This window comes from Serratia sp. BIGb0234 (assembly GCF_024809915.1).
GTDB lineage: Bacteria > Pseudomonadota > Gammaproteobacteria > Enterobacterales > Enterobacteriaceae > Serratia > Serratia liquefaciens.
Genome location: NZ_JANUEI010000002.1, coordinates 679,267 through 909,309, shown reverse-complemented (window position 1 = coordinate 909,309; position 230,043 = coordinate 679,267). Strand labels below are relative to the sequence as shown.

The 230,043-nt window shown below is 55.3% G+C and carries 205 protein-coding genes, 10 tRNA genes and 2 other RNA genes (1 of these 217 only partly in view); 136 read left to right on the top strand and 81 right to left on the bottom strand.

All coding sequences use genetic code 11. From position 1 onward, the window contains the following. A protein-coding gene (gene fepD / locus M2407_RS11285; RefSeq protein WP_129983444.1) for a Fe(3+)-siderophore ABC transporter permease crosses the window boundary here: on the bottom strand, positions 1 to 870 show its 5' portion. It extends 204 nt beyond the left edge of the window; the window shows 870 of its 1,074 coding nt (coding positions 1-870); its start codon is at positions 868 to 870; the stop codon falls past the left edge of the window. Positions 871 to 1,004: 134 nt separating this feature from the next. Between fepD and entS the strand changes: the two genes are divergently transcribed. After that, a complete protein-coding gene (gene entS / locus M2407_RS11280) occupies positions 1,005 to 2,273 on the top strand; it encodes an enterobactin transporter EntS (RefSeq protein WP_020827967.1) in 1,269 nt (422 codons plus the stop codon). Here the strand turns inward: entS and fepB are convergent. Then, positions 2,260 to 3,219, bottom strand: a complete 960-nt coding sequence (gene fepB / locus M2407_RS11275; RefSeq protein WP_142814732.1) for a Fe2+-enterobactin ABC transporter substrate-binding protein — start codon at positions 3,217 to 3,219, stop codon at positions 2,260 to 2,262. The genes entS and fepB overlap by 14 nt on opposite strands. A 198-nt stretch (positions 3,220 to 3,417) precedes the next feature. On the opposite strand from fepB, the gene M2407_RS11270 reads away from it, so the two are divergent. Genes M2407_RS11270 through dhbA form a run of 4 tightly spaced genes read left to right on the top strand, consistent with a single transcriptional unit; the run spans position 3,418 to position 7,879 of the window. Next, positions 3,418 to 4,626 carry an isochorismate synthase gene (locus M2407_RS11270; protein ID WP_116690030.1) on the top strand — a complete coding sequence of 403 codons (1,209 nt, stop codon included), beginning with the start codon at positions 3,418 to 3,420 and terminating at the stop codon, positions 4,624 to 4,626. An 8-nt stretch (positions 4,627 to 4,634) separates the two neighbouring features. Further along, a complete protein-coding gene (locus M2407_RS11265) occupies positions 4,635 to 6,263 on the top strand; it encodes a (2,3-dihydroxybenzoyl)adenylate synthase (protein ID WP_129940941.1) in 1,629 nt (542 codons plus the stop codon). A 3-nt stretch (positions 6,264 to 6,266) separates the two neighbouring features. Next, a complete protein-coding gene (locus M2407_RS11260) occupies positions 6,267 to 7,121 on the top strand; it encodes an isochorismatase (RefSeq protein ID WP_020827963.1) in 855 nt (284 codons plus the stop codon). Continuing rightward, complete coding sequence (gene dhbA / locus M2407_RS11255; RefSeq protein ID WP_128864637.1) at positions 7,121 to 7,879, top strand: 2,3-dihydro-2,3-dihydroxybenzoate dehydrogenase; 759 nt, start codon at positions 7,121 to 7,123, stop codon at positions 7,877 to 7,879. The genes M2407_RS11260 and dhbA overlap by 1 nt, the downstream gene beginning before the upstream one ends. A 169-nt stretch (positions 7,880 to 8,048) precedes the next feature. Here the strand turns inward: dhbA and M2407_RS11250 are convergent. From M2407_RS11250 to M2407_RS11225, 6 genes are all read right to left on the bottom strand, one after another. Further along, positions 8,049 to 8,174: non-coding RNA, RtT sRNA (locus M2407_RS11250), on the bottom strand. A gap of 74 nt (positions 8,175 to 8,248) precedes the next feature. Beyond that, positions 8,249 to 8,374, bottom strand: a non-coding RNA gene (locus M2407_RS11245) — RtT sRNA. Positions 8,375 to 8,447: 73 nt separating this feature from the next. Beyond that, positions 8,448 to 8,523, bottom strand: a tRNA-Lys gene (locus M2407_RS11240). A 7-nt stretch (positions 8,524 to 8,530) separates the two neighbouring features. Next, positions 8,531 to 8,606 (bottom strand) — tRNA-Val (locus M2407_RS11235). 39 nt (positions 8,607 to 8,645) lie between these two features. Then, positions 8,646 to 8,721: transfer RNA gene (locus tag M2407_RS11230), tRNA-Val, on the bottom strand. Between the two features lie 40 nt (positions 8,722 to 8,761). Further along, a tRNA-Val gene (locus M2407_RS11225) sits at positions 8,762 to 8,837 on the bottom strand. Positions 8,838 to 9,129: 292 nt separating this feature from the next. Between M2407_RS11225 and gltX the strand changes: the two genes are divergently transcribed. Beyond that, entirely contained in the window at positions 9,130 to 10,545 is a 1,416-nt protein-coding gene (gltX, locus tag M2407_RS11220; protein ID WP_020827961.1) for a glutamate--tRNA ligase, read from the top strand. Between the two features lie 66 nt (positions 10,546 to 10,611). Here gltX and M2407_RS11215 read toward each other — a convergent pair whose 3' ends face one another. Then, positions 10,612 to 11,397, bottom strand: a complete 786-nt coding sequence (locus tag M2407_RS11215; protein ID WP_020827960.1) for a formate/nitrite transporter family protein — start codon at positions 11,395 to 11,397, stop codon at positions 10,612 to 10,614. 307 nt (positions 11,398 to 11,704) lie between these two features. Between M2407_RS11215 and M2407_RS11210 the strand changes: the two genes are divergently transcribed. After that, a tRNA-Ala gene (locus M2407_RS11210) sits at positions 11,705 to 11,780 on the top strand. A gap of 60 nt (positions 11,781 to 11,840) precedes the next feature. After that, positions 11,841 to 11,916, top strand: a tRNA-Ala gene (locus M2407_RS11205). A 155-nt stretch (positions 11,917 to 12,071) separates the two neighbouring features. Here M2407_RS11205 and M2407_RS11200 read toward each other — a convergent pair. Continuing rightward, positions 12,072 to 13,259, bottom strand: a complete 1,188-nt coding sequence (locus M2407_RS11200) for a NupC/NupG family nucleoside CNT transporter (protein ID WP_020827959.1) — start codon at positions 13,257 to 13,259, stop codon at positions 12,072 to 12,074. 378 nt (positions 13,260 to 13,637) lie between these two features. Here M2407_RS11200 and M2407_RS11195 point away from each other — a divergent pair, with 378 nt between their 5' ends. Next, complete coding sequence (locus tag M2407_RS11195) at positions 13,638 to 14,870, top strand: Nramp family divalent metal transporter (protein ID WP_020827958.1); 1,233 nt, start codon at positions 13,638 to 13,640, stop codon at positions 14,868 to 14,870. 134 nt (positions 14,871 to 15,004) lie between these two features. On the opposite strand, the gene M2407_RS11190 is transcribed toward M2407_RS11195, so the two are convergent. Continuing rightward, positions 15,005 to 15,406 carry a DUF2502 domain-containing protein gene (locus M2407_RS11190; protein ID WP_020827957.1) on the bottom strand — a complete coding sequence of 134 codons (402 nt, stop codon included), beginning with the start codon at positions 15,404 to 15,406 and terminating at the stop codon, positions 15,005 to 15,007. A gap of 230 nt (positions 15,407 to 15,636) precedes the next feature. After that, entirely contained in the window at positions 15,637 to 16,626 is a 990-nt protein-coding gene (gene mgrA / locus M2407_RS11185) for an L-glyceraldehyde 3-phosphate reductase (RefSeq protein ID WP_046373005.1), read from the bottom strand. Between the two features lie 245 nt (positions 16,627 to 16,871). Here mgrA and M2407_RS11180 point away from each other — a divergent pair, with 245 nt between their 5' ends. Beyond that, positions 16,872 to 18,533, top strand: a complete 1,662-nt coding sequence (locus tag M2407_RS11180; protein WP_259218077.1) for an alpha-keto acid decarboxylase family protein — start codon at positions 16,872 to 16,874, stop codon at positions 18,531 to 18,533. 5 nt (positions 18,534 to 18,538) lie between these two features. On the opposite strand, the gene M2407_RS11175 is transcribed toward M2407_RS11180, so the two are convergent. Continuing rightward, complete coding sequence (locus M2407_RS11175) at positions 18,539 to 19,399, bottom strand: LysR family transcriptional regulator (RefSeq protein ID WP_142814736.1); 861 nt, start codon at positions 19,397 to 19,399, stop codon at positions 18,539 to 18,541. A gap of 157 nt (positions 19,400 to 19,556) precedes the next feature. Between M2407_RS11175 and M2407_RS11170 the strand changes: the two genes are divergently transcribed. Continuing rightward, positions 19,557 to 20,009, top strand: coding sequence for a multidrug/biocide efflux PACE transporter (locus M2407_RS11170; protein ID WP_020827953.1), 453 nt, complete (start codon positions 19,557 to 19,559; stop codon positions 20,007 to 20,009). A gap of 67 nt (positions 20,010 to 20,076) precedes the next feature. Continuing rightward, the gene (locus M2407_RS11165; protein ID WP_115058375.1) at positions 20,077 to 20,769 is read left to right on the top strand and encodes an aspartate/glutamate racemase family protein; all 693 of its coding nucleotides are present in this window, start codon (positions 20,077 to 20,079) and stop codon (positions 20,767 to 20,769) included. On the opposite strand, the gene M2407_RS11160 is transcribed toward M2407_RS11165, so the two are convergent. Beyond that, positions 20,766 to 22,019, bottom strand: coding sequence for an ion channel protein (locus tag M2407_RS11160; protein WP_142814737.1), 1,254 nt, complete (start codon positions 22,017 to 22,019; stop codon positions 20,766 to 20,768). The two genes, M2407_RS11165 and M2407_RS11160, sit on opposite strands and share 4 nt — an antisense overlap. A gap of 342 nt (positions 22,020 to 22,361) precedes the next feature. Between M2407_RS11160 and glk the strand changes: the two genes are divergently transcribed. Next, the gene (glk, locus tag M2407_RS11155) at positions 22,362 to 23,327 is read left to right on the top strand and encodes a glucokinase (protein ID WP_259218364.1); all 966 of its coding nucleotides are present in this window, start codon (positions 22,362 to 22,364) and stop codon (positions 23,325 to 23,327) included. 67 nt (positions 23,328 to 23,394) lie between these two features. Here the strand turns inward: glk and M2407_RS11150 are convergent, their stop codons facing one another. Further along, a complete protein-coding gene (locus M2407_RS11150) occupies positions 23,395 to 24,621 on the bottom strand; it encodes an OFA family MFS transporter (protein WP_020827949.1) in 1,227 nt (408 codons plus the stop codon). 397 nt (positions 24,622 to 25,018) lie between these two features. On the opposite strand from M2407_RS11150, the gene M2407_RS11145 reads away from it, so the two are divergent. Next, entirely contained in the window at positions 25,019 to 25,351 is a 333-nt protein-coding gene (locus M2407_RS11145; RefSeq protein WP_122079940.1) for a DUF2502 domain-containing protein, read from the top strand. A gap of 10 nt (positions 25,352 to 25,361) precedes the next feature. Here M2407_RS11145 and M2407_RS11140 read toward each other — a convergent pair whose 3' ends face one another. From M2407_RS11140 to M2407_RS11130, 3 genes are all read right to left on the bottom strand, one after another. After that, positions 25,362 to 26,096 carry a LytTR family DNA-binding domain-containing protein gene (locus tag M2407_RS11140; protein ID WP_020827947.1) on the bottom strand — a complete coding sequence of 245 codons (735 nt, stop codon included), beginning with the start codon at positions 26,094 to 26,096 and terminating at the stop codon, positions 25,362 to 25,364. Then, positions 26,093 to 27,784: a sensor histidine kinase gene (locus M2407_RS11135; protein ID WP_041415550.1), complete on the bottom strand. Its 1,692-nt coding sequence runs from the start codon at positions 27,782 to 27,784 to the stop codon at positions 26,093 to 26,095. The genes M2407_RS11140 and M2407_RS11135 overlap by 4 nt, the downstream gene beginning before the upstream one ends. 108 nt (positions 27,785 to 27,892) lie before the next feature. Next, on the bottom strand, positions 27,893 to 29,137 hold the full coding sequence (locus tag M2407_RS11130; RefSeq protein WP_046373009.1) for a DUF1479 domain-containing protein: 1,245 nt from the start codon (positions 29,135 to 29,137) through the stop codon (positions 27,893 to 27,895). Positions 29,138 to 29,306: 169 nt separating this feature from the next. On the opposite strand from M2407_RS11130, the gene M2407_RS11125 reads away from it, so the two are divergent. From M2407_RS11125 to M2407_RS11115, 3 genes are all read left to right on the top strand, one after another. Further along, a complete protein-coding gene (locus M2407_RS11125) occupies positions 29,307 to 29,846 on the top strand; it encodes a GNAT family N-acetyltransferase (RefSeq protein ID WP_201896166.1) in 540 nt (179 codons plus the stop codon). 121 nt (positions 29,847 to 29,967) lie between these two features. After that, positions 29,968 to 31,206, top strand: coding sequence for an alanine transaminase (gene alaC, locus M2407_RS11120; protein WP_258090612.1), 1,239 nt, complete (start codon positions 29,968 to 29,970; stop codon positions 31,204 to 31,206). A 110-nt stretch (positions 31,207 to 31,316) separates the two neighbouring features. Continuing rightward, positions 31,317 to 31,841 carry a cytochrome b gene (locus tag M2407_RS11115; RefSeq protein WP_020827942.1) on the top strand — a complete coding sequence of 175 codons (525 nt, stop codon included), beginning with the start codon at positions 31,317 to 31,319 and terminating at the stop codon, positions 31,839 to 31,841. Between the two features lie 67 nt (positions 31,842 to 31,908). Here M2407_RS11115 and ypdK read toward each other — a convergent pair whose 3' ends face one another. The 3 genes from ypdK to M2407_RS11100 all read right to left on the bottom strand — a co-directional run bounded on the left by ypdK (position 31,909) and on the right by M2407_RS11100 (position 33,497). Further along, entirely contained in the window at positions 31,909 to 31,983 is a 75-nt protein-coding gene (gene ypdK / locus M2407_RS11110) for a membrane protein YpdK (RefSeq protein WP_104410986.1), read from the bottom strand. Between the two features lie 558 nt (positions 31,984 to 32,541). Continuing rightward, positions 32,542 to 32,982 (bottom strand): hypothetical protein, encoded by a 441-nt coding sequence (locus M2407_RS11105; protein WP_259218062.1) that lies wholly within the window; start codon positions 32,980 to 32,982, stop codon positions 32,542 to 32,544. 74 nt (positions 32,983 to 33,056) lie between these two features. Then, the gene (locus tag M2407_RS11100) at positions 33,057 to 33,497 is read right to left on the bottom strand and encodes a hypothetical protein (protein WP_259218060.1); all 441 of its coding nucleotides are present in this window, start codon (positions 33,495 to 33,497) and stop codon (positions 33,057 to 33,059) included. Between the two features lie 293 nt (positions 33,498 to 33,790). On the opposite strand from M2407_RS11100, the gene mltB reads away from it, so the two are divergent. Further along, positions 33,791 to 34,876, top strand: coding sequence for a lytic murein transglycosylase B (mltB, locus tag M2407_RS11095; RefSeq protein WP_259218057.1), 1,086 nt, complete (start codon positions 33,791 to 33,793; stop codon positions 34,874 to 34,876). A 203-nt stretch (positions 34,877 to 35,079) separates the two neighbouring features. Here mltB and M2407_RS11090 read toward each other — a convergent pair whose 3' ends face one another. Then, positions 35,080 to 36,231 (bottom strand): porin, encoded by a 1,152-nt coding sequence (locus M2407_RS11090; protein ID WP_020827937.1) that lies wholly within the window; start codon positions 36,229 to 36,231, stop codon positions 35,080 to 35,082. Between the two features lie 419 nt (positions 36,232 to 36,650). Between M2407_RS11090 and M2407_RS11085 the strand changes: the two genes are divergently transcribed. From M2407_RS11085 to M2407_RS11075, 3 genes are all read left to right on the top strand, one after another. Further along, the gene (locus tag M2407_RS11085) at positions 36,651 to 36,941 is read left to right on the top strand and encodes a hypothetical protein (protein WP_217331678.1); all 291 of its coding nucleotides are present in this window, start codon (positions 36,651 to 36,653) and stop codon (positions 36,939 to 36,941) included. A 94-nt stretch (positions 36,942 to 37,035) separates the two neighbouring features. Beyond that, positions 37,036 to 37,959 (top strand): DMT family transporter, encoded by a 924-nt coding sequence (locus M2407_RS11080; protein WP_259218053.1) that lies wholly within the window; start codon positions 37,036 to 37,038, stop codon positions 37,957 to 37,959. Positions 37,960 to 37,962: 3 nt separating this feature from the next. Further along, a complete protein-coding gene (locus M2407_RS11075) occupies positions 37,963 to 38,262 on the top strand; it encodes a hypothetical protein (protein WP_048762969.1) in 300 nt (99 codons plus the stop codon). A gap of 28 nt (positions 38,263 to 38,290) precedes the next feature. Here M2407_RS11075 and dsdC read toward each other — a convergent pair whose 3' ends face one another. The 4 genes from dsdC to M2407_RS11055 all read right to left on the bottom strand — a co-directional run bounded on the left by dsdC (position 38,291) and on the right by M2407_RS11055 (position 41,342). Then, positions 38,291 to 39,220, bottom strand: coding sequence for a DNA-binding transcriptional regulator DsdC (dsdC, locus tag M2407_RS11070; protein ID WP_020827933.1), 930 nt, complete (start codon positions 39,218 to 39,220; stop codon positions 38,291 to 38,293). 247 nt (positions 39,221 to 39,467) lie between these two features. Then, complete coding sequence (locus M2407_RS11065) at positions 39,468 to 40,007, bottom strand: DUF2058 domain-containing protein (RefSeq protein ID WP_020827932.1); 540 nt, start codon at positions 40,005 to 40,007, stop codon at positions 39,468 to 39,470. Between the two features lie 201 nt (positions 40,008 to 40,208). Beyond that, positions 40,209 to 40,283, bottom strand: a tRNA-Arg gene (locus M2407_RS11060). A gap of 129 nt (positions 40,284 to 40,412) precedes the next feature. Then, entirely contained in the window at positions 40,413 to 41,342 is a 930-nt protein-coding gene (locus M2407_RS11055; protein ID WP_259218047.1) for a formate/nitrite transporter family protein, read from the bottom strand. Between the two features lie 251 nt (positions 41,343 to 41,593). On the opposite strand from M2407_RS11055, the gene ccmA reads away from it, so the two are divergent. From ccmA to mlaA, 10 genes are all read left to right on the top strand, one after another. Then, positions 41,594 to 42,226: a cytochrome c biogenesis heme-transporting ATPase CcmA gene (gene ccmA / locus M2407_RS11050; protein WP_020827926.1), complete on the top strand. Its 633-nt coding sequence runs from the start codon at positions 41,594 to 41,596 to the stop codon at positions 42,224 to 42,226. Next, positions 42,226 to 42,885, top strand: coding sequence for a heme exporter protein CcmB (gene ccmB, locus M2407_RS11045; RefSeq protein WP_044552718.1), 660 nt, complete (start codon positions 42,226 to 42,228; stop codon positions 42,883 to 42,885). Before ccmA ends, ccmB begins: the two co-directional genes overlap by 1 nt. 118 nt (positions 42,886 to 43,003) lie before the next feature. Further along, the gene (locus M2407_RS11040) at positions 43,004 to 43,741 is read left to right on the top strand and encodes a heme ABC transporter permease (protein WP_259218042.1); all 738 of its coding nucleotides are present in this window, start codon (positions 43,004 to 43,006) and stop codon (positions 43,739 to 43,741) included. Then, positions 43,738 to 43,974: a heme exporter protein CcmD gene (gene ccmD, locus M2407_RS11035; RefSeq protein WP_020827923.1), complete on the top strand. Its 237-nt coding sequence runs from the start codon at positions 43,738 to 43,740 to the stop codon at positions 43,972 to 43,974. The genes M2407_RS11040 and ccmD overlap by 4 nt, the downstream gene beginning before the upstream one ends. Beyond that, a complete protein-coding gene (gene ccmE / locus M2407_RS11030; RefSeq protein WP_012146100.1) occupies positions 43,971 to 44,465 on the top strand; it encodes a cytochrome c maturation protein CcmE in 495 nt (164 codons plus the stop codon). Before ccmD ends, ccmE begins: the two co-directional genes overlap by 4 nt. Continuing rightward, positions 44,462 to 46,432, top strand: coding sequence for a heme lyase CcmF/NrfE family subunit (locus M2407_RS11025; protein ID WP_020827922.1), 1,971 nt, complete (start codon positions 44,462 to 44,464; stop codon positions 46,430 to 46,432). Before ccmE ends, M2407_RS11025 begins: the two co-directional genes overlap by 4 nt. Further along, positions 46,429 to 46,980, top strand: a complete 552-nt coding sequence (locus M2407_RS11020) for a DsbE family thiol:disulfide interchange protein (protein WP_020827921.1) — start codon at positions 46,429 to 46,431, stop codon at positions 46,978 to 46,980. The genes M2407_RS11025 and M2407_RS11020 overlap by 4 nt, the downstream gene beginning before the upstream one ends. Further along, entirely contained in the window at positions 46,977 to 47,450 is a 474-nt protein-coding gene (locus tag M2407_RS11015) for a cytochrome c-type biogenesis protein (RefSeq protein WP_020827920.1), read from the top strand. The genes M2407_RS11020 and M2407_RS11015 overlap by 4 nt, the downstream gene beginning before the upstream one ends. Beyond that, on the top strand, positions 47,450 to 48,661 hold the full coding sequence (ccmI, locus tag M2407_RS11010; protein ID WP_048762972.1) for a c-type cytochrome biogenesis protein CcmI: 1,212 nt from the start codon (positions 47,450 to 47,452) through the stop codon (positions 48,659 to 48,661). Before M2407_RS11015 ends, ccmI begins: the two co-directional genes overlap by 1 nt. A gap of 35 nt (positions 48,662 to 48,696) precedes the next feature. After that, positions 48,697 to 49,455, top strand: coding sequence for a phospholipid-binding lipoprotein MlaA (gene mlaA / locus M2407_RS11005; RefSeq protein WP_020827918.1), 759 nt, complete (start codon positions 48,697 to 48,699; stop codon positions 49,453 to 49,455). 116 nt (positions 49,456 to 49,571) lie between these two features. Here the strand turns inward: mlaA and fadL are convergent, their stop codons facing one another. Continuing rightward, complete coding sequence (fadL, locus tag M2407_RS11000) at positions 49,572 to 50,894, bottom strand: long-chain fatty acid transporter FadL (RefSeq protein ID WP_048762973.1); 1,323 nt, start codon at positions 50,892 to 50,894, stop codon at positions 49,572 to 49,574. Positions 50,895 to 51,299: 405 nt separating this feature from the next. On the opposite strand from fadL, the gene M2407_RS10995 reads away from it, so the two are divergent. The 4 genes from M2407_RS10995 to sixA all read left to right on the top strand — a co-directional run bounded on the left by M2407_RS10995 (position 51,300) and on the right by sixA (position 56,153). Further along, positions 51,300 to 51,596 carry a YfcZ/YiiS family protein gene (locus tag M2407_RS10995; RefSeq protein ID WP_020827916.1) on the top strand — a complete coding sequence of 99 codons (297 nt, stop codon included), beginning with the start codon at positions 51,300 to 51,302 and terminating at the stop codon, positions 51,594 to 51,596. A gap of 193 nt (positions 51,597 to 51,789) precedes the next feature. After that, entirely contained in the window at positions 51,790 to 53,100 is a 1,311-nt protein-coding gene (fadI, locus tag M2407_RS10990; RefSeq protein WP_044552712.1) for an acetyl-CoA C-acyltransferase FadI, read from the top strand. Beyond that, on the top strand, positions 53,100 to 55,265 hold the full coding sequence (gene fadJ / locus M2407_RS10985; protein ID WP_048762974.1) for a fatty acid oxidation complex subunit alpha FadJ: 2,166 nt from the start codon (positions 53,100 to 53,102) through the stop codon (positions 55,263 to 55,265). Before fadI ends, fadJ begins: the two co-directional genes overlap by 1 nt. A 405-nt stretch (positions 55,266 to 55,670) precedes the next feature. Beyond that, entirely contained in the window at positions 55,671 to 56,153 is a 483-nt protein-coding gene (gene sixA, locus M2407_RS10980; RefSeq protein WP_041414795.1) for a phosphohistidine phosphatase SixA, read from the top strand. Between the two features lie 66 nt (positions 56,154 to 56,219). Here sixA and smrB read toward each other — a convergent pair whose 3' ends face one another. Continuing rightward, the gene (smrB, locus tag M2407_RS10975) at positions 56,220 to 56,750 is read right to left on the bottom strand and encodes an endonuclease SmrB (RefSeq protein WP_041415545.1); all 531 of its coding nucleotides are present in this window, start codon (positions 56,748 to 56,750) and stop codon (positions 56,220 to 56,222) included. A 170-nt stretch (positions 56,751 to 56,920) separates the two neighbouring features. Between smrB and prmB the strand changes: the two genes are divergently transcribed. The 6 genes from prmB (at position 56,921) to M2407_RS10945 (ending at position 61,954) form a co-directional block, all read left to right on the top strand. After that, entirely contained in the window at positions 56,921 to 57,853 is a 933-nt protein-coding gene (prmB, locus tag M2407_RS10970; protein ID WP_041415542.1) for a 50S ribosomal protein L3 N(5)-glutamine methyltransferase, read from the top strand. A gap of 62 nt (positions 57,854 to 57,915) precedes the next feature. Beyond that, positions 57,916 to 59,001 (top strand): chorismate synthase, encoded by a 1,086-nt coding sequence (aroC, locus tag M2407_RS10965; protein ID WP_020827910.1) that lies wholly within the window; start codon positions 57,916 to 57,918, stop codon positions 58,999 to 59,001. 5 nt (positions 59,002 to 59,006) lie between these two features. Beyond that, on the top strand, positions 59,007 to 59,834 hold the full coding sequence (mepA, locus tag M2407_RS10960; RefSeq protein WP_044552709.1) for a penicillin-insensitive murein endopeptidase: 828 nt from the start codon (positions 59,007 to 59,009) through the stop codon (positions 59,832 to 59,834). Positions 59,835 to 59,962: 128 nt separating this feature from the next. After that, a complete protein-coding gene (locus M2407_RS10955; RefSeq protein WP_046373022.1) occupies positions 59,963 to 60,763 on the top strand; it encodes a sulfite exporter TauE/SafE family protein in 801 nt (266 codons plus the stop codon). Positions 60,764 to 60,829: 66 nt separating this feature from the next. Further along, positions 60,830 to 61,387 (top strand): elongation factor P hydroxylase, encoded by a 558-nt coding sequence (locus tag M2407_RS10950; RefSeq protein ID WP_122079929.1) that lies wholly within the window; start codon positions 60,830 to 60,832, stop codon positions 61,385 to 61,387. A 285-nt stretch (positions 61,388 to 61,672) separates the two neighbouring features. After that, positions 61,673 to 61,954, top strand: coding sequence for a YfcL family protein (locus M2407_RS10945; RefSeq protein ID WP_128864629.1), 282 nt, complete (start codon positions 61,673 to 61,675; stop codon positions 61,952 to 61,954). A gap of 46 nt (positions 61,955 to 62,000) precedes the next feature. Here M2407_RS10945 and mnmC read toward each other — a convergent pair whose 3' ends face one another. Further along, positions 62,001 to 64,025, bottom strand: a complete 2,025-nt coding sequence (gene mnmC / locus M2407_RS10940; protein ID WP_259218028.1) for a bifunctional tRNA (5-methylaminomethyl-2-thiouridine)(34)-methyltransferase MnmD/FAD-dependent 5-carboxymethylaminomethyl-2-thiouridine(34) oxidoreductase MnmC — start codon at positions 64,023 to 64,025, stop codon at positions 62,001 to 62,003. A gap of 170 nt (positions 64,026 to 64,195) precedes the next feature. Here mnmC and fabB point away from each other — a divergent pair, with 170 nt between their 5' ends. The 7 genes from fabB to M2407_RS10905 all read left to right on the top strand — a co-directional run bounded on the left by fabB (position 64,196) and on the right by M2407_RS10905 (position 72,694). After that, positions 64,196 to 65,410, top strand: coding sequence for a beta-ketoacyl-ACP synthase I (gene fabB / locus M2407_RS10935; protein WP_020827904.1), 1,215 nt, complete (start codon positions 64,196 to 64,198; stop codon positions 65,408 to 65,410). Between the two features lie 210 nt (positions 65,411 to 65,620). After that, positions 65,621 to 65,842: a membrane protein gene (locus M2407_RS10930; protein WP_020827903.1), complete on the top strand. Its 222-nt coding sequence runs from the start codon at positions 65,621 to 65,623 to the stop codon at positions 65,840 to 65,842. A 203-nt stretch (positions 65,843 to 66,045) separates the two neighbouring features. Continuing rightward, positions 66,046 to 66,468, top strand: a complete 423-nt coding sequence (locus M2407_RS10925) for a hypothetical protein (RefSeq protein ID WP_201896169.1) — start codon at positions 66,046 to 66,048, stop codon at positions 66,466 to 66,468. Positions 66,469 to 66,536: 68 nt separating this feature from the next. Then, the gene (locus M2407_RS10920; RefSeq protein ID WP_020827901.1) at positions 66,537 to 66,860 is read left to right on the top strand and encodes a copper-binding protein; all 324 of its coding nucleotides are present in this window, start codon (positions 66,537 to 66,539) and stop codon (positions 66,858 to 66,860) included. A 10-nt stretch (positions 66,861 to 66,870) separates the two neighbouring features. Further along, the gene (locus M2407_RS10915) at positions 66,871 to 68,130 is read left to right on the top strand and encodes a TolC family protein (protein WP_259218022.1); all 1,260 of its coding nucleotides are present in this window, start codon (positions 66,871 to 66,873) and stop codon (positions 68,128 to 68,130) included. Beyond that, positions 68,127 to 69,578 carry an efflux RND transporter periplasmic adaptor subunit gene (locus M2407_RS10910; protein WP_259218020.1) on the top strand — a complete coding sequence of 484 codons (1,452 nt, stop codon included), beginning with the start codon at positions 68,127 to 68,129 and terminating at the stop codon, positions 69,576 to 69,578. Before M2407_RS10915 ends, M2407_RS10910 begins: the two co-directional genes overlap by 4 nt. Continuing rightward, complete coding sequence (locus tag M2407_RS10905; RefSeq protein ID WP_259218019.1) at positions 69,575 to 72,694, top strand: efflux RND transporter permease subunit; 3,120 nt, start codon at positions 69,575 to 69,577, stop codon at positions 72,692 to 72,694. The genes M2407_RS10910 and M2407_RS10905 overlap by 4 nt, the downstream gene beginning before the upstream one ends. A 46-nt stretch (positions 72,695 to 72,740) precedes the next feature. Here the strand turns inward: M2407_RS10905 and apbE are convergent, their stop codons facing one another. Continuing rightward, positions 72,741 to 73,772, bottom strand: a complete 1,032-nt coding sequence (gene apbE / locus M2407_RS10900; protein ID WP_201896173.1) for an FAD:protein FMN transferase ApbE — start codon at positions 73,770 to 73,772, stop codon at positions 72,741 to 72,743. Positions 73,773 to 73,929: 157 nt separating this feature from the next. Between apbE and M2407_RS10895 the strand changes: the two genes are divergently transcribed. Continuing rightward, positions 73,930 to 75,042 (top strand): SLC13 family permease, encoded by a 1,113-nt coding sequence (locus tag M2407_RS10895; protein ID WP_046373030.1) that lies wholly within the window; start codon positions 73,930 to 73,932, stop codon positions 75,040 to 75,042. 43 nt (positions 75,043 to 75,085) lie between these two features. On the opposite strand, the gene pepT is transcribed toward M2407_RS10895, so the two are convergent. Continuing rightward, entirely contained in the window at positions 75,086 to 76,318 is a 1,233-nt protein-coding gene (pepT, locus tag M2407_RS10890) for a peptidase T (RefSeq protein WP_122079923.1), read from the bottom strand. 214 nt (positions 76,319 to 76,532) lie between these two features. Here pepT and M2407_RS10885 point away from each other — a divergent pair, with 214 nt between their 5' ends. Then, entirely contained in the window at positions 76,533 to 77,429 is an 897-nt protein-coding gene (locus M2407_RS10885) for an endonuclease/exonuclease/phosphatase family protein (protein WP_020827894.1), read from the top strand. A gap of 32 nt (positions 77,430 to 77,461) precedes the next feature. Here M2407_RS10885 and M2407_RS10880 read toward each other — a convergent pair whose 3' ends face one another. Then, the gene (locus M2407_RS10880) at positions 77,462 to 78,895 is read right to left on the bottom strand and encodes a PLP-dependent aminotransferase family protein (protein ID WP_409049649.1); all 1,434 of its coding nucleotides are present in this window, start codon (positions 78,893 to 78,895) and stop codon (positions 77,462 to 77,464) included. A 93-nt stretch (positions 78,896 to 78,988) separates the two neighbouring features. Here M2407_RS10880 and M2407_RS10875 point away from each other — a divergent pair, with 93 nt between their 5' ends. Beyond that, positions 78,989 to 79,444: a rhodanese-like domain-containing protein gene (locus M2407_RS10875; RefSeq protein WP_128864622.1), complete on the top strand. Its 456-nt coding sequence runs from the start codon at positions 78,989 to 78,991 to the stop codon at positions 79,442 to 79,444. Positions 79,445 to 79,539: 95 nt separating this feature from the next. Here M2407_RS10875 and flk read toward each other — a convergent pair whose 3' ends face one another. After that, positions 79,540 to 80,568 carry a flagella biosynthesis regulator Flk gene (flk, locus tag M2407_RS10870; protein ID WP_046373034.1) on the bottom strand — a complete coding sequence of 343 codons (1,029 nt, stop codon included), beginning with the start codon at positions 80,566 to 80,568 and terminating at the stop codon, positions 79,540 to 79,542. Positions 80,569 to 80,873: 305 nt separating this feature from the next. On the opposite strand from flk, the gene M2407_RS10865 reads away from it, so the two are divergent. From M2407_RS10865 to M2407_RS10850, 4 genes are read left to right on the top strand one after another with little or no spacing between them, the layout of a single operon-like run. Then, complete coding sequence (locus M2407_RS10865) at positions 80,874 to 81,239, top strand: copper resistance protein (protein ID WP_259218012.1); 366 nt, start codon at positions 80,874 to 80,876, stop codon at positions 81,237 to 81,239. A gap of 49 nt (positions 81,240 to 81,288) precedes the next feature. Beyond that, positions 81,289 to 83,325 (top strand): protein-disulfide reductase DsbD, encoded by a 2,037-nt coding sequence (locus tag M2407_RS10860; protein ID WP_259218011.1) that lies wholly within the window; start codon positions 81,289 to 81,291, stop codon positions 83,323 to 83,325. Next, the gene (locus tag M2407_RS10855; RefSeq protein ID WP_259218008.1) at positions 83,322 to 84,038 is read left to right on the top strand and encodes a DsbA family protein; all 717 of its coding nucleotides are present in this window, start codon (positions 83,322 to 83,324) and stop codon (positions 84,036 to 84,038) included. Before M2407_RS10860 ends, M2407_RS10855 begins: the two co-directional genes overlap by 4 nt. After that, complete coding sequence (locus M2407_RS10850) at positions 84,031 to 84,531, top strand: protein disulfide oxidoreductase (RefSeq protein WP_128864619.1); 501 nt, start codon at positions 84,031 to 84,033, stop codon at positions 84,529 to 84,531. Before M2407_RS10855 ends, M2407_RS10850 begins: the two co-directional genes overlap by 8 nt. A gap of 8 nt (positions 84,532 to 84,539) precedes the next feature. Here the strand turns inward: M2407_RS10850 and M2407_RS10845 are convergent, their stop codons facing one another. Then, on the bottom strand, positions 84,540 to 85,997 hold the full coding sequence (locus tag M2407_RS10845) for a PLP-dependent aminotransferase family protein (protein ID WP_259218006.1): 1,458 nt from the start codon (positions 85,995 to 85,997) through the stop codon (positions 84,540 to 84,542). A gap of 169 nt (positions 85,998 to 86,166) precedes the next feature. Between M2407_RS10845 and M2407_RS10840 the strand changes: the two genes are divergently transcribed. Together M2407_RS10840 and M2407_RS10835 are read left to right on the top strand one after the other, a co-directional pair. Continuing rightward, on the top strand, positions 86,167 to 87,162 hold the full coding sequence (locus tag M2407_RS10840; RefSeq protein ID WP_122079919.1) for a DMT family transporter: 996 nt from the start codon (positions 86,167 to 86,169) through the stop codon (positions 87,160 to 87,162). A 155-nt stretch (positions 87,163 to 87,317) separates the two neighbouring features. Next, on the top strand, positions 87,318 to 87,947 hold the full coding sequence (locus M2407_RS10835; RefSeq protein ID WP_128864618.1) for a CatB-related O-acetyltransferase: 630 nt from the start codon (positions 87,318 to 87,320) through the stop codon (positions 87,945 to 87,947). Positions 87,948 to 87,982: 35 nt separating this feature from the next. Here the strand turns inward: M2407_RS10835 and M2407_RS10830 are convergent, their stop codons facing one another. From M2407_RS10830 to M2407_RS10820, 3 genes are read right to left on the bottom strand one after another with little or no spacing between them, the layout of a single operon-like run. Then, positions 87,983 to 89,500 carry a tripartite tricarboxylate transporter permease gene (locus M2407_RS10830; protein ID WP_020827884.1) on the bottom strand — a complete coding sequence of 506 codons (1,518 nt, stop codon included), beginning with the start codon at positions 89,498 to 89,500 and terminating at the stop codon, positions 87,983 to 87,985. Between the two features lie 11 nt (positions 89,501 to 89,511). Further along, positions 89,512 to 89,943: a tripartite tricarboxylate transporter TctB family protein gene (locus M2407_RS10825; RefSeq protein WP_020827883.1), complete on the bottom strand. Its 432-nt coding sequence runs from the start codon at positions 89,941 to 89,943 to the stop codon at positions 89,512 to 89,514. Between the two features lie 13 nt (positions 89,944 to 89,956). After that, the gene (locus M2407_RS10820; protein ID WP_020827882.1) at positions 89,957 to 90,937 is read right to left on the bottom strand and encodes a tripartite tricarboxylate transporter substrate binding protein; all 981 of its coding nucleotides are present in this window, start codon (positions 90,935 to 90,937) and stop codon (positions 89,957 to 89,959) included. A 299-nt stretch (positions 90,938 to 91,236) separates the two neighbouring features. Between M2407_RS10820 and M2407_RS10815 the strand changes: the two genes are divergently transcribed. The 3 genes from M2407_RS10815 to M2407_RS10805 all read left to right on the top strand — a co-directional run bounded on the left by M2407_RS10815 (position 91,237) and on the right by M2407_RS10805 (position 93,863). Next, positions 91,237 to 91,563, top strand: a complete 327-nt coding sequence (locus tag M2407_RS10815) for a hypothetical protein (protein WP_182824393.1) — start codon at positions 91,237 to 91,239, stop codon at positions 91,561 to 91,563. A gap of 220 nt (positions 91,564 to 91,783) precedes the next feature. Beyond that, entirely contained in the window at positions 91,784 to 92,458 is a 675-nt protein-coding gene (gene tctD, locus M2407_RS10810; protein ID WP_122079915.1) for a transcriptional regulator TctD, read from the top strand. After that, on the top strand, positions 92,445 to 93,863 hold the full coding sequence (locus M2407_RS10805; protein WP_122079914.1) for a sensor histidine kinase: 1,419 nt from the start codon (positions 92,445 to 92,447) through the stop codon (positions 93,861 to 93,863). The genes tctD and M2407_RS10805 overlap by 14 nt, the downstream gene beginning before the upstream one ends. Here the strand turns inward: M2407_RS10805 and M2407_RS10800 are convergent. Next, positions 93,860 to 94,762 carry a DMT family transporter gene (locus tag M2407_RS10800; RefSeq protein WP_046373044.1) on the bottom strand — a complete coding sequence of 301 codons (903 nt, stop codon included), beginning with the start codon at positions 94,760 to 94,762 and terminating at the stop codon, positions 93,860 to 93,862. The genes M2407_RS10805 and M2407_RS10800 overlap by 4 nt on opposite strands. A gap of 117 nt (positions 94,763 to 94,879) precedes the next feature. On the opposite strand from M2407_RS10800, the gene M2407_RS10795 reads away from it, so the two are divergent. From M2407_RS10795 to hisP, 15 genes are all read left to right on the top strand, one after another. After that, the gene (locus tag M2407_RS10795) at positions 94,880 to 95,653 is read left to right on the top strand and encodes a helix-turn-helix transcriptional regulator (RefSeq protein ID WP_048763002.1); all 774 of its coding nucleotides are present in this window, start codon (positions 94,880 to 94,882) and stop codon (positions 95,651 to 95,653) included. 177 nt (positions 95,654 to 95,830) lie between these two features. After that, entirely contained in the window at positions 95,831 to 96,952 is a 1,122-nt protein-coding gene (gene pdxB / locus M2407_RS10790; RefSeq protein ID WP_046373046.1) for a 4-phosphoerythronate dehydrogenase PdxB, read from the top strand. Between the two features lie 89 nt (positions 96,953 to 97,041). After that, entirely contained in the window at positions 97,042 to 98,052 is a 1,011-nt protein-coding gene (locus tag M2407_RS10785) for an aspartate-semialdehyde dehydrogenase (protein ID WP_122079911.1), read from the top strand. Continuing rightward, complete coding sequence (gene truA / locus M2407_RS10780; protein WP_020827874.1) at positions 98,052 to 98,873, top strand: tRNA pseudouridine(38-40) synthase TruA; 822 nt, start codon at positions 98,052 to 98,054, stop codon at positions 98,871 to 98,873. The genes M2407_RS10785 and truA overlap by 1 nt, the downstream gene beginning before the upstream one ends. Positions 98,874 to 98,948: 75 nt before the next feature. Continuing rightward, the gene (locus M2407_RS10775) at positions 98,949 to 99,611 is read left to right on the top strand and encodes a DedA family protein (RefSeq protein ID WP_020827873.1); all 663 of its coding nucleotides are present in this window, start codon (positions 98,949 to 98,951) and stop codon (positions 99,609 to 99,611) included. A 233-nt stretch (positions 99,612 to 99,844) separates the two neighbouring features. Next, on the top strand, positions 99,845 to 100,753 hold the full coding sequence (accD, locus tag M2407_RS10770; protein WP_020827872.1) for an acetyl-CoA carboxylase, carboxyltransferase subunit beta: 909 nt from the start codon (positions 99,845 to 99,847) through the stop codon (positions 100,751 to 100,753). Positions 100,754 to 100,960: 207 nt separating this feature from the next. Continuing rightward, positions 100,961 to 102,226, top strand: coding sequence for a bifunctional tetrahydrofolate synthase/dihydrofolate synthase (folC, locus tag M2407_RS10765; RefSeq protein WP_201896176.1), 1,266 nt, complete (start codon positions 100,961 to 100,963; stop codon positions 102,224 to 102,226). Next, positions 102,227 to 102,997 (top strand): cell division protein DedD, encoded by a 771-nt coding sequence (dedD, locus tag M2407_RS10760; RefSeq protein ID WP_128864616.1) that lies wholly within the window; start codon positions 102,227 to 102,229, stop codon positions 102,995 to 102,997. A gap of 231 nt (positions 102,998 to 103,228) precedes the next feature. Continuing rightward, a complete protein-coding gene (gene cvpA, locus M2407_RS10755) occupies positions 103,229 to 103,729 on the top strand; it encodes a colicin V production protein (RefSeq protein WP_020827869.1) in 501 nt (166 codons plus the stop codon). Positions 103,730 to 103,750: 21 nt separating this feature from the next. After that, complete coding sequence (gene purF, locus M2407_RS10750) at positions 103,751 to 105,268, top strand: amidophosphoribosyltransferase (RefSeq protein WP_020827868.1); 1,518 nt, start codon at positions 103,751 to 103,753, stop codon at positions 105,266 to 105,268. Positions 105,269 to 105,399: 131 nt separating this feature from the next. Then, on the top strand, positions 105,400 to 105,972 hold the full coding sequence (locus M2407_RS10745) for a UbiX family flavin prenyltransferase (RefSeq protein ID WP_020827867.1): 573 nt from the start codon (positions 105,400 to 105,402) through the stop codon (positions 105,970 to 105,972). 302 nt (positions 105,973 to 106,274) lie between these two features. Beyond that, complete coding sequence (gene hisJ / locus M2407_RS10740) at positions 106,275 to 107,057, top strand: histidine ABC transporter substrate-binding protein HisJ (RefSeq protein ID WP_020827866.1); 783 nt, start codon at positions 106,275 to 106,277, stop codon at positions 107,055 to 107,057. An 85-nt stretch (positions 107,058 to 107,142) separates the two neighbouring features. Continuing rightward, positions 107,143 to 107,829, top strand: coding sequence for a histidine ABC transporter permease HisQ (locus tag M2407_RS10735; RefSeq protein ID WP_020827865.1), 687 nt, complete (start codon positions 107,143 to 107,145; stop codon positions 107,827 to 107,829). Further along, positions 107,826 to 108,530 carry an ABC transporter permease gene (locus M2407_RS10730; RefSeq protein ID WP_020827864.1) on the top strand — a complete coding sequence of 235 codons (705 nt, stop codon included), beginning with the start codon at positions 107,826 to 107,828 and terminating at the stop codon, positions 108,528 to 108,530. The genes M2407_RS10735 and M2407_RS10730 overlap by 4 nt, the downstream gene beginning before the upstream one ends. An 18-nt stretch (positions 108,531 to 108,548) precedes the next feature. Continuing rightward, positions 108,549 to 109,322 carry a histidine ABC transporter ATP-binding protein HisP gene (gene hisP, locus M2407_RS10725; RefSeq protein WP_020827863.1) on the top strand — a complete coding sequence of 258 codons (774 nt, stop codon included), beginning with the start codon at positions 108,549 to 108,551 and terminating at the stop codon, positions 109,320 to 109,322. A 41-nt stretch (positions 109,323 to 109,363) separates the two neighbouring features. On the opposite strand, the gene M2407_RS10720 is transcribed toward hisP, so the two are convergent. The 3 genes from M2407_RS10720 to yfcG form a co-directional block, all read right to left on the bottom strand. Further along, entirely contained in the window at positions 109,364 to 110,278 is a 915-nt protein-coding gene (locus tag M2407_RS10720) for a TIGR01777 family oxidoreductase (RefSeq protein ID WP_122079909.1), read from the bottom strand. A gap of 28 nt (positions 110,279 to 110,306) precedes the next feature. Next, positions 110,307 to 110,678, bottom strand: coding sequence for a dihydroneopterin triphosphate 2'-epimerase (folX, locus tag M2407_RS10715; RefSeq protein WP_012146035.1), 372 nt, complete (start codon positions 110,676 to 110,678; stop codon positions 110,307 to 110,309). A gap of 104 nt (positions 110,679 to 110,782) precedes the next feature. Then, positions 110,783 to 111,412, bottom strand: a complete 630-nt coding sequence (yfcG, locus tag M2407_RS10710; RefSeq protein ID WP_020827861.1) for a GSH-dependent disulfide bond oxidoreductase — start codon at positions 111,410 to 111,412, stop codon at positions 110,783 to 110,785. A gap of 223 nt (positions 111,413 to 111,635) precedes the next feature. Here yfcG and M2407_RS10705 point away from each other — a divergent pair, with 223 nt between their 5' ends. The 9 genes from M2407_RS10705 to M2407_RS10665 all read left to right on the top strand — a co-directional run bounded on the left by M2407_RS10705 (position 111,636) and on the right by M2407_RS10665 (position 117,598). Next, complete coding sequence (locus tag M2407_RS10705; RefSeq protein WP_259217991.1) at positions 111,636 to 113,174, top strand: recombinase family protein; 1,539 nt, start codon at positions 111,636 to 111,638, stop codon at positions 113,172 to 113,174. Between the two features lie 273 nt (positions 113,175 to 113,447). Beyond that, positions 113,448 to 113,729, top strand: a complete 282-nt coding sequence (locus tag M2407_RS10700) for a hypothetical protein (RefSeq protein ID WP_259217988.1) — start codon at positions 113,448 to 113,450, stop codon at positions 113,727 to 113,729. 89 nt (positions 113,730 to 113,818) lie between these two features. Next, the gene (locus tag M2407_RS10695; RefSeq protein WP_259217987.1) at positions 113,819 to 113,980 is read left to right on the top strand and encodes a hypothetical protein; all 162 of its coding nucleotides are present in this window, start codon (positions 113,819 to 113,821) and stop codon (positions 113,978 to 113,980) included. 55 nt (positions 113,981 to 114,035) lie between these two features. Then, the gene (locus M2407_RS10690) at positions 114,036 to 114,641 is read left to right on the top strand and encodes a hypothetical protein (protein ID WP_259217985.1); all 606 of its coding nucleotides are present in this window, start codon (positions 114,036 to 114,038) and stop codon (positions 114,639 to 114,641) included. Positions 114,642 to 114,719: 78 nt separating this feature from the next. After that, positions 114,720 to 115,193: a hypothetical protein gene (locus M2407_RS10685; protein ID WP_259217982.1), complete on the top strand. Its 474-nt coding sequence runs from the start codon at positions 114,720 to 114,722 to the stop codon at positions 115,191 to 115,193. 630 nt (positions 115,194 to 115,823) lie between these two features. After that, positions 115,824 to 116,222, top strand: coding sequence for a hypothetical protein (locus M2407_RS10680; protein ID WP_259217980.1), 399 nt, complete (start codon positions 115,824 to 115,826; stop codon positions 116,220 to 116,222). A gap of 70 nt (positions 116,223 to 116,292) precedes the next feature. Further along, positions 116,293 to 117,009, top strand: coding sequence for a hypothetical protein (locus tag M2407_RS10675; protein ID WP_259217978.1), 717 nt, complete (start codon positions 116,293 to 116,295; stop codon positions 117,007 to 117,009). Between the two features lie 25 nt (positions 117,010 to 117,034). After that, positions 117,035 to 117,346 (top strand): hypothetical protein, encoded by a 312-nt coding sequence (locus tag M2407_RS10670; RefSeq protein WP_259217975.1) that lies wholly within the window; start codon positions 117,035 to 117,037, stop codon positions 117,344 to 117,346. Positions 117,347 to 117,358: 12 nt separating this feature from the next. Beyond that, positions 117,359 to 117,598 (top strand): hypothetical protein, encoded by a 240-nt coding sequence (locus M2407_RS10665; protein ID WP_259217974.1) that lies wholly within the window; start codon positions 117,359 to 117,361, stop codon positions 117,596 to 117,598. A gap of 394 nt (positions 117,599 to 117,992) precedes the next feature. Here the strand turns inward: M2407_RS10665 and M2407_RS10660 are convergent. The 3 genes from M2407_RS10660 to M2407_RS10655 all read right to left on the bottom strand — a co-directional run bounded on the left by M2407_RS10660 (position 117,993) and on the right by M2407_RS10655 (position 119,995). Continuing rightward, a protein-coding gene (locus tag M2407_RS10660; protein WP_259217972.1) for an IS3 family transposase occupies positions 117,993 to 119,113 on the bottom strand; the annotation gives its coding sequence in 2 pieces (ribosomal slippage) (positions 117,993 to 118,864 and positions 118,864 to 119,113; 1,122 coding nt in all). A gap of 49 nt (positions 119,114 to 119,162) precedes the next feature. Next, a complete protein-coding gene (locus M2407_RS26300; RefSeq protein ID WP_409049648.1) occupies positions 119,163 to 119,414 on the bottom strand; it encodes a P-loop NTPase fold protein in 252 nt (83 codons plus the stop codon). Next, a complete protein-coding gene (locus tag M2407_RS10655) occupies positions 119,405 to 119,995 on the bottom strand; it encodes a KAP family NTPase (protein ID WP_259217971.1) in 591 nt (196 codons plus the stop codon). Before M2407_RS10655 ends, M2407_RS26300 begins: the two co-directional genes overlap by 10 nt. 659 nt (positions 119,996 to 120,654) lie before the next feature. Between M2407_RS10655 and M2407_RS10650 the strand changes: the two genes are divergently transcribed. From M2407_RS10650 to yfcD, 3 genes are all read left to right on the top strand, one after another. Then, positions 120,655 to 120,888, top strand: a complete 234-nt coding sequence (locus M2407_RS10650) for a DUF2188 domain-containing protein (RefSeq protein ID WP_259217970.1) — start codon at positions 120,655 to 120,657, stop codon at positions 120,886 to 120,888. Between the two features lie 338 nt (positions 120,889 to 121,226). Then, a complete protein-coding gene (gene yfcE / locus M2407_RS10645; RefSeq protein ID WP_020827860.1) occupies positions 121,227 to 121,778 on the top strand; it encodes a phosphodiesterase in 552 nt (183 codons plus the stop codon). Positions 121,779 to 121,868: 90 nt separating this feature from the next. Then, the gene (gene yfcD / locus M2407_RS10640; protein ID WP_020827859.1) at positions 121,869 to 122,426 is read left to right on the top strand and encodes an NUDIX hydrolase YfcD; all 558 of its coding nucleotides are present in this window, start codon (positions 121,869 to 121,871) and stop codon (positions 122,424 to 122,426) included. A gap of 66 nt (positions 122,427 to 122,492) precedes the next feature. Here the strand turns inward: yfcD and pta are convergent, their stop codons facing one another. Together pta and ackA are read right to left on the bottom strand one after the other, a co-directional pair. Continuing rightward, positions 122,493 to 124,655 carry a phosphate acetyltransferase gene (gene pta / locus M2407_RS10635; RefSeq protein WP_041415539.1) on the bottom strand — a complete coding sequence of 721 codons (2,163 nt, stop codon included), beginning with the start codon at positions 124,653 to 124,655 and terminating at the stop codon, positions 122,493 to 122,495. 74 nt (positions 124,656 to 124,729) lie between these two features. After that, positions 124,730 to 125,932 carry an acetate kinase gene (ackA, locus tag M2407_RS10630; RefSeq protein ID WP_020827857.1) on the bottom strand — a complete coding sequence of 401 codons (1,203 nt, stop codon included), beginning with the start codon at positions 125,930 to 125,932 and terminating at the stop codon, positions 124,730 to 124,732. 354 nt (positions 125,933 to 126,286) lie between these two features. Here ackA and yfbV point away from each other — a divergent pair, with 354 nt between their 5' ends. From yfbV to M2407_RS10610, 4 genes are all read left to right on the top strand, one after another. Continuing rightward, positions 126,287 to 126,742, top strand: a complete 456-nt coding sequence (yfbV, locus tag M2407_RS10625; protein ID WP_020827856.1) for a terminus macrodomain insulation protein YfbV — start codon at positions 126,287 to 126,289, stop codon at positions 126,740 to 126,742. A gap of 146 nt (positions 126,743 to 126,888) precedes the next feature. Continuing rightward, positions 126,889 to 127,383: a YfbU family protein gene (locus tag M2407_RS10620; RefSeq protein WP_020827855.1), complete on the top strand. Its 495-nt coding sequence runs from the start codon at positions 126,889 to 126,891 to the stop codon at positions 127,381 to 127,383. A gap of 16 nt (positions 127,384 to 127,399) precedes the next feature. Next, on the top strand, positions 127,400 to 128,056 hold the full coding sequence (locus tag M2407_RS10615) for a sugar phosphatase (RefSeq protein ID WP_046373051.1): 657 nt from the start codon (positions 127,400 to 127,402) through the stop codon (positions 128,054 to 128,056). 97 nt (positions 128,057 to 128,153) lie between these two features. Continuing rightward, the gene (locus tag M2407_RS10610; RefSeq protein ID WP_232807826.1) at positions 128,154 to 129,986 is read left to right on the top strand and encodes an SLC13 family permease; all 1,833 of its coding nucleotides are present in this window, start codon (positions 128,154 to 128,156) and stop codon (positions 129,984 to 129,986) included. Positions 129,987 to 130,012: 26 nt separating this feature from the next. Here M2407_RS10610 and yfbR read toward each other — a convergent pair whose 3' ends face one another. Continuing rightward, the gene (yfbR, locus tag M2407_RS10605) at positions 130,013 to 130,612 is read right to left on the bottom strand and encodes a 5'-deoxynucleotidase (protein WP_020827852.1); all 600 of its coding nucleotides are present in this window, start codon (positions 130,610 to 130,612) and stop codon (positions 130,013 to 130,015) included. 117 nt (positions 130,613 to 130,729) lie between these two features. Next, on the bottom strand, positions 130,730 to 131,944 hold the full coding sequence (locus M2407_RS10600; protein WP_020827851.1) for a pyridoxal phosphate-dependent aminotransferase: 1,215 nt from the start codon (positions 131,942 to 131,944) through the stop codon (positions 130,730 to 130,732). Between the two features lie 858 nt (positions 131,945 to 132,802). Here M2407_RS10600 and lrhA point away from each other — a divergent pair. The 14 genes from lrhA (at position 132,803) to nuoN (ending at position 149,540) form a co-directional block, all read left to right on the top strand. Further along, on the top strand, positions 132,803 to 133,738 hold the full coding sequence (gene lrhA / locus M2407_RS10595; protein WP_044552638.1) for a transcriptional regulator LrhA: 936 nt from the start codon (positions 132,803 to 132,805) through the stop codon (positions 133,736 to 133,738). Between the two features lie 710 nt (positions 133,739 to 134,448). Then, complete coding sequence (locus M2407_RS10590; protein ID WP_020827849.1) at positions 134,449 to 134,886, top strand: NADH-quinone oxidoreductase subunit A; 438 nt, start codon at positions 134,449 to 134,451, stop codon at positions 134,884 to 134,886. Between the two features lie 23 nt (positions 134,887 to 134,909). Next, on the top strand, positions 134,910 to 135,584 hold the full coding sequence (locus tag M2407_RS10585) for an NADH-quinone oxidoreductase subunit B family protein (protein WP_012146021.1): 675 nt from the start codon (positions 134,910 to 134,912) through the stop codon (positions 135,582 to 135,584). A gap of 96 nt (positions 135,585 to 135,680) precedes the next feature. Further along, on the top strand, positions 135,681 to 137,477 hold the full coding sequence (nuoC, locus tag M2407_RS10580) for an NADH-quinone oxidoreductase subunit C/D (protein ID WP_020827848.1): 1,797 nt from the start codon (positions 135,681 to 135,683) through the stop codon (positions 137,475 to 137,477). Positions 137,478 to 137,479: 2 nt separating this feature from the next. After that, positions 137,480 to 138,031 carry an NADH-quinone oxidoreductase subunit NuoE gene (gene nuoE, locus M2407_RS10575; protein WP_104410952.1) on the top strand — a complete coding sequence of 184 codons (552 nt, stop codon included), beginning with the start codon at positions 137,480 to 137,482 and terminating at the stop codon, positions 138,029 to 138,031. Then, on the top strand, positions 138,028 to 139,380 hold the full coding sequence (nuoF, locus tag M2407_RS10570; protein ID WP_020827846.1) for an NADH-quinone oxidoreductase subunit NuoF: 1,353 nt from the start codon (positions 138,028 to 138,030) through the stop codon (positions 139,378 to 139,380). The genes nuoE and nuoF overlap by 4 nt, the downstream gene beginning before the upstream one ends. 79 nt (positions 139,381 to 139,459) lie before the next feature. Continuing rightward, on the top strand, positions 139,460 to 142,198 hold the full coding sequence (gene nuoG, locus M2407_RS10565; RefSeq protein ID WP_041415534.1) for an NADH-quinone oxidoreductase subunit NuoG: 2,739 nt from the start codon (positions 139,460 to 139,462) through the stop codon (positions 142,196 to 142,198). Next, entirely contained in the window at positions 142,195 to 143,172 is a 978-nt protein-coding gene (nuoH, locus tag M2407_RS10560) for an NADH-quinone oxidoreductase subunit NuoH (RefSeq protein WP_020827844.1), read from the top strand. Before nuoG ends, nuoH begins: the two co-directional genes overlap by 4 nt. A gap of 14 nt (positions 143,173 to 143,186) precedes the next feature. Next, positions 143,187 to 143,729, top strand: coding sequence for an NADH-quinone oxidoreductase subunit NuoI (gene nuoI, locus M2407_RS10555; protein WP_004947256.1), 543 nt, complete (start codon positions 143,187 to 143,189; stop codon positions 143,727 to 143,729). Between the two features lie 13 nt (positions 143,730 to 143,742). After that, positions 143,743 to 144,303 carry an NADH-quinone oxidoreductase subunit J gene (gene nuoJ / locus M2407_RS10550; protein ID WP_020827843.1) on the top strand — a complete coding sequence of 187 codons (561 nt, stop codon included), beginning with the start codon at positions 143,743 to 143,745 and terminating at the stop codon, positions 144,301 to 144,303. Beyond that, on the top strand, positions 144,300 to 144,602 hold the full coding sequence (gene nuoK / locus M2407_RS10545) for an NADH-quinone oxidoreductase subunit NuoK (RefSeq protein WP_012146014.1): 303 nt from the start codon (positions 144,300 to 144,302) through the stop codon (positions 144,600 to 144,602). The genes nuoJ and nuoK overlap by 4 nt, the downstream gene beginning before the upstream one ends. Further along, entirely contained in the window at positions 144,599 to 146,446 is a 1,848-nt protein-coding gene (nuoL, locus tag M2407_RS10540; RefSeq protein WP_020827842.1) for an NADH-quinone oxidoreductase subunit L, read from the top strand. The genes nuoK and nuoL overlap by 4 nt, the downstream gene beginning before the upstream one ends. Before the next feature lie 100 nt (positions 146,447 to 146,546). After that, positions 146,547 to 148,076 carry an NADH-quinone oxidoreductase subunit M gene (gene nuoM, locus M2407_RS10535; RefSeq protein WP_020827841.1) on the top strand — a complete coding sequence of 510 codons (1,530 nt, stop codon included), beginning with the start codon at positions 146,547 to 146,549 and terminating at the stop codon, positions 148,074 to 148,076. A 6-nt stretch (positions 148,077 to 148,082) separates the two neighbouring features. Continuing rightward, a complete protein-coding gene (gene nuoN / locus M2407_RS10530; RefSeq protein WP_044552632.1) occupies positions 148,083 to 149,540 on the top strand; it encodes an NADH-quinone oxidoreductase subunit NuoN in 1,458 nt (485 codons plus the stop codon). Between the two features lie 74 nt (positions 149,541 to 149,614). Here the strand turns inward: nuoN and M2407_RS10525 are convergent, their stop codons facing one another. Beyond that, the gene (locus tag M2407_RS10525; protein WP_128864613.1) at positions 149,615 to 150,490 is read right to left on the bottom strand and encodes a LysR family transcriptional regulator; all 876 of its coding nucleotides are present in this window, start codon (positions 150,488 to 150,490) and stop codon (positions 149,615 to 149,617) included. Between the two features lie 338 nt (positions 150,491 to 150,828). Between M2407_RS10525 and M2407_RS10520 the strand changes: the two genes are divergently transcribed. The 5 genes from M2407_RS10520 to M2407_RS10500 all read left to right on the top strand — a co-directional run bounded on the left by M2407_RS10520 (position 150,829) and on the right by M2407_RS10500 (position 156,327). Then, positions 150,829 to 152,658, top strand: coding sequence for a thiamine pyrophosphate-binding protein (locus tag M2407_RS10520; protein WP_116690067.1), 1,830 nt, complete (start codon positions 150,829 to 150,831; stop codon positions 152,656 to 152,658). A 90-nt stretch (positions 152,659 to 152,748) separates the two neighbouring features. Beyond that, complete coding sequence (locus tag M2407_RS10515; protein ID WP_046373055.1) at positions 152,749 to 153,174, top strand: cupin domain-containing protein; 426 nt, start codon at positions 152,749 to 152,751, stop codon at positions 153,172 to 153,174. 112 nt (positions 153,175 to 153,286) lie between these two features. Then, positions 153,287 to 154,150, top strand: a complete 864-nt coding sequence (locus tag M2407_RS10510; protein WP_048763016.1) for a DMT family transporter — start codon at positions 153,287 to 153,289, stop codon at positions 154,148 to 154,150. A 170-nt stretch (positions 154,151 to 154,320) separates the two neighbouring features. Next, positions 154,321 to 155,565, top strand: a complete 1,245-nt coding sequence (locus M2407_RS10505) for an MFS transporter (RefSeq protein WP_115058416.1) — start codon at positions 154,321 to 154,323, stop codon at positions 155,563 to 155,565. A gap of 267 nt (positions 155,566 to 155,832) precedes the next feature. Then, on the top strand, positions 155,833 to 156,327 hold the full coding sequence (locus M2407_RS10500) for a DUF1097 domain-containing protein (protein WP_020827831.1): 495 nt from the start codon (positions 155,833 to 155,835) through the stop codon (positions 156,325 to 156,327). 1 nt (position 156,328) lies between these two features. Here M2407_RS10500 and M2407_RS10495 read toward each other — a convergent pair whose 3' ends face one another. Further along, positions 156,329 to 157,312 (bottom strand): LacI family DNA-binding transcriptional regulator, encoded by a 984-nt coding sequence (locus M2407_RS10495; RefSeq protein WP_020827830.1) that lies wholly within the window; start codon positions 157,310 to 157,312, stop codon positions 156,329 to 156,331. Positions 157,313 to 157,581: 269 nt separating this feature from the next. Here M2407_RS10495 and idnO point away from each other — a divergent pair, with 269 nt between their 5' ends. The 3 genes from idnO (at position 157,582) to elaB (ending at position 159,800) form a co-directional block, all read left to right on the top strand. Further along, a complete protein-coding gene (gene idnO, locus M2407_RS10490; RefSeq protein ID WP_020827829.1) occupies positions 157,582 to 158,346 on the top strand; it encodes a gluconate 5-dehydrogenase in 765 nt (254 codons plus the stop codon). A gap of 24 nt (positions 158,347 to 158,370) precedes the next feature. After that, complete coding sequence (gene idnD, locus M2407_RS10485) at positions 158,371 to 159,402, top strand: L-idonate 5-dehydrogenase (protein ID WP_217331698.1); 1,032 nt, start codon at positions 158,371 to 158,373, stop codon at positions 159,400 to 159,402. Positions 159,403 to 159,488: 86 nt separating this feature from the next. Further along, entirely contained in the window at positions 159,489 to 159,800 is a 312-nt protein-coding gene (gene elaB / locus M2407_RS10480) for a stress response protein ElaB (protein ID WP_020827827.1), read from the top strand. A gap of 168 nt (positions 159,801 to 159,968) precedes the next feature. Here the strand turns inward: elaB and M2407_RS10475 are convergent, their stop codons facing one another. After that, positions 159,969 to 168,611, bottom strand: coding sequence for a GH36-type glycosyl hydrolase domain-containing protein (locus tag M2407_RS10475; protein WP_259217948.1), 8,643 nt, complete (start codon positions 168,609 to 168,611; stop codon positions 159,969 to 159,971). Positions 168,612 to 168,898: 287 nt separating this feature from the next. Here M2407_RS10475 and menF point away from each other — a divergent pair, with 287 nt between their 5' ends. From menF to menE, 6 genes are all read left to right on the top strand, one after another. Continuing rightward, on the top strand, positions 168,899 to 170,191 hold the full coding sequence (gene menF / locus M2407_RS10470) for an isochorismate synthase MenF (RefSeq protein WP_128864609.1): 1,293 nt from the start codon (positions 168,899 to 168,901) through the stop codon (positions 170,189 to 170,191). A 251-nt stretch (positions 170,192 to 170,442) separates the two neighbouring features. Beyond that, the gene (menD, locus tag M2407_RS10465) at positions 170,443 to 172,116 is read left to right on the top strand and encodes a 2-succinyl-5-enolpyruvyl-6-hydroxy-3-cyclohexene-1-carboxylic-acid synthase (RefSeq protein ID WP_115058422.1); all 1,674 of its coding nucleotides are present in this window, start codon (positions 170,443 to 170,445) and stop codon (positions 172,114 to 172,116) included. Continuing rightward, complete coding sequence (gene menH / locus M2407_RS10460; RefSeq protein ID WP_259217945.1) at positions 172,116 to 172,883, top strand: 2-succinyl-6-hydroxy-2,4-cyclohexadiene-1-carboxylate synthase; 768 nt, start codon at positions 172,116 to 172,118, stop codon at positions 172,881 to 172,883. The genes menD and menH overlap by 1 nt, the downstream gene beginning before the upstream one ends. An 11-nt stretch (positions 172,884 to 172,894) precedes the next feature. Further along, the gene (gene menB, locus M2407_RS10455) at positions 172,895 to 173,752 is read left to right on the top strand and encodes a 1,4-dihydroxy-2-naphthoyl-CoA synthase (protein WP_020827822.1); all 858 of its coding nucleotides are present in this window, start codon (positions 172,895 to 172,897) and stop codon (positions 173,750 to 173,752) included. 11 nt (positions 173,753 to 173,763) lie between these two features. After that, positions 173,764 to 174,735: an o-succinylbenzoate synthase gene (gene menC, locus M2407_RS10450; RefSeq protein ID WP_130016516.1), complete on the top strand. Its 972-nt coding sequence runs from the start codon at positions 173,764 to 173,766 to the stop codon at positions 174,733 to 174,735. Then, positions 174,723 to 176,108, top strand: coding sequence for an o-succinylbenzoate--CoA ligase (menE, locus tag M2407_RS10445; protein WP_259217943.1), 1,386 nt, complete (start codon positions 174,723 to 174,725; stop codon positions 176,106 to 176,108). The genes menC and menE overlap by 13 nt, the downstream gene beginning before the upstream one ends. Positions 176,109 to 176,288: 180 nt before the next feature. Here the strand turns inward: menE and katA are convergent, their stop codons facing one another. Beyond that, positions 176,289 to 177,725, bottom strand: coding sequence for a catalase KatA (gene katA, locus M2407_RS10440; RefSeq protein WP_048759292.1), 1,437 nt, complete (start codon positions 177,723 to 177,725; stop codon positions 176,289 to 176,291). Positions 177,726 to 178,058: 333 nt separating this feature from the next. On the opposite strand from katA, the gene M2407_RS10435 reads away from it, so the two are divergent. Continuing rightward, on the top strand, positions 178,059 to 178,601 hold the full coding sequence (locus M2407_RS10435; RefSeq protein WP_020827818.1) for a YfaZ family outer membrane protein: 543 nt from the start codon (positions 178,059 to 178,061) through the stop codon (positions 178,599 to 178,601). Between the two features lie 50 nt (positions 178,602 to 178,651). Here M2407_RS10435 and tyrP read toward each other — a convergent pair whose 3' ends face one another. Next, positions 178,652 to 179,860: a tyrosine transporter TyrP gene (tyrP, locus tag M2407_RS10430; protein WP_041414776.1), complete on the bottom strand. Its 1,209-nt coding sequence runs from the start codon at positions 179,858 to 179,860 to the stop codon at positions 178,652 to 178,654. Between the two features lie 244 nt (positions 179,861 to 180,104). Here tyrP and M2407_RS10425 point away from each other — a divergent pair, with 244 nt between their 5' ends. Beyond that, positions 180,105 to 181,301: a nicotinamide mononucleotide deamidase-related protein YfaY gene (locus tag M2407_RS10425; RefSeq protein ID WP_046373064.1), complete on the top strand. Its 1,197-nt coding sequence runs from the start codon at positions 180,105 to 180,107 to the stop codon at positions 181,299 to 181,301. Positions 181,302 to 181,595: 294 nt separating this feature from the next. On the opposite strand, the gene yfaE is transcribed toward M2407_RS10425, so the two are convergent. From yfaE to M2407_RS10380, 9 genes are all read right to left on the bottom strand, one after another. Continuing rightward, positions 181,596 to 181,856, bottom strand: a complete 261-nt coding sequence (yfaE, locus tag M2407_RS10420) for a class I ribonucleotide reductase maintenance protein YfaE (RefSeq protein ID WP_048759285.1) — start codon at positions 181,854 to 181,856, stop codon at positions 181,596 to 181,598. A 3-nt stretch (positions 181,857 to 181,859) separates the two neighbouring features. After that, positions 181,860 to 182,990, bottom strand: coding sequence for a class Ia ribonucleoside-diphosphate reductase subunit beta (gene nrdB / locus M2407_RS10415; RefSeq protein ID WP_020827814.1), 1,131 nt, complete (start codon positions 182,988 to 182,990; stop codon positions 181,860 to 181,862). Between the two features lie 68 nt (positions 182,991 to 183,058). Next, positions 183,059 to 185,347 (bottom strand): class 1a ribonucleoside-diphosphate reductase subunit alpha, encoded by a 2,289-nt coding sequence (nrdA, locus tag M2407_RS10410; protein ID WP_020827813.1) that lies wholly within the window; start codon positions 185,345 to 185,347, stop codon positions 183,059 to 183,061. A gap of 608 nt (positions 185,348 to 185,955) precedes the next feature. Further along, on the bottom strand, positions 185,956 to 187,185 hold the full coding sequence (locus M2407_RS10405; RefSeq protein ID WP_259217938.1) for a UxaA family hydrolase: 1,230 nt from the start codon (positions 187,183 to 187,185) through the stop codon (positions 185,956 to 185,958). Then, the gene (locus M2407_RS10400) at positions 187,178 to 187,504 is read right to left on the bottom strand and encodes a UxaA family hydrolase (RefSeq protein WP_020827811.1); all 327 of its coding nucleotides are present in this window, start codon (positions 187,502 to 187,504) and stop codon (positions 187,178 to 187,180) included. The genes M2407_RS10405 and M2407_RS10400 overlap by 8 nt, the downstream gene beginning before the upstream one ends. A gap of 73 nt (positions 187,505 to 187,577) precedes the next feature. After that, entirely contained in the window at positions 187,578 to 188,339 is a 762-nt protein-coding gene (locus M2407_RS10395) for an SDR family NAD(P)-dependent oxidoreductase (RefSeq protein WP_048759279.1), read from the bottom strand. Positions 188,340 to 188,364: 25 nt separating this feature from the next. After that, positions 188,365 to 189,378 (bottom strand): zinc-binding alcohol dehydrogenase family protein, encoded by a 1,014-nt coding sequence (locus tag M2407_RS10390; RefSeq protein ID WP_259217933.1) that lies wholly within the window; start codon positions 189,376 to 189,378, stop codon positions 188,365 to 188,367. A gap of 2 nt (positions 189,379 to 189,380) precedes the next feature. Further along, a complete protein-coding gene (locus M2407_RS10385) occupies positions 189,381 to 190,685 on the bottom strand; it encodes an MFS transporter (protein WP_104410954.1) in 1,305 nt (434 codons plus the stop codon). A 70-nt stretch (positions 190,686 to 190,755) separates the two neighbouring features. Continuing rightward, a complete protein-coding gene (locus M2407_RS10380; protein WP_046373070.1) occupies positions 190,756 to 191,442 on the bottom strand; it encodes an RraA family protein in 687 nt (228 codons plus the stop codon). 397 nt (positions 191,443 to 191,839) lie between these two features. Between M2407_RS10380 and M2407_RS10375 the strand changes: the two genes are divergently transcribed. Then, a complete protein-coding gene (locus tag M2407_RS10375) occupies positions 191,840 to 192,568 on the top strand; it encodes a FadR/GntR family transcriptional regulator (RefSeq protein WP_259217927.1) in 729 nt (242 codons plus the stop codon). 60 nt (positions 192,569 to 192,628) lie between these two features. Here M2407_RS10375 and ubiG read toward each other — a convergent pair whose 3' ends face one another. Then, positions 192,629 to 193,354: a bifunctional 2-polyprenyl-6-hydroxyphenol methylase/3-demethylubiquinol 3-O-methyltransferase UbiG gene (ubiG, locus tag M2407_RS10370; protein WP_115058429.1), complete on the bottom strand. Its 726-nt coding sequence runs from the start codon at positions 193,352 to 193,354 to the stop codon at positions 192,629 to 192,631. A gap of 212 nt (positions 193,355 to 193,566) precedes the next feature. Between ubiG and gyrA the strand changes: the two genes are divergently transcribed. Beyond that, entirely contained in the window at positions 193,567 to 196,218 is a 2,652-nt protein-coding gene (gene gyrA, locus M2407_RS10365; RefSeq protein ID WP_122079889.1) for a DNA topoisomerase (ATP-hydrolyzing) subunit A, read from the top strand. Between the two features lie 164 nt (positions 196,219 to 196,382). Next, complete coding sequence (gene rcsC, locus M2407_RS10360; RefSeq protein ID WP_217331658.1) at positions 196,383 to 199,253, top strand: two-component system sensor histidine kinase RcsC; 2,871 nt, start codon at positions 196,383 to 196,385, stop codon at positions 199,251 to 199,253. 50 nt (positions 199,254 to 199,303) lie between these two features. Here the strand turns inward: rcsC and rcsB are convergent, their stop codons facing one another. From rcsB to M2407_RS10340, 4 genes are read right to left on the bottom strand one after another with little or no spacing between them, the layout of a single operon-like run. Further along, positions 199,304 to 199,954, bottom strand: a complete 651-nt coding sequence (gene rcsB / locus M2407_RS10355) for a response regulator transcription factor RcsB (RefSeq protein WP_004947156.1) — start codon at positions 199,952 to 199,954, stop codon at positions 199,304 to 199,306. Further along, positions 199,947 to 202,649: a phosphotransferase RcsD gene (gene rcsD, locus M2407_RS10350; RefSeq protein WP_259217923.1), complete on the bottom strand. Its 2,703-nt coding sequence runs from the start codon at positions 202,647 to 202,649 to the stop codon at positions 199,947 to 199,949. Before rcsD ends, rcsB begins: the two co-directional genes overlap by 8 nt. Positions 202,650 to 202,670: 21 nt before the next feature. After that, positions 202,671 to 203,825 carry an MFS transporter gene (locus M2407_RS10345; protein ID WP_122079886.1) on the bottom strand — a complete coding sequence of 385 codons (1,155 nt, stop codon included), beginning with the start codon at positions 203,823 to 203,825 and terminating at the stop codon, positions 202,671 to 202,673. 54 nt (positions 203,826 to 203,879) lie between these two features. Further along, positions 203,880 to 204,284, bottom strand: a complete 405-nt coding sequence (locus M2407_RS10340; protein WP_259217921.1) for a DUF4186 domain-containing protein — start codon at positions 204,282 to 204,284, stop codon at positions 203,880 to 203,882. A 721-nt stretch (positions 204,285 to 205,005) separates the two neighbouring features. On the opposite strand from M2407_RS10340, the gene ompC reads away from it, so the two are divergent. Together ompC and M2407_RS10330 are read left to right on the top strand one after the other, a co-directional pair. Next, complete coding sequence (gene ompC / locus M2407_RS10335; RefSeq protein ID WP_122079884.1) at positions 205,006 to 206,136, top strand: porin OmpC; 1,131 nt, start codon at positions 205,006 to 205,008, stop codon at positions 206,134 to 206,136. A 153-nt stretch (positions 206,137 to 206,289) separates the two neighbouring features. Then, positions 206,290 to 206,706: a VOC family protein gene (locus M2407_RS10330; protein ID WP_128864598.1), complete on the top strand. Its 417-nt coding sequence runs from the start codon at positions 206,290 to 206,292 to the stop codon at positions 206,704 to 206,706. Here the strand turns inward: M2407_RS10330 and M2407_RS10325 are convergent. Then, positions 206,700 to 207,278, bottom strand: a complete 579-nt coding sequence (locus tag M2407_RS10325; protein ID WP_259217919.1) for a TetR/AcrR family transcriptional regulator — start codon at positions 207,276 to 207,278, stop codon at positions 206,700 to 206,702. The genes M2407_RS10330 and M2407_RS10325 overlap by 7 nt on opposite strands. A gap of 112 nt (positions 207,279 to 207,390) precedes the next feature. Here M2407_RS10325 and M2407_RS10320 point away from each other — a divergent pair, with 112 nt between their 5' ends. Then, positions 207,391 to 207,858 carry a nuclear transport factor 2 family protein gene (locus M2407_RS10320; RefSeq protein WP_020827796.1) on the top strand — a complete coding sequence of 156 codons (468 nt, stop codon included), beginning with the start codon at positions 207,391 to 207,393 and terminating at the stop codon, positions 207,856 to 207,858. A 6-nt stretch (positions 207,859 to 207,864) separates the two neighbouring features. On the opposite strand, the gene M2407_RS10315 is transcribed toward M2407_RS10320, so the two are convergent. After that, positions 207,865 to 208,767, bottom strand: a complete 903-nt coding sequence (locus M2407_RS10315) for a LysR family transcriptional regulator (protein ID WP_201896194.1) — start codon at positions 208,765 to 208,767, stop codon at positions 207,865 to 207,867. A gap of 79 nt (positions 208,768 to 208,846) precedes the next feature. Here M2407_RS10315 and blaSPR point away from each other — a divergent pair, with 79 nt between their 5' ends. After that, the gene (gene blaSPR / locus M2407_RS10310; protein ID WP_259217917.1) at positions 208,847 to 209,743 is read left to right on the top strand and encodes an SPR family subclass B3 metallo-beta-lactamase; all 897 of its coding nucleotides are present in this window, start codon (positions 208,847 to 208,849) and stop codon (positions 209,741 to 209,743) included. Between the two features lie 60 nt (positions 209,744 to 209,803). Here blaSPR and M2407_RS10305 read toward each other — a convergent pair whose 3' ends face one another. Then, on the bottom strand, positions 209,804 to 210,244 hold the full coding sequence (locus M2407_RS10305) for a DUF2946 domain-containing protein (RefSeq protein WP_259217916.1): 441 nt from the start codon (positions 210,242 to 210,244) through the stop codon (positions 209,804 to 209,806). A 168-nt stretch (positions 210,245 to 210,412) separates the two neighbouring features. Between M2407_RS10305 and M2407_RS10300 the strand changes: the two genes are divergently transcribed. From M2407_RS10300 to M2407_RS10285, 4 genes are all read left to right on the top strand, one after another. Continuing rightward, entirely contained in the window at positions 210,413 to 211,819 is a 1,407-nt protein-coding gene (locus M2407_RS10300) for a PepSY domain-containing protein (RefSeq protein ID WP_128864594.1), read from the top strand. Between the two features lie 67 nt (positions 211,820 to 211,886). Further along, positions 211,887 to 212,216, top strand: a complete 330-nt coding sequence (gene osmE, locus M2407_RS10295; RefSeq protein ID WP_041414766.1) for an osmotically-inducible lipoprotein OsmE — start codon at positions 211,887 to 211,889, stop codon at positions 212,214 to 212,216. A 156-nt stretch (positions 212,217 to 212,372) separates the two neighbouring features. Then, positions 212,373 to 212,460, top strand: a tRNA-Ser gene (locus tag M2407_RS10290). 6 nt (positions 212,461 to 212,466) lie between these two features. Next, positions 212,467 to 212,542, top strand: a tRNA-Thr gene (locus M2407_RS10285). 245 nt (positions 212,543 to 212,787) lie between these two features. On the opposite strand, the gene M2407_RS10280 is transcribed toward M2407_RS10285, so the two are convergent. The 3 genes from M2407_RS10280 to M2407_RS10270 all read right to left on the bottom strand — a co-directional run bounded on the left by M2407_RS10280 (position 212,788) and on the right by M2407_RS10270 (position 214,961). Further along, a tRNA-Pro gene (locus M2407_RS10280) sits at positions 212,788 to 212,864 on the bottom strand. 78 nt (positions 212,865 to 212,942) lie between these two features. After that, positions 212,943 to 214,724: an LPS biosynthesis-modulating metalloenzyme YejM gene (gene yejM, locus M2407_RS10275; protein WP_128864592.1), complete on the bottom strand. Its 1,782-nt coding sequence runs from the start codon at positions 214,722 to 214,724 to the stop codon at positions 212,943 to 212,945. A 9-nt stretch (positions 214,725 to 214,733) separates the two neighbouring features. After that, complete coding sequence (locus M2407_RS10270; protein WP_020827787.1) at positions 214,734 to 214,961, bottom strand: YejL family protein; 228 nt, start codon at positions 214,959 to 214,961, stop codon at positions 214,734 to 214,736. Between the two features lie 304 nt (positions 214,962 to 215,265). On the opposite strand from M2407_RS10270, the gene yejK reads away from it, so the two are divergent. Beyond that, positions 215,266 to 216,276, top strand: coding sequence for a nucleoid-associated protein YejK (yejK, locus tag M2407_RS10265; protein WP_044552555.1), 1,011 nt, complete (start codon positions 215,266 to 215,268; stop codon positions 216,274 to 216,276). A gap of 84 nt (positions 216,277 to 216,360) precedes the next feature. On the opposite strand, the gene rplY is transcribed toward yejK, so the two are convergent. Together rplY and M2407_RS10255 are read right to left on the bottom strand one after the other, a co-directional pair. Then, a complete protein-coding gene (gene rplY, locus M2407_RS10260) occupies positions 216,361 to 216,645 on the bottom strand; it encodes a 50S ribosomal protein L25 (RefSeq protein WP_020827785.1) in 285 nt (94 codons plus the stop codon). 162 nt (positions 216,646 to 216,807) lie between these two features. Further along, positions 216,808 to 218,565, bottom strand: a complete 1,758-nt coding sequence (locus M2407_RS10255) for a DEAD/DEAH box helicase (RefSeq protein WP_048759244.1) — start codon at positions 218,563 to 218,565, stop codon at positions 216,808 to 216,810. 309 nt (positions 218,566 to 218,874) lie between these two features. Here M2407_RS10255 and rsuA point away from each other — a divergent pair, with 309 nt between their 5' ends. The 3 genes from rsuA to M2407_RS10240 all read left to right on the top strand — a co-directional run bounded on the left by rsuA (position 218,875) and on the right by M2407_RS10240 (position 221,783). Continuing rightward, a complete protein-coding gene (rsuA, locus tag M2407_RS10250; RefSeq protein WP_128864591.1) occupies positions 218,875 to 219,588 on the top strand; it encodes a 16S rRNA pseudouridine(516) synthase RsuA in 714 nt (237 codons plus the stop codon). A 39-nt stretch (positions 219,589 to 219,627) separates the two neighbouring features. Continuing rightward, on the top strand, positions 219,628 to 220,836 hold the full coding sequence (locus M2407_RS10245) for a Bcr/CflA family multidrug efflux MFS transporter (RefSeq protein ID WP_115060986.1): 1,209 nt from the start codon (positions 219,628 to 219,630) through the stop codon (positions 220,834 to 220,836). A gap of 602 nt (positions 220,837 to 221,438) precedes the next feature. Next, the gene (locus tag M2407_RS10240; protein ID WP_048759243.1) at positions 221,439 to 221,783 is read left to right on the top strand and encodes a YejG family protein; all 345 of its coding nucleotides are present in this window, start codon (positions 221,439 to 221,441) and stop codon (positions 221,781 to 221,783) included. Between the two features lie 9 nt (positions 221,784 to 221,792). On the opposite strand, the gene yejF is transcribed toward M2407_RS10240, so the two are convergent. The 6 genes from yejF to mepS all read right to left on the bottom strand — a co-directional run bounded on the left by yejF (position 221,793) and on the right by mepS (position 229,919). Beyond that, positions 221,793 to 223,385, bottom strand: coding sequence for a microcin C ABC transporter ATP-binding protein YejF (gene yejF, locus M2407_RS10235; protein WP_259217904.1), 1,593 nt, complete (start codon positions 223,383 to 223,385; stop codon positions 221,793 to 221,795). Between the two features lies 1 nt (position 223,386). Beyond that, complete coding sequence (locus M2407_RS10230; protein ID WP_020827779.1) at positions 223,387 to 224,412, bottom strand: ABC transporter permease; 1,026 nt, start codon at positions 224,410 to 224,412, stop codon at positions 223,387 to 223,389. Then, positions 224,409 to 225,503 carry a microcin C ABC transporter permease YejB gene (locus tag M2407_RS10225; RefSeq protein WP_129983407.1) on the bottom strand — a complete coding sequence of 365 codons (1,095 nt, stop codon included), beginning with the start codon at positions 225,501 to 225,503 and terminating at the stop codon, positions 224,409 to 224,411. Before M2407_RS10225 ends, M2407_RS10230 begins: the two co-directional genes overlap by 4 nt. 10 nt (positions 225,504 to 225,513) lie before the next feature. After that, complete coding sequence (locus M2407_RS10220; RefSeq protein WP_048759236.1) at positions 225,514 to 227,322, bottom strand: extracellular solute-binding protein; 1,809 nt, start codon at positions 227,320 to 227,322, stop codon at positions 225,514 to 225,516. Between the two features lie 89 nt (positions 227,323 to 227,411). Further along, positions 227,412 to 228,998, bottom strand: coding sequence for a cyclic di-GMP phosphodiesterase (locus M2407_RS10215; protein WP_046373088.1), 1,587 nt, complete (start codon positions 228,996 to 228,998; stop codon positions 227,412 to 227,414). Between the two features lie 345 nt (positions 228,999 to 229,343). Further along, positions 229,344 to 229,919, bottom strand: coding sequence for a bifunctional murein DD-endopeptidase/murein LD-carboxypeptidase (mepS, locus tag M2407_RS10210; protein WP_041414762.1), 576 nt, complete (start codon positions 229,917 to 229,919; stop codon positions 229,344 to 229,346). Between the last annotated feature and the right edge of the window lie 124 nt (positions 229,920 to 230,043).

Here is a 230,043-nt window from a genome sequence, read left to right as displayed (position 1 = left end):
AATGTGCGGCATCATCAGCCCGACAAAGGCTATCGGACCAACGGCGGCGGTGGCGCCACCGCACAGCAATGTGATCGCCAGCAACCCCAGCAACTGGGTGCGGACGATGCCGGTGCCCAGCGCGGTGGCTAACTCATTGCCCATACTCAGGCTGTTCAGCGATTTGCTCATCCACAGCGTGATTGCTGTGCCCAGCAGGATCGGCAGGGCAACGGTGCGCACCACCTGCATATTTTGAATATCCAGCGAACCGGCCTGCCAAAAACGCAGCTGATCGAACACCAGCGGGTTCAACAGGGAAATGCCGGAGGTCATGCCTTCCAGCACCGCCGCCAGCGCGACGCCGGCCAGCGTCAGGCGAACCGGGTTCAGGCTGCTGCCACCCAATGCGCCGATCAGCGCCACCAGCAGGGCGGCAAACATCGCGCCGGCAAAGGCGAACCACAGATATTCGCCGACGTGAGCGGCACCAAAGAAAGTGATGCCCAATACCACGGCAAACCCCGCGCCGGCGTTAACGCCGAGAATGCCGGGGTCGGCCAGCGGATTGCGGGTGAGGGTTTGCATCAGCACGCCGGACAGGCCCAGGGCGATACCCGCCAGCACGCCGATCAGCGTGCGCGGCAGCCTGGCGTTGGTAATGATGGTGCAGTCGGCGCCGCTACATTGGCCGTTGAGCGCCTGGATAACCGTGTCGAAGGGGATAGATTTGGCACCGAGCGACAGGCTGAGCAGCATGACGACCAACAGGGCGCAAACGGCAATCAGCAAGCCAAGCAGCTTGCGACGAAATGAGCGGGGAGAGCCACCCGCAAGACGGTCCCTGGACAGCGGAATGGACGGTGTGCAATTGCGTGTAATCCGTAACATAACAATCCATTATTTGATTGAATATGAATGATATTTATTATCATTATTGATTGTTTTCATCTATGGTACCATGAGTCCCTTCGCTATTGCAGCACAGACGCTGCCCCTTTTCTTTAGTTGTGGTGAGAAAGCTAATGAGTAAGCCCTCTATTTTGCTTGATTTTGGCCTGCTTAAGACCAATAGCGCCTTTCGCGCTGTGTTCTGCGCGCGTTTTATTTCCATTCTGGCGCTCGGGCTGATGGCCATTGCCATCCCGGTGCAGATCCAGGCCCTGACCGGGTCGACGCTGCTGGTCGGGTTGTCCGTGACGCTGGCCGGCAGCGGCATGTTTGCCGGTTTGCTGATGGGGGGCGTACTGGCTGACCGCTACGAGCGCCGCCGTCTGATCCTCTTTGCCCGTTCCACCTGTGGTATTGGGTTTATCGGTCTTTGTTTAAATGCCGCTTTACCTGCGCCGTCATTAACGCTGATTTATCTGCTGGCGGTTTGGGACGGGTTCTTCGGGGCGGTAGGCGTGACGGCGTTGCTGGCGGCGACGCCTGCGCTGGTTGGGCGTGAAAATATCGTTCAGGCCGGTGCCATCAGCATGCTGACGGTGCGTTTTGGCTCCATTCTTTCCCCGGCGATCGGCGGGTTGGTGATTGCCAACGCCGGCGTGACCTGGAACTACGCTTTGGCGGCCTTCGGCACCTTGCTGACGTTGATCCCTTTATTGCAGCTGCCACAGCTGTTGCCACCCCCTCAGCCGCGTGAGCATCCGCTGCGCGCACTGGCCGGGGGATTTGGCTTCCTGTTTCGTAACCGGGTGATTGGCATGGTGGCGCTGATCGGCGCGTTGCTGACCATGGCCAGCGCGGTGCGAGTGCTGTACCCGGCGATGTCCGGCATGTGGCAGGTCAGTGCGGCGCAGCTGGGCTTTATGTATTCCGCCGTGCCGCTGGGCGCGGCAATTGGCGCCTTTACCAGTGGCCGGGTGGCGCACGTGGCGCGGCCGGGCTGGATGATGCTGATGACGGCGATTGGCGCGTTTGTCGCTATCGGCCTGTTCGGCCTGATGCCCTGGTACGGTCTGGCACTGTTCTTCCTGGTGGTGTTTGGCTACCTGAGCGCATTGAACTCATTACTGCAGTACGGGCTGATTCAGAACCTGACGCCGGATGCTTTCCTGGGGCGCATTAATGGCCTGTGGACGGCGCAAAACGTGGTGGGGGACGCATTGGGTGCCCTGCTGCTGGGGGCGATGGGGGCGTTTATGTTGCCGGCCATGACTTCAACCAGCTTCGGTTTTGGCGTGGCGGTACTGGGTGTGGTACTGGCGTTCGCGATGAAAGGTCTGCGTCAGGTGAGCCTTGGCGGGCAGGAAAGCGATCTCCAGCCCGCCGCGGGATCTACTGAGAAATAAACTGTTTTTCCAACAGCGTCAGCAGGTTGCTGGCGCTGTAGTAATCCAGTCGGAAGGTGTCATTGCCCAGCGCATAAACCCGCTTATGCTGCACCGCCGGCAGGTGAGCGAGGAAAGGATTGTCCATCAGCCGCTGCGCATCGCTTTCGTTGTTGGCAAACAGCATCAGCGTCTGGCCGTTCAGCCCTTCCGCCAGGTTTTCCCCGGCGAGCTGAATGATGTCCTTTCGCATACCCATGCTGCGGCTGTTGTTCAGCTTGTCAGACGGAATCGCCAGGGTGAAACCCAGCTGCTTGAGCATTTGCCCCTGGGAAGATTCGGCGGTCCACAGGTTGGCTGACTTGCCGTCGGCGCTGAAGACCAGAGCGGAGGTCGGTTGTTCCGGCAGCGTCATACGTTGTTTGAGTGACTTTTCCCGGCTATCGAAATCATCAACGATTTTTTGCGCCTTAGCTTCGTGCCCGGTGGCCTGGCCCAGCTCTATCGCCAGCGCCTGCCAGCTTTTGTCGTCGTAATTGACCACCAGCACCGGGGCAATGGCGGACAGCTGATCGTACAGGCGCACGGCGGAGTCGGCACCGGTAGCGGAGATGATGATCAGGTCGGGCGCTTCACCGGCAATGGCTTCTGCGTTGGGTTCGCCAATGTACAGGCGCTTTACGCCGCGCTGCGTTGCGATAGCGCTCCATTGGTGGAAGAAACCTTGTGAGTCCGCGAGACGGCTGCCGGGCGTGGTGGCGCCGCTGGCGATCACTGGCGCATCAATCGCCAGCAGGGTGCCGGTGACGGTTACGCTGGTGGAAACGATGCGGGTAGGGGGCTGCTGCAGGGTGACTACGCCGTGTGAAGTTTCGATTTTACGCGGCCAACCGGCCTCTGTGGCATGGGCTGCACCCATGGCTAACATGCCAAACAGTGCGAAGCCGAAGAACAGGTTCTTCTTCATAAAGCATTCCTTAGAATTTAAATAGTAATACTTATCATTTATATAATTAAAACTGCTGGTTTTATAGCACGATAATGAATAGAAGAACTGTTTACATTTATTGACATAGCATATTCACGAGGGTAATTTAACGCGATTCAATACAAATGATAATCATTATTATACAGGTTATTGTTCATGATACGAAAGGGAGAACCGATGAGCGTGACAGTAAAGGGTACCGGGCAGAAGAAGCCGCACAGCAAGGAGAGCGAGTCGTCCGTAGCAGGCGTGTCGCCGACCTCCGGCTTTTTCTTTACCTCTCCTTTCCGTAGCCTGAGCACCCAGGGCTGCTTCGCCAAAATCACGCTGCCGGCCCAGGGCGGGGATCAGCTTAACGGCGAGTTCCAGCAGGCGGTACGGCATGCTTTTGCCGAAGCCAAACTGGCGGGGGTGAAAAACCCGGTCCTGTGCGGCGCGATCCCGTTCGATACTCATCAACCCTCTGCGCTTTTTATTCCCCAGCACACCCAGTGGTTTGAGCGCGATGCCTTTTTGGCTGGCGTAACCTCACCACAGGAAGCCCTGCCGGAAATTATCAGCCAAAATGAAGTGCCGGCACAACAGCCTTTCATGCAGATGGTGGCAGATGCGGTGGAAGCAACCCGTGGTGACCAACTGGATAAAGTGGTGCTGTCACGCCTGCTGGAGATTGAAACACGCGAACCGGTAGACAGTCAGGCATTGATGGCGCGTATCATCGCGCAAAACCCGCATGGCTTCCATTTCCATGTGCCGTTGGAACAAGGAGCATTGCTTGGCGCCAGCCCTGAACTGCTGCTGCGTAAATCCGGCGCACAATTTTATTCCAACCCGCTGGCAGGCTCCGCCCGTCGTGACGCCGACCCGCAGCGGGATCGTGAAGTCAGCCAACAGCTGTTGGTTTCCGAGAAAGATCTCTACGAGCACCAGTTTGTTACCGAAGGTATGCGGCAGGTGCTGGCCGATCGCTGCAGTTATTTGAATATCCCCACCTCGCCTGAATTATTGAGCACCACCACGCTGTGGCACTTGTCTACACCAATCGACGGTGAGGCCGCCAGCCGGGCGGAAAACGCGTTGTCGTTGGCCTGCCTGCTGCATCCGACACCGGCGCTGTGCGGTACGCCAACGGCGCTGGCGCATCAGGTGATCAAGCAACTGGAGCCTTTTGATCGCGGCCTGTTTGGCGGCATCGTCGGCTGGTGTGATGCCGAAGGCAACGGGGAGTGGGTAGTGACCATCCGCTGTGGCACGGTGCAGGGCAACCAGGTACGACTCTTTGCCGGAGCCGGCATTGTGCAAGACTCTTCGCCGGAATCTGAATGGCACGAAACCGGCACCAAACTCAGTACCATTTCGCGGGCGTTTGGCCTGAACCAAGGATAGACATTTCCATGAGCATTGCTTTTACTCCCTGGCCTGAGGCATTAGCCCGTCGCTATCGCGAACGGGGATATTGGACCGACCGGCCATTGACCGACATCATCACCCGCCAGGCTAAAAATGACGCCATCGCGCTGATCGACCCGCAACGCAGCCTGAGCTATCGCCAGCTTAATCAACTCTCCGATCGGCTGGCTGCGGCCTTGCTGCGTCGGGGCATACACAGCGGTGATACCGCGCTGGTGCAGTTGGGTAACGTGGTCGAGTTCTACGTGACTTTCTTTGCGCTGTTGAAAATTGGCGTGGTGCCGGTGAATGCGCTGTTTAGCCACCAACGCAATGAGCTGAACGCCTATGCGGCACAGATCAAACCGGCGTTGCTGATTGCCGATCGTCAGCATGGCCTGTTCGGTAACGACGAATTCCTGACGACGTTTCGCGCTGAACATCCTTCATTGCGCCTGGTCGCTTTGCGCAGTGAGGAACAGGGTGAGCAGTCGCTGGCGAGCTGGCTGGAAGAGGATTGCGGCGATTTCGTGGCTGCGCCAACCGCGGCCGATCAGGTAGCGTTCTTCCAACTTTCCGGTGGCAGTACCGGCACGCCGAAGCTGATCCCACGTACCCACAACGACTACTACTACAGCATTCGCCGCAGCGTGGAGATTTGTCATTTTGATGACGAAACCCGTTATCTGTGCGCACTGCCGGTAGCACACAACTATCCGATGAGCTCGCCTGGCGTATTGGGCGTGTTTTACGGTGGTGGGCTGGTGGTGTTCGCCAGCGATCCGGATGCCGGGCAATGCTTCCGTTTGATCGACCAGCATCAGATCAACGTGACTGCGCTGGTGCCGCCGGCGGTAACGCTGTGGCTGCAGGCCATTGAGGAATGGGGCGGTTGCCAGCAGTTGGCCAGCCTGAAGCTGCTGCAGGTGGGCGGTGCCAAGCTGGGGGAAACCCTGGCCGCGCGCATTCCGGCCGAAATCGGCTGTCAGCTGCAGCAGGTGTTCGGCATGGCGGAAGGCCTGGTGAACTACACCCGGCTGGATGATGACGACCAACATATTTTGACTACTCAGGGCTGCCCGATGTCGCCGGATGACGAACTTTGGGTGGCCGATGACGACGGTAATCCGCTGCCTGTCGGCGAGACCGGGCGTCTGATGACCCGTGGCCCCTATACCTTCCGCGGTTATTACCAAAGCCCGGAACATAATGCCGCCGCCTTCGATAAAGACGGTTTCTACTGCTCCGGCGACTTGATTAGCCTGACTGAAGACGGCTACGTGAAGGTTGAAGGGCGTCAGAAAGACCAAATCAACCGCGGTGGTGAGAAGATTGCCGCCGAGGAGATCGAAAACCTGCTGCTGCGTCACCCGGAAGTGATCAATGCGGCGTTGGTTTCGATGCCGGACGAGTTGATGGGCGAAAAAAGCTGCGCCTACATTATCGCCACCAGCCCATTGAAACCGGTCGTTTTGCGTCGCCATTTACGCGCCGAGGGCGTGGCCGAATTCAAATTACCCGACCGCTTTATACAGGTTGAGACGCTGCCGCTCACCCCGGTTGGCAAAGTGGATAAAAAACTGTTGCGCCAACGCCTGGAGGCGCAACAACTGACTCAGGTCCAGGGAGAATAAGTCATGGCCATTCCAAAACTTAATGATTACGCGTTGCCGACTCAGGCTGAACTGCCGACCAACAAAGTGAGCTGGACGGTGGAACCGCAGCGCGCTGCACTGTTGATCCACGACATGCAGCAGTATTTTCTGAATTTCTGGGGTGAAGACAGCCCGTTGATCAAACAGGTAGTGGAGAACATCGCCAACCTGCGCCGCTACTGCAAATCTCAGGGCATCCCGGTGTTTTACACCGCGCAGCCTAATCAGCAGAGCGATGAAGATCGGGCGTTGCTCAATGATATGTGGGGGCCTGGATTGAACAAGCACCCGGAGCAACAGGCGGTGGTCGCCGCGCTGGCGCCGGAAGAAGACGACACTGTGCTGGTGAAATGGCGTTACAGCGCCTTCCACCGTTCACCGCTGCAGGAAATTCTGCAGGAGTCAGGCCGCGATCAGCTGATCATCTGTGGTGTTTACGCCCATATCGGCTGCATGACCACGGCGATCGATGCCTTTATGCGTAACATTCAGCCGTTTATGGTTGCTGATGGTCTGGCCGACTTCTCCCGCGAAGAGCACCTGATGGCGCTGCGTTACACGGCCGGCCGCTGTGGCCGCGTGGTTACCACCGCCGAGCTGCTGCCAGGGATCACCAGCAAAGCGGCGTTGCGTCAGCAAATCATGCCTTTCCTCGACGAAGACAGCGAAGACATGGGTGACGACGAGAACCTGATCGACTACGGTCTGGATTCAGTGCGGATCATGGAGTTGGCGGCACGCTGGCGTAAGATCCGCGGCGATATCGATTTTATCGCCCTGGCCAAGAACCCGACCATTGATGGTTGGTGGGCGCTGTTGTCAGAGGGGAAAGCCTGATGAGTCAACAGGGCGATTTTGCCGGCAAACGAGTCTGGGTTACCGGCGCGGGCGCCGGGATTGGCCTGGAGACCGCATTGGCGTTTGTGCGGGCCGGTGCCGAGGTAATTGGTTTCGATAAGCATTTTGGCGAACCGGAATACGCGTTTCGCACCGAAGTGCTGGATATCGCCGACAGCGATGCGGTAGATGCCCTGTGCGGGCGTTTGCTGGTGGAGCAGGGTGAGTTGGACGTGTTGGTCAACGGCGCCGGTATTCTGCGCATGGGGCTGGCGGACGAAACCAGCACCGCAGACTGGCAGGCCTGCCTGGCGGTTAATGCCGGTGGTGCATTCAATATGTTCCGCCATGCCCTGCCGGTATTCCGTCGCCAGAGACGCGGCGCTATTGTCAGCGTGGCATCCAATGCGGCGCATGTGCCGCGTGTTGGCATGGCGGCCTATTGCGCTTCCAAAGCGGCGTTGCGTAGCCTGTGCCAAACCGTGGGGTTGGAAATGGCGCCTTATGGCGTACGTTGCAATCTGGTTTCGCCCGGCTCGACCAATACCCCGATGCAGCGCGGCATGTGGCAGGACGAAACGGGGGAACAGAACACCATCAACGGTTTCCCGGAACAGTTCAAGCTGGGTATTCCGCTGGGTAAAATTGCCCAGCCGCAGGAAATCGCCGATGCCATTTTGTTCCTGGCTTCCGACCGCGCCAGCCATATCACCATGCAGGATATCGTGATTGACGGCGGGGCGACGCTGGCGGCCTGATAATCCGCTCGACAACGCCAGGATAGCCCAAGGGCGCTGCTTGCAGCGCCTTTTCTATTGGCGGCGCAGGGGCATTATTATTTTCAGGGGCAGGGCGGACGTGGTGAGGCTTATAGAGGTTATCAGGGCGCAGATGCGAAAAAAGCGCCTAAAGGCGCTTTTTCTGTATTGGTGGGTCGTGCAGGATTGACTCGGCCTTGGGCCTCGCCCTGCGGGCAACGCTGTGCGTTGTCGTCTCGCTTCGCTCGGCTTGAACCTGAACGCAGGTTCTCATCCAGCACGACACGGCGGAGTATGTGATCAAGGAGTTTGCGGGAATTAAGGTGGTACAGATGCGAAAAAAGCGCCAAAGGGCGCTTTTTTCTGTATTGGTGGGTCGTGCAGGATTGACTCGGCCTCTGGCCTCGCCCTGCGGGCAACGCTGTGCGTTGTCGTCTCGCTTCGCTCGGCTCGAACCTGCACGCAGGTTCTCATCCAGCACGACACGGCGGAGTATGTGATCAAGGAGTTTGCGGGAATAAGGTGGCGCAGATGCGAAAAAAGCGCCTAAAGGCGCTTTTTTCTGTATTGGTGGGTCGTGCAGGATTCGAACCTGCGACCAATTGATTAAAAGTCAACTGCTCTACCAACTGAGCTAACGACCCGCAGAAGTGGTGGGTGATGACGGGCTCGAACCGCCGACCCCCTCCGTGTAAAGGAGATGCTCTACCAACTGAGCTAATCACCCACTTCAGGACTTCCAGGTACTGCTAAACAAGAGAATGAGTGGTGGGTGATGACGGGCTCGAACCGCCGACCCCCTCCGTGTAAAGGAGATGCTCTACCAACTGAGCTAATCACCCTCATTCTTCTCATTTCTTACTGCTTTACTGCTCAACAAGATGGTGGGCGATGACGGGCTCGAACCGCCGACCCCCTCCGTGTAAAGGAGATGCTCTACCAACTGAGCTAATCGCCCCGTCTTGTTGGAGTCGCATTATAGGGATAGTTGAAAGTGAGTCAACGGTTTTTAAAATGATTTCAATCGTTCGCCGCAAATTTAAACAGGATGCGATATTTATCGCCAGCAATGCTGATTCTTTGCACATTGTTATGCGAAAAGCGCCGCAGAGATGATGAAAGCTGATGCAGCAATATCGTGTCAGCGTTGAGGAATTAGCGCGTGGTGATACAATGTCGGCCACTTTTTTAAATTCCGAGCAATCGTCGGCAACCGCTGACATGCGTTGCGTAATAAGGCAGTGAACCCAATGAAAATCAAAACCCGTTTTGCACCGAGCCCAACCGGCTATCTTCACGTCGGTGGCGCCCGTACTGCGCTTTACTCCTGGCTATTCACTCGCCATGCGGGCGGTGAGTTCGTTCTGCGTATCGAAGATACCGATTTGGAACGCTCAACCCAGGATGCTATCGACGCAATTATGGATGGCATGAACTGGTTAAACCTGGATTGGGACGAAGGCCCGTACTTCCAGACCAAGCGTTTTGACCGTTATAACGCGGTGATTGACGACATGCTGGTGCAGGGAACTGCTTATAAATGCTATTGCTCGAAGGAACGTCTGGAAGCGCTGCGTGAAAAGCAGATGGAAAACGGTGAAAAACCGCGTTACGACGGCCACTGCCGCGACAGCCAATGCAGCCACACCGACGACGAGCCGCACGTGGTGCGTTTCCGTAACCCACAGGAAGGCTCGGTAATCTTCGATGACAAGATCCGTGGTCCGATCGAATTCAGCAACCAGGAACTGGACGATCTGATCATTCGTCGTACCGACGGTGCGCCGACCTATAACTTCTGCGTGGTGATCGACGACTGGGATATGGAGATCACCCACGTGATCCGCGGTGAAGACCACATCAACAACACCCCGCGCCAGATCAACATCCTGAAAGCGCTGGGCGCACCGGTACCGGAATACGCCCACGTTTCGATGATCCTCGGTGACGACGGTAAAAAGCTGTCTAAACGTCACGGTGCCGTGGGCGTGATGCAGTATCGCGATGACGGTTATCTGCCGCAGGCGTTGCTGAACTATTTGGTGCGTCTGGGTTGGTCACATGGCGATCAGGAAATCTTCTCTATTGATGAGATGAAAGAGTTCTTCACGCTGGAAGCGATCAACAAATCCGCCAGCGCCTTCAATACCGAAAAGCTGCAGTGGCTGAACCATCATTACATTAACCATATGCCGGCCGAAGAAGTTGCCGTGTATCTGGCGTGGCACGTGGAGCAACTGGGCATTGAAACCCGCAACGGTCCAGAGCTGAAAGATATCGTTAAGCTGCTGGGCGAGCGCTGCAAAACGTTGAAGGAAATGGCTGAGTCTTGCCGTTACTTCTACGAAGACTTCAGCGAGTTCGACGCTGACGCTGCGAAAAAACACCTGCGCCCGGTTGCTCGCCAGCCGCTGGAAGCGGTACGCGCCAAATTGGCGGCCATCACCGCCTGGACGCCGGAAAACGTGCATGATGCCATTCAGGGCACGGCTGATGAGCTGGGCGTCGGTATGGGCAAGGTAGGTATGCCGCTGCGCGTAGCGGTCACCGGTGCCGGTCAGTCACCAGGCATGGATGTGACCGTGCATGCCATCGGGCAGGCACGTTCTTTACAGCGTATCGATCTGGCATTGGCTTATATCGCTGGGCGTGAAGCTCAGGCCTGATAGTTTCTGAGCCCATAATGAAAAAGCCCCGTGGAGCAATCCCGGGGCTTTTTTTGTCGCTGTCTATCAGGCCTGTTCAGCGGCCGGCACGGTGGGGCGGTAGGCGAGGAAGTACATCAGGCCGACGAAACCGGCGCCGCCCAGTGCGTTACCGAGAAACACGGCCGTGAAGTTGGGCAGGTATTGGCTCCAACTTAAACCACCGGCAAAAATGGCCGCCGGGATAATAAACATGTTCGCCACCACGTGCTGGAAGCCGATGGCGACAAACGCCATCACCGGGAACCACATGCCAATCACTTTGCCCGGCACATCCTTGCTGGCAAAGGCCAGCCACACCGCCAGGCACACCAACCAATTGCAGCCTACGCCGGATATAAAAGCGTGCAGGAAGTCGGCATCTACCTTGGCTTGTGCAATGGACAGGGTTTTGTGCAGGAAGGCGCCTTCGGTCAAGCCAAGCAGGTGGCCAAAGAAATAGGCGACGGCCAGGCTACCGGCGAAGTTGGCCAGGGTGACCCAGAACCAGTTGCGCACGACAGCAAGCAGCGAAATTTGGCGAGCAAACCAGGCTATCGGCAAGGTCATCATATTACCGGTCAGCAGCTCGCCGCCGGCCAGAATCGTCAGGATAAGCCCTATCGGGAAGACAGCAGCGCCCAGCAATGCGCCGAAGGAGCCCCATTCGGCCGGCAGGGTGCCGATCACGTGGATATCCAACAGGAAGCCGGTCGCGATAAAGGCACCGGCGAGAAAGCCCAGAATGAGCAGGTTGGCGAGCGACGCCCGGCTTTTGTTTACGCCGGCCTGAATGGCTAACGCAGCGATTTCTTTTGGTGAATGCAACGACATAACTGACTCGGTTTATTGTTGTGGGATTTAAGACGCGGGGAAGTCTATGCCTGTGGGCGAGATGACTCAAGGGTATTTCGCTAACATTCCGTTAATTAAAAATCAACACAATAGGTAAGGTTTTTTGTTTTTTGTGAAGTCAGGCGACGATGGCTGATTTTTGTCCGTCATGGCGATTTTTTAGCGTGAAACGCGCTGATTTGGCGGCTTTTTCAGCGCTTGAGCGACTAATTCAATTTAGCCGTTGACAGTTTTTCAGGGGTTTCATATTATGCGCCCCGTTCACAGGATTTCGTGATTGTGGATTGGGGCTATAGCTCAGCTGGGAGAGCGCTTGCATGGCATGCAAGAGGTCGACGGTTCGATCCCGTCTAGCTCCACCAACCTTTATCTCAGAAGGGTTGGGGAATACCGTAACGCCGGTTAAAGCGTACCACTTTTGTGGGGCTATAGCTCAGCTGGGAGAGCGCTTGCATGGCATGCAAGAGGTCGACGGTTCGATCCCGTCTAGCTCCACCACCATTTAAAAAGCCGACCTTAGGGTCGGCTTTTTGCTTTCTGTCTTTTCCCATACTGAATCGCCGTAACGCCTCCTGTTTTGCCTGCAGTTACAGAAGAATTACAGGCAATAAAAAAGGCCGCCGAAGCGACCTTTGCATGACTGTCTTTTAAGCTTAGCCCAGAACCAGGCCTGCGATCGACGCAGACAGGATGCTGACCAGCGTAGAACCGTAAACCAGCTTCAGACCAAAGCGGGAAACCACGTTGCCCTGGTGCTCGTTCAGCCCTTTAATCGCACCGGCTACGATGCCGATGGAAGAGAAGTTGGCGAAGGAAACCAGGAACACCGACAGGATACCCAGGCTGCGCGGAGAGAGTTCAGCAGAAACCTTCTGCAGCTCCATCATCGCCACGAATTCGTTGGAAACCAGCTTGGTCGCCATGATGCTGCCAACCTGCAACGCTTCGTGCTTAGGAATACCCATAATCCAGGCAAATGGATAGAAGAAGTAGCCCAGGATTTCCTGGAAGCTCAGGCCGAAGATGGCGCTGAACAGGCCGTTGAGCGCGGCGATCAGGGCAATAAAGCCGATCAGCATCGCAGCAACGATAATCGCGACTTTGAAACCTGCCAGGATATATTCGCCCAGCATTTCGAAGAAGCTCTGGCCTTCGTGCAGGTTGCCCAGATGCAGCTCTTCTTCTTTACTGGTGTCATAAGGGTTGACCAATGACAGCACGATAAAGGTGCTGAACATGTTCAGTACCAGCGCCGCCACCACAAACTTGGCGTCCAGCATGGTCATGTAAGCGCCGACGATGGACATGGAAACCGTGGACATCGCGGTTGCCGCCATGGTGTACATGCGCTTTTCTGACATCTTGCCCAGAATATCTTTATAGGCGATGAAGTTTTCAGACTGGCCCAGGATCAGCGAGCTGACGGCGTTGAAGGACTCCAGCTTGCCCATACCGTTTACTTTTGACAGCACGGTACCAATAATGCGGATGATAAACGGCAGTACTTTAATGTATTGCAGAATACCGATCAGCGCAGAGATAAAGACGATTGGGCACAGTACCTTCAGGAAGAAGAAGGCCAGACCTTTGTCGCCCATACCGCCGAATACAAAATCAGTCCCTTGCCCAGCAAACCCGAGCAGCTTGTCAAACAGCGCGGCAAATCCTTTTACAAAGCCTAAACCCGCTTCCGAATGCAGGAAAAAATAGGCCAGCAGTACTTCAATAACCAACAGTTGAATAACATAGCGAATGCGGATGCTTTTACGATCGCGACACACTAAAAGTGCCAGGATCGCGACGACCACTAACGCCAACGCAAAGTGCGCAATATGGGACATGTTTGCTCCAAACTTGAGGCAGGCTGAATTTCGGATGTCATTTTATGTAACGCCACGTTTAAAAACGAGAGCTCTATTGCAAATATGGAAAATCATAGGGGGAAACATCTTAAACTTGTACGGTAAAGCATAAAAAATCAAGAGGTTAATCAATCCATATGAAATTCATATTCTTGCGCTAAATGGATCATCCAAAGGATTTTTCCCAGGATAGAACTTCGTTCAGTGCGGTAAATGTTCACTTACCCGCCAAACCCTTCGTTAAACCCGTGGTTATTTTCTATTGCAGAGATAAGCATTACCGCTCTAAATGCACTTGATAATTATTATCATTTACATAAGATAACCACAGGCTTAATAGAAGTAAGGGTTCAGAACATGCTGAACAGTGATGTGGTTGAAACCACCAGTCGCCCTGCCAGGAAGATCAAACTTTCCTTGATGGGCCCCGCATTCATAGCGGCTATCGGCTATATCGATCCCGGTAATTTTGCTACCAACATCCAGGCAGGCGCTTCCTTTGGCTACACCCTGTTGTGGGTGGTGGTGTGGGCCAACGTCATGGCGATGTTGATCCAGCTGTTGTCCGCAAAACTCGGTATTGCCACCGGTAAAAATCTGGCAGAGCACATTCGCGATCGTTTCCCGCGTCCGGCGGTTTGGGCCTATTGGGTTCAGGCGGAAATCATTGCCATGGCCACAGATTTGGCCGAGTTTATTGGTGCAGCGATTGGCTTCAAACTGCTGCTGGGCGTTACGCTGTTGGAAGGGGCGATCCTGACCGGTATCGCCACGTTCCTTATCCTGATGCTGCAAAAACGCGGGCAGAAACCGCTGGAAATGGTGATCGGCGGTTTGCTGCTGTTTGTTGCCGCAGCTTATATGGTGGAATTGGTATTTTCACAACCGCAGTTGGAGCCTTTGTTGAAAGGCATGGCGATACCGGACCTGCCGAACGGCGACGCGGTATTTTTGGCTGCCGGGGTGCTCGGCGCCACCATCATGCCGCACGTGATTTATCTGCATTCGTCATTAACCCAGACCGGCGGTGAGCATTCAAAAGCCGATCGCTACGCGGCCACCAAGTTTGACGTCGCCATTGCCATGACCATAGCCGGTTTTGTTAACCTGGCGATGATGGCTACCGCCGCTGCGGCCTTCCATTTTAACGGCCACAGCGGCATTGCCGATCTCGATCAGGCTTATCTGACGCTGCAACCGCTATTGGGTCAGGCGGCAGCGACCATCTTCGGACTGAGTCTGGTCGCTGCCGGATTATCTTCCACCGTGGTGGGGACGCTGGCAGGGCAGGTTGTGATGCAGGGATTTGTACACTTTTATATTCCGCTGTGGGTGCGCCGGGTGGTCACCATGCTGCCGTCGTTTATCGTCATTATGATGGGCATGGACGCTACGCGTATTCTGGTACTGAGCCAGGTGCTGCTGAGTTTCGGTATTGCGCTGGCGCTGGTGCCGCTGTTGTCGTTCACCGGCAACCGCGAGCTGATGGGGGAGATGGTCAACAGCCGCAGCATACAGGCGATAGGGAAAGTGATCGTGCTGGTGGTGGTTGGGCTGAACGGCTACCTGCTGGTCAGCAGCCTTCTCTGAGCGGACACCAAATGAAAGGCCGACATTGAGTCTAATGCGGTTCACTAAAGCTCAATATCAGCGGAAACCCGGGCGCCCCGGGTTTCTCGCTCTGTTAAATGAGGGGTATTAGGCGGGCTGACGGCCTTTGGCCGTCAATCATCGTGGTCATGGTGGCGATGATCGCGATCGTCGTGACGTCGGCCTTTCCCGTGATGCTTCTCATGGTGCTTATAATAGTGCTTATCGTATTTACGATAGCGCCCCTCATGATAGTAATAATTCTTGCGCCAGTAATTGTTGTCTCGCCAGCGATAACCATCCCAGTTGTAGCCCCGACGATTGCGTTCACCCAGGTACCGACCCTGATGGCCCTGCCACCAGTCGCGGTCGCGCCAGTCATAACCGTCCCAGTAACGGCCGCGATTGTCTTGCTCACCGATACGTAATGAGACGCCCGGCATCAGATCGATACTCAGCCCTTCCGCCTGCGCTGGCTGGATGGCAGGCAGCGTTGACACCACCAACAGAGCGGCCAATAACAGAGGTTTAAACATGAATGCTCCTTTCCGCCGTAGCGGCTTGGCCGGTTTTACAATTAATGAAGCGCGTTCATCAGTTTATAAAACAGCCTTATAGTTTTACCTGCAATATCGGCATATTAGCCTTTGTGGATAGGGTTGAATCTTAGCGGCATTCTTAAAAACGGGGCAGGGAGAGTGATTTAAGATTTGTCTGGCGCGGCAGGCGTTATCGCCGGCGATAAACCGGCGATAATTGTAAGCGATTACATTAATATTTGCTCGATCTGCTTAATTTCATCATCGCTAAAGGTGCGGTTAGCCAACATGCCTACGGCGTCTTCAATTTGGCTGGTCTTGCTGGCGCCAATCAGTGCCGAAGTGACGCGATCGCCACGCAATACCCAGGCCAGCGCCATTTGCGATAGCTTCTGTCCGCGCTGCTGCGCCAGTGCATTAAGTCGACGAATTTTTCCCAGTTTATCCTCGGTGAGCTGATCGGGTTGCAGGAACTGGCTGCCGCTGGCAGCGCGTGAATCCTGGGGAATGCCCTGCAGATAACGATCGGTCAACAGGCCGCCGGCCAGCGGTGAGAAGGCGATAGAACCCACACCGTGTTCTTCCAGCGTATCCAACAATTCTGGCTCCACCCAACGTTCGAACATGGAGTATTTCGGCTGATGGATCACGCAGGGCGTGCCGAGCTGCTGCAGAATGCTGAACGCCTGGCGCGCACGATCGGCAGGGTAGTTGGACAACCCGACGTAAAGCGCCTTGCCCTGTCGTACCAGCAAATCCAGGGCGGCCATGGTTTCTTCCAGCGGCGTGTCCGGATCCGGTCGATGGTGATAGAAGATGTCCACGTATTCCAGCCCCATGCGCTGCAGGCTTTGATTCAGGCTGGCGACCAGGTACTTTTTCGATCCCCAATCCCCATAAGGCCCGGGCCACATGGTGTAACCGGCCTTTGACGAGATGATCAGTTCATCGCGCCAGGACTTCAAATCCGCCTTGAGAATGCGACCGAAGTTTTCCTCGGCGGAGCCGGGCGGCGGGCCATAATTGTTGGCCAGATCGAAATGGGTAATGCCGAGATCAAACGCGCAGTGGATCAGCTTGCGAGCATTGTCATACAGCGTGACGTCACCAAAGTTATGCCATAAGCCAAGTGAAATGGCCGGGAGCTTTAGCCCGCTGCGACCGCAGCGACGGTATTCCATACTTTGATAACGTGAAGAATCAGCCTGGTAGAGCATACGAACCCTTTTCAGCGGAGGTGAAATGAATTTTAGTGTATGCGCTTTCACCACATTTGTCAGAGGCTGCGATCACGCTAAACAGCCTGTATATCAACATGGCTTATCAGAGCGGCCCAATGCCAGCCAATGGGGCAGGGATGTAACGCAGGGTTTCCAGTTACCTTTCAGACATAAAGTTCGAAATTTATACAACATCTTCGATACTTAATACTGAAAATCCTAACCCTTGGCAGGTGATGATCATGAATAAGAACTATACGGTGGCTGATTACCTACTCGATCGTTTAGCTCAGATCGGCATCCGGCACTTCTTTGGCGTGCCTGGTGACTATAACCTGCAGTTTCTTGATCACGTGATCGATCACCCGCATATCACCTGGGTAGGGTGCGCCAATGAACTTAATGCCGCCTATGCTGCTGACGGTTACGCGCGTTGTAAACCAGCCGCCGCCTTGTTGACGACTTTTGGCGTAGGTGAACTGAGCGCAGTCAACGGTATTGCCGGCAGCTATGCCGAATACCTGCCGGTGATCCACGTGGTGGGCGCCCCGGCTCTGCGTGCGCAACGGGCTGGTGAATTGTTGCATCACTCCCTGGGCGACGGGGATTTTGGTCACTTCGCCCGCATGGCGAAAGAGGTGACCGTGGCTCAGGCCAGCCTCACCGCCGATAACGCCGAAGGGGAAATAGATCGCCTGCTGACTACCGCGCTGTTCGAGCGTCGTCCGGTCTATCTGCTGCTGCCGAGCGACGTGGCTGAAGCGCCGCTGGTGTCAAAGCCTGCCCCGTTAATGCTACGACAGGCCAATCTTTCACCGGCATCACTGCAGGCCTTTATCGCCGCCGCACGGGAGTTGCTGTTACCGGCCCGGCGGGTTTCTCTGCTGGCCGATTTCCTGGCCGAACGCTTCGGTGCTGAAAAGGTGCTGGAGCAGTGGATGAATGAGGTGGATATGCCACATTCAACCTTGCTGCTTGGCAAGAGCGTATTGGACGAAACTCATGCCTGTTTCACCGGGACCTACGTCGGTGCGGCTAGCGAGCCACAGGTAAAACAGCTGATTGAGAACGCCGACGTGATCATTAATGTTGGCGTACGTTTTACCGATACCATTACCGCCGGATTCAGTCAGCACCTTCCTGCCGAGAAATGTATTGATCTTCAGCCCTTTGAAGCGCGTGTGGGGCAGCAGGTATTCAGTCAAATCCCGATGCGTGACGCGGTTATCGCGTTACACCAGTTAACGTTGTCGCTGGCCAACCAATGGCAACGGTCTGAGATTAAACGTTCAGCGTTGCCGGATCCGAACGGCAGTGGTCTGGATCAGCACGGTTTCTGGCAACAGATACAGGGCTTTTTGCGGCCGGGCGATATCCTGCTCGCCGAGCAGGGGTCTGCCTGTTTTGGCGCGGCATCGCTAAGCTTGCCACAAGGCTGCCGCTTCATCGTCCAATCGCTGTGGGGATCTATCGGTTACACGCTGCCGTCGGCGTTCGGTGCACAGACGGCGGAGCCGGAGCGGCGAGTGGTGCTGCTGATTGGCGACGGTTCAGCACAGCTGACGGTGCAGGAATTGGGATCGATGTTGCGCGATGGGCTGAAGCCGGTGATCTTCCTGCTGAATAATGACGGATACACCATTGAACGGGCAATCCACGGCCCGAACCAGCGTTATAACGACATCGCTCATTGGAACTGGACCCAACTGCCGCAGGCGTTAGGTGCTGAACGTCAAGTGAAAGCGTTACGCGTTACCGAACCGGAACAGCTGCGCCAGGCGCTGAGCGAAGTGGCCGACAGCCCACAGCTGGCCTTTGTCGAAGTGGTGCTGCCGAAGATGGACATTCCCGAACTGCTGCAAACGATCTCAAGTGCCCTACAGTCACGTAACGCGGCGGCCTGAACCTGTTAGCTTTCCAAAAGCCGCTCCAGCATCCAGTACCCCGCCGGTCCCGGTGGGGTCAGCTTAGACCAAACCGCATCCACCGATATCAGCTTGGGCCAGCCGCGCGGACGCAGTTCGGTGAGCCTGTTGTGACCGTATTGCTGCACCAGCCAGCGGGGCAGTACCGCCCAGCCAAACCCTTGTTCCGCCATTTCCAGCAACAGCAGATAGCTGGGGGCTGACCATACCAGCCCGCCAGAGCGGGCGGTTTCGGCACCGGTATAGGTGTTCAGGATAAGTTGCCGCGTGCTGGACAGTTGTTCAGGCGTGGGCGAGGCAGTTTGCGCCATCGGGTGCGAATGTGCGACGAACAGCCCCATTTCGGTTTGCTCCGGCAGCCGGGCAAAGGCGATGTCTGGCGGATACTGTTTTTGCACCTCAACCATGCCCAGGTGCGCGCGACCGATTTGCAGCAGGTCAATCACGTCACCTTCTTCAGCGATCATCCACTCCAGTTCGATATCCTGATAACGCAGCTCGAACTGCTGCATCAGCCGGTCATGGTGTTTCGGCTGATAGGTATCGGAAAACACTACGCTTAAGCGCGGCTCTATATTGTCCGCCAGCCGAATGCTCAGGGCATCCAACCGTTCGCTGGCCGCAAGAATTTCCTGTACATGGCCCAGCACTTTCCGCCCAGCGGCTGTCAGTACCGGCTGGCGTGCCTGGCGATCGAACAGGATCAAACCCAGATCGGCCTCAAGATTGGCGATGGCGGTACTGATGGTCGACTGGCTTTTACGCAGCTTACGGGCCGCGGCGGAAAAAGAGCCCAGGGCGGCGGCTTCAACGAAGGCCAGCAAAGCTTCGGGGGAGTAACGCATGATGTATCTACTTTATAGATGGAACTTATCTTTAATCTACTCAAAAACTCGATGATAATCACCTGGTTTTCATAGGAGGCGAATAAATTCGCTCCTGGTAACACGGGCGCGGCTTGCAGCGCCCCTACAAATTTATAAGGTAAAAAACAGGTGATGTATGCAACTGCAAAACAAGTCTTTCATTGAACGTATCGTCCACGCCGTCGGTTTTGAGGCTATCGCAGTGATGATTTGCGCCCCGCTGGGCGCCTGGCTGCTCAACCGTTCGATGGTGCAGATCGGTGCGTTGGCGGTGATGTTATCCACCGTCGCCATGGTTTGGAACATGGTTTATAACACGGTATTTGACCGCCTGTGGCCGGTGAGCCGTGTGGCACGTAACCTTAAAGTGCGGGTGTTTCACGCGCTGGGCTTTGAGGCCGGTTTTGTGCTGATCGGCGTGCCGATTGCCGCCTGGATGCTGAGCATTTCTTTCGTTCAGGCCTTTATGCTGGAGATCGGTTTCTTCCTGTTCTTCCTGCCGTACACCATGCTCTATAACTGGGTGTACGACACGCTGCGTCAGCGCTGGTTCGAGGCGCGCCAGCCGGTGAATTCCGGCGCGAAATAAGCCGTCGTATCCGCCGTGATTCTGAGGTAATGTCGAAGAATTACGGCGATGAAAACGAGGAGCAATGATGAAAGTGCTGGGACTGCTGGGCGGTATGAGCTGGGAATCGACCATTCCTTATTACCGCACGATCAATGAACAGGTTAAGCAACGGCTGGGCGGTCTGCATTCCGCTAAAATCGTGCTCTACAGCGTCGACTTTCACGAGGTGGAACGCCTGCAGCATCAGGGCGACTGGGACGGCGCCGGGCGCTTGTTGGCTGACGCGGCGACCTCGTTACGCGCCGCCGGTGCGCAGGCCATCGTCATTTGCACCAACACCATGCACAAGGTGGCGGATGCGGTCGAGCAGGCCAGCGGTTTACCGCTGATCCACATCGCCGACGCCACCGCGCTGCAGGTGCGCCAACAGGATATTCGTCGCGTTGGGCTGCTCGGTACGCGCTTTACCATGGAGCAGGAGTTCTACCGTGGGCGACTGCAGGAAAAGCACGGTATCGAGGTGGTCACTCCCGTAGCCGCCGATCGTGACATTGTGCACCGCATTATTTATGAGGAACTGTGCCTGGGTAAAATCCGCGATGCGTCGCGCGACGAGTATCGCCGCATTATCGGTGATCTGGAGCAGCAGGGGGCTCAGGGCATTATTTTCGGCTGTACCGAAATAGGCCTGCTGGTCAGCGCGCAAGATGCGTCAGTGCCGGTATTCGACACCACCGACATCCATGCGCGCGCCGCAGCGGAATTCGCGCTGGCTTAATCTTCGCGCGGGGGAAGCTGTTTGCCCTTGCCCACCAGCATCAGCGGTTTGCCCGCCAGCACCAGCCAGGCGGGCAGCATCACGATGCACAGCACCGGCAGCAGATGCAGCTCCGGCACCACCGCAACGGCCATAAACAGGCTGAGCCAGCCGTCACGCGTGACCACCAGTACCAACCCCATAATGGCGCAGGAAACGGTAATGGCTGCCGGCACGGCCGGCACGTGCTGATGCAGCATCAGCCCCAAGGCTACGCCGACAAACACCGCTGGGAAGATGCGCCCGCCGCGAAAACCACTGGCAGCGGCAATCACCAGCGCCGCCAGTTTAGTCAGCGTAATCAGCATCAGTTCCGTGACGGAGAAATTCTCACCGATGGCTAACTGCTTCATTTCGTCCAGCCCTTTGAACAGCGTGATTTCACCGCCGATCAGCGCCAGCAGGCCGAGCACAAAGCCGCCTAACCCCAGCATCAGCACCGGATTCTTAATCGAATGAAATAGGCGATGAATGTGCGGAAAACTCCACACGGCTACCATACCCAGCGCGATGGCGATCAGGGCGACTACCGAGCCGCTGAAAATATCTGCCAGCCGGGTCGCGGCATAGGCATCAATTTGCAGTGAGAAATTCGGGGTGAAAAATAGCTGGGTGGTGACCGCTCCCGCCGCTGCCGCCATCAGCGGGGCAAATAGCCTGTCCCACAAGGGAACGTCATTATTGCCCGCCAGGGTTTGCGAAAAGATCAGCGCCGCGGCGACCGGGGTGCCAAACAGCGCGCCGATGGTGCCGGCCGCCGCGAGAATAATCCAGTCCATACGCGGCACTTTCGGCAGCAAACGCGAACCTGCCGCCACCACCAGCGCAATATTGATGGCGGTGATCGGATTTTCCGGTCCCAAACTGACGCCGCCCGCCAGGCCAATAATCAACGCCAGCCCCAGCCCAGGCACCGCAGAAAGCGGCAACGGCATACCGATCAAAGACTCGGTCGCCGGATCCGGCCCTGCATGGCCGGGGAGAAAACGGATAATCAGCCCGACGGCGACGCCGGTGAGCGTTAACATGCCCACCAGCCACCAGGGGGAGTGAGTGTCGATATTCAACGCTGCGGGAACATTGACCCAGAGCAGCCGTTGCAGGGCCTCGGCGAACTTCATCACCAGAATGAGCACCAAACTTGAGGCAGAACCGATAATGAGAGCAGGCAGAGCGAAGGCCAACATGGCATTGGCGCGCGGGTGCAACATGCGGGGATCCCTTGTCAATGGCCCTCTGGCTGGCAGGGCGAACGGGTGATTGGGTTATAGCGCTAGCTTGCCAGACAATCGACACGCTGGCACGCAAAGAAATTTCCGGCTGGGCCAGGTCCACAGCGGAGTAATAGTGCCTACGAGTTATGACGGTTAACAGCCACTGCGCGACGTTTTTTGCCGCAATTTGTTTCAAATCGCCTTGAAGCCGCCAGGCTGAAACGTTTTTTGTGATCTGGATCGCTAATGGACGGCAGCGCGGAGGATGGTGATTGTTGTTTTTGCGGCGGGATTTTACAGTGTGGGCAGCTTTCTATTATTCATTTTGCGGAGAAGATACTGATGACCTATGCCCTCGTAGGTGATGTAGGCGGCACCAATGCCCGCCTGGCGTTGTGCACTGTGGCGACGGGTGAAATTACCCAGGCGAAAACCTATTCCGGCCTGGAGTTTGACAGTCTGGAGGCGGTGATCCGCCAATATTTGCAAGAGCATGATATTCAGGTGCAGGACGCCTGTATCGCGATTGCCTGCCCGGTCACCGAAGACTGGGTTGCCATGACCAATCACACCTGGGCGTTTTCGATTAAAGAGATGAAGGCCAACCTGGGGCTGAGCCATCTGGAAGTGATCAACGACTTCACCGCCGTGTCGATGGCGATCCCGATGCTGTCAGAAGACGACGTGTTGCAGTTCGGCGGCGGTAACGCGCAAAAAGACAAACCTATTGCGGTATACGGTGCCGGGACTGGCCTGGGGGTGGCGCATCTGGTGCACGTCAACCGCTGCTGGGTGAGCCTGCCGGGCGAGGGCGGTCACGTGGACTTTGCGCCGAACAGCGAAGAAGAGGACATCATTCTGGAGGTACTGCGCGCCGAAGTGGGTCATGTCTCCGCCGAACGCGTCCTGTCCGGTCCCGGCCTGGTCAATCTTTACCGCGCTATCGTCAAGTCGGATAACCGGCTGCCGGAAAAGCTGGAGCCGAAGGACATTACCGAGCGCGCATTGGCCGACAGCTGCATCGATTGCCGCCGTGCCCTGTCGCTGTTTTGCGTAATTTTGGGCCGTTTCGGCGGCAATCTGGCGTTGAACCTGGGGACCTTTGGCGGCGTTTACATCGCCGGGGGCATTGTGCCGCGCTTTATGGAATTCTTTAAAGCTTCCGGTTTCCGTGCGGCGTTCGAGGATAAAGGACGTTTCAAAGATTATGTACGTGAGATCCCGGTATTCATGATTACCCATGGCCAACCGGGCTTGCTGGGTGCCGGTGCCCACCTGCGCCAGACGCTGGGGATGCATCTGTAACCTGACGCAGCGATAAAAAAAAGGGGCGCAACCCAGTGGGTTGCGCCCCTTTTTGCCGTCTAAGCTATCAGGCTTTAGCCAGATGCGCCGGCTCGAATGTTTCTTCTTCCTGCGCTACCGCTTTCGGTGCCTTGATGAACAAGGTGATAATCAGGGAAGCGATGGACAGCACGCCAATCACCATAAAGGTCGCGTGGAAGCCGCCGAAGTATTTGGCGACAAATGACCCCGCCAGCGCGCCCAAACCGAAGCCTTGATAGATGATGCCGTAGTTTTTGCTGTGGTTTTTCAGGCCGAAGAAGTCACCGACAATCGCTGGGAACACGGTGATGTTGCCCCCGAAGCAGAAGGCGACTGCGCCGACGCAGATAAAGAACAGTGTGTGATTCAGGGTGAGGAAGCTCAGCGCCACAATCGCCAGCACGGTAACCAGCATGGTGAAGCTGATGACGCGCATACGGCCCACTTTGTCAGACAGCGTGCCCAGAATGATGCGGCCTGCGGTGTTAAAGATAGCGACGGCGGACACGGTGTTGGCGGCGGTCGCCAGGTCCATTCCGGCCAGTTGCACGCCCATGTCTTTGACGATACCGATCAGGTAGAGGCCACTCATGCAGGCAGCGAAGAAAATCATGAACAGCAGGTAGGCTTCTTTGGTCGCCAGCATCTGGCGTACGCTGAAGTCGTTACCCAGGTTACCCGCGCTCTGCTGTGCGGATTTGCTTGCCAGTACGGGTTCTTTCAGCAGCAGGGAGCCCAGAACAATCAGCGCCATAACAATGGCACCCCAGTAGAAGAAGGCACTGGAGACGCCCACGTCGGCAATCAGCGCGGCGTTGACGTATTTGAACAACAGGCTGCCGCTACCAAAAGCCCCCACAGAGATACCCGAGATCAAGCCTTTGTTGGCCGGGAACCATTTGATCAGGTTGGACAGGGTAGAGATATAGGCGATACCTACCGCGAAACCGACTACCACGCCGGCCAGCAGGTAAATCATGTCCAGCGAGCTGACGTAGGCGCTGGCAATCAGTCCAAGACCTACCAGGATACCGGAGAACAGCGTCAGGTTACGGATGCCGAAGCGTTCCTGCAGTTTGCCGGCAAACAGGGTGGCGAAGGCCAGGAAGAAGCTGGTGATGGAGAAGGTGGTGGCGACGTCACCGAGGCCCCAGTGGAACTTGTCGACCAGCGGCTGGTTGAACAGGCTCCAGGTATAGATAGTGCCGAGACCCATCTGGCAGATGATGGTGCCCAGAACGATTAAGCTGCGATTTACCGGTTTAGTGTTCATGGCCGGTCTCCTTCCTGTGTGTGTATTGCCGGGCGGTCAGCCGTTGGCGAGAATTTGCGGTAGCGTCTGTAGCCCCGCGGTATGGGCATATTATATGGCTGGTAGTACCACTCGGCGGCGGATCGGGAATGAGTTGCACAAGGGAAGGAATGAAATGCATCTGGCAGCGCATGAGTTGCCGTTTTAGGGGGTAAAAGGGGATGAAATGCAGCTGATGCCACGTGATCTACATCAAGAATATCAGCGATTTATTGTAAATCATCGGTGCAAGATTGTGGGTAAATTGTGAAGGATGTGTGCGAAAGGCGTAAATGGGCACTGTTCCTATAGAGCGGCGGCGGGCACAGGCCTATGTTAGCGGTGAACGGACGGGTTCCGCTTTGCAGGAGTCGTTAAGATGAAAAAAACAGTGTTGTTACTGGCCGCACTGCTGTCGCTGCCGTTAGTGAGCCATGCGGACGTGTCCATCGGTGTGAATGTGCCGGGGCTTTCGTTGCATATCGGCGATCGCGATAATCGCGGTCACTATTGGGACGGCGGTCGCTGGCGCGATCCACGCTGGTGGGCTGAACATCGTGGCTATGAACGTCCGCGTGGCTATTACTATGGCCCACCACCGCGGGTGATCTATTACGGTCCGCCACGGCGCGAATGGCGCGAACGCCCGCATTACCGCATGCCGCCTCCGCCACCGCCAGGTTATTACTACGGGCCGGGGCCACGCTGGTAGCCGCTGGCGATTACAGGCGCATCAGCTTGCGAAACTCTTTGACCTTGCTGCGGCTGACCGGCACTTCAAAATCGAGGTCGCTCAGCCGCAGAATATAGGTGTTATTGAACCAAGGGACGATCTCGCGAATTTTTGACAGGTTGACGCAGTAGGAACGGTGGCAGCGGAAGAAATGCTCCTCGGGCAGGCGGCCGTAAAATTCGGTGATGTTCATCGGCATCACAAACTCTTCGCGCCGGGTGTAAACCCGCGTCACTTTCTCATCGGCGGCGGCATAGTAAATGTCGTTGATGTCGGTAACGATAATCCGCTCGTCTTTGATCAGGTTAATGCTGTGGCTGCTGCGGTTCGGTGCGCTGGCCTGTTCCGGCAGGTTGGCCGGGCGGTTATGCAGCGCCTCCAGCTTTTGCAGCATGGTGACGATGCGTGCCTCGTGATAGGGCTTGAGGATGTAGTCAAACGCTTCGATTTCGAACGCTTCCACCGCATGTTCTTTATAGGCGGTGATAAACACTATTGAGGGCCGGTGCGCAAATTTGCTGATGTTTTGCGCCAGCAGTACGCCGTCCAATGACGGAATATTGATGTCGAGGAAAATGGCGTCGACCTGGTGGTTTTGCAGGTATTTCAGCACGTCCAGCCCGTCATCGAAGGTGGCTTCGATGACGATATTGCTGTGTTTCTTGATCAGATAACTGAGCTCCTCCTGAGCGAGAAACTCGTCTTCGACAATGATGGCTTTCATGATGGCTCTCCGGCTGGCAGCGCGCTGTTATCCACCGGCAGTTTGCCGCCGTTTTTGCTGATGTAAAAGGCAATCTCGGTGCCGGGTTCCAGACGACGAATTCGCAACCCTTCGCCGTACAGCAGGGAGACGCGATGATGCACGTTCAGCAGGCCGATATTGTGCCCTGGCATCTCATTGCGGGCGACGCGTTCGATGACCTGCGGGTCGATACCGTGACCGGTATCTTTGACCGAAATCCTGACCCGATCGCCCTGATCTTTCACCGCAATCACCACTACCCCTTTGCCCTTGCACGGTTGAATGCCGTGCACAATGGCGTTCTCGACCAGCGGCTGGATCAGCAGGCTGGGAATACGCACCGAGATGTCGTCATCGATATCATAGATCACCGTCAGCTTGGCGCCGAAACGCGCCTGTTCGATGGCGATGTAATCCTGAATTTGATGCAGTTCCTTGCGGATGTCGATCAACTCGTCGTTCAGCTCCAAATTATAACGCAGGTAGCGCGACAGGTTGATAATCAGCTGACGAGCGGTGTCCGGATTGATGCGGATCGAGGACGAAATGGCGTTCAGGGCGTTGAACAGGAAATGGGGATTAATCTTGCTCTGCAGGGCGCGCATCTCCGCCTTGTCCGCCATTTGACGCAGATGCTCAATACGCGAGACCTCCATTTGGGTGGAGATGATCTGCGACAGACCGACCGCCATCACCTTCAGCGTATTGGTGATCTGGTGGGCGTGGCAGTAGTAAATTTTCAGCGCGCCGGTCACTTCTCCCTTTTCCCACAGTGGGATCACCAACTGCGAGTGGATCTGCGGCGTGGCCGGGTTTTCCAGGTTATTTTTGATGATGATCTTGCCGTGCCGGATGCTTTCGCGGGTGACGCGACTCAACCCTTCACGCCCAATGGGGTATGCCTCTTCGCCCACGCCGACGTAGGCCAGCACCTGGTGGGTATCCGTGATGGCCACCGCATCGGCCTGAATGTCATGACGAATGATGTCGCAAATGGTGGCCAGCGTTTCGCTGTTGATATTACGGAAATAGGGCAGCGTTTTGCGGGCAATATCCAGCGCCAGCTTGGCTTGCCGCGCGGCAATCACTTCTTTTTCGTCTTCCACGCTCTGCACCAGCAGCACGATCAGGCCGATGCACACCGTGCCGAGGATCATCGGCAGGGCGATTTTGGAGACAATATCCAGCCCCAGCTCGGTCGGCTTGGCCCACAGCACAATCAACAGCATGGTCAGACATTCGCACAGCATGCCGCCGACGATCCCGGCGCGCCAACGCTGCTCTTTCTTCACCTTCAGGTTGATATAGCCGGCGCTGATACCGGCAATGATGCTGGTGATCAGACAGGGAACCGAGGTGATACCGTCGATATCAATCAGGTAGCGGTGCACCCCGGCGATAATCCCCGTGACTATCCCTACCCAGGGGCCGAACAGGATGCCGCCGGCCATGATGGCGATCACCCGCACGTTGACCAGCGAGCCTTCCACGTTGACGCCTGAATAGGTGCTGAACAGCGCAAACAGCGAGAAAATGGCGGTGACCATGCCCAGTTCAAGCGGCGTATGGTCCTCTTTTTGCAGCAACTGGCGGAACAACCGGGTGCGGGTGAGGAAAAACAGGCAGATCAGCATCAGCGCTGCGCGATCGAATACCGCTAACAGCATTTCAAAAAAAGGGTGCACGACGGGCTCTCGCTGCGGCGGAAAGATAGGGCGGAGTATATCACAGCGGATTGGCCCCGTGGCGGCCGGCGGCGCACCACGGGGACGCGGTTATTTGATGCCTAACTGTTCTTTGCCGAGTGGGGTCAGCAGGTCGACCGTGGCGCGCCCGTCGAAATCCACCTCGAAATCATCGGGGGCGAAGTCCGGCGGTGTTTTGCCGCTCATAAAACTGGGCAGTTGGCGTTGCAGGTAAGCGTCGTTCTTCTCGCAGCCCGGTGCGGCGGCGATGTACATCACGTTGCTGTCGAACTCGCCGTTATGCTCGTTTTCCACCGCATGGATCACGTCGCAGTGCCAGAACACCGTGTCGCCCGGTTCCAAATCGGGAATAGGGGAAATCCCACTTAATAAAAGGGGATGCCATTTTTCGGAGATCGACAGCGCCCGGCCTGGTGCGGCATCGCACAGATCGTCATCCGCGACGTCATCCTGCAGCGCACGCAGCAACACGTAGGCCATGGCGTTGGCAATCGGCACCAGGTTCAGCGTGCCGGCGTGGGTGCGCTGCGGCGTTAATGCTGTCCAGCCCTGGAAGGTGCGGAACATCGAACACACCGCCGGTGACGCGATTTCACGAACTTCGGTGCGACCATCGGCGGCAAAGGGATCGTAAGCCTGCCAGTTGCCTGAGAACACGTGACGATAGACGTAACGGAAATTCTCATCCAGCCAGCGTTCGATGGTGCCGCTGTCGACGTGCGGCGACAGGCCGAGCGAAGAGGAGTTTGGCGGACGGCGGCGGGTGCGATCGGCATAGGTGGTAACGCGCGTCGGGTCAAAGTGCTGTTTGCCGTTACTCTCGGTTTCCCACAGGCTGTTGAGGAACACCTGCACAGCGTGCATGCGCGCGTCCTGACGCGCTTCCACCTGCGGTTTTGACCAGTAAATACCGTAGATTTGCGGTTTGCTGGCGGCCAGTTTACCGAAGTAGTTATCTTCGGCAGCGCCTTTCAGGCGTTCAACGAAGTTGTTGCGCTCAAGGTAGTTGCCAACTTCCCGGTTCCAGGCTTCGGCTTTATCGCGAGGAAACACGCCGCGGATGGCGCAGGCCCCACGCTGTTTGATCAAGGCTTTTTGCTGCTCGCTGACGCGTTGCTGCAGAATATCTTCGGCATCAATTTGCGGCACCGGGTTCTGACCGGCGGCCAGTTCCTGGCGAATTTGTTCAACCTGCTGGCGGATGTTGTCTTCCAGCGCCAGAAAGGTTTCGCGATAATTTGGCAAAGCCTGTCGCAATTGCCTTTTAACGGCGGTAATGGCGCTGGGAATATCGTCAATCAGTAAGGAAGCCATGGTGTTCTCCTCGCGCTGCCGCTGGGCAACGACGGACGGTTGTAGGGGACCGGGTAAGGCGTTATGGTTTTGTTGTTTTGACGTTAATGATTATCTGAATTTAATAGAGGAAAATAAAGGGATATCTTTCATTCGTAACTTCCTCATTTTCGTTTTTCGGAGATTTTAGATGAAACTGGTCACTGAACGTTTGACCCTGCAGTCGATAACGGCCAACGATTGGCCGCTGTTTCTGCGCTTGTATCAGGATCCCGAGGTGATTCGTTATATCGCCGATCCGCTCAGTGAAGCAGAAATTCGCACGCGCTTTGAAGCCAGACTCCCTGTCTGGGACAAATATGGGGAGCAGTGGTTGTGCCTGGTAATGCGAGAAAAGACCAGTGGAGAAGTGGTAGGGATGACCGGTTTTCGTCCGCAGTGGTTACCTTACCAACAGGCGGAAGTGGGCTATGGCAGTTTGCCGTCCGGGCAGGGCAAGGGCTACGGCAAGGAGTCGTTGCGGGCGGTGCTGGATTTCGGTTTTAACGCCTGCGATTTTCATAAGCTGACGGCCACCGTGACCGAAGGTAATATCGCCTCGCGCCGACTGCTGGAGTCATGCGGTTTCTTGCTGGAGGGGACGTTGCGCGATAACTACCGGCTGGCGGGGCAATGGCGCGATGACTGGCAGTTCGGGCTGTTGGCGAGCGAGTTCAGGGCCGGTAAATAAAAATATTGCGCGAGGTATCGACAAGCCTGCCGGGGCTGAGATATGTTCAATATCCGGTCAATCGACAGATTGGCCAGCGTCGCTCGGATGGTCCGGGCGCTAACGTCACTTTGAGGTCCCTATGGCTGATAATAGTCCGCAACGCCGTTTCACGCGTATTGAACGTCTCCCCCCTTACGTATTCAACATCACCGCCGAACTCAAGATGGCTGCACGCCGTCGCGGCGAGGATATTATCGATTTCAGCATGGGCAACCCCGACGGGCCGACGCCGCCGCACATTGTGGAAAAACTCTGCACCGTTGCGCAGCGTGACGACACCCACGGCTATTCTACCTCGCGCGGTATCCCGCGTTTGCGCCGTGCGATTTCACGCTGGTATGCCGACCGCTACCAGGTGGAGATCGATCCCGAAACTGAAGCCATTGTCACCATTGGTTCGAAAGAAGGCCTGGCGCACCTGATGCTGGCGACGCTCGATCATGGCGATACCGTGCTGGTGCCCAACCCGAGTTACCCGATCCATATTTACGGTGCGGTGATCGCCGGCGCGCAGGTGCGTTCTGTGCCGCTGGTGGACGGCGTGGATTTCTTTGGTGAGCTGGAGCGCGCCATTCGTGAAACCATTCCGCGTCCGAAAATGATGATCCTCGGCTTCCCGTCGAACCCTACCGCCCAGTGCGTTGAGCTGGACTTCTTCGAACGCGTGGTGGCGCTGGCCAAGCAATACGACGTGCTGGTGATCCACGATCTGGCTTACGCCGACATCGTTTATGACGGCTGGAAAGCGCCGTCGATCATGCAGGTGCCGGGTGCCAAAGATATCGCGGTAGAATTTTTCACCCTGTCGAAAAGCTACAACATGGCGGGTTGGCGCATCGGCTTTATGGTCGGCAACCCGGAGCTGGTCAACGCACTGTCACGCATCAAGAGCTATCACGACTACGGGACGTTCACCCCGCTGCAGGTCGCCGCGATTGCTGCGCTGGAAGGCGACCAACAATGCGTGCTGGATATTGCAGAACAGTATCGCCAGCGCCGTAACGTGCTGGTCAAAGGGCTGCATGAGGCGGGATGGATGGTGGAAAATCCGAAAGCTTCGATGTACGTTTGGGCCAAAATCCCCGAGCCTTATGCGCATCTCGGTTCGCTGGAGTTTGCCAAACGCCTGTTGGCGGAGGCCAAGGTTTGCGTATCGCCAGGCATTGGCTTTGGCGATTACGGCGACACCCACGTGCGTTTTGCATTGATTGAAAATCAGGATCGTATTCGCCAGGCGGTTCGCGGTATCAAAGCGATGTTCCGTGCTGACGGGTTGATAAAGCCGGTCAAGAGCAGCACCCCGGCTGCGACCAAGTAATGCCTTCAGGCCGGTGCATTCGCGCCGGCTTTTTTCTTCCCGCTAAGGTTTTCTTCATTATTTACCCACTATGATCCAATAAGATTTTCTTTATTTATTTGGAAGCCTGTATGGGTAATCGTTACGCAAAATCGCAAATTGTATTGCACTGGCTGACGCTGCTGATGGTGATCCTCACCTATGCGGCGATGCTGCTGAAGAACTCGGTACCGGATGATCTGGCGTCGCTGGTAAAAAATCTGCATTTTAACTTTGGCCTGGCGGTCTTTTTGCTGATGTTCATCCGGCTGGGATTACGTCGGCGTTATGCTACGCCGGCAACCACACCGCCGCTGGAAGAGTGGCAGGAATGGGGCGCCAAAATCTTTCATGCGTTGCTCTATCTGCTGTTTCTAACGTTGCCGGTGTTGGGCGTACTGACGCTGGCTTACGGGGGAAAGGAGTGGGTTTTGCTGGGCTGGCAGGTCCCGCAGTTTGTTACGCCAGATCCGTGGTTGCGCCGGATAATCAAAAGTACGCATGAGACCCTGGCCAATACCGGTTACTTTATTATTGGCGCGCATGCGTTGGCGGCGCTGTACCATCACTATCTGCGTAAGGACGATACCTTGCGCCGCATGATGCCGGGGAAATAGCCGGGGAGCAGAAACAACAAAGGGGCGCTGGTGCGCCCCTTTATCTAAATTCCCGGTCATGCCTTGGTTATGCAACCATCAGCATAAAGGTGCCAATCCATGTCACCAACATGAATGAAACGCCCATAACAAAATATTTCACTGAACAACTCCCGTTTGGAGTCCCTCGCAAGCCAATGATCCCGATTGTTGTGCTGAGTGTTTTGTGGGTAGTCCAGGGCTAATAGGCGGATCCTTCAAAAGGAAGAACAACGTCCTCGGCCACGGATTACCCGGTCGTCGCGCTTCATAGTCCTTGAGGTAAAACATGAACCACGACAGGATCGGCGCTAATGTACTCCCATTGCCAGCCCGATTACAATACTGTGTTTTTGATCACATTTTTTGGCGATTTCTTAACCAGCGCTGACTGTTTTTAAACGATTTTTATTTACCTTTTTTATCAGGCAAAAGAGGATTAGCCCGCTGACGCGGGCCTTATAATTATGCTTGCTGTGATGTTATGAAAAGGGATCAGGCGACGGCGTTGGCGCCGGTCAGCAGGATGACCCAGAAGACAAGGCACGACAGCAGAATAACGGTCCAGATATTGCGGCGACTCCACTCCATTTTTAGCCTTCACTTTTTGCTTTTGGTGATTCGGTAACGAACACATCGGCGAAAAGTGAAGAATATTTAGCCCCCGACAAAAATATTTTTCTTAACCCCGACAAACTTCTGCTACCGAGGTCTGGACTTCATAGCCCAACAGGTAAAGCGCCTGTTCCAGCGCTTCCACCTTTGAGGCATAGGCCACATCCAGCAGGCGATCCATCTGGCCGGCGTTAAAGCCCATTTTGCGCGCCAGATCGGCTTTGGAGGTGGCACCGGCCAGCATAATATTATGCAGTTCGAGTTTTAGCTTCACCAACACCGGCAGGTGGATAGCCAATTCATCCGGCAGAGCAGGGGAAGGGGCAGGCACCGTACGGCCTTCTTCCATTTCCATGGCGATAGCAAGCAGCAGGCTTTCCTGCGCTTCCAGCTCGATATCTTCACGTTTATAGCAGGCGGCCTGCTGTTCAGGAAAATCGCGAAAGTGAATCTGCCAGGCGTCGCTTTCGTTATCGAAGGCGTAATGGGCGGGGTAGTGGCAAGACATGGCATTTCCTGTTTGGGCCGGGAGAGATGTGGCATTGTGACCGCTTGCCCCGCAGATAGCCAGCGGCGACGCGCCTAACCGGCCTTACGTGCCAGGAACCCTGAGGGCAGCAGCAGTGCGCACAGCAGTCCTAACAGGCTTATCAGGATCAGCCAGCGTTCGACAGGGCCGGGATGGTAGTTATTCACCACGCTAAGTCCATACAGTATCAGGGCAAGCGGCCAACCGAGCGTGCCGATGTCGTTGAACCGAAAGGCGGTTCGGGCGACAAACCACAGGGTTAACCCTATCCAGCCCAGCGACCACAGCATTATGCACAGCAGGTAGACGAACACCGCAAAAAACTCGCCGATGTCGCTGTGTGCGTAGACACGAAACCGATTTTCATCCAGATAGGCCGACAGATAGGACAACAAGATCAGGCCAGCGGCGAAAATAAGCATGGAGAAAAGGTAGGTGCGGCGAGTAATACATTTTTTAAAGGTGTTTTTAGCGATCTGTCCGAGAGAATCCAAAATTACACTCCGTTGTATCAGTCATTGCCGACGGGAAGAGCCGCTAAAAAAGCAGCGTAGGGAGGCTTTGCGTCGAGTCAAAATGAGAGTTTATCTCATTTAATCAAGGTTTAGGTTTTTGTCTGTATCGCGGACCTACCCTAAGTGGTGCTTTGTTTCTGTGCTTTGCATCACATTTCGAAAATACTTCGACTTGTTGCTCTGTGATGAGCGACATAATCCAGTTTGTTCGCACCCGACAATGGATTAACATAACCCACACTTATCACTGGCCTGGCTTATATGGATATCCGATGCGTCATTTAGTTGTTCTTCTCCCTCTGCTTACCTTACTCACTGCCTGTAGCAGCGGGCCGAAGTCGACCCCGGCCGTGCCTCAGGACAACGCCGTAAAAGGAGGATTCCTGTTGACGCCGGCGCATTCCGGTCAGCCGTTGGGCGGCGATTTTGCCAATAACCCGAACACCGCCCGCTTTATCGATAAAATGGTGCGGGAGCACGGTTTCGATCGCCAGCAACTGCATGACGTATTGGCGCAGGCCCGTCGGCTGGATTCCGTGCTGCGGCTGATGGATCGCCAAGCGCCGACGCCAAGCACCCAGGGACCGACCGGACCAAACGGCTCCTGGTTGCGTTATCGTAATAAATTCATCACTCCGGACAACGTGCAAAACGGCGTGCAGTTCTGGAATCAGTACCAGGACACGTTGCAGCGTGCCTATCAGGTTTACGGCGTGCCGCCGGAGATCATTGTCGGCATTATCGGCGTTGAAACCCGTTGGGGCCGCGTGATGGGTAAAACCCGCATTATCGATGCGCTGGCGACGCTGGCCTTCGACTATCCGCGCCGCGCCGACTACTTTGCCGGCGAGCTGGAAACCTTCTTGCTGATGTCGCGCACCGAAGGGGATGACCCGCTGGAGCTGCGAGGTTCATTCGCCGGGGCAATGGGTTACGGTCAGTTTATGCCGTCTTCATTCAAGAGCTATGCGGTTGACTTCAACGGTGACGGCCACATCAACCTGTGGGATCCGGTGGATGCCATCGGCAGCGTTGCCAACTACTTTAAAGCACACGGTTGGGCCAAGGGTGAACCCGTGGCAGTACAGGCAAATGGCCAGGCGCCAGGATTGGAAAATGGGTTTAAAACCCGCTATTCCGTCGCCAGTCTGGCGGAGGCCGGGTTGAGCCCACAGGGATCGCTGGGCGACAATCAGGAAGCCAGCCTGCTGCGTCTGGATGTTGGCACCGGTTATCAGTATTGGTACGGCCTGCCAAACTTCTACACCATCACTCGCTATAACCACAGCACCCATTATGCGATGGCGGTTTGGCAGTTGGGTGAAGCGGTGGGCCGGTCGGCACGCGGCGGATTCTGATGCCGGATCAGCAATGAAAAAGGCCGCATAAGCGGCCTTAGTTAGATGACAAACACCCGAAAAGCGTGGTTTTCGGGTGTTTGGGGAAACCCTGAAGACCGAATCCTTTGTTTCTATGAGCGCACAAAACATAACGTTTAAGTGCAGAGGATTTTGTCAGCAGTCAGAGGCCGCATAAGCGGCCTTTTTTACATCGGTGATAATCAGAAATCGTAGCGCAAACGCACCAGAGTCATGTCGCCGAGGTTATCGGTGCTGGACGTCAGTACGTGTTCCACGTCCACACGGAAACCGTAATCAAACTGTACCGTCACGCCAAGACCGTTATCGATACGCTGATAGTTGCGGCCGGTTACGTACTCAAGACGGTCACCCATAAAGTACGGCATCACGGATTTCACCGCATATTGGCCTACTGGCACAGTATACCCCGCCAGATATTCAATCCCCCAGGCATCGCCAGCGAAGTAGTCGTTAACGTTGGCTTTTTTGGTGGTCAGGAAGTTGTTGTACCAACCGCCGCCAAAGGTCAAAGTCCAGTTGTCCGGCTTCCAGCTGATCGCCGTACCGACAATATTCTGATCGTAATTTTTCGAGCCGCTGGTGGAAGGATTGCGCATCTCGGCGCGGGTATAGTTCCACGCGGTACCCCAGGTCAGATCCGGTGTCAGATGGTAGTCCACGCCCAGTGAGCCGCCGCCCTGGCGTTTATAGCGCAGACCGTTGCCCGGCAGGTATTCGCCATCGCTGAACAGGTAAGAGGCATAAACATCCGCATCGCCGAAGCTGTTTTTGTACTTCAGCATCTTGCGTGAACGGTAGGAACCGTCGTAGTCGCCGTTGATGCCGTTGCCTGGCGCCTGAGCCAACATGTCATAGTCCCAGATATCGGTTTTGGCACCGACCACGTCATAGTAAATGCTGTTTTGCTGGCCGAAGGTCAGCTGCCCCCAGGTTTTGCTTTTCAGGCCGGTGTAGAGCATACGGCGGCTGGTGTCATTGGCGCCGTCGGCGTAGTGGTTATCCCAGTTGAACAGCGCAGGAATATTGACACCCAGCTCGTAATAGCTGATCCAGCTAATATCGTCGAACAGGTAGTAATCGGCGGCAAAACGGAAGCGGGTGCCGCCGTCGAAACCGTTACGTTTGTAAGAGCCCTTATCGCCATCGCCGGTCATATTGTTGAACTGCGGGCGGATGCTGCCGCCAACGGTAAAGTTAAGACGGCTCAACGGATCGCCGGCCTGCGGGTCTTGCTTCAACAATGTGATCTCAGCCTGGGCAGCGAAAGAAGCACTGCCAACGACCAGTCCCAGAGCAATAGCCTGAGTTAATGTGCGCAATTTGTATGTCATTTTTTATCCCTGTGTATAGATTGCCAACCTCTCCGAAACCCTCTGGCATCAGTGAGTTGCCCAGGCTGTTTTCTGAGCGTTTTCATTGTTTTTTGGCGTGAGTAAAGCGGAACGCATATGTAACACAATGTGCGTCACAATGAGTTACTTTTCTTGCTAATTATTTGGTTTGTTTTTAACCGGCTCGATGCTGGGGAGAGGCAAGGTGAGCGAAACATGCTCAATTGAAGGGCGTGGGGGAGGTCAATCTTCGGATGAATTCATCTAACACAAAGCTCTATATTTATCACTTGTCAGAGAATGGCATATACCGTGTAATTTCATCGTAACGAAATATATTTAAATGGATTTTACGCCTTGTTATTTAACACGGGTTATTTACAAGTCAGATGAAATTGATAAGGGTTGTGGAGGTTATTATGAAAGGATGTTTCATACTGTTAATCGGGATTTTTTCAATGCCGTTAATGGCGGCTGAGTCGCATGTTTGTCAGTCAAAATCTTATGATTATGCCAGTGTCGGGGAGATGCGGCTGAGTGATGATACCTTGTTTAACTGTCGCGACATTGGGCGCATGACTATTCCGGATCTCGCTAAACGAGGTTGGAAGGTCATTCATGTGGCACAACAAACTGAATATACCGGGGATACTGACAGCGACAGTGAAGTGATTAAAATGTACCAGGAAATATTGGTCTTTAAAGAATAATTTTTTCGGCTTCCCTCGATTTTATTGTATATCACCTGATTATTCGTGGTGAGGGAGGCGTGCATTTATAACTCAGCGGTTTGCGGGAGGCTGGATGAGTGCCAGAAATAATATAGACGGCAAAGCCGGCGCCGCCATGGTGATGATATGTGCCATATGGGGGCTGCAGCAGGTTGCGATCAAGGCAGCCGAGCCGGATATTTCCGCCGTGCTGCAAATTGCCATCCGATCAGGGATTGCCGCTTTGGCGGTCTATCTCTTGGCGCGTTTTAAAGGCGAGAAGTTTTTATTCGATCCCCGCACGCTGTTAGCCGGTTTCGGCGTTGGGCTGTCGTTCGCGCTGGAGTTCTTTTTCGTTTCTGAAGGTTTGCGCTATACCAGCGCCTCGCACATGGCGGTCTTTCTGTACACGGCCCCTCTTTTTTCTGCCATCGGACTGCATTTTTTCATCAGGCACGAGCGTTTGTCGGCTGTACAGTGGGCCGGTATTGCCATCGCTTTCGGCGGTGTGGTGCTTGCGATTTCCGCTATGGGCGAGAGCTCTGGGGGCGTGAATCAGCTGCGTGGCGATATTTATGGCTTGTTAGCGGGATTATCCTGGGGCGGCTCTACTATCCTTATTCGAACAACCGGTTTGGCGAATTGCTCGTCAAAACAGACGCTGCTGTTCCAACTGACGGGCGCCTGCATTGTGCTATCCCTGTTGGCAATGACGATGCAGAACGTACATTTCACGCTGAGTTCCGTGGCCTGGAGCAGTTTGGTATTTCAAACGGTTATCGTCTCATTTATCAGTTATTTAATTTGGTTCTCCCTGCTGCGTCATTACCAGGCTTCTTCGCTGGGTATCCTGACGTTTATGACGCCTATTTTTGGCATTCTGGCCGGTGTGGTGATCTTGGGAGAACCGCTGCAGATCGAGTTCGTCTTGGGTTCAGTGCTGATCGTTTTTGGGCTTATTGTCGTGAGCTGCTCATATTTGTTTTATTTTACCAGAAGGATTGCACCAAAAATATAAACTATGGACGTTGATATTCATACCTATCAGATAAACTGTGAAAGCCAATTCATTATTACCGTACAAGTGTCAAAATATGCCTGGGGTTATCCTTTGATCACCTTAAGCGATAATGGTGATTTCTTTGTAGTGAAAAATACGAAACGGGGGAAATTATCAAACCAAACTCCGGTTGAAATAATAAACTTTGCTAATAACTATGCTGTGGTGTGGGATAACAACCGCAAGCATATTTATTATTCAAAGGCCGGACGATTGTACAGCTGTGCGCTTGAGTTTTCGTATACTCCGAAAAAATGGTGATCATTTCGATCTTTTCACCTTTGGCCCCTCAGACCAGAGGGGTTATTTTCATCATCCATTCTTTGAATGCGATAATCTTAGGCCACTGACGCCCAGAGAGCGTCGACATAAAATAGCTGTGTTCGCAGGGCAAGATCATGTCGGTAAACGGGATAATCAGTTCGCCGCTTTTGATCCAGTCCTGCACCAGATTGAGTCGCCCCATCGCCACGCCAAGATGCTGAGTTGCCGCCAACACCGCCAGGTCCGAACGGTCGAACTCCATGCTTTTGGCGTCGGTATCCAGGCCCAAATCAAAATGCTGTGACCAGATCTGCCACTCGTCTTCACCGGAGTTGTATCTGTCATGCAATAGAGTGCAGTCTGCCAGGTTCCCAGGCGCATTATAAAGGTTATGCGTTTTGGCGTATTTCTCCGTGCAGATTGGGACCATGGACTCCCGCATAAAGATTTCGTCCAGCTGTTTATCCGATGGTGGACGGCCAAAATACATGGCTAAATCCACGCCCCGATTGGCCAAATTGATATTTTCCTGCCCGGTGAGAATGTTTAAATGAATGGTCGGATGCAGAGCAATAAAATCGCCGATGCGGGGTATCAGCAAACACTGGACCAGAGAGGGGTGAGAATAAATGGTCAGGCTGCCCGTCAGCTCGCGGTTTTTGATATCCAGGATTTCCTGTGTCAGGGCATCGAAGGAATGATTTAACGCCCATTGCATTCTCTCGCCATCCGGTGTTAGCGTAATTCTGCGGTGGAATCGTTGAAATAAAAGAAACCCCAGCTCTTTTTCCAGCAGGTTAATTCTGTGGCTTACGGCGCTGGGAGTAATAGACAGTTCTTCTGCCGCCAGTGAAAAAGATAAATGACGGGCGACGCATTCAAAAGTATGCAGACGAGAAAATTGATAGCTGGTCAGCGGGTTTGCTCGTCGTGAATATTTTTTGTTGGGAAACATGCTATTACTCCATCCGGATCATTTGCCAATATTAACATTTTAACGGAGGGAACTAAAATACGATTTTAAGTTTTTTAATGCTGTAGGTGTGACCGTTTAATTTGTCATTTTTAAGCGTGATGAAAATATTTTTTAGCCTGAGGATACTAATCACTGATTTGCAGTAAGTGATCTTTTCGTGGTGCGGCAGGAATACGGATTTTTGATGTTAGGGCAAGAGGGAGAGTCCGTTGCCCTAAAGTTCTGATTACCACATCAAATCATCAGGGACGACAAAATCGGCGTAAGGATCTTCTTCGTCTTTGGCTTCCTGGCTGAGTTCAGCGCTCAGTACAATATAGCTTGCGTCGCGCTGTGCAATTTTATTGGCCACGACCGCAGGGATAATGGCATATTCACCCTCAGGGTTATTATCACTAACCAGCCGTGCAATGGCGAGACGCCCGTTAATTAACTGAGATTGAGTCAGTTTATCTACGCGTACATTTTTAATTAAATTGTTGTCTGTGAAGTTATAACTAATGTCACCATTTGAAATGACGATCCTGTTCATTTCAATCAGCTGCTTTACCTGAGCTTTATATTCTTTAGATAAAGCGGCCTGCTTTTGCTGTTCACTCAGCTGTTTATCGCGCTCTATTTGCGCCTTTTTGTTGATTTCAACGGCTTCTCTTGCCTCGCGAGCCTGAACGCGTGATTTTTTCGTGGTTCTTTGTACTTTCTCCAGCTTTTTACTGCTTACTAATCCCGCTTTGAGCATCTGCTCTTGTAATGTCAGCTTTGTCATGTTCGTTTCTAAAATCGATCAAATAGTATCTGAGATTATACCTTTAATATTCGACGTTGTGCCAGATTGTGGGCGAGAGGATGCATCATTCTGATAAAACGGGGTTCATTGACCAAATTTGAAGTTCGATAAATCACTCAGGATTGGAGGGGGCGTACGTTGTGGGTTAGTGGGTGCGGTAGAGGCGAGTATATAAATTTATGGTGTCCCCGACTGGAATCGAACCAGTAACTAGCCCTTAGGAGGGGCTTGTTATATCCGTTTAACTACGGGGACGCTGCGGGCCGGCAACCTAGGCTGCCGGGGCAGTATACCTTTTTTTACCCGCAGAATAAGCGCTTAGCGGTGCGTTTGCTCATTCCCTCGCCAATATGCGGTGATTTTCACGCGCTGCGCTGATCGCGATCACGGTTTTCTCGCCTTGCCGCTTTGTTTTTCCGCCGCCAGCCGCTCTGCCTTGTTTTTGTCGCTCATGTCGTTGCGGATCTGCGCATGGCTGATCAACGCAAAGATAAAGGTGCCACCAATAATGTTGCCGGCCAGCGTTGGAATAGCGAACGGGTAGATAAAATCATGCCAGGGAATGACGCCACTAAACACCAGATAAAGGATCTCTACCGATCCCACCACGATGTGGGTCAGATCGCAGATCGCCACCAGGTAGGTCATCAGTACAATCACCCAAATCTTGGCGGCCCCGGCGGAAGGGAACATCCACACCATGGTGGCGATGATCCAGCCCGCCAGAATGCCGTTGGCGAACATTTCAGACGGCGAGTTTTTCATCACTTCTTCCGACAGGCTAACGAAGGCGCTGCGGGTGTTCTCGTCGAAAATCGGCATGTGGATGAACGCCAGCGACGCCAGTCCGGTCCCCACCAGGTTCCCCAGCAGCACCACGCCCCACAGGCGAAACAGGAGCAGGAGGTTTCTCGGCGTCGGTTTTTGCATGATCGGCAGTACCGCGGTGACGGTATTTTCGGTAAACAGCTGTTGGCGGGCCATGATCACGATGATAAAGCCAAAGGTGTAGCCGATATTTTCGATAAAGAAGCGGCTGGGATCGTCCGGCAGGCGGGCGTGGAAGATGCCTTTCGCCATCAGTGAGGCTCCCATCGACAGCCCGGCGGCCACCGCTGACCACAGCAGTGCCAGCCAGTCGCGCTCCAGCTCTTTTTCGCCTTCCATGCGGATCAGCTCATGCACCGCCGCTGCGCGCGAGGGCAGGTTCTCTTCCTTTACCTCAATTTCGCTCTTGCCCTGTTCATGCTCTTTGCTTTCTACCTGCAGGCTATTTTCCTGCTCTGCATCCGGGCGCTGCTGCTGATTGGTCATTATCCGTTATCTCCATCAAAGACTGTCAGGGTCATGATTAAGCGTAGTTGGCTCAGGGACGCTGTGAAAGCGATGTGGCAAATTGCAGAAAAAAGTAACAAGAGTTTAACGTTGCCGGGTTTTTCTACGCATTTTTGATCTGGGGCGCAATATTACCCCTATTGGAGTAGTTGAGTGACCGGCTGCGGGCTACGAGCCACAGATGGCTTATGCTATGATCGCTATCCCAAAGAAAAATATGAGTTCTCCCGATGCTGGAAGCTAAAAATCTGAGTTGCGTCCGTGATGAACGCACCCTGTTTAGCGCGTTAAGCTTTACGGTAAAACCGGGCGACATTATTCAGGTAGAAGGGCCGAACGGCGCGGGAAAAACCAGCCTGCTGCGCATTCTGGCGGGCCTGGCGCGACCGGAAAGCGGAGAAGTCTGCTGGCACGGGCAAAATACGTTGCGTCATCGCGAACGTTATTATCAGGATTTGTTATTCCTCGGCCATCAGCCGGGGATTAAAACCATGTTGACGCCCTTTGAGAACCTGCAGTTTTACCAGGCGGTGCGCGGTGCGCCCGATCGTCAGGCCATTTGGCAAGCGCTGGAGCAGGTCGGTCTGGTGGGTTATGAGGATTTACCGGTGGCGCAGCTTTCCGCCGGTCAACAGCGGCGTGTGGCGTTGGCGCGGTTGTGGCTCAGCAGTAGTCCGCTGTGGATCCTGGATGAGCCGCTGACGGCGATAGACAAGCAGGGTGTGGCTGAATTAATAAGCCTTTTTGAGCAACATGCTCAGCAGGGCGGCATGGTATTGTTGACCACGCATCAGGATTTGGCCGGCGCAACGCAGGCGGTAGGGAAAATAAGCCTGACGGAAAACCGCGTGGAGACTCTTTAATGTTTTTGACTGTATTGCGCCGTGAGCTGAAGATTGCCTTTCGCAAAGGGTCGGAAATCGTTAATCCGTTGTGGTTCTTCCTGATCGTTATCACGCTGTTTCCGTTAGGGATTGGGCCAGAACCGCAACTGCTGGCGCGTATATCGCCGGGGATTATCTGGGTGGCGGCGCTGCTGGCGGCCCTGCTGTCGCTGGAGCGTTTGTTTCGCGATGATTTCCTCGACGGCTCGCTGGAACAACTGTTGTTATTGCCAACGCCGCTGCCGATGACGGTGTTAGGCAAAGTGTGTGCTCACTGGGTAGTAACAGGCTTACCCCTGTTGATCCTGTCGCCGCTGGTGGCGCTGCTGCTGTCGTTGGACACTCACACCTGGCTGGCGGTGGCGTTTACGCTGTTGCTGGGTACGCCGACGCTGAGCCTGATTGGCGCTATCGGCGTGGCGCTGACCGTCGGGTTGCGCAAGGGGGGCGTGCTGCTGAGCCTGCTGGTGCTGCCGCTGTATATCCCGGTGCTGATATTTTCTACCGCCGCTATCGACGCCGCCTCTATGGGCATGCCGATAGACGGTTACCTGGCGATACTGGGCGCGATGCTGGCGGGAAGCATAACGCTGGCGCCTTTCGCCACCGCAGCGGCGCTGCGAGTGAGCGTACACTAGCTAACTTATTGAAACGCGGGTTAACGCCATCAAGAGCGTGTTCCACCGCACAAGCAATTTTCGTCGCCCCGGTAAACGGGGCGGCCACCGTATAAATTTACCGTGAGCAATGACGACAATGTGGAAATGGTTACATCAGTTTGCCCAGCCTGAACGGCTGTATCACGTCTGTGGCCGCTTTATCCCCTGGCTGGGACTGGCCGGAGCGGCTTGCCTGTTGCTGGGCTGGGTCTGGGGATTCGGTTTCGCACCCAAGGATTACCAGCAGGGCGATAGCTTCCGCATCATGTATATCCATGTGCCGGCGGCGATGTGGTCGATGGGGATCTATGGCTCAATGGCGGTAGCGGCGTTTATCGGCTTGGTGTGGCAGATGAAAATGTCCGATAACGTGGTGGCGGCGATGGCACCGGTCGGCGCGGTGTTTACCTTTATTGCGCTGGTCACCGGCTCCGCCTGGGGCAAGCCGATGTGGGGCACCTGGTGGGTGTGGGACGCCCGCCTGACGTCTGAACTGGTGTTGCTGTTTCTTTATATTGGCATTATTGCGCTGTACAACGCCTTTGAGGACCGCCGCCTGGCGGGCCGCGCCGCCGGCATTCTGGTGCTGGTCGGGGTGGTGAACATCCCGATCATTCACTTCTCGGTCGAATGGTGGAACACGCTGCATCAGGGTTCCACCAATATGCAACAGAGCATCGCGCCAAGCATGCGCACCCCGCTGCGTTGGGCAATACTCGGTTACCTGCTGTTTTTCATCACTCTCACCTTGCTGCGCTTGCGCAATCTGATTTTGTCTCAGGAACGCCAGCGCCCTTGGGTGGCAGGGCTGGTTAACAAGGAGCGTCAACCATGAATGCAGCCTTTACTTCCTGGCAGGCGTTTTTCGCCATGGGCGGCTATGCCTTCTACGTTTGGTTGGCGGTAGCCGTAACCCTGCTCTCGTTGCTGGGGCTGGTGGCCCACACTTTCTGGCAGCGCCGGCAATTGCTGGATGAGATTGGACGCCGTCAGGCACGCGAAAGACGTATTCGTCATTCGCAGCAGTCGAAACAAAAAACCGCTAACCCGCGGGAGAAATCATTGTGAATCCTCGTCGTAAAAGTCGCCTGTATTTGGCGATCGTAGTGCTGATCGGCGTTGCGCTGACCGCGACCCTGATGCTGTATGCGCTGCGTTCCAACATCGATCTGTTTTATACCCCAAGCGAAATTCTGCAGGGCAAGGGCGAAAATCATGAGAAGCCGGAGGTGGGCCAACGCCTGCGCATCGGTGGCATGGTGATGCCGGGTTCGGTAAAGCGCGATCAGAAAACGCTGCAGGTCAGTTTCAAAGTTTATGATGCACGCGGTGCAATCGACGTCACTTACACCGGCATTCTGCCGGATCTGTTCCGTGAGGGGCAGGGCGTGGTGGCACAGGGCGTGCTGGGCGAAGGCAACGTGGTGAATGCGCGTGAAGTGCTGGCGAAACACGATGAAAAATACACGCCGCCGGAAGTGGCCGACGCGATGAAAGAAAACCATAAGGGACCGGCTTCGGCCTACGCCACCCCGCAGAACGAGGGCGCTAAATCATGATGCCGGAAACGGGAAGTTTTCTGTTATGCCTAGCGCTGGCGATTTCGCTGCTGCTGAGTATTTACCCGCAGTGGGGCGCGGCGCGTCAGGACCGTCGCATGATGGCGGTGGCGCGCCCACTGACCTACGGCATGTTTGCCGCTATCGCCCTGGCGTTCATCTGTCTGGTGCACGCCTTTGTCGTTAATGACTTTACCGTGGCCTATGTGGCCGCCAACTCCAACACCCAACTGCCGGTGTATTACCGCATTGCCGCCACCTGGGGCGCCCACGAGGGATCGCTGCTGCTGTGGGTGCTGTTGCTGAGCTGCTGGTCGCTGGCGGTGGCGCTGTGCAGCCGTTCGATGCCGCAAGATGCCGTGGCGCGCGTATTGTCAGTGATGGGCATGATCACGGCAGGTTTCCTGCTGTTTATCATCATGACCTCCAACCCCTTTACCCGTACGCTGCCGAACTTCCCGATCGACGGTAGCGACCTTAACCCGCTGCTGCAGGATATCGGCCTGATTTTCCATCCGCCGCTGCTGTACATGGGGTATGTCGGTTTCTCGGTGGCCTTTGCTTTCGCCATCGCTTCACTGATGGCCGGTCGCCTGGATACGGCCTGGGCACGCTGGTCGCGGCCGTGGACCACGGCCGCCTGGGTGTTCCTCACCATGGGCATCGTGCTGGGCTCCGCCTGGGCCTATTATGAACTGGGCTGGGGCGGCTGGTGGTTCTGGGATCCGGTCGAGAACGCTTCATTTATGCCGTGGCTGGCCGGTACCGCGCTGATGCACTCGTTGGCGGTGACCGAAAAACGCGGCACTTTCAAAGCCTGGACGGTATTGCTGGCGATTACCGCCTTCTCATTGTGTCTGCTAGGCACTTTCCTGGTGCGCTCCGGGGTGCTGGTTTCGGTGCACTCCTTTGCTTCCGACCCGGCACGCGGCATGTTTATCCTCGCTTATCTGGTGATCGTGATAGGCGGTTCTCTGCTGCTGTATGCGGTCAAGGGCGGGCAAGTGCGCAGCCGGGTGCAGCACGAAACCTTCTCGCGTGAAACCTTCTTGCTGGGCAATAACGTACTGCTGATCGCCGCCATGCTGGTGGTGCTGTTGGGGACGCTGCTGCCGCTGGTGCATAAGCAGTTGGGCCTGGGCAGCATTTCTATCGGCGAACCGTTCTTCAACACCATGTTCACCTGGCTGATGGCGCCGATGGCGTTGCTGATGGGGATTGGCCCGTTGGTGCGCTGGCGCCGCGACGAGCCGACCAAGCTGTGGCGCCGCCTGAGCGTGGCGCTGGTGATTACGCTGGTGCTGTCGATCCTGCTGCCGTGGCTGTTGCAAGACAGCATCGCCGGCATGACGGTGGTGGGGCTGATCATGGCCGTTTGGGTGATAATCCTGACGCTGATGGAACTGCACGAACGTGCAACGCATCGCCACGGTTTCTGGCGTGGGCTGAGCCATCTTTCCCGCAGCCACTGGGGGATGGTGCTGGGTCACCTTGGCGTGGCGGTAACGGTAATCGGCATTGCCTTCAGCCAAAACTACAGTGTGGAACGTGATGTCCGCATGAAAGCCGGCGACAGCGTGGATATCCATAACTATCACTTTGTGTTCCGTGACGTGCACGATATTCGTGGGCCGAACTACAGCGGCGGCGTCGGCATTATCGATGTCACGCGCAACGGCAAGCCGGAAGCGACGTTGCACGCGGAAAAACGCTATTACAGCGTGGCGCGCAGCATGATGACCGAAGCGGCGATTGACGGCGGCTTCAGCCGCGACCTGTACGCCGCGCTGGGCGAAGAACTGGACGACGGCTCTTGGGCAGTGCGGTTGTACTACAAACCTTTCGTACGCTGGATCTGGTTCGGCGGGGTGTTTATGGCGCTGGGCGGTATCCTGTGCATACTCGATCCGCGCTATCGGATGAGCAAAAAACTCAAGCGTGAAGGCAAGCTGGAGGAGCAGGCATGAACCGTAAGCTGCTGTTTATCCCATTAATCCTGTTCCTGCTGCTGGTGGCGGCGTTTATGGTGCAGCTGACGCGCAACGCCGGTGGCGAAGACCCGACCATGCTGGAATCGGCGTTGATCGGCAAGCCGGTGCCGGCTTTCAAACTGGAATCCCTCGACCAGCCTGGCAAAACTTATGACCAGGCGGTGCTGCGCAATGGCAAACCCATGCTGCTGAACGTCTGGGCGACCTGGTGCCCAACGTGCCGCGCCGAACATCAATACCTCAATACGCTGGCCGCGCGCGGTATCCGCGTGGTGGGGCTGAACTATAAAGACGATCGCGGCAAAGCGGTGACCTGGCTGAACTCGCTGGGCAACCCGTACGCGCTCAGCCTGTACGACGGCGACGGCATGCTGGGGCTGGATTTGGGCGTGTACGGCGCACCGGAAACCTTCCTGATCGACGGGCAGGGCATTATCCGCTACCGCCACGCCGGAGACATGAACGAGCGCGTTTGGCAGCAGGAAGTGCTGCCGCTGTACAAAAAATATGGGGGTGAGGCATGAGGCTGCTGACCCTGATATTTGCCGCGTTACTGAGTTGGAGCGCCGCGGCGGCTATCGACACTTATCGGTTCAATTCGGTCGAGCAGGAACAGCAATACCGGGAGCTGACCGAACAGCTGCGCTGCCCGAAATGCCAGAACAACAGCATCGCCGACTCTAACGCCATCATAGCGGCCGATATGCGTACCAAGGTGTACGAGTTGATGATGCAGGGGCAGAACAAGCAGCAGATTATCGACTATATGGTGGCGCGCTACGGTAATTTCGTCACCTACGAACCGCCGGTGACCCCGGCGACGCTGATCCTGTGGGTAGGCCCGTTGCTGTTTGTGTTGATCGGCGGTGCGGTAGTGATACTGCGCACTCGCCACCGTCGTACCGGTGCCGTTAACGCTAACGATGAATTCTCCGAGCAGGAGCAACAGCGTCTGGCGGCGCTGCTGAAAGAGACTGACAGGAAGAAACCCTAATGGCTTTTTGGCTGATTATTATTGTCCTGCTGGTGGGCGCTGCGGCGTTGCTGGTGGTACCGGCGATGCGCCACAGCGGTAAAAGCACCGCTGCGAGCCGCGATACGCTGAACAAGGCGTTTTATCAGGATCGTCTGCATGAGCTGGAGCAGGACGAACAGCAGGGCGTGGTTGCTGAGCGCCCTGAACTGGTGAAAGAGCTGCAGCAAAACCTGCTCAATGACATCCCCGGCCAGCAGGATACGCAGGAGAAACCCATTAACCGCTGGGCATTGGTGCCTGGGGTTGCCTTGCTGGTGGTGGTCACCCTTGGCTTTTATCTGAAAACCGGTGGGTTGGCGCAGGTATTGGACTGGCAACAGGTCGAGGCGCAAATGCCGGATCTGCGCGCGCGCGTCGCTAATGAGCGCGCCCAACCGTTGAGCATGGAAGAGATTGCTCGCCTCGGGCTGGGGCTGCGTACCGCGTTGCAGCAGGACGATCGCAATATCAACGACTGGATGATGCTGGGTCGCGTGGGGATGGCGCTGAATAACGCCACCACCGCCACTCAGGCATTTGCTCATGCTTATCAACTTGATCCGAATAGTCTGGAAGTCCGCCTCGGCTACGCGGAAGTCTTGACGCGCTCTAACGATCCGGAGGATAACAAGCAGGCCACTCAGATGCTGCGCAAGATGATCGCCGAAGATCACACCAATATGCGCGTGCTGAGCCTGCTGGCGTTCAACGCCTTCGAACAGGGGGATTTCAAGCAGGCGATTGGCGCCTGGCAGGTTATGCTGAAGCTGTTGCCAGCCAATGATCAACGCGCCGAAGTGATAAAGCGCAGCATTGAACAAGCAAAAACACAGGCGGGCGAAGAAACTGTTAAACTTGGCATTAACGTGACGTTATCGCCACAGGCGACGAACGCTTTGCCACAGCAGGGGACGCTGGTAATTTCAGTGACCGATGGCACCAATCCAGTGCCGGTTGCGGTAAAACAACTGCCCTTAAGCCGTTTCCCGCTGTCATTTTCTCTGGATGACAGCAACGCCATGATGCCTGAACGCCTGCTTTCGGCTCAGCATCAGGTCAAGGTGCGGGTGCGAATTTCTCAGGATGGTCTGGCCACGCCACAGGCGGGTGATTGGTTCGGCGAGAGTGCGCTGCAGAATTTCAGCGGTAAAGAGCAGATTGACGTTCAGATAAACAAACAGGTCCCTTAAATAAAAAGACCGAATGTGTTTTTATGGAGAAAAATATGAACTTTCGCCTGACTGGGCTGGCTTTCACAACGGTGTTATTGGTGGGCTGTGCCAGCGCGCCACAAGATGAACCACAAGGGCGATCCGATCCTCTGGAAGGATTTAACCGGACGATGTTCAACTTCAACTATAACGTCCTGGATCCGTATGTACTTCGCCCGGTGGCCGTGGCCTGGCGCAACTACCTGCCCATGCCGGCGCGTAATGGGATAAGCAACTTTACGTCTAACCTGGAAGAACCGGCCAGCATGGTCAACTCCTTCCTGAAAGGCGACCCCTATAAGGGGATGATCCACTTTAACCGTTTCTTCCTCAACACCCTTCTGGGGATGGGCGGTCTGATCGACGTGGCCGGGATGGCTAACCCGAAACTGGCTCGCGAAGAGCCTAACCGTTTCGGCAGCACCCTGGGGCATTATGGCGTCGGCTACGGTCCTTACGTGATGCTGCCGGGCTACGGCAGCTTCACCCTGCGTGAAGAGGGCGGTGACTGGGCGGATACGGTCTATCCGGTGCTGAGCTACCTGACCTTCTGGATGTCGGCGGGCAAATGGGTGGTTGAAGGGATTGAAACCCGTGCCGAGCTGTTGGATTCCGACGGCCTGCTGCGCAACTCTTCCGATCCGTACCTGATGGTGCGCGAAGCCTACTTCCAGCGTAACGACTTCCTGGCGAACGGCGGCTCGCTGAAACCTGAGATCAACCCGAACGCTCAGGCGATCCAGGGCGATCTGGACGAGATCGACTCGCAGTAATCTCGCTTGGCGAAGAGAAAGAACCCGCTTTGATGGCGGGTTTTTTTATGCTTTGAGATCGGCGGGCAAAAAAAAGCGCCCTAAGAAGGGCGCTCCTGACTTCGTCATCGAAAAGATTAGAAGCGGTAGTTGAAGTTGGCGCCGTACAGCCAGGCCTTGCCCACGGATTCGAAGGTATATGGACCTTCTTTGATGGTGACTTTCTGGCCGTGCATGTAGGAAACACCGACGTCAACAGAGGCGTCTTTGTTGAATGCGTAGCTGGTACCTGCGCTCAACCAGAAGCGGTCCTGATCCGGGATAGAGATAGAACGGTTCTGGGCCGGCACCGGGCTGTCATCGAAGGCGATACCGGTACGGAAGGTCCAGTTATCGTCGTAGAAGTAGGTAGTACCCAGTGCGATGCGGTAAGCGTCTTTAAAGCCTTCGTGCTTCTCAAACAGGGTTTGACCGTTGTTGCCGGTAGCTTTCAGCTCCTGGAACTGGCTCCAACTGGTGTAAGCCAGGCTGTAGTGGATAGCCCACTGCGGTGCAACCTTGTTGTAACCCGAGATTTCCCACATTTCCGGCAGGTTCAGATCCAAAGAGCCTGGGATGGTGGTGCCGTCGGTGCCCATTGGCAGGCCGAGAGCGCCAAGGCGCGAGTTATAGGCGGATGGCAGGCTGCTCTTGTAGTCGCCGTCAAACTTGATTTTGACTTCGGAACGGTAGGTGAAACCGTAACGGTTGTTTTCATCCACTTCGTACAGAATGCCGGCGTTCCAGCCAAAGCCCCATTTGTCACCCTTCAGGTGAGAAATTTGAGTATCCGCCGGGATCTGTGAGACCGGGCCGGCCAATTGAGGTGGCAACTGGCCAGAACCTGCGATCAACTTTGGCAATTCACCGGCATAACGCTCGAGCTTGGCTTTGGCGTAAACCGCGTCAAAGCCCAGACCGAAGCTGAATTGTTGGTTCAGACGGTAAGCACCGCTCAGGTTCAGGTTAAGTGTGGTCAGGTCAGTTTTACCGCCGTAAGCCCCTGCGGTGTAACCGTCGTTGAATTCTGTCGCCAGGCCGTAGTTGCTGGTGACCGAGCCGCCTACGGCAAACTGATCGTTAATCGGTTGAACATAATGCAGGTTTGGCACCCAGGCGGTAGGGGCGATGTTCTTGGAATCGAGGCTGGCACCGGAAGGTGACTTGCCGGAGATATCTACATCCGGATCGATAAACACCGCACCGAAGGAAAGTTCCGGGCGGGTGTACATCATCAGCAGGGCCGGGTTGCGGCTGGCGGAAGCTGCAGTATCCGCCATGGCGCCCTCGCCAGAATACGAACGTCCTAAACCAGCTGATGAAAACTCATTCAGCTGGAATCCTGCGGCAGACACGTTTGAAGAAATAATTGCCACTGCAGCTGCGAGAGCTGATTTAGTAAATAGGTTTTTCTGGCTCATGACCAAAACCTCATTATGTGTTTATTATTTAAACTATGTTACTCAAAGTAACAAGGAGCGCGGGATTGTAGGGTCCGTTATCATTCAGACAAATCAGACCAGTGGCTGAATTATAGGTCCGACCTGTGAAAATGTTGCAACAATGTTTTTGAGATATTTCCAAATTGATATCAAAAAGGAGATCTGCATAACAAAAAACCAGCAATGCATAACAATATTCCTACCATTCCTTAGCAGACGTCGATTTTCATTTGTGATTTCCATCACTTAAAACACCTATAAAAAGTAAGTGCTAGTGATCGGTTTCATCGCAGAGTAAAATAAACGCAGAATCTTGTGTCTTTGCGCCAGTAGCTAAATGGCAATTTGGACTCGCGTAACGGCGGTCCCTGAGGAGAATGAATCATGTCCAATCCAATTAATAAATGTAGTGCCCAGGAAACTGCCGCCTGTTGCTGTGTTGATGTCGGTACCGTGATGGACAATACCGATTGCACCGCCTCCTACAGCCAGGTGTTTGCCAATCAGCAGGATGCAGAAAAAATGTTGGCCACGCTGACCGAAAAAGCCCGCGGTGTGGAATCCGACCCTTGCGACATCAGCAGTAGCATTAAACCGGTTGACGGTGGCGTGGAACTGGTGGCTGATTTCACCTTCGCCTGCCAGGCAGAAACCCTGATTTTCCAGCTCGGCCTGCGTTAATCACGGCTTTCAAACGGTGCGGGGTCATCCCGCACCGCTCGCTTCCTCCTCAATCCCCCTCTAGAAAGTTGCTCCTGCTCTCAGTTTTCACTTCTGCCGGTTTGCCAAATGTAAACATTTGGTTAACAATGACCCCATCAGGTCAGACCTCTTCTTGACCGTTGCGCTGGCGTTATTCTCTTCAGGAGCGTTTATGAGTAAGGCACTGCCGTTGGTGACCCGTCACGGTGACCGTATTGCGATTGTAAATGGACTGCGGACCCCCTTTGCCAAACAGGCGACCGCTTATCACGGCATTCCAGCGGTGGATCTGGGGAAAACGGCGGTAAGTGAACTGTTAGCCCGCAGCGGTATCGATCCGGCGCTGATTGAACAACTGGTGTTCGGCCAGGTGGTGCAAATGCCTGAGGCGCCGAATATTGCGCGTGAAATCGTGCTCGGTACCGGCATGAGCGTGCATACCGATGCTTATAGCGTGTCGCGTGCCTGCGCTACCAGCTTCCAGGCGATTGCCAACGTGGCGGAAAGCATCATGGCAGGCAGCATCAGTATCGGCATCGCCGGTGGCGCTGACTCTTCTTCCGTTCTGCCTATCGGCGTCAGTAAAGCGCTGGCGCGCACGCTGGTGGACGTCAACAAAGCCCGTACCCTGTCGCAGCGTCTCAAGCTGTTTAGCCGACTGAAGTTCCGTGACCTGATGCCGGTGCCGCCGGCAGTGGCGGAATATTCCACCGGGCTGCGCATGGGCGATACCGCAGAGCAAATGGCGAAAAGCCACGGCATCACCCGGGAAGAGCAGGATGCGCTGGCGCACCGCTCTCACCAACTGGCTGCCAAAGCCTGGGAGCAGGGGCTGCTGCGCGACGAGGTGATGACGGCCTATGTGCCGCCATACCGTACGCAAATCACCGAAGACAACAACGTTCGCAAAGATTCCAGCCTGGCGTCCTACGCAAAGCTGAAACCGGCATTCGATCGCAAGCACGGCAGCGTTACCGCAGCCAACAGTACGCCGTTGACCGACGGCGCGGCAGCGGTGCTGATGATGAGTGAGTCGCGAGCGAAAGAGTTGGGGTTGCAACCGCTGGGTTATCTGCGCAGCTTTGCCTTCTCCGCCATCGATGTGTGGGAAGATATGCTGCTCGGGCCGTCTTACGCTACGCCGCTGGCGCTGGATCGCGCCGGCATCGGCCTGGCCGACCTGACCCTCATTGACATGCATGAAGCTTTTGCTGCCCAGACCCTGGCGAACCTGAAAATGTTTGCCAGCGACGAATTTGCTCAGAAAAAGCTGGGCCGCAGCCGGGCGATTGGCGAAGTGGACATGGAAAAATTCAACGTATTGGGTGGCTCAATTGCTTATGGTCACCCATTTGCCGCTACCGGCGCGCGCATGATCACCCAAACGTTGCACGAGCTGAAGCGTCGTGGCGGCGGACTGGGGCTGACGACCGCCTGCGCAGCCGGAGGGTTAGGGGCCGCAATGATCGTAGAGGTGGAATAATGAGCTTTGAAAACGCATTGCATGAACAGCGGGCCAAACCCTCGGCCTTTCAACTGACCCTTCGTCCGGACAACATTGGTGTGATCACCATCGATGTTCCGGGGGAGAAGGTAAACACCCTGAAGGCCGAGTTTGTCGAGCAGGTCAACGACGTACTGATCCGCGCGCAGCAGCATCCGGCGCTGGAAGGGCTGGTGATTATCTCCGGCAAGCCGGATTCGTTTATTGCCGGGGCGGATATCAGCATGATTGCCGCCTGTACCACTGCCAAAGAGGCCGAAGCGCTGGCGAAAAAAGGCCAAAGTACGCTGGCACAGATTGCCGCATTCCAGGTCCCTGTGGTGGCGGCTATTCACGGCGCCTGCTTAGGCGGTGGGCTGGAGCTGGCGCTGGCGTGCCACAGCCGCGTTTGTTCTCTGGATGACAAAACCGCACTCGGCCTGCCGGAAGTGCAGCTTGGTTTGCTGCCGGGCTCCGGCGGCACCCAGCGTTTGCCGCGGTTGATTGGTGCCAGCAAGGCGTTGGACATGATCCTGACCGGCAAACACATTCGGGCGCGTCAGGCGTTGCGTATGGGGTTAGTGGACGATGCCGTGCCCCAGTCAATTTTATTGCAGGCTGCCGTCGAACGGGTCAAGCAAGGCTGGCAGAGCCGGCGCGAATTGCCGTGGCAGGAGCGTTTGCTCAACGGCCCGCTAGGTAAAAGCCTGCTGTTCAGCATTGTGCGCAAGAAAACGCTGGAGAAAACGCACGGCAATTATCCTGCCGCAGAACGCATTATTCAGGTGGTGCGTACCGGTCTGGATCACGGCAGCGCCAGCGGTTATGAAGCCGAGGCGCGGGCGTTTGGCGAATTGGCCATGACCCCGCAGTCCGCCGCGTTGCGCAGCCTGTTCTTTGCCTCTACCTCCTTGAAGAAAGAACGCGGTGGCAATGCACAACCTCATGAACTGCACCGTATCGGCATTCTGGGTGGCGGCCTGATGGGCGGCGGTATCGCCTGTGTGACCGCCACGCGGGGTGGTTTGCCGGTGCGGATTAAAGACGTTAACGAAACGGGCATTAACCACGCGTTAAAATACAGTTGGGACGTGCTCGGCAAGCGGGTACGCAGTAAACGCATGCGCCCGGCGGAACGGCAAAAACAGATGATGCTGATCTCCGGTTCGACCGATTACACCGGTTTTGAACGGGTGGACGTGGTGATTGAGGCGGTGTTCGAAGACCTGGCGCTGAAGCAGCAGATGGTGGCCGAGATAGAACAGCACGCGGCGCCACACACCATCTTTGCCTCCAATACCTCATCGCTGCCGATTGGCCAGATTGCCGCCAAGGCGCAGCGCCCTGAGCAGGTGATCGGCCTGCATTATTTCAGCCCGGTGGATAAAATGCCGTTGGTTGAGGTGATCCCACACGCCACCACCAGCGAAGAAACCATAGCCACCACCGTGGCGCTGGCGCACAAGCAGGGCAAAACGGCGATTGTAGTGGCCGACCGCGCCGGTTTCTACGTTAACCGTATTCTGGCTCCTTATATAAATGAAGCGACTCGTTGCCTGCTGGAAGGCGAACCGATTGAAGCGCTGGACAAGGCGCTGGTGGATTTCGGTTTCCCGGTTGGGCCGATAACTCTGCTGGATGAAGTGGGCATCGACGTCGGTACCAAGATTATCCCGGTGCTGGTAGAGCAGTTAGGGCCGCGCTTTGCCGCTCCAGCCGCCTTCGAGGCGGTGTTGAAAGACGGACGCAAAGGGCGCAAAAACGGCCGTGGTTTTTATCTCTACCCCAGTGAAGGCCAGCAGCGTCAGCGGAGCAAGCGCGCTGATACCTCGGTCTATCTTTTGCTGGGCATCACGCCGAAGTCGCATTTACAACCGGCCGTCATCGCGCAGCGTTGCGTAATGATGATGCTCAATGAAGCCGCACGTTGTCTGGATGAAGGCGTGATCCGCAGCGCGCGCGACGGCGATATCGGCGCGGTGTTCGGCATTGGTTTTCCTCCATTCCTCGGCGGGCCTTTCCGCTATATGGATCAGTTGGGGGCCGATAAGGTGGTTAAAACGCTGGAGTACCTGCAGCGGCAGCACGGTGAATATTTTGCGCCTTGCGAACGCCTGCAGCGCATGGCTCAGCAGGGTGAACGCTTCTATCCGCAGGGGACCTGAGCGGCGCGGCGACGTGATTTGTACTAGAGTAGGATCAAGGTTGCATGTGATCACTATCACTCCTTGCAATACCGGTATTCCCTGACCCTATACAGGGAGATAGGGACGAGGTAACGTAGCCTGATGGCGGTGAAAGGCTGGCCGCCATCAATAAAATTCATGATGAGAAGGTTGAAATTTAACCTGTTGAATTGGTTGTTATGTGAGCGCTGAATTCCCGTTAAGGCGCCATTGATGTAAAAAACAGCATTTTCTTTACGTGAACTTTCAGGCAAAATGCCCGGCCGCCATAAAGAGACGGCGCGTTATCGTTTCAAAGCGTTTGCTTTGGGGTTGTAAAACTCGGCGATACAGCACGCTCGGCGTTTCTGTATAGCGTTATTTTGTCAACAACAGCGGTGCAATATGCAAGTTTTGATTATGCGTCACGGAGAGGCGGCACTTGATGCGGCCAGCGATTCGGTAAGACCTCTTACTGTTTGTGGCCGTGATGAGTCACGTCAGATGGCGGCCTGGTTAAATACCAAGTCTGTGGATATTGAACGCGTGCTGGTCAGCCCGTACCTGCGGGCAGAGCAGACGCTGGCTACGGTTCGCGAAGCCTTGACCCTGCCGGCAAGCGAAGAAGTGCTGCCTGAGCTGACGCCGGGCGGAGATGCCAGCCTGGTCGGCAGCTACCTGCAGGCGCTGGCGCAGCAGGGGGTTCACGCGGTGCTGATCGTCTCCCACTTACCGCTGGTGGGTTACCTGGTGGCGGAACTCTGTCCGGGCGAATGCCCGCCGATGTTCGCGACCTCGGCAATTGCCAATGTCGATTTGGCCGCCGACGGCAGCTACGGTAAATTTGAGTGGCAGGTGAGTCCATCGCAGGTGATGGCTAAAGTATAAGGCACCCCAGGGCGGGGCCAAAACGAAAGGGCGATGTCAAACATCGCCCTTTGTCATTTCTGCCGTTCACTCAGCCAGTTCGACCAGCAGTAAAATCGCCGCGCTGCCGCCCCATTCTTTGGGCGCCTGGTGAAACACCAGCACGTCAGGGTGCTGCGCCAACCATAGCGGCGTCTGCTGTTTGAGGATGTGCTTGCCGTGGCCGTGCATTACGCAGGCGCAGTGCACGTGTTCGCGCTTGCAGGCGGCGATCAGCGCCCCCAGCTCTTGCTTGGCCTGCATCTGGGTCAGGCCATGAAGATCGAGAAACAGCTCCGGTGAATAATCGCCGCGACGCAGCTTTTTCAGTTCAAAGGCACTGTAACCGGGGCGCACATAGCGCGTCGGGCCTTCCTCTTCCAACTGTGGCTGGTATTCATCCGAGAAATAATAACTGGCGTCTACCTGTTCCTGAAGCAGGCGCTGTGGAGCAATTTTCTTGGTGACAGGCTTGGGTTTACGGTGGACGATGGTGTCCTGACGCAGCTTTTTTGCGTCTACTACCGACTCTCTGAAGAGCTGCAATTCATCTTTGCTCAGAGGGTGCTTGTTCTTCATTTGGAATTCACCGGAAATCATTTATCGCGATAGTTTACCTTGTCGCGGGTCTCTGTCGACGCAAAATTCACGCCAGAATGAAAAGCGCAAGGGGTTAGCGTGATTTGTCGCGGGCTTCATGGCAAACTATGCGGCTAAATCATGAATCACAGTGCCTGCCGGAGGGCAAATTGGACAAAATTTTCGTCGAGGAAGCAGTGAACGAACTGCACACCATTCAAGATATGCTGCGCTGGACGGTCAGCCGTTTTAACGCCGCTGATATCTACTATGGTCACGGAACCGATAATCCGTGGGACGAAGCGGTGCAATTGGTGCTGCCAAGCCTGTTCCTGCCACTGGACATTCCAGAGGACATGCACACCGCCCGTTTGACCTCCAGCGAGCGCCACCGCATCGTTGAGCGCGTGATCCGCCGCGTCAACGAACGTGTCCCGGTAGCCTATCTGACCAATAAAGCCTGGTTCTGCGATCTGGAATTCTACGTTGATGAGCGTGTGTTGGTTCCGCGTTCCCCGATTGGCGAACTGATCAACGATCGCTTCAGCGCCCTGATCCCGCACCCGCCGCGCCATATTCTCGACATGTGTACCGGCAGCGGCTGTATCGCCATTGCCTGCAGCTACGCTTTCCCGGAAGCGGAAGTTGACGCGGTCGATATCTCCAGCGACGTGCTGGCGGTGACCGAGCGCAATATTCAGGCGCTCGGCGTTGAACAACAGGTGATCCCGATCCGTTCCGATCTGTTCCGCGATGTTCCCGCGATCCAGTACGATCTGATCGTCACCAATCCGCCGTACGTGGATGCGGAAGACATGTCCGACCTGCCGCAGGAATTCCGCTTTGAGCCAGAGTTGGGCCTGGCGGCCGGCAGCGATGGCCTGAAGCTGGTGCGCCGTATTTTGGCCTGCGCACCGGACTACCTGAGCGACGACGGCGTGCTGATTTGTGAAGTGGGTAACAGCATGGTACATCTGATGGAACAGTATCCGGATATTCCGTTCACCTGGCTGGAGTTTGAAAACGGCGGTGACGGCGTGTTCATGCTGACCAAGCAGCAACTGGTGGATTGCAAAGAGCACTTCAGCCTCTACCGCAGCTAAGCATTCTTCGGGCCTGCTTTGGCGGGCCCCACAAAGATAATAATTAAGGGTAAGGAGCCGCGATGGCAGGAAACAGTATTGGGCAGATTTTCCGCGTCACCACATTTGGTGAATCTCACGGTGTGGCGCTGGGATGTATCGTAGACGGTGTACCGCCGGGTATCCCGCTTACCGAAGCCGATCTGCAGCACGACCTGGACCGTCGCCGTCCAGGCACCTCTCGCTATACCACTCAACGTCGCGAACCGGATCAGGTACGTATTCTTTCCGGCGTGTTTGAAGGTGTGACCACCGGCACCAGCATTGGGCTGATGATAGAAAACACTGACCAGCGTTCACAAGATTACGGCGCTATCAAAGACGTGTTCCGTCCGGGGCATGCGGATTACACCTACGAACAAAAATACGGCGTGCGCGATTATCGCGGCGGTGGTCGTTCTTCGGCTCGTGAAACCGCCATGCGCGTTGCGGCAGGGGCTATTGCCAAGAAATACCTGCTGCAGAAATATGGCGTACAGGTGCGCGGCTATCTGGCGCAGATCGGCGACGTGGTCTGCGAGCTGAAAGATTGGGAGCAGGTTGAACAGAACCCATTCTTCTGCCCGGATCCCGATAAGCTGGAAGCCCTGGATGAACTGATGCGTGCGCTGAAGAAAGAGGGCGACTCCATTGGCGCCAAGGTCAGCGTGATTGCCGAAAACGTGCCGGTTGGCCTCGGTGAGCCGGTGTTTGACCGCCTCGACGCGGATCTGGCCCATGCGTTGATGAGCATCAATGCGGTGAAAGGCGTGGAAATCGGCGACGGTTTCGCGGTGGTCAACAAGCGTGGCAGCGAAAACCGTGATGAGATCACTCCGGAAGGCTTCCAGAGCAACCATGCAGGCGGCATTCTCGGTGGCATCAGCAGCGGTCAGCCGGTCATTGCTCACCTGGCGCTGAAACCTACTTCCAGCATTATGGTGCCGGGCAGAACCATTAACCGTCAGGGCGAAGCGGTGGAGATGGTCACCCGTGGCCGTCACGATCCTTGCGTAGGCATTCGTGCGGTGCCGATTGCCGAAGCGATGATGGCGATTGTGCTGATGGATCACCTGCTGCGCCAGCGTGCGCAAAACGGTGATGTGGTCTCTAACGTTCCACGCTGGTAACTCCCATGAAAAACTGGATGTTGGGCATCCTTGCCCTGATGGCTTCGGGCTCCGCCCTGGCGCTGACGCCGTGGCAGAAGATCGACCACCCGGTGGCCGGCGCGCCGCAGGCAGTGGGCGGTTTTGCCAACGGTTGCATTATCGGCGCTCAGCCGTTACCGCTGAACTCACCTGATTATCAGGTGATGCGGCCCGATCAACGCCGTTACTTCGGCCACCCGGATCTGCTGGCATTTATCCAGCGTCTGAGCAGCAAAGCCAGCCAAAGAAATCTGGGCACGGTGCTGATCGGCGATATGGCGATGCCGGCCGGTGGGCGCTTTAGCAGCGGCCATGCCAGCCATCAGTCCGGGCTTGATGTCGACATCTGGTTACAGTTGCCGCGCCAGCGTTGGAGTGCGCAGCAGTTGCTGAAGCCGCAGCCGATCGATCTGGTTTCCAGCGACGGCAAGCAGGTGGTTGCTCGCCAGTGGCAGCCGCAGATTGAATCGCTGATCAAAGCGGCGGCACAGGATCAGGAAGTGACGCGCATCTTCGTTAACCCGGCGATCAAGCAGCGTCTGTGTCTGGATGCCGGTGCCGATCGCGACTGGCTGCACAAGGTGCGCCCGTGGTTTGGTCATCGTGCCCACATGCACGTGCGTCTGCGCTGCCCGGCAGGCAGCCTGGAATGTAAAGAACAGGATACGCCGCCGCCGGGCGACGGTTGCGGTGCCGAGCTGGCAAGCTGGTTCGTGCCGCATCAGCCGAGCGCCAAACCGGGTAAACCGGTGCCGCCGCCGTTACCGCCGACCTGTCAGGCTTTGCTGGATAACCATTTCGCTGCGGAATAATATACCCAAAGTAATTGGAGTTGCATCAAGGCGGTAAGGGAAGGAATCCCGATGAGCTTACACGAGTAAGTGATTCGGGTGAGTGAGTGCAATCAACACAGATGCAGCTTCAAGTAAGAGGGGTATAAATGGACTGGTTCGTCGTAGGCCCCGAGATGCTCGGGGTTTTGTTTGTGGTGGCGTTACTCGCAGGCTTTATCGACTCTATCGCCGGCGGCGGCGGGCTGTTAACCGTACCGGCACTGCTGGCGGTGGGGGTTCCCCCGGCGCAGGCGCTGGCGACCAACAAGCTGCAGTCGGTGGGCGGTTCCCTCTCCGCCAGTCTGTATTTTATCCGCCGACGAGCAGTCGATCTCAACGATCAGAAGCTGACCATTTTGCTGGCCCTGATCGGTTCCGTTGCCGGGGCTGTGCTGGTGCAGCACATGCGCGCCGATCTGCTGCGGCAAATGCTGCCGTTATTGGTGATCGGCATCGGCCTGTACTTCCTGCTGACGCCGCGGTTGGGGGAAAACGATCGGCAGCGCCGTTTGAGCGCCTTGCCGTTCGGGCTGGTGGCCGGTGGCTGCGTCGGTTTTTACGATGGCTTCTTTGGGCCCGGTGCCGGTTCCTTCTATGCGCTGGCCTACGTAACGCTGTGCGGTTTTAACCTGGCCAAATCCACCGCGCACGCCAAGGTGCTGAACTTCACTTCCAACTTTGGCAGCCTGGTGTTGTTTATCATTGGCGGCAAAGTGCTGTGGGGTATTGGCCTGGTGATGCTGGTTGGGCAGGTGCTCGGTGCGCGCCTCGGGGCTCACATGGTGATGACCCGCGGGCAAAAGCTGATCCGACCGATGATCGTCATCGTTTCTCTGGTGATGAGCTGCAAGCTCTTGTACGACAACCACGGCGCTGAAATTCAGCAGTGGCTGGCCCTGCATTTTTAGCATGCTAAAAGAGCGGTAAAATGAAATAATTACCTCTTTGTTTTTGTGGTTATTGGATTTTTATTTATGTCAGACACACAGGCTACCCATCAATATGAGCAACTGATTGAAATTTTTAATCAGTGCTTCAGCGATGAATACAACACGCGACTGGTCAAAGGCGACGATGAACCGATCTATTTGCCGGCCGACGATCAACTGCCGTATAGCCGGATCGTTTTTGCCCATGGCTATTACGCCAGCGGCATGCATGAAATCTCGCACTGGTGCATCGCCGGCGAACAGCGCCGCAAGTTGGTAGATTTCGGTTACTGGTACTGCCCGGACGGGCGAGACGCACAGACGCAAAGTGAATTTGAAGCGGTGGAAATTAAACCGCAATCTTTGGAATGGATGTTCTGCGTCGCCGCCGGTTTCCCGTTCAACGTCAGTTGCGACAACCTCAACGGTGACTGCGAGCCGGACCGCATTGCCTTCCAGCGCAAGGTGCGCGAACGGGTGCTGCTGTTGTTGGAGCAGGGAATACCCACAAGACCTGCGCGCTTTATTCAGGCGTTACAATCGTTTTACAATACGCCACCGCTGGCGGCGGAGCATTTTCCCTATCCGGAAGATCTCAACTGACTATACCCTAAATACTTGGAGTTGCATCGCGGCGGCAAGCCTGCGAGTCCCTGGGAGCATAGTCCACTATGTGACCGGGGCGAGTCGGCGCAGCCAACAAAGAAGCAGCTTCAAGTATGACGGGTATATATGTTTAACTGAAAATAGATACCCAATAGCTTTCAAGCTGTAGCTAGGCGGCAAGCAAACGAATCCCCAGGAGCTTACTCAGGTAAGTGACTGGGGGGCGTGAGCGCAGCCAACAACGCTGGAGTTTGAAAGATGAAGGGTATGAGAGGAAATTTGATGATCGCAGAATTTGAAGCGCGCATTTTGGCGCTGATTGATGACATGGTAGAGCACGCCAGCGATGATGAACTGTTTGCCGGTGGCTACCTGCGCGGTCATCTGACGTTGGCGGTTGCCGAGGTCGAAGAGCTGGGTGAACACTCCGCTGAAGCGCTGAAGGCGCAGGTGGAAGGCAGCCTGCATAAAGCCATTGCCGCCGGTGAACTGTCACCACCGGATCAGGCACTGGTGTATGGCATGTGGGAAACGCTGTACAAGACGGCATTGCCTACCGGCTGATAGTGCTTCTGCAGGGCGCTGTCGCCGGCGCCCTGCGTGATTTTTCTTACGCTACCGCACGTCCCTTCAGTAATTTCCTTACCCACATTCGATTCGGGTTCAACGCCGCTAACAGGTCTGCGTCGCCCGGCAAAGGTTCGCCAAACAGCTGCGCCGCCAAAATCTCTGCCGCCAGCGGGGCCGAGCACAACCCACGAGAGCCTAACCCGCCAATCATGAACAGATTGGGGTAGCTCGGCGCATTGGCGATAGCTTCACCGCGTTGGTGTTGACGTTGCAGATCCTGGTACTGCGTTAGCGTGGCCTGGTAGTCGGGCACTGCACCTACCATTGGCAGGTGATCGCGAGTGGCGCTGCGTACGCCGCAGCGCGCCTGGCGGTCGCTGACGTCCACCTCCAGCGGCCAGGTTTGATCCGGCAGGCAACGCAGCAGGCGAGCCCGATTTTCCTGCTGCTCTTCTTCGCGGTATTCGGTGGCGGTCTCGCCGCGCTGGTAACTGGCGCCGATACAGTGCTGCTGATTATTGGCATTCACCGGCGTCAGGTAGCCGTCGTAACACAGCACCTGCTTCAATGCACTCAGCTGCGGCGTGGTAGGAATATGGGATACCTGACCGCGCACCGCATAAACCGGCAGCGCTTCACTTTGCGTCAGTTCGGACAACCGATGGCCGTTGGCCAGAATCACCGTCGCATGCTGCCGAATTTCACCCTGGCTAAAGCTGAGTTGCCAACCTGCTTCTTGGACGGTCAGAGCGCTGAGCGTAGCGTCATAATGGCAGCGCATCCCTTGACGTTGCGCCAGCGCAATCGCACTGCGCGTCAGCTCGGCCGGACACAGCCAGCCACCCTGCGGGTAGTTAATGCCGCCAAAACCGCTGTCGACGCCGCACAAGGCGCTGAGCGTAGCGCGGTCGGCCGGCATGGCGAGCGCCTGCGGCCATTCAACCGCCAGCATCTTGGCAATTTTCCCGGCGCTCTTCTCGTCAAAGGCCAGTTGGCTCACACCGCACCACTGATGGTCGAATACCACGCCCTGTCGCACCAGTGCATCGTACTGACGACGGGCAAACGGAAACGCGGCGCTGAAGAAATTTTCCAGCGCATCGGCTCGGCCGTTCAGCAAAGGGTAGAGTGCGCCCTGACGGTTGCCTGATGCCCCTTCGCCCGGCTGCGGATCTGCGCAGTACAGCGTGACTTTTGCGCCGCGTCGCAACAGGGCGAGGGCGGTTAGCGCGCTGGCGACGCCGCCGCCAATGATGGCGATATCATCGGTATTCTCCGCCACCGGGCGTATCAGCCAGGGAGCAGGGTGAGCGACGGCCGGCGCATCGGCAGGCAACTCGCCGGTCAGCATCTCTCGCTTCTGGCCGAAGCCTTTGGTTTTGATGACATCAAACCCTGCCTGCTGTAAGCCGCGACGCACGAAGCCTGCGGCGGTAAAGGTGGCAAGGCTGCCGCCCGGCCGGGCAAAGCGCGCCATGGCGGTGAACAGCTGCTCCGTCCACATATCAGGGTTCTTTGCCGGGGCGAAGCCATCGAGGAACCAGGCGTCGATTTGACGGTTCATGCTGGCGTCGAAGTGAGGCAGCAACGCGTTCACGTCGCCAAACCACAGATCGAGCGTGATGCGCCCTTCGGCCAGCAGCAGCCGGTGGCAGCCCGGCAGTGGCAACGGCCATTGAGCGCGTAATTCATCGGCATATGGCGCCAGTTCCGGCCAGCGGGCATGCGCCGCCGCCAAATCGGCCTGCAGCAGCGGGAATTTTTCAAAGCTGATAAAGTGCAGGCGCTGAAGCGGGGCGTCCGGCATCGCCGTGCGGAAACCGGCAAAGGCCTGCCACAGCGTCAAAAAGTTAAGCCCGGTGCCGAAGCCGGTTTCCGCCACGATAAACAGCGGGCGAGGGTGGTCGGTAAAACGTTGCGGCAGTCGGTTGCCCATGAGAAACACATAGCGGGTTTCTTCCAGCCCATCCTGATTGGAAAAGTAGACGTCATCAAACTGTTTCGAAACAGGTGTACCCTGTTCATTCCAGGATAACGCTGCGGTTTGGATCGGGGCGTGGCTCACGGTTAGTTGCTCGTAACTCAAGGGGTGACGGGATTCTAACGGCGCTGGCGCTATGGCGCAAACTGGATAAGAATAAAGCTGAAAAACGCTGATCGGACTTGTTCGGCGTACATCTGTACGCTAAAGTGCGATGCAAAATCCCGAATGTAAAATTGTGGAAGAGGTATTGAATGAAACGTGCAGTGATTACTGGCCTGGGAATCGTCTCCAGCATTGGTAACAACCAGCAGGAGGTCCTGGCGAGCCTGCAGGAAGGTCGTTCTGGGATCACTTTCTCCCAGGAGCTGAAAGATTCCGGCATGCGTAGTCACGTATGGGGCGATGTTAAACTGGACACTACGGGTCTGATTGACCGTAAAGTGATGCGCTTTATGAGCGACGCGTCCGTTTATGCCTATCTTTCCATGGAAGAAGCCATCAAGGACTCAGGTCTGGCTGCCGATCAGGTTTCCAACGATCGCACCGGTCTGGTTGTTGGCTCAGGTGGTGGTTCTCCGCGCAACCAGGTTGCCGGATCCGATGGCATGCGTGCCAAAGGCCTGCGCGGCGTTGGCCCGTACATGGTGACCAAGGCTATGGCTTCAGGCGTTTCCGCTTGCCTGGCAACCCCGTTCAAAATTCGTGGCGTTAACTATTCCATCAGCTCTGCCTGCGCAACTTCTGCACACTGCATTGGTCACGCGGTTGAACTGATCCAACTGGGCAAACAGGACGTGGTCTTTGCCGGCGGCGGCGAAGAGCTGTGCTGGGAAATGGCCTGTGAGTTCGATGCGATGGGCGCACTGTCCACCAGCTACAACGACACCCCTGAAAAAGCTTCTCGTACTTACGACTCTGCCCGTGACGGTTTCGTCATCGCCGGCGGCGGCGGTATGGTGGTGGTTGAAGAGCTGGAACACGCTCTGGCGCGTGGTGCGCACATCTATGCTGAAATCATCGGCTACGGTGCGACCTCCGACGGTGCCGACATGGTGGCTCCATCAGGTGAAGGCGCGGTGCGCTGCATGAAGATGGCTCTGCAGGGCGTTGATACCCCAATCGACTACATGAACGTTCACGGCACCTCCACGCCGGTGGGCGACGTGAAAGAGCTGGGTGCCATTCGCGAAGTGTTTGGTGACAACACCCCGGCAATCTCTTCCACCAAGGCGATGACCGGTCACTCACTGGGTGCCGCGGGCGTGCAGGAAGCGATCTACAGCCTGCTGATGGTTGAGCACGGCTTTATCGCGCCGAGCATCAACATCGATAACCTGGATGAGAAAGCCGCTGGCATGAACATCGTGACTGAGCCAACTCAACGCGAGTTGACCACCGTGATGTCCAACAGCTTCGGTTTCGGCGGCACCAACGCCACGCTGGTGATGCGCAAGCTGCAGAAGTAATTCCGGCCTCAAGGTTCTGGATCAAGCCCGCATTTTTGCGGGCTTTTTAATGCCTGCAATCCCTGCCGACGGGCCGCTAGGAGTTATCCCAAATTACATCTCCTGACGGATCATTAACGCTTTGTTCAGCCTTTTGCGCATACAATGGCTCAATAGCGCGAATATCACTCGGCGTAGCGTTTCAGAGTGATCGAACATTGAGGCAAGAGTATGAAAAAGTTAATTGCGGTTGGATTGCTGTCGGTCATTCTGGCTGGGTGCGCGACCGATTCCCCTTGTGTCCCGGTCTATGACGACCAGGGCCGTCTGGTGCACACCAATACCTGCATGAAAGGCACCACGCAGGACAACTGGGAAACCGCTGGCGCCATCGCCGGTGGGGCGGCGGCAGTTGCCGGTCTGACGCTGGGTATTATCGCGTTGACCAAATAACCTTCCGTCGGAGAGTCTCCCGGTTTAAAAGCCCAGCATCTGCTGGGCTTTTGTTTGGGTAATCCGCCGCCAGTTGATTGAAGTCATGGCATTTATATTACCGGCCCAGAGATGAGCAGTTCTTTGTCAGCGGATGTAAATTCCATTCCTGCGCCCGGTCCGGGTCGATATACTCCCGCTATCTCCCACTCTGGAACGATCTGATGTCGGCTTTGGCGTCCATCTCCTTATCCATGCACCGCCTGCGCTTTGCTAAAAAGCGGGCCTGCGCATGGTTATTGGTCGTCAGTTGGCTGTTGTTGAATACTCAACTGGCGTTGGCCAGCCACAACTGCAACCTGCAGTTCAGCGGTGAAGCGCCGATGGCTCAGCATATGATGCATATGCAAAACAGCGTGCCGTCGCAGCAGCAGATGCAGACCCAAGAGCCGCTGTGTGAGAAACACTGCGTTCCGGAGTCAGCCCAACAGGATCACAGCAACCTGGCGTTGGCTGCGCTGCCCACCAGCAGCGAATTGGCCGTTATTACGCCTTTCCCGTCTCGTTCAGTCCCCTCCAATACCTGGCAAACGCCCCCGATAACAGGTCCGCCGGCAGAGATCGTTTTCTGCCGGTTCCGTGAATAGTTCTGACAACCGCTTTGCCGTCCCCGACGGTTTTCCGCGTTTGTTAACTATTTTATGGAGTACCCGTTATGCGTAATGTATTTGCTGCCGTAGTGATCGCCCTGTTTTTCTCCTTTAGCGCCAGCGCTGCCGATATGGCAATGCAGGATCCTGCCGCAAGAACTGCCGTTGAAATCCACAGCCAGGGCGTCGTCAAAAGCTGGGATGAGCGAAAGGTGTCTATCGCGCACCAGGCCATTCCTGCACTCAGTTGGCCGCCAATGACCATGAGCTTCCTGCTCCCTTCATCGCCTTCATTCGCCGTCTTGCCGGTGGGTACCGAGGTTGATTTCAGCTTCCTGCCGATCGACGGCGGTTATCAGCTGATCGCCATCGCCGCTGCTCGACCATAACGGAGGCGTTATGACCATTATCCTTTCTCACCCTTGGCGGGTGGGCTGGCTGCTGCTTGCCTGTTGGGCACCGGCCACCCTGGCGGCGGATCTGACGCTGCAACAGTCATTGACGGCGGCCGAAGGTTATTCGGCGGAGTTATCCGCCAATCGTCATCAGGTTGACGCCTTGCAGAACATGGCGGATTCGGCAATGCAGTTGCCCGATCCCAAGCTGAAGTTCGGCATTGAAAACGTGCCGGTGCAGGGCGGCAACGCTCGGCGTTTTACCCGCGAAGGCATGACCATGGGACGAATCGGCATCATGCAGGATTACGTCAGCAGCACCAAACGTCAGCGTAAAGCGGATACCCTGCGCGCCGAAGCCAGCCAGACGGATGCGGGCAGCGCCACCATTCGCGCTCGCCTTCAACAGCAAACCGCACAGGCCTGGCTGGCGCTGGCGCTGAGTCGGCAAACCCTGCGGGATGCCTCAGCCCTGGTGACGGAGAGTGAACGCCAGATTGCCACTCAGCGTGCTGCGGTAGCCGGTGGGGGAACCCCTGCGAGTGGAGTACTGGATGCCAGGCTGACGCTGCTAAGCATGCAGGATCGCATCAGCGAGGCGCAGCGTGATGTTGCTGTCGCGCAGGCGCGTCTGACGCAGTTGACCGGCCTGTCTGCGACGGATACCGCCGGGGCCATGCCGCGCTTTGAACGTTTACCGGCGGACAGCGAAGTGTTGCGGCAGGCCATCAGGCAACACCCCGAGGTGTTGCAGGCCAGCCGTGAGGCGGACGTTGCCAAGGCGCGTTCGGCGCAATCAGAGGTGGCGGCGATACCGGACGTCGGCGTCGAGGTGTATTACGGCAAACGGGCCGACGAGTACGAGGATTTGGCCGGGGTGATGTTTACCGTCGATCTGCCGTTGTTCCGCTCGCAGCGGCAGGATAAGGACTATGCCGCTGATGTTTCCCGCAGCATGGAGGCCAACGATCGGCTCACGTTGTTGATCCGTGATCATCAGGCACAGCTCGATACGCTGTTGGCGCAATATCAGGCGGCTCAGGCGCAGTGGCAACGCCAACAGGAGCAGGCTATTCCCCTGCAACAACAGCGGGTCACTTTGCTGTTAGCGCAGTATCGCAGCGGTAAAAGCGATTTGTCGGCGGTACTGGAAGCTCGGCGGGCGCTGCTCGACAGTCGCCTCAGCGCCGGCAAGGCCGCCAGGGAACTGGCACAGATTTGGGCCGCCATTCGCTATCTCACCCCTCAGGAATCAATGCAATGAAAATACAATTCAAGCTGGCGCTGTTAGCGGCGCTGATTGGCACTGGGCTGGCGGGATACTGGTTTGGCGCAGCGGGAGAAGCGCCTGCGCCGGCCATCAAGAGTGAGCGGCAGGTGCTTTATTGGTACGACCCGATGATGCCGGGGCAGCGTTTTGACCAACCGGGTAAATCGCCCTTTATGGATATGCAACTGGTGCCGCGCTATGCCGATGAGGCTGAGCCGGAAGGGGGCGTGACCATCAGCGCCCGGCAACAGCAGAACCTGGGCGTTCGCACCGAAGCTGCACAATTGCGCCAACTGGAGCCACAACTGAACGCTTTCGGCAGCGTCGCCACCGATGAACGCGGGGTTCAGATTGTCGCCGCCCGCGCCAACGGACTGGTGGAAAAACTCTACGTGCGTGCCAGTCAGCAACAGGTGAAAAAGGGCGAAGCCCTGGCATTGCTGTGGATCCCCGACTGGAGTGCGGCACAGCAGGAATATCTGGCGATACGCAAACTGGGCGATAGCGCACTTACCGCCGCTGCACGTCAGCGGTTGCAGTTGCTGTTTATGCCCGAGGCGGTGATCCGCCAAGTGGAACGTTCAGGTAAACCCGAACCGCGGGTGCAGATAGCGGCACCGGAAAATGGTTTTGTGAATAAGCTGAGCGTGCTCGAGGGCGCTCAGGTGACGGCCGCGCAGGGGCTGTTTGAACTAGCCAGCCTCGATCCGGTGTGGATCGTTGCCGATTATCCGCAGGCGCAGGCCGGATTGTTGAAAGTGGGCGATAAGGTGCAGGCCGCTTCCGCCAGCTGGCCTGGTGAACGATTTGAAGGCGAGGTGAGCGAACTGCTGGCCAATGTCGATCCGCTGACCCGAACCTTCAAAGCGCGCATCCTGTTGAAAAACCCTCAACAAAAGCTTCGACCGGGCATGTACCTGCAACTGACATTGTCACACAGCAACCTCGGCCAACCGGTGTTGGCGATACCGCAGGAGGCGCTGATCGACAGCGGCGATCGCAATAGGGTGTTGATCGCCGAAGGCAATGGGCACTTCACGCCGGTTGACGTGGTGGCCGGTCGTGTGCAGGACGGCTGGGTAGAAATCAAACGTGGGCTGAATGCTGGGCAAAGGGTAGTGACCTCCGGCCAATTCCTGATTGATTCCGAGGCCAGCATGCGCAGTGCCTTGCCACAAATGGCGGCGCAAATCGAGGTGAAACAATACCAGGCCGAGGGGGTGGTGGATGCCGTGAACGAGAGCACCATCACGCTGTCCCACGGCCCCGTGCCGGAGCTGCAGTGGCCGGCAATGATCATGGATTTTGCCCTGCCGCCAGGGGGAATACCTGTCGGTATCAAACCCGGTGATAGCGTAAAAATCCACTTTAGCGTTGATGAACAAGGTTCACATATCAGCCAAATCGTGCCGACAAGCGCTGAACATGGGGGCCACTTATGATTGCTTTCGTGATCCGCTGGTCGCTGCGCAACCGGCTCTTGGTGCTGCTGGCTTCGTTGCTGTTGGCCGGTTGGGGGATCTGGGCATTGCAGAAAGCGCCGCTGGATGCGCTGCCGGATCTCTCCGACGTACAGGTGATTGTCCGTGCCACCTATCCGGGCAAGGCACCGCAGGTGATTGAAGATCAGGTGACCTATCCGCTGACCACCACGTTGCTCTCGGTGCCGGGGGCCAAAACGGTACGGGGTTTTTCCATGTTTGGCGACGCCTACGTCTACGTGTTGTTTGAGAACGGCACCGATTTGTACTGGGCGCGTTCGCGGGTGCTGGAGGCGCTCAGCCAGGTGCAATCCTCACTGCCGCCGCAGGTGAAGGTGGCACTGGGGCCGGACGCCACCGGCGTCGGCTGGGTGTACGAGTATGCCCTGGTGGATAAAAGCGGCAAGCACAGCCTGGCCGACCTGCGCGCGCTGCAAGACTGGACGCTGAAGTTTGAACTGAAAACCGTCCCCAACGTGGCGGAAGTGGCCAGCGTGGGCGGCATGGTACGCCAATATCAGGTGGTGCTGGATCCACCCAGCCTGCGCGCGCTGAACATCACCCATCAACAGGTAGTCAGTGCCATTCAGGACGCCAACCAGGAAGGCGGCGGTGCGCTGCTGGAAATGGGGGAGGCGGAGTATATGGTTCGCACCTCGGGCTACCTGAAAAAACTCAGCGATTTTGCCAACGTGGTAATCACCGTGCGTGACGGTGTACCGATCCTGCTGTCGCAAGTGGCAACACTGCGCGAAGGGCCGGAGATCCGCCGGGGCGTGGCGGAGCTGAACGGCGAGGGCGAAGTGGCGGGCGGCATCGTCGTGATGCGCTACGGCAAAAATGCCCTGGAAACCATCAACGCGTTGAAGGTCAAGCTGCAGGAGGTTCAGCAGACCCTGCCGCCGGGTGTGGAAATTGTGACCGTGTACGACCGCTCCCAACTGATCGAACATGCAATTGAAACCTTGTCCCACAAGCTCCTGGAGGAGTTTATCGTGGTGGCTTTGGTGTGCACGCTGTTCCTGTTCCATTTTCGTTCGGCGCTGGTGGCGATGATCACGCTGCCGCTCGGCATTCTTGGCGCCTTTGTGGTGATGCATTACCAGGGCGTAAACGCCAATATCATGTCGCTGGGGGGAATCGCCATCGCCATTGGCGCCATGGTGGATGCGGCCATCGTCATGATTGAGAACATGCATAAGGTGCTGGAGCAGTGGCGGCAACGCCATCCCGGACAGCAGCCGACGTCGACGGATTATTGGCGCATTTCAGAGCAGGCGGCGGTGGAGGTGGGGCCGGCGCTGTTTTGCAGTTTGCTGATTATCACGCTGTCCTTCATTCCGGTGTTCACCCTGCAGGCGCAGGAAGGCCGGATGTTCTCCCCGCTGGCCTACACCAAAACCTACGCCATGGCGGTGGCAGCCGGTCTGGGCATTACGCTGGTGCCGGTGCTGATGGGCTACTTTATCCGCGGCCGCATTCCCGACGAACATGCCAATCCGATCAACCGCTGGCTGATCCGCCTGTATCAGCCGGTGCTGGCGTCGGTGTTGGCACGGCCAAAAACCACGCTGGGGATTTCGTGCCTGCTGTTGCTGTTAACCGCCTATCCGCTTAGCCGGTTGGGCAGCGAATTTATGCCGCAGCTCGACGAAGGTGACCTGTTGTATATGCCTTCCTCGCTGCCGGGGATGTCGGCGCGCGAGGCCAGCAGGCTACTGCAACTGACCGACAGGTTGATCAAAACCGTGCCGGAGGTAGCGACGGTGTTCGGTAAGGCCGGCAGGGCGGAAAGCGCTACCGATCCCGCGCCGCTGACCATGCTGGAAACCACCATTCGTTTCAAACCGCGTGACCAGTGGCGACCGGGCATGACCATGGACAAGCTGGTGGCGGAACTGGATGCGGTGGTCAAGGTGCCGGGTATTGCCAACGTCTGGGTTCCGCCGATCCGCAATCGGCTGGACATGTTGGCCACCGGAATCAAAAGTCCGGTGGGCATCAAGGTGAACGGCAATAACATGGCCGATATCGAACGGATTTCCGGGCAGATTGAGCAGGTGGTGAAGCAGGTGCCGGGCGTCACTTCGGCGCTGGCAGAACGCATCACCGGCGGCCGCTACGTGGATATCGATATCGACCGTCAGCGGGCTGCGCGCTACGGCGTTTCGGTGAAAGAGCTGCAATCCATGGTGGCGACGCTGGTGGGGGGCGAAAACATTGGCGAAACCGTTGAGGGCCGGGCGCGTTACCCGATCAATGTGCGTTATCCGCGTGAGGTGCGTGATTCGGTACAGCAGTTGCAGGCGTTACCGGTACTGACCGCCAGCGGTGGCCAGGTGCCGCTGTCGATGCTGGCGGATATTCGGGTTAGCGAAGGGCCGCCGATGCTGAAAAGTGAAAACGCGCGGCTCTCCAACTGGATTTATGTCGATCTGCGCGGGCGCGATCTCAAATCGGCGGTGGAAGAGATGCAGCAGGCTGTCGCGCAGCAGGTCAAGCTGCCGGCCGGGGTGTCGTTGAGCTGGTCCGGGCAGTTTGAATATCTTGAACGCGCCAGCGCTCAGTTGAAAATCGTACTGCCGGTAACATTGGCAATCATTTTCGTGCTGCTGTTTGTCACCTTCAGCAGCGTGCGTGATGCGTTGTTGATCATGGCGACGCTGCCGTTTGCGCTGATCGGCGGAGTATGGCTGCTGTATTTGCTGAACTACAACCTGTCGGTGGCCGGGGCAGTTGGCTTTATCGCGCTGGCGGGTGTGGCGGCGGAATTCGGCGTGATAATGGTTCTGTACTTGAACCATGCGTTGGAAAAACATCGCCAGCCGGGACAACCGCTCACGCAAAAACAGCTGATGGATGCCATCACCGAGGGGGCGGTATTGCGGGTGCGACCAAAAGTGATGACCGTTGCCACCATTATGGCCGGGCTATTGCCGATCATGTGGGGTAACGGTGCCGGTTCTGAGGTAATGCGGCGCATTGCGGCACCGATGATTGGCGGCATGCTCAGTGCACCGCTGTTGTCGATGTTGGTGGTTCCTGTGGTTTACCTGTTACTGCACCGAAAAGGATAAGCAAGCGGGGCGCAGTGCACTGCGCCCCGTCTTTACCGCACAGAAACTATTTCACCAGAAACGCCTTGAACTGCGGCGTCATTACGGCGCTGAACCCATCATCGGTTTTGCTGATCAGGTAGACCGCCAAGCCTTTTTCTTCCGCCAGTTTGAGCGCTTTTTCCGTCCCCAACACCATCAACCCGGTATCCCAACCGTCGGCTTCCAGCGCGGTGGGCGCTATCACCGTAGCGGAGACCAGGCGATGAGTAATCGGCCTGCCGGTTGTGGGATCGATCACGTGCGAATAGCGCTGCCCGTCCTGTTCAAAATAGTTGCGGTAGCTGCCGGCGGTGCTGATGCCGTAACCCTGCAAATCAACCAGTGCCTGAACCGCATTTTCGCGGTCGGTCGGTTTTTGGATCGCCACGCGCCAGGGTTTGCCCTGCCCGTTAATGCCGCGCGAGGATACTGCACCACCGACCGACACCAGATAATGGGTGATACCATTACGGGCCATCAGCTGCACCAACTGATCGACGCCATAGCCTTCGCCCAACGTCGAGAGATCAACATACATCCCGGGCAAGTCCTTTTGCAGCCATTCGCCACGGCTGTCGCTGAGTAGCTTGAGGTGCTGCAGGCCAATATTTTTTTGTGCCGCCTCTATTTGCTGTTGGCTCGGTACCTTGACCACACGCTTGTCTGGGCCAAAGCCCCATAAATTCACCAGCGGACCCACGGTGATATTCATCGCGCCCTGAGTGTCGCGGCCAATGCGCTGAGCCATCAGGATAATATCCGCCATTCCGCGCGGGATCGGCTGTGGCTCGGTACTCTGGGTTTGATTAAAACGCGAAAGCACAGAATCATTGCGATAGGTGGAGATATCGTCATTGGCGCGTTCCAGCACGGCGTCAATCTGCTGTTGCAACTGCTGTTTATTGACCGCCACGTCACCGCTGACCTTGACGCTGTAGAAGGTGCCCATGGTTTTGCCTTCAATGTCGATCTGTGGGCGGGTATCCGGGTCATTACAGGCAGCCAGTAAGCCGATGGTCACACTCAGCAACAGCCCTTTGGCAAAAACGTTAGCCATGAAAACATCCTTTGAAACAGTGAAAGGCGCTACAAATAAAGTAAAGCGCGGCAAATGAAAAGCAGTTAACGGTAAAAGAGCATTTTGCTGGCGTTGCCGCCGTGCTTGGGCTAACGTCTGGTTCCTGATCCCTGGTTGTTTTTTTGAAGCGCTCAACATGAGTTCAAACGCCGTTTCCCGGCTGATTCAGCCGTTCCTGAAAGATCGTTTTTTGCATATTTTGCTGTTAGTCGGCGTACTGATGGCGGCCTTTAACCCGCAACAGCTGCCTGCGTTAAACAGTTTTATCGACTGGCGCACCATCATTACGCTGCTTGGATTGATGTTACTCACCAAGGGCGTCGAGGTCAGCGGTTATTTCGATTTTGTTGGCCGCAAAATCATCAATACGCTGCACAGCGAGCGGCGATTGGCGCTGTTTCTGGTGTTTTCCGCCGCGTTGCTGTCGTCGTTCCTGACTAACGACGTGGCGCTGTTTATCGTCATTCCGCTGACCATCACGCTGAAAAAACTGTCGTCGTTACCGATTGGCCGGTTGATTATCTTCCAGGCGCTGGCGGTCAATGCCGGTTCATTGCTGACGCCGATTGGCAACCCGCAAAACATTCTGCTGTGGAGCAAGTCTTCACTCTCTTTCCTGGGGTTCATTGGCCAAATGGCACCGTTTGGCGTGGTGATGCTGGTCAGTTTGCTGCTGCTGACCGGGTTCTGCTTCCCCGCGCGGGATATCGTTAAAGCGCCGCACACCGAAGGTTATCCGTATCAGCTACGCCTGTTGCTGAGCTGTGTGGCGCTGTACGTGATTTTTCTGCTGTGTCTGGATCTTGATCTGCCGCTGTATGGCCTGTTGGCGGTGTTCGTCGGTTTTTTACTGCTGGCGCGTCGGGTATTGCTGCAGATCGACTGGAGCCTGATTTTTGTCTTTATCGCGATGTTCATCGACGTGGGGCTGTTTACCCGCTTGCAGGCGATCCAGCCTTGGTTCGCCGATATCGCTACGCTGGGTAACGGGGGTATTTACGCTTTGGGGATTGGCCTGTCGCAGGTGATCAGCAACGTGCCGGCGACCATTTTAATGCTCAATTACGTGCCTTCCAGCCAACTGCTGGCCTATGCGGTCAACGCCGGTGGCTTTGGGCTGGCGATCGGTTCGCTGGCGAATCTGATTGCGCTGCGTATGGCGGACGAGCGCAAAATTTGGCTGAAATTTCATTACTTTTCGTTGCCGTTACTGGTCTGGGCCGGCTTGCTTGGCTGGCTGTTGGCTTAAGCGCGGTATTTTCCTGCCATACCGCGCTTTTACACCATGGCGTCTAACCGCGTGCGGCCAGCAAGCAGATGCTGCGAGTCACCTGATAGGATTTTACAAAGGCGCTGATCGGCAGAAACTCAAAGCGCGAATGGAAATTGTGCGCGCCGGTGAAGTAGTTCGGCGTCAGCAGCCCACGGCTGGAGAGTGCGGCGCCGTCGGTGCCGCCACGCATCGGGATCACCTTGGGGGGAATGCCGTGGGCGGCCAGGGCACCGAAAATCAGCTCAATGGCTCGCTGGTCTTCCCCGATAGAGTTGCTGATATTGCTGTAGATATCCGTCACCTTGCAGCTGACCTTGGCGCGCGGGTAGTTTGCCGCCACCTGTCGCACCACTTCCTGAATGCGCTCTTTACGCGCGTTGAACCCGGCCAGGTCAAAATCGCGGATCGACACTTTCAACGTAGCGAGGTTGGCATTGGCGGTCAGATCGTTGAACCAGAAGTAGCCTTCGCGCCCCTCGGTATGTTCCGGTGTGTCCTTGATGTCGAATTGGTTGATGATGTCGTTAGCGATGCGAATCGGGTTGATCAGCACGTTCTTCGCCGACATGGGGTGCGCGGTGACCCCTTCGATACGGATCTCCGCACCTGCGGCATTGAAGTTCTCATACACCACTTCCCCCAACTCGCAGCAGTCGATGGTATAGGCAAAATCCACCTCGAAACGCGCCAGATCCAGCGCTTTGGCGCCGCGCAGGCCAATTTCCTCATCCGGGACAAAGGCCACCACAATGTCGCCGTGGCGATCGGAGGCGCTCAGGTTGGCCAGCAGGGTCATGACCACCGTGACCGCCGCTTTGTTATCGGCGCCGAGCACGCTGGTGCCGTCGCTGAAAATAATTTCTTCATTCGGATAGGCCAGGATCTCAGGATGTTCGGCGGTGCGCAGCCAGATATCGTGTTCGGCATTCAGGCACAGATCCTGGCCGGTAAAGCGCAGGCGCTGCGGGTGAATATGGGCCGACAGGCCAACGTCAACGGTATCGATATGGGTGATAAAGCCGATACGCGGAGCGCCTGGCTGATTGCCGGGTTTGCGGGCGGTCACGGTAGCGTGCTCGTCGATTTGCACGTCTTGCATGCCTAGCTGGCGCAGTTCGGCCGCCAGCAGCTTGGCCATATCATGTTGGCCCGGCGTGCTGGGCAGGGTGGTTGCGGCGGCGTCGCTCTGGCTGGTCACCGCCAGATAGCGGAAGAAACGTTCGGTGAGCTGTTCGGCAATGGCGCTGGTCATGCGGGTTCCTCTCGATAAGCGGTCTATCGGTTTTAAAGCTAAATCAGCCGGTTGTCCAATGGTGCAATGCTTTCGCTGCCGGAATGCGAGATGCCGCGCAGAATAAAAAAATAGCGGCACAACTAGGAAATAGTCTCGGGTAACTGCGGCAAAATCGTTGTTAGCTGTGGGGGAACGAGTGCCCCCAAATAATAGGATCGTTAAAGGAGAATACATGCGCTCACGTCATGCTTTACTTATCACTTTGTTATCCCTGGGAATATCGCATACGGCCTGGTCATCCACCGATGGTGGCCATGCCAACAGCAACGCCAATAGCCGTGAAGTGGCCAGTGCGCTCGGCGGTCTGAAAAACAAAACCTATAGCCTGGAGCAGGCACCGAAGATCCGCGTAGCCAGCTTCAATATCGCCGCCGGCAAGGTCAGCGACATGACCGCAATCGCCAAAGCGATCAAGGCGATGAATGTCGATGTGGTGGCGCTGCAGGAGGTGGACAAACTGACCGGCCGCAGCGGCAAGCTCGATCAGGCGGAGGAACTGGCCAAACTGACCGGTATGCACGTCGCGTTCGGCCGCGCGATTGATTTTGACGGCGGCGAATATGGGCTGGCGTTTTTATCGAAATACCCGCTGCATGACAGCAAAATTTACCCGTTGCCTTCCGGTCAGCGCGAACAGCGAATAGCATTCAGCGCCCAGACCGACGTGCCCGAGTTCCCGGCGCCGATTACCCTGATCAATACCCATCTGGACACCAAGGAAGATCCGGCGATGCGGCTGGATCAGGTGCGCGAACTGAATGACCGCACGATTGAAATGCGCGGCATCAAGCTGTTGTTCGGCGATATGAACGACGTGCCGGGCAGCGTCACCTGGACTGAGCTGAGCCGCTATTGGAACGATATCATGCCCAAGCAGCAGGATGGCCGCAGCTGGCCGGCGGAAAACGCCGAAATCAAGGTCGATTATATCTTTAGCGGCAATGCCCAGCGCTGGCATCTGGACAGCCTGACGGTGCCGAACGCCAGCGGCGACTGGAACGGCATTCACTGGCCGGCGGTCAGCGATCACCTGCCGTTGGTGGCCGAGCTACGGTTGACCGAGCAGTAACCTGACTCGGGGCCGCCAAGCGTCCCGCAAGGTCAAGCAGGCAAGATCCGCGTCAACCGCTCGACGGCGGCGCGGATCTCGCCCGGTGTCAGGGCGGAAAAGCCCAGCAGCCAGCCGTCGCGCCGCAGGCTCGGGGTTTGGTACTGTGCCGTCAATCCGGGCGTGACTACGCCCAGGCGCTGCGCCTGCTGAGTCAGGGCGCTCTCCTGCCCGGGCGGCAGCCAAACGCTGAGCTGCAAGCCGCCCCCTGCCGGTTGCGGGGTGGCGAAATGCCCAAGCTTTTCCTGCACCTCCGCCAGTAACAGGTCACGACGGCTGCGGTACAGCTGGCGCATATAGCGGATATGAGCGGCAAAGTGCCCCTGCTGGATAAATTCGGCGGTCACCGCCTGCATCAATTGGGCGCTGTGGCCGTCGTATACCGTGCGTGCGGTGGTAAAAGGCTCCACCAACGCCGGTGGCAACACCAAATAAGCCAGCCGCAGGGAAGGAAACAGCGCCTTGGAAAAGGTGCCCAGATAAAGCACGTTGCCGTGCCGATCCAATCCCTGCATCGCCGGCATCGGCTGGCCGTCATAGTGAAACTCGCTGTCGTAATCATCTTCAATAATCCAGGCCCGCTGCCGTTGTGCCAGCGCCAGCAGCTCGAGCCTGCGTGGCAGGCTGAGTGCTACGCCGGTGGGGTATTGATGCGAGGGCGTCAGGTAAATCAGTCGAGGTGCAGGCAGGTGTTCATCGGGCATCAGTCCGGCGTCGTCCACCTTGACCGGGACAAGTTCGGCTCCGACGCTGCTAAAGGCGTTTCTGGCACCGCGATAACCGGGGTCTTCCATCCACACTTTGTCACCGCTATCCAACAGCAGGGTGGCAATCAGCTGCAGGGCCTGCTGCGAACTGGTCAGCACCACGACCTGCTGCGCATCGCAGTTAACGCCGCGCGTCTGGCTGACATAGCCGGCAATGGCTTCGCGTAGCGGAAAGTAGCCCTGAGGATCGCCATAGCGCATCAGAGCTTCCCCACGCAGACGCAGTTGTTGAGCGGTGAGCTGTTTCCACAGTTTTAGCGGGAAAGCACGTAAATCCGGCGAACCGGCAGCGAAGGGCAGAGGCTGCAGTGGATCGTGGCAGCCACCGGTTTGCGCGATCTGCGTGCCGCGCAGCGAAAGGCGGGGTTCGCCGCTGACTTTGGCGGCGGATGGCGACTTGACGATGTTGATCGCCACGAAGGTGCCTTGACCAACGCGGCGCTGCAGATAGCCTTCGGCTTCCAACTGAGCATAGGCTGCTTCGGTGGTTACGCGCGAGACGCCCAAATCTTCAGCCAGGACCCGCGATGAGGGCAAGCGTTGCCCAGGACCAAGAGCCCCATGATGAATAGCCCGGCGCAGCGTGCTGCAGACGCGTTCACGCAAGGTGCCACCGGCGTGTTCCGGTTGATGAAACAGAGTGGGCAATGCGTTAGCCATAATGGGACTTATCCATGGGCGAAAATGGGTATCAAGCATAAGACCAAAATCAGGCAATATTGTCATCAGTCTTTCTCTACAGGAGTGAATTCCATGGCGGTATCTTCATTGGTTTTGGCTTTTCCACCGGGCAGCGCGGCCCAGAGCCTTGATTATCTGGCCGCAAAGCTGAGTTATTACGCGGATGCGTGGGACGTGGCGGAGGATCTGCGCAACGGGGTCAGTGAGATCCTGGTGATCGATACCCGTGCAGAGGCACTCTATGTGGCCGGGCATATTCCCGGCGCTATCAGTTTGCCGCACCGCTTGATGAACGAGGCGGGCACGGCGCATCTGGATCGCGACAAGGTTTACGTCACTTATTGTGATGGCATCGGCTGCAACGGTTCGACCAAAGGGGCTTACAAACTGGCTCAACAGGGGCTGCGGGTGAAAGAGCTGATTGGTGGATTGGACTTCTGGATACGTGATGGTCATCCCGTTGCCACCGGTGAAAAGCCGGGCTCGCTGGTGGGAAGTGCCAGTGGAGAGGACTGTGGCTGCGCCTGACGTTGGCCGGAGTTACCGCGAAGTTAACATCAGCATTCGAGTCTGGCCCTGGACAGGGCATCCACAGGCCAGAAATCGTTTGGGAAGGGAAAGCGTTAAAACACCAGCGCCAATACCAGAGCTAGCACCAAAATGAACAGGATAAGCGTCACCGCCGGTTTGCTCAGCGCTTTTTGTAGCGGCTGGGGCAGGGCGGCAATCAGCGGATTGAGCAGCGGTTGCGGCTCGGTAGCGTTGCCGATGATCGGCTGAGCATGACCGGCTTTTTCCAGACGACGTGCAAATAGCTGGTTGATGACGTCGCTCATCTGCGGGTGGGTCAAGGGGGCGCTGGCATTGCAGTTGAAGCGGGACTGGCAGTAGTCATTCAACTGCTGCTGCTCCTGCGCATCCGCCGGCTGTTTGAGCACGGCGAGCAGGTTGTTCAGCGTCGGCGCGGTTTGTGGACTCAGCGCGACCTTCACCTGCAAAAACTGGTTCAGCAGTTGGAAGTGGCGCGCCGGCAGCGGATCGTTGGTTTTAACCCCGGTCAGATCAAACAGCGTTTGCCAGATCTTGGCCGGCGACTCGCCGGTGGCGGCACTGAGCTTGGTGACCTGCTGTTGCAGGCTTTGATGCTCGGCAGGCAGCAGCGGGCGATCGCTGGTGGCAGTTTGCTGCGGGTGAGGGATCGTCAGGCTGCCGGTCTGTAACAGATTCAGTACCTGCTGCAACTGCGAGTGGCTCAACTGGCTCAGTACCGTGTGGCCAAACTGCTGGCGAATGAAATCACTCACCGCCTGGCGGTTATTGCCCTGCGGCAACAGTTCGGTAAGCTGCTGCATCAGTTGGCGACTGGCATGGTTTTGCTGTACCTGCGTCAGACGGTTTTGCAGCAGTTGCTCGGCCGGCTGAAAATGACGCGCCAGCAGTTCACTGCTGTTGTCTGTCTGCAGATCGTGACGCAGCGTGACCCAAATCTCTGCGGATTTGGCCGGGCTTAGCGCCATGATTTTGACCACCAGCTTCTCCAGCGTCGTACGCTGCGCCGGGGAGAGCGGGCTATCGTCTGTGGGGGTGGTTTTGCCCGGGGTTGAAGGACGATCGCTGGCGATCGGGGTGCCCGGTCCACTCAAAGGTTGCATATCACCTGTCCTTCGCTGTGTATCCCCCAGTTTAGCTGGCGTTGCCGCGGTGTGGTCTGCGCAATCTCACTCGAAACACTTACCTGAGTAAGCTCATCGAGACTCGCTTGCTTGCCGCCTTGCCGCAACACCCATGACTTTGGGGAAAGAATAATCGTCGTACCCGGCGAAAAGCGCAGGTGTGCGCCTATGATACCCGTAAATGCCCGCCATCAATACCGTCGTAAGACATTTCTTTACAGGCAAAACATTGCTAAACGCGCCTGCGCCGCTAAGATAAGCGCAGACTTGGAATTGAGGGCGGCATGGTTAAACAGCAGCGGATTGCGAAATGGTTTTTATGCCTGGCTTGCCTGGTGGTACTGACCTGCATGACTCAGCGCATGGCGAGCCTGCATGCGTTGCAGCAAGCGATGGGGATTCCTGCTGCCAGCGCTGCGCCATCCGCCGGCGACGTTGCCGCCGAACTGCAACCTACCCCCTGTGAACTGAGCGCTAAATCCTTATTGGCCTCACCGCCGGTGATGTTTGAAACCGTACTGCTCGGGCTTGGCCTGCTGCTGGCGCTGTTGGCGCCTACCGTGGCTGCGCGTTTGCGCATTCCCTCTCCCAGAGTGATTTCCCCTCCCACCCTCAGGGTGCATCTCCGATTATGCGTCTTCCGTGAATGAGTTAATCGCCCGTTTGTTTTGGTGATTGTCTTATTTATGGAGAAAAAACATGTTGAATATCATCAGGTCGACGTTTGTCTGCCTGTTAATGCTGTGGCTGCCCGCTTTGCAGGCGGCGGACAGCGGCTGGTTGCAAAGCCCGACCAACGATCATGCCAAGGTGCGACTCCGCGCTGACACCTCGCAGCCAGGAGAAACCCGGCTGCTGTTGGCTATTGAGCTGCAAAAAGGCTGGAAAACCTACTGGCGTTCGCCGGGGGAAGGTGGCATTGCGCCGGCAATAACCTGGCAAGGCAATCCGCCTCCGGTGACCTGGTATTGGCCTACGCCGCAGCGTTTTGAGGTGGCCGGCATTTCCACGCAGGGCTACCACGATCGGGTAGAGCTGCCGATGGTGATGAAAGGAACGGTACCGCGCCAGTTAGCGGGGACGCTGACGCTGTCCACCTGCAGCAACGTCTGTATTTTGACCGACTATCCGTTCAGTCTGGATCTTGCCGCGCCGTCTGACGCGCAGTTTGACCATGACTTTGCCCAGGCGATGGGTCAGGTGCCGATCGCCGAGGGCCTGGTGGAGAGCATCAAGGCCGGTTATCTCAATGGCGAATTACAGATCAGCGCCGAGCGAGCCGCCGGTTGGCAACAGCCGGAGCTGTTCTTCGACACCTTGGAGGACGCAGACCTCGGCAAGCCACGGGTCAGTAGCGAAGGTTCACTGATGACCGCGCGGGTACCGGTCAGCGATGGCTGGGGTGACAGCGCCCCGGATCTGCGCGGTAAAACCCTGACGTTGGTAATCGGCGACGGCGGCATGGCGCAGCAGGTGACGCTGCCGATTGGCGGGCCGCTGACGCTGCCGAGCGCCGCCAGTTTCACTCTGTGGCAAGCGGTGCTGATGGCGTTGGCGGGGGGCCTGATCCTCAACCTGATGCCCTGTGTGCTGCCGGTTCTGGGCATCAAACTGGGATCGATTTTGCAGGTGGAGCAGCGCGACCGCCACAGCATTCGGCTGCAGTTCCTTGCGTCCTCGTTTGGCATTGTGGCGTCCTTTATGGCGCTGGCGTTGCTGATGACGCTGCTGCGCTTGAGCAATCAGGCGCTGGGCTGGGGTATTCAGTTCCAAAACCCGTGGTTTATCGGCTTTATGGTGCTGGTGACGCTACTGTTCAGCGCCAACCTGTTTGGCCTGTTCCATTTGCAGCTGTCCTCCTCCCTTAATACCAAATTGGCGACCCATAACGGCCGTGGCCTGAGCGGGCATTTCTGGCAGGGCGCATTTGCCACCTTGCTGGCGACGCCCTGTTCGGCTCCCTTCCTGGGCACTGCCGTGGCCTTTGCACTGGCTGCGCCGCTGCCGGTGCTGTGGGGTATGTTTGTTGCCTTGGGTATCGGCATGAGCCTGCCCTGGCTACTGATTGCTGCATGGCCTGCTTTAGCGCTGCGCCTGCCGCGTCCGGGGCGTTGGATGAACACTTTACGGTGGGTCATGGGGCTGCTGATGCTGGCTTCTTCACTGTGGCTGCTGAGCCTGATGATCAATCATATTGGCACCTTGCCGACGCTGGCATTGGGCGGTATCGCACTGTTGGCCTTGTTGTTGGCGGTAGGCTGGCAACATGGGGTTCGTCTGGCGGCCAAGCTGGCGGCCGGCACGCTGGTGCTGGTCGGCGTGGTGTTATTGGCCGGTTCGCTGACCGCCGGGCTGTGGCGTCAGCCGCTGCACGACAATGTCACCTGGCAACCGCTAAGTGAACAGGCGATCGCCCAGGCACTCGCCCAGAACAAACGGGTGTTTGTCGACGTCACCGCAGACTGGTGCGTAACCTGTAAAGCCAACAAATTCAACGTGCTGTTGCGTGAAGACGTGCAAAAAGCGCTGAGTGCCGGGGACGTTGTCGCCCTGCGAGGAGACTGGAGCCGTCCTTCGGTCGAGATTAGCGCTTTCCTGCAAAAACGCGGCAGCGTTGCCGTGCCTTTTAACCAGATTTATGGCCCCGGCAGCCCTGATGGCGTGGTGTTATCCCCGCTGTTGACCCGCGATGCCGTCTTGCAAACCCTGTCCGCCGCCAAAGGAAATTCACAATGAAAAAATTACTGATGTTACTGATGCTGATGGTTACTCCGGTCTGGGCTGCGGCTCCTTTTACCCCGGAACAAGAGGTGCGGATTAAAGAGCTGATCCGCGAAACGCTGGTGTCGAACCCGGATATTCTGGCGCAGGCGGTGGATGCCTGGCAGCAACAGACCGCCGGTCAGCAAATCAGCCAGGCGATCAAGCAAAACGCCAAAACCCTATACGAAGATCCGGCCAGCCCACGTTTGGGAGCGGCCAACGCCAAACTGACGCTGGTGGCCTTTACCGATTACAACTGCCCGTACTGCAAGCGTTTTGACCCGATGCTGGAAAAAATCGTCAAACAGTATCCTGATGTGGCGCTGGTGGTAAAACTGCTGCCGTTCAAAGGAGATAGCTCCGTCAGTTCTGCACGCGTGGCGCTGACGACCTGGCAGCAACACCCGGACCAATTCTGGGCGCTGCATCAGCGGCTGATGGCGAAAAAAGGCTTCCATGACACGGCCAGCATCGCTGCCGCACAGCAGAAAACCGGGGTGAAAGCCGTTGCACCAAGCGAACAGAGCATGACCACCTTGCGCACCAATATGGCATTGGCGGAGCAGCTTGGAGTACAAGGAACGCCGGCCACACTGATCGGCGATCAAATGCTGCCAGGCGCGGTGTCGTATGAGGATCTGGAGGCGGTAGTGAAACAACAGCTTGCGAAGGTTAACAATGGCTAAGCTGCGGCGTTGGGGCCGCGAACTGCTGATCCTGTTGCTGATTGTGCTGGCGGTTGCGTTCGGGATGGACTGGTTACGCGCGCCGCAGCCACCGGCGGCGTTCGATTCGCAACCGTTGACGACGTTGAACGGTGAACACGTCTCGCTGGCGCAGCTCAGCCAGGACAAGCCGCTGCTGGTTTATTTCTGGGCCAGCTGGTGCGGGGTTTGCCGGTTTACCACGCCGTATGTCGCCAGACTGGTCGGCGAGGGTGGCAACGTATTGACCGTGGCGCTGCGTTCCGGCGACGATCGTCAGGTGGAACAGTGGCTGGCGGGCAAGCGTGTGACGTTGCCGGTGGTTAACGATCCCCGTGGCGAGCTGTCGGCGCAGTGGCAGATCGGCGTCACGCCCACCTTGGTGGTCATTTCCCAGGGCAAGGTGGTGCAAAGCACCACCGGCTGGACCAGCTATTGGGGAATGAAGCTGCGGCTATGGTGGGCCGGGCTCTGAACCGCGGCCTATTCTGAAGTGATGACCTCATTAATCGCCCGGCACAGTCGGGCGATACCTTCCTCTATCTGCGGCGGCGTATTGGCGGCGAAATTCAATCGCAGGCCATGTGCGCCTTGCTGTTCTTCGGCATAAAAGCACTCCCCTCGCGCAAAGGTTACGCCGTGTCGCCAGGCCAGCGGCATCAGTGCCTCGGTGCTGACGGCGGCAGGCAGCGTCAGCCAGATAAACAGTCCACCCTCCGGCGTTTCAAACTGACAGCCGGGCGGCAGTTGCTGCTGCAAGGCTGCCACCATCACGTCTCTGTGCTGGCGATATAACCGCCCGGCGCGCCGCAGTTGCTTGTCGTAACGACCGATAGTGACGAATGCGTCCAGTGCCCGCTGGATCAGGTTGGAGCTGGTAAAACTGTCGACGTGTTTCAGACGAGCCAGTCGCTGATAGTGTTCGCTGTCCGCCACCAGGTAACCGATGCGCATGCTGGGCAGCAGCATTTTTGAAAAGGTACTGACGTAAATCACCGCCCCCGGTTGCGCCAGCGATCGCAGCGACGGCAGCTGTTTGCCGTTGTAGCGCAGATCGCCGACAAAATCGTCTTCCAATATCACTACACCGGCCTGCTGGGCCAGTGCCAGCAGGCGTCGACGGCGCGCTTCACTCATGCAGCGGCCGGTGGGGTTATGAAAATTGGGAATGGTGTAAATCAACTTCGGTTGGTGTTTTTCGATCAGTGCGGGCAGCTGTTCAACCAACATGCCGTGCCGGTCGCTGGCGACGGTGACGATATTGATGTGGTGCTGGCGCAGCAGCCCCAGCGCTTCGGCGTAGGTCGGTTGTTCGACAATCACCGTGTCGCCCGGCTCCAGCAGGCTTTGCACTATCAGGCTGATGGCGTGTTGCGAACCGTTGGTGATCAGCAGTTGCTCTGCATGGGTCGGAATACCCTGAGCGGTGAGGATCCGCCCCAGGGTATCGCGCAGCGGGTAATAGCCGCAGTATTCGCCATAGCTGAAGGCTTCTTCCGCATGGCGGCTGAGTACCGACAGCAATATCTTGCGGAACTCCTCCTGCGGAAAGACTTTCGGGCTGCCGACGCCGGCGGCAAAGTTGATGATGTTGTCCGGCAACGGCGTATCGGGGTAGCCATCCAGCCGAGAGATCAGGGTAGTGAAACGCTCCGCCGGGAAGGGCGCATCGCTTGTTGGGCGTGGCTGGGCTGGCTGGATCAGCGGGTGCAAGACATAGGCACCGCTGCCGCGCCGCTGGTGCAAAAAACCTTTTGCCGCCAGTTCGGCATAGGCGTTTTCCACCGTCAACCGGCTGACCGCCAGCTTGGCGGCAAGCGTGCGCGTGGAGGGCAGCTTATCGCCGTCGACAAATGCGCCGCTGAGGATCGCCCGCCGCAGCGCTTCCTCAATTTGCAGATATAAAGGAATGTTTTGCTGACGGTCTAAGGGAATATGCATGCAAAATTGGCCCGGTGGACGGTGATGTTTTTTACTATACCCCATAGTTACAGGGCTTCAAGAGGATAAAAGTGGCCTATATAACATCGGGGGAAAGTGGCTCTGGTGGTAAAGTTACGCGGCGTTAGAATCTCGCCTGAGTCCACTATTGCCGTTTTTTGAGGGTGTCATGTCATTACCATCGGGTATCTCAGCCAGGCCGGTTTTCCCGGGGGCGCACATTTTACAGGGCAGCAGTCAGGGGTATGTGATTGCTATCATCAGCGCCATGTTGCTGGCCTTTACCGCCATTATTATCCGCGTGCTGACGGAGTATTATCACCTGCCGACCTTTGTGCTGGCTTTTTGGCGCGCGGCGCTGGTTGCTCTGGTGCTGTTGCCGGTACTGCTGCTGTTTAAACCCGAATGGGCGCGTTTACAGCGCGCGCAGATCCCCTTTTATGCCTGCTATGGTCTGCTGCTGGCAGTGTTCAACAGCCTGTGGACGCTGTCGGTGGCGCTGAACGGTGCGTCGGTGGCGACTATCCTGACCTACTGCTCGGTCGGTTTTACCGTGTTTCTCGGCTGGATGATGTACAGCGAGCGCCTGAGTCTGCGTCAGTTGGTGGTGATTGTGGTCAGCCTGGGCGGCTGTTTTCTGGTCAGCAACGGCGACAGCTTGGGCAACAGCCATTTTAACCTGTTGGGGCTGGTGGTGGGCATGCTGTCCGGCATCGGATACACCCTCTATACGCTGGGTGGGCGGGTCGCGACCGAACGGCGTTACCCGGTGTGGAACACCATCCTGTACGTGTTTGGCTTTTCGGCTGTTTATCAATGGTTGTTCAATGCCGCGCTGACCTTTTACCCACTGGAGGCGTTCCACGGCATGACGGGGTCATTGTGGTTCCTGTCCCAGGGCGTTCAGGGTATCGAGTGGGGGGGCTGGTGGTTGCTGCTGACCCTGGCTGCCGGCCCAACGCTGTTGGGGTTCGGCCTGTACAACATCAGTTTGAAAAGCTTGCCGCTGGCGGTGGCAAACCTGATTTTGTCGCTGGAACTGGTGTTCACGGCAGCGATCGCTTACTTCCTGCTGGGGGAAAGCATGAATCAGTTACAGCTGCTGGGCAGTGCGTTGGTGATGGGCGGGGTGCTGATGCTGAAGAGCAAGACGGCTGCGACGTGATTTGTTAACATTAGGGCCGGATGTGGAGGCAACAATGACCAATAACCCAAGATTAAAACGGGCGTTAATCGCTTAAAGCGGCAGTGTTTTACGACCAAAAAACACTGCCACAGACATTTGGCTGTGGCTCTTGCAATGAATATAGAGAAAGCGCCATGACTGAAAAACACTGGTCAAAAACAGAACTGTTACACCAAACGGTGACCAACCCCAATATTATCGTCAAAGGGACTCACAGCTATTACAGCGACTACCTGGATGACGGCTTTGAGCGCTCCGTGGTGCGTTATTTGCACGGCGACGAGGTCAGCCAACAGTGGCAGCCGCTAGGAACGATAGACCAATTGCTGATCGGCGATTATGTCTGCATTGCCGCCGAGGCGGTGATCCTGATGGGGGGCAACCATACCCATCGTGCCGATTGGTTCTGCCTGTATCCGATGATGGAAAGCATTCTGGCTTCCTATCAGCCGAAGGGCGATACCCGGTTGGGGGACGGCTGCTGGATAGGCATGCGGGCGATGCTGATGCCGGGCGTGACGATTGGGGAAGGAGCGATAGTCGCCGCCGGTAGCGTTGTGACGAAGGATGTTGAGCCTTACACCCTGGTGGGGGGCAATCCGGCGCGACCAATAAGACTGCGCTTTGCTCCGCAGATCGTAGCCAGGTTACTCGCTTTGCGCATTTATGATCTGTCGGCCGAGGATTTTGCTCAGGTGCAGCCTTTGCTGGCCAATGACGATATTGCGGCCCTTGAACGGGCGATAAGCGAAATTAAACGTTAAATGAAAAGGGCGGAGTTAATACTCCGCCCTTTTGCTTATTCGGCCTTGGCCGCTTCCGCCGTCAGGCGGCGTTTGCGTATTCTGCGCAACAGCAGCGGCAGCACCAGCACGGATACCGCCAGCACCAGCAGCGTTTGCGCGATGCCACTACCCCACAGGATGCTGAACTCACCGTTGCTGATCGACAGCGCGCGGCGCAGGTTTTGCTCCAGCATTTCTCCCAGAACGAAGCCCAGGATCAGCGGTGACATCGGGAAGTGCATCTTCCTCAGTATGTAACCGAACACCCCCAGCCCTACCATTAACAGCAGGTCAAAGGTGGTGCTGTGTACCGCGTAAACGCCGACCGCCGACACCGCGGCAATCGCCGGTACCAGGAACCACAAAGGGATGGTCAGCATGCGGGTAAACAGGCCCACCAACGGCAGGTTCATGATCAGCAGGATCACGTTGGCAATCAGCAGCGCGGCAATCAGCCCCCAGACAATATCCGGCTGTTCGGTGAACATTGCCGGACCTGGCGTGATGTTGTACAGCGTCAGCGCTCCCATCATTACCGCGGTGGTGCCGGAACCCGGTACGCCCAGCGTCAGCATCGGAATGAACGAACCGCAGGCCGAGGCGTTATTGGCCGCTTCGGGCGCAGCGACGCCGCGGATATCCCCTTTGCCGAAGGTTTCACTGTTGCCGCTGATTTTCTTTTCGGTCATGTAGGTGAGGGCGCTGGCGATGGTGGCCCCGGCACCCGGCAGAATGCCGACGAAGAAACCGATCACCGAAGAACGCAGCGTGGGGCCCACGCACTCGGCGGCCTCTTTACGGTTAAACAGCAGGCGGCCGGTCTTACGCACCAGCTTTTGCCCGGCGCTGGTGCTTTCGAGCATCAGCAAGATTTCACTGACCGAGAACAGGCCAATCACCACCACGATAAATTGCACGCCGTCGGAGAGGTGGACGCTGTCGAAGGTGAAACGATAAACGCCGGTATTGGCGTCCACCCCGACCGTTGCAAGCCCCAGACCAATCAGCGCCGCCAGCAGCGATTTCAACGGGTTTTGGCTCATCATGCTGCCCAGGCAGGCGATAGCGAATACCATCAGGGCGAAATATTCTGCCGGACCAAATGCCAGTGACCAACGGGCCAGCAGCGGGGCAAACAGAATGATCCCGCCGATGGCAATCATCGAACCGACAAAGGAGCTGACCGCCGAAATCGACAGCGCGACGCCGGCACGGCCTTGTTGTGCCATGGGGTAACCGTCCAGTGCGGTCATGATCGCAGCGGCGTCTCCCGGTACGTTAAGCAATATCGAGGAAATGCGGCCGCCGTACTCGCAGCCGATATACACCGTCGCCAGCAAGATCAGTGCCGACTCGGCCGGTAATTTGAGGGCAAACGCCAGCGGCAGCAGGATCGCCACGCCGTTGATCGGCCCCAGACCCGGCAGCAGGCCGACAATGGTGCCGACGAAGCAGCCGATCAGGGCGATAATCAGGTTCTGGGGCACCAGCGCCACCTCGAACCCTTGAGACAAATACATCCAGGTTTCCATCATCGCCCCCGTTAACTCAGCCAAACGCCGAGTGGCAGTGTCACATCAAGTAAGCGGTCAAAGGCGTAATAGAGCGCAACGCCCATGATCGCGCCAGACACCAACGCCGCTATCAGGCTGGCCTGGAACAGCAGGCCAATGCTGAAGGTCAGCAGTGCGGTTGCCAGCGGAAAGCCCAGCCACTCGAAGCCCCAGGCGTACAGCACCAGCGTGATCACCAGCACCAGCAGACGTTGCATCACCTTGTTATGCGGCCATTCAACGGCCTGCGGTTTGTTCAACAGCAGCAGCGCCGCACACAGCGCCATCAGGCTGAGGATAGCCAGTGGGAAGGGCCGCGGACCCAGTGGTTCGTAACTGTATTCACTCTGGATACCCCAGCCGATAAACAGGCCGCCGATACACAGCAGCAGCCAGAACCCGGCAAAAATGCGATCGCTCATGGTATGCCCCCGGTTATTTTGCCAGGCCGAAAACTTTGGCCTGTTCACGGTACTGATTGACCTGGTTTTTCACGTAGGCGTCCAATTCCTTGCCGGTCAGGTCGAATTCAAACAGGCCGCGCAGATCGCGCTGTTGCTTGAATTCCTCGGTCGCCATCATTTTCTTGAAGGTATCGAGCCACCACTGGTACTCCTCTTCCGTGACCTTCGGGCCAACGTAGAAGCCGCGAATGATCGGCCAGACCAGATTGAACCCTTGCTCTTTGGCGGTCGGAACATCGGCTAACTGACCCGGCAGGCGCTGTTCGGAATACACCGCCAGCACGCGAATTTTGTCGCCCTGCAGGTAAGGCACCATTTCGCTCAAATCGCCGGAAACTGCCTGAATGTGGTTGCCGAGCAGGGCGGTAACCGGCTCGCCGCCGCCTTCGAACGCCACGTAACGCATCTTGTGCGGATCGACGCCGACTTCACGTGCCAGCAGGGCGGTTTTCATCCAGTCCTGGCTACCGATCGAAGCGCCTGCGCCGAACACCACGCTGTTGGGATCTTTTTGGAAGGCGTTCATCAGGTCTTTCAGGGTTTTGTACGGTGAGTCGGCACGCACGGCGATCATGCCGTAGTCGGTGCCGACAGCGGCCAACCATTTGACGTCATCGACGTTGTAACGGCCGAATTTTCCCTGTGACAAATTCAGCAGCGAACCGCCGGAGAAGGCGACTACCGTGCCGAATTCCGCCGGGCGCTGAGCCACGATGGCGTTGTAAGCCACCGCGCCGACGCCGCCGGGCATATAGGTCACGCGCATCGGTTTGTCGATGGCTTTGGTTTCTTGCAGCGAGACCTGGATCAGCTTGCAGGTCAGGTCAAATCCCCCGCCAGGCTTGGCAGGAGCGATGCATTCGGTGCGTTTCGGCGCTTCCAGGGCAAAAGCCTGATGGGTGGCCAGCAGCAGAGCGGTAGCGGTCAGTGTTCGGGTGATTATTTTTTTCATTGCTTTCCCCAAGGTATTTTTCAGTCGGTGTGGATCCCCGCCGATACGGGTTGCTGGATTGTTAAATCAACAACCTTTCATTTACCTTTCAACCGAGGGAAAAGTTTCCGGGATGTGATACGCGTCTCCTGTTAGCGAGAATTACACGACTGACCATCGTCCTGATTGCCCGCCGGTTAACACATGCGATGAAGGAATAACAGTGCGTAAACCTCGCGTAAAGCCTGCGTAATATCAGTTTTATCGGTTTCGTCTTGCGATAAAATGCCGAAAAATAAAATGAATGAAGGTGCATTATTATGTTTTCATTAGGGAAGTTATTCGGCAGCAAGGACGGCAATAAAGTGAGTGCCATCAAGATGTTGCCCGCGGCTTATGCCGAGGCTGTTGGGAAAGAAGGCCATTGTCGTGTTAAGCGCCTGCGAGCGGATATCGGCGTTTTTGAACTGCATTTTTCGAATGACAAAGGTGAAAAATACGCTTGCCACATGACGGCCTGTATCACCGGTATTGATCTGGTCTTCGCCGCCAACAACCGCTCGGTGCTGGTGTCTCCGCCGTTTACCCCCGCCAAATTGAAACCGGTACTGGATATCGCCCTGGCCGACTGCGAAATCGCAATGTAGTGGCTGGCTAACCGAATTAGCCCTGTTGCCGACGGCTCAGGGTTTATTCCGTGTCGCAATTGTGTTCCAGCTCCCAAAACGGATTGGGAGCAACCCTTCTATCACTGCGTCTTCCGTGCCATCCTGCTGTTATAAAGATGTTAATTGACAATAAGTCGGATGCTGACGTCATCGCTCAGCATTCGGCCTGCGGGCATAGAAAAATCAATGGAATGGAAACATGCGTCTGTTATTGGTTGAGGATCATCCCGAGTTATCCCACTGGCTGCAAAAGGCGTTAACCGGCGTCGGTTTTGCCGTCGACGTCGCGCCGGACGGGCTGGCGGCCGATCATTTGCTGTTAAACGAATCCTATGCGCTGGTGGTGCTGGACGTGGCGTTACCGCGGCTGAACGGGCTGGATCTGCTGGCCCGTCTGCGCAAGCGAGGACAGGACTTGCCGGTGCTGTTGCTGACGGCCAGAACCGACGTTGCCGATCGGGTTAAAGGGCTGAACCTGGGGGCAGACGATTATCTCACCAAGCCTTTCGAACTGGATGAGTTGGAGGCGCGCATTCGCGCGTTGCTGCGCCGCAGCGTTGGCGTGACCCAGCAGGCGCTGAAATATGGCGCGCTGACCTATCTCGATGAAGGCTATTTTCAGCTGGACGACAAACCGCTGCAATTGACGCCGCGTGAGTTGGCGGTGCTGACCGCGTTGATTCACCGCCGTGGCCGGCCGGTGGCCAAACAGCAGTTGTTTGAACAGGTGTTTACTTTGGCCGACGAGGCCAATCCGGAAAGCATCGAACTCTATGTCCACCGGCTGCGAAAAAAACTGCAGGGCAGCAACGTGGCGATTATCACTCTGCGCGGTCTGGGCTACAGCCTGGAGCTTTGCAATGAGGTGGTTTAACGCGCCGCAATCGCTATTTTATCAACTGCTGTTGTTCTTTGGCCTGCCGCTGCTGGTGTTAGGCGGCATCTCGATTTATACCCACTACTTCAGCGCGATGAATGCCGCTACGCTGGCTTACGATCGCACGTTGCTGGCGTCAGCGCGTACCGTGGCGGAACGGCTGGTGGTGCGAAATGGCCGGCTTGAGGTGGATGTGCCCTACGTGGTGCTCGACAGCTTTGAGCGCAACATGAACGATCAGCTTTACTACGAAGTGATCTCCCCGCAGGGCGTAAGTATCTCCGGCTATGACGATTTGCCGACGATGCCGCCGCATATTTTGCGCTCAAGCCTGTACCCGGCGCTGGTGCATTTCTATGACGCCGAATACCGCGGGCGGCCGATCCGCGTCGCTGCCCTTTACCAGCCGGTCAACGAATCCGGAGTGATGGGCATGGCCACCATTCTGGTGGCGGAAACCCTGGAGTCGCGCCGCTATTTGGCACGGCAGATGATGCTTTCCGCTTTGCTCAGCCAGGGAACCGTGGTGGTACTGACCATGATCCTGGCCTTTGCGTTGCTCAAGCGGGTGCTTAAGCCGATGCGCAAGCTTTCCGGCATTATGCTGCGGCGTGACCCGGGTGAGCTGACGCCGTTGCCGATGGTATTGCCCTGGTCGGAAATGCAGCCGCTGTTGCTGGCGTTCAACCGCTATATTGAACGGCTGCGGGTGATGGTGGCACGACAGGAACGTTTTAGCGCCGACGCTTCACATCAGCTGCGCACGCCGTTAACCGTATTGAAAACCCAGGTGGGGGTGGCGCTGGCCAGCGATAAGCCGGAGCAGTGGCGGGAAAGCTTACTGGCCATGAGCGCAACGCTGGATAACACCGTGGCGCTGACCGATCGCCTGCTCTATCTCTCACGGCTCAAAGCTCATGAGCATCACGCCGATCGCCAACTGCAGCCGGTAAACCTGGCGCAGGTGCTGCGCGATGCCTGTTTTTCACGTTTACCCCAGGCCCGCAGCAAGCGCATCGATTTGGGGTACGAGGGAGAATCGGTCTGTTGGGTCGGCGGAGAAACGCTGTTGCTAACCGAACTGTGCGCCAACTTGCTGGATAACGCACTGAAATATACGCCGCATCAGGGCACGGTCACCGCACGTTTAACCCTGGACAAGCAGGCCGGGGAGGGAATATTGGAAATTGAAGACAGCGGCCCGGGCATTGCCCAACAGGATACCGCGCAGGCGCTGCAGCCGTTTCATCGGTTGGATAACGTGGGTGATCAACCCGGTGCCGGGTTAGGGCTGGCGCTGGTCAGCGATATCACCCGTTATCACGGCACCCGCCCGGAGCTGTTGACCTCGGCCACGCTGGGTGGCCTGCTGGTGCGGGTGCGTTTTCAATTATTATCTTAGCTCTGACACTCCGCGGCTTGTTTGGCCTTGCGCCCCAGCGGCGTGCGCAGACGCTGCGACAGGATCACGCCCAGCAGGGTAATGCCGCCGCCGATCAGATGGTAGCTGTGCAGATGTTCATGCAGGAACAGCACCGCAATGATGGCGGTAAATACCGGTGCCAGGTTCATAAAGATCGACGCGGTATTGGCCCCCAGACGCATAACGCCGTGGATCCACAGATAAGGTGCGACAATCGAGGCCGGAATGCCGGCAAACAGCACCAGCGGGATGTTTTGGCTGGTCAGAGACACGTCTTGTGCCATCAGGAAGTTCGGCAGTAACAGCACCACGCCGAACAGGATCTGCACATACAACGACTGCCAGTTCGGCAGGGCAATCGCCCAACGTTTGGTCAGCACGCCGTACAGCGCATAAGAGGCGGTGGCGGCGAACATCATCAACTCCCCCTTGCCGATGCCGTGCTGCAGCAACTCACCCGGGTTACCGGCACTCACCAGCCAGATCAAGCCGCCCAAAGACAACAGGCTGCCGATGGCAATACCTACCGTGGGAGCGACGCGCAACAACACGATGCTGATCAGAATGGTCAGTAATGGGATCAGCGAGACAATAATGCCCATAAACAGCGCGCTGACGCTGTGCGCCGCGTAATAGGCCAGACTCTGATACAGCACCATGCCCAGCATGCCGAGAACCAGCAATTTCCACCAGTTGGTGCGTATTGCCGACCAATGGCGGATCACGCCGGGCAGCACGAACGGCGTGAGGGTGATCAGCGCCAGCAACCAGCGATAGAAGGAGATCGCGGCCGGATCGATAGCGGTGGCCGAGAGCTTGCTGACCACGGCGTTGATTGACCAAATCAGAACCGCCAGCAAAGGGAAGAGCATATTCATGATAATTATTCTCATTAACGACTAACATGCTGGCTAGTTTACTCGTGTCCGGTTTATTATATATAGCGATATTCAGACAAATTTTCTGCCAAACAAGACAAGTAACGGGGCGAAACCATGCCAGAAATCCGCCATTTCCCAGAAGCCTTGATCCCGGCGCCGCGGCCGGTGCAGTTCCGCTGCGAAGAGTTCAATGCTCGTACCGAGTTCCAGCCACATCGTCATAGCTGGGGACAGTTGATGTGGGTAAAAGCTGGCGTCATGGTGCTGCGTATCGGCGGCCAGCGCTTTTTGGCACCGCCGGAATTTGTGTTGTGGGCGCCAGCGGAGATTGAACACTCCTGCTATAACCAGCGCTTGGCGCAGTGTCGCATGGTGGATATTGCGCTGCCGCTGTGCGCCGGTTTGCCGGAAGAACCTTGTCTGGTCAGCGTTACCCCGATTTTCCGCGCCATTGCCGAAGATTTTTACGCTCGCAAACAATACATCCCGCAAAGCAAACAGGATTTACGCCTGTGCCGCGCGTTGATCGACCAACTGCATGTCTCACCGGTGCAGCAAACTTATCTGCCGACCTCCGAAGACAAATTTTTGGCACCGGTGTTGGAAGCCCTGGAGCACTGTCCGTCGGACAATACCTCGCTCGCCATCTGGGCCACTCGGGTCTACACCACTGAACGCACGCTGTCGCGCCGCTGCCAGCAGGACTTGGGGATGTCGTTTAGCGAATGGCGTCAGCGCCTGCGTTTTTTGCATGCCGTTTCGCTGTTGGAGCAGGGTAAAACCGTACAAGAGGTTGCGCTGGAAGTGGGCTATAGCTCTGCGTCGGCGTTTATCGTCATGTTTCAGCAAATCGCTGGCACCACCCCCGAGCGCTTTCGCCGGGCATGATTCAATGGCACACTATTTCCCAGATAACTCTTCATACTTGACGCCGCCTCTGTGTTGGCTGCGAGCACTCACCCCAGTCACTTATTTGAGTAAGCTTCTGGGGACTCCTGCTCTTACCGCCTTGATGCAGCGCCAATTATTTTGGGTATAAATAGCCGTAAACCGTCGGAGCAACAAGTGAAAATCCTGGTTGATGAAAATATGCCGTACGCGACTGAATTGTTCAGTCGCTTGGGGAACGTACAGGCCGTGCCTGGCCGCCCAATTCCGAGTGATGCGTTGGCGGATGCCGATGCGTTGATGGTGCGCTCGGTGACCAAAGTGAATGAAGCGCTGCTGGCCGGCACTCGCATTGGTTTTGTCGGCACCGCGACAGCCGGCACCGATCACGTAGACGACGCCTGGCTACAACAGCAGGGCATAGGTTTTTCTGCGGCACCGGGGTGCAACGCCATTGCCGTGGTGGAATATGTCTTCTCCGCGCTGATGTTGCTGGCTGAGCGTGACGGTTTTCACCTGCGCGATAAAACCGTCGGCATTATCGGCGTCGGCAACGTAGGTTCACGGCTGGATGCCCGTTTGAAAGCCCTGGGCGTGCGTACCTTACTGTGCGATCCGCCGCGTGCCGATCGTGGTGACAGCGGCGAGTTCTGGCCATTGGAGAAGCTGGTGGCGGAAGCTGACGTGCTGACCTTCCATACGCCGCTCAATAAATCCGGCCCTTATCATTCATTGCACCTGGCGGATGCCGAACTGCTGGCGGCACTGCCGGACAATCGCATTCTGATCAACGCTTGCCGCGGTCCGGTAGTCGACAACGCGGCGCTGTTGCAGGCGCTGGAAAAAGGCAAAAAGCTGAGCACGGTGCTGGACGTGTGGGAACCTGAGCCGGAGCTCTCTCTGCCGCTGCTGGCGCGGGTCGATATCGGTACCGCGCATATCGCCGGTTACACGCTGGAGGGCAAGGCGCGCGGCACGACGCAGGTTTTCGAGGCCTTCAGCCGCCACCTGGGACAGCCGCAGCAGATCGAACTGGCCTCATTGTTGCCGGTGCCCGAGTTCAGCCAGATCCAGCTCAATGGGCCACTGGACGAAGGCAAATTAAAACGATTGATGCACTTGGTGTATGATGTGCGCCGCGACGACGCGCCGCTGCGTAAAGTGGCCGGGCAACCGGGCGAGTTTGATCGTCTGCGCAAACATTATCAGGAGCGCCGTGAATGGTCTTCATTACGCGTCCAGTGTGATGATAGCGCCAGTGCGGAGCTGTTGCACAAGCTGGGCTTTTCGATCGCGTAAGGCTTTCTTAAGCCACAGTGACTAATTTTGTTATCAGGGCGGCGAATCAGTCGCCCATCTGCATTTGAAAAATACTCTGGAGAAACCCAATGTCTGACGGCTGGAATATCGCTCTGCTTGGCGCCACTGGCGCGGTAGGTGAAGCGTTGCTGGAATTGTTACAGGAACGCCAGTTCCCGGTGGGCGAACTCTATCCTTTGGCCAGCGAACGCAGTGCCGGTGCCACGGTGCGCTTCAATGGCAAATCGGTTCTGGTGCAAAAAGCGGAAGAATTCGACTGGTCACAGGCCCAATTGGCGTTCTTCGTCGCCGGTAGCGAAGCCTCGGCCCGCTATGCGGAAGAAGCCGGCAATATGGGCTGCCTGGTGATCGACACCAGTGGCCTGTTTGCGCTGGAGCCGGACATTCCGCTGGTGGTACCGGGGGTTAACCCGCAGGTGCTGGCGGATTACCGTAATCGTAATATCGTCGCCGTGGCCGACAGCATGGTCAGCCAACTGCTGACGGCCATCAAACCTTTGACCGAACAGGCCGGGCTTTCCCGTCTGCACGTCACCACCCTGATGTCGGTCTCTGCCCGCGGAAAAGTGGCGGTAGACGATTTGGCCGGTCAGAGTGCGCGCCTGCTGAACGGCATTCCGGCCGAGCCGGGCGTGTTTGCCAAGCAGCTGGCGTTCAACCTGCTGCCGTTGATGACCGACGAGCAGGGCAGCGTGCGCGAAGAACGGTTGATCGTCGACCAGGTGCGTAAAGTGCTGCAGGACGAAGGGCTGCCGATCTCGGTGAGCTGCGTGCAGTCGCCGGTGTTTTACGGCCATGCGCAGGTGGTGCATCTGGAAGCGCTGCGCCCAATTTCTGCGGAAGAAGCGCGCAGCGAGCTGGAGCAGGTAGACGATATCCAACTGAGCGAAGAAGACGACTATCCGACTCAGGTCACGGAAGCTTCCGGCAGCGATGCGCTGAGCCTGGGCTGCTTGCGCAATGACTACGGCATTCCTGAAATTCTGCAGTTCTGGTCGGTCGCCGACAACGTACGCTTCGGTGGCGCGCTGATGGCTATCGAAACCGCAGAGCGTCTGGTGCAGGAGCAGATGTACTGATGTCAGAGGTTGTTTTGCCCACCCAGCCGACACTGAAAATCGCGCTGGGGATTGAATATGACGGCAGCCGTTATTATGGCTGGCAGCGTCAGCAGGAAGTGGCCAGCGTGCAGGCCTGTCTGGAACAGGCCTTGAGCAAGGTGGCCAACGCGCCGATCAACGTGCTGTGCGCCGGACGTACCGACGCCGGAGTGCACGCTACCGGTCAGGTGGTGCATTTTGAAACCACCGCGCAGCGCAAGGACGCCGCCTGGACGATGGGGGTCAACACCCATCTGCCGCCGGATATCGCCGTGCGCTGGGTAACCGGCGTGCCTGAAGATTTCCATGCGCGTTTCAGCGCCACCGCGCGCCGTTACCGCTACATTATTTATAATCACCGCTACCGCCCAGCGGTATTGCAGCAGGGGATGACCCATTTTTACCACCCGCTGGATGCCGACCGGATGGAAAGGGCGGCGCAGGCGCTGCTGGGCGAGAACGACTTTACTTCGTTTCGCGCCGTGCAATGCCAGTCGCGTACTCCCTGGCGTAACGTAAAACACGTTAAGGTTACGCGCCACGGTGAATATATTGTGGTAGATATCAAGGCGAATGCCTTTGTGCATCATATGGTTCGCAACATTGTCGGTAGCCTGATGGAAATTGGCTGCGGCAATCAGGACGAGAACTGGATGGCCGAGTTGCTGGCGCTGAAGGATCGCAATCTGGCTGCGGCTACGGCGCGGGCCGAAGGGTTATACCTGGTGAGCGTTGATTATCCTGAGCACTTTGCTTTACCCCGGCCACCGATGGGGCCACTGTTTTTACCCGACGATTAAACGCCGGCGCGACTGACGCGTTGCTCCCTTGTGTACCTGCCGGGTGGGTGAGACACCCGGTCAAAGAGAGAACCTATGGACATCATCAAGTTTGTGATTGATTTTATTCTGCATATTGACGTGCATCTGGCCGAGCTGGTGGCGCAATACGGTATGTGGGTGTACGGTATTTTGTTCCTGATCCTGTTTTGCGAAACCGGCCTGGTGGTGACGCCTTTCCTGCCGGGGGATTCTCTGCTGTTTGTTGCGGGGGCGCTGGCGGCATTGCCGACCAACGATCTGAATGTGCACACCATGGTGGCGTTGATGATCGGCGCGGCGATACTCGGGGATGCGGTGAACTACACTATTGGGCGGTTGTTCGGGGAAAAGCTGTTCAGTAACCCGAATTCGAAAATCTTCCGCCGCAGCTACCTGGATAAAACCCACCAGTTTTATGAAAAACACGGCGGGAAGACGATCATTCTGGCGCGATTTGTGCCGATCGTGCGTACTTTTGCGCCGTTCGTTGCCGGTATGGGGCATATGTCCTATCGCCATTTTGCTGCCTACAACGTGATTGGCGCACTGGTTTGGGTGCTGCTGTTCACCTATGCTGGTTACCTTTTCGGCGACTTGCCGATCGTGCAGGAAAACCTGAAACTGTTGATCGTGGCTATCATCATTGTTTCAATTCTGCCGGGCATCATTGAAATTTGGCGCCACAAGCGCGCGGCTGCCCGCCAGCAAAAACAGTAAAAACATCGCTCAACCTGTCGGTTCGACCAGTTTTTTATCCACAGTGTCGGGCCGATATGGTTTAATGAGCGACATTTATGGTCTGTTCCTGTTAACAACCTTGAAACCAGTGCCTCTGTCGCGCGCTTGTCGCGTTTTGCTCGGGCACTTTTTCATTGGGTCTGTTTTCGGGGGGATTGTTAAAGCATGAACTGCGGACTGGCGTCTGCCAGGTTCAAACAGAAAGGTCATCGATGAGCTGGATTGAACGAATTCTTAACAAGAGCAATATTACCCAAACCCGTAAGGCGAGTATTCCTGAAGGGGTTTGGACCAAATGCGATAGCTGCGGCCAGGTTCTCTACCGCGCCGAGCTGGAGCGTAATCTGGAAGTGTGCCCGAAATGCGACCACCACATGCGCATGACTGCGCGTATGCGTCTGCATACCCTGCTTGATGAAGGCAGTGAAGTGGAGCTGGGCAGCGAACTGGAGCCGAAAGACGTTCTGAAGTTCAAGGATTCCAAGAAGTATAAGGACCGCCTGGTTGCCGCGCAGAAAGCGACCGGTGAAAAAGATGCATTGGTGGTGATGAAAGGCACGCTGTACGGTATGCCGATCGTTGCCGCTTCATTCGAATTCGCCTTCATCGGCGGTTCCATGTCGTCCGTGGTCGGCGCGCGTTTTGTTCGTGCGGTTGAGCAGGCGCTGGAAGACAACTGTCCGCTGGTGTGTTTCTCTGCCAGTGGCGGTGCCCGTATGCAAGAAGCGCTGATGTCGCTGATGCAGATGGCGAAAACCAGCGCAGCGTTGGCAAAATTGCAGGAACGCGGTCTGCCGTACATTTCGGTGCTGACCGACCCGACCATGGGGGGCGTTTCCGCCAGTCTGGCCATGCTGGGCGATATCAATATCGCCGAGCCGAAGGCGCTGATCGGCTTTGCCGGCCCACGCGTCATCGAGCAGACGGTGCGTGAAAAACTGCCGCCGGGCTTCCAGCGCAGTGAGTTCCTGATTGAGAAAGGCGCGATCGACATGATCGTGCGTCGCCCGGAAATGCGCCAGACCTTGGCGAGTATCCTTTCCAAGCTGACCAACCAGCCGCAGCCGCATTTCGATGAGGTAGCGCCGGTGGCCGGGCAGGAAAGTCAGGCCGACGCCTGAGGCTGATAAGTCACCCGCGCGGCGCAGGTCTCGCGGGTTTCAACCGTCATTTTGTGGCTAAGTGACGGTTGAAATACCCTTGTAGATTGAGCGTAGCGGTCCATTCCGACGCTTGGAAGACAACGGGTATCATGCAGAGCATCGCCTTTACCGCGGTGAGGGTGGTGCCCTGATGGATTAATGAACCCAAGTTCAGTGACGGGACTCATGCAAAACCACCAAATTCCCCAAGCCACGTCGCCATTGAGCTCGTGGCTTTTCTATCTTGAGCGTCTGCACAGCCAGGCGATCGAACTCGGCCTGGAACGCGTACAGCGCGTTGCAGCGCATCTTGATTTACTCACCCCTGCACCGACGGTGTTCACCGTTGCCGGTACCAACGGCAAAGGCACCACCTGCCGCACCCTGGAAGCCATTTTGATGGCGGCCGGTCTGCGCGTCGGCGTTTATAGCTCGCCGCACCTGGTGCGCTACACCGAGCGTGTGCGCATTCAAGGCGATGAGCTGAGCGAGGCCGAACACAGCCGTTCGTTTGCCGCCATTGAAGCGGGCCGGGGCGAAACCTCACTGACTTACTTCGAATTTGGCACCCTGTCGGCGTTGCAGCTGTTCAAACAGGCTAAGCTTGACGTGGTGATCCTGGAAGTGGGCCTGGGCGGCCGCCTGGACGCAACCAATATCGTCGATCCGAGCGTGGCGGTGGTAACCAGCATCGCGCTGGATCATACCGACTGGCTGGGCAGCGATCGCGAAAGCATTGGCCGCGAAAAGGCCGGTATTTTCCGTGGTGGTAAACCTGCGGTGGTGGGGGAACCGGATATGCCGGCGACCATTCAGCAGGTGGCGGATACGCTGGGGGCGCAGCTGTATCGTCGCGGCGACGCCTGGACCTTCAGCGAACAGGGCGAACGCTGGCAGTGGGAGGGCGGTGGCACCTTGCTGACCGACTTGCCGATGCCAAATGTGCCGCTGGCGAATGCCGCGACGGCGTTGGCGGCGCTGCATTTTTCTGCGCTGGAAATCGATGAACGTGCGATCTTCGCCGGTCTGCAGCAGGCGACGTTGCCTGGGCGCTTCCAGATTGTGCGCCGCGATCCGATGTTGATCCTCGATGTCGCGCATAACCCACACGCAGCCGGTTATCTGGCCGGGCGTCTGGCGACGCTGCCACATAATGGCGGTAAAGTGCGCGCGGTGGTGGGCATGCTGTCGGACAAAGACATCGCCGGTACGCTGGCCTGTCTGAGTGAGCAGGTCGATGAGTGGTATTGTGCGCCGCTGGAAGGGCCGCGCGGTGCCAGCGCCGAGCAGTTGGCGCAACATTTGACGGAACCGCGGCAGTTCGCCGATGTCGAAACTGCCTGGCGTCAGGCTATGCAGGACGCTGATATTCAGGATATTGTGATCGTCTGTGGATCGTTCCACACCGTTGCACAGGTAATGGCGGCGTTAGACGAGATGCGGGGAGTGTGAGTGGCAAGTAAATTTCAAAACCGATTGGTCGGTACCGTCATTTTGGTTGCGCTGGGGGTGATTATCCTGCCAGGGCTGCTGGACGGTAAAAAGAAACATTATGAGGACGAGTTCGCCGCCATCCCTTTGGTGCCGAAGGCCGGTGATGTGGAAGAAAACGACGTGGTGCCGCCGGTAAGCCAGACGCTGCCGGCCCAACCGCCGGAAGGCGCGGGCGCGATGGTGGAGCAGCAGGCTGCCAATGAAGCGGCGACGCAACAGGCCATCCGCCAGCCGGCTCAGCAGCCGACCCAGGTTACGCCGCCGCCGGTTGAAACCCGACCGGTACAGCAGCCGAAACCGAAACCGGTTGAAGCCAAGCCGGTGGAAGTGAAACCGAAACCGGTGCAGCAGCCGAAACCGGTGGAAGTGAAGCCGGTGGTGAAACCCGAACCTAAGCCAGAGCCGAAACCGGAGCCTACGCCTACGCCGACACCGAAGCCTGAACCTGCACCCGTGCAGAAACCGGCGGAAGAGAAAGCGCCGGCAGGACAGGCATATGTGGTGCAGCTCGGGGCGCTGAAGAACGCCGCCAAGGTCAATGAGGTGGTGGCGTCGCTGAGGCTGTCCGGCTATCGTGCCTTTACCGTGCCGTCAACGCCGGTACAGGGGCAGATCACCCGGATTTATGTCGGGCCAGACGCCTCGAAACAGAAACTGCAGTCTTCGCTGCCCGCGCTGAATTCTATCAGCGGCTTGAGCGGTCAGGTGAAGCCGTACGGCGTACGTTAAGCGCAGGGGCACAGCATGCTGTGCCCCGGAACCGAAAGATGACGGTATAATCATTAAAAAAACTGTGCCTTTCGTAGCTGAAATGGCCTATGTAGGCGCGGCGATTGGGAATTTTTTTATCGCCGCTTTTTATTTGTAACGTGGTAGGAAAACCCCTACGCAAACGTTTTCTTTTTCTGTTAGAATTCGCCGCGAATTGGATGCAGGGGCGATTCATCATTGGAATAGTTCATGGTCTGGATTGATTACGTCATTATAGCGGTGATTGGATTTTCGGCTCTGGTTAGCCTGATCCGAGGGTTTGTTCGCGAAGCATTGTCACTTGTGACATGGGGATGTGCGTTTTTTGTTGCCAGCCATTTCTACTCTTACCTTGCGGTCTACTTCACTCGTTTTGAAGATGAACTGGTGCGAAACGGCATCGCGATTGCCATCTTGTTTATCGCGACCCTGATCGTAGGAGCTATTGTTAACTATGTGATTAGCTCACTGGTAGAGAAAACCGGGTTATCAGGCACCGACCGGGTGCTGGGCGTCTGTTTCGGCGCACTGCGCGGCGTGTTAATCGTTTCGGCGATACTGTTTTTCCTGGATACCTTTACCGGCTTTTCACAAAGCGCAGACTGGAAACAGTCGCAGCTTATTCCCCAGTTCAGTTACATCATCAGGTGGTTCTTTGACTACCTGCAGAGCACGTCGAGTTTCTTACCGACCCATTTACCGGGGCGGTAGCGCTGATGAGGAAAAGACAACATGTGCGGTATTGTCGGTATCGCCGGTTTTATGCCGGTAAACCAGTCGATTTATGATGCGTTGACGGTGCTACAGCACCGTGGCCAGGATGCCGCAGGCATCGTCACCATCGATGCCCATAACGGGTTCCGTCTGCGTAAGGCAAACGGTCTGGTGAAGGATGTGTTCGAGGCACGCCATATGCAGCGCTTGCAGGGCAACATGGGTATTGGCCATGTGCGCTACCCGACGGCTGGCAGCTCCAGTGCCTCAGAGGCTCAACCTTTCTATGTAAACTCACCGTTCGGCATTACGCTGGCACACAACGGCAACCTGACCAACGCCCATGAACTGCGTCAAACGCTGTTTGAAAGCGGTCGCCGCCATGTCAACACCACCTCCGATTCCGAGATTTTGCTGAACGTGCTGGCCAGCGAGCTGGACCGTTTCCAACACTATCCGCTGGAGTCCGACAACGTATTCACCGCCGTTGCCGCCATGCACCAGCAGCTGCGCGGCGCTTACGCCTGCGTCGCGATGATCATCGGCCATGGCCTGCTGGCGTTCCGTGACCCTAACGGCATCCGCCCGCTGGTGATTGGCAAACGCACGCTTGAAGACGGCCGCAACGAGTATATGGTGGCTTCCGAGAGCGTGGCGTTGGATACGCTGGGCTTCGAGTTCCTGCGCGATGTGGCGCCTGGGGAAGCGGTGTACATCACCGACAAGGGCCAACTGTTCACTCGTCAGTGTGCAGAGAACCCAAAAACCAACCCGTGCCTGTTCGAATACGTTTACTTCGCCCGTCCAGACTCCTTTATGGACAAGATTTCGGTCTACAGCGCCCGCGTGCGCATGGGGCAGAAGCTGGGTGAGAAAATTGCCCGCGAATGGGAAGATTTGGACATCGACGTGGTGATCCCGATCCCGGAAACCTCCTGTGATATCGCGTTGGAAATCGCCCGTATCCTGGACAAGCCGTATCGTCAGGGCTTTGTGAAGAACCGCTACGTCGGCCGTACCTTCATCATGCCGGGTCAGCAGGCGCGTCGCCAATCGGTACGCCGCAAGCTGAATGCCAACCGCGCCGAATTCCGCGACAAGAACGTGCTGTTGGTGGACGACTCCATCGTGCGTGGCACCACGTCTGAACAGATCGTGGAAATGGCGCGTGACGCCGGGGCGAAGCGTGTTTATCTGGCTTCCGCAGCGCCGGAGATTCGTTTCCCCAACGTGTACGGCATCGACATGCCAAGCGCCAACGAACTGATTGCCCACGGCCGTGAAGTGGATGAAATCCGCCAGATCATCGGCGCCGACGGTTTGATCTTCCAGAATCTGGACGATCTGATTGAAGCGGTGCGTGAAGAGAATCCGGACATCAGCCAGTTCGAATGCTCGGTATTCAACGGTATCTACGTCACCAAAGACGTCGACCAGAGCTACCTCGAGTATCTGGAATCGCTGCGCAATGACGACGCCAAAGAAATGCGTAGCCAGACCGAAGCGGAAAATCTGGAAATGCACAACGAAGGTTAAGCCTTCGCACTGACCAAAATGGTGCGCCGCGGCGGTCGCTGCGGTGCATTATTCCCGCCTGACTTGCTTATATAGCGCCATTGCGGCAAAGTCTGCCTGATCCTATTTTTTCCGTGGCAGAGGCCAGCTTTATGAAACGAATCATCATCGGTATTTCCGGCGCCAGCGGCGCTATCTACGGCGTGCGCCTGCTGCAGGTATTGCGTGACGTCGCAGAGGTGGAAACCCATTTGGTGATGAGTAATGCAGCGCGACAAACGCTGTCGCTGGAAACCGCGCTCAGCCTGCGCGAAGTGCAGGCGCTGGCCGATGTGGTACATGACTCGCGCGATATTGGCGCCAGCATCTCTTCCGGATCGTTCAAAACTATCGGGATGGTGATTTTACCTTGCTCAATCAAAACGTTGTCCGGTATCGCCAACAGCTACAGCGACGGTCTGCTGACGCGCGCCGCTGACGTGGTGCTGAAAGAGCGTCGCCGGTTGGTGCTGTGCGTGCGTGAAACTCCGCTGCACGTGGGCCACCTGCGCCTGATGACTCAAGCGGCAGAAATGGGAGCCGTCATTATGCCGCCGGTGCCGGCGTTTTATCACCGCCCTGAAAGCGTAGAAGACATCATCGACCAAACGGTGAACCGGGTGGTCGATCAGTTCGATATTGAATTACCCAAAGATTTATTTTCCCGCTGGCAAGGTGCCAATTAACAAATTTCTCTCCAATTTGGCACATTTGTGCAACACCGCACTGAATTAGGGCGGCACCTGCACCATAATGATCCCACTTCATCACGTTCACTGTTTCAAGGCGCTGGTATTTCTCCATTGCCCGTGGCGCGGCCCAGCCAGGCCGATTTAATTTTGCGGTTATCGTCCCAGGAAACAGTTTTGTGAAGGTCGGAGCCGTTCCCTCCGCCGACAGCAACCAATGTGGCACGATTACTGCAAATTGATTTGGTGGAAAAATAATGCCCGCAGTGGCATCGAAAAAATCAATTTGAGGGTAATTTATGAAAAAGCTGGTTAAGGTTCTTCCTTTAGTCTTGGCTTTAAGCGCGGCAAGCAGCGCATTTGCCGCCGTACCATCGACCTTGAAGATAGGTACCGATCCGACCTATGCACCCTTTGAGTCCAAAAATGCCAAAGGTGAGCTGGTCGGCTTTGATATCGATCTGGCCAAAGAGCTGTGCAAACGCATAAATACCCAATGTACCTTTGTGGAAAGCGATTTTGACGCGCTGATCCCTTCTCTGAAGGCGAAGAAAATTGACGCCATCATCTCTTCTTTGTCGATCACCGAAAAACGCCAGCAGGAAATTGCCTTTACCGACAAGCTGTATGCCGCGAACGCCCGCCTGATCGCGCCGAAAGGATCGAAACTGTTGCCTACCGTGGATGCGCTGAAAGGCAAGAGCGTCGGTGTGCTGCAGGGCACCACCCAGGAAGCCTATGCCAACGCCATGTGGCAGCCGAAGGGCATCACCGTTGTGCCTTATCAGAACCAGGATTTGGTCTACGCCGACCTAGCATCCGGCCGTATCGATGCCGCCTTCCAGGATGAAGTCGCAGGGAGTGATGGCTTCCTGAAACAGCCTCCAGGCAAGGATTACGCTTTCGCCGGTGAATCGGTGAAGGATGACAAATTCTTTGGCGTAGGCACCGGCATGGGCCTGCGCAAGACCGATACCGAGCTCAAGGCGGCGCTGGATAAGGCCTTTGCCGAAATGCGCAAAGACGGCACCTACGACAAGTTTGCGAAGAAATACTTCGACTTTGACGTCTACGGCGGTTAATGCCGCATACCCTTCCATGTTGTGACTACGGGGCCGATCTGCCGGCCCCGATGGTTCGGGATCCTATGACGACAGGGTGAAGTAAATGCTGCAAGGCTACTCCCAATTGATATTTGAGGGCGCTCTGGTGACGCTGGAGCTGGCCCTCAGTTCCGTACTGCTGGCGGTGGTGATTGGTTTGATCGGCGCCGGTGGCAAGCTTTCCCATAACCGCCTGCTTTCCACGCTGTTTGGCGCTTATACCACGCTGATCCGTGGCGTACCCGATCTGGTACTGATGCTGCTGATTTTCTACGGCCTGCAAATTGCACTTAACAACATCACCGAACTGCTTGGTTTTTCGCAAATCGATATTGATCCGCTCAGCGCGGGGATCATCACCCTCGGGTTTATCTACGGTGCCTATTTCACTGAGACTTTCCGTGGGGCCTTTTTGGCGGTGCCGAAAGGGCAGATAGAAGCGGCCACCGCCTACGGTTTTTCCGGTTCGCAAATATTCCGCCGTATTCTGTTCCCTGCCATGATGCGTTTTGCCCTGCCGGGCATCGGCAATAACTGGCAGGTGATCCTGAAGGCGACGGCGCTGGTGTCGATTCTGGGCCTGAACGACGTGGTGAAGGCCACCCAGTTGGCCGGTAAAGGCACCTATCAGCCGTTCTTCTTCGCGATCGTGGCCGGGGTGGTTTATCTGGTCTTCACCACCGTGTCCAATGGCGTGCTGTTGTGGCTTGAACGGCGTTATTCCCTCGGCGTCCGGAGGGCTGAGCTATGATCGAAATTTTGCAACAGTATTGGCAGTCGTTGTTGTGGAGCGACGGTTATCGCTTTACCGGCGTGGCGGTCACGCTGTGGTTGCTGATCTCCTCGGTGGTGATGGGCGGTTTGCTGGCGATCCCGATGGCGGTGGCGCGCGTTTCCTCCATCAGCTGGGTGCGCTTCCCGGTATGGCTGTATACCTACATTTTCCGCGGCACGCCGTTGTATGTGCAATTGCTGGTGTTCTACTCCGGCATGTACAGCCTGGAAATCGTGCGTGGTACGGACTTCCTCAACGCCTTCTTCCGCAGCGGGCTCAACTGCACCATTTTGGCGCTGACGCTGAACACCTGCGCCTATACCACCGAGATTTTCGCCGGGGCTATTCGCGCGGTACCGCACGGTGAAATCGAGGCAGCCAATGCCTATGGTTTCTCACGCTTTAAAATGTATCGCTGCATCATTTTACCTTCCGCGCTGCGCACCGCGTTGCCTGCCTACAGTAATGAAGTGATCCTGATGCTGCACTCTACCGCGCTGGCGTTTACCGCCACCGTGCCGGATCTGCTGAAGATAGCGCGAGACATCAATGCGGCGACCTATCAACCGTTTTATGCCTTCGGCATTGCGGCGGTACTGTATCTGATCATCTCCTACGGGTTAATCAGCCTGTTCCGCAAGGCGGAAAAGCGCTGGATGGCACACGTTAATCACTGATAATGACGGGAACACACTATGTCTGAGAATAAATTAGCCGTCACCGAACTGCATAAGCGCTATGGCGAGCACGAAGTGTTGAAAGGCGTATCGCTGGCGGCTAACGCAGGGGATGTGATTAGCATCATCGGTTCTTCCGGGTCCGGTAAAAGCACCTTTTTACGCTGCATTAACTTCCTGGAAAAGCCGAGTGAAGGATCCATTAGCCTGAACAATGAAGATATCCGCATGGTGCGCGACAAGGACGGGCAGCTTAAGGTGTTCGATAAGAAACAGCTGCAGCTGCTGCGTACCCGCCTGACCATGGTGTTTCAGCACTTCAACCTGTGGAGCCACATGACGGTGCTGGAGAACGTGATGGAAGCACCGGTGCAGGTGCTGGGGTTGAGCAAGACCGAGGCGCGTGAGCGCGCGATACGCTATCTGGATAAGGTCGGCATCGATGAACGTGCCCGCGGCAAATACCCGGTGCACCTGTCCGGCGGGCAGCAGCAGCGCGTGTCGATCGCCCGGGCATTGGCGATGGAGCCGGAAGTTTTGCTGTTTGATGAACCGACGTCGGCGCTGGATCCGGAACTGGTAGGGGAAGTGCTGCGCATCATGCAAAAGTTGGCGGAAGAGGGGAAAACCATGGTGGTGGTGACGCACGAGATGGAGTTTGCTCGCCACGTGTCCAGCCACGTGATTTTCCTGCACAAAGGGCTGATTGAAGAGCAGGGGCCACCGGCCGAACTGTTTGGCAATCCGAAAAGCCCGCGTTTGCAGCAGTTTCTTTCCGGCGCATTAAAATAATCGATTGTCGGGGCCGGATTTTTCTGGCCCCGATAACTTCCTCAGCGGACTGGGTCCCGCTGATTGATCACATCATCCAGCGCCTGCTCCAGCTCCAGAAAGCGGAAGCTGAAGCCTGCCTCTTCCAGCCGTTTCGGCACCGCACGTTGCCCACCCAAGACCAACACTGCCGCTTCCCCCATCAATAAATGCATGGCGAATGCCGGTACGCGCAAAAATGCCGGCCGATCGAGCACGTTGGCCAACTGAGCGGCAAACTGCTCGTTGTGGACCGGGTAGGGGGCAACCATATTGAAAGGGCCTTGCAGGGTCTGGTGATCCAGCAAATAGATAATGCCATTGACCATGTCGTCCAGGTGGATCCACGGCAGGTATTGACGGCCACTGCCGATGGGCCCGCCCAGACCGAAGCGGAACGGCGGCAACATCTTCGCCAGCGCGCCGCCTTTTGCCGCCAGCACCACGCCGGTACGCAGCAGGCAGACGCGGGTGGCATCGCTTTGCGCCTGCAACGCCAACGATTCCCAACGTTGACACAGTTGATGGGTGAACTCGTCATGCGGCGCTTCGTCTTCGGTGACCACCGCCTGGCCCTGATCGCCGTAATAACCGGTCGCGGAACCGGAAATCAGCACGCTGGGCGGGTTGCTGCCGGCGTTAATCAGTTTCACCAACTGCTCGGTCAGATCCCAACGGCTGTGGCACAGGCGTTCTTTCTGCGCCTTACTCCAGCGCTTGTCGGCGATCGGCTCGCCGGCCAGGTTGATCACGGCGTCAAAGCCATCGAGCGAAGGCTGATCCTGCAACGTTGACCAGTAGCTGACCTGTTCACCGAAGCGCTCACGAGCGCGGGGCACGTTACGGCTCAGCACCGTGACTTGGTGAGAAAGGCCCAACAGCCGCCGTGTCAGGCTGCTCCCTATCAATCCTGTGGCGCCGGTGATCAGGATCCGCATGGTCGATTCTCCCTGAAACAGGTGGTTTTCAGGCCCGGCGATAGCTCATAGTCATCGAAACTGAGTCGGCGTAGCGCAGGGCCAGTAGTTTATCTATCTCTACTTCAGCATAGGTTACCCAGGCATGTTGTTTCACGATATCGAGCACATCCTGAGTTAATTTTTCCAGCAGGGCGAAGCGGTTATCTTCCACATGGCGGATGATGGCTTTGGTGATGGTGCGGTAATTGAGCGCGTCGTCGATATTTTCACTGTCGCGCGCTTTATCCGCCGGGTAGTGGATCACTACGTTAATCAGGATGTCCTGACGATTGTTAATTTCTTCTTCCTTGATACCGATGAAAGTACGCAACCGCAGGTTTTTTATACGAATAATGGCGTCGGGTTGACTGAATGACATCAGAAGATCTCCACAGGTCTGATTATTGCCGCTCAGAATACACGGAAAGTAAGGAAAAGATAACGAGCTAAAGGAAACTCCCCGCGGGTCGGGGAGCGGGAAATTTAGCCCTGTTCGGCCAGCTTGTAGGCGCGTGCGGTAGCGGGACGGTTGCTGATGCGTTCAAACCAGTTGCGTACCGCCGGGTAATCCGCCAGATCGATGCGCTGGCGTGGGTGAGACACCACCCAGGGGTAAGTCGCAATATCAGCGATGCTGTAGTTGTCGCCGCCCAGGTACGGGTGCTTTTGCAGCTCGGCTTCCAACACGGCATACAGACGCTTGGTTTCCAGATGGTAGCGTTCGATGGCGTAGGGCACCGGCTGCGGCGCGTAATGGTTAAAGTGATGGTTTTGCCCGAGCATCGGCCCAAAGCCCGCGACTTGCCAGAACAGCCACTGTAGCGTAGCGGCACGCTCGCGCAGGCCTTTGCTCAGCAATTTGCCGGTTTTCTCCGCCAGATACAGCAGGATTTCGCCGGATTCGAACAGGCTGATCGGCGCACCGCCATCAACCGGCTGCTGGTCGACGATGGCCGGAATTTTGTTGTTGGGTGAAATGCTCAGAAAATCCGGCTTGAACTGGTCGCCGGCGCTGATATTTACGCGATGGATACGGTAGGGTAAGCCAACCTCCTCCAGAAACAGGGTAATTTTGTGACCATTGGGAGTAGGCGCGTAATACAGGTCAATCATATTATAATACTCCTTGTAAAACATCATGATAAAATGAAGCATGAACATTTAGCGTCGAGGGAACCATGAGAGCTTTCTTAATTGCCGTGTTAGTTCTAAACATCAAACAAAACAACAAGGTGGTACTGGGATCACAAGGCAAGAAGCTGCCGTTATAGAGTACATCAATGGTTATAATCCTGATCCAAAATTAGGATATCAGCTCAGCTTAGACGATCATGAGATGCTTGATCCAGATCTAGGAAAGTCGGCATATCATGGTTTCAACTTTACCAAAGGGGCGTTGGGTGAGTTCAAGCTGAAGGTATTGAGCCGGGAGATTAAAGAGGCGGCATTGATCATTGAGAATGTGGATAGATTCAGTCGCCTACCAGAGCATGAAGCTATCCGAGAATTCAATGATTTGATTCTTGGCGGAATTGATATCCATGAAGTTGAAACTGGTGTTGTTTACAGTCAAAAGATTCCCAATACACTGTCTAAATTGGCCCACTCGATCGAAAGAGCATGGGGAGAAAGTGAACGAAAATCATCTATTGCAAAAAAGGTATGGAAAGCCCGCAGAGAAACAGTACTTGCTACAGGAAAACCATTACCTGCACGCCCCCCAAAGTGGTTGAAAATTGTTAATGGAGAGTACATTGTTGATAAGAGGTTTTCCGATGCCGTCACTACGATTTTCAAGTTATATACAGAAGGCTATGGCACTGCTTATATAGTAAAGCACCTTAATAATAATGATATGAAGATAGAAGATCTATCGTGGAGTACTGCCGCTTTGACGAAAATGTACTCTGATGAGAGATTGATTGGTTGGAAAAGCGGGATGAAGGTTTATCCAGCGTTAGTGGATGAAGAGGTTTTTAAAAGGGCAAAAGAAATAAAAAATTCCAAGGTTTTTCTTAATAAACAAAAAATTAATGGAGCACAGAGATCTATATTTAACTCAATAGCCCGTTGTGGTAAATGTGGTGCTGCCATGTGTGTTAGCGTCAATGGGCATAATAAGTTGTATTATTGGTGTTGGAAAAAACGTGGTACAAAAGAGTGTGATTTATCAGGTTTCGTTTATGCATATGCAGAACTAGCTATTTTTCAGCACATAAAAAACATTGATTGGAAGAACGTTTATCTTGATAGTGAACGTAGTAATGGGCGTTCTGAAGAATTAAAGTTAGAATTAGTTGAATTACTAAGCTATAAATTAGAAATAGAAGAAATAGTAAAGTCAACTGAAAGACCACCTACGGCTGTGTTACGAGCATTGATTAATACAGAAGAGCAGATTGAAAAATTAGAAGGTGAAATATCTTCTATGATATCGTCTGAACATGAAGTAAATTTTTATTTTAATGTTGATGATATAATCAATCAGAATAATATAGAGTTACGTCAGAAGTGCAACATACAACTGAAAAAAAACATTAAGTCGATTGTTTTTAATAAGTATGATGGTTATATCATTATTGATATTGAATATTTCACGGATGTGTTAAAACATGTACTGATAGTAAATAAAAAAAACGGTGCGTTAGTATCTAACATCAGTATTACAAAACGTGGTGACATTATTAATTATAATAGTGGTTGTTTTAGTGTTGTCGAGAGAGAGAGCGAAGGTGTTTGTACTTTTGAAGGTATCGATAATGTAAGTGTAACTGATTACTTTTTGTTGGCTAATTACATCGGTAGTTTTCCAGAAAAACAGTGGATTGTTGATGTTATATATTTGCAACAGAATATGGACGCGGTTCTAAAATAATTCAGAAAAAAAATTGATTTCGGCTATAATATGGTGGTCGGGATTTTTTCTCTAAAAAATGAAATGACTCGTTTTATTATGCTATAATATAAACGTGTTCCGGTGATTCTTCACTAAATAAGTACAGTGAAACTACACAGGGACATCTAATGAAACAATTTATAAAAGACTTCATCGTACTATCTACTATTTTCGTAGTAATTATTTTAATACTCGCTAATCCAATAAGTATAATTTGGGGAATTGCCTTCATATGGGCATTGGGAGTACTAAATGTACAAGCTTAATATTATAACGGCTTGTGGGCTAGTAAAAGTACTATTCCCCGATCTACCAGTACTAGATGTTCTGGTAAATGAGATGCTACGATTTCTTCAAGACAACAATTTAGAATTAACCGAAAATATTGATCAATTCAATAGCGTATTCTGGCCTGTATTGTTCACGCTTTATGACGTGAAATTAATAAATATAGATGATGGAAGTACAATAGCATTTGTGATTCGAGATGAAAATATTGGAATTGCATATGGTAGTACTTTCTACTTTATCTGATAAATAATAAAACAGAATCTCCAAAGACAAAGTTACCGCAAGTGACATTGCGGTAACTTTTCGCAACTAAAAAAAGGAAAATGAATTCAATGAAGATAATCAAAGTAGAACAAGTAACAGTACGATTAACAGTATTCCAAGTTGAAGAACTTGATAGGCTTATCAGTACTGGCATTGTTAAAACAAAAGCAGCGGCGATACAACACATAGTCAATAAACATATTATTTTAGGAGGTGACAAGAACAAGTAAAGCAATGCGATAAGTAGTAAAGGGGCATCACACGGACGTTGAGATGCAAATATAAATGGAATTTGAAGTGGAACAGGAAAATAATAAACTAGTCTACGGTATTGGTACTAACGATCTAGCACGCAAGAAACAAAAACAAATTGAAATCGGACTAACTACACCTGAGTTTCGAAAAGATTGCTATAAGGCGTGGAACAGTCGTTTAGCGGCACAGAAGAATGGGAAAGCCACTGTTTGCACTGAATGGCTTACTTATTCTAACTTCGCACGCTGGTGGCTAGACACTCACATTGAAGACTGGTGCATTGACAAAGATTGGCTTACTGGTGGGAAAGAGTACTCTCCAAGTAATTGCGTTTGGATTCCGAATAAGATCAATTGTCTGATGTGTGATGGTCGTAAGAAAAGTAACAGTTTGCCAATGGGCGTGTCTCATAACAATGGTAGTTATTGTGCGAAATGTTGGGTTGGTGGACTTCACGTAAATAAAACTTTCAAATGTCCCAATCAAGCCCACAGGCAGTGGCAAGAGTGGAAGATTGAAGAGATTGATAATGTGATCTCGCAATTCAGTACTGAACCACGTTTAGATAGTCGTATTATCGACCGTCTCATTGAAGTAAGAGATAGTATCCAATCTGATTACGACAACAATATGTAAACGCAATAAAATAAAGCCCCGGACGTGGGGCTTATTCTTGGGGAAATAAAAAACTAACTAAACTATTTATGGTGTATAATGGCCGGGAAACAACAAAAAATAGACAATTCAAAATTAATTAGAATTGCAGGGAATAATAGTAAATATTCGGATCTGACTACCGAGGGCAAAGCAATCGTTATTGATGTTATTAGTAAATGTGCAGGCAAGAAAGGATACCCAAAAGAAAAAGTATACTTTGTTCTATTTAATTGCACTGAAATTAGCAGAGACACTGTTAAGCACTGGCTACAGTACTATTATGGGAAAAATAGTGGTGATTCAGTACCTACTGAGAGCACAGTACGCAAGTTTCTAACTATCACTAAGCAGATATCGGAAGCGATGGTTGATGCCAATACTAAAGGCATTAAGTTATTCAAGATTTCAAAGGATGGTCATTACTACCCAACAACAGTACAGAAGTATCAAATCGATAAAATGTACAATAATGGTGCATCCGCACAAGAAATGATTGAAGAACTACAGAGAATGATTGATGATGCGAAGTGATTTAATTGATGTTGCGACCACCTACTTCGCAGAATGGGTGTTTACTTCGCAAGATGGTGTAGTTGCTTCGCATGATGGCACAAAATATAGTATATATATCAACTGTTTATTCTCTACATGTAGTGTTGATTCGCATCTTGCGACCTTATATTAATATTTTCTCTATTCGAATTTTTATAATAAAGAATCGCCAAGTAAACTTGTCGTAGTCAAAGCTCGTAAACTCGCTTTAACTAAGAAAAATTAAATAGGGATTAAACTTGCGTTTTTTCTCCTTTCAGTCGAAAAGAACGCGGAGTTTTTGAGTCTTGCTTCGCCGACATGAAAGTACTAACTACCTCAAAATAACTACCTTGTTAGTAGCTAACGCACTTCGTTTGTTTTGGGATCGGGCTGTTAAAGCCCTTAGATAAAACTACCCAAGATAACTACTGAAAAGCCAGAAAGTAGAAAGACAAGTCGTCGCCCCGCTTGTGAGTCGGGACGTCCAATGGCCGACAGGCAGTACTAAAGCGGAGTTTTTGCCCGATCAATTATAACCCCCTCATGATAGTGATTTCGACATGTAGCACTGGCACTTGCATGAGACAATGATAAAGTACTGCAATGTTCAAATTCAAAGGACAATATATGATCGAGTTCGCAAGCGAGTATAAAGATTTGCTTACTATTAGTTTTAGTGCGTTATCATTCATAATTGCATGTACCGCATTGTTCTTCTCGGCAAGAACTGCTCTGCGAGACAGATCGAAACTATTGATCACCGCACGTACAGTAGCAGAGCCGTTCTACAAAAAGGTCTATAAAATTGAGGTTAAAGTTACAAATATAGGTAGACGAATTGCCGCAATAGAAGGTGTGCAATGCCATTATGAGCAAGGCTATACCTGTCGTGACTATATCGAGGAAGGAATTCATCTGAAGGAAAAAGAGAGGGTGGTACTCGATGTGGAAAGGCGTAGCACTATTCTCAATGGAGATGAAGGTGACGTCTATCAACTTGAAGATATCACTGTGTTAGATACTTAAGGGAAAGAGTACCGAATTAAGAACTCCAAAAAACTAGTAGAAAGATTAATAGCAGAGGGATGACTTAGCTATGGCATTAAATTGGAATGGAATAAAAAACATAGCAGATATTACTAAAATTACCATTTTTGCGTACTCATGCTATTTCTTCTTTAGGATGGGAGAGGCCTTTTTTTATGGCTATCCATTCAGTTACATCAGTGTAGATTCATCCAGTTTGTTTTCAGTACTGATAAAGTCATTAATGGCCTTATTGGCTGCTTTCATTATGATAAAAGCTGCGATGAAGTCAGATTATAGTGCTATTAGAAATACTACTATTGCATTTTTTGGTATGATCGCACTCGCAATTAATATGTATCAGAAAAACAACGACGTATATAAAACCCTTACATTTATTGCTTCTTATCTTTTTATTTTCTTTTCACTCTTTTCTATTGCTGATTCAATGAGGTTGTTTAACAATTCTGATGATGAAGCGATACAAAGACGAGCTATATTTAAAGCTGTATTTTATTCTTGGGTTATTTGTTTCGCGTTAGGGAATTATTACTATGGTTTCGCTCCTAATGGGTTATATCAGGATAAGGATGGACGTGTAATCATAGCTCAATACAATGACAAGTACATAATGAAACAGTGTAAAAGCAATGGGATTATGGCAACATATATAGCTGATATTCCAGATGGTATGTTAACTCCAGTACCGGAACATTATTTTGTTCGAGACGTTTTGAAAGCAAAATGTAATATACAAATAACCACGAACGATATAAAAGTTGATTAATGTTCGTTTTTGTCAGAGAGTGAGAATGAGAAGAATACTTTTTGCACTGGTGATGATCTCTCCAGTACTTCACGCAACAACTATACCTAACTTCGTCTGTACTGATATACGTGGTGGTACGTGGCGAACGGATGAATCATACTATACCCGTTTGAGTATTGAACAAGTACCTGCTTCTTATGAAATTTTCAAGTATGCAACTGATGAAAAACGTAAATACTACTCAGAAATCAATGTAGTTAATCATCCTGAAAATGATGGTTATTACTACGGGCATTTGTACTCTAGTCCAGATGGGTTAGATAGTTTTGATTTGAGATGTGAGAAGACTAAATGAAAGGGGTAAGTTATGAATGTAGTTGGAACACAGTTTGGTCAGTATAATGTAAATGGCAATGTTTATGTAATTACTGTTATTTTGGATAATGGGAACTATACTTTTGTAGTTGCTAATTTAACAAAGAAAATTTCTATGGTATATGTTGTTGATAGTGCAATAGCCAAAAGCATAGTTAGTAGTTCTAATCTAAATGCCTATCTGGAAATGGCTGAAGTCATTAAAAGTGATATTAAAAGCGGATTGATTTAAACAGTTGTCCCGATCACTGGGTATTATATATAGTATTAATAGTAAAATGATCGGGACAAGCCCTATGATGGTGAAATTAAAGCCGCCAAAATGTAGCGGCTCAGTACTGACTATTTTTCGATTGAAGAAGTGTTAAACGTGAAAGACTTCTCAATATCTTGATTGAATAAATTTGTGGACAGTCTTTCTATTTCTTTTTTGCAAAATAGTAATTTATCCTTAAGTTCGGGTTTTTCTCCCATAGCTAAAATTTGCTTTGAAACATTGCAAAAATCTCTAAGTGTGGAGAAAAGTAATTGTACTTCTGTTGAGCTTTTCACTTTCCATCTTCTACATGATTTCAATCTAAATTTTAATAGAAGTGCTGACCTGCCCCCAGTATTAGATACAACCGTTAGTTAGTAATGTCGGTTTGTTTATCTTCACATTTTCCATTCCGCCACCGTGCTGCAAACTCTGATGGCGTCTGATAATTCAGTGCTGAATGTGGACGACACTCGTTATAATCCTGCCGCCAGTTATTAATGATTTTCCTTGCATGAACGATATCGCTGAACCAGTGCTCATTCAGACATTCATCGCGAAATCGTCCGTTAAAGCTCTCAATAAATCCGTTCTGCGTTGGCTTGCCCGGCTGGATTAAGCGCAACTCAACACCATGCTCAAAAGCCCATTGATCCAGTGCGCGGCAAGTGAACTCCGGCCCCTGGTCAGTTCTTATCGTCGCCGGATAGCCCCGGAACAGTGCAATGCTGTCCAGAATTCGCGTGACCTGAACGCCTGAAATGCCGAATGCGATGGTAATTGTCAGACACTCCTTCGTGAAGTCGTCCACACAGGTCAGGCACTTGATCCTGCGACCGGTGGCCAGTGCGTCCATGACAAAATCCATCGACCAGGTCAGGTTGGGCGCCGCTGGGCGGAGCAGAGGCAGACGTTCTGTTGCCAGCCCTTTACGACGTCGCCTGCGTTTTACGCCCAGCCCGCTCAGATGATAAAGGCGGTACACGCGCTTATGATTAACATGAAGGCCTTCACGGCGCAGTAACTGCCAGATGCGGCGGTAGCCAAAACGCCTGCGCTCCAGTGCCAGCTCAGTGATGCGCCCTGATAAATGCGCATCAGCCGCCGGACGCTGAGCCTCATAGCGGCAGGTCGACAGGGACAAACCTGTAAGCTTGCAGGCACGACGTTGCGACAGACCGATCGCATCACACATAAACTCAACGGCTTCCCGCTTCTGGTCTGTCGTCAGTACTTTCGCCTCAGTGCCACCTGAAGTGCCTCCTTATCCAGCATGGCTTCGGCAAGCAGCTTCTTGAGTCTGGCGTTCTCTTCCTCAAGCAACTTCAGGCGCTTAACCTCGGGTACTTCCATGCCGCCATACTTCTTGCGCCAGGTATAAAAGGTGGCGTCGGAAATGGCGTGCTTGCGGCAGAGCTCACGGGCAGAAACCCCGGCTTCAGCCTCGCGGAGAATACTGATGATCTGTTCGTCGGAAAAACGCTTCTTCATGGGGGTGTCCTCATGTGGCTTATGAAGACATTACTAACATCGCGGTGTATTAATCAACGGGGAGCAGGTCAACTGGGGAGTTAGGCTCTTTAGGTAATGTAAACCAATGATGTATAAATTTACTTAAATATAGTCTGGCATCGATATCACCATATCTTTTCACTATCACTTTTTGAAATTGCTCTCTATTCATTGATAGTATGAATACAAAGTTATTAGTTGAAAAGACATGTTTTATTTTTTCTAAAATTTCAAGTGAAAAATCCGGCCTTGCTCTATCTAATTCATCTATTATAAACACCACTTTTTGTTTTCGGCTACTTTTTGTAATGTTTCTTTAAAATGTGCTAGGCTTAATTCGTCTTTTTCAGCGTTTTTTATCTTATCCTCAATTAATTTATCTATAGGGTCAGATATTCCATTTGAAATACTATCTCCTGCATCCTCAATGACAGTACCATTAACAAGACCTGCCGTGGCAATACTTATGCCTACTTTAGCTGATATACCTAGTAGGCTTTTACCAACAGCTTTTGCCCCATCAATAAAGCGTTTCTGTAGTTCAGGCTCTTTCTTTTCAATTAGGCTATATATTTTTGATGCGATAGCTAAGAATGCGTCTTGTTGATAATCATTCTCGAAAGCATCAAAATAAATTGCTTTTAAAGTGCTTGATTCTTTTTTGTTAAGGCTATTTTCCCATAATCGAAGGAATGTGGTTTTTCCGCTACCCCATCCATCATCAATTGCAAATACTAAACTCTCATCTTGTGAGTTAATAATTATATTTTCTAACTGTGTAGCAAAACGTCGTCTGTTGAATATGTCATTTTCATTGGTAAAGCCTTGGCTGTAATCTAATTCACGAGTGGTTAATCTCATTCATATTTCTCCCAGTAAGTAACCAAATATATAGTAATGGTCTAGGGCTAATCTTTTTATTCACACTTCCAAATAGTGTTTTGTACGCCACTACCAGCCGGGAGGTGAGGGTTCATGTTCGCAGAGTGTGTATATGTAGCCTTGCCCTTGCCGTAATGTTGGCAAGCTGCGTTGGCCGTTTTCTGTAGACTATCGAGTCCATACCAGCCATCGGACTGGATACTTACGGTTTTACCGTCGTTGTACTGAACTTGAGCACATCCTACCAAAATCAACGGAAGGCAAATTAGAGCCAATTTTTCATTGAACTTACCAATCCCAATTCACAGTAGTATCTAAGCCGCGTAGGTTCGTATGTTCAGTTCTGGTTGCTTGTCGCACTACCTGACCTGTAGCACGGTCGATGATGTCAAAGGACTCGATTTCAGTTTGTCCCATTGTTCCCTTAACTCTCATTTTGGTTTTGACGTACTCGAACCTGTCCCTCGGGTAGCTTTCTTCAAATTGTTCATCTGTCATTTTCATCATTCCCAGTAGGTGAGTAACCATAGACATCTTAGGGGGTGGATAGGTGGGTGACAATCCATCTGATTGCAAATTGTACATTTTGTTTCAAGATGTGTAATCTGAAGTTGATATCCCATCAAGAGGACTTACACATGGCAAAAGGTAAAGATCAACATGTAACTACCCATCCGGATGGATGGCAGGTAAAAGGTGAAGGTAACAGTCGTGCTACTGTTGTTACTGGCACGAAACAAGAAGCAATTGATGCGGGAAGGGCAATTGCCCGTAATCAAGAAAGTGAGTTAGTGATCCATAATCGGGATGGGAAAATTTCCAATTCTGACTCGCATGGGCACGATCCAAACCCACCAAAAGATACTAAGTAATTCGACAAAGGGGCCTTCAGGCTCCTTTTTATGGAGTCCACACTTGGGAGGAAAAGGTTGCAATTGACAGGTCAATCATGTTGCCTCCTGCGGTAAGGTGATCTGTAAGTCATTACACGTTGTTGCGGTCTTCGCCGCGCACAAAGGTATATCAGAGATCTTTCTATAGGGTTACCCACAATAGCAGCTAAGAATAGCAGGCTATGTGAGATTCGTCTGATGCTATCTCTACAACATGCATCACAATTCCGGGTCTTCAGGAATCGCTTCCTCGGCAGCCTTGCCGTCGCTGGCCACTGCGATAAAATAGCCGTTATTTCCCTGCCAAAGGAAAGGTTATGAAGCTGATATTCGCCTCCGATATACACGGTTCGCTACCCGCCACCGAAAGCGTGCTGGAACGTTTTGAGCAAAGCGGTGCCGACTGGCTGATCCTGCTGGGTGATTTGCTGAATCACGGGCCGCGAAATGCGTTGCCAGCGGGCTATCAACCGGCGCAGGTTGCTGAACAATTGAATCGCTATAGCGACAAGATCATCGCCGTTCGCGGCAACTGTGACAGTGAAGTTGATCAGATGTTATTGTCATTTCCCATCACCGCGTCTTGGCAGCAGGTGCTATTGCAAAAAAGACGATTGTTTTTAACCCACGGACACCTTTATCATCCCTCCGCACTGCCGCCGTTATCTGCCGGTGATGTGCTGGTCTACGGACACAGCCATTTACCGCAGGCGGAACGGCAGGGCGAAATTTACTGCTTTAATCCAGGATCGGTCAGCATTCCGAAAGGGGGCTTTCCCGCCAGCTATGGCATACTGGAGGACGGCATTTTAAGTGTGGTCACTTTGGACGGCGGCAAGGCTGTTGCAGAGGTGGCATTAACGCACTAATTTATACACACACAATAAAAATCTTTGAAAAACACTCATTGATTAACCAGTGCGCGGGATGCATCGCGCCAAAATAGAAGGTTTTAGAGGATGGCGGAACAGGGTCAGGCTGCAGATACCGAGTGGGTTGATATCGTCAACGAGCAAAATGAAGTGATTGCTCAATCCAGTCGCCAACAGATGCGTGCTCAACGGCTGCGTCATCGTGCTACCTATATTGTGGTGCATGATGGAATGGGAAAAATTCTGGTGCAGCGTCGCACCGACATTAAAGATTTCTATCCGGGTTGGCTGGACGCCACTGCCGGTGGCGTAGTGCAAAGCGGGGAGAACGTGCTTGACTCCGCTCGCCGCGAGGCGGAAGAGGAACTGGGCATTGCCGGCGTGCCTTTTGCCGAGCACGGGCTGTTCTACTTTGAAGAAGAGCAGTGCCGGGTGTGGGGTGCGCTGTTCAGCTGTGTCTCGCATGGCCCATTTGCACTGCAGGAAGAAGAAGTGGTTGAGGTTAGCTGGCTGACGCCGGAAGAAATCACCGCCCGCTGCGACGAATTCACGCCGGACTCGTTAAAAGCGCTGTCGCTATGGCTGACGCGCAACAACGAACAGGCCTATGGCAAGCCGTTGCGCGATAGCGATGAAAATGCCTGATGCGTTCGCGCAAATAAAAAAACCGGTCAATTGACCGGTTTTTTTTATCTGATAATCCGGGGATTATCAGGCTTTGACTGCTGCTGCATCAGCCTGGGAAGACTGAATGGCGGTCAGGGCGACGGTATAAACGATGTCGTCTACCAGTGCGCCACGTGACAGGTCGTTCACCGGCTTGCGCATGCCTTGCAGCATTGGCCCGATGGACACCAGGTCAGCAGAACGCTGTACCGCTTTGTAGGTGGTGTTACCGGTGTTCAGGTCTGGGAAGATGAACACGGTAGCCTGGCCTGCAACCGGAGAGTTTGGCGCTTTGGACTTGGCGACGTCGGCCATGATGGCGGCGTCGTACTGCAGTGGGCCGTCGATGATCAGGTCAGGACGTTTTTCCTGCGCCAGACGGGTCGCTTCACGCACTTTCTCAACGTCGCTACCCGCGCCGGAGTTACCGGTGGAGTAGGAGATCATGGCAACGCGTGGTTCGATACCGAAGGCCGCAGCGGAATCTGCCGACTGGATCGCGATTTCAGACAGCTGTTCTGCGGTTGGGTCCGGGTTGATCGCACAGTCGCCGTATACCAGAACCTGGTCAGGCAGCAGCATGAAGAACACGGAGGACACCAGCGAGCTGCCCGGTGCCGTTTTGATCAACTGCAACGGTGGACGGATGGTGTTGGCGGTGGTGTGAACCGCGCCTGAAACCAGGCCGTCGACTTCGCCTTTCTCCAGCATCAGGGTGCCGAGAACCACGTTATCTTCCAGTTGCTCGCGCGCAACCACTTCGGTCATGCCCTTGCTCTTACGCAGCTCAACCAGACGTGGAACGTACTGCTCGCGCACGGCGACCGGATCAACAATCTCGATGCCTTTGCCGAGCTCAACGCCCTGCGCAGCGGCAACGCGCTGGATCTCTTCCGGGTTACCCAACAGCACGCACTCAGCGATACCACGTTCGGCGCAGATAGCCGCCGCTTTCACGGTACGCGGCTCGTCGCCTTCCGGCAGCACGATGCGTTTGCCGGCTTTACGTGCCAGCTCGGTCAGCTCATAGCGGAACGCCGGTGGAGACAGGCGACGCGAACGCTCGGAGGTCGCAGTCAGTGACTCGATCCATTCGGCGTTGATGTGGCTAGCCACGTAGTTCTGCACTTTCTCGATGCGCTGGTGGTCATCCGCCGGCACTTCGAGGTTGAAGCTTTGCAGGCTCAGCGAGGTCTGCCAGGTGTTGGTTTCGACCATAAAGACCGGCAGGCCGGTTTGGAACGCACGTTCACACAGCTTTCTGATTGGCTCGTCGATAGCGTAGCCGCCGGTCAGCAGCACTGCGCCGATTTCCACGCCGTTCATCGCGGCCAGACAGGCAGAAACCAGCACGTCAGGACGGTCTGCCGAGGTGACCAGCAGTGAACCCGGACGGAAGTGTTCCAGCATGTGCGGAATGCTGCGCGCACAGAAGGTTACAGACTTCACGCGACGGGTCATGATGTCGCCTTCATTGACCACGGTGGCCTTCAGGTGACGGGCCATGTCGATAGCGCGGGTCGCGATCAGGTCGAAGCTCCACGGCACGCAGCCCAGCACTGGCAGCGGGCTGTTGGCGAACAGTTGCGCCGGGTCAACGTTGGTTACGCTGGCCTTGGTGGAGTCGTCGAAGATCTCGGACAGGTCAGGACGGGTGCGGCCCTGCTCGTCAACCGGGGCGTTCAGCTTGTTGATGATCACGCCGGTGATGTTTTTGTTCTTGCTGCCGCCGAAGCTGCTGCGAGCCAGCTCGATGCGCTCTTTCAACTGAGCCGGGGAATCATTGCCCAGTGCCAGTACAAAAACGATTTCCGCATTCAGGGTCTTGGCGATTTCATAGTTGAGCGCGTTGGCGAACTGGTGTTTACGGGTCGGCACCAGGCCTTCGATCAGCACCACTTCCGCGTCTTTGGTGTTCTCGTGATAGCGCGCCACGATCTCTTCCATCAGCACGTCTTGCTGGTTGGAGCTCAGCAGGCCTTCAACGTAGCTCATGCGCAGCGGTTCGGCCGCCGTGATGGTGGAGTTGCTGCTGCGGATGATGGTGGTGGTCTGGTCGAGCGAGTCGCCGCCGGTGCGTGGTTGAGCGATAGGTTTGAACACGCTCAGGCTAACGCCTTTTTGCTCCATGGAGCGGATGACACCCAGGCTGACGCTGGTCAGGCCGACGCTGGTGCCGGTGGGGATCAACATAATTGTACGTGACACAGAATAGTCCTCTTCACGAATTAACATGAGGCTAAAACAGCACCGTCAGCCTGGGCTGACGGTGTCGGAGAGCGTTACGCGGTCAGACGGGATGCGTCTTGCGCGATGACCAACTCTTCGTTGGTCGGGATAACCAGCGCCAGGCGGCTGCCGTCTTTGGTGATGGCGCCGGATTTACCGAAGCGAGCGGCCATGTTGCGTTCGTGGTCAATCTCGAAGCCCAGCAGGCCCAGTTTGTCTAGGGTCAGCTCACGCACCATACCGGCGTTTTCGCCGATGCCGCCGGTGAAGATCACCGCGTCCAGACGGCCGTCCATCAGTGCGCTGTAAGCGCCGATATACTTGGCCAGACGGTGGCAGAATACGTCCATAGCGCGTTTTGCATCGGCTTTGGTTGCGTAGTTGTCTTCAACGTAACGGCAGTCGCTGGTGACTTCGGTCAGGCCCAGCAGGCCAGATTCTTTGGTCAGCATTTTGTTGATTTGATCAACGCTCATGCCCAGAGAGTCGTGCAGGTGGAAGATGATCGCCGGATCGATGTCACCGCTGCGGGTGCCCATGACCAGGCCTTCCAGCGGGGTCAGACCCATAGAAGTGTCAACGCATTTGCCGTTGCGCACTGCGGTTACGGAACCGCCGTTGCCCAGGTGGCAGGTGATCAGGTTAACTTCTTCAACCGGCTTGTTCAGCACTTTCGCAGCTTCTTGAGTTACGTAGAAGTGGCTGGTGCCGTGTGCGCCATAGCGACGAACGCTGTGGTCACGGTACAGGCTGTACGGCAGGGCGTACAGGTAGGATTCTTCCGGCATGGTCTGGTGGAACGCGGTGTCGAACACGGCAACGTTTTTATCCGCCAGTTTAGGGAAGGATTTCAATGCCTCAGCGATACCGATCAGGTGCGCTGGGTTATGCAGTGGTGCAAATGGCACCGAATCTTTGATACCCTGCAAGACTTCGTCATTGATTACGGCAGAAGAAGTGAACTTCTCGCCGCCGTGCACAATGCGGTGACCGATAGCGGTCAGCTGTGCAGAAAGCTCCGGTTTTTGTGCCAGAATAGTATTAACAATGTAGTTCAGTGCTTCGCTATGCGCAGCGCCGGCACCCAGAGCCGCTTCGTGTTTGGCGCCGTCCATCTTCCACTTGAGGCGAGCCTCAGGCAGGTGGAAACATTCGGCCAGGCCGGAGAGGTGTTCTTCACCGTTGACAGCATCGATGATAGCGAACTTCAGGGAAGAACTGCCGCAGTTCAGGACCAGTACTAGCTTACTCGACATGGAAGTACCTACTTAAATAGTTCGTGTTGTTAAAGGAAATACCAAAACACGTGGTGAATTAATCGTCAATCAGACAACAAGCGTAGCGCATAATGCCGTTGACATTTATGATTAACATCATGTGAATTGCATAAACCACATGACGATGAAAAAACCGATGATTTCTCTGCGGTTTAAATAATCTTGATTTTTATAGGGCTAAAAGTTGACAGAATTATTGTCATCTTCTACCGGCCAAAAGGCCGGCCTAGGATACCGATAGCCCGAGGCAAACACAAAATAAATTTAAAGCTTCAAATTTTTTAGTATGTGTTGGCCGTGCCCTTATTTTTCTTTGTGACGTTGAGGTACGCGATGACGAGCAAACCGTCCGGTTCCGTAAGCTGGTTTCAGGTCTTCCAGCGCGGGCAGCATTACATGAAAACCTGGCCGTCAGACAAACGTCTGGCTCCGGTCTTTCCGGAGAATCGCGTTGCGAGTGCCACCCGCTTTGCCGTCCGCTTTATGCCGCCGCTGGCGGTGTTTACCCTGACCTGGCAGATTGCCCTGGGGGGCCAACTGGGCCCGGCGATCGCCACCGCACTGTTTGCCTGCAGCATGCCGATGCAGGGTCTGTGGTGGTTGGGCCGTCGTTCGGTTACCCCGTTGCCGCCCACGCTGCTGCAGTGGTTCCATGAGGTACGCAACAAGCTGACGGAAGCCGGTCAGGCCGTCGCGCCGGTAGAAGGCACGCCAACCTACCAGTCGCTGGCAGACCTGCTGAAGCGCGCCTTCAAGCAGTTGGATAAAACCTTCCTGGATGACCTTTAACACTAAAAATGGCCGTATTGATGGCGGCCATTTTAGCGTTCTGGCCAATAACCCCCGTTCAAATCAAAGAACCGGCGAGTTGTGATTTCCTGTGATATTGCGCTGTGCGATGCTTTCGCCATGAGTAATTTATCGAGGAAATTATAATGGAAATGACCCACGCCCAACGCCTGATCCTGTCGAACCAATACAAGATGATGACCCTGCTGGACCCGGATAACGCCGAACGTTACCGTCGCTTGCAGACCATTATCGAACGCGGTTTTGGCCTGCAGATGCGCGAGCTGGATCGCGACTTCGGCGAAATGAGCGAAGACGTGTGCCGCACCATTATCAACGTGATGGAAATGCACCACGCGCTGCAGGTTTCCTGGGACAATCTGAAAGACAAACAAGGTATTGAAGCCCGCCGCCTGGCGTTTCTCGGCTTTGACGCCGCGACCGAGGCGCGCCATCTGAGCTACGTGCGTTTCCTGGTTAACACCGAGGGGCGCTATACTCATTTCGATTCCGGCAGCCACGGCTTCAACGCCCAAACCAAAATGTGGGAAAAGTACCAGCGTATGCTGGCTATCTGGCTGTCATGCCCACGCCAGTATCACTTGAGCGCCGTTGAGATAGCGCAAATTATCAATGCCTGATTAAAAGAGGTTTCCTGTGGAGTGTAAGGGTTTTCTGTTCGATCTTGATGGGACGTTGGTGGATTCATTGCCTGCGGTAGAGCGCGCCTGGGTTAACTGGGCCAAACGCCGCGGCGTTGATCCGCAGGACGTGCTGGATTTTATTCACGGTAAACAGGCCATTACCTCGTTGCGTCATTTTATGCCGGGTGAAAGCGAGGCGGCGATCCAGCAGGAGTTTCTGCTGCTGGAACAGGTGGAAGCGCAGGACACCGAGGGCGTTACCGCACTGCCCGGCGCCGCTGCCTTGTTGGCGCGCTTGAATCAACTCGACATTCCCTGGGCGATCGTCACTTCCGGCTCGATCCCGGTAGCTACCGCTCGGCGGAACGCCGGTGGCCTACCACAGCCGGAGGTTTTCATTACTGCCGAGCAGGTGAAAAAGGGCAAGCCGCAGCCGGATGCGTACCTGCTGGGGGCTGAGCGCCTGGGGTTGGCACCGCAAGATTGTGTGGTGGTGGAAGACGCCGCTGCCGGCATTCTTTCCGGGTTGGCCGCAGGCTGCCAGGTGATTGCCGTCAATGCACCAGCCGATGCGCCAAAGTTGGATCAGGTCGATCTGCTGCTGTCATCGCTTGAGCAGATCGCCGTGAGCAAAACGGAGCAGGGCGCCGCGATTAACCTGGTGGCGTAACGCGTTATCTTCACCCAAATTGATTAGACCCCGCACCCGCGGGGTTTTTTTATGCTAATTTTTAAGCCCTTGGATATCTCTGCCGGGTGAGGCCGTTTTGAACAGCGAATTACTGTGGGTGCTGAGTTTACTGTTGATTGCCATTGTGTTGTTTACCACCAATAAACTGCGTATGGACGTAGTGGCGTTGCTGGTGATCATCGCCTTTGTGCTGAGCGGTACCCTGACCCTGCCGGAGGCCACGGTCGGGTTCAGCGATCCCAACGTGATCCTGATTGCTGCGCTGTTCGTGATTGGTGAAGGGCTGGTGCGTACCGGGGTGGCTTATCAGGTGGGAGACTGGCTGGTGAAGGTCGCCGGCAGTAGCGAAACCAAAATGCTGATGTTGTTGATGGTCACCGTCGCCGGCCTGGGGGCATTCATGAGCTCGACCGGCGTGGTGGCAATTTTTATCCCGGTAGTGCTCAGCGTGGCGGCGCGAATGAAAATTGCCCCGGGAAGGTTGATGATGCCGCTGAGCTTTGCCGGCCTGATCAGCGGCATGATGACCCTGGTGGCGACCCCGCCGAACATGGTGGTAAACAGCGAGCTGGTGCGCGAAGGCATCAGCGGTTTTGGCTTCTTCGGCGTGACGCCGGTAGGCCTGGCGGTGCTGGTGTTGGGCGTGGGCTATATGCTGGTGGCTCGCCGTTGGCTGGGTAATGAAGACGGCGATAAGACGCGCGAAACCTGGCAGCGACGCACCTTCCGCGATCTGATCCGTGACTACAAGCTGACCGGCCGGGCGCGTCGGCTGGCGCTGCGCAGCGGTTCGCCGCTGGTGGGACATTCGCTGGACGAGCTGCACCTGCGTGCTCGCTACGGCGCCAATGTGGTGGGCATTGAACGCTGGAAGCGCTTTCGGCGGGTAATGGTCAGCGCATCCGGCAGCACCGAGCTGCGCGAAGGCGATGTGCTGCTGCTCGACATGTCGGACAGCCAGGTCGATTTACGGGAATTCTGCAGTGAGCAGCAACTGGAACCTATGGTTCTGCGCGGCGACTATTTTTCCGAGCAGTCGCGCAACGTCGGTATGGCGGAAGTGTCGTTGATTCCTGACTCGACGCTATTGGGCAAAAGCCTGCGCGAATCCGCCTTTCGCAGCCGTTACGATCTGAACGTGGTGGGGATCCGCCGCAATGGCGAAACCCTGGCGGGCAAGCTGGTGGATGAGCCCCTGGCGCTGGGCGACATTCTGTTGGTGATTGGCGACTGGAAGGCGATTCGCCAACTGCAGGCCAAAACCCACGATTTTATCGTGCTCAATCTGCCTGCCGAGGTCGACGAGGTTGCGCCGGCCATCACCCAGGCGCCGCACGCATTATTCTGTCTGGCGTTGATGGTGGCGATGATGCTGACCGACGAGATCCCCAATCCGATCGCCGCATTGATTGCCTGCCTGCTGATGGGTAAGTTCCGCTGTATCGACATGGAAAGTGCCTACAAATCGATCCACTGGCCGAGCATTATTTTGATTGTCGGCATGATGCCCTTTGCTCAGGCATTGCAGAAGACTGGCGGGGTGGATTTGATCGTGCGCGGGTTAATGGACGTTGCCGGCGGTGCCGGGCCAAGGGTGATGCTGGTGTGCCTGTTTGTTCTGTGCGCCACGATTGGGTTGTTTATCTCCAATACGGCAACCGCGGTGTTGATGGCGCCGATCGCCATTGCCGCCGCCCGCGAAATGGGGGTGTCACCGTACCCGTTTGCCATGATTATCGCCATTGCCGCTTCGGCGGCCTTTATGACGCCGGTTTCTTCCCCGGTGAACACGTTGGTGTTGGGGCCAGGGAATTATAAGTTCGGTGATTTTGTGCGTATGGGCGTGCCGTTCACGCTGCTGGTGATGCTGGTTAGCGTGATTATCGTGCCCTGGCTGTATGCATTTTAACGGCGCAGCGGGCTGCGCCATAAGATTTACAGGGAGGAGTCGAGGCTGATTTCGTCCAGCGACAGGCTGAAGCTGGGAATAAACACGTTCATGAAATAGTCCATTTCCGGGCTGCTGCGCTGCTGCAAGGTCTTGTCCAATCGCGCCTTCGCCAGCTTGAATTCGTTATTGCCGGCAGACAGCTCCTCCAGACACTTCAGGTAGGCGCACAGCGCATCGGCCTGCTTCACCACCAACTTTTCGTCCTCGGTGTAATAGTGCTCGTCGAGAATCGAGCGGAAATCGTTGCGCAATTCGGCCGGGATCATATCCAGCAGTTTCTGCTGGGCGATCTTTTCGATCTTCTTGTACTCGTGGGCGATCTGCGGATTGTAGTATTTGATCGGCGTCGGCATATCGCCGGTGATCACTTCACTGGCATCGTGGTACATCGCCAGCAGGGCGACACGCTCGGCGCTCAGGTTGCCATTGAACTTCCGGTTCTTGATCACCGCCAGCGCATGGGCGACAAATGCCACCTGCAGGCTGTGCTCGGAAACGTTCTCGGTACGTACATTGCGCATCAGCGGCCAGCGGTTAATCAGTTTCAAACGTGACAGATGGGCAAAAAAGTGGCTCTGGCTCATGGTGCTCTCTTATACAACGGCAAGTGAGGGTTCCATTGTGAGCAGTGATGGCGGGTTATGCAACTCAGGCAGTGCGGTGATGGGGGAGAAGGGCGCAGCAGGCTGCGCCCATCATGACTATTGACGATAGCCTTCCAGGAAGCGGCCCAGTTTGCCGACCGCCATTTCCAGTTCATCTACACGCGGCAGCGTAACGATGCGCACATGATCCGGGTACGGCCAGTTGAAGGCGCTGCCCTGCACCAGCAGCACTTTTTCCTGCAGCAGCAGATCCAGCACCAATTTCTGATCGTCGTGAATATTAAAACGTTTGGCATCGATGCGTGGGAACATATACAGCGCGCCCTGAGGTTTCACGCAGGAAACCCCTGGGATTTCGTTCAACAGTTCCCAGGTGCGATTACGCTGTTCATACAGACGGCCGCCGGGTTGAATAAATTCGCTGATGCTTTGGTAACCGCCCAGTGCGGTTTGAATAGCGTGCTGCATCGGTACGTTAGCGCACAGACGCATCGACGCCAGCATTTCCAGGCCTTCGATATAGCCTTTGGCGTGTTTTTTCGGCCCGTTCAGCACCATCCAACCCTGACGGAAACCCGCCACACGGTAAGTTTTGGACAATCCGTTAAAGGTGACGGTCAGCAGGTCCGGTGCCAGCGCGGCGATCGAATGGTGTTCGGCTTCGTCATACAGAATTTTGTCGTAAATCTCATCGGAGAAGATGATCAGGTTGTGCTGACGGGCGATCTCGACGATCTGCTCCAGCAAGGCCTTGCTGTACACCGCACCGGTTGGGTTGTTCGGGTTGATGATCACGATGCCGCGGGTGCGTGGAGTGATCTTGCTGATGATGTCATCCAGATCCGGGAACCAGCCGGCTTGCTCATCGCACAGATAATGCACGGCTTTACCGCCGGACAGCGAAACTGCCGCGGTCCACAGTGGGTAATCCGGCGCCGGCACCAGCATTTCGTCGCCGCTATTGAGCAACGCCTGCATGGATTGCACGATCAGCTCGGAAACCCCGTTGCCAATGTAGATATCCTCAACGGTCACGTCGCGTATGTTGCGGGCCTGGTAGTGCTGCATGATCGCTTTGCGCGCCGAGAAGAGCCCTTTGGAATCAGAATAGCCTTGCGCCGTGGGCAAATTGCGGATCACGTCGACCAGGATTTCATCAGGGGCATCGAAACCGAATGGGGCTGGGTTGCCGATGTTCAGTTTCAGGACTTTATTGCCTTCTTCTTCAAGACGTTTAGCTTCTTTGAGCACCGGGCCACGAATGTCATAGCAGACGTTGTCCAGTTTGCTGGATTTCTCAATGGGGGACATAAAAAGTTGAGCCTTTTGCTGGGATGGGGGCGTTCCTACCGTGGAATGCCGCAACCTGCCCAATGTACTCCTGGCGCGGGCGCTTTTGAAGGGCCATGCACGCCTTTGGTGCAAACGAAGGGGGTAACGCAGGAACCCAGGTGAGATAAGCAATGTTAAAGTGTTTTGGTGGGTTTTAGTGCTGCGTTTTATTTTGAAATTGGTATTTAATTCTGTCTTTGTGGTGGTGTGCAGTCATAATTACCCGGTATCATCCCCGTAACGGAACGGGACCCGACAAACGGGTTATCCGGCCAAAGATTAAAGAAGTTAAAATGTAAAGAAATGATAATGCCAGAGTAGTCTGATAGCGGGATGTCAATCGGCGATCCAAACTGAAAGACAAGGATGAATTACATTAGCCGTATTTCAGTTTCTATCTTAAGCGCTGTTTAAGTAGTTATTTCTGATTTATTCACGCAATAAATGTTACTGATTGAATTTATTAAAGTCATGAAAAAATGAACCAGACGTTACGCTGCGAACTACGGATTTTTCTGTGCAGAAAACGGCGCTGAGGCCAGTCTGGACGCGGGAGTTATGCAGCACGATTGGTGTGGAAATCTCACGCGTTGAATGAGTAAAATATTTAACCCGGTAAAAATGAAACACTTTCACCACTTATAAAGTACGGCATTTCTATAAGCATTCACGATAGATCACATTTTAAAAGGCGATAGAGGTAACGAAATAAAAGTAATTTTTTTGCCCTCCACTTATGAGTGGGGTACTGTCATGTCTGGCATCGTCCTTTAACGATGTCTTAGAAACACACCAGGGTAGTTTGTAAATTAGAATTCAAAAAGTGAAGAAAACACTATGACAACTGCAAATCGTCCGATACTCAATCTCGACCTCGATCTGCTAAGAACCTTTGTAGCTGTTGCTGATTTGAATACTTTTGCGGCGGCGGCAGTCGCCGTTTGTCGCACTCAATCAGCCGTCAGCCAACAAATGCAGCGGTTAGAGCAACTGGTTGGCAAAGAGTTGTTTGCCCGACATGGGCGCAATAAATTACTGACCGAACACGGTATTCAGCTTCTCGGCTACGCCAGGAAAATCCTGCGCTTCAATGACGAAGCCTGTACTTCGTTGATGTACAACAATATAAAGGGTGTTCTGACTATTGGCGCTTCCGACGATACCGCCGATACCATCCTGCCTTTCTTGCTTAACCGCGTCACGTCGGTGTACCCAAAACTGGCGATTGATGTCCGGGTGAAACCCAGCTCGTTCATGGTCGACATGCTGGAAAGCGGCGAAGTCGATCTGGCCATCACCACTATAGCTGCCGCAGATCGCCCGCACATTGTGCTGCGTACCTCGCCAACCCTGTGGTATTGCGCGGCCGATTACCATTTCCAGGCTGGCGAACCGATCCCGTTGGTGGTGATGGACGATCCAAGTCCATTCCGCGCGATGGCGATCAAACACCTGGATGACGCCGGGATCCCATGGCGGATCGCCTATGTGGCTTCGACGCTTTCCGCCGTTCGCGCCGCCTGTAAGGCCGGGCTGGGCATTACCGTTCGCCCAATAGAAATGATGAGTCCGGACCTGCGTGTGCTTGGTGCAACCGAGGGGTTACCCGCGTTGCCTGATACTCAATACAGCCTGTGCAAGGATCCTCAGTGCGGTAATGAGCTGGCGATGGCGATATTCAGCGCCATGCAAAACGGCAACGACAGCTACAGCTTCAGCGGGCCCGGCGCATCGCTGCAAGATGACGCCTGTCTGGTTGACGATGAGGAATAATGCCAAAAAGCGTTAAACCCAATGAAAAAACCTCTGCTTCGGCGGAGGTTTTTTTTGGCCAAAATTCGGTAAAAGTTTTATTTATGTCGAGTTCATTTTATTCAGATATCGAAGTGGGTATTTATTTAAGTTTTGCTGGGTGATGAGAACGGTTATCAGACGAAAAAAATGACTTTCGCTGTTTTTTTGAACGATTAATTTCACCGCTAAAGACCTGGAATAGATAGGGTTATTTTGATAGCGTGTCACGGCGATTTTTACCGCAAGAATTGACAAAATTTATTAAAGGGCCACACTTTTTTTGAGGTTTTATGCTGAAAACGTGTCCTGGATCAAAAAAATACCCCTAGGTAGTGAGTGGAAGAACAGGAGATTCCTGAGACAATGGTATAGTAAAACTGAAATGTGCATGTTGGTTTATATCTATCTGTTTCTACACGGCAATTAACTGACACGATTTAGCCTAAGCCAGGCGCATCAAATGTTAATTAAATGATACGTATGTAAACTAGTGTGTAGATACTTTTGTCAAAGTTGACAAAAGGTTATAGAAAGGAGTAAAAAGCCCACAGTAAAACGCTGCCTAACTCGCTGTAAAAGCAGTTTGTTTGTGTGGTTTATTTATCCTTCCCTTAAATCGATGTGGTGCACTAACTGCCAGATACAAGAGCAGAGCGATCGACGCCACTTTTGATGAGTAAGCATAGAGTATGTCAACAACCACTGAAGTTATCGCTCATCACTGGGCGTTCGCCGTATTTTTTGTCGTGGCTATCGGGCTTTGCGGTTTAATGCTGCTGGGCGCGTTCTTCCTGGGTGGGAGAGCCCGTGCGCGTGCCAAACATACCCCGTTTGAATCAGGCATCGACTCTGTCGGCACGGCGCGTATGCGTCTGTCCGCCAAGTTCTACCTGGTCGCCATGTTCTTCGTTATTTTCGATGTTGAAGCCTTGTACCTGTACGCCTGGTCGGTCTCCATTCGCGAGAGCGGTTGGGTTGGCTTCATCGAAGCCGCCATTTTCATTTTGGTGCTATTGGCCGGTCTGTTTTATCTGGTGCGTATCGGCGCATTGGACTGGACACCGTCGCGTTCCAAACGTCTGAGTAAACCAGGCACGATCACTAACACCAACAGTCATCCGCAGTAGTCGGTAAAAAACGAGGCATTAAGATGGACTATACGCTCACCCGCATAGACCCGAACGGTGAGAACGACCGTTACCCCCTGCAAAAACAGGAGGTCGTCGCCGATCCCCTGGATCAACAGGTTCACCGCACGGTTTACATGGGTAAACTCGAACATGCATTGCATGACATGGTGAACTGGGGGCGTAAAAACTCTATTTGGCCCTATAACTTTGGCCTTTCGTGCTGTTACGTGGAGATGGTGACGTCGTTTACCGCCGTTCACGACGTGGCTCGTTTTGGTGCCGAAGTATTGCGTGCTTCGCCGCGTCAGGCTGACCTGATGGTCGTAGCCGGTACCTGCTTTACCAAGATGGCCCCGGTTATTCAGCGCCTGTACGAACAGATGCTGGAGCCAAAGTGGGTGATCTCCATGGGTGCCTGTGCCAACTCCGGCGGCATGTACGATATCTATTCCGTCGTGCAGGGCGTGGACAAATTCTTGCCGGTCGACGTGTATATCCCGGGTTGTCCACCGCGTCCAGAAGCTTACATGCAGGCGCTGATGCTGCTGCAGGAATCGATCGGCAAAGAACGCCGTCCGCTGTCCTGGGTTGTCGGCGATCAGGGCGTTTACCGCGCCAATATGCAGTCTGAAAGAGAGCGTAAACACGGCGAGCGTATCGCGGTGACCAACCTTCGGACGCCTGACGAGATTTAAGACGTTCATTTAACGTCCATCTTAGTGCGCTATTGGTTAACACAGCGAAAAGTGAACTTGCGGCGAAATAACCCTTTAGTGTGGTGAAAAAAAATTATGACAGATTCAACGACGCACGACGCCTTGCCGGCCTGGCAGACCCGAGATCACCTCGACGATCCGGTGATTGGCGAACTGCGCAACCGTTTTGGGCCGGAAGCCTTCACTGTTCAGCCCTCCCGTACCGGAATGCCCGTGGTATGGGTCAAGCCTGACCAGTTACTGGAAGTAATGACGTTTTTGAGAAAACAGCCGAAGCCTTACGTCATGCTGTTCGATCTGCATGGCGTGGACGAGCGTCTTCGCACCCACCGCGACGGTTTGCCGGCCGCGGATTTTTCTGTTTTCTACCATCTGATTTCTATCGAACGCAACCGCGATATCATGCTGAAAGTGGCGCTGTCTGAAAAAGACCTGCACGTGCCCACAGCAACCAAGGTTTTCCCTAATGCCAACTGGTATGAGCGCGAAACCTGGGAAATGTTCGGTATTACCTTCGACGGCCACCCGCACCTGACGCGCATCATGATGCCGCAAACCTGGGAAGGCCACCCGCTGCGTAAGGATTATCCGGCGCGCGCCACCGAGTTCGATCCCTTTGTGTTGACCAAACAGAAAGAAGATCTGGAAATGGAAGCGCTGACCTTCAAGCCGGAAGACTGGGGCATGAAGCGTGGCACCGAGAACGAGGACTTCATGTTCCTCAACCTTGGCCCGAACCACCCATCTGCGCACGGTGCATTCCGTATCATTCTGCAACTGGATGGCGAAGAGATCGTCGACTGCGTTCCTGATATCGGTTACCACCACCGTGGCGCCGAGAAAATGGGCGAGCGTCAGTCCTGGCACAGCTACATTCCGTACACCGACCGTATCGAGTACCTCGGCGGCTGCGTGAACGAAATGCCTTACGTGTTGGCGGTTGAAAAGCTGGCCGGTATCAAGGTGCCGGAGCGCGTTGACACTATCCGCGTAATGCTGTCCGAACTGTTCCGCATCAACAGCCACCTGCTGTACATCAGTACGTTCATTCAAGACGTCGGCGCCATGACCCCGGTGTTCTTCGCCTTTACCGACCGTCAGAAAATCTACGATCTGGTGGAAGCGATCACCGGTTTCCGTATGCACCCGGCCTGGTTCCGTATTGGCGGTGTTGCACACGATCTGCCGCGCGGTTGGGATCGTCTGCTGCGTGAATTCCTGGAGTGGATGCCAAAACGCCTGGATTCCTACGTCAAGGCTGCGCTGAAGAACAGTATCCTGAAAGGCCGTTCCGTGGGTGTTGCATCCTACAATGCCAAAGAGGCATTGGAGTGGGGCGTGACCGGCGCCGGCCTGCGTGCTACCGGTATCGAGTTCGACGTGCGCAAATGGCGTCCGTATTCCGGCTATGAGAATTTCGACTTCGAAATCCCGGTCGGCGACGGCAACAGCGATTGCTACACCCGCGTGATGCTGAAGGTAGAAGAGCTGCGCCAGAGCCTGCGCATCCTTGAGCAGTGCCTGAACAACATGCCGGAAGGCCCGTTCAAGGCCGATCACCCGCTGACCACGCCGCCGCCGAAAGAGCGTACGCTGCAGCACATTGAAACGCTGATCACCCACTTCCTGCAGGTTTCCTGGGGCCCGGTGATGCCAGCCAACGAATCATTCCAGATGATTGAAGCCACCAAAGGGATCAACAGCTACTACCTGACCAGCGACGGCAGCACCATGAGCTACCGCACCCGGGTACGTACGCCAAGCTTCGCGCACCTGCAGCAAATCCCAGCGGTAATCCGTGGCAGCCTGGTCTCCGACCTGATCGTCTATCTGGGTAGTATCGATTTTGTAATGTCAGATGTGGACCGCTAACTATGCATGATCAAAAAGACAATCACGCGAATAACGAAGCGCTTGAACCCATCAATGCGGCCGCTCCTCAGAGCGGCGTTGATGCATTTGAGCTGAGCGCGGAAGAACGTGATGCGATCGAGCACGAAAAGCACCATTACGAGGATCCACGCGCCGCCTCAATCGAAGCACTGAAAATTGTGCAGAAGCAGCGCGGCTGGGTTCCGGACGGTGCGATTTATGCCATCGCGGAAGTGCTGGGCATTCCTGCCAGCGACGTAGAAGGCGTGGCCACGTTCTACAGCCAGATTTTCCGTCAGCCAGTAGGACGTCACGTGATCCGTTATTGTGACAGCGTTGTTTGTCACATCACCGGTTACCAGGGCATTCAGGCCGCCATCGAGAAGAAGCTGAGCATCAAACCGGGTCAAACCACCTTTGATGGTCGCTTCACTCTGCTGCCAACCTGCTGTCTGGGCAACTGCGATAAAGGGCCGACCATGATGATTGATGAGGACACTCACAGTCAGCTGAAGCCTGAAGATATCGAGACGCTACTGGAGCAGTATCAATGATTAAAGACATTGTACGCACTCCCGAAATGCACCCGCTGACCTGGCGACTGCGCGATGACAAACAGCCGGTCTGGCTGGATGAATACCGCAGCAAAAACGGCTATGCGGGCGCCGAAAAGGCCATTAAAGGCCTGGCTCCGGACGAGATCGTCAACCTGGTGAAAGACGCCGGGTTGAAAGGCCGCGGCGGCGCAGGTTTCTCCACCGGTCTGAAGTGGAGCCTGATGCCGAAAGACGAATCCATGAACATCCGTTACCTGCTGTGTAACGCCGATGAAATGGAGCCGGGCACCTATAAAGACCGCTTGCTGATGGAACAGATGCCGCACCTGTTGGTGGAAGGCATGCTGATCTCGGCTTTCGCGCTGAAGGCTTACCGCGGCTATATCTTCCTGCGCGGTGAGTACATCGAAGCGGCGGTGCATTTGCGTCGTGCGATTGCCGAAGCTACCGAAGCCGGGTATCTGGGCAAGAACATCATGGGCAGCGGTTTCGACTTCGAGCTGATTGTTCATACCGGTGCCGGTCGCTACATCTGCGGCGAAGAAACCGCGCTGATTAACTCGCTGGAAGGCCGCCGCGCCAACCCGCGCTCCAAGCCACCATTCCCGGCTTCCTCCGGCGTATGGGGCAAACCGACCTGCGTTAACAACGTAGAAACCCTGTGTAACGTGCCGGCCATTCTGGCGAACGGCATTGACTGGTACAAGGGGATCTCCGCCGGCAAAAGTAACGACGCCGGGACCAAACTGATGGGCTTCTCCGGCCGGGTGAAAAACCCAGGCGTTTGGGAGCTGCCGTTTGGTACCACCGCACGTGAAATTCTGGAAGATTACGCCGGTGGCATGCGTGACGGACTGCGTTTCAAAGCCTGGCAGCCAGGTGGTGCAGGGACCGACTTCCTGACTGCCGATCATCTCGATTTGCCGATGGACTTCGAGAACATCGGTAAAGCCGGCAGCCGTCTTGGCACCGCGCTGGCGATGGCGGTGGACCACGAAATCGGTATGGTTCCGTTGGTGCGCAACCTGGAAGAGTTCTTCGCTCGCGAGTCCTGCGGTTGGTGTACGCCATGCCGTGACGGCCTGCCGTGGAGCGTGAAGATCCTGCGTGCGTTGGAAAATGGCCAAGGGCAGCCGGGGGATATCGAAACCCTCGAGCAGCTGTGCCGTTCCCTCGGCCCGGGCAAAACCTTCTGCGCCCACGCGCCAGGTGCCGTAGAGCCACTGCAAAGCGCAATTAAATATTTCCGTGAAGAGTTCGAAGCGGGCATCGCCGTGAAGCATTTCAGTAACGCGCATGCGATTGGCGGCATTCAGCCGAACAACCTGCTGAAGCAACGCTGGTAAGCCGACTCGCCCCGACGACACGGCCAGAATTTTTGATTAACGCCTGCCGCAAGGCAGGCCACTTGGAAGCATGCTGACTATGGCTACGATTCATGTAGACGGCAAAGAATACGACGTAGATGGAGCTGACAACCTGTTGCAGGCTTGTCTCTCTCTCGGCCTCGATATTCCTTACTTTTGCTGGCATCCGGCGCTGGGAAGCGTCGGCGCTTGCCGCCAATGTGCGGTAAAGCAATACCAAAACGCGGAAGATACGCGTGGCCGTTTGGTGATGTCTTGTATGACACCGGCATCCGATGGAACCTTTATTTCCATCGACGATGCCGAAGCCAAACAGTTCCGTGAAAGCGTGGTTGAGTGGTTGATGACCAACCACCCACACGACTGTCCGGTATGTGAAGAAGGCGGTAACTGTCACCTGCAGGATATGACAGTAATGACCGGCCACAGCTTCCGTAAATACCGCTTCAGCAAGCGTACCCACAATAACCAGGAACTGGGGCCGTTTATCTCGCATGAGATGAACCGCTGCATCGCCTGCTACCGTTGTGTGCGCTATTACAAGGATTATGCGGACGGCACCGACTTCGGTGTGTACGGCGCGCACGATAACGTCTACTTCGGTCGTGTTGAGAGCGGCACGCTGGAAAGCGAGTTCTCCGGCAACCTGGTAGAAGTGTGCCCGACCGGCGTGTTCACCGACAAAACCCACTCCGAGCGTTATAACCGTAAGTGGGACATGCAGTTTGCGCCAAGCATTTGCCAGCAGTGCAGCATCGGCTGTAACACCAGCCCGGGCGAGCGCTATGGTGAATTGCGTCGCATCGAAAACCGCTATAACGGCAGCGTGAACCACTACTTCCTGTGCGACCGCGGCCGCTTCGGTTATGGCTACGTGAACCAGAAAGATCGTCCACGTCAGCCACAGCAGCTGCGCGGCAACGATTGGATCACCCTGAACGCCGAACAGGCTATGCAGGGCGCGGCGGACATCCTGCGTCAGGCGAAGAAAACCATCGGTATCGGCTCACCCCGCGCCAGTCTGGAAAGCAACTTCGCACTGCGTGAACTGGTCGGTGCCGAGAATTTCTACACCGGTATTTCACAGGCGGAACAGGGTCGTCTGAACCTGATGCTGAACGTGCTGCAAAACAGCGGCGTTCACACGCCTGCGCTGCGCGAAATTGAAGGCTACGACGCGGTATTGGTGCTGGGTGAAGATCTGACCCAGACCGGCGCACGTATTGCTTTGTCGGTACGTCAGGCGGTGAAGGGCAAGGCTCGCGCCATGGCTGCAGCCCAGCGCGTTGCCGACTGGCAGATTGCCGCGATACAAAACATTGGTCAGCATGCCAAGTACCCACTGTTCGTCACCAACGTGGACAACACCCGTCTGGACGACATCGCTGCGTGGAACTACCGTGCACCGGTAGATGAGCAAGCGCGTCTCGGCTTCGCCATCGCCCACGGGCTGGATAATGCGGCACCGGCGGTCAACGATTTGGCTGACGGCCTGAACAAGAAAGTCGATATCATCGTGCAGGCGCTGACCGACGCACGTAAACCGCTGATCGTCACCGGTAGCAACGCCGGCAGCGAAGCCATCATCGAAGCGGCGGCCAACATCGCCAAAGCGCTGAAGGATCGCGGCTCTGATGTGGGTATCACCTTCGTGGCCAGCGCGGCCAACAGCATCGGTTTGTCGATGATTGGCGGTGGTTCGCTCGATCAGGCGCTGTCGCAGCTGGAAAACGGCGAAGCAGACACCGCTATCGTGATGGAAAACGATCTCTACCGGCATGCGCAGGCGGCAAAAGTGGACGCCGCGTTGGCCAAGGTCAGCAACCTGATCGTGGTTGATCATCAGCGCACCGCGATCATGGATCGGGCCAACCTGATCCTGTCGGCGGCCAGCTTTGCAGAAAGCGACGGTACCCTGGTCAACCAGGAGGGTCGCGCACAGCGTTTCTTCCAGGTTTACGATCCGGCCTACTACGACGACGCGAAAAAAGACGTTTACACCGTAATGCTGGAAAGCTGGCGTTGGATGCACTCGCTGCATTCCACCTATACCAGCCGTCACGTGGACTGGACGCAGCTCGATCACGTTATCGAAGCCTGTGTTACCGCGTTGCCGCAGCTGCAGGGCATTGTGGACGCGGCACCGGACGCAAGTTTCCGCATCCGAGGTCAAAAATTGGCACGTTCGCCACATCGTTCCAGTGGTCGTACGGCTATGCGCGCCAACATCAGCGTGCACGAGCCGCGTCAGCCGCAGGATAAAGACACCATGTTCGCCTTCTCGATGGAGGGCAACAACAGCCCGCTGGCCGATCGTCAGCAGATCCCGTTCGCCTGGGCACCAGGTTGGAACTCACCGCAGGCATGGAACAAGTTCCAGGCCGAAGTGGGCGGCAAGCTGCGCCATGGCGATCCGGGCGTGCGTCTGATCGAAGCAGGGGAGGGCAAGCTGGATTACTTCACCCAGGTGCCTGCCGCCTTTGATCATGAGCAAGGCTGGCGTGTCGCGCCTTATTACCACCTGTTCGGCAGTGATGAAATGTCACAGCGTTCCGGCGTGATCCAGCAGCGTATGCCAGAGGCCTACGTGATGGTGAACCCGGCGGATGCCGCTACGCTTGGCGTGAATGCCGGTGCGCTGGTGGAGTTCAGCTGTGCGGGCCAGACGCTGCGTCTGCCGGTGCGCCTGAGTGAAACGCTGACCCAGGGCCAGGTGGGCTTACCGCTCGGCTTGCCAGGGATCCCGCCGGTATTGGTGGGTGCGACGGTTGAAAATCTGCGGGAGGCAACACGATGAGCTGGTTTACCCCTGAGGTGATCGACATTCTGATCTCCGTGCTTAAAGCGGTAGTGATCCTGCTGGTCGTCGTCACCTGCGGTGCTTTCATGAGCTTCGGCGAACGTCGCCTGCTCGGCCTGTTCCAGAACCGTTACGGACCAAACCGTGTCGGCTGGGGCGGTTCGCTGCAACTGGTCGCCGACATGATCAAAATGTTCTTCAAGGAAGACTGGGTTCCGAAATTCTCCGACCGGGTGATCTTCACCCTGGCGCCGATGATCGCCTTCACTTCCCTGTTGCTGGCATTTGCCATCGTCCCGGTCAGTCCGACCTGGGCGGTGTCAGACCTCAACATCGGTATTTTGTTCTTCCTGATGATGGCCGGCCTGGCGGTATACGCCGTGCTGTTTGCCGGCTGGTCGAGCAACAACAAATACTCGCTGTTGGGGGCGATGCGTGCTTCTGCGCAAACCCTGAGCTACGAAGTGTTCATCGGCCTGTCGCTGATGGGCGTGGTGGCGCAGGCGGACTCCTTCAACATGCAGACCATTGTTGAATCTCAGGCGCATCTGTGGAACGTCATCCCGCAATTCTTCGGTTTCGTGACCTTTGCGATTGCCGGCGTTGCGGTGTGTCACCGTCACCCGTTTGACCAACCGGAAGCCGAGCAGGAACTGGCTGACGGTTACCACATTGAATACTCCGGCATGAAGTTCGGTCTGTTCTTCGTGGGTGAGTACATCGGTATCGTCACCGTTTCTGCCCTGATTGTGACGTTGTTCTTCGGTGGCTGGCAGGGTCCATTCCTGCCGCCATTCATCTGGTTCGCGCTGAAAACGGCTTTCTTCATGATGATGTTCATTCTGATTCGTGCTGCTCTGCCACGTCCGCGCTATGACCAGGTAATGGCCTTCGGCTGGAAAGTGTGTCTGCCGCTGACGCTGCTGAACCTGCTGGCAACTGCCGCAGTCATTTTGTACAACGCTCAATAAGGGGTGAATAAACCATGACATTGAAAGAGTTATTGGTTGGTTTCGGCACCCAGGTGCGCAGCATTTGGATGATAGGCCTGCATGCCTTCGCCAAGCGCGAAACCCAGATGTATCCGGAAGAACCGGTTTACCTGCCGCCGCGTTACCGTGGCCGTATCGTGCTGACGCGCGATCCGGACGGTGAAGAGCGTTGCGTAGCCTGTAACCTGTGTGCGGTTGCCTGCCCGGTGGGCTGTATCTCGCTGCAAAAAGCAGAACAGAAAGATGGCCGTTGGTATCCGGAGTTCTTCCGCATCAACTTCTCGCGCTGCATTTTCTGCGGCCTGTGCGAAGAAGCTTGCCCAACTACCGCGATCCAGCTGACGCCGGATTTCGAAATGGGTGAGTTCAAACGCCAGGACCTGGTGTACGAAAAAGAAGATCTGTTGATCTCGGGGCCGGGTAAATATCCGGAATATAACTTCTACCGGATGGCCGGTATGGCGATTGACGGCAAAGCCAAGGGCGAAGCCGAAAACGAAGCCAAACCGATCGACGTCAAAGGTCTGTTGCCTTAAGGAGCCAGCAAGCATGGAAATTGCCTTTTATCTGGCAGGTTTGATTGCGGTGATCGCGACCATTCGCGTGATCTCGCATACCAATCCTGTGCATGCGTTGCTGTATCTGATCGTCTCGCTGTTGGCGATCTCTGCAGTCTTCTTCTCACTCGGCGCGTACTTCGCAGCGGCGTTGGAGATCATCGTTTACGCCGGTGCCATCATGGTGCTGTTCGTGTTCGTGGTCATGATGTTGAACCTCGGCAGCGCGGTACAAAAGCAAGAGCGCGACTGGCTGAAGCCGTCGGTATGGATCGGTCCGGGCCTGCTGTCGTTGCTGCTGCTGGCGGTGCTGATTTTCGCGATTCGCAGCGTGTCCGATCAGGGCATCAGCGGTGAGATGGTAGACGCCAAAGCCGTGGGGATCAGCCTGTTCGGTCCTTACGTGTTGGCGGTTGAGCTGGCTTCAATGCTGCTGTTGGCAGGTCTGGTTGTTGCCTTCCACATTGGCCGTGAGCACAAACCGGGTGAGGTGTTGAGCAACGCGCCGGTTGGTGGCGAAATGGCGAGAAGAAAATCGGAGGAGCAAGCATGATCCCTCTTCAACATGGCCTGATTCTGGCGGCGATCCTGTTCGTCCTGGGTCTGACCGGGTTGCTGGTTCGTCGTAATCTGCTGTTTATGCTGATCAGTCTGGAAGTGATGATCAACGCCGCAGCATTGGCGTTTATCGTGGCGGGTAGTTACTGGGGCCAACCGGATGGGCAGGTGATGTACATCCTGGCGATCAGTTTGGCGGCAGCCGAGGCCAGTATCGGTCTGGCGTTGCTGCTGCAGCTCTACCGTCGCCGTCATACCCTGAATATTGATACTGTCAGTGAGATGCGCGGATGAACCTATTATATTTAACTATTCTGCTACCGCTGATCGGGTTCCTGCTGTTGGCCTTTTCCCGAGGCCGCTGGTCTGAGAACGTCTCGGCAACCATTGGCGTAGGCTCTATCGGCCTGGCTGCGTTGGTCACGGTGCATGTGGCGATGGATTTCTTCGCCCAGAAAGCGACGGGCGTGCAGCTGTTTGAGCAGAGCCTGTGGAACTGGATGACCGTCGGTAACTTTAATATCGGCGTGACTTTGACGCTGGACGGCCTGTCGTTGACCATGTTGTCCGTGGTCACCGGCGTGGGCTTCTTCATCCACATGTTCGCGTCCTGGTACATGCGCGGTGAAGAGGGCTACTCGCGCTTCTTCGCTTACACCAACCTGTTTATCGCCAGCATGGTGGTATTGGTACTGGCAGACAACCTGTTGCTGATGTACCTGGGCTGGGAAGGCGTGGGCCTGTGCAGCTACCTGCTGATCGGCTTCTACTACAAGGATCCGGCCAACGGTGCGGCGGCGATGAAAGCCTTCATCGTGACCCGCGTCGGCGACGTGTTCCTGGCGTTCGCGCTGTTCATCCTCTACAACGAGCTGGGCACGCTGAACATCCGCGAACTGATGATCCTGGCACCGCAAAAACTGGCGGTCGGCGATACGGCGATCACCTGGGCTACCCTGATGTTGCTGGGCGGCGCGGTCGGTAAATCAGCGCAGCTGCCGTTGCAGACCTGGCTGGCAGACGCCATGGCGGGTCCAACCCCGGTTTCCGCACTGATCCACGCGGCGACCATGGTGACCGCGGGCGTTTACCTGATTGCCCGTACGCACGGCCTGTTCCTGATGGCGCCGGAAGTGTTGCATCTGGTGGGCATTATCGGGGCAGTGACCCTGGTGCTGGCCGGCTTTGCCGCGCTGGTACAGACTGACATCAAACGCGTACTTGCCTACTCCACCATGAGCCAGATTGGTTACATGTTCCTGGCGTTGGGTGTGCAGGCGTGGGATGCAGCAATCTTCCATCTGATGACCCATGCGTTCTTCAAGGCGCTGCTGTTCCTCTCCTCCGGTTCAGTGATCCTGGCTTGCCATCACGAGCAGAACATCTTCAAGATGGGCGGCCTGCGCAAGAGCATTCCACTGGTTTACGTCTGCTTCCTGGTGGGGGGCGCTGCGCTGTCGGCACTGCCGCTGATCACCGCAGGCTTCTTCAGTAAGGATGAGATCCTGGCGGGTGCGATGGCCAACGGTCACATCAACCTGATGATTGCCGGCCTGGTCGGTGCGTTCATGACCTCGCTGTACACCTTCCGTATGATTTTCATCGTGTTCCATGGCGAAGAGAAAATCAAAGCGCATGCCGGTAAAGGCATCACTCACCACCTGCCGCTGTTGGTTCTGCTGGTGCTGTCCACCTTCGTTGGCGCGATGATTGTTCCGCCACTGCAGGGCGTACTGCCAGATACCACCGAGCTGGCGCACGGTAGCGTGCTGCAGTTGGAAATTACCTCCGGCGTAGTGGCTATTGTTGGCATCCTGTTAGCGGCGGCGCTGTGGCTGGGCAAACGTACCCTGGTTACCCGCATCGCCAATAGCGCACCGGGACGTTTCTTCTCTACCTGGTGGTTCCATGCCTGGGGCTTCGACTGGCTGTACGACAAAGTATTCGTCAAGCCGTACCTGGGTATTGCGAAGTTGCTGCAACGTGATCCGCTGAACTCGATGATGAACCTGCCGGCCATTTTCTCCCGCTGGGGGAACCGTGGTCTGACAGTGAGCGAGAACGGTCAGGTGCGTTGGTATATAGCGTCTATGGGTGTGGGTGCAGTGGTCGTATTGGCTCTGTTGATTTTGGTTTAATTGAATAATTTAAACAGACGCATTTTTCGGGCGTAGCGCTCTGCAGGGCAGGCGCTACGTACAAAGTTTGAAATTATTCGTATAAGGGACACAAAACGCCATGCTATTACCTTGGCTAATTCTTATCCCCTTTATTGGCGGTCTGCTGTGCTGGCAGTTTGAGCGCTTCGGTACTAAGGTGCCGCGCTGGATTGCGTTGATCGCAATGGGGCTGACATTGGCGCTTTCTCTGCATCTGTGGATGCAGGGCGGCTACACGTTGACTACGCCGAAAGGCATACCGCAGTGGCAGTCTGAATTCCTGCTGCCGTGGATCCCACGCTTTGGCATTTCCATCCACCTGGCGCTGGACGGACTTTCACTGCTGATGGTAGTGCTGACCGGCCTGCTGGGCGTGTTGGCTATCCTCTGTTCCTGGCGTGAAATCCAGAAATACCAGGGCTTCTTCCACCTGAACCTGCTGTGGATCCTGGGTGGGGTTATCGGCGTGTTCCTCGCCATCGACATGTTCCTGTTCTTCTTCTTCTGGGAAATGATGTTGGTGCCGATGTACTTCCTGATCGCACTCTGGGGTCACAAGGCGTCGGACGGGAAAACCCGCATCACTGCGGCTACCAAGTTCTTCATCTATACCCAGGCCAGCGGTCTGGTGATGCTGATTGCCATTATGGGCCTGGTGTTTGTGCACTATAACGCGACCGGCGTGTGGACCTTCGATTACGAAGACCTGCTGCAAACGCCAATGTCACACAACGTGCAATACCTGTTGATGCTGGGCTTCTTCATTGCCTTCGCGGTGAAAATGCCGGTGGTGCCGTTGCACGGCTGGTTGCCGGATGCGCACAGCCAGGCTCCTACCGCAGGTTCTGTCGACCTGGCGGGGATCTTGCTGAAGACCGCGGCCTATGGCCTGTTGCGCTTCAGCCTGCCGCTGTTCCCGGAAGCTTCGCATGAGTTCGCGCCAATCGCCATGTGGCTGGGTGTTATCGGTATCTTCTACGGCGCCTGGATGGCGTTTGCGCAGACCGATATCAAGCGTCTGATCGCTTACACCTCGGTTTCCCATATGGGCTTCGTCCTGATCGCCATCTACACCGGCAGCCAACTGGCTTACCAGGGTGCAGTGATCCAGATGATTGCACACGGCCTGTCTGCGGCCGGTATGTTCATCATCTGTGGCCAGTTGTACGAACGTCTGCACACTCGCGACATGCGTGAAATGGGCGGCCTGTGGGGGCGTATCAAATACATCCCTGCGCTGTCGCTGTTCTTCGCGGTGGCTACGTTGGGGATGCCGGGTACCGGTAACTTCGTCGGTGAATTCATGATCCTGTTCGGCAGCTATCAGGTTGTGCCGGTGATCACCGTGATTTCTACCTTCGGTCTGGTGTTTGCTTCGGTTTACTCGTTGATCATGATGCAGCGTGCCTACTACGGCAAAGCCAAGTCTGACCAACCTTTGCCGGGCATGACCGCGCGTGAGCTGTTCATCATTCTGCTGTTGGTGGTGTTGCTGGTTCTGTTGGGGTTCTACCCACAACCGATTCTGGACACTTCTAATGCGGCGATGAGCAACGTGCAACACTGGTTTGGTTCGTCAGTTTCAGCAATTTCAACAACAAGGCCGTAATTCGCCATGACAATAACTCCTCAACAACTGATCGCACTGTTGCCGCTGTTGATCGTCGGATTGACGGTGGTGGTTGTGATGCTAGGCATTGCGTGGCGACGCGACCACTTTATCAACGCCACCCTGACCGTGATCGGGCTAAACCTGGCGCTGCTTTCGCTGTACTTTGTCGGCCAGGCAGGCCCAATGGATGTCACCCCGCTGCTGCGGGTTGACGGCTACTCGATGTTCTATACCGGGCTGGTGATATTGGCGAGTCTGGCGACCTGTACCTTTGCCTATCCGTGGCTGGTCGGTTACCCGGACAACCGCGAAGAGTTCTATCTGCTGGTGCTGATTGCTACCCTGGGTGGCATTCTGCTGGCGAGCGCCAACCATCTTGCCTCGCTGTTCCTCGGTATTGAACTGATCTCGCTGCCGCTGTTTGGTCTGGTGGGCTACGCCTACCGCCAGAAGCGACCGCTGGAAGCGGCCATCAAGTACATGCTGCTGTCCGCCGCGGCGTCGTCCTTCCTGCTGTTCGGTATGGCGTTGCTGTATGCGGAGTCCGGTGACTTGTCGCTGGCCGGCCTGGGCAAGAGCCTGCAAGAAAACATGATGCACCAGCCGCTGATCCTGGCCGGTATGGGCATGATGATTGTCGGTCTGGGCTTCAAGCTGTCGCTGGTGCCGTTCCAACTGTGGACGCCGGATGTGTATCAGGGGGCGCCTGCGCCGGTTTCAACCTTCCTGGCCACCGCCAGCAAGATTGCTATCTTTGCGGTCGTTATGCGTCTGTTCCTGTATGCGCCTGCTGCCGACAACGAAGCGCTGCGCATGGTGCTGTCGATCATTGCCGTTTGTTCGATTTTGTTCGGCAACCTGATGGCCATCAGCCAGACCAACATCAAGCGTCTGCTGGGTTACTCGTCGATTGCACACCTGGGTTATCTGCTGGTGGCGCTGATTGCGGTGCAAACCCACCAGCTGTCGCTGGAAACCGCCGGGGTTTACCTGGCCGGTTACCTGTTCAGCAGCCTGGGCGCGTTCGGCGTGGTCAGCCTGATGTCCAGCCCGTACCGTGGCCCGGATGCAGATTCACTGTTCTCCTACCGCGGTCTGTTCTGGCATAAGCCCATTCTGTCCGCCGTCATGACGGTGATGATGCTGTCACTGGCCGGTATCCCGATGACCCTGGGCTTTATCGGTAAGTTCTTCGTGATCGCAATGGGCGTCAGCGCTCACCTGTGGTGGTTGACCGGCGCCGTGGTGCTGGGTAGCGCCATTGGTTTGTACTACTACCTGCGCGTCACCGTCAGCCTGTTCCTCAGCGCGCCGGAAGCGCTGCAGCGCGATACCCCAAATAACTGGGCGTTGACCGCAGGCGGCGTAGTGGTGTTGATCTCCGCCGCGTTGGTGCTGTTGCTGGGTGTTTATCCGCAGCCGCTGATTACGCTGGTACAGATGGCACAACCGATGTTCTGATGGGCATCAGGGCAGTAAAAAAGGTCGCTTCGGCGACCTTTTTTTATGGCGTGGGGCAGGGGCGTTTATGTGGGTCAGCCGGGATTGTTTTTAAATGAGGTTTCCAGCGCCTGGACTACGGCACGCACCCTGGCGGCACGCTGCAGGTCAGGATGCAGCACCAGCCAGATATCTACCCAGTCTTTGTTTTCCGGGAAAATTCGCACCAGGTCCGGGTCCTTATCCGCCAGGAACGAGGACAGCAGGCCAATCCCCAACCCATTGCGCGTTGCAGAGCGCAGCAGCAACTGCGAATTGCACTGCAGCACCACGTTAGGATCGATCAGCGTTTCGCCACAGAAGTTGTTCCAGTGACGGGGCACCAGTTCTCGCGGGAACATCAGCAGGTCATGACCCCGCAGATGGTCGCCCTTGGTCGGCATGCCGTGTTTGTCGAGATAGTCCTGCGTCGCATACAGCCCCATTTCGATGGTGGCCATGCGTTTGATAATCAGCTCATCGGATTCGGGACGGGCGCCGCGGATCGCCAGATCTGCGCCACGGTACGAAATATCAGAGATATTGACCGCCGTCAGCATGGTGACGGTGATTAACGGGTATTGTTCTCGCAGCGCCTTCAGCGCCGGGATGACAAAAGCCTCGGCCATGGTATCGGTGGTGGCGATGCGTACGTTACCGCACAGGCTGTCGTCGCCACTGGTGGCTTTGCGGCCAATCGCCTGCACCGAGTTCTCCATGTTCATGACGTCCGCCAGCATTTCTTCTCCCAACGGACTGAGGGAGAACGATTTAGGCGTACGGATAAACAGTTTGGATCCCAGGCTCTCTTCAAAAGCGGTAATACGCCGCCCGACGGTGGCTTGGTCGACGTGTAGTTCATTGGCGGCTTTTCGTAAAGTGCCGCAGCGTGCGACCGCCAGGAAGAAGCGTGCATCATCCCAATTCATCATGCCATTTCCTTTGTGCAGGCTTATCGGTCTTGTCTGTGTTCATTATTGCGCAACCGTACCGGCTCTGGTTTTGGCTGCAAATGAGGCCCACGTATCATAATTATTAATTATGTTTCAGGATATGAATAAATGCATCAACGTGAAGCAGTTTTGCATCTTTATTTTTACCCGACAATCTTTATGCTTATCAACGTTTATGCTGTGATCTGGCGCACATTTTGTGCCAATGTTACCCTGAACGCGTAAGCAGACGCGCATGAGAGCCTGTCTCTGTGGGCTAATCGCCTGGTGGGATCGACTCTGAATCTAGGTTGGCCCACCACGACTGGACATTGAAAATGGAGTCTCACGCAGAGAAGTTATACACCCCCGTAGCACTGGCAACTGCGGACGGTGTCAGAGTTATTGCAACCCCCGGTGCGAAAGCGGCAACGCAAAGCAACGCTGATGCGATTATCCAGAGTCTCGAAGCTCGCGGCATTCAGCACATATTCCTGGTACCCGGCAAGCTGGTGTACCCATTGATAAAATCCATTGAACATTCAGGCATTGCCGGCATCGTCGGCGCCCATGAAACCGCCTGCGGCTTTATGGCGGACGGTTATGCCCGCGCCAGCCGCAAGTTTGGCGTTTGTCTGGGCATCTCCGGTCCCGGCACCATGAATTTCCTGCCGGCGATGGCGGCGGCACAGGCCGACAAAATTCCGGTGTTGTATCTGGCCGGCGGCATTGCCACTTATCATGAGGCGCAGGGTGCCTTCCAGGACGGCAGCAATAGTGGCATCGATGAGCTGACTATCGTCAAACCGCTGCTTTCCGCTGCGATAGAAGTGAAAAATAATCTCACGTTGCAGCACGAACTGCGGCGCAGTCTGTCCTTCCTGAACACTCAGCGAAAAGGTCGCACCTATCTCAGCGTGCCGGTCGATATGCAAAAGAAAGAGGTGGCTGGCGGTCATGAAGTTAGCCCGCCACGCACGCCCCAGTGCCGAGAGGCCGCCATCGACCCACAGGCATTGGATCAGGTGCTGGATGACTATCTGCTGCGCGGGCTGAACGTCGCCTGCCTGGTGGGTAACCGCATGAATAATCCGCTGGATGCGGCCCTGCTGTTGCGCCTGGCGGAGAAATACCGTCTGCCGGTTGCCACTACGCTGTCCGGCAAGGGCGCGTTTCCCGAAGGGCACGAGCTGGCGTTGGGGCTGTATGGTTTTGCCGGTCATACCCGGGCGGTGGAAACCATCAATGGCGATGAAGTGGATGTGCTGCTGGTGCTGGGTTGCGATCTGAGCCAACGCGATAGCCTGAACTGGAATCCGCGGCTGCACGGCACCAAAACGTTGGTGGTGATTGACGAGGATTTCGATAAGGTCAGCTCGCATTATCAACCGGATATGCAGATTTTCTCCAGCCTGACCGGCTCGTTGCACCACCTGCTGGATGCGGTCAGCGACGATGACGCGCACCTGAACAGCATTAAGCGCTTGCGTAACGGCTGGCTTGAGCAGGTGGGTCAACTGCCGCTAGAGCAGCAACGGCCCGATTTGCAGGTGCGTCTTGCCGAGGGTGAGGCCAACATGTACCCCGGCGACGCCATCAAACGCATCCGCAGCCGTATGAATCAGGACACCAACGTGGTGGTCGATTCCGGCGCACACCGTATCTTTATGGCGCACCACTGGCAGGCCAGCGGCCGGGGCGATTACCATACCTCAAGCTCCCTGGCGCCGATGGGCTGGGCGATTTGTGCCGGCATTGGCATCAAACTGGCAGCGCCGCACCGCGACTGCGTGGTGGTTACCGGCGACGGCTGCATGCTGATGCACGGCATCGAGATCCAGACGGCCGCCCGTTATCAGGTCAAAATGACCTTTGTGGTGATGAACAACTGCGCTCACGGAGCGATGCACATCGACACCCTGCAAAACCGTGGGGTATCTGCGGACTATACCGCGTTGCCGAACCATGACTGGAAGGCCTTCGCCAACAGCCTGGGGGTTGCCTCCGCCAAAGCGGCGACGCTGGAGGAACTGGACGAAGCGCTGACCGCCGCGGCTGAGCATGAGGGGCCTTTCCTGATAGAAGTGTTGGTAGGAAATCATGTGGCGCCTAATCGATACTATGCCGAGAGCATCGTAGAATACGAGCAGCGTATCAAAGGCTTGTAAAGGCGTAACCCCAGATTCCAGGAGTCGTCATTCATTGTCCTTTGTATTACGCCATTCTATTTTGTTCACCGTAGTCATGGAGCGATAACAATGTATAAACTGACACTTCTGGCATTAATGATGGCATTTCAAGGCGCTGCACAGGCCGCAGAGGATCACGGCGAAGGCATAAACAAAGAAACCTTGCTGAAAACCGAAACCTCATGGGAGGGGACGCCGTACCAGCATTATCCGGCAGGCGCTCCGCAGATCACCATGTTGAAGGTCACGGTGGAACCGAACAAGGTGCTCGCCTGGCATACTCACCCGTGCATCAGCGCGGTGTATATGACTGGGGGCAGCGTTTCGCTGACGGTCAAGAAAACCGGCGTGAAACACACCTTTAAGCAGGGCGACTCCTTTACCGACACGGTAGATATCGTTCACCAAGGGGTTTCTGGTGATAAAGGCGCTGAGATGCTGGTATTCTTCGCCTGCGCTGATAATAAACCGCTGACGGTGAAAGCTGCCGAATAATATCCTCGCCGTTTTTCAAGCTGCGGCGATGTTGACTGCATTAGCCGTAGGGGGCGAATCAATTCGCCCCGTTTTATTTTGTCGCCCGTTGGGGTGATATACCGAGGAAATCATGGTTGCTTTGTGGATGGTCGTCGCCAGCGGGTTCTTTGCGTTGATGGGGGCCAGCATCAAACTGGCTTCGGCCAAGGTCGGTTTTTTCGACATCATTTTTTACCGCTCTGTGATTAACGTCCTGATCGTTGCCGCGCTGATCCATGTGAAAAATCTCGGTTTCCGCACCCAGCATTTGGGGTTGCACATGAAACGCGCCGCCATTGGCAATGCGGCGATGTACTGCGGTTTCTACTCACTAATCCATCTGCCGATCGCCACGGCCACCACGTTGGGCTACACCAATCCTATCTTTCAGTCGGCGATTGCCTTTGTCACTAGCAAAGGCCAACTGACCGGCAAGCTGCTGTTCTCGGTATTGCTGGGTTTTATCGGCATTCTGGTGCTGCTGCGCCCCGATACGCCGAACGGCGAGTATGCCGCGACCCTGATTGGCCTGCTTTCCGGCCTGCTGACCGCGCTGGCCTATTTTAACGTCGGTAAGCTGGTGCGCAGTGGCGAACCCGAACTGCGAGTGGTGTTTTACTTCTCGTTGGTGGGCACCCTGGTGGGCGGCATGATGACCACTGTGGTGGGGTTTACCGCGTTGGACAGCGCCATGATGCTGTGCGTTTGCGCCATCGGTGTGTTCGGCAGCCTGGGGCAAATCACCATGACCCGCGCCTACGGCAGCGGCAATGCGGTGATTGTCAGCATTCTTTCCTATAGCACCATCATTTTCTCCACGCTGCTCGGCTATCTGTTGTTTGGCGAGAAGCTGTCCTACATTGCTGCGGGCGGCATGGCGCTGATTATTCTCTCCGGTGCGTTGGCGATAGTGAAGCGCGCTCCGGCAAAAACCTCGAAGGCGGCGGCGGTGTGAATAGCACGGCATTAAGCGCTGGCGGGCGTCAGCGCAAATGCATTAATGAATCACTGTGATGCATTCTTGGCTATTTTGACCGTTATACCCGAAAGGTATGATAAACGCGTTTCCTGAGGAGTTTGGTTTTCAGGGTTAGGTGTTTATCCAGATTGTTTCGGGAGAGAAAAATGTCTGAAGGTGTGGCTGTTGATGAAGCCGCTAAAGCGAAGTTGGGTGAGTCGCATTTTGCCATCCTGCTGTTTTTAGCCCTGGCATTAATGTCCGCATTGCTGAACAGCAGTGCGCCGACACCGCTTTACCCGCTTTATCAACATGAGTTGGCGCTAAGCTCGGTCAGCCTGACCGTCATTTATGGCGCCTATGCCGCCGGCGTGCTGATTTCGCTGTTCGGCGTGGGCAACATGGCCGGCAAGGTCAAAGATCTGCGCAGCATGATTGTACCGGCGCTGCTGGTGGTGTTGGCCGGGGCCTTGCTGTTTTCGATGGCCGATTCGTTTTTGATGATGTTTATGGCGCGTCTGCTGGCCGGGATCGGCACCGGGGCTTTGACCGGTGCGGCTAACATTGCGCTGGTGCGTTTTGGGCCGAAGGACGGCGGTAAAAATGCGGCGCTGATTGCCACGCTGTCATTCACCACCGGTCTGGCTTTGGGGCCGATTTTCAGCGGCGTGGCGCTGCAAACCGGGTTCCACACTACCTCGCTGCCGTTCATTATCATCATGGCGGTGGCGGCAGTTGCCGCACTGGGCGTGATGCTGAAATGGCCGGTTGAAGCCGTTGTTGTACCCCTCAGTGGGGCACCGGCAGCAGAAGCCGCGGCAGAAAAAAGTTCGTTGGCGGATGGCCTGCGCGCTACCGGAGGCAAGTTCTTCCTGTGTGCCGGCGCGTTGTTCATCTGCTGGGCAGTGGCTGCCAGTATTCTGGCGATTGGGCCAAGCGTATCGGAAAAGCTGTTGGGCATGCACAGCCGGGGCGTTTACGGCTATGTGATTGCGGTTTACCTGGTGATTGCCGGTATTAGCCAGATCCTGAGCCGTCGCGTTAATGCGCGCCATTCGCTGATGTTTGGCTGTCTGGCGCAGGCGCTGTCAGTGGTGGTGTTCGCCGAGGCGATTCAGATCCACTCGCTGGCTCTGGCCAGTGCCGGTATGGTGATTGCCGGTTACGCCTACGGGGCGATTTTTGTCGGCAGTGCCACCTTGGTGAACCTGATTTCACCGAAGGCCAGCCACGCGAGACTGATTTCACTGTTTTACGTAATCGCCTATATCGCCAACTGGGTTCCGATCCTGCTGGGGGCGGTTATCGACCATGCCAGCCTGCATCTGGCGGTCAATCTGTTATTTCTGGTCAGTGCCGTGGTTTGCTTATCTTTGAGCTTCATGGTGACCCGCGCGGGCTTCCCGCGCTGATACCCGCCGAGTTTCAGGTTGTCCGTCGGCAACGTGAAATTAGCAGGGTAGCTGAACAACGATTTTAGCCACGCAAGGTGGCGAACGATTTCCCTGGTGTTGTTGTGTGTCATTTCCAGCGTGCTAGTCACGCTGGTTTTTTTTTTGTGACAAATTCCTCAATTCTGCAATTTCAGTATTTCTCATTACAAAATTTTTGTGATTTACATCACTTGAATTTGCCGATTTTCGCGTAAACTGCGCGCTTTCTTTGCTGCGGGTCAGTTTATGAACGTTCTTTTTGCCATTGCTGTGACTACCGGGATCCTCTCCGGCGTGTGGGGATGGGTGGCTGTTAGCCTGGGGCTGATCAGTTGGGCCGGTTTCCTGGGCTGTACGGCCTATTTTGCTTGCCCGCAGGGGGGGCTGAAAGGGTTGTTGATCAGCACACTGACCTGCTGCAGCGGGGTATTTTGGGCGATGGCGATCATTCACGGCAGTGAGCTGGCGCCCGGCTGGAGCCTGCTCGGTTATCTGCTGACCGGCGCGGTGGCTTTTCTGATGTGCATTCAGGCAAAGCAGCAGTGGCTGGGTTTTGTGCCCGGCACCTTTATCGGCGCTTGCGCCACCTTCGCCGGCGGCGGCAATTGGTCTCTGGTGACCCTTTCCCTGTTGGTGGGATTAGTGTTTGGCTACGCGATGAAAAACAGCGGCCTGTGGCTGGCGGCGCGCAGCGAAAAACCGAAACCGGCGGCCGCTGTTACCGAACATGTTAACCGCTGAATTAAATGGTGCCGCCGAGTGAGATGCGGTAGTGCAGATCAACGCGCTCAATGCACGGCACCCCTTTAATGCGTTTCAACAAGATCTCTGTGGCCACCTTGCCGATATCAAACCTGGGTGTAATAACGCTGGCGATGCCCGGCGTGGTGGCTTTGCCGATATCCAGGCCGTGAAATCCCGACAAAGCGATATCCTGCGGAACCCGCAGCCCCAGCCGCAGACACTCCTGTAAGACCCCAACGGCCAGATCGTCATTGGTGCATAAGATACCGTCCAAATCCGGGTAGAGCTGCCGTGCCATGGCCAGCATGTCGGAGCCGACTGTCACCGACGAAACACGGTGCGGTGTGATTTGGCGCGGTGTCAGGCCCTGTTTTTCCATCGCCCGGCAGTAGCCCTGAAAACGTTTGGTGTCGCGCGCATCGGACATGGCGCCAAAATAAACCACCTGACGTTTACCGCTGGCGAGCAGCGCTTCGGTCATGTCGTAACCCGCCTGGAAGTTATCGAACCCCACGGCGATCCTTCCTTCCGGACCTTCCAGATCCATCACCTGCGCCACCGGGATTTTGGCGGCCGTCAGGTACTTTTCCGCCCGCAGAGTATGCTCCGAATCCGTCAGGATCAGCCCGGCAATCGGGTAAGCCAGCAGTTGGACGATATGCTCTTCTTCGCGCTGCCGACTGTAGTCATAGTTCACTACCAGCGTTTGGTAGCCCTGTTCCAGAGTGATGGATTCGATTCCGGCCAGCAGATCGGCGAAAATTTGGTTGTTGAACGAGGGGATCAAAACGCCAATGCGCGGCTTTTGCGTTGAGCGTGCTTCATCGCCGTCGGTAAAGTTAACTTCCTTCATCACCTGGGCAATTTTCTCGGCGGTTTCGGCCGCCACCTTTTCCGGCGTTCGCAGATAGCGGCTGACGGTCATTTTGGTCACGCCGGCGAGCAGCGCAATATCTTGCAGCGTGACGCGTTGGTTCTTCATTCTGAGGCCTTAACAGGGTGGGGCGGCGAAATCGCGAATAACGCCATGTTAACAAATCGATTTAGTGATAACAATCGACGACATAAAGTATAAAAATCTTATTTTTCAATGAAATGTGTTGAGTTTGTTTCCCGCGAGATTGCGTGGCTTCACGTTAAAGGTAACAGGTTTTAGTAACACTGTTTTAAGTGATCGTCATCACGTTTTTGCCGGCGGCGATCCGCTGAGATAGGCACCTGTCTTATCTGAATGACACTGCCGGGGACGTTATGAACAACTTATTTTCACTGGATAATAAAAAAGTACTGATTACCGGCGCTTCTCGGGGCATTGGTTTTCTGCTGGCGCGTGGGCTGGCGGAGTACGGCGCTCACATATTGGTCAATGCGACCACCGAAGAAAACGCCCAGCGAGCCGTTGAAGCACTGCGCCGTGAGGGCTTCCGCGCCGATGCCGCGGCCTTTGATGTCACTAACTCCCAGGCCATTCATGCCGCTATTGAGAAAATTGAGGCGCAAAGCGGTGGGATCGATGTGTTGATTAACAACGCGGGCATACAGCGTCGCCACCCGTTTACCGAATTCCCGGAAAAAGACTGGGACGACATTATTGCCGTCAACCAGAAGGCGGTATTTATGGTGTCACAAGCCGTAGCCCGCCATATGGTGCAGCGTCAAAGCGGTAAAATCATCAATATCGGCTCGATGCAGAGCGAACTGGGCCGCGACACCATCACCCCCTATGCCGCTTCCAAAGGGGCGGTGAAAATGCTCACGCGCGGCATGTGCGTAGAGCTGGCGCGCTACAACATTCAGGTCAATGGTATTGCCCCGGGCTACTTCAAAACCGAAATGACTCAGGCACTGGCGGACAACCAAGAGTTTACCGCCTGGCTGACCAAGCGTACCCCGGCTGCCCGTTGGGGCGATCCGCAGGAGTTGATTGGCGCGGCGGTGTTCCTGTCGTCCAAAGCCTCTGATTTTGTCAATGGTCACCTGCTGTTTGTCGATGGCGGAATGTCGGCCGCGGTATAGCCGCCTGCTTATGAGAATATGATGATGAAAATTCAAACCCAATCCTGCGTGGTCAACGGCAAATATGACGTGGCGGTAGTGGAGCAGGAGGTTGAGTACCAGGGCCACGGCACGCTGGTGAAAATCACCCGTGGTGGCATCTGCGGATCAGACCTGCATTATTATCAGGAGGGTAAAGTCGGCAGTTTTCAGGTGCGTCAGCCGATGGTGCTGGGCCATGAGGTGATCGGCGAAGTGGTCGCTAGCGACACGGCTCGTCTGCCCGTGGGCCAGAAAGTGGCGTTAAACCCCAGCAAGCCCTGCGGGCAGTGTAAGTATTGCCTGGCGGATCAACAAAACCAATGTACTCAAATGCGCTTTTTCGGCAGCGCGATGTACTTCCCACATGTTGACGGCGCTTTTACCCAGTACAAGGTGGTTGATAGCGCGCAATGCATTGCGTTCGACGCCAACTGCGACGAGAAGGTGATGGTTTTTGCCGAGCCGCTGGCGGTGGCGATACATGCCGCCAGCCAGCCCGGTGAAGTGAAAGGGAAAAAGGTATTTGTGTCCGGCGTCGGCCCGATAGGCTGCCTGCTGGTGGCGGCGCTGAAGGCGTTGGGCGCCGACGAAATTGTCTGCGCCGATCTCAGCCCGCGTTGTCTGGATATCGCCGGAGAGATGGGGGCATCCCGCTGTCTGCACGCCGGCAATGACGATTTCAGCAGCTATCAGCAGGAAAAAGGGTACTTTGATATCGCTTTTGAAGTCTCCGGCCATCCACTGTCGTTGCAGCGTTGTCTGGAGGTCACCCGCGCCAAGGGGACGGTGGTGCAAGTCGGTATGGGAAGCAGCTTCCCGGATTTCCCGCTGATGCTGTTGATCGCCAAAGAGCTGAATCTGCTGGGATCCTTCCGGTTTGTTGAAGAGTTCGCCCTGGCGGTGACGTGGTTGGCCGAGGGGACAGTCAATCCGCTGCCGCTGCTGTCCGCCGAGTTCGACAATCGTCAACTGGCTGAGGCGCTGACGTTTGCCGGCGACAAGAGCCGGGCCGCCAAAGTCCAACTGGTGTTCTGATTTTAGCCATCAGTCTGATGGCGGGGATCGGCGATCCTTGTCTATAGTTAAGGGCCGTTTCATTTTTTAAACACGGAGAACTTACCATGGCGAGAAATACGGATGCGGATCAAACCACGCTCGATGACGATCTGAGAATGCTGAGCGACACGCTGGAAGAAGTGTTGAAGTACTCCGGCGATCGGGCCGATCAGGCCTATATCGATATCAAAGCTCATGCCGAAGAGGCATTGAGTGAGGTCAAGTCGCGGTTGGCTGACACCACCGAGTCCTACTATGCGCGCGCCAAGGACGCCGTTTGCCGAACCGACGGATACGTGCGTGAAAACCCCTGGTGCAGCGTAGGGATCGGTGCCACGGTTGGCCTGGTACTGGGCTTGTTGCTGGCGCGTAAATAACGGCCTGTATACCCGTCATACTTCAAGCTGCTTGGGTGTTGGCTGCCTTCACTCACCCCAGTCTCTTACTTGAGTAAGCTCCTGGGGCTTTGCTCAGTTGCCGCCTACAAGCAACTCGAATTATTTTTGGTATAGACGTTGGGCGCGGCACCCGCCGCGCCCCGATATTTACTGCCCCAATGTCACTTCCACCTGATGGATTTTGCCATCGTCTACCAGCGTTATCACAGCTTCCGACTGTTTTTCACCGTCGACGCTGACCTGCGCCGCGCCTTGCCCCTGACGAACAACCAACCGATATTCGCTGCTACCCTCCCGGTAGTTAAGCGTCACCTGTGGCCAGTCCGCCGGCAGGCGGGTATTGACGCTCAGCCGATCGCCATGGCGTTTCAGACCCAGCAGTGACTCGAGGATCAGCCGATACATCCAACCGGCAGAGCCGGTATACCAGCTCCAGCCGCCGCGACCGACGTGCGGCGCCACCGCGTAAATATCGGCGGTAACCACATACGGCTCGACCTTGTAGCGTTCCGCCGCGGTACTGTCCAGGCTGTGGTTGATCGGGTTGATCAGCGCCATCAGTTCCCAGGCGCGCTCGATATTGCCCATTTCGGCGAAGGCCATCACCGCCCACACCGCGCCATGGGTATATTGTCCGCCGTTTTCCCGCACGCCAGGCAGATAGCCGCGGATATAGCCCGGATTCGGGCCGTTGCCGTCAAAAGGCGGCGTCAGCAGTTTGATCAGGCCGGCCTGGTTGTCGACCAGGTGTTTATCCAGCGACTGCATGGCTTGCAGGCTGCGTGGCGCATCACCGGCACCGGACAGTACTGACCAACTTTGGGCAATGGCGTCGATACGGCACTCCGCCGACTGATGAGAGCCCAGTGGTTCCCCGCTGTCGAAATAGCCCCGACGGTACCATTCGCCGTCCCAGGCATGGTCACGCAGATTATTGCGCAGCGTCTCGGCCTGTTGGCGGCACAGCGTCGCCAGTTCGTCGTCATGACGCGTGGTTGCCAACTTGCCGTAACGCTGCAGGATATGGAACAGGAAGAAGCCAAGCCAGACGCTCTCGCCACGCCCCTCCAGGCCCACCATATTCATGCCGTCGTTCCAGTCACCGGCTCCCATCAGCGGCAGACCGTGTTCGCCGAAGTTCAATCCGTGTTTTAACGCCCGGACGCCATGCTGGTACAAGGTTTCTTGCGTTGCACTCTGCGCCGGTTGTTCATAGGAAGACTCCTCGCCGGGTGCCAGTTTGCGCGCCTCCAGATAGCCCACCTGTTCATCCAGGATGCTCTGATCGTCGGTGGCGTCCAGATAGTGGCAAATGGCCAGCGGCAACCACAAATAATCATCCGAACAGCGGGTGCGCACGCCGTTGCCCTGCGGCGGATGCCACCAGTGTTGCACGTCGCCTTCGACGAACTGGCGCGAAGCGCACAGCAGGATCTGTTCCCGCAGCCGTTCCGGGGCGGCATGAGTCAGTGCCAAAGTATCCTGCAGTTGATCGCGGAAGCCAAAGGCACCGCCGGATTGGTAGTAACCGCTGCGCGCCTGAATACGGCAGGCAAGGGTCTGGTACAGCAGCCAGCCATTGGCCAGTAAATCGACGGCCGGTTGCGGCGTCCCTATCTGCACTTTGTTGAGAATACCGTCCCAGTGCGCAGCCACCTGTTGCAACTCATCCTGCAGGTTGTCCTCCTGGAGGTATTTGTGCAGCAGCGCTTCGGCTTCTTCGGCGTTTTGCCCCAACCCGAGGGCGAACACAAAGCTGCGTTGATCGCCGTCGATCAGGCTGATGGCCGACTGCACCGCGCCGCACGGATCCATACCAGCCCCGACTTTGTCAGACAGGCGCCGCAGTTTTAGCACCGCCGGATTGGCCAGCGAACCATTACGACCGATAAATTCACGCCGGTCGCCAGTGAGCGAACAATGCGCCCCCGAGACGCCGAAGAACGCGGTGCGATCCGAGCCGTTGCCCCCATAGTGGTTGGTCGCCAGGATACCGCAGCCGTTTTCAGACGAAGCCGCCTGGGTGACGATATGCATGGCCGACTTTTGCCGCAGATCGCCGAGGATAAACTCCACATAACCGGTAGCCGAGAGCTTGCGGGTGCGTCCTGAGGTGTTGGTCAGCGTCAGCAGGAACAGTTTTACCGGGGCATCTTTGGCCACCAGCAGGGTGAACTGGCTGTCGATGCCGCTTTCGCGGTGATCGAAAACGCTGTAGCCGAAACCGTGACGGGTCAGGTAATGGCCTCGGCCCCGGGCAGGCAGCGGGGTTGGCGACCAGAAATGGCCGCTCTCTTCGTCGCGCAGGTAGAAAGCTTCGCCGCTGCGGTCACAGATGGGATCGTTGTCCCAAGGCGTGAGACGGTATTCGTGGGCGTTTTCGTACCAGGTGTAGGCCTGGCCGCTTTCCGAAACCACCGAGCCGAACATCGGGTTGGCCATCACGTTCGACCAGGGCGCCGGGGTGATCTTGCTTTCGTTCATCGCAATCACATATTCGCGGCCATTCTCCGAGAAGCCGCCGAGGCCGTTATAGAACTGCAGCGCGGCAATGTCGGGCAACTGCGGCGAATGCAGGTTGCGCGGCAAATTATCCACCGTCGCCAGTTTCGACGAGGCGGTCACCGGCGACAGCGGTTGCTGCAGGATCTGTGGCAACTGCAGGCGCTGGTTGAGCTGCTCGGTTAAACCGCCGCGTCGATCGTCGAGGTAAATACGCGCGACGCTGAGCAGCAGACGATGATCTTCCGGTGACATATGTTCGCTGGTGCGTACGAAGATGCCGCCCGGCTTATCGGTTTGGGTCGATTCCATGCCGGCGGCGATCAGGCCCATGATCTGGTTTTGCAGATCCTGACGGTAGCCGCCGATATCTTCGTTGAGGATCACCAGATCCACCTGCAACCCTTTCAGACGCCAGTAGTTGTGCGCCTGGATCAGTTGCCGAACCAGCTCGATGTTTTCGCCGTCGGTCACGGTCAACAGCACAATCGGCAGATCGCCGGAGATTGAATATCCCCACAGACCAGACTGACCACGGCGGTTGTTAATGATTTCGCTGCTGGCGGCGCGCATTTCCTGCGCCGGGAAGACCACCGCGCTGGCCAGACGATTGAACAGGTTGGCGTCATCCTCATTGGCGTTCAGTTGACGCAGTACCACCTGGCTGTGCGACCAGGCCAGTTCAAACACCCGGTCTGCCAAATGGCGATCGCGGTATTTTTCCAGCATCGCCAGGCTGCTGGCGCGGTCTTCACTGACGCCATAGAAGATATCCAGTGTGAGCGGTACATTTGGTTCCAGCACCACGCGCTGACGGATAGCGATGATCGGATCAATGACCGGTCCGGCGCTGTTGCTTAGCGGGGTATTTTGATACAGCGCCTGCGGATTGGCCGGGGTGCGGCCGCGGCCGATAAATTTGGCGCGATCGGTTTCGAACGACGTCTGGCTGGTGCGGCCTTGCACCGTCATCATGTGCAGTAACCACGGGCATTTTTCTTTCGGTTCGCGCGGGCGGCGGTGGCACAAAATGGCGTCTTGATCCGGCAACAGTTCGGTTTGTACGAACAGGTTGCTGAACGCCGGGTGGGCCAGATCATTGCCGGCCGGTGCCAGCACCACTTCTGCATAGCTGGTGATTTCGATGGTGCGCGGTTGCTTGCTGCGGTTGACCAACGTCACGCGGCGCAGCTCAATATCATCTTCCGGCGATACCACCACCTGCGTTTTCACCGACAGCGACCCCTGCTGACGCTGGAACTCGGCCCCGGCGTCGTTGAACACGGCGCTGTACCCCTTGGCGGCACCACCGATCGGCTGCCAGGTATTGCTCCAGACCTCACCGGTTTGCGGGTCGCGCAGGTAACAGAAAGCGCCCCAGTTATCGCAGGTGGCGTCTTCGCGCCAGCGGGTCAAGGCCAGATTCTGCCAGCGGCTGTAGCTGCCGCCGGCCTGGGTGAGCATCAGGTGATAGTTGGCGTTGGACAGCAACTGCACTTCGGGGATCGGGGAGTCCACACGGTTGAACTCGCGTGCGGCGAAGCTGGCCGGGGTGATAGTCCCCTCGTGGGTTTCGAAATGGCGACGGGTGCTGTACAGCTCGACCGCATCCGGCACCCGTTCCTGCAGCAACAGCCGCGCTGACTGGAACGCCGGATACTCAGCGAAGCGCGCTACCATAGGCGCATCCAGCAACAGATGCGACAGGGCAAGGAAGCTCATGCCCTGGTGGTGCGCCATATAGGAACGGATGATGACATACAGTTGCCCCCGGCTTAGGCGAGCGGTGGTGTAATCCAGCGCTTCATAGAAACCGTAGCGGCCTTTGGCCCCATTTTTCTCCAACGTAACCAGGTTATTGCAAGCAGCGTCCGGATCGACAATCAGCGCCATCACCGTGGCGTAAGGCGCCACCACCATATCGTCACCCAGCCCGCGTCTCAGGCCCAGACCCGGAACGCCAAAGGCGTGATACTGGTAGTTTTGGTCGGCGTCGAAACCGAAGTAACCGGATTCGGAAATGCCCCAGGGAACGCCGCGTTCCTTACCCCAGGCAATCTGCCGCTCCACCGCCGCATGGCACATCTGCACCAGCAGTGAATCAGGGTAGGCAGGCATCACCAACTGTGGCATCAGGTACTCAAACATCGACCCACTCCACGACATCAGCGCGGGTTCGTGGTCGATCACGGTGAACAGGCGGCCAAGTGCAAACCAGCTGCGCTGCGGCACCTGATTGGTGGCGATGGCGACGTAGTTGGTTAAACGAATCTCGGAGGCCAGCAGGTCGTATTTACTGCTGTCCATCTTGTTTTGATCGCAGTTAAAGCCAACGGTCAGCAAATGGGTTGATTCGTCATACAGGAAGTTGAAATCCATTTGCGCCATTTTTTCCAACCGCTGCTGCAGGCTTTGCAACTGCGTCAGACGTTCCTGCGCCAGCGCACCCGCCGCGCTCAGCTGATTTTGCTGTTCCGGCGACAGCGTCAACTGGCCAGGCGGGTTAGCCAGCCAGTGTAGGCTGGGCACCTGCTCCAGTTCGGGCATGCCGTCACTCAGCCAGCCGAACCACTGCGCCCATTCGGCACACAGTTCGTTAAGCTGCTGGTGCAAGGCTCCGGCCCAGCGTTTGGTTTCCTCATCATGATTTAGCGCCGGTTCCTGCAGCCCGTTGCTGTAGTTGCGCATGGCATTCAGTTCCGCCAGCAGGGCTGCCGGATGGCTGTGGTGGGCCTGCTCCCAATGGTTGCGCAGCTTCGACAGGTTTTTCGGTGCGGCGTCGCCCCAGTGCTGTTCCAGCAGTTGCAGGCTGTCACCAAGACCGGTCAGCACCCGCAGCGGATCTATGGCCGGCTGGTGGGCCAGTGCCGGCAAGCCGGCGCTGAGTGTCAGCAGGTGACCGGCCAGGTTACCGCTGTCGACGCTGGAGATATAACGCGGGTTCAGCGGCTCCAGGGTGCGGGTGTCGTACCAGTTGTACAAATGGCCACGATAGTGTTCCAGCCGATCCAGAGTGTTGAGCGTCAGTTCGATGCGCCGCAGCGCGTCGCTGAGCGTCAGATAGCCGAAGTCATAGGCGGTGAGGTTGGCCAATAACGACAGCCCGATATTGGTCGGTGAGGTACGGTGCGCCACCACCGGCTCCGGTATTTCCTGGTAGTTATCCGGCGGCAGCCAGTTTTCCTGCTGGTTGACGAAGGTATTGAAGAAGTCCCAGGTTTGGCGGCTGGTGTGGCGCAGAAAGCGCCGTTGTTCATCGTTGATGGCGGTTTTGCTGCGCTGTGGCTCCTGGCTGAGGTAGTACAGCAGGAACGGCGACAGGATCCACAGAGTGGCGAACGGCAATGTGATAAACAGCGCCATTGGATTATGCAGAAAACTGAACAACAGCAGTGCGGCACCGGCGACCGGGTTGATCCACATCGCGCGATAGAAGTTTTCCAGCGTGACCTGCTGGCGTGCCTTGGATTGATCGTAGCTGGTCCACTCTTGCAGATTGCGCTTGCTAATCAACAGCCGCCACAGGGTCACGGCAATCGCTTTCAGGCTGTACAGCGCTTCATGCGGCAAGGTCGCCAGCCGCAGTCCGATTTGTGCCAGGCGATGCAGCGAACCGTTTAACGCCAACAGCAGATGTTGCAAGACGGGCCTGCGCGGCGGTTTACGCAGGATGTCCTGCACCAACGCCAACAGGGTCGGTAGCAGCAGGATAAGGGCGAACACCCCGAGCCAGTAACGGGTGTTTGGCAGCCAGACAAAACCGCAAAACAGTAACAGCAACAGACTGGGGGCAGCCAGGCTGCGGCGCAGGTTATCGAACAACTTCCAGCGCGACAGGGTGCTCAGCGGATTGGCGGTGCGGGTACCGTCCTCGGTTTTCACCCGTGGCAGAAGCCAGTTGAGCAATTGCCAGTCGCCGCGGATCCAGCGCGTGCGGCGCGCGACGTCCACCAGATAATTGCTGGGATATTGCTCGTACAGCAGCACGTCGCTCAGCAGGCCGGAGCGGGCGTAACAGCCCTCCAGCAGATCGTGGCTCAGTACCAGGTTCGCCGGGCAGGTGCCTTTCAGGCTGTGGGAGAACACGTCCACGTCGTAAATGCCTTTGCCGATAAACGAGCCTTCGCCAAACAGATCCTGATAGATATCCGAGGCCATCAGCGTATAGGGGTCATTACCCGGCGTGCTGCTGCACAGGGCGGCATAACGGCCCTGGCCGTAGCTGGGGATTTCTTCGGCCATGCGTGGTTGCAGGATGGCATAACCTTCAACCACCCGTTGCTGGCGCGCATCGTATTGAGGTTGATTGAGCGGGTGCGCCATCGCGGCGATCAACTGATGGGCGCTTTCGCGCGGCAGGACGGTATCGCTGTCGAGCGTAATGACATATTTGACGTTTTTCAGCACCTCCAGCCCATCGCCAATCTGCGTGCAGAAGGCGTTACCTCGGTTGCGCAGCCAGTCGTTCAGCGCATTCAGTTTGCCGCGTTTTCGTTCCAACCCCATCCATACTCCCTGTTTTTCATTCCATTCGCGGTCGCGGTGAAACAGGAAAAAGTGGCTGGGCCCTTCGCAGGGATAGCGTCCGTTCAATGCTTCCATCTGCCGGCAGGCGTAATCCAGCAAGGCTGCGTCGTCCGCATGCCGTTGTTGGGGCGCATCGTTGAAGTCGGTGAGCAGGGCAAAGTGCAAATGTTTCATCGCGTTGCCCAGATAACAAACCTCAAGCGCATTGATCAGTTTATCGACGCCGCTTTTGCTGTCGATTAACGTCGGGATCGCCACCAGGGTGCGGAATTCAGCGGGAATACCGCAGGAGAAATCCAACCGCGGCAAGGGTTGCGGCGTGCGGCTGCGGGTAGTGACCTCGCTGAGTAAATTGAGCACGAACTGACTGACCACGATAGCCATGGGGAAGAACAGCAGTACCAGTCCCCAACTGATGCCGGTGCTGTAAGCGTGACGCAGCAGTTCCGCGCAGATGGCGGTAGTGATCAGGCTCAGGCTGCCGAGCCAGGAAAGCAGCGGCGCCTGACTGAGCGCATGGCGCAATTGGGTAATGCGTCCGAGTTTTACCTCTAATTGCTGTTCCAGCTCGGGGCGACCATCGTCAACCAGGTAGTAACCGATGTGATTGCGGCGTGGATCGCTCGACGGGTCTTCAGCCGCTACGCGCGCCATATTAAGCACGTGTTGAGCGACCTGCACTTCATTGTGCGGACAGTGGCGCGCCAGCATTTCGATCACGTGGCGGTAGTTGTCGCGGGTTGTGAAATGCATCAAAGGGTAAACCCCGGCGGGATCTTCACGCAGGGTCTGTTCGACCTGGCTCATGGTTTCGACAAATTCTGCCCAATCCATTTCGCTTAGCTGGCGCAGGCCGGAGATGCTATTGCTGACCGACAGCTGGCTGACGGCCAGTTGCTGGTTAAAGCGGTGGATCAATTCATCTGAGGTCAGGCTGACTTCCGCCAGACGCTGCTCTACCCAGGTGAGTGGTAGCGCCAGCATGGTACCGTGCCCCTGCAGACGGCGCACCAGCTCGGCAACAAAGGCGCTGGTGCGTGGGGGATTGGATCGCGCCATATCGGCGATCACCACGATCAGGTTGGCGGGATCGTTTTCCGCCGACTCCAGCATTTTCGTCACCCAGCTGTCGGCCAGATTGCGTTCCTGCTGGGCCTGCGCGACTTCCACGCTGACGCGGCGCAGGTTTTCGATCAACGCCAGGCGCAGCATGCCGGGCAGCGCCCAGAGTTCGCCGAGCGTCAGATTGACTTCTTTTTGATAGGCGGCGATATACCGCGTGAGGCTTTCGGCGTCCCAGTGGCCGTCACCGTGCGCGATGGCTTCGGCAGCCACGTCATAGATCCGCGGACAGTTATGCGGCGGCGCCAGCTGCGGCAGACCGCGACCGAAGGTTTTCGGCAAGTGGTGGCGCACAACGCGGATTTGTTCTTCAATCAGATAGTAATTGTCCAGCAGCCATTCGCCGGCGGGAGTCATGCTGGCTTTCTTGCCGTTGCTGAGCTGGTGGCAGCTTTCCGCCAAAATGCGTTCGTTGTCGTCCAGACGCTTCAGCAGGTAGTAGGGCGTTTTGCGCGTTGCCAGCTTATGGGAACGCGCCAGGCGTTGCCCGTAACGCTCCATTTGATCGACAGAAAACAGTTCTGCCTTAATGGCACCGCCGCTGTTGTCAGGAGCGTCTTTTTGACGCCGCAGCGGCAATGATTTAATTTTCGAATTTTTACGTTGTTTTTTTAACCAATTGATTAGTATTTCTTTCACACAAAAGCTCCTTACATCTGACCCAAAGGACAGCCGGTGAAACCGCTGGGAGAGCGTGAACATCCTGTTTTTAGCGCCAGTAAGATCTGGCGTGGGTTCACAGCAGGCAGGAACATGCTTTCTCAGTATAGTCGTACAATGCATTCTTGGCCGCTTTTTGAGCTGATTGTTTAATTTTAATAAACAATTTGCGGGCCCTGCCGTTGGCGTTATGACGCTATTTTTCCGCCGTTGATCCTTGATTTACCGTATAATTCCCTACATTAAGTTTGGTTATTGAGGTGGCCGTGGAACAACTTTCGGCATTGCTGCGGCGATTACGCCGGCAGTTTGAACAACATTTTCCCGTGGCGGGCGGCTTCCGCCAGCTTGCACTTCCCGTTCCCGCGCCGCTGACCACCCCCTTGCTGGCATGGTTAGCGGCACAGCCGACATTCCCTCAGTTTTACTGGCATCATCGCGACGGGCATGAAGAGGCCGCGGCCTGCGGTGCACTGCGCCTGTTTACCCAACCGGAACAAGCACAGGCATTTCTCAAGGCGCATGAAGGTGCGCGGGTGTGGGGGCTGAACGCCTTCGATGGCACGGCGCATTTATTTTTGCCACGTCTGGAAATTTTGACCCGCGAGGGCGAAACACAATTAATGCTGAATCTGTTTTCTGAAAGTTCGCTACGCGACGATGCGATCGTCGCCGAGTGCTGGCTGGAAAATAGCGTGGCTGCACGGCCTATGACGCCATTAAAGGCGAAAGTGAGAAAGGTGCAGCATCAACCGGAACGTGCCGGGTGGGAAACCATGTTGCACGAAGCGCTGAAGGCGATAGATCGGCAACAGATGGAGAAGGTGGTGTTGGCGCGCAGTACGCTACTGACGCTGGATGGCCCGCTGTTTGCGCCGGCGATGATGGAAGCCAGCCGCAGAGTGAACCACCGATGTTACCACTATATGCTGCGATTTGATGCAGATTCCGCCTTTCTCGGTTCCAGCCCGGAAAGGCTGTATCTACGCAAGGGGCGTCAACTGCTGACGGAAGCTCTGGCGGGCACCGTGGCTAATCACCCCGAACACCAACAGGCTCAGGCCCTGGCGCAATGGCTGCTGCAGGATGGCAAGAACCGGCGTGAAAATCTGCTGGTGGTGGACGACATCTGCCAGCGCCTGCAAGGGGGAGCTAATGCCGTGGATGTGTTACCGCCGGAAGTGGTGCGTTTGCGTAAGGTGCAGCACCTGCGGCGCCGTATTGAAGGCCAGTTGAAACGTGAGGACGATGCCGATTGCTTGCATCGGTTACAGCCTACGGCGGCGGTCGCCGGCTTGCCGCGTCAGGCAGCACGCGAATTTATCCTGCAGCATGAACCCTTCTCCCGCGGCTGGTACGCCGGTTCTGCCGGCTATTTGTCCGCGTCCCGCAGCGAGTTTTGCGTATCACTACGCTGCGCGCAGTTAGACGGCGACCGATTACGGCTGTACGCCGGAGCCGGTATCGTGAGCGGTTCCGACGCCGCCGAAGAGTGGCTGGAGATCGAAAACAAGGCTGCCGGGTTGCTGACGTTGTTACAGCCAGACGCTTTGCCCTGAATTTCCCTGCTTGGGTTACGGATTTATTGAGAGAACCGCGCGGTGAGTGTAAACTGCGTGTGATTTTTATGTTTATTTTTTGTTCTAAATCAATTAATTGTCTACCATAAAGTCACCGGGATGTACGGCGTTTTTGCGCTGGCGCAAAAGTCGTAAAGATAACTACTCATATAATGCAGAACATCATTTTGGCATGCCGCCGATCGGCGGGTGCCAGAGGCAGATTCTGTTAACCGACTTGTGAGCGAACTATGTCGACAAGTGTTTTTAATCGCCGGTGGGCGGCGTTGCTGTTGGAAGCGCTGGCTCGCCATGGAGTGCGGCATGTTTGTATCGCTCCGGGATCGCGCTCTACGCCTTTGACGCTGGCTGCGGCGGCCAACAAGTCTTTTATCTGCCATACCCATTTTGACGAGCGCGGGCTGGGCCATTTGGCGCTTGGCCTGGCGAAGGCGTCACGGGAGCCGGTGGCGGTCATCGTCACTTCCGGCACTGCGGCCGCCAACCTGTACCCTTCCTTGATCGAAGCCGGGCTGACCGGCGAACGGCTGGTGTTTCTCACGGCCGATCGTCCACCTGAGCTGATCAACTGCGGTGCCAATCAGGCCATCCGCCAAAACGGCCTGTATGCCAGCCATCCATCTTTGAGTCTCGATCTGCCGCGCCCGACGCCGGATATTTCCGCCAGTTGGCTGGTTTCCACCCTCGACAGCGCCATGGCACGTTTGCATCACGGCGCGCTGCATATTAACTGCCCCTTTGCCGAACCGCTGTACGGCGGCGATGAGCAGCAGTACGACGATTGGTCCGCGACGCTTGGCGACTGGTGGCAAGGCAGCCAGCCCTGGCTGCGCGAAATGGATCCGCACGTGGTGCTCAAACAGCCAGACTGGTTCTTCTGGCGGCAAAAACGGGGCGTGGTAGTGGCAGGCCGCATGAGTGCGGAGGAGGGTGAGCAGGTGGCGCAATGGGCCGCCATGCTCGGCTGGCCATTGATAGGCGACGTTTTGTCTCAGACCGGGCAACCGCTGCCCTGTGCCGATTTATGGTTGGCTCAGCCGCAGGCGCAAAAACGGCTGGCGGATGCGCAACTGGTGGTGCAGTTCGGCAGCAGCCTGACCGGTAAACGCCTGCTGCAGTGGCAGGAGCAGTGCCAGCCGCAGGAATATTGGTTGATCGACGATTTACCGGGGCGACTCGACCCGGCGCACCACCGGGGGCGGCGCATTCGTTCCAGCGTGGCGCAGTGGCTTGAGTTGCATCCGGCCCAGCCTCGCACCCCTTGGGCGGATGAACTGACGCAGCTGGCGGATAACGCGCTGGACGCAGTCTCGGGCCACCTGGTCAACCGCTTTGGCGAGGCGCAGTTGGCGCACCGCCTGCCGGAGCTGCTACCGGAAAACGGCCAGCTGTTTCTGGGCAACAGCCTGATCGTACGCTTGATTGATGCCTTGACCCGCTTGCCGGCGGGTTATCCGGTGTTCAGCAATCGCGGTGCCAGCGGCATCGACGGCCTGATCTCTACCGCCGCAGGCGTGCAGCGGGCCACCGCCAAACCAACGCTGGCGGTGGTGGGAGATCTTTCCGCCCTGTATGACCTGAACGCGCTGGCGCTGCTGCGTCAATGCTCTGCGCCAACGGTGCTGATCGTGGTCAATAATAATGGCGGCCAGATTTTTTCATTGCTGCCAACGCCGGAAGAAGACCGGCAGCGCTTCTACTGCATGCCGCAGGACGTGGAGTTCAGCCATGCCGCAGCGATGTTCCAACTCGCTTACGCCCGCCCGGAAAACTGGGGACAGTTGCTGCAGGCGGTGGAACAGGGGTGGCGCCACAGCGGTGCCACGCTGATTGAGCTGCAGGTGCCGCCGAGCGATGGTGCACAGACGTTGCAGCATCTGGTGCAACAGATGGCGGAGCAATAATGCTGGCGACAAAAGTCTTGCAACAGGGCGAAGCCGATCGGCCCTGGTTAATCTGGCTGCATGGCCTGTTGGGCAACAACAATGAATGGCGGGTGATCGCTTCCCGCTGCCCGGAGTGGCCGTCGCTGGCGATCGACCTGCCGGGCCACGGCGATTCCGTTGCGGTGACCTGCAGCAGCTTTGACGATATCAGCGCGCAAATCAGCAGCACCTTGCAGATGCACGGCATCGAACGCTATTGGCTGGTGGGCTATTCATTGGGTGGGCGCATAGCCATGTACCACGCCTGCTGCGGCGACACCACCGGCCTGCAAGGGGTAATTATTGAAGGCGGAAATCCCGGACTGGCCGATCCGGCCCTGCGTGCTCAACGTCTGACGCACGATGCGGCCTGGGCGGAACGTTTCCGCCACGAACCCATTGAACAGGTGCTGGCGGACTGGTACCAGCAGCCGGTCTTCGCCAATCTCAGCGCGGTGCACCGCGATGCGCTGATCGGTGCCCGCAAGGACAATTCCGGCGCGGCAGTGGCGGACATGCTGGAAGCCACTTCGCTGGGCAAGCAGCCCTGTCTGGTGCCGCAATTGCAACAGCTGGCGATACCGCTGGTGGTGTTGTGCGGTGCCGACGATCACAAATTTCAGCAGTTGGCGCGTGACGCCGGGTTGCCGTTACGCATCGTGCCGCAGGCCGGGCATAACTCGCACCTGGCCAACCCGCAGGATTTCGTCGCCGAACTGCGCAATTTTCTCGTTAACCCTGGTTAAAGGAACAGAACATGCTCTATCCGAATGAAGAACAGCTGTACGCCGCCATCGAGTGGCAGGATTGCTCCGGTGATTTCGAAGATATCCTCTACCACAAGTCCAGCGACGGCATCGCTAAAATCACCATTAACCGTCCGCAGGTGCGTAATGCCTTCCGGCCGCACACGGTGAAAGAGATGATCGAAGCGCTGTCCAATGCCCGCTACGACGACGGCATCGGCACCATTATTCTCACCGGCGCCGGCGACAAAGCCTTCTGCTCCGGCGGCGATCAGAAAGTGCGCGGCGACTACGGCGGTTATCAGGATGAAAGCGGCGTGCACCATCTGAACGTGCTCGACTTCCAGCGCCAGATCCGCACCTGCCCGAAACCCGTGGTGGCGATGGTTGCCGGTTATTCGATCGGTGGCGGTCACGTATTGCATATGATGTGCGACCTGACCATCGCGGCGGATAACGCCATCTTCGGCCAGACCGGGCCTAAAGTGGGGTCGTTCGACGGCGGTTGGGGCGCTTCTTACATGGCACGTATCGTCGGCCAGAAGAAAGCGCGCGAGATCTGGTTCCTGTGCCGTCAGTATGACGCTGCCGCCGCGCTGGACATGGGCCTGGTCAACACCGTGGTGCCCTTGGCGAGCCTGGAAAAAGAAACCGTACGCTGGTGTCGTGAAATGCTGCAAAACAGCCCGATGGCGCTGCGCTGCCTGAAAGCGGCCCTGAATGCCGACTGCGACGGTCAGGCCGGTCTGCAGGAGCTGGCGGGTAACGCCACCATGCTGTTCTACATGACTGACGAAGGTCAGGAAGGGCGCAACGCGTTCAACGAAAAACGCCAGCCGGACTTCAGCAAATTCAAGCGTAATCCGTAATGAATGCTCCGATCCGTAACGCCGCCGTTTACCGTTACAGCCTGCCGATGGAGGCTGGCGTGGTGCTGCGCAACCAGCGGCTGAAAACCCGCGATGGTTTGCTGATCCATCTGCAGCAGGGCGGGCAGGAAGGTTGGGGTGAGATAGCGCCGCTGCCAGAGTTCAGCCAGGAAACGCTGGCGCAGGCCGAGCAGGCTGCGCTGCGTTGGGTACAGGACTGGCAAGGCGGGACCTTGCCGTCAGACAGCCCGTTGCCTTCGGTAGCGTTCGGCACCAGCTGCGCGTTGGCGGAATTGGAACAGCGGTTGCCGCTGCAGGCAGATTACCGCAAAGCGCCGCTGTGTACCGGCGATCCTGACGAGCTGTTCGCGGTATTGACCGCGCTGCCGGGAGAGAAAGTTGCCAAGGTGAAGGTTGGGCTGTATGAGGCGGTGCGCGACGGCATGATAGTCAACGTCTTGCTGGAAGCCCTGCCCGATTTGCGTCTGCGGCTGGACGCCAACCGCAGTTGGACTCGTGCCAAGGCTGACGGGTTCGCTAAATACGTGGCACCGGCGCTGCGTGAACGCATTGCTTTCCTTGAAGAGCCTTGCAAAACCCGTGATGAATCGCGGGATTTCGCGCTGGCGACCGGCATTGCTATCGCCTGGGACGAAAGCGTGCGCGAGGCAGATTTTGTGGTGCAGGCCGAACCGGGCGTGGCGGCGATCGTCATTAAACCAACCTTGACCGGCAGTCTGGTTCGTTGCCGTACCCTGGTCGAGCAAGCCCATGCGGCGGGGTTAACGGCGGTGATCAGTTCCAGCATCGAATCGAGCCTGGGGTTGACGCAACTGGCACGCATCGCGCACTGGCTGACGCCGAATACCGTACCTGGACTGGACACGCTGGATCTGATGCAGGCGCAGCTGCTACGCCCTTGGCCGGACTGCGAGTTGCCGCTATTGGATACATCAGCGCTGGAGTGTTTATGGCGCAGCTAAAAGACTGGCCGTGGCGGCAGTGGGCGCAGCGACGGCCACAGGCGACGGCGGTGATGGTGGGGCACCAGCCGGTGAGTTGGCTGGTGTTGCGCCGTCAGGTGGATAGGCTGGCGGCAGATTTTCAGCATCAGGGCGTAGAGCCTGGCTGTGGCGTGGCGTTATGCGGCAAGAACAGCTACCCGTTGCTGTTGGCTTATTTGGCGCTGTTGCAGTGCGGTGCGCGGCTGCTGCCGTTGAATCCGGCGCTGCCTGCGGCCCAGTTGGCGACGTTGCTGCCTGATCTGGATATTGATTTTGCTTTCAGTCCGGACCGGTTACCGACCTTACCGGCCACGGTCATCCCTTTAACCCCTCCCTCTACCGAATCTCGCTGGCTGAATCCGCCGCGTTGGGATGCGCAACGGCTGGCGACGCTGACCTTGACCTCTGGCTCCAGCGGCAGACCAAAGGCCGCTGCGCACAGCTATGCCGCGCATCTGGCCAGCGCCGAAGGGGTACTGCGGCTGATGGACTTCCAACCTCAGGACCGCTGGCTACTGTCTTTACCGCTGTTTCACGTTTCCGGCCAGGGCATTGTCTGGCGCTGGCTGGCGGCGGGGGCCGGACTGGTGGTGCGTGATATGCATCCTCTGGCTGACGCATTGGCAGGATGTACCCATGCCTCGCTGGTGCCGACACAGCTTTGGCGTTTGCTGGCGCAGCCGCTGGCGGCGCTGACGTTGAAGAAAGTGCTGCTCGGGGGCGCGATGATCCCGCCAGAGCTGACCGCGCAGGCGGAGGCGGCAGGCATTCGCTGTTGGTGCGGCTACGGCCTGACCGAACTGGCTTCCACGGTGTGTGCCAAGCGCGCTGACGGGCAGCCAGGCGTTGGGCTGCCATTGGCTGGTCGGGAAGTTAAGCTGGTGAATGAGGAAGTGTGGATCCGTGCGTTGAGTCTGGCGTTGGGATATTGGCAACGCGGTGCGTTGCTGCCGCTCGTCGATGATCAAGGCTGGTTTCATACCCGCGATCGCGGCGTCATGGAACAGGGTGAACTGCGGATCATTGGCCGGTTGGATAACCTGTTTTTCAGCGGTGGGGAAGGCATTCAGCCGGAGGATATCGAACGCGTGCTGGCGGCTCACTCGCAGATCTTGCAGGTGGTGGTGGTGCCGGTGGATGACGCCGAGTTTGGCCAACGACCGGTGGCCGTGATCGACAGTGGGGTACCGCTTTTGCTGGAAGATCTGCTGGCGTGGTCGCAGGATCGTCTGGTGAATTTCCAACGGCCGGTTGCTTTGTTGGCGATGCCCGCCGAGTTGAAAACCGGGGGGATCAAGATCTCCCGCCGTCAACTGCAGCAATGGGTGGCTGAACAGCTATCCCATCGATAAAAAAGGCCGCCCAAAGGCGGCCTCAGAACTGCTGACAAACCTGCGAAACGGCTAAACCGGTAGGGGTCGAACATGTTCGACCCGATTTAACCCATTGATTATGCTATTGAGCGCAGCATGCAGCGCCCCTACCATTAAACAACAGAGCACTTTGTCAACGGCTTCGGTGACTGCCGACGGTTATTTCAGGCCCAGCGCTTTGGCTACGCCAGCGCCGTAATCCGGATGCACTTGGGTGAACAAATCGACCTGACGGCGCTGGATCTGTTCCGGCACCTGCGACAGCTCACCGGCGATACGGGTGAACATACGCTGATGTTCTTCCGCGCTCAACAGGTTGAACAGCGCGCGCGGCTGGCTGAAGTAATCCCCGTCTTCACGGTGATTCCAGTGGTCGGCGGCTCCTTCAATGCTCAATGGTGGCTCTCTAAAGTCCGGTTGCTCCTGGAACAGGCCAAAGCTGTTTGGCTCGTAGGTCGCGCCGTTACCGCTGTTGCCGTCCACGCGCATCGCGCCGTCGCGGTGGTAGTTGTGGAACGGGCATTTTGCGCCGTTAACCGGGATTTGATGATGGTTAACGCCCAGACGGTAGCGGTGGGCATCCCCGTAAGAGAACAGGCGACCCTGCAGCATTTTATCCGGCGAGAAGCTGATCCCAGGCACTACGTTGGCTGGGTTCAACGCCACTTGTTCCACTTCCGCGAAGTAGTTTTCCGGGTTGCGGTGCAGCTCGAAGAAGCCAACGTCGATTAACGGGTAATCGCCGTGCGGCCATACCTTGGTCAGATCGAAGGGGTTGTAAGGCGTCTGCGAGGCTTCGTGTTCCGGCATGATCTGAATCTGCAGTTTCCAGCGCGGGTAGTCACCCCGTTCGATGGCTTCATACAAATCGCGCTGTGAGCTTTCACGGTCTTTGGCAATGATCGCCTCCGCTTCGTCATCCATCAGGTTTTCAATGCCTTGTTCGCAGCGGAAGTGGAACTTAACCCAGAAGCGCTCGTTGTTGGCATTGATAAAGCTGAAGGTGTGGCTGCCGAAGCCGTGCATATGGCGGTAAGATTTCGGAATGCCGCGGTCGCTGAAGTCTATGGTCAATTGGTGCAGGCTTTCCGGCGACAGCGAGAAGAAATCCCATTTATAAGTCGGGTTGCGCAGATTGGTACGCGGATCGCGTTTGACCACGTGGTTAAGATCGGGGAATTTCAGCGGGTCGCGCAGGTAAAACACCGGGGTGTCGTTACCCACCAGGTCCCAATTACCCTCCTCGGTATAAAACTTCATCGCGAAACCGCGAATGTCGCGTTCGGCGTCGGCGGCTCCGCGCTCACCGGCTACGGTGGAGAAGCGGATAAACATGTCAGTTTGCTTGCCGATTTCAGAGAAGATTTTTGCGCGGGTGTACTGGGTAATATCGTGGGTGACGGTAAAAGTGCCGTAGGCGCCGGATCCTTTGGCGTGCATGCGGCGCTCGGGGATCACTTCACGGTCGAAGTGAGCCAGCTTTTCCAGGAACCAAACGTCCTGCAGCAGCATCGGGCCGCGTTTACCTGCGGTGATCACGTTATTATTATCGACAACCGGGGCTCCGGCTGCGGTGGTCAGTCCTTTCTTGCTCATCACTTGCTCCTTATCGTATTGCAATTGAGTGAAGACTTGGGCGACTCAAGCTTTCATCATAATCCGCCAGGGCGTTCTCACCCTGACCCTAATCAATGCCACTACTAGTTGTAGACCTATTGAACGCACTCGGCAAATAGGTCTGGGTTATCGTTGCTATTGCCACCCGGGAGGACGCTTTTCCTTGCAAAACTTTACATTCATTTGATTACAGAAGAATTTTTCGCTTTTATCCCTTAAGAACTGGTTGTGGTTTGGTATAGACTCGTGACGGTATTATTACGGGTTAACTCATATCATTCTTAATGGATGAAGTAGCAAGAGGGATAGACGATGAAAAAGACTTTGGTCGCCTGCGCGGCAAGCATGCTGTTTATGACCGGTGCGGCGAACGCGCTCAGCCTGTCTGGCGAAGCCGGCAAGCATTACACCAACCTCGGCTTCGGTCAGGACACAGGCACCAGCGGTTTGGGTTTAACGGGTAACTGGGCCCGTAGCGATCATAACGGCAACGTTGGCAGCCTGGGGCTGAACTTCGGCCTGCCATTGGGACCGTTGACTGCGACGTTAGGGGGCAAGGCGCTGTATCTGAGCCCAAAGGACGGTAAGAGCGGTGGGGCTTTGGCACTGGGCGGCGGTCTTGACTGGGCAATCACGCGTTCTCTCAGCCTGCATGGCGAAGGCTATTTCGCCCCGGAATCACTGACCAGTGGCGTTAAGGCCTACAACGAAGCCAGCGGCGGCCTGCGTTGGACGGTTTTCCGCCCGCTTAGCGTAGATGTGGGTTACCGCTATATTCAGATGCAAGGGAAGGACGGGCGTCGTGACAACACCTTGGCCGATGGCCCTTATGTTGGCGTGGGTCTGAGCTTCTGATACAAACAGCGAAGGGGCCAATTGGCCCCTTCGTTTTATCGAAAAATCTATTAGCCTACGGCCGGCAGGATACCGCTGGCGATACCCACCTGAATGGCAATCACCGTCACCCCGCAGACAAACACCACCGCCAGCGCCGGAGTCCCCCCCCAGACGCGGTATTTCGCCTGATGCTGTTGACGCGTTTTCCACACCAGCATTGACGGTAGCAGCAACGCCAGCACTGCCAGCGCGATGGCGGCGAAGCCCAGCGCCAGCACAAAGCCACGTGGATAGAACAACGCGAAAGCCAGCGGCGGCAAGAAGGTGATGGCACCGGTCTGCAGACGGCCTCGTACGTTATCCTGGCGCTTGAACAAGTCGGCCAGGAAATCAAACAGCCCGAGCGCTACCCCCAGGAAGGAGGTCGCCAGCGCCAGATCGGCAAACAAATGCACCGCCAGTTCGACATGTGGGGAAGCCACGACGTCGCGCACCGCCTGCAACAGGCCGTTCAGACCGGCTTGCTGTGCCAGGATACCGACGAAAGTGGTGGAGCTGATGCTGCCGAGCGTGGCCAACTGCCAGAAAATATAGGCTATCAGCGGAATGGCGCTGCCGATAATGAACACCCAACGCAGCTTGCGGATGTTGCCGCCCATGTAGTTCACGATGCTTGGCACGCTGCCGTGAAAGCCGAACGACGTGAAGATCACCGGAATGGCCGACAGCGCCAGCCCTTGCTCCAGCGGGAGCGTCATCAGGTTGGTCTGGTGGATATTGGGCAGCATCAGGCCCAGCATGACAATCAGAAACACCACTTTGGCGCTGAACAGAATACGGTTAAACAGATCGACCGAGTGGGTACCGATGCAGACTACGCCGCCGGCCACCAGAGTAAACAGCAATACGCCAAGCGTGGTGGGGAAGTCCTGCGACGTCCACTGGCTGATGCTGGCCGCCAGCAATTCACCGGCGCCGCTGATATAGGCGGCAGTCAGGGCATACATCAAAAACATCATGCTGAAGCTGGTCAGCCATTGACCGCCGCCGCCGAGGTAGCGCTTTGCCAGGGTACCGAGGCCGGTATCGGCCTGTTCATGTTGATAGACTTCGACCAGCAGCAGCGCGGTATAACACATCAACAGCCACAGGCCGACTAACAGAGCCAGGGTGACGCCGAAGCCTACACCGGCCGCCGCCAACGGCATTGCCAGCATCCCGGCGCCGATGGTGGTTCCTGCTACGATAAATACACTGCCAAGCGTGCGATTTTTCACGTTTTTCTCTATCAACCAAAGATTTTGGAAAATTATAGGTAACTGATTCTAAGTGCGGCAGGATAGTTGATGGAATATTTCGTGTCAAACGGGCGTTACGGGTGCTGTTAACTTATCTTTACGATGCAGCGGGCTGCGCTATCTCGCAAAAAAATGCCTTTAACCGAAATTAACTGGTGGTGCCTAGTGAAAACTTATTTACAGGCTTCTATAGTGGAAAGATCGGAAAATGTGGGAGAGATCAATGTTAAGGGTGGAGATGCTCAGCACCGGTGATGAGGTGCTACACGGGCAAATTATAGATACCAACGCCGCCTGGCTGGCAGACTATCTGTTCCAGCAGGGCATGCCGATGAGCGGCCGCGAAACGGTGGGGGACAGTCTCTCCTCTCTGATCGAAACATTACAGGAACGCAGTCATATCGCCGACGTGCTGATTGTTAACGGCGGTCTGGGGCCGACCAGTGACGATCTCAGTGCTCAGGCGGCCGCGACCGCCTGCGGCGTCGAGCTGGTTGAACATGCTGAATGGATGGCGCGTATCGAGGCGTATTTTGCTGAACGCGGCAGGCCGATGGCGGCCTCAAACCGCAAGCAGGCGCAGATCCCCGCTAACGCAGAGATGCTCGACAATCCGGTTGGCACCGCCTGTGGTTTTGCTTTGCAACTGAACCGATGCATGATGTTTTTCACGCCCGGTGTGCCATCTGAATTCAAAGTGATGGTCGAACAGCAAATTGTGCCGCGCCTGCGTCAGCGTTTTACCTTACCGGCACCACCGCTGTGCCTGAGGTTAACCACTTTTGGTACTTCGGAAAGCGATCTGGCTGCTGAGCTGGACGGCATGCCGCTGCCGCCGGATGTGGTTCTGGGTTATCGTTCCTCCAGCCCGATCATTGAACTGAAGCTGACCGGTCCGGTTGCCCAGCGTGCGGCGATGGAGCAAGCGTGGGAGCGGGTTCGTCAGGTTGCGGGTGATAACACCCTGTTTGAAGGAACCCTTGGCCTGCCGGCAGTGCTGACACAGCGGTTGAATCAGCAAGGGTTGAAGTTGGCGCTGAGCGAACAGTTCAGCGCCGGGCTGATCAATCTGCAACTGCAAAGCGAAGGGGCACCGTTGGCCGGTGGCGAATTGTTGCCGTCGCACTGCGTGGAAACGCTGGAAACCACGTTGGCGCGCGCTCGTTCGTTGGCGGAACTGACCGGGGCGCAGCTGGCATTGGCGGTCAGCGCCATGAGCGGCGATCGGGTGAGCATTGGGCTGCATACGCCAAAAGGCAGCATCGGGCAGACGGTACGTTATCGGGCTGCGCGGCATAGCCTGCGGTTAAGGCAAGAGTCGGTGGCGATGCTGGCGCTAGACATGCTGCGGCGGTGGTTGAACGGTGGGCCGGTATGCGGCAGGAATGCCTGGCTGGAGACGCTGGAGATTATCGAATAGGGAGGCTTGAGACTGTTGGTCTTGGGCATTGTGTGGCAAGGCGGATAGATGAAAGCCCCAAACTGTATTGACTCTCAATCAGAATGGGGCTGCACATACCGCCTAGACACCGTTACGCTAGCCTCTTCACAGCAAGGAGGCAAGCATGCAGTTAAAGCAGGTGTTTCACTCGTTAGCCGTTGTATGTATTACGGTTTTGGTATTTATACCCGTCGTCTTTCAAGCTGCGGCGTTGTTGGCTGTAACTCGAAAGTCATAGGGTATATTCAGGTGATGGAAGGATGTTCTTGAAAATCAGATTTCCAACTCGATATCCGTCAGCGGCATGCAACAGCAAGGCAGGATTTCACCCTGGTTGATAAACGCCAATGGCTGTTGGCGGTAGGTCACTTCACCTTTTACCAGCTTCAGGCGGCAGGCGCCGCAGTAGCCGGAACGGCACTGATACTCCACCTCAACGTCGTGCAATTCGAGCACGTCGAGCAGGCAATTTTCACTTTTGGGGCAGGCAAGCTGCGTACCCGTGGTACGCAGCGTCACGATTGATGATGCCATCGCTTAGAGTTCGAAGTCGCTCAGGTCGTCGGCATGGACTTCCGAGTCGATCTGCCCTACCAGGTAGGAGCTGACTTCCACTTCCTGTGGTGCAACCTGCACGTTGTCGGAGACCAACCAGGCGTTAATCCATGGGATTGGGTTAGAGCGGGTGGCGAACGGCAGGCCAAGGCCCACTGCCTGCATGCGGATATTGGTGATGTATTCCACGTACTGGCACAGAATATCTTTGTTCAGGCCGATCATCGAGCCGTCACGGAACAGGTATTCCGCCCACTCTTTTTCCTGCTCGGCCGCCAACACGAACAGATCGTAGCACTGTTGCTGACACTCAACGGCGATTTCTGCCATTTCCGGGTCATCGGCACCGGAGCGCATCAGGTTCAGCATGTGCTGGGTACCGGTCAGATGCAGCGCTTCGTCACGGGCGATCAGCTTGATGATTTTGGCGTTGCCTTCCATCAGTTCGCGTTCCGCAAAGGCAAATGAACAGGCGAAGCTAACGTAGAAGCGGATGGCTTCCAGCGCGTTAACGCTCATCAAGCACAGATACAGCTGTTTTTTCAGCGCGCGCAGGCTAACGGTAACGGTGTTGCCGTTGACCTGATGCGTGCCTTCACCCAGCAGATGGTAATAGCCGGTCATCTCGATCAGATCGTCGTAGTAGCCGGAAATGTCCTTCGCACGCTTGAGGATCTCTTCGTTGGTGACGATATCGTCAAACACCAGCGCCGGATCGTTAACGATATTACGGATGATATGGGTGTAAGAACGTGAGTGGATGGTCTCAGAGAATGACCAGGTTTCCACCCAGGTTTCCAATTCCGGGATCGAGATCAGCGGTAGCAGCGCCACGTTCGGGCTGCGGCCCTGAATCGAATCCAGCAGCGTCTGGTATTTCAGGTTGCTGATGAAAATGTGTTTTTCATGTTCCGGCAACGCCTGATAGTCGATACGGTCGCGGGAAACGTCAACCTCTTCCGGCCGCCAGAAGAAGGACAGTTGTTTCTCAATCAGTTTTTCGAAAATTTCATGTTTTTGCTGATCGAAACGCGCAACGTTAACCGACTGGCCGAAAAACATCGGTTCCAGCAACTGGTTGTTTTTATTCTGAGAAAATGTGGTGTAAGCCATAAGCCTGAGTCCATCGTATCGTGGCTAAATGAAGGGGCCGGAAGAGTTCCGGCCCGCTGTTTCAAACTTTAGATCTTGCAGGCGCCGCTTTCGCAGTCATCATCGCCGCCCTTGGCCGGCAACAAATCTTCCTGGACGTCTTCCGCGCCGTCGCGGGTGTTCTGGTAGTACAGCGTCTTGACACCAAACTTGTAGGTGGTGAGCAGGTCTTTCAACAGCTGCTTCATTGGCACCTTGCCGCCCGGGAAACGGGTTGGGTCATAGTTGGTGTTGGCAGAGATCGACTGGTCGATAAACTTCTGCATCAGACCGACCAGTTGCAGGTAGCCGTCGTTGTTCGGCATTTCCCACAGCAGCTCGTAGTCGTTTTTCAGACGTTCGTACTCCGGCACCACCTGGCGCAGGATGCCGTCTTTCGACGCTTTGATGCTGATGTGACCACGTGGCGGCTCAATGCCGTTGGTGGCGTTGGAAATCTGCGAAGAGGTTTCCGAAGGCATCAGCGCCGACAGGGTCGAGTTGCGCAGACCGGTTTCCTTGATCTCTTTACGCAGGGTTTCCCAGTCGTAGTGCAGCGGCTCCTGGCAGATGACATCCAGATCTTTCTTGTAGGTGTCGATCGGCAGGATCCCCTGCGAATAGGTGGTTTCATTGAACCACGGGCAAGCCCCTTGTTCCTGAGCCAGACGGTTCGAGGCCTTCAGCAGGTAATACTGGATAGCTTCGAATGTCTTGTGAGTCAGGTTGTTGGCGCTGCCATCGGAATAACGCACGCCGTTCTTCGCCAGATAGTAAGCGTAGTTAATCACGCCGATACCCAGGGTGCGACGACCCATGGCGCCACGGTGTGCGGCTTTGATTGGGTAGTCCTGGTAATCCAGCAGGGCGTCCAATGCGCGCACTGCCAGGGTAGCCAGCTCTTCCAAATCGTCCAGGCTTTCGATGGCGCCCAGGTTAAAGGCGGACAGCGTACACAGGGCGATTTCGCCGTTTTCGTCGTTGACGTCGTCCAGCGGTTTGGTCGGCAGGGCAATTTCCAGGCACAGGTTAGACTGGCGCACCGGCGCGATCTGCGGATCAAACGGGCTATGGGTGTTGCAGTGGTCAACGTTCTGGATGTAGATACGGCCGGTAGAGGCGCGTTCCTGCATCATCAGCGAGAACAGTTCGACCGCTTTCACGCGTTTCTGGCGAATGCTGTCGTCTTGCTCGTACTTGGTATACAGACGTTCGAACTCGTCCTGGTCGGCGAAGAATGCGTCATACAGGCCCGGGACGTCAGAAGGACTGAACAGGGTGATGTCCTGGCCCTTGATCAGGCGCTGGTACATCAGGCGGTTCAACTGCACGCCGTAGTCCATGTGACGAACGCGGTTGCCTTCAACACCACGGTTGTTTTTCAGCACCAGCAGGCTTTCAACTTCCAGATGCCACATCGGGTAGAACAGCGTCGCTGCACCACCACGTACGCCGCCCTGAGAACAGGACTTCACCGCGGTCTGGAAGTGTTTGTAGAACGGGATGCAGCCAGTATGGAAGGCTTCACCACCACGGATCGGGCTGCCCAGCGCACGGATACGACCGGCGTTGATACCGATGCCGGCGCGTTGCGAAACGTATTTCACAATGGCGCTGGAAGTGGCGTTGATGGAATCCAGGCTGTCGCCGCACTCGATCAGCACGCAAGAGCTGAACTGGCGGGTAGGGGTGCGCACGCCGGACATGATTGGCGTAGGCAGTGAGATTTTGAAGGTGGAGATCGCGTCGTAGAAACGTTTAATGTAGTCCAGACGGGTCTCACGCGGGTAGTTGGAGAACAGGCACGCGGCCACCAGGATATACAAGAACTGCGCGCTCTCGTAGATCTCGCCGCTGACGCGGTTCTGCACCAGATACTTCCCTTCCAGCTGCTTAACGGCCGCGTAGGAGAAGTTCATATCACGCCAGTGATCGATAAAGGAGTCCATCTGCTCGAACTCTTCAGTGCTGTAGTCTTCCAGCAGATGCTTATCGTACTTGCCCATTTCTACCATGCGCGTCACGTGAGCGAGCAGCTTTGGCGGCTCGAACTGACCGTAAGCTTTTTTACGCAGATGGAAGATAGCCAGGCGCGCGGCCAGATACTGGTAATCCGGCGCGTCGCGCGAGATCAGATCGGCTGCTGCTTTGATAATGGTTTCATGAATATCAGCAGTTTTGATGCCGTCATAAAACTGAATATGGGAACGCAACTCTACTTGAGAAACGGAGACGTTGTTTAACCCTTCCGCGGCCCAGTCGATGACACGGTGGATTTTGTCGAGGTTGATGCGCTCTTTACGCCCATCGCGTTTAGTAACAAGCAGACTTTGGTTCATGTGGTGTTTTACCTGTCCGTATGGTGCCCCTAAGCAGAAGTGTAGTAGCTCTGCTCAGTATGTAAACACTATATATAGGGGGTGTATGTCGGTGAGGTAACAAGATAGTGAGAAAACAGGGCGTTTGCAAGTGAACAAAAGTGGCCTAATTTGTGGATAACTTGGGGGTGAAATGTGACTTGTCTTTCGCAGTGCGCGCTGTGACTGGTGCGACAAGCTTGTCAATAAGCGGGATAAGATTTTCCCTATAATCAGAAAAACGTGATCGTTTGCCGCTTTATTAAACGTTAGAAAAAAACGGCATATTGTTAGCCATCAAAGTTCTAAAAATTCATAAACAAGAAGAACACTGGGCTGGCGCAATCTTTTGTCCAATGTCTGCCTGTGTGATTTCACGTAGCTACTTTACCCCAAAATGAGGACTGCCATTAACCACGGTTTCTCGTCCGTGCGATGGGGGCGATGGATATCAGACCAGAGATTGCGGGTTCCAGCCCTTGCTTTCGCAATAGAGCGTTTGCGCCACAAGAGGTTTACGGGAGCTTTCATGTCGCCTCACTCCCGTAAATTAATCATTTTTAGGCATCGACTGACGGCGGTTGATACGGCTAGCTTTCGCATCGCGTGGGGATCAGCACCTCTTTGCTTTGATATTTATAAGGAATAAAATATTCTTTATGGCCTTGCTCCTCACTTTTGCTTTTTTGCCCGGCTGCAATCGCCACCATCAATTGAGCGATTTCCAGGGAAAGCTGTTGTTGCGATATGGCCCCGCTTAACAGCCGGCCGGCATCCACATCCATATCATCAATCATGTTTACAAACGTTTGGCTGTTGCCGGTGATTTTTATCACGGGGGCAACCACGGAGCCCACGACGCTGCCGCGACCGGTGACAAAAAAGATAATATGGCTACCGCAGGAGATAAGATCCATCAGCCCTTCATTATCATTAGGGTTAGTGATGCCAAATTGCATCCAGTGAGGATCTGGCGTGCTATCAAGTAACCATAGGCCTTTTCGCTGGGGACAACCGCTGACCTTAAGCACCCCTTGGATGGGGCGAGAGCCGCTCTTTATTACGGCACCCATGCTTTTTTCTTCGATTGTGGATAGTCCACCGGCAAAGTTTCCTGGACTGACCGAGTATTGCCTCACCGATTTGCAGTAATCGAGCGCCTTATTGTAGGTGGCAACGATTTCATCCTTAGCGCTTTCGGTTGCCGCGCGCTGGGACAAAATATCAATCAAGCCTATGGCTTCCACGATCTCTTCAAAAATTGCCGTACCGCCCGCATCGACCAACCAATCAAAAAAGTTGCCCACCGCCACATTGCCCGCCAGCCCGCTGGTATAGTCGCTGCCCCCACACTCACTGCCGATAATCAAGTCTGCAAAGCCCATAGGCACTCGGCTGGTGCGCGTTAATTCTGTCTGCATTCTCCTGACATGCTCAACGCCTAACTCCACGCTGCCTTTTGTGCCGCCGGTTTGCTGAATATAGAACCAGGCCGTCGGCTTTCCTTCTTCTTTTGCGATATTGCTAAGCCACTCTGGCTGGATGTACTCACACCCTAACCCTACGGCAAGGACACCACCGACATTAGGATGGCGAATTAATGAGATCAGCATTCTTACGGCGTACTCATTGTCGGTACAACCGGAAAACCCAACCGCTTCAACTTCGGCGTCATTCACTTTTTCGGTTATCTTATCGGCCACAAAATGGGCGCATTCCACGGTGTAAATAACCAATATTTTATTGCGGATCCCCTTGGTGCCGTTCTGGCGCTGGTAACCTGACCACGTCACCGATTTCAGGCTTTCTAACTTATTCATATTTGACATCCTTAGGGGCACCGGTCACCAGATCCAGATGGGATGAGCGTTCGTCATAGTTGCTATGCATAACGTGCAGGTGAACCCAATCGCCGGTTTTTATCGCTTGGGTCGCACTGCCTATGTTGATGCCGTATTTAATGATGGGGTCGCCCATGGAAATGGGGCATAACGCTATTTTATGGCCGATATTGATATTCTCATTGGCGATGACGGTGTCATTCCCACAGCCGCGAACCGAGACTTTGCCCGTTTGTATGGGCGTTAGCGCCGTAGCGACATTATCAACGTCATTAATCTTGTATGCGACTTGCTCCATAATAGCCCTCCTGATCTTATTATTTAGACTGGATATTCAGTGCTATCACCAAGCAATAGCACTGGCTAATCAATCAGAAACCAATCAGAGCGCCACCATCAACCACCAGAACCTGACCGCTGATAAAGGCGGCTGCCTCTGAAGCCAAATAAGTAGCGGCCCAGCCAATGTCTTCTGGCTTACCGAATTTCTTCATCGGGGTTCGTCCGAGAATTTTATTGCGGCGCTCATCATCTCCTTCAATGGCCTTCCGCAGCATGGGCGTGTCGATCCAGCCCGGGGCGATGCCGTTGACGCGTATGCCTGCCCCAGCCAGTTCGGTGGTCAGCGCGCGGATAAGCCCCAGGTAGGCCGATTTCGCCGCCGCATAGCCGGCGACATAGGGCTGCCCGAGAAATGACGTCATGGAGGCGGTGAACAGAACGCTGGCATTGCCATGCCGCTTCATGTGCGGGACTAACGCTTTGGTCAAGGCAAACGCTGCGACAACGTGAACATCAAGAACGGATTCAAAATCCTCAACGCTCATCTCCTCGATGGGCTTTTTGCAATGGTTGCCCGCGTTGTTGACCAGGATGTCGATCTGCCCAACCTGGTCGAGCAAACCGTTCACCCATGCCTGGGTTTTGGTGGTTTCACTGACGTTAAATTGACTGTAGGTTGCCATAGGACCGAGATTTTCAGCAGCCTGCTGAGCGAGTGGGCCATTGAGGTCGGCTATGATGACTTTTGCGCCACTGGCCACCATGCATTCAGCCATTGCGTAACCCAAGCCGCTGGCCGCGCCAGTAATTAATGCCGTTTTACCTTCGAGTGAAAATGCATTTTTTAACATAGTTATAATCTCTGATTAATTGCGGTTAAAAGGCGATAAGTATTTTGGTCACGGCACCAGGATCGGCTGCCCACGCCATAAAGGCTTCACCTGCCTGGTCGAGCGGGTAATGAGTGGTGATAATTGAATGCAGGGGATAGCGCTGTTGTTCCATCAAGGCCAGTACGGCGCGAAAATCTGCCACCGTGGCGTTTCGTGAGCCGCGGATATCCACCTCTTTCAGCAAAAAAAGCGCGCTGTTGTAGTTAACCGGTTTTTTTGCGTAGCCGACGTAAACGATGCGGCCAGAAAAGGCGACCAGTTCGAGAGATTGCTCGATTGAAGAGGTTTGCCCGGCGGCCTCAATGACCAATGCCGGGCCACGGCCTTCGTCGATCCTGCCCAGCTCGTCGGCGAGGTCGACCTTTGCCCCATTGAGGAATGAGCAAGCGCCGCAGGCCAGAGCCACGGCCTGTTTGCGATCGTCTATGTCTATGGCGATCACTCGTGCTCCCATTGCTGCGGCGGCGGCTATGGCCCCCAGACCAATGACACCGCAACCTATCACGGCCACCCATTCTCCAACCTGAATGGCACCACGACGGGCGGCGTGCAGCCCAACGGCCAGAGGTTCAACCAGAGCCAGTTCATCAAAGCTCAGGGCATTGCAAACAAGAATTTTATTCGCTGGGATAACCAGCCTTTGCGCCATACCACCCTGACGCTGGACGCCGAGCGTTTGATTGTGCTTACAAGCGTTCGGCCTGCCAGCAAGGCAACTGCTGCAAACCCCGCATTCTGTACAAGGCAAGACCACCACACGATCGCCCAGTTTGGCCGTCGTGACATTGCACCCTGTGCGGATAACTTCGCCGCTAATTTCATGGCCTGGGATGCAAGGGTAGACAACCAGGGGGTTAAACCCACGGTAGGTATTTAAATCGGAGCCGCAGAGGCCGACGCGCTGAACATCAATAAGAACATCATTATCACCGCATACGGCCTCAGGGATGTCGACGAACTCGGTATGGGAAGTTTTATCAATGGTTAATGCTTTCATTATTATTGTTTCCTCAGGTTTGTTAAGGTGTCCGTGAGAGGTTGTGCTTTTTTATTTGAATTAATGGGTTTGACAAATAACGCTACGCTTAATGCGCCGAAAATACCTACGATGCCGGCTAATACGAAGGCTGAAATAAAGCTGCCACCGCTGTATTGAACAATAAAACCGGTCAGAATAGGGGCGATCATGCCTGAAGTATTCGCCAGCAGGTGAACAAAGCCGCCCACGCCACCCACTTTATCTGCGGAAATACTGTCGGAAATAATAGACCAGGGCGATGACGCTGCCAGATACATAAAGAATATGCCGAATGACATCATAATGACGGCAAAGGTCACGGAGTCTACGATCCCGGCAATACAGATGCATACAGACGAGGCAATTAGCCCGACAACAATAAGCAGCTTTCTGGAAAAAAGTAATCTTCCGCTTTTCTTGTAAATATAATCGGAGACAGCGCCTCCCATGACCATGCCCACACTGCCAAGTAACCACGGAATCGAGGAGGCAATGCTCATTTCAGCAATGTTCAGCCCTTTTGCCATTGAGAGGTAGCTGGGAAACCAGGTCAGGAAGAAATAAAGAATATAGTTGATGGCAAAGAACGCCATGCCGGTCGCCAAAACCAGTGGCTGTGTCAGATAAAAGCGAAACGGCAGCTTGGTCTGGGTATCATGGTTTACCGGCGCATTGTGCAGAGCCGTTTCAAACTCTTCAATTTCAATAGGTTGGGTTTTCGGGTGATCTTTAGGGTGGTCAGTAAAGTTTTTCAGCCAGAAGAAGGTCCACACAAAGCCAAGTGACATGAGGATGATAAAGGCCACTCGCCAGTTCCACATAATGATCAGGAATCCAACGATGGGGCCCGCGATAGCCCCTCCGAGTGGATTGCCTGCATTGGCAATACCAATGGCGCGTGCGCGCTGGTGAATCGGGATCCAGTGGGTGATGACCTTATTGATGTTGGTGCTGACCGGGCCTTCGCTCATCCCAAAAATGACTCTAATAATAAATAGGATGATGTAGCTGAAAGCGACCCCTGTCAGACCACAGAATAACGACCAGGTAAGCATGGCAATGGCCATCACTTTGCGCGGGCCGTAAATGTCAGACAGGTACCCCCCGACGAAGTTAAATAAGGCATAGCCGAAAAAGAAGCTGCTCAGCATTACACCAATTTCAGCAGGAGAGAGTTGTAGATAATCTTTTATATAGGGCATGGCAACAGAAAATGCAGCCCGATCCAGGTAGTTAATAATGCTGGCTATAAACAAGAGTGTTATTATTTTATTTCTCTGTTTCATGATTGCATACTCATATTGTATGACTAAATATAAACCCACCTTGCCAATCAATATTATGGGCTTGGTGAAATTACATTACGCCAAAGGTTTCGAATGCCTCTACCGTGCTCATGCCATTGCTGATGGCCGTCCTGACGCGATTCTCTGTGGAGACTTTTTCTAATGCCAAACTAATGGCGTCACGTTCAACTTCTTGCGGGATGATTAATACACCATCGCGATCGCCATAGACGATATCGCCTGGGTGTACCCTTATTCCGTTAAATTCAATAGGAACGCGATAATCGATCACCTTTCCTCTGGGGCCTTGATCTTGTGCATAAGTGCCGTGCGAGAAAGTGGGGAAATTTAATTCCAGAATTTCATTGCTGTCGCGTACATAACCATCCAGCACGGCGCCAGCCGCTTTCAGATGACGAGCCCGGGTTGACATCAGGCCGCCCCAAAGCGCGTAACGCAGAGAACTTCCCGTGGCGATGTACACCTCGTCTTCTTTCAACGAGTCCAGTGCTTCAAACATTAACCCAAAAGGCTGTTGGGTGATTTCGTTATGCCCAGAGCTGGATTTGAGCTCGTAGACATCGGCTTCGAGCACCGGCATCGCTCTGCCGGCAACCACCATATTCATCTGAAGCGGTTTAATGGAGGGGGCAAAAAACTGATGTAAAAATCCCATAGTATCAAGAATATCCCCCACAACGGCGGGGAACAGCTTGGTGCGCATCAGTTGGAACAGCTCTTTATCATTCGACCACATTGTTTTCTCCTGAAAAGACAATTTCTATTTGGCCTTAAGAGCAGGCTCGGGTGTTTGCACAGGAAAAATTACGCGCAACCTATCAACCTGTCAAACAGGTTGATAGGGATGATTTTATATATGATATTAAGCTCACATTTTTAGTAAAATGGCGGCGAGAACCGCCCGGAAGGGGCCGTTGATGGTGTTGAATTGTGGTGGTGGTCTGAGAGAAGAAAATATCGTGAGTTCGATAACCAGGTGGTCTTTGAGCCCGGGATACCAGGGCCAGGCGCACCGAGAACCATGATGGGCACGCTCTGCCTAATAACCGGCTTTGTCAGTCGTCTGCCGTGATATTTTCTGCTTTGTTCTTCATCCAGTACATTTGAAGTTGTAAATTTTGGAGTCGTTTAAAATGGATACAAAGATGCCGATTCAGAGCCACACATTGTCCTCGCAAATCAAGCATTACGTGCTGGATATGATAAGCCAGCAACAGTTGACGCCGGGGATGGCGGTTCCAAGCGAAGTAAAATTAATTGAGGAACTGGGTGTCAGTCGAGGGGTGATCCGTGAGGCATACCGTTCGCTATCCGCTCTGGGTATTCTGGAGATAAAAAGCGGTAAAGTCCCGCGGGTGAAAGCGTTCGACAGCAGCGTGCTTGAGCTTATTTTTGGCTTTGCCATCGCTTCAAACCAGGTGTCGGTCTCCCAGATTTTGAGCGTGCGCCAGTGGCTTGAAATCGGCAGTGCCGGCATGGCGGCGACCAACGGCAATGAAGAGGATTTTCGCCAGTTACAGGATGAGATGAAGCAGATTGAGGCGTGCATCTTTGACGCTGAAAAATTTATTCAGCATGACATTAACTTCCATCTCATTATTGCCAGGGCATCTCGCAACCCTCTGTCCGCTATTTTATTGCAATCCCTGCATGAACAACTCAGACGTTCTATCCATGCCGGTCTCGAAGCGCAAAGTGGAACCGACGCCGAAAGAAAACAGATTGTCTCTTTGCATCAGGATATTTGCGAGTGCGTTTGCGCCAAGGACGCGGAAGGAGCGATGAAAGCGATGACGAACCATTTTAATACGGCGGTCAACTCTTTGATTGAAAAGGGCGAGAAGGCCAATGATGGGACCTGAAGAAGGGCATTTATTTTTGTGCGGCGAGCGCTTAAACACTCACCGCGTTTGAGGGCAGCATCAGCCTTCGTGTTGAGTATGTACCATGTAGTTCACATCAACGTTGCCGCCCAGCTTGAAGTGGTCGGTGATCGGGTTGTAATGCAGGCCAATCATGTGTTTTTCGCGCAGCGGCGTGTGGTCGATCCAGCCGATCAGTTCAGAAGGGCGGATGAATTTCTTATGGTCGTGGGTACCCTGCGGGACCATCTTCAGAATATATTCCGCACCTATGACCGCCATCAGCCAGGCCTTGGTGTTGCGGTTGATGGTGGAGAAGAACACATGACCACCCGGTTTGACCAGGTGAGCGCAGGCGCGCACCACCGAAGCCGGATCGGGAACGTGCTCCAGCATTTCCATGCAGGTCACGACGTCGTATTTTTGTGGGTTGGCCTGGGCGTGGCTCTCTACCGTTTCCTGCACGTAATTCACATTCATGCCGGTTTCCAGCGCGTGTAATCGGGCCACTTGCAATGGCTCGGCGCCCATGTCCAAACCGGTCACTTTGGCACCTTCACGCGCCATGCTTTCCGCCAGAATGCCGCCACCGCAGCCCACGTCGAGGACGGTTTTATCAAAAATGCCGCCTGAACGTTGCAGGATATAATTCAGACGCAGCGGGTTGATACGGTGCAGCGGTTTGAACTCACCTTCCAAATCCCACCAGCGAGAGGCCACGGCCTCGAACTTGGCGATTTCCTGATGGTCTACGTTTTGCGCTTGGCTGGATGATTCTGCATTCATGGGCGTATTTGGCTCCTGGTTCTCGTTGCGCGGATTATACATGTTCCGGCGCAGCGCCGTCTGCGCCGATGCATTTTTAGCGCACATATATGCACAATTTCAGTGAATCGGCGGCGGTTATTTTCCCGTAAAGCGTGCTTTGTGATATAGTTTTACACCTTTGCCACTATGGCAGCGGGCAGATGAATCATTAGTAGAGGGATAGCAGCTCCATGAGCGACCTTGCCAGAGAAATCACACCGGTAAACATCGAAGACGAGTTGAAAAACTCGTATCTGGACTACGCGATGTCCGTAATTGTCGGACGTGCGCTGCCAGATGTTCGTGATGGACTGAAGCCGGTACACCGCCGCGTTTTGTACGCGATGAACGTACTGGGTAACGACTGGAATAAACCATACAAGAAATCGGCCCGTGTCGTCGGGGACGTCATCGGTAAATATCACCCACACGGTGACAGCGCGGTTTACGACACCATCGTGCGTATGGCTCAACCTTTCTCACTGCGCTATATGCTGGTGGACGGTCAGGGTAACTTCGGTTCCGTCGACGGCGACTCCGCCGCGGCAATGCGTTATACCGAAGTGCGCATGTCAAAAATTGCTCACGAACTGCTGGCGGATCTGGAAAAAGAAACCGTCGACTTCGTGCCTAACTACGATGGCACCGAGCAGATCCCAGCCGTCATGCCAACCAAGATCCCGAACCTGCTGGTTAACGGCTCGTCGGGTATTGCCGTGGGTATGGCCACCAACATTCCGCCGCATAACCTGTCAGAGGTTATCAACGGCTGTCTGGCCTATATCGATGATGAAAACATCAGCATCGAAGGCCTGATGGAACACATCCCGGGGCCGGACTTCCCGACGGCGGCGATCATCAACGGTCGCCGCGGTATCGAAGAGGCCTATCGCACCGGGCGCGGCAAGATCTATCTGCGCGCACGCGCTGAAGTGGAAGCCGATGCCAAGACCGGTCGCGAAACCATTATTGTTCACGAGATCCCGTATCAGGTGAACAAGGCGCGTCTGATCGAGAAGATCGCCGAGCTGGTGAAAGAAAAGCGCGTGGAAGGCATCAGCGCACTGCGCGACGAGTCCGACAAAGACGGCATGCGTATCGTGGTTGAGATCAAACGCGATGCGGTTGGCGAAGTGGTACTGAACAACCTGTACTCACTGACGCAATTGCAGGTCACCTTCGGCATCAACATGGTGGCATTGCACCAGGGCCAGCCGAAGTTGCTGAACCTGAAAGACATTTTGCAGGCGTTTGTTCGTCACCGCCGTGAAGTGGTCACCCGTCGTACCATCTTTGAACTGCGTAAAGCTCGCGATCGCGCCCACATTCTGGAAGCCTTAGCTATCGCTCTGGCCAACATCGATCCGATCATCGAACTGATCCGTCGTGCGCCAACCCCTGCGGAAGCGAAAGCCGGTTTGGTCGCTCAGGCGTGGGATCTGGGTAATGTAGGCGCCATGCTGGAACGCGCGGGTGATGACGCGGCTCGCCCTGAGTGGCTGGAGCCGGAGTTCGGTATCCGTGACGGCAAATATTACCTGACCGAGCAGCAAGCTCAGGCAATTTTGGATCTGCGCCTGCAGAAACTGACCGGCCTGGAGCATGAAAAGCTGCTGGACGAGTATAAAGAGCTGCTGACCGCCATTGCCGAGCTGATCTTTATTCTGGAAAACCCAGACCGCCTGATGGAAGTGATCCGCGAAGAGCTGGTCGCAATTAAAGAGCAATACAACGACGGCCGCCGTACCGAGATCACCGCCAACACGTCCGATATCAATATCGAAGACCTGATCAACCAGGAAGACGTGGTAGTTACGCTGTCGCACCAGGGCTATGTGAAGTATCAGCCATTGAGCGACTATGAAGCGCAACGCCGCGGCGGTAAGGGCAAGTCTGCTGCACGTATTAAAGAAGAAGACTTTATCGATCGTCTGTTGGTGGCTAACACCCACGATACGATCCTGTGCTTCTCCAGCCGTGGCCGCCTGTACTGGATGAAGGTGTATCAACTGCCTGAAGCCAGCCGTGGCGCACGTGGTCGTCCAATCGTCAACTTGCTGCCACTGGAAGCCAATGAGCGTATCACCGCCATTCTGCCGGTGCGCGAGTATGAAGAAGGGCGTCATGTGTTCATGGCAACCGCCAGCGGCACCGTGAAGAAAACCGCGTTGACCGACTTTAGCCGCCCACGCAGCGCCGGCATCATCGCCGTTAACCTCAATGAGGGTGACGAGCTGATTGGTGTTGACCTGACCGACGGCAGTAACGAAGTCATGCTGTTCTCCGCCAACGGTAAAGTGGTTCGTTTCCCGGAAACGCAGGTGCGCTCTATGGGCCGTACGGCTACCGGCGTGCGCGGTATCAACCTGGGTGAAGGCGACAGCGTTATCTCCCTGATTGTGCCTCGCGGTGAAGGTGATATTCTGACCGTTACCCAGAACGGCTACGGTAAGCGTACTGCGGTCACCGAATACCCGACCAAGTCACGTGCCACCCAAGGGGTTATCTCCATCAAGGTGAGCGAGCGTAATGGTCAGGTAGTGGGTGCGGTGCAGGTGGATACCACCGATCAGATCATGATGATCACCGATGCCGGTACGCTGGTGCGTACTCGCGTTTCGGAAGTCAGCGTGGTTGGCCGTAATACCCAGGGTGTTACGCTGATCCGTACTGCGGAAGATGAGAATGTCGTCGGCCTGCAGCGCGTTGCCGAACCGGTAGAAGACGAAGAACTGGATAGTCTGGAAGCCGGCGCAGAAGCCGTAGAAGAAGACGCTACGCCGCTGGACGAAGGCGACGACGATTCTGAAGCGGTAGACGACGCGGAAGATGACAACGCCTAAGCCATAGGCGGCGACTAACGCCACTATTGCACTGAGAAATACAGGGCCTGGCAGCGATGCTAGGCCCTTTTTCAGTTATATGGTTTAATTAGCGAACTCAAGCCAACAGCTCCCGGCTCTGCTATAAACGCGCTGGTCACCACTCACATTTGTATGGTATCCGATTGAAATATTTAGCCTCTTTTCGCACCACGTTAAAGATTTCCCGCTATCTGTTCCGGGTGCTGGCGATAATGCTGTGGTCGTTGGGGGCGTTGCTCACCACTTTCTATATCCTGAATATCCTGCATCAGAAAGAGTCTGACATTCGGCAGGACTACAATCTGAATTTTGATCAGGCGCAGGGCTACATCCGCCATTCGGCCGATATCATTCGTGATATCAAATATATGGCAGAAAACCGTCTCAATGGCTCGGTCAGCAGCCTGGACATGTTCAGCGGCATCTTTCCTGGCAAGAGCAGCCCGCCAGAGTTTTTCCCGCTCTATCCGGAGTCCAACTGTTCGCTTAATAGCACTTACCGCAGCTCGCTCAATTCGCTGAGCGGGTTGATCCAGTATTGGAAAGAGAATTTTGTCGCGGCCTACGATCTCAACCGGGTGTTTTTTATCGGCGGGGATAGCCTGTGCATGGCTGAGTTCGGCGGCAGCAGCGGCGTAGCCAACCGCTCAGATGCGCTGAAAACGCTGCATGAGCGCATCCTTAAATATCGCAACGCCAAGAACCAGGATAAAGACAATAACCTGTATTGGATCAGCCCAAGCCAGCAGCGGCCGGATGTCGGCTATCTGTATGTACTGACGCCAATCTATATTGGCTCCAAGCTGGAAGCGTTGCTGGGCATTGAGCAGACTATACGTCTGGAAGACTTCGTGACTACCGGCAACCTGCCGATCGCCGTCACCCTGCTGGATGAGAACAACGAACCGATACTGCAGCTGGCGGATGGTGAGCGCAATGCGCAAGCGCCCGACAGTTATCCGCTGGAACAAGCCTACTTTGGTTACGTCGATAATTACCGCGATCTCATCATGAAAAAGGCGTTGCCGCCATCCTCGCTCAGCATCGTGTATGCGGTGCCGGTGAAGACGGTGGTTGAGCGCTTCAAAATGCTGATCCTCAATGCGGTGCTGCTGAATCTGCTGTCCGCCATCGTGCTATTCACCCTGGCCTGGCTGTTTGAACGCAAAATGTTCCTGCCGGCAGAGGATAACGCCTTCCGGCTGGAAGAACATGAGCAGTTTAACCGTAAAATTGTCGCCTCGGCGCCGGTGGGCATCTGTATTCTGCGCATCAGCGACGGCACCAATATCCTCAGTAACGAACTGGCGCACAATTACATCAACTTACTGACCCACGAAGACCGTGACCGCATTACGCGCATCATCTGCGAACAGCAGGTGAATTTTGTAGATGTGATGACCAGCAATAACAATAACCTGCAGATCAGCTTCGTTCATTCTCGCTATCGTAATGAGGATGTGGCGATTTGTGTGCTGGTGGATGTCAGCGCCCGCGTGAAAATGGAAGAATCGCTGCAAGAGATGGCCGCCGCCGCGGAACAGGCCAGCCAATCGAAATCGATGTTCCTGGCGACCGTTAGCCATGAGCTGCGTACGCCGCTGTACGGCATTATCGGCAACCTCGATTTGCTGCAGACCAAGGCGTTACCGCAGGGCGTTGATCGACTGGTCAATGCGATGAACAACTCTTCCGGGCTGCTGCTGAAGATCATCAGCGATATTCTGGACTTCTCGAAAATTGAATCCGAGCAGTTGAAGATTGAACCGCGGGAGTTCTCCTGTCTGGAGGTGATTACCCACATCGCCGGCAACTACTTACCGCTGGTGGTGAAGAAGCGGTTGGGGCTGTACTGCTTTATCGAGCAAAACGTGCCTGAGCGCATTTCCGGCGATCCGGTACGGTTGCAGCAGGTGTTGTCCAACTTGTTGAACAACGCCATTAAGTTCACCGATACCGGCTGCATCATCCTGCAGGTCTGCACCCGCGGCAATTATCTGGAATTCAGCGTTCGTGACACCGGCGTTGGTATCCCGGAGAAAGAAATTACCCGCCTGTTCGACCCGTTCTTCCAGGTGGGCAGCGGTGTGCAGCGCCATTTCCAGGGTACCGGGCTGGGGCTGGCAATTTGCGAGAAGCTGATCAACATGATGGACGGCGACATTGCCGTTGAATCCGAACCGGGATTAGGCAGCCTGTTCACCATCCGTATTCCTCTGTTTAGCGCCCAGTTCCCGATCCCGCAGCCGAGCGATACCTGGCAGGGCAAAACGCTGTGGCTGGATATTCGCAACCAGCGGCTGGAAAGTTATCTGATGGAAATCCTGGGCGGTTATGGTGCGACGGTATTACGCCATCAGGGGCAGGACACCGCCGAAGGCGAAGTGATGCTCAGCGATCACCCGTTGATGATTAGCACGCCGCTGCTGGCGCAGATCCAATTTTCCATTGAACACATCGGCCCGTCGCAGGAAACGCGCCCGGGTTACTGGATGCACAGCACCTCTACGCCGCGTGAAACCCTGGTGCTGCTTAACCGGCTGTTTGGCACTCAAGCTGAAAGCGGCAATACCCTGGCACAATTGCCGGTGCCGGCCAAGGCCAGCTTGATCGACAACGGTGATATTCATTTACTGGTGGTGGACGACCATCCGATCAACCGTCGGTTGCTGTCCGATCAGCTTAGCTCGCTGGGCTACCAGGTGGTGACGGCCAATGATGGGGTCGATGCGTTGGATGTACTCAGTCGTAACACCGTCGACATCGTACTGACCGACGTCAATATGCCGAACATGGATGGCTATCACCTGACTCAGCGCCTGCGTGAAATGCAGTTTACTTCCCCGGTGATCGGCGTCACGGCGAATGCCTTGGCTGAAGAGAAGCAGCGTTGTATTGAGGCCGGCATGGATAATTGCCTGTCGAAACCGGTGACGCTGGAAACGCTGGAACAAACATTGGCGTTTTACAGCCAGCAGGTGCGCTATGTGCGCGCCGAGTCTGAAGAGGCCTAAAAGCAAAAGGGCGCAGCAAAATGCCGCGCCCTTGTTAACTACCGAGTTGTTTATTCTTTGTCCAGCGGTGCCATGCTGACGGAAGAGAGGTAGTTGAGCAGCGCAATATCGTTCTCGACACCCAGCTTCATCATCGCCGATTTCTTCTGGCTGCTGATGGTTTTGATGCTGCGGTTGAGTTTCTTGGCGATTTCGGTCACCAGGAAACCTTCGGCGAACAGACGCAGTACTTCGCTCTCTTTTGGCGACAGGCGTTTGTCACCGTAGCCGCTGGCGCTGATCCTCTCCAACAGCTTGGAGACGCTTTCCGGCGTGAACTTCTTGCCTTTTTGCAGTGCGGCCAGCGCTTTCGGCAGGTCGGTAGGCGCGCCCTGTTTCAGTACGATACCTTCGATATCCAGATCCAACACGGCGCTCAGAATGGCCGGGTTGTTGTTCATGGTCAGAACGATGATCGACAACTGCGGATAATGGCGTTTGATGTATTTGATCAGCGTAATGCCGTCGCCATATTTATCGCCCGGCATTGAAAGGTCGGTGATCAGTACGTTGGCGTCCAGCTTGGACAGATTGTTGATCAGTGCTGTTGAGTCTTCAAACTCCCCAACGACATTCACCCATTCAATTTGCTCAAGTGACTTCCGGATGCCAAACAGTACGATAGGATGGTCATCAGCAATAATTACGTTCAGGTTATTCATGTTGTTGGCTACCTTGCTCCAGCAGTCTGCTGACGAAAAAATCAATCTGACTGATGTTATTCTCGATCTTGAGCGCATCACCGTCTGCGATGTGCTGTTCTAACGATTCACACAGTTGCTTGCCGGGAAGCAGATTTAACATGGCAAACACGCCTTTCAGGCGGTGTGCTGTCTGTGACAGAGCATTGAAATCACTGCTGCCCGCCTCAGTATACAGTTTTTTGATATCGTCGGGTACTGTATCAACAAACAGGCCATAGTAATCACTTGATTTCAATTGTTTTTCATAGAGTTGGATATCATCGGCGGTCAGCGAAAGCGGACTTTCCGGCTGTTCCAACGCGGCCATTTGCTGCTCAATCAGCATCAGCACGGCGTCTATCATTGCGCCACTCAGGTTATAGTTTACCCGAATATACCGTTTTTCAAGCTGTTGCCATCCGGCCTCATCGCTGGTCAGCAGCAGGGTATAATCGTCAGCCCTTTGCGGGTTGTCGGTCAGTAGAACGTCGTAGTCGCGGTTAATCTGGCGTTCATCGGCAATGATGCAGCTCGCGCCATAGGCGTGCAGCAAGTGGGTAACAATGCCGCGCACTTCTTCGGACGTGATGTCCAACAGGGCGGTTACGCCATCGAGCAGTTTTTCCTGCGCTTCCGTCTCCTTTTTCTCCATTTCCATCGGTACGCGAATGGTGTAGCGGGTGCCGATGTCGACCTTGCTGCGAATATCCAACTGGCCGTTGAGTTTTTTGCATAGCTGGTTGCACAAGAAGAAGGTCAGGCCGGAACCATGATTAAAACGATCCACCAGCGTTTGGCTGAGGAACGGATAGTTGAGGTTACTGATTTCCTCGTTGGAAATACCCGAGCCGGTATCATTGATGTGGAACACCAGGCGATCGGGGTGCTCGGGTTCATGATCAACCACCAGCGAAATCTTGCCGCAGGCGGTAGTGATAATCGCGTAATGCACCAGCAGCGAGATCACCTTGCGTAGCGCGTTAGCGTCACCGATATATTGCTGCTCGACATCAAGCTGGAAATGATTGAACAGCGACAGTCCTTTTTGATTGATGGAAGGCAGGGCTTCACGCAGTAATTCATCTATCAGGGCCAAAGGGCTGAACGGGTGGCGCGAAGGTTGCCAGTCCTGAGTTTCCAGCCGGGTGAGCAGGGTGATGTTTTCAATCAAGCCCAGCACCGAGGATGACTGTGTGGTCAACTCTGTTAGCAGCGCTTGCTGTTGTTCTTCATCCGGTTGCGTACGCAGGCGATCGGCCAGATCGTGCATTTGGCGCACCGGTTGGTTCAGTTCGATCCCCAGATTGTGCAGCATCAGTTTGCGTGCCTGTACATTTTTGTCGTACTCGCGCTGTGCCTGCTGCAACCGCTTGTTGACCATGACTTCCTTGTCCTGATCGTTTAACAGGAACAGGTAAGTTTCCGCTGAGAGCTGGCTGCGGAAAATGCGAATTTCATACACCTCATTGTTGACCGTCGCTTGAATCACCCCGTGGTGCTGTTCGGCCATATGGGCAATTTTTTGTAGGCTCAGGTGAGGCAGCAGATGTTGGGCAATCTTATTGCTGGCGATCACCGTATTGCTGGCAAAGTTGTACACCAGCAGGCCGGAAGGCAGGCTGGCGATAATCTCTTGATTCAGCGCGCGTTCGGCCTCCAGTTCAACCGCCATGTTCTCGCTAGGGCGAATGTATTGTCGACGAATAAAGTAAATGCCTGCCAGCGACAGCGCCAACAGCAGCAAATTGATGGCAATCAGCCAAATATTGTTACGCAGCAGATCTATGGTCAGGCTGATGGCGGAGACGCGGTAAACCACTTTCAGCGGTGCGTTGGGCAGGGAAGCGCTGAATTCCACCCAGTTGCCGCTCATCGTTATACCGGCGTTGGTGGTGCCTTCAATCGGCAGAGTTCCATCGTCCAGATTGGTGTTATCGGGCAGCAGCATAAAGTTGGCACGCGCCATATTAATCGGGATGATATCGTTAATCGGCAAATCGAAGGCGATCACCGTGGCCAGATGCCCCGGTTGATTAAAGGTCGTACGGATTGAAAACGAATAGGCGTTTTGGAAACGTTGCTTGCGTAAGGCGGAAAAGCTTTCGCGCTCGTCGAGCATGTTCGCCTGTTGCAGCATTTCGGCGCGACGATCTTCCGCCGACGTCGTCAGGTAGTTTTCCTTGAAGCGAGAGGCCAACTCTTTTAACGGCTGAGTGGTGATCAGACTCAGACTGTTGTCCTGACCATTAAGGTAATACATGGCGTAATTTTCGGTCTTGGCACCCCAGCGGGCATCCAGATAGTCTGAAATATTGGCGATCATCGCCAATGTCCCTTCTTCATGGCTGCCAAAAATCACCGCGTCGGTTTTCTTATGCGGTTTTTCCAGGTAGTAAACGTCCGGCCGCAGTCGGGTTTCCTGCAGGCTGGGATCGACGTTCAGGGAGGCCGCATTGCCGAATTTATCGTAGATCTGATAGGTGACGTAGCGATAGTTGTCGATGCGCTTTTGCAGCCCATTGGCGATGCTGTTCAGCGCATATTTTTTCTCCGCCAGCCAGGCGTTGGTATAGTTGTAGCCGTACAGGCCAATGGCAATCGTCAGCAGCACGGCAAATAGCAGGAAGCAACGGGTAATATTGCTTGAGCTAATGGTCAGTTGTTTGTTTTGCATAGTTGACTGCGCATTCCTGAATCAACGGGTTATCGCCCGGGCGCTGGCGGTAACAGCCAGCAGTAAGACGGCAACGCAGGCAAAGGCGACCGTCAGGCTGGAGAACTGGGCGATAAAGCCGATTAACGCCGGCCCGGCGAGAATACCGGCATAGCCTACGGTAGTCACTGAGGCGATAGCCAGATTGGCCGGCATATCATGTTGATTGCCTGCGGCACTGAACAGGATCGGCACCACGTTAGAGGCACCCAACCCTACCAGCATAAACCCGATCAACGAGACCATGGCATTATCGAACACAATCGCCATGCTCAGACCGATAGCGGCACACAGGCTGCCGAGCAGCAAGACCTTATATCTGCCCAGGGCGTTGACGATGCGGTCACCGTTCAACCTGCCGAGGGTCATGGTGATGGAGAACAACGCATAGCCTAATCCGGCCTGGCTGTGGTCAACCCCACGCAGGGTAGTGAGGAACAGGGCGCTCCAGTCGAGCATCGACCCTTCCGCCAGGAACATGATAAAGCACAGAATGCCGATAAACATGACCCAACCGCGTGGCACGACGAACATCGGTCCACCTTCTTCACCGCCGCTTTCGCGCAGCAAATTGCGGCTGGCTACGGTTAGCAACGCCGCGATGGTCAATACGGTGACACAGGTCGCCAACAGAGGGGAGAGTCCCAGCCACAACATGATGCTAACGCCCCCGGCGCCGGCAATGCCGCCAACGCTGAAGAAACCATGAAAGCCCGACATCATTGCCTTGCCGCTGGCACGCTCGACCACCACGGCCTGTATATTCATTGCCACATCGATCATGCCAATTGCTGCGCCAAACAGCAGCAGTGCCAACGCCATGCCCAGGGTGGTATTCATCAGCACCAGCAGCGGTAAATCGATGCACAGCGCCAAACCAGCAAGCAAGATCACCGGCCGACAGCCCAATCTGCCGGTCAGAAAACCGGTGAGCGGCATCGCCAGCATCGAACCCGCACCAATGCACAGCAGCAACAGACCGAGAGAGCCATCATCAATGCCGATGCGCGCTTTGGCGAAGGGAACCAGGGGCGCCCAGGCGGCCATGCCGAACCCGGCGACAAAAAAGGCCAGCCGCGTGGCGATCTGAGCCGGTACCCCGGGTTTTTGCTGTTCATTGCATAAGGTGGATGTCATGTGGGCTTTGGGATCTATTGTGGAAGAGGGACTGAAAGTTATGGAATGTTTTTATCACAATCCGCGATCCGGGTCGAAAGGAATTGCGCCGTCATTGGCCTTCGGTGCTGCGCGACGTTCCAGCCACAGGCCAATGACCTGCACAATATACTGCTTTTGCTGTTCGCTAAGTGCTTGCCCTTGCGGAATGTTATGCCACTTGGCCAGGCAACCACGACAACAGGTCGCGGTGGCGTGCTGGGCGACAAACACCGGATGGCCGCGCATGGGGGTCTGCTTGCCGTCATTGTTCGGAAAAGGCGCAGCCAACCGTTGATCGATAAAATCTCGTGCATGGCTGAGGATCAGCGGCAAGCCTTTGGTTTCAAAATAAAGCTGGTCTTTGGGATTCAGACGAAATTTGGCGCGGAAAGGGGAGCTTTGTAGCTGACGCCATAGCGCTTCGGGTTGAAATAGCATGGTTCATCTTCTTCGGGGCATTTTGTGCAGGTTATCAAAATAGCAACCGTGCGACCAATGTTGTTGGTTCAAAATCCTGCAGCACGAAGCGAAAGTTATTTAAGCAATAAAATGCTTTCCAAATTAGTGCGCTTAATAAGTAGTCTAAAACAGAAGAAAAGATTAGCTATTAGTGCGGAAGTTAATTGGGGGGATAATATCTTCAAGTGATTATTTTTTGGCATAAAGTGCGAATTAAGATGAAATGTGAGCTAAGTATGAGGAAATAAAAAACCGGCCATAAGCCGGTTGAAGTGTACAGAATGTACAAAAAATTATCTTACAGATAATGAAGGTAATAATGAAAATAATGATGATAGCGGGATTATTATAACGTCAGCGTTATGGGATTCTTTTGGCACAATGTGCTTATTGATAGTGACTTTTGTATGGCTATCTTTTTTTTCTTAAGTTTTTGTATAAATACATGATTTTATATCTATAAGTGTGTTTTTTGTCATTGCGTGCCTTATTTTTTATGTCTGTAATGTTTTGTGGAAGTTCGCTCAATTTTACATTTGGAAACCTTTAATAATCACACTGAAACACTATCGGATACTTGGTATCATTTTCTTTCTGGATTAATATTACCCTTGTTACCAGAATGGTAATGCACAGTCGTGCTAATAATGCTCAAAAGGGCAGTGGCCATAGCTCGACATAATAAACGAGGATAATAACAATGAAACTTCGAGTTCTTTCTCTGATCGTCCCCGCACTGCTGGTTGCAGGCACCGCAGGTGCGGCGGAAATCTACAACAAAGACGGCAATAAACTGGATCTGTACGGCAAGATCAATGGTCTTCACTATTTCTCTGACAACAATGGCTCCGATGGCGACATGTCTTATATGCGTTTCGGCCTGCGTGGCGAAACACAAATCAGCGACCAGTTGACCGGTTTTGGTCAATGGGAATATCAGGCAAACCTTAACCACGCTGAAAGCCAAGACAACAAGAACTTTACCCGTTACGGCTTTGCCGGCCTGAAGTTTGGCGATTACGGTTCATTTGACTACGGCCGTAACACCGGCGTGCTGTATGACGTTGCGGCTTATACCGACTTGCAGCCAGAGTTTGATGGCTCCACTTACGGTGCCGACCAATTCATGTTCCAACGTTCCAGCGGTTTGGCAACTTACCGTAACACCGACTTCTTCGGTCTGGTTGACGGCCTGAACTTTGCTCTGCAGTACCAGGGTAAAAACGGCAGCGGCGAAGAGTCTAACAACGGCCGTGAAGTTCTCAATCAGAACGGCGACGGCTACGGCATGTCGGTGAACTACGACATCGGCTATGGCATCAGCGCGGCAGGTGCCTTCTTTAGTTCCAAACGTACCAGCGAGCAAAACGGCGGTGGCGCATACAGTGGCATCATGGGCCGTGGTGACCGTGCAGAAGGTTATTCTGGTGGTCTGAAATATGACGCCAACGACGCTTACCTGGCCGTGATGTTCACCCAGTCTTACAATGCCGCACGCTTTGGCTCTACCAGCAGCGATGCTTACGGTTATGCCAACAAGGCGCAAAGTATCGAAGCTTACGCGCACTACCAGTTTGACTTCGGTCTGCGTCCATTCGTTGGTTATAACCAAACCAAAGGTAAAAACCTGGGTCTGGCCGCTAACGGCAAGGATTACGGCGACGAAGATCTGGTCAAATTTGTGGATCTGGGTGCGACCTACTTCTTCAACAAAAACATGTCCACCTACGTTGACTACAAAATCAACCTGTTGGACGACAACGACTTCACCAAGTCTGCCGGTATCAACACCGACAACGTGGTTGCCGTGGGCCTGGTTTACCAGTTCTAAGCAACAGAGTGTGAGTGTCACCACGCGGCCTTCGGGCCGCGTTTTTTTTGCCTGCGGTTTGGCACGAATTGGCATGAATGAGGCACGGATTGCCATTCTGAGATCCTGCGGCTTACCTAAACTTTCTACACAGAGATAAATCAGGAGGTTAGCATGGAACTCAGCATAAATCGGGTGGTTGAAACCGTACTGTACGTCAAAGATATCGAACGCGCCGCTGCATTCTATCAGCAGGTTTTAAAACTGCCGGTGATGGTGGCGAACGAGCGTTTCCGCGCTTACAACGTCGGTGAACAAAGCGTGTTGCTGTTGTTTATCGAAGGGGACTCGCTGAAAGGCGCGCATTATCCAGAAGGGTATATCCCCCCGCATGACGGCAGCGGGCCACTGCATATCGGGTTAGCGGTGGCGAAAGAACAGTTGCCGCATTGGGAGCAACATCTGACGACTCAGGGGATCGAGATAGAAGGGCGGATGAGCTGGGATCACGGCGGTGAGAGCATCTACTTCCGCGATCCCGATGGCCACCTGCTGGAACTGGTGACGCCGGGGATTTGGGCCAATTACTGATGATGCCAAACTTCGGCTAAGGCCTTCAGCGTTTCCCTCAACAGCAATAAGGCATTCTGCGGTTGCTGCTCTATTTGCACCTTGACGATCGCCCCGTCAATCAGCATCGCCAGCATCTCTGCCCGTTGTTCTCGTTCCGGGCCAAGGGGCAGATAGCGGGCGATCTCTTCGGCCATTTGCTGCTTGTGTCGGCGGGCGATGTCCAGGCTTTCCGGCAACATATCCGCCAGTTCAACCGCCGTATTGATAAAAGCGCAGCCGCGGTAGTGCGGATCGCTAAACCATTCCTCGAGACAAGGCACCAAGGCAGGTAAGACATCCCCGAACTGCTCGACATACTGTGTCAGTGACTGACTGAACCAGCGCAACCATTGCTCATGACGGTAAGCCAGAAACGCCTCAATCAACTCGTTTTTACTGGGGAAATGACGATAAAAGGTCACTTTTGCTACGCCAGATTCGCTAATGATGCGATCGATACCGGTCGCTCGCACCCCATCGCGGTAAAACAGATCGTGGGCTGTCAGCAGGATACGCTGGCGCGGGGGAAGAACCTGAGGGGGAGCGGACATTGAAATATCTCCTGAGCATTGATTTTAACGATTGTAGACAACTCTGTCTACATGCGCTAGCTTAATGATGTAGACAAACTTGTCTACATCAATTTAACCTCCGAGGTAAGCTATGAGCATTAAACCCCCCTTGCCGCCCTTTACCCGTGAATCGGCGATTGAGAAAGTCCGTTTGGCGGAAGATGCCTGGAACAGCCGCGATCCGGAAAGGGTAGCACAGGTCTATTCGGTCGATACCCATTGGCGTAATCGGGCGGAGTTTGTCGATGGCCGTGAGGCTGTCTGCGCTTTTTTGCAACGCAAGTGGGCAAAGGAATTGGAATATCGGCTGATCAAAGAATTATGGGCATTTGACGGGGCGCGCATCGCAGTGCGTTTTGCTTACGAATGGCGTGATGACTCCGGCAACTGGTACCGCAGTTTTGGTAACGAGAACTGGGAGTTCAATACGGATGGCCAGATGATCAACAGACACGCCTGCATCAACGATATGCCGATCCGCGAGCAGGATCGGCAATTCCACTGGCCGCTCGGTCGCCGCCCGGATGATATTGCGGCCCTGAGCGAGTTTGGCTTCTGATTACCGTTAGTGATAATAGGGTTTGAGTTCCGCATGGAGAGAGGAGATCAGCCGTTTTTTCCACTCGATTTCACCCTGGCGATAGTGTGAAAACAGATAACCAATCGCCAGATCGTCCAGGATCGGCAGGGCGTACAGTCCCTGCTTGTCCTGCTGTGCATTGAACCAGGGTTGCGGAACTACCGCCATCAGTGGCGCTGCGCGCAGTACCGGTGGCAACTGCGCGTAATCGGCACAGCTGAGCTGGATCCTGCGTTGTAAACCCTGGCGTTCCAACTGACGGTCAAGTTCGTTCTCTGCCTGTGGCCAGGGATGGCAGTAATAGTGCGGGTAGTCTGCCAGTTCACCAAATGTCAGCCCGCTTTTGTGACCTAATACCTGGCGCAACGGCGATCCGAATACCGCCACCAGGCGGGTGCTGCCAATAAGCTCATAACGCAGCGCGCTGGTGCGCTGTTGGTGATCGCCAACGGCAATCACCATATCTACCGCGCCTTCCAGCAGCTCAGTGCGCCATGAACGTCGCTCAAAGTTTTGGCAGCGGATATCGGCATTGGCAAGCGTGCTTTTCTGCGCCAGCAACGGCAATAAGATCGGATGCAGTGCCGGCGGGACGACCAGGGTGAAATGCCGTGGCGCGTCCGGCACATGGCCGAATAATTCACTGTCCAGCGAAGAGAACAAGGGCGTTAGCGTTTCTTTAAGCGACAGGGCAAACAGCGTCGGCACCTGGCGATGCCCTTCCCGCCGGAACAGAGGCTCATCCAGCACCTCACGCAAGCGGGCCAGGGCGTGACTGACGGCAGAAGTGCTGATACCGAGCTTATCCGCCGTTTTCTGGCTGGATCCGGTGCTGGTCAACAGGTAGAGCACTTTCAGCAGGTTCATGTCCATTTGCAGGATGTTCATTAATAGCCTTTTAAATTGAATACGCTTCAATATTAGGCTGAGTATACTTCAGCCCTGTTTTTCCCCGTAGAGCTGAAACATGAAAAAAAACATGGGTTATCTGATGGCTATGACATTCTCACTGTGCTTTAACGCTCAGGCACAGCTCGATCCTGCGCAACCGTTGTCCAGTGCGCCGCCCTATTCACTGTTTGAGCAATGGGCGCAGCCGGTGGCGCCATTCCAGATTTTCCCTCAGCTGTATTATGTCGGCACACGCAACCTTTCATCCGTGCTGTTCAGCACGCCGGAAGGATTGATTCTTATTGACGCGGGGTTGGATGCCAGTGCCCCGGTGATAAAATCCCATATTGAGGTATTGGGTTTCAACATCAAGGACTTGCGATTCATTCTTAACAGTCACGCACGTCTCGATCAGGCTGGAGGCATCGCTCGTTTGAAAGCCTGGAGCGGGGCGAAAGTGGTTGCCAGCGCCGCCAATGCCCAACAGTTGGCACGGGGAGGAAAACAGGATTTTGCCTTGGGAGATGCACTTGGTTTCCCTCCGGTGAAGGTCGACATTATCGTCGGGCAAGGGGATAGCGTTACTTTGGGCGGGCTGAAATTTACGGCGTTAATGACGCCGGGGCATTTGCCTGGCGCCACTTCATGGACGACCACGCTGCGGCAGAGCGGGAAAACCTATCGGCTGGTCTATGCCGACAGTTTGGCAACCCCGGACTACTATCTGGTCGATAACAAAAACTACCCGAGTCTGGTGCAGGACATCCGCAGCAGCTTTAGGCTTTTGGCCCAGCAGCACGCGGATATTTTTATCGCCAATAAGGGAACGCGCTTCGATCTGGAAAATAAAATGGCGCGACTTCAGGCTGGCGATCGGGAAGCTTTTGTCGATCGGCTGGGGTTACAGCAATATGTGCAACAGTCTCAACGGGCTTTTGAGACGCAGTTAAAACAGCAGCAAAGTAAAGATTAAGTTATCTTTCTATTTTATTTTGGCGCAATTAACCCTACCCAATAAAATAAGGTATGTGATTTAGATATATTTAACAAAATTAATGAGGATGAAAGGTGGCGCCCGGGTTTGATAAGGCGGAAAGGCAGAGGGGATAATAATGTGAAAAAGATTTTGAATAAGGGATGGCGCGCGTTGAATATTGATCGCCGGGAGTGCTGACGGCAAAATGACCAGTGGCGGGCTGTGATGAAACAGGCTGCAGTAGCCACAGAAGTTAAAACAGTCGCCGGTGCTCATGTCCGCCATGTTGTGCCCTGCCGGCGGGCTATCGGCGAGGTTCTGGCTCATCATTGTCCTGTGTCCGGCATGCTCCGCACTCATGGACATGCCAGTCATCTCGCTGTTATCCATGCTATTTTTTGCAAGATGGGTGGAAATTGATGGCGCGATGAATATCATCAACATAGCGAACAGGCCCAGCCAGGCCAGCGTGCGCATATGTTGAATTGACAGTTTCACCAGGAGCGTCCTTGCAGGGTTAAAGCGTAAAGGAATGACAATGTCAGCAGTTGTTCCACTATTGTAACATTGATGAGAATTAAGCTAAACAGAGAAGAAATCTGTTTGTTAAATGAGTTTAATTCGGGTAAATTCCGGGTAATTCCATTTGACCACGGATGACTTATCATGTCTGAACGCAATATTGCGTTGCCTGCTGCTGCGCAGAATATTAACCCGCAGGTGACTACTCGCAGTTGGTTTATTCCGTTGGCTATGCGGATTCATTTTTATATTGGTTTTTTTGTTGGGCCGTTTTTACTTATTGCGGCATTGAGTGGCATATTTTATGCCTTGACGCCGCAAATTGAATCACGGCTTTATGCCCCGCAGTTGTATAACGACAGTACCGGTCCGGCACTGCCGTTAAAACAGCAGATTATGGCCGCTCAGGCGATAGCGCCATCAAAAGCTTCTCTGTCGGCAGTGCGTCCTTCTCCGGCGGAGGGCGAGAATACCCGGGTACTGTTTAACGTCGCAGGGCTTCAGGCTTCGGAACGTTTGGCGGTGTTTGTTGATCCGGTTACGGCGCAGACGCACGGCGTAATGACGGTTTATGGTACCAGCGGCGTATTGCCGTTGCGCACCTGGCTGGACCAATTTCACCGTAGTCTGTTGCTGGGGGATGTAGGGCGCAATTACAGCGAGTTGGCAGCCTCCTGGCTATGGATTGCCGCGCTGGGGGGGCTGATCCTCTGGGGGGCGCGCAGGCGTAAGAAGGTAACGCGTCAGCGTGGTGGTTTACGCAGGTTACATGAAAAAAGTGGCGTACTGCTGCTGGTCGGCCTGCTGTTCTTTTCTGCCACCGGGCTGACCTGGTCACAGTGGGCCGGGGAGAACATCAGCGTGCTGCGCCAGCAATTCGGCTGGTCGACGCCCTCGCTGTCTACGGCGATCAACGGGCAGGACGCTGTGCCTGCCGGCGATCATGCGGAACACCATGAGCATATGATGGTCAGGGCGGAACCGCCTCAGGATGGCGCCATGTATGACAGGGCCCTGGTCGGTGCACGGCAGGCCGGTATCGACGCCGCCAGGGTTGAAATCAAGCAGCCGGCGATGGCGGGGCAGGCCTGGACGGTCATGGAGATCGATCGCCGTTGGCCGACGCAGGTTGATGCTGTTGCTATCGATCCCGTAACCCTGGCCATTACCGATCGCGTCAGTTTTGAACAATACCCGCTCGCGGCAAAATTAACGCGCTGGGGAATCGATTTGCATATGGGCGTCCTGTTTGGCCTGGTCAATGAGCTGGTGCTGGTGGTCTTTGCCGCCGGGTTGGTGGCGATGGTGGTGATGGGGTACCTGATGTGGTGGCGAGGTCGGCCAACGCGAGTAGTACGTAAACCTGCCCGTTCCCCCTTTATGTTGCTGCGCAAAACGCCAAAAGGGCCGCTGTTGCTGATTGTCTGCCTGACGCTGCTGCTGGGCTTTTGTTTACCGGTGATGGGCGTCAGTTTACTGATGTTTCTGCTGTGTGATTTGCTGTGGTATCTGGCTACGCGGCGGCGTAAACCGCACCTATCGACAAAGTGAAATTTGTAGAAAAGCCTTTCCTCTTCTAGACTTAGAGTACAACAAACGTACTCCAAGAGGACAAGTCATGACGAACAAGCTGATTTTAGCCGTTTGCACAGCAGCGACATTTTCTATTCTTGCCGGCTGTACGGCTTATGACAGGGCCGCCAGTTACGTTCAGGAGCCTGTGGTCAGTGATGTCAAAGTAGGGATGACCAAACAGCAGGTTCGTGCCATTGCCGGTCCACCGTCAACCACGGCGACTTTGGTTCACGCTCAGGGGACTTGCGATACCTATGCGGTAGCGCCGCGTGACGGGAAAGTGCAAACCTATTTTGTTAGCTACAGCGATACCGGACATGTGATGAACAAAGGCTATCAGACCTGTTCTGATTACGACTCACAGCCTAAATAATCCCCGATTAAGTGAGCAATCCAGCCCCGCTTTTGCGGGGTTTTTCATTTTTTAACCGTTAGCGGCTTGAAGTTTAAGCAAACGCACTTTTTCCTGCATTTTTTTTCATGAAACGATAGACATTTCATAACGGTAGCGCTAATATCTGCGCCCATTGGAAGGATGGCCGAGTGGTTTAAGGCAACGGTCTTGAAAACCGTCGAGTGTAACAGCTCCCAGAGTTCGAATCTCTGTCCTTCCGCCAAATTTAGCCGGCTTAGCTCAGTAGGTAGAGCAACTGACTTGTAATCAGTAGGTCACCAGTTCGATTCCGGTAGCCGGCACCATATAAGCAGTACCGACGCTCAAAGCGTCTACGGACCCCAGTAATCTTCGCGATTGCTGGGGTTTTTCGTTTTGGCTCCTATAGTTAGTACCTAATGCCAGTCTCTAAGCGCGCATAGCCCAACAATGGGGGAATATAACCCCGTAGCGGCCAGGCGTGAGAACAGGCCGATTAGATTAAAGGAGCCAATTTCGTAAATGACAGACGAAAAAAAACCTGCTTTAAAGCAGGCTTTTCTCATTAATTTGGTCGGCATGAGAGGATTCGAACCTCCGACCCCCGACACCCCATGACGGTGCGCTACCAAGCTGCGCTACATGCCGACGCTGTGGGAAATAATACTACCCTTTCCCAATCTCAAAGCAAGAGCGAATTCGCCTGACTGCTTGTATTTTAAGCGATTAGTTGGCGATAAAGCGCTTCACGTCGGTCAACACCTGCAGCAACAGAGCGAGCTGTGGTTTTTCGTCTTTGATCTCTTTGTCGTTTTTATCGTACGCATGGTAATTGCCGCTGCTGTCCAACACCAGGGTTTGCGTTGGTGTGGTGATCACCAACAGGCTGTTATCACCGGTAGCCACCCAGTTGTTTCTGCGTTGGGCCGTAAACAGGTCTTCACCCTGCGAGTAGTCTTTCGGGGACGTTTTCACGTGCAGCAAACGCTGCATTAGCGTACGCATTACGTCATTGTGACCGGTCAGTTTATTGATGGTCTGCGCTGGCGTACCCGGCCAGTGGATAATCAACGGCACCTGTAGCTGCTGTTGGCTGAAACTGCGGCCTGCGCCCCAGTAACCTTTACCGGTGTCGTTAAATTCAACGCCGTGCTCTGCGGTGATCACCACCACGGTTTTATCCAGTACGCCACGCTCTTTGAGCGTGTTGAGCACCTGGGCAATCTGCGCATCCACATCCTGTGCGCCGGCCCGGTAGCGCTGAATAAAGTCAGCCGGGGCAGGGGTTTTCTCATTGGCTGCCGGTTCTGCACCGCGGAAGTTGATGTAAGAGAACCACGGAGCGTTGCTGTTTTGATCGGCCAACCAGCGTTGCCACTGCTGCGTGGTCACCGCATCATTTTGCTGGACAGGTGCCGGCAGCGTGAAATCGGTCAACAGCGCCTGGCGATACAGGCTGGCGTTAAAGCCGTCGGATGAGAACAAACCAAATTGATAACCCTGGGCGCTTAGCGCACTGATCAGAGCGGAAGGTTTGCGCGCGGCAAGAATGCTGTCCAGATAGGTCGGCGAAATGCCGTAGAACAGGCCAAACAGGCCGGTATCTGCATGATTGCCAGAGCTGTAGTGATCGCTAAAGCGAATGTTTTCCTGGGCGAAGCGGCTGAGGGCAGGCATATCCTGCTTCATATCCTGTTGACGTACGCCGTCTACCACGATCATCAGCAGGTTATAACCGCTGCCTTTGTCGTCGTAGCTGAGGTCGTTAAGAGGATATTCCACCGCAACGGCTTCCGGATTCCCTTGCTGCACCAGCCGACGTTCATATTCTTGCGAATCGAGCAGGCCGTGTTTCTCAAGGAATTTACGCGCGGTCATTGGATACGACAGCGGCAGGTTCGCCCGCTGCATGGTGATCGGGCGATAGAAATTGGCATCGGCCCAGATATAAATCAGGTGCGAGGCAAAGAAGGCGCTGATAAACAGCACCGCCAGAGGCTTGCCGAAACGTTGGCGGTTCAGGCTGCGCAGCTTTTGCCAGCTCCAGGTGCCAAACAGCATCTCCACCAGGAAGATCACCGGCACACAGATAAACATCAGCTGCCAGTCGCGCGCCAGCTCACTTTGATCCGGGTTGACCACCAGTTCCCACACCACCGGATTAAGGTGAAGGTGGAAATGCGTAAAGACCTCGCTGTCGACCAGCAACAGCGTCAGGCCGGTGGTGGCCAGCGCGGCGGAGATAAATCGCAACAACCGCTGCGACATCACCACAAAGGTGAGCGGGAAAATAACCAGCAGGTAGCCGGCGAAAACGATAAAGCTGAAATGCCCCAGTAAGCTGACCAGGGCATAAACCCGGCCCAACAGGGAAGAGGGCCAGTCAGTGACAAACAGGTAGCGGCTACCCAGCCCGAGGGCGAGCAGGATATTAAATAAGGCGAACCAGTGCCCCCAGCTGATCATCTGGGAGACTTTTTCACGATAACGCTGACGGTTTGTCACCATAAGTATTTATTAATGCGCTTTATCTTCACGAATAGAAGCTTGCAGAGCCTCTGCAAACGATCTGGCCAACGTCTTCCGCTGAACCGGAGCAACGCTGGTATTGATCAAATTAGTCACCATGTTGCCCAGCACCATCAAAGACAGATCGGTGGGAGTATGGTGTTTTTCCAGAACATTAACCAGCTCGGAGAGCAGTTGTTCGACGTGTTCGTCACTGTAACGGGATGATTGTGGCATAAAAATTGCGCTCAAAGCCTGACAAAGTCCCATATCTTACCGTATAGGACAGTGATTTTCTGCTCTTTTATCGATTCCCTTTGTCTTTCAAACCCTAGCGTGGCGAGAGGAGCCTGCGGGCCATATCAATGATTCTGCGCGATTGCCGGTGTATAGCCTGTAATACGTCGGTGAATCGAGGTATTTAGCGCCTGTATGGATGGTGGAAATATATTAATCGTCGACGGGTTGAACACTGCTTTAAAGTTGCAGCGCGGGGGCCTTCAGTGTTTGAATACGCGCTAAAAGAACAGGAGGATTTACCATGAGTCTGGATATCGACCAGATTGCTCTGCACCAGTTGATCAAACGTGACGAACAAACGCTGGACGTGGTGCTGCGCGATACTCTGCTGCCCACCAATGCGGCGGTAGAAGAGATGATGGAAGAGCTGCATCGTGTCTACAGCGCCAAGAGCAAGGCTTACGGCCTGTTCAACGAGGGCAGTGAACTGGCGGAAGCGCTGCGCACCTGCCGTAAGGAAGACAAAGACTTTCTGGCTTTCAGCCGTGCAGCGACCGGCCGTCTGCGCGATGAGCTGGCCAAATATCCGTTTGCCGAAGGTGGCGTGGTGCTGTTTGGCCAGTACCGTTATTTGGCGGCGGAGTATTTATTGATTGCGGTCCTCAACAGCCGCAACAGTTCGCGCGTTAACGAAGAACTGGATATCAACACCACCCATTATCTGGACATCAACCACGCCGACATCGTCGCGCGTATCGATCTGACCGAGTGGGAAACCAATCCGGAATCGACCCGTTACCTGACCTTCCTGCGTGGACGAGTGGGCCGTAAGGTTTCCGATTTCTTTATGGACTTCCTGGCGGCGGCGGAAGGGCTGGACACCAAGGCGCAGAACCGCGGCTTGCTGCAGGCGGTTGACGATTATTGTGCCGATGCGCAGCTGGACAAAAATGAGCGCCAGTCGGTGCGTCAGCAGGTTTACAGCTATTGCAACGAACAGCTGCAGGCCGGTGAAGAGATTGAGCTGCAGGAGCTGTCGAAAGAGATTGCGCCGGTGGGCGAGAAAGATTTTCTGCAGTTTTCCAGCGAGCAGGGCTATCAGTTAGAAGACAGCTTCCCGGCCGATCGCGGTACGTTGCGTCAGTTAACCAAGTTTGCCGGCAGCGGCGGCGGCATCAGCATGAACTTTGACGCCATGCTGCTGGGGGAACGTGTATTCTGGGATGCGGCGACCGACACGCTAACCATTAAAGGCACGCCGCCGAACCTGCGCGATCAGTTGCAACGTCGTTTGGGCGGCGGCAACAAATAATTTCGCCGGATCGCAGACAATAAAAAACGCCGCAATTGCGGCGTTTTCTACTTCGGCGTCCCGAAAAGCTCGAATACGTTGCGATTACGCGCGAACGAAGTCGATGTGGGTCAGCTTCGGCTTGAACGGGTGACGCTGTACAGCCTGAACTTTAACTTTGGTTTCTTTACCGTCGATAACCAGAGTTACAGCTTCGCTGTAGAATTCTGCTTTAGCTTCCATGTTCTTAACAGAATCATGGTCCAGCTCGATGGAAACTGGAGCTTCTTCGCCACCGTAAACGATAGCTGGGAATTTATTTGCTGCACGCAGGCGGCGGCTCGCACCCTTACCCTGGTCTTTACGTACTTCTACATTGATAGTGAACATTGTTTTTTCTCTTAAAAGAAAATTTACCCTGCTACAGGCGACCCAGTAGCAAGTTCGATAACCTGCTTTAGCACCGGGCGAACCCAGGCAAAGCGGGCGGCATTTTAACGGAAAGCCGCCCACAGGGCAATGGAAACCTGCCTGATTTGCAAGGGGCAAAGATCAGTACAGCTCATTGGCGCGGCGGAAGCGTCCTTGATAATCGAACACTTTTTCTCGTACCTGCCAGAATTGCCCGCGTTTGCGCGCCACAACAAAATCCGGATGACGCAGCAGCGCTTGCTGGGCCAGCACGTCGGCGGCATTTTGCCAAGCGAACGGCACCCCAGGCGCACGCTGATGTGGGCGCAGGAACAGCATGTCGAAGGCTTTGCGCTGAGCCGGCGTTTGCAAACGAAAACGTTCGCTGGTGCTGGTGCCATCTTCGTCGTAATAGGTCGCCTTTAGCCACTCGCCTTTTTCATCGCGGCCGCTTTGCAACTCCATGCCGCCACAGCGTAATACCAGAGCGTCTTTCAGCTTCAGCGCCGCCTTCAGCATATCGTCGGGATCGACCAGCACCTCCTGACACTGATGGCAGCGGCGGGCGGCAATGTCGTTCTCCGCACCGCAGTGCGGGCAGCTTTTGAAACGAAAACGGTAATCGCACTGCTCGCGATGGCCTTCATCGTCCTCCAGCCAACCCTGACAGCGGCGACCGTAATGTTCGATGATATCGCCATTCTCGGTGCACTTGCCCCAGAACAGGTTGGCGAAGCCACAGCCGGGACAAAATACCTGCACCGGTTGGCTATCGCTGTGCGGCTTGCTGACCCCCACCTCCGGCGTGAACAGGTCGTGCGGGTTCCCGGCGTAGTCGAGGATCAGACAATCCTCTTTGCCGGGGGCCAGCCGCAGCCCGCGGCCGACGATTTGTTGATATAGGCTAACGGACTCTGTTGGGCGCAGGATGGCGATCAGATCAACATGCGGTGCATCAAAACCGGTGGTCAGTACCGCCACATTCACCAGATAGCGCAATTGCTGCTGTTTGAACGCTTCAATCAGGGCATCACGCTCGGCGGCAGGGGTTTCTGCGCTGACCAACGCGGCCTCGCCTGACGGCAACAGACCGTGAACTTCACGGGCGTGCTCAACGGTGGAGGCGAAAATCATCACCCCCTTACGCGTTTCGGCGTATTCCACGATTTGGCTGATGATATGCGGAGTGATGCGATTTTGCTGCTTCAGTTCGCGGTTCAGGTCCACCTCGCTGAACAGGCCGTTGCTTCTGGCCTCCAGACGGCTGAAGTCATACTGCACAATCGGCATGTCCAGCCGTTCCGGCGGCACCAAATAGCCGTTCTTGATCATGTAACGCAGCGGCAGCTCATAAATGCAGTCGCGGAACAGGCTGCTGGCATCGCCGCGGGTAAAACCGTGATAGTGATACTGATAAATCCAGCCTTTTCCCAACCGGTACGGGGTGGCAGTCAGTCCCAGCAGCCGCAGCTGTGGGTTGGTTTTCTGCAGATGCTGAATAATCTGTTGGTACTGGCTTTCGTCGTCGTCACTGATGCGGTGGCATTCGTCGATGATCAGCAGGGAAAATGCGCCGTCGAACAGCGACAGATTGCGCGCCACCGATTGAACGCTGCCAAATACCACCTTACCGGCGCTGTCTTTTTGCTGCAGACCGGCGGCAAAGATATCCGCCTCCAGTCCATAAGCGCGATATTTGGCGTGGTTTTGCGCCACCAGTTCTTTCACGTGGGCCAACACCAGGACCCTGCCGCGCGCGCGTTTAGCCAGCTCGGCGATCACCAGGCTTTTACCGGCGCCGGTCGGCAGCACAATCAGCGCCGGCTGCGGGTGCTGACGGAAATGTTTAATGGTGGCTTCGACCGCTTCAAGTTGGTAGGGGCGCAGAGTAAAGGCCATAAATTAACGCCGTGGATTGAGAAGGGCCATCGGGAACAGGTTTTGTAACATCTGAACCCACAAAAACAGTGACATTCTACTCCCCTGATGGCTAAAAAATTTCTATTATTATGCCTTCTGAGCGCGCGCGGTGCGAGAAGCGTGGAAATTACCTCTGTCAGGGGGCCGTTTCCGCCGCTATACTCGTGTGACAGTAATCGCTGTTCCCCCCTCTTCGAACCTGCCCTGTTGCACCTGGTGCAACGGTGGGTGTCATATTTTAGCAATACGATCAATGCGATCATAACAACGACAGGCAAAGCAGATTCAATGCGACTGGACAAGTTTTTATCTCAGCAGTTAGGTGTTAGCCGTGCGCTGGTAGCGCGTGAACTTCGGGCCAAACGCGTCACCGTCGACGGTGAAGTGGTTAAGAGCGGAGCCCTGAAACTGACTCCGGAGCAGGTGGTGGCGTTTGACGGCAACCCGCTGCAGCAGCTCACGGGCCCGCGCTACTTTATGCTCAATAAACCGCAGGGTTACGTGTGTTCTACGGACGATCCCGATCATCCGACGGTGCTGTATTTCCTCGATGAGCCGGTTGCCTATAAGCTGCACGCCGCCGGTCGCCTGGACATCGATACCACCGGCTTGGTGCTGATGACCGACGACGGTCAATGGTCGCATCGCATCACCTCACCGAAACACCACTGTGAGAAAACCTATCTGGTGACGCTGGAACATCCGCTGGGGGAAGACACCGCGCAGCGCTTTGCCGAAGGCGTGCAGTTGCATAACGAAAAAGATCTGACCCGTCCTGCGCAACTGGAAAAGATAGAAGACAACCTGGTGCGTTTGACCATCAGCGAAGGGCGTTATCACCAGGTGAAACGCATGTTTGCAGCGGTCGGCAACCGGGTTATTGAACTGCACCGCGAACGTATCGGTGCCATCGTGATGGATGAGGATCTGGCCGAGGGCGAATACCGTCCGCTGACCGAAGAAGAGATTGCCAGCGTGGGCGCACCGCACCTGCAGGATTAATTCATTACTCTACTACGGCTGATGAAGGAGTCGTTGAACGTGCAACAGAACCGGTCATCTCACCTCGGTTTGATTTTTATTCTGGGCCTGCTTTCCATGCTGATGCCATTGGCTATCGACATGTATTTGCCCAGTATGCCGGTGATTGCCAAACAGTTCGGCGTCGAGGCGGGCAGCGTGCAGATGACGCTCAGCGCCTATATGCTCGGCTTTGCTTTGGGGCAGCTGTTCTACGGGCCAATGTCAGACAGTATCGGCCGCAAGCCGGTGATCCTGTGGGGAACGCTGATCTTCGCGATTGCCGGCGGCGCCTGTGCGATGGCGCAGTCGATCGACCAGTTGATCAACCTGCGTTTCCTGCACGGGCTGTCTGCGGCGGCGGCGAGCGTGGTGATTAACGCCCTGATGCGCGATATGTTCACCAAGGACGAATTCTCACGCATGATGTCGTTTGTCATCCTGGTGATGACCATCGCCCCTTTGCTGGCGCCGATGATCGGCGGTGCGCTGCTGCTGTGGTTCAGTTGGCATGCGATTTTCTGGACCATGGGCGCGGCGGCGCTGATCGGGTCGTTGCTGGTGGCGTTCTTTATCAAGGAGACGCTGCCGAAGGAGCGACGGCAGAAATTTCATCTGCGAACCACGCTGGGCAACTTCGCTTCATTGTTCCGACACAAGCGGGTGCTGAGTTACATGCTGGCCAGCGCCTTCTCGTTTGCCGGCATGTTCTCGTTCCTCAGCGCCGGGCCGTTTGTGTATATCGAGCTTAATCACGTATCGCCGCAGCATTTTGGTTACTATTTTGCGCTGAACATTGTGTTTTTGTTCCTGACAACGTTGGTCAACAGCCGCAATGTGCGGCGGCTGGGGGCGATCAAAATGTTCCGTTTGGGCCTGTTTGTTCAATTGGCGATGGGGTTGTGGTTACTGGCGGTTAGCGCAATCGGCCTGGGCTTCTGGGCGTTGGTGCTGGGCGTGGCGGTGTATCTGGGCTGTATCGCCATGATTTCGTCAAACGCCATGGCAGTGATCCTGGACGATTTCCCGCATATGGCGGGCACCGCTTCCTCTCTGGCCGGTACGCTACGTTTCAGTATTGGTGCGCTGGTGGGCGCGGTACTGGCGATGGCGCCCGGCAAGAGCGCCTGGCCGATGGTCTCGTCGATGGCGTTGTGCAGTATCGTTGCGGTACTGTTCTATTTATACGCCAGCCGGCCGCGCCATAAAGCCTCACCGAACACGCCGTAGTTCTCCCCCTGACTCAGGCTCAACGTTACGTTTGGGCCTGAGTGGGTTGCACCTTCCGTTTTGCCTCCCTGAACTTCAATGACGTCAGTCGGTTTATTGCTAAGCCTCCACGCGCCAATCAACAGGTTGCCGTTTATGCTGTGTGCTTTTTGTTAAATAAATTGCTCTGCCTGTGGCAAGCGGCGGCGGGTATTTACACTCCGGAGTTTGAGGGGAAATCGGCGGGTGTTTAGGTTAGGGGCATTGATAATCAAGGCATTAACTTAAGGTTGACCTCGGCGTCAAGAAGTTAAATGTTTCCACAATGTAAAATTATAAAGAGCGAAAAGTAACCGCATTGAGAGAAAAAAGAGTTGAGATTGCGGCGGGAAAGGGTTACATATAACGCAAAAATGCGAGCTGAGTCGCAAAATGCTGTGAAACGACAACGCAGAGTGTCTGAAAAACGGCAGGACATCAGTAAGCGCAGGGGTAAGTTAACTGCCTGTGACATTATTTACATTTAAATAACATTCATGGGCGGCAGAGTCGGGACGCAGCGGCTATAACTTAGTTACCCTGTCAGGTTAAAAGCGTTTCATTTTTCAAACTAGGGATTTCATGTGGAAAGTATCCAACTTTCGGTAGTGCATCGCTTGCCGCAAAGTTATCGTTGGCTATCAGGCTCTACCGGCGTCAAGGTCGAACCGATTCCGATCAGCGGAATAGACGAAGATAACAACCTGATTGGCCTGAAACTGCTCAGCCATGAAGGGGCTGACGCCTGGCAGGTCATGCAGCAGCTTAATCTGTCTTTGCAGGAGATTCAGGTCGACTGCGCCATCGTGGAGTGGGAAGGGGAGCCTTGCCTGTTTGTGCAACGCTGTGACGAAAGTACCACCCTGTGCCGGCTCAAAAACGTCGGTGCCGCTATCGCCGAACCCATGAGTGCGCAATACCCTTTCTGACTCCCGCCGCTAGTCCGCCAACTGCAACAGCTGCTGCGTATAAGCGGCGGCGGGCGAGTTAAAGATCGTCTGACAATCGCCTTGCTCAACCACCTCTCCCTGTCGCAATACAATGACCTGATGACACAGCGAACGCACTACCTGTAAATCGTGGCTGATAAACAGATAGGCCAGCCGATGGCGTTGTTGCAGTGATTTCAGCAACGTCAGGATTTGCGCCTGCACCGATTTGTCCAGCGACGAGGTTGGCTCATCCAGGATCAGCAACTGCGGTTGTAAAATCAGCGCACGTGCGATGGCGATACGTTGGCGTTGGCCGCCGGAAAACTCGGTAGGGTAACGGTGGCGCAAAGCAGGATCCAATCCCACTTCTTGCAATACCTCGATCACCCGCTGTTCTCGCTGCTCGGCACTCAGTTTCTGGTGTACTTCCAGACCTTCGGCAATAATTTGCAGCACGTTCAGCCGAGGGTTCAGCGCCGAGAAAGGATCCTGGAACACAATCTGCATCTGGCTGCGGTACGGCAGCATTTGCTTCATGCTGAACTGGTGCAGCGGCTGGCCGTTAAACCACATAGCGCCTTTGGCACTCAGCAGACGCAATAGCGCCAGCCCGGTGGTGCTTTTCCCCGAACCTGATTCTCCTACCAGCCCAACGCTTTCCCCGGCCTTCAGCTCAAAACTCAAATCCTTCAGTGCATAATGATGACCGACCGTGCGGCGCAGCAAACCGCGCTTGATTGGGAAGCTGACCTGCAGGTTTTCCACCTTCAGCAGCGGAGCGGCATCCGCCGGCAATGGCAGCGGATCGCCCACGTTCTCCGCCGCCAGCAATTGCTGGGTGTAAGGATGCTGTGGCTGGCTAAACAGGCGGACACGGTCGTTCTGCTCAACGCATTGGCCCTGGCGCATCACCGCCACGTTGTCCGCCAGGCGACGCACAATATTCAGGTTGTGGGTGATAAACAGCAGCCCCATGCCCATTTCCTGCTTCAGCTCCTTCAGCAGCAGCAGAATTTGCGCCTGGATAGTCACATCAAGCGCGGTGGTGGGTTCATCCGCGATCAGCAATTTGGGCTGGGTCAGCACCGCCATGGCGATCATCACCCGCTGCCGCTCGCCGCCGGAAAGCTGATGCGGATAGTCTTTCAACCGTCCTTTGGCATTGCGGATACCGACGCGATCCAGGCATTGGATGATCTCGCCGCGTGCGACGTCGCGCCGCATGCCGCGATGCAGCGCCAGTACTTCGGCCAGCTGTTTTTCAATGGTGTGCAGCGGATTGAGCGACACCATCGGCTCCTGGAATATCATCGAAATCTGGTTGCCGCGCACCTTGCGCAGCTCGCCCTCTGGCGCATGCAGCAGCGAATTGCCGTTGAACTGGATATCGCCGGCGGTATAGACCACCGGAGGCGAGGGCAGCAGGCGCAATATCGACAGCGCAGTGACGCTTTTGCCTGAACCGGACTCACCCACCAACGCCAGCGTCTCTGCCTTTTCGATCTGCAGCGAAAGGCCGTTGACCACCGGGTTCAATACCTCTCCCTGACGAAAAGCCACGCCGAGATCCTGAATTGAAAGCAGAGGAGTGCTAGCCATATTAATGCGCCTTGCTGGGGTCAAAGGCGTCGCGTACCGCTTCGCCGATAAAGATGAGTAAAGACAGCAGCACCGCCAGCACCAGGAAAGCGGTGATGCCGAGCCACGGCGCCTGAAGGTTGTTCTTGCCCTGCAACAACAGTTCGCCGAGCGACGGGGAGCCTATCGGCAGGCCGAAGCCCAGGAAGTCGAGCGAGGTCAGGGTCGTGATGGAGCCGCACAGAATAAACGGCAAGAAAGTCAGCATCGCCACCATCGCATTGGGCAGCATATGGCGATACATAATGACCCGATCCTGCACCCCCATGGCGCGTGCGGCACGGATATAGTCGTAGTTGCGGGTACGCAAGAACTCCGCGCGCACCACGCCCACCAGACTCATCCAGCCGAATAAAATGGTGATGCCGAGCAGCCACCAGAAATTGGGTTGTACGATGCTCGACAACAAAATGATCAAAAACAGCGTCGGCATGCCCGACCACACCTCGATAAAGCGCTGGCCCCACAGGTCTATGCGCCCGCCGTAGTAGCCCTGTACGGCACCGACGCAAACGCCAATCACGCTGGAGAACAGCGTCAACGCCAGCCCGAACAGCATCGAAATACGAAAGCCATACAGCACGCGGGCCAGCACGTCGCTGCCGTTGCCGTCGGTGCCCAACAGATTGTGGCGTGAAGGCGCGGAGGGGAAGGGCACTTCGGTAGCGAAATTGATGGTGTCGTAACTGAAGCGGATCGGCGGCCAAACCGCCCAGCCGTGGCTGTCGATCTGTTTTTTTACGAAGGGATCCTGATAGTCGGTGGCGGTGTTCAGCTCGCCGCCGAAGGTGGTCTCGCTGTAGTCGATGATGAACGGCAGATACAGGCGTCCTTCGTAGCGCACCAGCAGTGGTCTGTCGTTGGCGATCAGGTTGGCCCCCAGGCTGAGGACAAACAGCACCAGAAAAATCCACAGCGACCAGTAGCCGCGGCGGTTGCTGCGAAAACGTGCCCAGCGCGCCTGGTTAATTGGGCTTAAGCGGCTCATTGGCGGGCCTCGAAATCAATACGCGGATCGACCAGGGTATAGGTGATATCGCTGAGAATATTCAACAGCAGGCCAATCAGGGTGAAGATATACAGCGTGCCGAACATCACCGGATAATCGCGCTGCAGCGTGGCGTCATAGCCCAACAGGCCCAGCCCGTTAAGCGAGAACATCACCTCGATCAGTAAAGAACCGGTGAAAAACATGCTGACAAAGGTCGCCGGGAAGCCGGCGATCACCAGCAGCATGGCATTGCGAAACACGTGGCGATAAAGGATTTTGTTCTCGTCCAACCCTTTGGCGCGGGCGGTAACCACGTACTGTTTGCGGATCTCGTCGAGGAACGAATTCTTGGTCAGCATGGTCAGGGTGGCGAAACCGCCAATCACCGTCGCCAGAACGGGCAGGGTGATATGCCACAGGTAGTCGGTGATTTTGCTGTACCACGGCAGGGTATCGAAATTGCTGGAAACCAGACCACGCAGCGGGAACCAGTCGAGATAGCTACCGCCGGCGAACAGCACAATCATCAGAATGGCGAACAGAAAAGCGGGAATGGCGTAACCGATGATAATCAGGGTGCTGCTCCAGGTGTCGAAGGCGCTGCCGTTATGTACGGCTTTGCGGATCCCCAGCGGGATCGACACCAGGTAAATGATCAGCGTACTCCACAGCCCCAGCGTAATGGAGACTGGCAGGCTATGACCGACCAGCTGCATCACCGACGCGCCGCGGAACAGGCTGTCGCCGAAGTCGAGGCGCATGTAATTCCACAACATGGTGAAATAGCGCTCGTGCAGCGGCTTGTCGAAGCCATAGCGTTTGGTGATTTCGGCGATCACTTCCGGATCCAACCCGCGGGAGCCGCGGTATTGACTATCCGTGGCACTGGCAACGCCGGTGCGCGCATGTCCCAGACCGTCGCCTGTTCCGCCGCCGCCGAAGCCGCCGCTCTGGCCCATTTCGATAGTGGCGATGGCCTGATCGACCGGGCCACCGGGCGCAATTTGCACGATAAAAAAGTTAATGGTGATGATCGCCCACAGGGTGGGGATAATCAGCAGCAGTCTGCGAATTAAATAAGCCGCCATCGCAGATTCCTTATTGTTGTTGAGTCGGCAAACGCGCCGCCTTATTGACGTCAAACCACCAGTTATCGAAGCCGATCACATAGGCCGGGCGGATAGGCGGCGTGGAGAATTTGTCCCAGTACGCGTAGCGATCGTGATTGGAATACCACATCGGCAGCATGTACCTGTTCCAGGTCAGTACCCGATCCAACGCCCTGCCCAGCGGCAGCAGGGCTTTCTCGTCGCCCTGGTGCGCGGCGATCTGCCTGACCAGGCTGTCGACGGCCGGATCGGTGACGCCGGGGGTATTCCAACTGGAGTTGATGTATTTGGAATCCCAAAGCGTCTCAAGGCTGGAGCTTGGGAAGGGCATAGCCAAATAGACCGTCGGCATCATGTCGAAATCACCGTCTCGCATACGCTTAGTGAACTGGGATATGTCGATCTCACGGATCTGCATATCAATGCCCAGCCGTTTCAGGTTGTGCTGGAACGGCAATACGTACTGGAAGTTGCTGCCGCTCAGCAGCATCAGTTCGAAGCTGAAGGGCTGGCCGGTTTTACTGTTCACCAACCGCTGGTTTTTCACTTCCCAGCCGGCCTGGTTCAGCAACTGCGTGGCTTTCAGCAGGTTCTGGCGATCGTTGCCGCTGCTGTCGGAGGACGGTGGCTGGTAGATACTGGTGAAGACTTCCGCCGGTACCTTGCCCTTCAGCGGTGCCAGCAGCGCCAATTCAGCCGCGTCAGGATAACCGCTGGCTGCGTAAGGCGTATTTTGGAAATAGCTGTTGGTGCGTTGATAGGCATTGTAATACAGCGCCTTGTTCATCCAGTCAAAATCAAACGCCAGCGTGATCGCCTCGCGAACCTTGGGGTCGGCAAACAGCGGGCGTCTCATGTTGAAGGCCATCCAGCGGGTATTTTGCGCCGACTGGTTGGTTTCGTCCTGTTTGATTATATAGTTGCGGGCGAAATTGCCCCCTTGGTACTGGGTTGCCCAGTTTTTTGGCGAGCCTTCAATGCGGAAGTCATAGGCACCGGCCTTAAAGGCTTCCAGCGCAACTTTATCGTCCAGGTAGTAGTCGTAGCGGATGCTGTCGAAGTTAAAACGGCCACGGTTAACCGGCAGGTTAGCCGCCCAATAATCTCGCACGCGCTGATAGGTAATATATTGGCCTAGCCGGTAGCTGGCAATCTTGTATGGCCCGCTGCTGAGCGGCGGCGTGCTCAGGGGTTCATTCAACTTGTGATCTTTCCAGAAGCTTTGCGGCAATATGGGGAGGCTAAACAGCCCCAGCAGTTTGTCTTTATCCGGCTGCGGGAATTCGATACGAACCGTCAGACGTGAGATAGCCTTGACCGTAATGCCTTTGTAAGCGACGCGAAACTGCGGTACGCCCTCGGTCATAAACTTGTTAAAGGTGAAGGCCACGTCGGCGGCGGTGATGGGCGTGCTATCGTGGAAGCGGGCGCGGGCGTTGATATCGATCTCTACCCAGCGCATGTCGGCCGGGAAGCGGGCAGATTCGGCAATCAGCGGGTAGTAGCTGCCTATTTCATCGTCCGAGGTAGTAAACAGAGAGTCATACAATGCGTCGGTGCGTTCGCCGGGCACGCCGCGGGGGGCGTAGCGGTTGAAGTTATCATAGGTGCCGATCGCTGCCAGCCGCACATCGCCACCTTTGGGCGCCGCCGGGTTAACGTAGTCGTAATGGCTAAAATCGGTGGAGTACTTGGGCTCACCGAGCTGGGCGAAAGCATAGCTTTCATTGAGGGTTTCAGCCTGCAGACCGAAACTCAGTGCTGAGAGCACCAGGGCAGCAAAAACGCGCACGGACATCTTGACGGTAAGCTCCTGCTGTAAAGTCAATTAAGCCTGCGGCCAGCATAACATTTGCCGCCGTGCCGCAGGGTAAAGAAGTTAAAAGATCAGCCCTTTAGCGCCTGATGATCCATCACGGTATGGGCATTGCAGAAGGCCACGAAGTTGTCGATGCTCAGTGGTCTGCTGTAATAATATCCCTGCATGAAATTCACGTCCTGTTCCTGCAGAAAGCTCACCTGTTCTGCGGTTTCTACGCCTTCCGCTACGGTTTGCATCTTCAGCTTTTTCGCCAGCGAAATCACCGCGTCCAGGACCGGGGCGGTGACCGTGTCCTGGCCGATGGAGTTAACGAAACCACGATCTATTTTCAGATAATCCATGCTAAAGCGTTCCAGATAGATCAGCGCGCTGTGGCCGGTACCGAAATCATCAATGGCGATCTCGATGCCCTGCTGGTGCAGCCAGTCGAACTCCGCCAGCGCATTGCCTTCTTCCACCATGCCACGCTCGGTAATCTCAAAGACCAACGTAAAGTAATCGCCCGGCAGTTGCGCCAGCAATTCATACACGTCGTGATGGAAGGAGGGGGCGCTAAGGTGGGAAGGGGAGATGTTCAGACCGAGCTTGGCCCCCTGCGGTAGCGCCGTCGCCAGCTTGGGTGCATCTTCGGCAATCAGGCGGAACAGATGGCGCGTTAGCGGCACAATCAGCCCTTCGCTTTCGGCATAGGGAATAAACAGATCCGGCGGGATGCGGCCTTCAATCGGATGCTGCCAGCGGATCAAGGCTTCCAGCCCGCCGATGGTGCCGCTTTGGGTATGGAACACCGGCTGATATTCGATAAAGAATTCGTTGCGCTTGATACCGCGCATCAGGGCGCGTTCCGGGCTCTGGCGCAGCAACAGCATGTAATAGCAGAGCACGCCGATCATTAATGACAGTACCAGGCTGCCCATCAGGGTCAGGCGGATATCGTTGGGCGTCAGCTTTTGGTTATAAAACAGAATGGTCATCGGCGTGCCGGCGATAGAGATGCGATCGGCTTTCTCGTTCGGTAACTGGTTCACCGGCATTAAATTCGGACTAAAGCTGGTCAGCGCACGATCGCCCAGGATAATAGCAATCGCCGGTGCCCGCTCCGGGCGAGAGGTAAACAACTGATAGGGCATAAGCGCGATATCCAGCGTCGCCAGCACACCGGTGTCTTCTTTTCCTGGTTGACGTAACCAGACGGCTACTGCCGGTTTCCCCGGTACCAGCGGCGTTCCCTGCTGCAATTTGAGATCCAACGACTGATGCGGGTCAATCTCCGGATAGATGTTTTTCAGCGCCAGCATCATTTCGCCGGTGGCCGAAGAGCAATAGGCAAAGCCATTTTTTACCAGCATAAAAGTGCGTACGCCGGAATGGAAAGCAGCCTGGTAAGTAATATCCGGTTGGCTGGCAGAACAGGGGCGGTCAATCAGCGGCATTAACTGCTGCATGATGGTTGTCAGATCATTAAGCGTATCGGCTGTGAATTTTTGCGTGCGTTGCTCGACCCGATGTTGATATTGCGTGCGCTGGTGGTCAATCAGAGAGAGTGTAATCGCCATGAACAGGATAAAAAAGACCAGGGCTACGATGGCGCTTTTAGCCAAACTGCGTCGTCTGTGAGAGACGTGGCGTGCAAATGCCCTTTTCAAGCCCATAAACCTGCCCCCTGAGCACGGCGTATCAATTTGTTTTTGTTATAGAGTGACTGCGTAATATATCCCAACGGCGCTGTTGCAGTCATTATTCATCGATTATTTAACGGTTGTTAATCGTTTAAATCAGGCATGACTACCATTATCCCATTTGACGATAATAGGTGAGTTTTTCATCGGTGCGTAGTTTCCTACAAATAATATCGCGAAATACTGGGGTAGGGGTAAAGCGCTGCGAACGGATAATAAGATCTCAATCCGGAGCAGACAGCGGTGCAAAAAAAAACGCTGCCCGAAGGCAGCGTTCTATCGCTCGTTTGGTATTCAGGACAATCAGGTCATGCGCCGTCAGCTGCTGGTAAGCACCCGGCGGGCTTCGCGATAACGCTTATTCCAGTAGTTATCGCTCAGTTTCGAAATCATCACGCCGTTGCTGGTAGAGGCATGAACGAATTGATCGTTACCTAAATAGATGCCGACGTGGCGCCCGGTTGAGCCGGCGCGGAACAGCACCAGATCGCCAGGACGCAGTTTGGTGCGCAAGATTTTCTTGCCCATGTCTTCCTGTTCGTAGGTCGAACGCGGTAAGTCCATGCCAAACTGTTCGCGGAAAGTACGCTGTACAAACGCTGAGCAATCGATGCCGCGCTTGGTTTCACCGCCTAAACGGTAGCGAACGCCTTTCCAGTCTGCATACTGATCCATAATCTTTGACTTGACGTCAACGTTACGGACCATTGCTTCGAATTCATCCTGAGAGGCTTGCAGTAAAAGACCGTCTTTGTCATTAACTGCACGCATCTCAGTTTGTGCGTTATTCAAGTTCGAAGTGTGAGTCGTGCTGCACGCGGAGAGCATTACCGCTGCGGCAATTGCAGGTACTACCCGCAAAAAATATCTCAGAAACGGTTGAGATTTGACCATTGTTATTGTTTTCCCTTGAAGTCCTTAACGACGTCAGTCGCTACCTGAAAAATGCCAAACGGAACGAGACTAATCTGCAGCTGTTTTAACGACAATCAGTTACCTCTTAAAACGTGCTGGAACG

What these genes read in the sequence shown, in the direction of transcription:
- entS (WP_020827967.1), top strand. Translation starts at nt 1,005, where the DNA reads ATGAGTAAGCCCTCTATTTTGCTTGATTTTGGCCTGCTTAAGACCAAT.
- fepB (WP_142814732.1), bottom strand. Translation starts at nt 3,219, where the DNA reads ATGAAGAAGAACCTGTTCTTCGGCTTCGCACTGTTTGGCATGTTAGCC.
- M2407_RS11270 (WP_116690030.1), top strand. Translation starts at nt 3,418, where the DNA reads ATGAGCGTGACAGTAAAGGGTACCGGGCAGAAGAAGCCGCACAGCAAG.
- M2407_RS11265 (WP_129940941.1), top strand. Translation starts at nt 4,635, where the DNA reads ATGAGCATTGCTTTTACTCCCTGGCCTGAGGCATTAGCCCGTCGCTAT.
- M2407_RS11260 (WP_020827963.1), top strand. Translation starts at nt 6,267, where the DNA reads ATGGCCATTCCAAAACTTAATGATTACGCGTTGCCGACTCAGGCTGAA.
- dhbA (WP_128864637.1), top strand. Translation starts at nt 7,121, where the DNA reads ATGAGTCAACAGGGCGATTTTGCCGGCAAACGAGTCTGGGTTACCGGC.
- gltX (WP_020827961.1), top strand. Translation starts at nt 9,130, where the DNA reads ATGAAAATCAAAACCCGTTTTGCACCGAGCCCAACCGGCTATCTTCAC.
- M2407_RS11215 (WP_020827960.1), bottom strand. Translation starts at nt 11,397, where the DNA reads ATGTCGTTGCATTCACCAAAAGAAATCGCTGCGTTAGCCATTCAGGCC.
- M2407_RS11200 (WP_020827959.1), bottom strand. Translation starts at nt 13,259, where the DNA reads ATGTCCCATATTGCGCACTTTGCGTTGGCGTTAGTGGTCGTCGCGATC.
- M2407_RS11195 (WP_020827958.1), top strand. Translation starts at nt 13,638, where the DNA reads ATGCTGAACAGTGATGTGGTTGAAACCACCAGTCGCCCTGCCAGGAAG.
- M2407_RS11190 (WP_020827957.1), bottom strand. Translation starts at nt 15,406, where the DNA reads ATGTTTAAACCTCTGTTATTGGCCGCTCTGTTGGTGGTGTCAACGCTG.
- mgrA (WP_046373005.1), bottom strand. Translation starts at nt 16,626, where the DNA reads ATGCTCTACCAGGCTGATTCTTCACGTTATCAAAGTATGGAATACCGT.
- M2407_RS11180 (WP_259218077.1), top strand. Translation starts at nt 16,872, where the DNA reads ATGAATAAGAACTATACGGTGGCTGATTACCTACTCGATCGTTTAGCT.
- M2407_RS11175 (WP_142814736.1), bottom strand. Translation starts at nt 19,399, where the DNA reads ATGCGTTACTCCCCCGAAGCTTTGCTGGCCTTCGTTGAAGCCGCCGCC.
- M2407_RS11170 (WP_020827953.1), top strand. Translation starts at nt 19,557, where the DNA reads ATGCAACTGCAAAACAAGTCTTTCATTGAACGTATCGTCCACGCCGTC.
- M2407_RS11165 (WP_115058375.1), top strand. Translation starts at nt 20,077, where the DNA reads ATGAAAGTGCTGGGACTGCTGGGCGGTATGAGCTGGGAATCGACCATT.
- M2407_RS11160 (WP_142814737.1), bottom strand. Translation starts at nt 22,019, where the DNA reads ATGTTGCACCCGCGCGCCAATGCCATGTTGGCCTTCGCTCTGCCTGCT.
- M2407_RS11150 (WP_020827949.1), bottom strand. Translation starts at nt 24,621, where the DNA reads ATGAACACTAAACCGGTAAATCGCAGCTTAATCGTTCTGGGCACCATC.
- M2407_RS11145 (WP_122079940.1), top strand. Translation starts at nt 25,019, where the DNA reads ATGAAAAAAACAGTGTTGTTACTGGCCGCACTGCTGTCGCTGCCGTTA.
- M2407_RS11140 (WP_020827947.1), bottom strand. Translation starts at nt 26,096, where the DNA reads ATGAAAGCCATCATTGTCGAAGACGAGTTTCTCGCTCAGGAGGAGCTC.
- M2407_RS11135 (WP_041415550.1), bottom strand. Translation starts at nt 27,784, where the DNA reads ATGCTGTTAGCGGTATTCGATCGCGCAGCGCTGATGCTGATCTGCCTG.
- M2407_RS11130 (WP_046373009.1), bottom strand. Translation starts at nt 29,137, where the DNA reads ATGGCTTCCTTACTGATTGACGATATTCCCAGCGCCATTACCGCCGTT.
- M2407_RS11125 (WP_201896166.1), top strand. Translation starts at nt 29,307, where the DNA reads ATGAAACTGGTCACTGAACGTTTGACCCTGCAGTCGATAACGGCCAAC.
- alaC (WP_258090612.1), top strand. Translation starts at nt 29,968, where the DNA reads ATGGCTGATAATAGTCCGCAACGCCGTTTCACGCGTATTGAACGTCTC.
- M2407_RS11115 (WP_020827942.1), top strand. Translation starts at nt 31,317, where the DNA reads ATGGGTAATCGTTACGCAAAATCGCAAATTGTATTGCACTGGCTGACG.
- M2407_RS11105 (WP_259218062.1), bottom strand. Translation starts at nt 32,982, where the DNA reads ATGTCTTGCCACTACCCCGCCCATTACGCCTTCGATAACGAAAGCGAC.
- mltB (WP_259218057.1), top strand. Translation starts at nt 33,791, where the DNA reads ATGCGTCATTTAGTTGTTCTTCTCCCTCTGCTTACCTTACTCACTGCC.
- M2407_RS11090 (WP_020827937.1), bottom strand. Translation starts at nt 36,231, where the DNA reads ATGACATACAAATTGCGCACATTAACTCAGGCTATTGCTCTGGGACTG.
- M2407_RS11085 (WP_217331678.1), top strand. Translation starts at nt 36,651, where the DNA reads ATGAAAGGATGTTTCATACTGTTAATCGGGATTTTTTCAATGCCGTTA.
- M2407_RS11080 (WP_259218053.1), top strand. Translation starts at nt 37,036, where the DNA reads ATGAGTGCCAGAAATAATATAGACGGCAAAGCCGGCGCCGCCATGGTG.
- M2407_RS11075 (WP_048762969.1), top strand. Translation starts at nt 37,963, where the DNA reads ATGGACGTTGATATTCATACCTATCAGATAAACTGTGAAAGCCAATTC.
- dsdC (WP_020827933.1), bottom strand. Translation starts at nt 39,220, where the DNA reads ATGTTTCCCAACAAAAAATATTCACGACGAGCAAACCCGCTGACCAGC.
- M2407_RS11065 (WP_020827932.1), bottom strand. Translation starts at nt 40,007, where the DNA reads ATGACAAAGCTGACATTACAAGAGCAGATGCTCAAAGCGGGATTAGTA.
- M2407_RS11055 (WP_259218047.1), bottom strand. Translation starts at nt 41,342, where the DNA reads ATGACCAATCAGCAGCAGCGCCCGGATGCAGAGCAGGAAAATAGCCTG.
- ccmA (WP_020827926.1), top strand. Translation starts at nt 41,594, where the DNA reads ATGCTGGAAGCTAAAAATCTGAGTTGCGTCCGTGATGAACGCACCCTG.
- ccmB (WP_044552718.1), top strand. Translation starts at nt 42,226, where the DNA reads ATGTTTTTGACTGTATTGCGCCGTGAGCTGAAGATTGCCTTTCGCAAA.
- M2407_RS11040 (WP_259218042.1), top strand. Translation starts at nt 43,004, where the DNA reads ATGTGGAAATGGTTACATCAGTTTGCCCAGCCTGAACGGCTGTATCAC.
- ccmD (WP_020827923.1), top strand. Translation starts at nt 43,738, where the DNA reads ATGAATGCAGCCTTTACTTCCTGGCAGGCGTTTTTCGCCATGGGCGGC.
- M2407_RS11025 (WP_020827922.1), top strand. Translation starts at nt 44,462, where the DNA reads ATGATGCCGGAAACGGGAAGTTTTCTGTTATGCCTAGCGCTGGCGATT.
- M2407_RS11020 (WP_020827921.1), top strand. Translation starts at nt 46,429, where the DNA reads ATGAACCGTAAGCTGCTGTTTATCCCATTAATCCTGTTCCTGCTGCTG.
- M2407_RS11015 (WP_020827920.1), top strand. Translation starts at nt 46,977, where the DNA reads ATGAGGCTGCTGACCCTGATATTTGCCGCGTTACTGAGTTGGAGCGCC.
- ccmI (WP_048762972.1), top strand. Translation starts at nt 47,450, where the DNA reads ATGGCTTTTTGGCTGATTATTATTGTCCTGCTGGTGGGCGCTGCGGCG.
- mlaA (WP_020827918.1), top strand. Translation starts at nt 48,697, where the DNA reads ATGAACTTTCGCCTGACTGGGCTGGCTTTCACAACGGTGTTATTGGTG.
- fadL (WP_048762973.1), bottom strand. Translation starts at nt 50,894, where the DNA reads ATGAGCCAGAAAAACCTATTTACTAAATCAGCTCTCGCAGCTGCAGTG.
- M2407_RS10995 (WP_020827916.1), top strand. Translation starts at nt 51,300, where the DNA reads ATGTCCAATCCAATTAATAAATGTAGTGCCCAGGAAACTGCCGCCTGT.
- fadI (WP_044552712.1), top strand. Translation starts at nt 51,790, where the DNA reads ATGAGTAAGGCACTGCCGTTGGTGACCCGTCACGGTGACCGTATTGCG.
- fadJ (WP_048762974.1), top strand. Translation starts at nt 53,100, where the DNA reads ATGAGCTTTGAAAACGCATTGCATGAACAGCGGGCCAAACCCTCGGCC.
- sixA (WP_041414795.1), top strand. Translation starts at nt 55,671, where the DNA reads ATGCAAGTTTTGATTATGCGTCACGGAGAGGCGGCACTTGATGCGGCC.
- smrB (WP_041415545.1), bottom strand. Translation starts at nt 56,750, where the DNA reads ATGAAGAACAAGCACCCTCTGAGCAAAGATGAATTGCAGCTCTTCAGA.
- aroC (WP_020827910.1), top strand. Translation starts at nt 57,916, where the DNA reads ATGGCAGGAAACAGTATTGGGCAGATTTTCCGCGTCACCACATTTGGT.
- mepA (WP_044552709.1), top strand. Translation starts at nt 59,007, where the DNA reads ATGAAAAACTGGATGTTGGGCATCCTTGCCCTGATGGCTTCGGGCTCC.
- M2407_RS10955 (WP_046373022.1), top strand. Translation starts at nt 59,963, where the DNA reads ATGGACTGGTTCGTCGTAGGCCCCGAGATGCTCGGGGTTTTGTTTGTG.
- M2407_RS10950 (WP_122079929.1), top strand. Translation starts at nt 60,830, where the DNA reads ATGTCAGACACACAGGCTACCCATCAATATGAGCAACTGATTGAAATT.
- M2407_RS10945 (WP_128864629.1), top strand. Translation starts at nt 61,673, where the DNA reads ATGATCGCAGAATTTGAAGCGCGCATTTTGGCGCTGATTGATGACATG.
- fabB (WP_020827904.1), top strand. Translation starts at nt 64,196, where the DNA reads ATGAAACGTGCAGTGATTACTGGCCTGGGAATCGTCTCCAGCATTGGT.
- M2407_RS10930 (WP_020827903.1), top strand. Translation starts at nt 65,621, where the DNA reads ATGAAAAAGTTAATTGCGGTTGGATTGCTGTCGGTCATTCTGGCTGGG.
- M2407_RS10925 (WP_201896169.1), top strand. Translation starts at nt 66,046, where the DNA reads ATGTCGGCTTTGGCGTCCATCTCCTTATCCATGCACCGCCTGCGCTTT.
- M2407_RS10920 (WP_020827901.1), top strand. Translation starts at nt 66,537, where the DNA reads ATGCGTAATGTATTTGCTGCCGTAGTGATCGCCCTGTTTTTCTCCTTT.
- M2407_RS10915 (WP_259218022.1), top strand. Translation starts at nt 66,871, where the DNA reads ATGACCATTATCCTTTCTCACCCTTGGCGGGTGGGCTGGCTGCTGCTT.
- M2407_RS10910 (WP_259218020.1), top strand. Translation starts at nt 68,127, where the DNA reads ATGAAAATACAATTCAAGCTGGCGCTGTTAGCGGCGCTGATTGGCACT.
- M2407_RS10905 (WP_259218019.1), top strand. Translation starts at nt 69,575, where the DNA reads ATGATTGCTTTCGTGATCCGCTGGTCGCTGCGCAACCGGCTCTTGGTG.
- apbE (WP_201896173.1), bottom strand. Translation starts at nt 73,772, where the DNA reads ATGGCTAACGTTTTTGCCAAAGGGCTGTTGCTGAGTGTGACCATCGGC.
- M2407_RS10895 (WP_046373030.1), top strand. Translation starts at nt 73,930, where the DNA reads ATGAGTTCAAACGCCGTTTCCCGGCTGATTCAGCCGTTCCTGAAAGAT.
- pepT (WP_122079923.1), bottom strand. Translation starts at nt 76,318, where the DNA reads ATGACCAGCGCCATTGCCGAACAGCTCACCGAACGTTTCTTCCGCTAT.
- M2407_RS10885 (WP_020827894.1), top strand. Translation starts at nt 76,533, where the DNA reads ATGCGCTCACGTCATGCTTTACTTATCACTTTGTTATCCCTGGGAATA.
- M2407_RS10880 (WP_409049649.1), bottom strand. Translation starts at nt 78,895, where the DNA reads ATGGCTAACGCATTGCCCACTCTGTTTCATCAACCGGAACACGCCGGT.
- M2407_RS10875 (WP_128864622.1), top strand. Translation starts at nt 78,989, where the DNA reads ATGGCGGTATCTTCATTGGTTTTGGCTTTTCCACCGGGCAGCGCGGCC.
- flk (WP_046373034.1), bottom strand. Translation starts at nt 80,568, where the DNA reads ATGCAACCTTTGAGTGGACCGGGCACCCCGATCGCCAGCGATCGTCCT.
- M2407_RS10865 (WP_259218012.1), top strand. Translation starts at nt 80,874, where the DNA reads ATGGTTAAACAGCAGCGGATTGCGAAATGGTTTTTATGCCTGGCTTGC.
- M2407_RS10860 (WP_259218011.1), top strand. Translation starts at nt 81,289, where the DNA reads ATGTTGAATATCATCAGGTCGACGTTTGTCTGCCTGTTAATGCTGTGG.
- M2407_RS10855 (WP_259218008.1), top strand. Translation starts at nt 83,322, where the DNA reads ATGAAAAAATTACTGATGTTACTGATGCTGATGGTTACTCCGGTCTGG.
- M2407_RS10850 (WP_128864619.1), top strand. Translation starts at nt 84,031, where the DNA reads ATGGCTAAGCTGCGGCGTTGGGGCCGCGAACTGCTGATCCTGTTGCTG.
- M2407_RS10845 (WP_259218006.1), bottom strand. Translation starts at nt 85,997, where the DNA reads ATGCATATTCCCTTAGACCGTCAGCAAAACATTCCTTTATATCTGCAA.
- M2407_RS10840 (WP_122079919.1), top strand. Translation starts at nt 86,167, where the DNA reads ATGTCATTACCATCGGGTATCTCAGCCAGGCCGGTTTTCCCGGGGGCG.
- M2407_RS10835 (WP_128864618.1), top strand. Translation starts at nt 87,318, where the DNA reads ATGACTGAAAAACACTGGTCAAAAACAGAACTGTTACACCAAACGGTG.
- M2407_RS10830 (WP_020827884.1), bottom strand. Translation starts at nt 89,500, where the DNA reads ATGGAAACCTGGATGTATTTGTCTCAAGGGTTCGAGGTGGCGCTGGTG.
- M2407_RS10825 (WP_020827883.1), bottom strand. Translation starts at nt 89,943, where the DNA reads ATGAGCGATCGCATTTTTGCCGGGTTCTGGCTGCTGCTGTGTATCGGC.
- M2407_RS10820 (WP_020827882.1), bottom strand. Translation starts at nt 90,937, where the DNA reads ATGAAAAAAATAATCACCCGAACACTGACCGCTACCGCTCTGCTGCTG.
- M2407_RS10815 (WP_182824393.1), top strand. Translation starts at nt 91,237, where the DNA reads ATGTTTTCATTAGGGAAGTTATTCGGCAGCAAGGACGGCAATAAAGTG.
- tctD (WP_122079915.1), top strand. Translation starts at nt 91,784, where the DNA reads ATGCGTCTGTTATTGGTTGAGGATCATCCCGAGTTATCCCACTGGCTG.
- M2407_RS10805 (WP_122079914.1), top strand. Translation starts at nt 92,445, where the DNA reads ATGAGGTGGTTTAACGCGCCGCAATCGCTATTTTATCAACTGCTGTTG.
- M2407_RS10800 (WP_046373044.1), bottom strand. Translation starts at nt 94,762, where the DNA reads ATGAATATGCTCTTCCCTTTGCTGGCGGTTCTGATTTGGTCAATCAAC.
- M2407_RS10795 (WP_048763002.1), top strand. Translation starts at nt 94,880, where the DNA reads ATGCCAGAAATCCGCCATTTCCCAGAAGCCTTGATCCCGGCGCCGCGG.
- M2407_RS10785 (WP_122079911.1), top strand. Translation starts at nt 97,042, where the DNA reads ATGTCTGACGGCTGGAATATCGCTCTGCTTGGCGCCACTGGCGCGGTA.
- truA (WP_020827874.1), top strand. Translation starts at nt 98,052, where the DNA reads ATGTCAGAGGTTGTTTTGCCCACCCAGCCGACACTGAAAATCGCGCTG.
- M2407_RS10775 (WP_020827873.1), top strand. Translation starts at nt 98,949, where the DNA reads ATGGACATCATCAAGTTTGTGATTGATTTTATTCTGCATATTGACGTG.
- accD (WP_020827872.1), top strand. Translation starts at nt 99,845, where the DNA reads ATGAGCTGGATTGAACGAATTCTTAACAAGAGCAATATTACCCAAACC.
- folC (WP_201896176.1), top strand. Translation starts at nt 100,961, where the DNA reads ATGCAAAACCACCAAATTCCCCAAGCCACGTCGCCATTGAGCTCGTGG.
- cvpA (WP_020827869.1), top strand. Translation starts at nt 103,229, where the DNA reads ATGGTCTGGATTGATTACGTCATTATAGCGGTGATTGGATTTTCGGCT.
- purF (WP_020827868.1), top strand. Translation starts at nt 103,751, where the DNA reads ATGTGCGGTATTGTCGGTATCGCCGGTTTTATGCCGGTAAACCAGTCG.
- M2407_RS10745 (WP_020827867.1), top strand. Translation starts at nt 105,400, where the DNA reads ATGAAACGAATCATCATCGGTATTTCCGGCGCCAGCGGCGCTATCTAC.
- hisJ (WP_020827866.1), top strand. Translation starts at nt 106,275, where the DNA reads ATGAAAAAGCTGGTTAAGGTTCTTCCTTTAGTCTTGGCTTTAAGCGCG.
- M2407_RS10735 (WP_020827865.1), top strand. Translation starts at nt 107,143, where the DNA reads ATGCTGCAAGGCTACTCCCAATTGATATTTGAGGGCGCTCTGGTGACG.
- M2407_RS10730 (WP_020827864.1), top strand. Translation starts at nt 107,826, where the DNA reads ATGATCGAAATTTTGCAACAGTATTGGCAGTCGTTGTTGTGGAGCGAC.
- hisP (WP_020827863.1), top strand. Translation starts at nt 108,549, where the DNA reads ATGTCTGAGAATAAATTAGCCGTCACCGAACTGCATAAGCGCTATGGC.
- M2407_RS10720 (WP_122079909.1), bottom strand. Translation starts at nt 110,278, where the DNA reads ATGCGGATCCTGATCACCGGCGCCACAGGATTGATAGGGAGCAGCCTG.
- folX (WP_012146035.1), bottom strand. Translation starts at nt 110,678, where the DNA reads ATGTCATTCAGTCAACCCGACGCCATTATTCGTATAAAAAACCTGCGG.
- yfcG (WP_020827861.1), bottom strand. Translation starts at nt 111,412, where the DNA reads ATGATTGACCTGTATTACGCGCCTACTCCCAATGGTCACAAAATTACC.
- M2407_RS10705 (WP_259217991.1), top strand. Translation starts at nt 111,636, where the DNA reads ATGCTTGATCCAGATCTAGGAAAGTCGGCATATCATGGTTTCAACTTT.
- M2407_RS10700 (WP_259217988.1), top strand. Translation starts at nt 113,448, where the DNA reads ATGTACAAGCTTAATATTATAACGGCTTGTGGGCTAGTAAAAGTACTA.
- M2407_RS10695 (WP_259217987.1), top strand. Translation starts at nt 113,819, where the DNA reads ATGAAGATAATCAAAGTAGAACAAGTAACAGTACGATTAACAGTATTC.
- M2407_RS10690 (WP_259217985.1), top strand. Translation starts at nt 114,036, where the DNA reads ATGGAATTTGAAGTGGAACAGGAAAATAATAAACTAGTCTACGGTATT.
- M2407_RS10685 (WP_259217982.1), top strand. Translation starts at nt 114,720, where the DNA reads ATGGCCGGGAAACAACAAAAAATAGACAATTCAAAATTAATTAGAATT.
- M2407_RS10680 (WP_259217980.1), top strand. Translation starts at nt 115,824, where the DNA reads ATGATCGAGTTCGCAAGCGAGTATAAAGATTTGCTTACTATTAGTTTT.
- M2407_RS10675 (WP_259217978.1), top strand. Translation starts at nt 116,293, where the DNA reads ATGGCATTAAATTGGAATGGAATAAAAAACATAGCAGATATTACTAAA.
- M2407_RS10670 (WP_259217975.1), top strand. Translation starts at nt 117,035, where the DNA reads ATGAGAAGAATACTTTTTGCACTGGTGATGATCTCTCCAGTACTTCAC.
- M2407_RS10665 (WP_259217974.1), top strand. Translation starts at nt 117,359, where the DNA reads ATGAATGTAGTTGGAACACAGTTTGGTCAGTATAATGTAAATGGCAAT.
- M2407_RS10655 (WP_259217971.1), bottom strand. Translation starts at nt 119,995, where the DNA reads ATGAGATTAACCACTCGTGAATTAGATTACAGCCAAGGCTTTACCAAT.
- M2407_RS10650 (WP_259217970.1), top strand. Translation starts at nt 120,655, where the DNA reads ATGGCAAAAGGTAAAGATCAACATGTAACTACCCATCCGGATGGATGG.
- yfcE (WP_020827860.1), top strand. Translation starts at nt 121,227, where the DNA reads ATGAAGCTGATATTCGCCTCCGATATACACGGTTCGCTACCCGCCACC.
- yfcD (WP_020827859.1), top strand. Translation starts at nt 121,869, where the DNA reads ATGGCGGAACAGGGTCAGGCTGCAGATACCGAGTGGGTTGATATCGTC.
- ackA (WP_020827857.1), bottom strand. Translation starts at nt 125,932, where the DNA reads ATGTCGAGTAAGCTAGTACTGGTCCTGAACTGCGGCAGTTCTTCCCTG.
- yfbV (WP_020827856.1), top strand. Translation starts at nt 126,287, where the DNA reads ATGACGAGCAAACCGTCCGGTTCCGTAAGCTGGTTTCAGGTCTTCCAG.
- M2407_RS10620 (WP_020827855.1), top strand. Translation starts at nt 126,889, where the DNA reads ATGGAAATGACCCACGCCCAACGCCTGATCCTGTCGAACCAATACAAG.
- yfbR (WP_020827852.1), bottom strand. Translation starts at nt 130,612, where the DNA reads ATGAGCCAGAGCCACTTTTTTGCCCATCTGTCACGTTTGAAACTGATT.
- M2407_RS10600 (WP_020827851.1), bottom strand. Translation starts at nt 131,944, where the DNA reads ATGTCCCCCATTGAGAAATCCAGCAAACTGGACAACGTCTGCTATGAC.
- lrhA (WP_044552638.1), top strand. Translation starts at nt 132,803, where the DNA reads ATGACAACTGCAAATCGTCCGATACTCAATCTCGACCTCGATCTGCTA.
- M2407_RS10590 (WP_020827849.1), top strand. Translation starts at nt 134,449, where the DNA reads ATGTCAACAACCACTGAAGTTATCGCTCATCACTGGGCGTTCGCCGTA.
- M2407_RS10585 (WP_012146021.1), top strand. Translation starts at nt 134,910, where the DNA reads ATGGACTATACGCTCACCCGCATAGACCCGAACGGTGAGAACGACCGT.
- nuoC (WP_020827848.1), top strand. Translation starts at nt 135,681, where the DNA reads ATGACAGATTCAACGACGCACGACGCCTTGCCGGCCTGGCAGACCCGA.
- nuoE (WP_104410952.1), top strand. Translation starts at nt 137,480, where the DNA reads ATGCATGATCAAAAAGACAATCACGCGAATAACGAAGCGCTTGAACCC.
- nuoF (WP_020827846.1), top strand. Translation starts at nt 138,028, where the DNA reads ATGATTAAAGACATTGTACGCACTCCCGAAATGCACCCGCTGACCTGG.
- nuoG (WP_041415534.1), top strand. Translation starts at nt 139,460, where the DNA reads ATGGCTACGATTCATGTAGACGGCAAAGAATACGACGTAGATGGAGCT.
- nuoH (WP_020827844.1), top strand. Translation starts at nt 142,195, where the DNA reads ATGAGCTGGTTTACCCCTGAGGTGATCGACATTCTGATCTCCGTGCTT.
- nuoI (WP_004947256.1), top strand. Translation starts at nt 143,187, where the DNA reads ATGACATTGAAAGAGTTATTGGTTGGTTTCGGCACCCAGGTGCGCAGC.
- nuoJ (WP_020827843.1), top strand. Translation starts at nt 143,743, where the DNA reads ATGGAAATTGCCTTTTATCTGGCAGGTTTGATTGCGGTGATCGCGACC.
- nuoK (WP_012146014.1), top strand. Translation starts at nt 144,300, where the DNA reads ATGATCCCTCTTCAACATGGCCTGATTCTGGCGGCGATCCTGTTCGTC.
- nuoL (WP_020827842.1), top strand. Translation starts at nt 144,599, where the DNA reads ATGAACCTATTATATTTAACTATTCTGCTACCGCTGATCGGGTTCCTG.
- nuoM (WP_020827841.1), top strand. Translation starts at nt 146,547, where the DNA reads ATGCTATTACCTTGGCTAATTCTTATCCCCTTTATTGGCGGTCTGCTG.
- nuoN (WP_044552632.1), top strand. Translation starts at nt 148,083, where the DNA reads ATGACAATAACTCCTCAACAACTGATCGCACTGTTGCCGCTGTTGATC.
- M2407_RS10525 (WP_128864613.1), bottom strand. Translation starts at nt 150,490, where the DNA reads ATGATGAATTGGGATGATGCACGCTTCTTCCTGGCGGTCGCACGCTGC.
- M2407_RS10520 (WP_116690067.1), top strand. Translation starts at nt 150,829, where the DNA reads ATGGAGTCTCACGCAGAGAAGTTATACACCCCCGTAGCACTGGCAACT.
- M2407_RS10515 (WP_046373055.1), top strand. Translation starts at nt 152,749, where the DNA reads ATGTATAAACTGACACTTCTGGCATTAATGATGGCATTTCAAGGCGCT.
- M2407_RS10510 (WP_048763016.1), top strand. Translation starts at nt 153,287, where the DNA reads ATGGTTGCTTTGTGGATGGTCGTCGCCAGCGGGTTCTTTGCGTTGATG.
- M2407_RS10505 (WP_115058416.1), top strand. Translation starts at nt 154,321, where the DNA reads ATGTCTGAAGGTGTGGCTGTTGATGAAGCCGCTAAAGCGAAGTTGGGT.
- M2407_RS10500 (WP_020827831.1), top strand. Translation starts at nt 155,833, where the DNA reads ATGAACGTTCTTTTTGCCATTGCTGTGACTACCGGGATCCTCTCCGGC.
- M2407_RS10495 (WP_020827830.1), bottom strand. Translation starts at nt 157,312, where the DNA reads ATGAAGAACCAACGCGTCACGCTGCAAGATATTGCGCTGCTCGCCGGC.
- idnO (WP_020827829.1), top strand. Translation starts at nt 157,582, where the DNA reads ATGAACAACTTATTTTCACTGGATAATAAAAAAGTACTGATTACCGGC.
- idnD (WP_217331698.1), top strand. Translation starts at nt 158,371, where the DNA reads ATGAAAATTCAAACCCAATCCTGCGTGGTCAACGGCAAATATGACGTG.
- elaB (WP_020827827.1), top strand. Translation starts at nt 159,489, where the DNA reads ATGGCGAGAAATACGGATGCGGATCAAACCACGCTCGATGACGATCTG.
- menD (WP_115058422.1), top strand. Translation starts at nt 170,443, where the DNA reads ATGTCGACAAGTGTTTTTAATCGCCGGTGGGCGGCGTTGCTGTTGGAA.
- menH (WP_259217945.1), top strand. Translation starts at nt 172,116, where the DNA reads ATGCTGGCGACAAAAGTCTTGCAACAGGGCGAAGCCGATCGGCCCTGG.
- menB (WP_020827822.1), top strand. Translation starts at nt 172,895, where the DNA reads ATGCTCTATCCGAATGAAGAACAGCTGTACGCCGCCATCGAGTGGCAG.
- menE (WP_259217943.1), top strand. Translation starts at nt 174,723, where the DNA reads ATGGCGCAGCTAAAAGACTGGCCGTGGCGGCAGTGGGCGCAGCGACGG.
- katA (WP_048759292.1), bottom strand. Translation starts at nt 177,725, where the DNA reads ATGAGCAAGAAAGGACTGACCACCGCAGCCGGAGCCCCGGTTGTCGAT.
- M2407_RS10435 (WP_020827818.1), top strand. Translation starts at nt 178,059, where the DNA reads ATGAAAAAGACTTTGGTCGCCTGCGCGGCAAGCATGCTGTTTATGACC.
- M2407_RS10425 (WP_046373064.1), top strand. Translation starts at nt 180,105, where the DNA reads ATGTTAAGGGTGGAGATGCTCAGCACCGGTGATGAGGTGCTACACGGG.
- yfaE (WP_048759285.1), bottom strand. Translation starts at nt 181,856, where the DNA reads ATGGCATCATCAATCGTGACGCTGCGTACCACGGGTACGCAGCTTGCC.
- nrdB (WP_020827814.1), bottom strand. Translation starts at nt 182,990, where the DNA reads ATGGCTTACACCACATTTTCTCAGAATAAAAACAACCAGTTGCTGGAA.
- nrdA (WP_020827813.1), bottom strand. Translation starts at nt 185,347, where the DNA reads ATGAACCAAAGTCTGCTTGTTACTAAACGCGATGGGCGTAAAGAGCGC.
- M2407_RS10405 (WP_259217938.1), bottom strand. Translation starts at nt 187,185, where the DNA reads ATGAATAAGTTAGAAAGCCTGAAATCGGTGACGTGGTCAGGTTACCAG.
- M2407_RS10400 (WP_020827811.1), bottom strand. Translation starts at nt 187,504, where the DNA reads ATGGAGCAAGTCGCATACAAGATTAATGACGTTGATAATGTCGCTACG.
- M2407_RS10395 (WP_048759279.1), bottom strand. Translation starts at nt 188,339, where the DNA reads ATGTTAAAAAATGCATTTTCACTCGAAGGTAAAACGGCATTAATTACT.
- M2407_RS10390 (WP_259217933.1), bottom strand. Translation starts at nt 189,378, where the DNA reads ATGAAAGCATTAACCATTGATAAAACTTCCCATACCGAGTTCGTCGAC.
- M2407_RS10385 (WP_104410954.1), bottom strand. Translation starts at nt 190,685, where the DNA reads ATGAAACAGAGAAATAAAATAATAACACTCTTGTTTATAGCCAGCATT.
- M2407_RS10380 (WP_046373070.1), bottom strand. Translation starts at nt 191,442, where the DNA reads ATGTGGTCGAATGATAAAGAGCTGTTCCAACTGATGCGCACCAAGCTG.
- M2407_RS10375 (WP_259217927.1), top strand. Translation starts at nt 191,840, where the DNA reads ATGGATACAAAGATGCCGATTCAGAGCCACACATTGTCCTCGCAAATC.
- ubiG (WP_115058429.1), bottom strand. Translation starts at nt 193,354, where the DNA reads ATGAATGCAGAATCATCCAGCCAAGCGCAAAACGTAGACCATCAGGAA.
- gyrA (WP_122079889.1), top strand. Translation starts at nt 193,567, where the DNA reads ATGAGCGACCTTGCCAGAGAAATCACACCGGTAAACATCGAAGACGAG.
- rcsB (WP_004947156.1), bottom strand. Translation starts at nt 199,954, where the DNA reads ATGAATAACCTGAACGTAATTATTGCTGATGACCATCCTATCGTACTG.
- rcsD (WP_259217923.1), bottom strand. Translation starts at nt 202,649, where the DNA reads ATGCAAAACAAACAACTGACCATTAGCTCAAGCAATATTACCCGTTGC.
- M2407_RS10345 (WP_122079886.1), bottom strand. Translation starts at nt 203,825, where the DNA reads ATGACATCCACCTTATGCAATGAACAGCAAAAACCCGGGGTACCGGCT.
- M2407_RS10340 (WP_259217921.1), bottom strand. Translation starts at nt 204,284, where the DNA reads ATGCTATTTCAACCCGAAGCGCTATGGCGTCAGCTACAAAGCTCCCCT.
- ompC (WP_122079884.1), top strand. Translation starts at nt 205,006, where the DNA reads ATGAAACTTCGAGTTCTTTCTCTGATCGTCCCCGCACTGCTGGTTGCA.
- M2407_RS10330 (WP_128864598.1), top strand. Translation starts at nt 206,290, where the DNA reads ATGGAACTCAGCATAAATCGGGTGGTTGAAACCGTACTGTACGTCAAA.
- M2407_RS10325 (WP_259217919.1), bottom strand. Translation starts at nt 207,278, where the DNA reads ATGTCCGCTCCCCCTCAGGTTCTTCCCCCGCGCCAGCGTATCCTGCTG.
- M2407_RS10320 (WP_020827796.1), top strand. Translation starts at nt 207,391, where the DNA reads ATGAGCATTAAACCCCCCTTGCCGCCCTTTACCCGTGAATCGGCGATT.
- M2407_RS10315 (WP_201896194.1), bottom strand. Translation starts at nt 208,767, where the DNA reads ATGAACATCCTGCAAATGGACATGAACCTGCTGAAAGTGCTCTACCTG.
- blaSPR (WP_259217917.1), top strand. Translation starts at nt 208,847, where the DNA reads ATGAAAAAAAACATGGGTTATCTGATGGCTATGACATTCTCACTGTGC.
- M2407_RS10300 (WP_128864594.1), top strand. Translation starts at nt 210,413, where the DNA reads ATGTCTGAACGCAATATTGCGTTGCCTGCTGCTGCGCAGAATATTAAC.
- osmE (WP_041414766.1), top strand. Translation starts at nt 211,887, where the DNA reads ATGACGAACAAGCTGATTTTAGCCGTTTGCACAGCAGCGACATTTTCT.
- yejM (WP_128864592.1), bottom strand. Translation starts at nt 214,724, where the DNA reads ATGGTGACAAACCGTCAGCGTTATCGTGAAAAAGTCTCCCAGATGATC.
- M2407_RS10270 (WP_020827787.1), bottom strand. Translation starts at nt 214,961, where the DNA reads ATGCCACAATCATCCCGTTACAGTGACGAACACGTCGAACAACTGCTC.
- yejK (WP_044552555.1), top strand. Translation starts at nt 215,266, where the DNA reads ATGAGTCTGGATATCGACCAGATTGCTCTGCACCAGTTGATCAAACGT.
- rplY (WP_020827785.1), bottom strand. Translation starts at nt 216,645, where the DNA reads ATGTTCACTATCAATGTAGAAGTACGTAAAGACCAGGGTAAGGGTGCG.
- M2407_RS10255 (WP_048759244.1), bottom strand. Translation starts at nt 218,565, where the DNA reads ATGGCCTTTACTCTGCGCCCCTACCAACTTGAAGCGGTCGAAGCCACC.
- rsuA (WP_128864591.1), top strand. Translation starts at nt 218,875, where the DNA reads ATGCGACTGGACAAGTTTTTATCTCAGCAGTTAGGTGTTAGCCGTGCG.
- yejF (WP_259217904.1), bottom strand. Translation starts at nt 223,385, where the DNA reads ATGGCTAGCACTCCTCTGCTTTCAATTCAGGATCTCGGCGTGGCTTTT.
- M2407_RS10230 (WP_020827779.1), bottom strand. Translation starts at nt 224,412, where the DNA reads ATGAGCCGCTTAAGCCCAATTAACCAGGCGCGCTGGGCACGTTTTCGC.
- M2407_RS10225 (WP_129983407.1), bottom strand. Translation starts at nt 225,503, where the DNA reads ATGGCGGCTTATTTAATTCGCAGACTGCTGCTGATTATCCCCACCCTG.
- M2407_RS10220 (WP_048759236.1), bottom strand. Translation starts at nt 227,322, where the DNA reads ATGTCCGTGCGCGTTTTTGCTGCCCTGGTGCTCTCAGCACTGAGTTTC.
- M2407_RS10215 (WP_046373088.1), bottom strand. Translation starts at nt 228,998, where the DNA reads ATGGGCTTGAAAAGGGCATTTGCACGCCACGTCTCTCACAGACGACGC.
- mepS (WP_041414762.1), bottom strand. Translation starts at nt 229,919, where the DNA reads ATGGTCAAATCTCAACCGTTTCTGAGATATTTTTTGCGGGTAGTACCT.